This window comes from Ramlibacter sp. GS1-15 (genome assembly GCF_057785015.1).
This window is the reverse complement of sequence record NZ_JBYNTU010000001.1, coordinates 3,579,184-3,779,563: the sequence shown is the minus strand read 5'-3', so window position 1 is coordinate 3,779,563 and position 200,380 is coordinate 3,579,184. Positions and strand designations below refer to the sequence as shown.

Sequence of the window (200,380 nt, the reverse complement as noted above, 5' to 3'; positions counted from 1 at the left end):
GCCCGGCGCGGGTGCGGCGACGCCCGTTCCGGTGCCGGCGCCGCCCGGCTGGGGCGGGCCCGTCGCGGCGCCGCCCGCCCGCAATGCGCTGCCGCCCGCGCCGGTGCTCGCGCCGCCCGGGATCTCGGCCCTGCCGGGCCCGTACCGCTCACAGCCGCAACCCAGCCTGGCCGAGCGGGCGAATGCGCAACTGCGCCGCGACCGCAAGGACCCGCTGGCGCAGGGCGTGGACGAAGCGGCCCGCGACGACTGCCTGCACGCGCCCGAGAAGCCGGGCATGCTGGGCGGCTTGCTGAATGCGCCGATGGTGGCCGCGCGGGCGCTCACGGGCAATTGCCCGAAGTGAGCCGGGCGGCCTTCGCGATCAGCGGATCAGCTTGCCCCCGCGCGAGACCAGGGTGAGGTCGACGAAGTGCGACTTCGCCTGCGGGTCGTAGACGATTCCGCCCAAGTCGATCGGGCCGGTGGTGCGCAGCACCTCGGCGATCTTGTGCGCATCGGCCTGCGGACCTGCCTTCTGCGCGGCGATGGTCAGCAGCTTCGCCGCGGCGAAACCTTCCAGCGCCGCGTGCGACACCGGCACCTTGGCCTTGTACTGCGTGTTCAGGCGGTTGAACTCCTTGACGATCGCCACCCGGGTGTTGTCCCAGGGGAAGGGCATGACCTGGCTGATCACGACATTGCGACCCACGTCGGCGATGGCCGTGAGGAACTCTTCGGTCACCGCGTTGGACAGCACGAGGAACATCATGCGGTGGTTGGTCTCGCGGACCTTGCGGATGACGTCGGCGCAGGCCTTGGGCGTGCAGGCCATCAGCACGGCTTCGGGCGAGGTGTCGAGCAGGCCTTTCACCGCCTCGGTCGTGTCCAGCGTCTTGCGGTCGTAGGAATACACGTTGGTCGGCTTCATGTCGGAGGCAGCCAGCGTCGCGGCGAACGCCTTCGCCTGCTCGTCACCGAAGGGGTCGCGCTGATGCAGGATGGCGACCTTGCGGATGCCGATCGTGCGCGCCTGCTCCACCAGGCGGTTCATCTCGTCCTGGTACGTGGCACGCAGGAAGAACATGGAGTTCGCGCCCGCCTTGCGAACGGCGTCCGAGCCGTTGAAGGGCGCGACCAGCGGCACCTGGAGCTCGTTGAGCACCGGCGCCACCGCCTCCAGCGATGGCGTGCTGCGATAGCCGAACAGGGCCACCGCCTTGTCCTGCTCCACGAGCTGGCGCGTGAGTTCGACGGTCTTCTTCGGATCGCGCTGGTCGTCCAGCGCCTTCACCACGAAGGTATGTCCGCTGGCGCGGGCGCCGTGGTCGAACCAGAGCTTCGCGCCGGCCGCGTTGTCCGCGGCCACCGCGGCACCCGATAGTTCCGCGACCTGCCCGACGACGAGCGTGCGCGCCTGCGCCCCGCCCAGCAACACGCCCAGCAGCAGGGCCCCGGACCATTTGGCCAATCTGTTCATTCCACTCTCTCCTCTTTGAACCCGCGCCGCGGGCGGTATCCGATTGTGGAACGCCGCCGCCGGGAAACGGCCGGCGAAATTCGCTACGGGTTGGGCGTGCGCAACACACTCGGGTCGGCGTGCACGGCCGAGAGCGGATACCGCGCGCCGGCCAGGTAGTCCTCGACGCACTGGAGCACCAGCGGGCTGCGGTGGCGCCCGGCGCTGGCACGCACCTCGTCGGCGGTCATCCACAGCGTGCGCACGATGCCCTCGTCGAGCGGGCGCCCGTCGTGGTGCGCGCCGAGCTCGCCGCAGAACGCCAGGCGCAGGTAGGTCTGGTCCTCGCCCGTGGAGTTCTTGCGCGAACGCGCGAGGTACACGCCCAGGAATGCCGTCGGCGTGAAGTCGTAAGCGGCTTCCTCCAGCACCTCGCGCGCGCAACCCTGCGCCGGCGTCTCGCCGGGCTCGAGATGCCCCGCGGGCGTGTTCAGCTTCAGCCCGAGCCGGGTCTGCTCCTCGATCAGCAGGAAGCGGCCATCGCGCTCGATGATGGCGGCGACGGTGACGCGCGGACTCCAGCGGGAAGACATGCGCGATTATGGTCGTCCGGCGATGACGGTCGGGCACAATGCGCGGGTTCCAGCTCCTGGCTGCCTTCATGCGAAACACAGTCCGTGCCCTGGCGTTCCTTGCCCTGGTGGGCCTCGCTGCTGCGGTATTTGCCCAGGCTTCCGCGCCGGCGGCCTCCGCTCCCGTGCTGCCCGCGATCAAGGCGCCGGCCGCCATCGCGAACCCGTACGGCCTGCAGTCGATGTGGGAGCAGGGCGACTGGGTCGCGCGCATCACGATCGCCATCCTCGGCGTCATGTCGCTCGCGAGCTGGTACGTGCTGATCCGCAAACTGATCGACCAGACGCGCATGGGCGGGCAGGCGCGCGCCGCCAATGCGACCTTCTGGAAGGCCGACACGGTGCGCCAGGGCACGGAGGGCCTGCAGAAGGGCAGCCCCTATCGCTTCATCGCCGAATCGGCGCTCGAGGCGACGCGCAAGCATGACGGCCTCATCGGGCAGGTGGACCTGAACACCTGGGTCGCGCAGAGCATCGAGCGCGCGATCGCCACCGTGCACAGCCGCACGCAGGAGGGCCTGGCCGTGCTCGCCACGGTCGGTTCCACCGCACCTTTCGTCGGCCTGTTCGGCACGGTCTGGGGCATCTACAACGCGCTGGTGAGGATCGGTGCGTCGGGCCAGGCCTCGATCGACAAGGTCGCGGGCCCGGTGGGCGAGGCGCTGATCATGACGGCGCTCGGCCTCGCGGTGGCGGTGCCGGCGGTGCTCGGCTACAACTGGCTGGTGCGGCGCAACCGCGTCGGCATGGACACGGTGCGCGCGTTCGGCTCGGACCTGCACACGGTATTGCTGGCGGCCGCGTCGAAGAAGCCATAGGACCCGCGCGATGGCCATCCGCTTCCCGCACCAGATGCCGGAGCCCGAGGACGGCCTGCTGTCGTCCATCAACACCACGCCGCTGGTGGACGTGATGCTGGTGCTGCTCATCATCTTCCTGATCGCGATCCCGGTCGTGAACAGCTCGATCGCCGTCCACCTGCCGCGGGAGAGCACGCAGGCGAGCGAGGCGCAGCCGCAGAACATCATCGTCACGGTGGATGCGCAAGGGGCGGTCTACTGGTTCGACACGCCCGTCACGGGCACCGATCCGCTCGTGGCGCAGCTCACGCGTGCCGCGCGGCAGCAGCCGCCACCCGAGCTGCACATCCGCGCCGACGCGCGCGCCGACTACGACGCGATCGGCCGCGTCGTCTATGCCGCGCAGCAGGCCGGCATCGCCCGCATCGGCTTCCTCACGGAGCCGCCGCCATGAGCGCCGCCAAGGGGGCCCGATGATCCCGCTGGGCGGCGACGAGGACGACGCCGACGTGATGGTGGAGATCAACACCACGCCGCTGGTGGACGTGCTGCTGGTGCTGCTCGTGATGCTCATCATCACGATCCCGATCCAGCTGCATTCGGTCAACCTCGAGATGCCGAGCGCCAACGCGCCGCCGCCGCCGAGCGAGCCGCGGATCGTGCAGCTGGAGGTCACGCCGGCCGGCACCTTCACCTGGAACGGCGAGCCGCTGCCCGGCCGCAGCGAGCTGGAGGCGCGCCTGCGCGAAGCGGCCGCCCAGGCCGAGCAGCCCGAGATCCACCTGCGGCCGGACCGCGCCGCGAAGTACGAGGCGGTGGCGGCGGCCCTGGCCAGCGCCCAGCGTTTCGGCCTGCAGAAGATCGGCCTGGTCGGCTCGGAGCAATTCGCACACCCCTAGGCCTTTCGGCGCTACGCTTGCGCGCATGCAGGACGCAGCGGTCTTCATGCTGATGTTCGTCGTCTACCCCCTGTGGGTCGCGGCGGGTTTCGCCGACTGGGCCTGCCACGTCCGCACCGGCATCGCGGTGACGAGCGGCCTGAAGGAAAACCTGCTTCACTGGGTGATGTACGCCGAGATCGGCGTGGGCCTGGCGGCCGTCGCCCTGTTCGAAATCAACGCCGCCGTGCTCGGCATCGTCTTCGCGGTGTTCGTCGTGCACGAAGCCACCGTCTACTGGGACCTCGCCTACAGCACCTTGCGCCGCGACGTCGGCCCCTTCGAGCAGATGGTGCACAGCTTCCTCGAACTGCTGCCGCTCGCGTCCCTGCTGCTGCTGTGCGTGATCGCGTGGCCGCAGGCACTGGCGATCTTTCGTTTGGGCGCCGACGCGGCCGACTGGTCGTTGCGCATCAAGGGCGAGCCCTGGCCGATTGCCTACGTCGTGGGTGCGCTCGCCGCGAGCGTGCTCTTCAACGGATTGCCGCTGCTGCAGGAAACGGCGTCGTGCCTGCGCGGCGGCCGCAGGCAGGACAGGCCGCGCCCACGGGTTGAGCCGCGGCTGTAGGGGCCCCGGGCGGCGCCTACCCTTCGTACTCCTGCGAGCCCTGCACCCAGATGAAGGACTGCAGGTCGATCATGTCGCGCGCCTTGAAGCCGGCGCGGCGGTCGAGGTCGCGGCGGATGATCGCCGCGAAGGTCAGCAGCGAGTGGTAGACCGGCCAGGACGGCTGCGGCTTGTACTGGAAGTCGAAGCCGTACGCGTGCGCGGCGCGGCGCGTCACCATCGGCTTGAGGAACACATGACGGTCGGGCCGCGCAAGGAAACCGAAGATCGTGACGATCGGCCAGGTGAGCACCGGCGCCTCGCGGCGCGGCAGTTCCGAGACGGCCTGGACCCAGTCCTCGAATTTGCGGTGCGGCGTGCCGCGCGCCCACAGGAAAGCGTAGAGCTCGGTGGCGAACAGGCGCGCGCCCGCGGGCGTCTTCAGCGCGTCGCGCAGCGCCATCTTCTCGAACGAGAAGAGCAGGTTGGTGCGCGACTCGATGCGGATGGCGGCGTCGGCGATCTGGCGGAACTCGCCGCGCGCGAGCAGCTTGCGGAATTCCACGGGGCCGAGTTCGGCCTGCCATTCGAGGTGCGCGCGCTCCTTGAACGAGCGTTCGGCCACCTGGTAGGTCTCGTCGGCAAAGCCGTCGGGGTAGAACAGTTCGAACTTGCGGCGGCAGCGCGCCGCACCGAGGTAGTTGACGTTGCTGGCGCGAGCGCCGGACAGCGGGTAGGTGAGGGATGCGAGGCGGGCCATGCGGGCAGTTTTTGGCTCGGCACTGCCTCAGCTATGTGGGATGGTGCCCCGCGCCCGTGTAGGCGCAGTTCCTACGCTGGTATCAAACGTAATTTCGTGATCTCCGACGGCGCACCGAAGCGCTTCGGCGGCCCCCAGTATCCGGTCCCACGGCTGACGTAGACCCAAAGCTCATCCAGCCGGTGCAGCCCGGCCGTGAAAGGCTGCTGCAGCCGCACGAACCAGTTCCACGGCAGGAACTGCCCGCCGTGGGTGTGGCCCGAGAGCTGAAGGTCGAACCCCGCGCGCGCGGCCGCCGGCGCGCTGCGCGGCTGGTGCGCGAGCAGCACACGCGCGCTCGCATCGGCCGGCGCGCCGGCGATGGCCTGCTGCGGGTCGCTGCGGTGTTCGCGGTCGAAATGGCCGGCACCGTAATCGGGTACGCCGGCGAGGACGAGCTTCTCGCCGCCGAGCTCGATCACGACGTGCTCGTTGTGCAGCACCGTGAAGCCGAGGCGCTCGACTTCGCGCATCCACGGCACCGCGCCCGAGTAGTACTCGTGGTTGCCGGTGACGAAAAAGCGCCCATGGCGCGCGGCCAGTTGCGCGAGGGGCGCGACATGCTCGCGCAGCTCGGGCACGCTGCCGTCGACCAGGTCGCCCGTGATCGCGACGACGTCGGCGCCGAGCCCGTTCACCGCGGCGACGATGCCTTCGACGTACCGGCGGCGGATGCTCGGACCCACGTGCACGTCGCTCAGCTGCACGATCGAGAAGCCGTGCAGCGCGGCCGGCAGTCCCGCGATCGGGACATCGACCTGCACCACGCGCGCGATGCGACGCGCATTCCACAGCCCGACGGCACTGGCGAAAAGGGCGGCGAGCGGCACGACGTGCGCCGACACCTGCTCCAGGCGCGCGAACGCGAACAGCCCCGGCGCGGCGAGCGCGGCAAGCGTCGCGACGATGAGCACGAGGTCGCGCAGGAGCGTGCCGACCAGCAGCGACGAGAAGAGGCCGAGGAAGAACAGGCCCGTGATGGCGACGCGGTCGGCGCGCAGCGCTCCCACGAGGCGGCGGGCCAGCATGCCCAGGGGCACGAGCAGCGCCGACGCGCCGAGCAGCAGGGCGAGCGCGACCGCCCACGGCGCCGACAGCTCGGGCACGAGGCGCATGCCGATGTAGAAGTGAAGGACGGCGGAGACGCCGAAGAGGAAGGCGGCGGACATGGGGGCCCAGGTAGGACCCATGAAGGCTAGCCGACGTTCGCGGTGCCAGGCTTAGCTGGCGATGAGCCGGGCATGGCCTCGGTTCGCGCTTCGTGCAGCGCCTCCGGCTCGTCGGTTTCGTCGGGGGCGGGATGCTCGAGGTGCATGCGCAGCCTCTCGGTATCCAGCTCGCCGACCCAGCGCGCCACCACGATGGTGGCCACGCCATTGCCGATGAGGTTGGTCAGCGCGCGCGCCTCCGACATGAAGCGGTCGATCCCCAGGATCAGCGCCAGCCCGGCGACCGGCACGTTGCCCACGGCCGACAGCGTCGCGGCGAGCACGATGAAGCCGCTGCCGGTCACGCCGGCCGCACCCTTGGACGTGAGCAGCAGCACCGCGAGCAACGTCAGCTCCTGGGTCAGCGTCATCGGCGTGTTGGTCGCCTGCGCGATGAACACGGCCGCCATGGTGAGATAGATCGAGGTGCCGTCCAGGTTGAACGAATAGCCCGTCGGGATCACCAGGCCCACGGTGGACTTGCGCGCCCCGAGGTTCTCCATCTTCTCCATCATCCGCGGCAGCACGGATTCGGAGGAGGACGTGCCCAGCACGATCAGCAATTCCTCCTTGATGTACTTGATGAATTTCCACACCGAGAAGCCGTGGAAGCGCGCGATCAGCCCGAGCACGACGAAGATGAAGAGCAGGCAGGTCGCGTAGAACGCGCCCATCAGCTTGCCGAGCGAGGCGAGCGAGCCCAGGCCGTACTTGCCGATCGTGAACGCCATCGCGCCGAACGCGCCCAGTGGCGCCAGCTTCATGATGTAGCCGACGATCTTGAAGAGCACGTGCGAGGTCTTCTCGATCATGTCGAACACCAGCGTGCCGCGGCCGCCGAAGCCATGCAGCGCGAACCCGAAGAGCACGGCGACCAGCAGCACCTGCAGGATCTCGCCCTTGGCGAATGCGTCGACCACCGTGGTGGGAATGATGTTGAGCAGGAACTCGGTGGTCGAGGCCATCTTGCCCGGTCCCGTGTAGGCCGCGATGCCCTTGGTGTCCAGCGTCGCCGGGTCGACGTTCATGCCGGCGCCGGGCTTGATCACGTTCACGAGCACCAGGCCGATGATCAGCGCCACCGTGCTCACGACCTCGAAATAGAGCAGCGCGAGGCCGCCGGTCTTGCCGACCTTCTTCATGTCCTCCATGCCGGCGATGCCGACGACCACCGTGCAGAAGATGATCGGCGCGATCAGCATCTTGATCAGCTTGATGAAGCCGTCGCCCAGCGGCTTCATCTGTTCGCCCGCGTGCGGCGCGAAGTGCCCGAGCAGGACGCCGGCGAGCACGGCGACGATCACCTGGAAGTACAGCGAGCGGTACAGCGGCTTGCGCACGGAAGTGCGATCGGCTTGGGCGGACATGGCGCGCTCCTCGCGCTCCCCGGGGGGAAGCTTGAAGCCCGTCAATCTACGCTCTTGCGGGCCCGCCGTGTTGTCGGCGACGCGACCGGGGCGCGGCAGAGCGCGCGTTCACTTCATGTAAGCTCGCGGTCAGCTACAAACCCTAACGCAATCCTCGAGGAGCCTCGCCATGTTGACTGGCGTTCCCGCCGATATCCCGGCGGGTGAACCCCGCACGGCCGTCACCGATCCGACGGCGAAGAGACCATTGCTGATCGGCGTGCCGAAGGAAACGGCCGCCGGCGAGAAACGCGTCGCCACCGTTCCGGAGGTGGTCGAAAAGCTCGTCAAGCTCGGATTCGCCGTGGCCGTCCAGAGCGGCGCCGGTGATGCCGCGAACTTCGCGGACGACACCTACCGGGCCGCCGGTGCGCAGGTGGTGGCCACCGCGGCCGAACTGTGGTCCCGGGCCGACATCGTCTTCAAGGTCCGTCCGCCGAGCCCGGAGGAAGTCGGTCTGATGCGCCAGGGTGGCACGCTGGTGGGCTTCGTCTGGCCCGCGCAGAACCCGGAACTCATGCAGCAACTGGCGGCCAAGAAGACCACCGTGCTCGCGATCGATTCCCTGCCGCGCCAGCTGTCGCGCGCCCAGAAGATGGACGCGCTCACCTCGATGGCCGGCATCAGCGGCTACCGCGCGGTGATCGAGGCGGCGCATGCCTTCGGCCGCTTCTTCAACGGCCAGGTCACCGCCGCCGGCAAGATCCCGCCGGCCAAGGTCTTCATCGCCGGCGCCGGCGTGGCGGGCCTCGCCGCGATCGGTACGGCCGCCAACCTGGGCGCGATCGTGCGCGCCAACGACACCCGCGCCGAGGTCGCCGACCAGGTGGTCTCGCTCGGGGGCGAGTTCGTGAAGGTCGACTACGAGGAAGAAGGCTCCGGCGGCGGCGGCTACGCCAAGGTGATGAGCGAGGGCTTCCAGCAGGCCCAGCGCGAGATGTACGCGAAGCAGGCGCGCGAAGCGGACATCATCATCACCACCGCGCTGATCCCGGGCAAGCCGGCGCCGAAGCTGATCACCGCCGACATGGTGAAGTCCATGAGGCCGGGCAGCGTCATCGTCGACATGGCCGCCGAGCAGGGCGGCAACTGCGAGCTCACGGTCCCGGGCGAGGCCGTGGTGCGGCACGGCGTCACGATCGTCGGCTACACCGACCTGGCGAGCCGCCTCGCCAAGCAGTCCTCGACCCTGTATTCGAACAACCTGCTGCGCCTGACCGAGGAGCTGTGCAAGACCAAGGACGGCGTCATCGACGTCAACATGGACGACGATGCGATCCGCGGCCTCACGGTGATCAAGGACGGCACCGTCACCTGGCCGCCACCGCCGCCCAAATTGCCGGCCGCGGCGCCGCAAGCCAGGCCGGCTGCAGCCCCCGTGGCCGCGCCCAAGGGGCATGGCCACGGCGCGAGCGTGCCGATGTCCGGCAAGTCGCTGGCGATCGTGTTCGGTCTCGGCGCGCTCGCCTTCCTGCTCGTCGGCCTGTACGCGCCGGCCTCGTTCCTGTCGCATTTCACCGTCTTCGTGCTGGCCTGCTTCGTCGGCTACATGGTGATCTGGAACGTGACGCCTTCGCTGCACACGCCGCTCATGAGCGTGACCAACGCGATCTCGTCGATCATCGCGATCGGCGCGCTGATCCAGGTCGCGCCGCCGCTCACGGGCGGCGTGGCCGACCGGCCGACGCTGCTCATTCTCGGCATGGCCGTCCTCGCGCTCGCGCTCACGGCCATCAACATGTTCGGCGGCTTCGCGGTCACGCGTCGCATGCTGGCGATGTTCCGCAAGTAAAAGAGAGACGGACATGAACGCAAGCCTCGCCACCGTCTCCTACATCGGTTCCACCATCCTCTTCATCCTGAGCCTGGGCGGCCTCTCGAACCCCGAGACCGCGCGCCGCGGCAACGCCTTCGGCATGATCGGCATGGCCGTGGCCGTGCTGGCCACCGTGCTCGGCCCGCGCGTCACGCCGGCCGGTTACGCCTGGATCATCGCGGCGCTCGTCGTGGGCGGCAGCATCGGCCTGCTGGCCGCGAAGAAGGTGCAGATGACGCAGATGCCTGAACTCGTCGCGTTGATGCACAGCCTGGTGGGCCTCGCGGCCTGCCTGGTCGGCTTCGCCAGCTACGTCGACACGTCCACGGTCTTCCCGACCGAGACCGAAAAGACCATCCACGAGATGGAGATCTACATCGGCATCCTGATCGGCGCGGTGACCTTCTCCGGCTCGGTGATCGCCTTCGGCAAGCTGTCCGGCAAGATCGGCGGCAAGCCCGTGCTGCTGCCCGGCCGGCACTGGATGAACCTGCTCGGACTGCTCATCGTCATCTGGTTCGGCCGCGAGTTCCTCCACGCCGCCGGCATCCAGGCCGGCATGGTGCCGCTGCTCGTGATGACGGTGATCGCACTGCTGTTCGGGGTGCACATGGTGATGGCCATCGGCGGCGCCGACATGCCGGTGGTCGTCTCCATGCTCAACTCGTATTCGGGCTGGGCCGCGGCGGCCACGGGCTTCATGCTGTCCAACGACCTGCTGATCGTGGTGGGCGCGCTGGTCGGCTCGTCCGGCGCGATCCTGTCGTACATCATGTGCCGCGCGATGAACCGCAATTTCATCAGCGTCATCGCCGGCGGCTTCGGCTCCGGCGGCGGCGCGCCCGCCGCGGCGGGCGGGGCGCAGCCGGCCGGCGAGGTCACGCCGATCAGCGCCGTCGAAACCGCGGAGATGCTGCGCGAAGCCAAGAACGTGGTCATCGTGCCCGGCTATGGCATGGCGGTGGCGCAGGCCCAGCACACGGTCTTCGAGATCACCAAGCTGCTGCGCGAGATGGGTGTCAACGTGCGCTTCGGCATCCACCCGGTGGCCGGCCGCATGCCCGGCCACATGAACGTGCTGCTGGCCGAAGCCAAGGTCCCTTACGACATCGTGCTGGAGATGGACGAGATCAATGCGGACTTCCCGGCCACCGATGTCGCGATGGTGATCGGCGCCAACGACATCGTGAACCCCGCCGCGCAGGACGATCCCGCGAGCCCCATCGCCGGCATGCCGGTGCTGGAGGTGTGGAAGGCGCGCCACTCCATCGTCATGAAGCGAAGCATGGCCTCCGGCTACGCCGGCGTCGACAACCCGCTGTTCTACAAGGACAACAACCGCATGCTGTTCGGCGACGCCAAGAAGATGCTCGACGAGGTGCTCGCCGCGCTGAAGTCCTAGAGTCCCCTCTCCACGCGTCGCTAGGGAAAACAGGGGGAAACCCTAGTCGTCGCCCGCGCACAATCGACCCGCACGGAGACCGGAGAGAAAAGCAATGAGCGACATGAGCGACATCAGCGAACGCCCTTGGCTGGGGGCCTATTCCCCCGGCGTGCCGGCCGACATCGACCCTTCGCAGTACGTGTCGCTGGTGCAGCTGATGGAGGAGAGCTTCCAGAAGTACGCGCCGCGCCCGGCCTACAGCTTCATGGGCCGCGAGGTCACGTATGCGGAAACCGACGCGCTCTCCGGCGCCTTTGCCGCCTACCTGCAGGGGCTGGGCCTGGCCAAGGGCGATCGCGTCGCGATCATGATGCCCAACGTGCCGCAGTACCCGGTCGCCGTGGCGGCGATCCTGCGCGCGGGGTACGTGGTGGTGAACGTCAACCCGCTGTATACGCCGCGCGAGCTGGAGCACCAGCTGAAGGATTCCGGCGCGGTGGCGATCGTCATCATCGAGAACTTCGCCAGCACGCTCGAACAGTGCATCGCGAACACCCCCATCAAGCATGTGGTGCTGGCGGCGATGGGCGACATGCTGGGCACGATCAAGGGCGCGATCGTCAACTGGGTCGTGCGCAAGAAGAAGAAACTGGTGCCGGCGTTCCACCTGCCGGCGGCGGTGCGCTTCAACGACGCCGTCGCGCAAGGCCGCCGCTCGGCGCTGCGCAAACCCGAGATCAAGGGCGACGACGTCGCCGTGCTGCAGTACACCGGCGGCACGACGGGCGTGTCCAAGGGCGCCGTGCTCCTGCACCGGAACATCATCGCCAACGTGCTGCAGTCCGAAGCCTTCAACCTCCCGGTGATGGACAAGGTGCCGCCCGGCGAGCAGCCCACCGCGGTGTGCGCGCTGCCGCTGTACCACATCTTCGCGTTCACCGTGGGCATGATGCTGTCGATGCGCACGGGCGGCAAACTGATCCTGATCCCGAATCCGCGCGACCTGAAAGCGGTGCTCGAGGAGCTGTCGAAGCACAAGTTCCACAGCTTCCCCGCCGTCAACACCCTGTTCAACGGCCTGGCCCACCATCCCGATTTCGACAAGGTCGACTGGAGCCACCTCAAGGTCTCCATCGGCGGCGGCATGGCGGTGCAAGGCGCGGTGGCCAAGCTGTGGCTCGAAAAGACGGGCTGCCCGGTCTGCGAAGGCTACGGCCTCTCGGAGACCTCGCCCTCGGCCAGCTGCAACCCGACGACCAGCACCGAGTACACCGGCACCATCGGCGTGCCGCTGCCCTCGACGTGGATGAAATGCCTGGACGACAACGGCAACGAAGTGCCGCTCGGCCAGCCGGGCGAGATCGCGATCAAGGGCCCGCAGGTGATGGCCGGCTACTGGCAGCGGCCCGACGAGACGGCCAAGGTCATGACGAGCGACGGCTACTTCAAGACCGGCGACATCGGCGTGCAGGACGAGCGCGGCCACTTCAAGATCGTCGATCGCAAGAAGGACATGGTGCTGGTGTCGGGCTTCAACGTCTACCCGAACGAAGTCGAGGACGTCGTCGCCCAAATGCCCGGCGTGCTCGAATGCGCGGTGGTCGGCGTGCCCGACGAGAAGACCGGCGAAGCGGTGAAGCTCGTGATCGTCAGGAGGGACCCGAACCTCACCGAACAGCAGGTGCGCGACTTCTGCCACGCCAACCTCACCGGCTACAAGCGCCCGAGGGTGATCGAGTTCCGCACCGAGTTGCCCAAGACGCCCGTCGGCAAGATCCTTCGGCGCGAATTGCGCGACAAGAAATAGCCGCCGGACCCGGCACGGCAGTTGCGTAGACTCGCGCGTCCATGTTCCGCTTTCTCTTCACCCGCCTCTCGCTGATCATCCCGACCTTCATCGGGATGACGCTGCTCGCGTTCTTCCTGGTGCGCCTGGTGCCGGGCGACCCGATCGAGACCATGGCCGGCGAGCGCGGCATCGACGCGGTGCGCCACGCGGCACTCGTGAAGGAATACGGCTTCGACAAGCCCATCCTGGTGCAGTACGGCATCTACATCGCCCGCGTGCTGCACGGCGACCTCGGCAAGTCGATCATCACGCAGGCTCCGGTGATCCAGGAGTTCTCGGCGCTGTTCCCCGCCACGATCGAACTCGCCGTCTGCGCGATCGTCTTCGCGCTCGTCATCGGCATCCCGGCGGGCATCGTCGCCGCCGTGCGCCGCAACTCGGTGTTCGACCACGGTGTGATGGCGACCTCGCTCACCGGCTACTCGATGCCGATCTTCTGGTGGGGCCTGCTGCTGATCCTGCTGTTCTCGGTGCAACTGGGCTGGACGCCGGTCTCGGGGCGGCTGGACGTGCAGTACTACATCGAGCCGAAGACGGGATTCCTTCTGATCGACTCGCTGCTGTCGGACGACAAGGGCGCTTTCAGGTCCGCCTTGGGGCACCTGGTCCTGCCCGCGATCGTGCTCGGCACCAACCCGCTCGCGGTCATCGCGCGCATGACGCGCTCGGCGATGCTGGAAGTGCTGGGCGAGGACTACATCCGCACCGCGCGCGCCAAGGGCCTGTCGCGCCTTCGCGTGGTCGGCGTGCACGCGCTGCGCAACGCGCTGATTCCCGTCGTCACGGTGATCGGCCTGCAGGTCGGCGTGCTGTTCACCGGCGCGATCCTGACCGAGACGATCTTCTCCTGGCCGGGCGTGGGCAAGTGGCTGATCGAGGCGATCAACCGCCGCGACTATCCCGTGCTGCAAGGCGGCATGCTGCTGCTGGGCGTAGTCGTGATGCTGGTCAACCTGCTGGTCGATGTCGCCTATGGCGTCATCAATCCGCGCATCCGTTCTTCGCATTGAGATGAGCGCCATCCTGGAATCAGTACCCACTGCGCCGCCCGGCCCGCTGCGCGACTTCTGGCTGTCGTTCTCGGCCAACCGCGGCGCGGTGATCGGCATGGGCACCGTGCTGTTCCTGCTGCTGCTCGCGTTGTTCGCGCCGTGGATCGCGCCGCACTCGCCCGACCTCACCAACAGCGCCGCGTTCCTCAAGCCGCCCGCGTGGCAGCAGGGCGGCTCCCTGCAGTACCTGCTGGGCACCGATGCGATCGGCCGCGACATCCTGTCGCGCCTGATCTGGGGCTCGCGCCTGTCGCTGTCGATCGGCATCGCCGTGGTGGCCATCGCCGTGGTCGCGGGCATCGTGCTGGGCCTCATCGCCGGTTTCGCGCGCGGCGCCGTCGAGGTCGTGATCATGCGGCTGATGGACATCGTCCTCACGCTGCCCAGCCTGCTGCTGGCGATCGTGATCGTGGCGATCCTCGGGCCGGGCCTGATCAACGCGATGCTCGCGGTGGCGATCGTGATCCTGCCGCACTTCGTGCGCCTCACGCGGGGGTCGGTGATCGCGGAGACTTCGAAGGATTACGTCACTGCCGCGCGGGTGAGCGGCGCGGGCACGCTGCGGTTGATGTTCTCCGAGGTGCTGCCCAATTGCGCGGCGCCCCTGATCGTGCAGGCGTCGCTGGGCGTGTCCACTGCGATTCTCGACGCGGCGGCGCTCGGCTTCCTCGGCCTGGGCGCGCAGCCGCCCTCGCCCGAATGGGGCACGATGCTCGCCGACGCGCGCGAGTTCGTGCTGCGCGCCTGGTGGGTGGTGACTTTCCCCGGCTTGATGATCCTGATCGCCGTGCTCGCCTTCAACCTGATGGGCGATGGCCTGCGCGACGCGCTCGACCCGAAGCTGAAACGATGAGCACGCCCCTTCTCGAAATCGAAGACCTCCACGTCGAGTTCCCGACGCAAGGCAGCGTGATGCGCGCCGTCGAAGGCGTGAGCCTCACGGTGCAGGAAGGCGAGGTGCTGGGCATCGTCGGCGAATCGGGCTCGGGCAAGAGCGTCACGATGATGGCGCTGATGGGCCTGATCGGCTACCCGGGCAAGGTGCGCGCGAAGACGCTGCGCTTCGCCGGCCACGACCTGCTGGGCATCTCCGACCGCGAACGCCGTCGCCTGGTCGGCAAGGACATGGCGATGATCTTCCAGGAGCCGACCACCAGCCTGAACCCGTGCTTCACGATCGGCTGGCAGCTGGTGGAGGCGCTGCGCGAGCATTCGCCGCTGGACAGGAAGAGCGCGCACCAGCGCGCCATCGAGCTGCTGGAGCAGGTCGGCATCCCGGCGGCGGCCTCGCGCATGAACGACTATCCGCACCAGCTGTCGGGCGGCATGAACCAGCGCGTGATGATCGCGATGGCGATCTCGTGCAACCCGCGCCTGCTGATCGCCGACGAGCCGACCACGGCGCTGGACGTGACGATCCAGGCGCAGATCCTCGACCTGCTGCGCGACCTGCAGAAGGAAAGAGGCATGGCGCTCGTGCTGATCACGCACAACATGGGCGTGGTCAGCGAGATGGCGCAGCGCGTCGCCGTGATGTACGCGGGCCAGGTGATGGAGCAGCGCGGCGTGCACGAGCTCTTCGCCGATCCGCAGCACCCGTACACCGAGGCGCTGCTCGCGGCGCTGCCGGAGCGCGGACCGGCCGGCCACCGGCTCGCGACCATTCCCGGCGTGGTGCCGGGCGTGTTCGACCGGCCCGGCGGCTGCCTGTTCGCGCCGCGCTGCCAGTACGCGACGCAGCACTCGATGGCGGTGCGGCCCGAGCTGCGCGAATGGCAGGGCGGCAAGGTGCGCTGCCACTATCCGCTGGGCGATGCGAAACGCTCGGCAGAGATCGAACGCGACGGCCGCATCAAGCCCGTCGCGTGGGAGGCTGCAGCATGAGCGAGGTGGTGGTCGAAGCCAAGAACCTGCGCCAGGTCTACAAGATCAAGCGCGGCATGTTCCGCGAGCCGGCGCAATTGCAGGCTGTAGGCGGGATCTCGTTTGCGATCGAGGCAGGCCGGACGCTGGCCGTGGTGGGCGAATCGGGCTGCGGCAAGTCGACGCTGGCGCGCATGGTGGCACTGATCGAAAAGCCCACGGCGGGCGAGCTCACGCTGGCCGGCGCCGACGCGGTCAACGCGCCCGCGAGCGAGAAGCCGCGCCTGCGCCAGTCCGTGCAGCTCGTGTTCCAGAATCCGTACGGGTCGCTGAACCCGCGCAAGAAGATCAGCGCCGTGCTCGAGGACCCGCTCGCGATCAACACGCGGGTGTCGAAAGCCGAGCGAGCCGAGAAAGCGCGCGCGATGCTCGCGCAGGTGGGCCTGCGCCCCGAGCACGCCAACCGCTACCCGCACATGTTCTCGGGCGGGCAACGCCAGCGCATCGCGATCGCCCGCGCGCTGATGCTGAACCCGAAGCTGCTGGTCGCCGACGAGCCGGTGTCGGCGCTCGACGTGTCGATCCAGGCGCAGGTGCTCAACCTGCTGGCCGACCTGCAGGCGCAGTTCAGGCTGGCCTACCTCTTCATCTCGCACGACCTCGCGGTGGTGCGCCACATCGCGCACGAGGTGCTGGTGATGTACCTCGGCCACGTGATGGAGCAGGGGCGCAAGGAGTCAATCTTCGCGCGCCCGCTGCATCCGTACACGCAGGCGCTGCTCGCCTCCACGCCGGGCGTGGGTGCGCGCAACGTGCAGCGCGTCGTGCTCAAGGGCGAGCTGCCGTCCCCGATGAACCCGCCCAGCGGCTGCGTGTTTTCCAGCCGCTGTCCCTATGCGCAGGAGCGCTGCCGCATCGAGCGGCCGCTGCCGCGGCCCATGGAAGAGCGGATCGTCGCCTGCCATTTCGCCGGCGAAGTGGGCGTCGCAGCCTAGCTCGCGAGTGAGGGTTTGTGTCGGGTTTACCCCGAACCCGCGATACAGATAATGCGTCCCTCAATCCCCCAGAAGGAGAAGGCATGAAATCCATCCTAAAGCCCGCGGCGATCGCCGCGCTCGTGCTGGCCACCGCCGGCGCCGGCGCGAAGACGCTGGTGTACTGCTCCGAAGGCAGCCCCGAGAACTTCTATCCCGGTGTCAACACGACCGGCACCTCGTTCGACGCCAACGAGCCCATCTACAACCGCCTCGTCGAGTTCGAGCGCGGCGGCACGAAGGTCATCCCGGCGCTGGCCGAGAAGTGGGACATCTCGCCCGACGGCAAGGTCTACACCTTCCACCTGCGCAAGGGCGTCAAGTGGCACAACACGCGGGCCTCGTTCAAGCCCACGCGCGACTTCAACGCGGACGACATCGTGTTCTCGTATGACCGGATGTGGCACGACAGCAATCCGTACTTCAAGGTCACGAGCTCCAACCACTCGTACTGGAACGACCAGGGCTTCCCGCGCCTGGTCAAGTCGATCGAGAAGGTCGACGACTACACCGTGCGCATGACGCTCAACGCCGCCGAGGCGCCGTTCCTGTCGAACCTCGCGATGGCCTTCGCCGCGATCCAGTCGAAGGAATACGCCGACGCCATGCTCAAGGCCGGCACGCCCGAGAAGATCGACCAGGACCCGATCGGCACGGGGCCGTTCTACCTGGTGCAGTACCAGAAGGACGCGATCATCCGCTACAAGTCCTTCCCGCAGTACTGGGGCGGCAAGGCGAAGATCGACGACCTCGTGTACGCGATCACGCCGGACGCCTCGGTGCGCTGGGCCAAGCTGCAGAAGGGCGAGTGCCACGTCATGCCGTACCCGAACCCGGCGGACCTGGACGCGATGAAGAAGGACCCGAACGTGCAGGTGCTGGAGCAGCCGGGCCTGAACGTCGGCTACCTCGCATGGAACGTCACCAAGAAGCCGCTGGACGACGTGCGCGTGCGCAAGGCGCTCAACATGGCGATCAACAAGAAGGCGATCCTGGACGGCGTGTACCTGGGCACCGGCATCCCGGCGAAGAACCCGATCCCGCCGTCGATGTCCGCGTACAACGACGCGATCAAGGACGAGCCGTACGATCCGGAAGCCGCCAAGAAGCTGCTGGCGCAGGCGGGCCACCCGAACGGCTTCGACATCGACCTGTGGGCCATGCCGGTGCAGCGCCCGTACAACCCGAACGCCAAGCGCATCGCCGAGCTGATGCAGGCGGACCTGGCGAAGGTCGGCGTCAAGGCCGAGATCAAGAGCTTCGAATGGGGCGAGTACCGCAAGCGCATGCAGGCCGGCGAGCACATGGCCGGCATGCTGGGCTGGACCGGCGACAACGGCGACCCGGACAACTTCCTCGCCGTGCTGCTCGGCTGCGACGCGACGAAGAACAACGGATCGAACGTGGCGAAGTGGTGCTACCAGCCCTTCGAGGAGCTGATCCAGAAGGCCAAGTCCGAAACCAAGCCCGCCGAGCGCGACAGGCTCTACAAGCAGGCGCAGGTGGTCTTCAAGGAGCAGGCGCCCTGGTTCACGATCGCGCACGCGGTGCAGCTCAAGCCCGTGCGCAAGGAGGTGGTCGACTTCAAGCTGTCGCCCTTCGGCCGCCACATCTTCTACGGGGTCGACATCAAGCAGTGATCTTGCGTCCGCAGTAGCGCGTCAAGGGCTCCGATCCGGAGCCCTTGTCTTTTGGGTCGCCGGCATCGCTGCGCGCGTACAATCCGGCCGTGGGGATCCGGGCAGACTCCCCGCACTGTCCAAGAGGCGCCTGCCTCCAAGTCTGCTCCTGATCATGGGCGTCGTCCCAGTTAGGAGCGTGATTTGCACAACTCCATTCCCTTCCCGAAGCTTTCCTGCGCCGGCCGCGCGGGCGGAGGCGCCGCATGAATGCGCCTGCCTACACCTTGTGGCAACTGGTCAGGTACATGCTGGGCCTGGGCACCTGGGGCTTCGGCGGACCGGTGGCCCTGGTGGGCTACATGTACCGTGACCTCGTCGAGAAGCGCCAGTGGATCTCGGAGGCCGACTACAAGGAAGGCATGGCCATCGCGCAGCTCATGCCCGGCCCACTGGCGGCGCAGCTCGCGATCTACCTCGGCTACGTGCATTTCCGGGTGCGCGGCGCGACGCTCGTCGGCCTGGCCTTCGTGCTGCCGTCGTTCCTCATGGTCGTCGCGCTCGGGGCGCTCTACACCGTTTACGGCGGCCTCGGCTGGATGCAGGCCGTGTTCTACGGTGTGGGTGCGGCGGTCATCGGCATCATCGCGATGAGCGCGTACAAGCTCACGACCAGGAACATCGGCAGCGACAAGCTCCTGTGGGCGATCTTCCTCGCGAGCGCGATCGTCACCATCGTCACGCAGTCGGAGATCATCTGGATCTTCCTCGGCGCGGGCGTCCTCGTGTGGCTGGTGCGCACCCGGTCCAAGTTCGGCGCCGCCGGCACATTGCGCGCGACCGGTGCACCGCTGCTCGCGTCGTTCGCATTGGGCTCGGTCGACTGGCACCGGCTGGCGCAGATCGGCGCCTACTTCGCGTATGCGGGCAGTTTCGTCTTCGGCAGCGGCCTCGCGATCGTGCCGTTCCTCTACAGCGGCGTGGTGAAGGAATATGGCTGGCTCACCGACCGCCAGTTCCTCGATGCGGTCGCGGTCGCGATGATCACGCCCGGACCGGTCGTGATCACCACCGGCTTCATCGGCTTCCTGGTGTCCGGCTTCTGGGGCGCCTCGGTGGCGGCGCTCGCCACCTTCCTGCCGTGCTACCTGCTGACCGTGATCCCCGCACCGTATTTCAAGAAGCACGGCAAGCGGCCCGGCATCGTCGCTTTCGTCGACGGCGTCACGGCAGCGGCCATCGGCGCGATCGCGGGGGCCGTCGTGGTGATCGGGCAGCGCTCGATCACCGACTGGATCACGGCGACGCTCGCGATCGTCACGGCGCTCGTGCTCTGGAGATTCAAGAAGGTGCCCGAGCCGGTGATCGTGCTCGCCGCGGCATTGATCGGGCTGGTGGTCTATCCCCTCATCGGAGTCAAGCCATGAAACCCACCGTGATCGGGGTCGCAGCCGCCGCCATCGCAGGCGCGGCGTACGCCCAGCAGGCCCTTCGTTTCGACAGTGACCCGCCTGGTGCGCCGCCGAGCGGCTGGAGCTGCGGCGTGACCGGGCGCGGCACACCCCGCTGGACGGTCGAGAGCCATCCCGCGCATCCCGGTGGCCGCGTGCTCCTCCAGAGCGGCAGCGGCACGTTTCCCTGGTGCGTGCGCGCGGATACGTCGATCGCCGACGGATTCGTCGAGGCGCGCTTCGTGCCCGTTTCGGGCCGCGAGGACCAGGCCGGCGGGGTCGTGTGGCGCTTCAAGGACGGCGACAACTACTACGTGGCGCGGGCGAACGCACTCGAAAACAACGTCTCGCTGTACTACACCGAGCAGGGCTCGCGCAAGACGATCCAGTATGTCGATGCCCCCGTTGCGCGCGGCAAGCCGCACACCTTGCGCGTGACGTTCGCCGGCAGCCGGATCAGCGTCTGGCTGGACGGCAAGCGGTACATCGAAGCGAACGACGACCACATCCGCGGCGCCGGCGCCGTCGGCGTCTGGACCAAGGCCGACAGCGTCACGGCATTCCTCCAATTCAGCTACGGCGCGACCCGCCCGTAGCCCACGAGGAGAACAATCATGGAACTGAGACCCCAGCCCTTGCCCTTCGATCCCGCGCGCGTCGCGGGCCTCTCGGAAAAACTGCTGCGCAGCCACCACGCCAACAACTACAGCGGGGCCGTGAAACGCCTGAACGCGCTGCGCGCCGAACTCGCGCGCATGGACCCCGCGGGCTCACCCGGTTTCGCGTGGAATGGCCTGAAGCGGGAAGAGCTGATCGCCACGAACTCGATGCTGCTGCACGAGCTCTACTTCGCCAGCCTCGGCGGCGACGGCCGGACGATGGAGCCCGCCTGCGAGCTCGCGCTGGCGGCCAGCTTCGGCAGCGTCACGGCCTGGCGCGAGCAGTTCGTCGCTTGCGGCAAGGCCCTGGGCGGCGGCTCCGGGTGGATGCTGCTGGTGTTCCAGCCGCGCGAAGGCACGCTGGTCAACCAGTGGGCGGCCGACCACACGCATGCGATCGCGGGCGGGATACCGGTCCTGGCGCTGGACATGTACGAGCACGCCTACCACATGGACTTCGGCGCGGCCGCCGGCGAGTACGTGGAGGCGTTCATGCCCAATGTGGACTGGGCGGCCGTCTATGCGCGCTACCAGGCTGCCGTGCACGCCGCTTCGGCGCCTTTCGGCTGCCCTGCCGAAGACGCGGGATCCGCCATGGTGCTCGATGTGCGTCGCGCGGGTGTGTACGAGCGGGTCACGCACCGGATCGAAGGGGCACAGTGGCGCGACCCGGCGCGCGTCGCCGAATGGGCGGACGAACTGCCGCGCGAACGCGACATCGTCGTCTACTGCGTGTACGGCCAGGAAGTCGGGCGCGCGACCGCGCTGCGGCTGCGCGCGGCGGGGTTGAGGGCGCGTTACCTGGAAGGGGGGTTCGAGGCATGGCAGAAATCCGGGCGTCCGGTGCAGCCGAAGTAACGCCCACGCGCGCGTCCGATCGCGTGGCCGACGTGAGGCGCTTGCTGCTCGCCAAGGCGCTGCGTGGCTTTGGCGACGGGTTCGTGAGCCTGCTGTTGCCGCTGCATCTGCTGCACCTGGGCCTCACGCCGTTCCAGGTGGGCATCGTCGCCACCACGACCTTGCTGGGCTCGGGCCTGCTCACGCTGCTGGTGGGAGCGCACGCGGCACGCTACTCGTACCGTTCGCTGCTGCTGGCTGCATCGGCGCTGATGGCGGCCACCGGCGTGGCCCTGGTGTCGGTCAGCGCGTTCTGGCCGCTGCTCCTCGTCGCGCTGGTCGGGACCATCAATCCTTCCGGCGGCGATGTCAGCGTCTTCCTGCCGTTGGAGCACGCCGTGTTGACCCGCAGCGTCGGCGATCGCGCGCGCACCGCGGCCTTCGCGCGGTACAGCCTCGTCGGGACCTTGTCGGCGGCCTTCGGCGCGCTCGCGGCGGGTGTCCCGGCACTGGCCGCGGTCCGGCTCGGGATCGACCGCCCGGCCGCGGTCCAGGCCATGTTCGTCCTGTATGCCGCACTGGCGATCTTCGCGGCGCTGGTCTATCGCGGCTTGCCCGCCGGCGCGCATGGTGACGCTGTGCAGCAGCCCTCGGCGTTGGGGCCATCACGCCGGCACGTGCTCGTCCTGGCGAGCCTGTTCAGTCTCGATGCCCTCGGGGGCGGCTTCGTCGTGCAATCGCTGGTCGCGCTGTGGCTGTACCAGCGCTTCGGGCTGTCGGTCGAAACCGCCGCCACGATCTTCTTCTGGACGGGCATGCTCACGGCGATCTCTTACCTCGTCGCGGCGCGCATCGCCTCGCGCATCGGTCTGGTCAGGACCATGGTGTACACGCACCTGCCTTCCAGCCTGTGCCTGATCGCGATCCCGTTCTGCGGCGAGCTCTCGTGGGCGATCGCGCTGCTCTTCGTGCGCAGCGCGCTGTCGCAGATGGACGTGCCCACCCGCAGCTCCTACGTGATGGCGGTGGTCACCCCTGCCGAACGTCCGGCCGCGGCCAGCGTCACGTCGGTGCCGCGCAGCCTCGCGGCGGCGGCCAGCCCGGCAATCGCGGGCTGGCTGCTGGGCGTTTCCACCTTCGGCTGGCCCCTGGTCGTCGGTGGCGTGCTGAAGATCGTCTACGACCTGCTGCTGCTCGCGATGTTCAGTCGCGTGCGCCCGCCCGAGGAGCAGCGCTGACCCCTGCGGCCGGGCGCATACTCGCGGCATGAAACGCATCCTGCTTCCCGGCGGCGACAGCGTCGCCGCGCTGGGCCAGGGCACCTGGCACATCGGCGACGACGCGCGCAAGCGCAAGGACGAAGTCGCCGCGATCCGGCGCGGTATCGATCTCGGCCTCACGCTCATCGACACGGCCGAGATGTACGGCGACGGCCGTTCGGAAGAACTGGTGGGCGAGGCGATCGCCGGGCGCCGCGACGAAGTCTTCCTGGTCAGCAAGGTCTACCCGCACAACGCGTCGCGCCAGGCGATGCGCCGCTCCTGCGAGGCGAGCCTGCGGCGCTTGCGGGTGGACACGCTGGACCTGTACCTGTTGCACTGGCCCGGCCCCGTCCCGCTGGCCGAAACCGTGGAAGCCTTCGAGGCGCTGCAGCGCGCCGGCAAGATCCGCCACTGGGGCGTGAGCAACTTCGACACCGAAGGCATGCAGGCGCTGTGGCGCACCGCCGGCGGTCCGGCGGCGCAGGTGGACCAGGTGCTGTATCACCTGGACGAGCGCGGCATCGAATGGGACCTGAAACCCTGGCTGCGCGAGCGCGGCCTGGCCGTGATGGCCTACTCGCCGTTCGACGAGGGGCGGCTGCTGCGATCGGCCGCGCTGGCGAAATTCGCCAGGCAGCACGGCATGACGCCGGCGCAGGCCGCGCTCTCGTGGCTGCTGGCGCACGACGGCGTGATCGCGATCCCCAAGTCGGGCCACGTCGCGCGGGTGGAAGAGAACGCCGCCGCGCTCGCGCATTCGCTCTCGCCGGCGCAGCTCGAGGAACTCGACCGGCTGTTCCCGCCGCCGGACGGTCCTGCGCCGCTGGCGATGCTCTGAGCCTGTCCATGCGCACGGCGATCGTCTCCGCCATGCACGAGGAGCTCAGCGCCGTGCTCGCGTTGATGCCCGACGAGCACAAGGTGGTGGTCGCGGGGCGCGAGTTCTTCGACGGCCACCTGCACGGGCACGAAGTGGTCACCGTGCTCTCGCGCATCGGCAAGGTGGCGGCCGCGACCACGGCGGCGGTGCTGATCGAACGCTTCAGGGTCGATCGCATCGTTTTCACCGGCGTGGCAGGCGGCCTCGCGCCCGGCGTGAGCCGCGGCGACGTGGTGGTCGCCCAGGCCTTCATGCAGCACGATCTCGACGCCTCGCCGATCTTTCCCAAGTACGAGGTGCCGCTGTACGGCAGGGATCGCTTCGCGACCGATGCCGCGCTCACGGCGCAACTCGAGGCCGCCGTTCGGCGCGCGCTGCCCGGCCGGCACATGCATCGCGGCCTGATCATCAGCGGCGACCGCTTCGTCTCGACCACCGCCGAGAGCCGCGCCCTGATCGAGGCCCTGCCCGACGCGCTGGCCGTCGAGATGGAAGGTGCGGCGATCGCGCAGGTGTGCCACGACTTCGGCGTGCCTTTCGCGGCCGTGCGCACCATCTCCGACCGCGCCGACGACGAGGCGCACGGGGACTTCGTGAGCTTCATCCGCGAGGTGGCGAGCCGCCATTCGGCCGCGATCGTCGCAGCGCTTCTCAGTTAGTCGTCGAACTCGCGCGTCACCTGGATCGTCCAGCTCGACGGCCGCTCGCCCCGGATGCGCTGGGCGCGGCTCACGTCGAAGATCCACTCGCTGCTGGCGAACCAGCGCATGCCGGCGCGCACGAAGTGCGTCCGGTTTTCCAGGTAACGCTCGATCGCGAACAGCCAGCGCCGGTCCGGGGTGGTCCAGTCGGCGGCCACGCCGGAGCGCGCCTGGTCCGGCCCGCCCTTCTGGAAATCGCGACCGAGGTTCGCGTGCAGTTGCCAGCGGTCGAGCGGCTGCAGCGTCAGGAGCGCGGCCGCCGAGGTGCCGACGTAGCGCGGCCGCTGGTGCGTGTCCCACTGCGGCGTGATCGAAAAGCCCACGCGCACGCCTTCGGTCCACTCGCGGGCCCACTTCAGCTGGGCGTGCCACGCACCGCTGGCTTCGCCGGCCTCGCGTCCCGGTTCGGCGTCGATCGCGAGCTCGACGCCGCGAACACCGCACTGCCCGCCCACGTGCACCAGCCGGTCGTTGCGCGTGCCGTGCGTCACCCAGCTCTCGGCCTCGCAATCGCCGGCCCCGAGGATGGAGGCGTCATCGACGCTGTGGTGGCCACCGGCGGCGCCGCAGGCCAGCGGCGCGGCGAGCGCGGCGATGCCCAGCGCGCGCTTCATCGCAGCCAGCCGCGTCGGTAGCAATACCACATCGGCCCCACCGCACTCGCGAGCATCAGCAGCACGACGTAGGGGTAGGCCCAGGGGCCGAGCACCTGGAACTCGGGGAACTGAAGGTTCATGCCGTAGATGCTGGCCACCAGCGTCGGCGGCAGCAGCGCCACGCTCGCCACGGAAAAGATCTTGATGATCTTGTTCTGGCTGATGTTGATGAAGCCCACGGTGGCATCCATCAGGAAGTTGATCTTGTCGAAGAGGAAGGCCGTGTGGTTGTCCAGCGACTCGATGTCCCGCAGGATCTGCCGCGCCTCCTCGAACTGTTCCTGCGTGAGCATGCGGCTGCGCATCATGAAGCTCAGGGCGCGACGCGTGTCCATCACGTTGCGCCGGATGCGGCCGTTCAGGTCCTCCTGGCGCGCGATGTCGCCCAGCACCTCGCCGGCGAGCTCGTCGTTGACCTTGCCCGCGAGCACCTGCTTGCTCACCTTCTCGAGCTCGTCGTAGATGCCCTCGAGGGTGTCCGCCGAGTATTCGGCGTCGGCGTCGAACAGCTTGAGCAGCACGTCCTTCGCGTCCTCGATCAGGCCGGGGGCGCGGCGCGCGCGCAGGCGCAGCAGCCGGAACACCGGCACGTCCTCGTCGTGGATCGAGAACAGCACGCCCTTGCTGCGCAGGGCCTCGTTGGTGAGGTTCATGATGAACGCGACGCGCACGGCGCGCGGCTCGTCCTCGTCGGCGATCAGGAAGTCGCTGCGGATGTGGAGGTCGCCGTTGTCCTCCTCGTAGAAGCGGGCGGACTCCTCGATGTCCTCGTCCATCGCATCCTCGGGGATGGACAGGCCGAAGTACTGCTTGACCCAGCGTTTCTCGTCGAGCGTGGGCGCCTCGAGGTCGACCCAGATCGGCTGGAATTTCGAGAGCTCCTCGAGCGACTCGATCTCTTCCTGGAAGAGGCGCCCGTTGGCGAGCGTGAAGATATTGAGCATGGCTCTTCGTCCGTGGTTCGTTGTGCGGCGTTGCGGGCAGGGTTGCTTTCAACGCCGCGCGTCACGGGCGTCGAAAGCTACCGACTAGGGTAGGTTTCCAAGGAGCTGTCTCCGGCTGTGAGGATGGCCGCGATTATGCCGCCTGCTCGCTGAAGAACGCGAGCAATTCGGCCTTGTGCGCATACGCATCCTGCTCGCCGAGCGCGACCAGCGCCTGCACGAAGCCGGGCTCGAACAGCAGGTAACTGGCGAGCGCGCCGCCGCCACCCTTGAGCGCCCCCAGGCCGCCCAGGACATGCCGCACCGAGGCCGGCAGCTCCTGCGCGTAGGACTGCGCGAGCGCGTCGAGCGACTGGGTCGGCTGGATCGCGAGCACGTCCACCACGCGATAGGGCAGCACCCCCGCCACCTCGCGCGGCAACTGCAGCATGGTCTGGGTCACCCGTTGCGCCTGTTCGACGTCGGCCTGCAGGGTGTCGTGGAACACGCTCGCCATCGCATGGCCGGCGATGCCGCCGAGCGAGGGGCCGCGGTGGTTGCCGTTGGCGCCCGCCTGCACGAACCCCGAGCGCTGCGGCTGGCCGACGCCGACGACGAGGACGCGGTGCGCCCCCAGATGGATCGCGGGCGACAGCGGCGACACCTGGCGCATGGAGCCGTCGCCGAAGTACTCGGGACGGTCGTCCACCCACAGCGGCGTGGCGGGGAAGAGGAACGGGATCGCGCTCGACGCCATCAGGTGTTCGATGGTCAGCGGCTGGAATTCGGAGCGGCGGCCCGGGCGCTGCCACGGTTCGTGCTTCTCGTCGCGGGCCGTGTGGCAGAAGGTCCAGTGCACGCCGCTGGTGTAGCTCGAAGCGGTGACGGCGACCGCATCGATCGCATTCGACGCGAGCGCATCCTCGATCCCCTGCAGCGAGATCGCATGGTGCAGGCTGTCCACCAGCGGCATGTTGTCCAGCAGCGCCCCTTGCGCGCGCGTCTGGCGCCACAGCGCCCAGGCGGTGGCGATGCGCGACACGCGAACCCAGGCCGGCACCTCGAGCCGGTAGACGTCCTGCGAGCGCAGCCGCTGCCAGAACTGCGACAGGGACGCGAACGCGTCCAGGCCCTGCGTCGCCGCGGCCGCCAGGTAGGCCACGTTGAGCGCGCCGGCGGAGGTTCCGACCAGCACCTGGAACGGAAACGCGGCGGAGCCGCCCGCCTGCAGCCGCAGCATGACGGCGAGCGCCTGCAGCACGCCCACCTGGTAGGCGGTGCGCGCGCCGCCGCCCATCAGGACGAGCGCGTTCGTCGGCCGTTTCGGGCGCACCAGGCCCGCGTGAATGATGGTCCCCAGGCTCATGGCAGCCTTGCTCTCCTCGCCGCATGGTAGAGGAGAAGCGGGGCGGCGCGAACGCGCCGGTGCGCTCAGAGGTCGCGCCGCCCGCGCCGCTTGCGCCGCGGCGGCGCCGCCGTGGACGGCCGCACGTCGCATTTGAGCACCGATGCCATGAAGGCGAGGCTGGCCTTCCTGGCCTGCGCGCTCTCGGCGGCGTTGCAGTCGGCCGGCACCCAGCACGGGTACTCGCGCAGGAAGGCGTCGCCGGCGGTGAGCTGCACGCACATGTCGGTGGCCAGCCCGCAGATCACGAGTTCCTTCGTCTCCATCTCGGTGAGCAGCAGCTCCAGCGGCGAGGCGTAGAACGCGGAGTGGCGGGGCTTGAGGATCGTGATGTCGCGCGCCTGCGGGTAGAGCAGTCGCGCGATCTCCCCGGGCGCGCCTTCCATCCCGAGGCAGGTCGACACCAGGCTGTGGAAGTCCGATTGCCACACGCCGTAGTTGTCGTTGGCATAGATGGTGGTGACGCCTTCGCCCGCGAGCCGCGCTTTGAGCGCCGCGGTCCGGCGGGCCGCCGCGACCGCGTCGGCGGCGATCGACTCGCTGCCCGGGAAATTCAACGGGTTGATGAAGTCCACCAGCAGCAGCACGCGGGCGCTGCGCGGCAGGCGGGGCGCCGCCATGCCGTCGAAGGGAGGTCCGCTCCGGGCCATGACGGATTCTTGGCGGCGCCCCTCGGCGCAGGGGGCGCCGGCACCCGATGGCTGAGGCAGGACCAGTCCTACAGATTCGGGCCGAGCCGTCCGACAGACCCGCTCATCCTCGCCGCCTACATTGGACGCTGTCTCCCCGGCACGGCAGTCACGCCGGGACCCCAAGGAGTTTTTCAATGATCGAGCTGGCGAACGACCCCCACGCGAGCCGTTCCTTCGAACGCGCTGCGCCCAGCGGCGGCGAACCGAAGGCGCGGGCGACCGAGTTGCGGCGTCCGAGCAGCGGACATGCGTGGCCGTTCCTGAGCCGCTATGCGGCGCGCCCGGTGCGCGAGGACAACTCCCCCAAGCCCGCCGCCCAGGACAGTGGCAGCTGACCCCACCCGGAGAAAATGAGATGAGCACGGAACCCAAGACCCCCAACCGCTTCGCCGACACGCCGCGCGACAAGCCCATGAGCGAGCACACCGAGCACGCCAACCTCGAACGCCCGGGCGCGCAGGCGCACCCGAAGGCCGCACGCAGCTGGAGCGGCTATGTCGACCCGGTCACCGCATGGCGGCGCATGCAATTCGCATAGCGCGTCAAGCCCCGTCCATCAAGAAAGCCCCTCTGCGGGGCTTTTTTGTTGGCTTGCGCAATTGAAATTCCTTGCCCGCCAAGCACTGGCCAATGCCGCGCGGACAAAGCGTTTCACGCGCTTGCCGCCATTGACCGAAATCCATTGCAATCGCATGACAGGCGCGGCATAGTGGTTTTGCCGACCCCTCTCCACAGGCGGCGAAAACCCCCGTCCAGTCCGAAGCAACAGGAGGTTCATTTATGAACTTGACGATCAGCGGTCACCACCTCGAAGTCACCCCCGCTCTTCGCAATTACGTGACCACCAAGCTTGATCGAATCACAAGGCACTTTGACCAGGTCGTCGATGTTCGGGTCCTGCTCACCGTGGAGAAACTGAAGGAGAAGGAACGACGACAGCGCGCCGAATGCATGATCCACGTGAAAGGCAACGACATGTTCGCCGAAAGCTGGCACGAGGACCTCTATGCCGCCCTCGATGAGCTGGTCGACAAGCTCGACCGCCAGGTCGGCAGGCACAAGGACCGGGTGCAGGACCACCAGTGCAAGGTCAAGCGGATCATGTGAGCCGCCGACCGGGGCCTCTTCGGGGGCCTCGTGCTTTGTGGGCCGGCTTTCCCCAATGACGTTTCTGTTGCGGTGCATAATGGATGACCGCAACCATGAACCGCCTTGCGTCCATCCTGCCTGCCGCTCAGGTTCTAGTGAGCGTCGACGCGACCAGCAAGAAGCGCGCGTTCGAGGAGGCCGGCCTCCTGTTCGAGAACCTGCACGGCCTGTCGCGCGCCCTGATCACCGACAGCCTGTTCGCCCGTGAACGCCTGGGCTCGACCGGCCTCGGCCACGGCGTGGCGATCCCGCACGGCCGCATCAAGGGGCTGAAGGCGCCGATGGCGGCGCTGTTCCAGCTGGCCCAGCCGATCGGCTTCGACGCGCCGGACGAGCAGCCGGTGGCGCTCCTGATCTTCCTGCTGGTGCCCGAGGCGGCGACCCAGAAACACCTGGAAATCCTCTCCGAGATCGCGGAGCTGCTGTCCGACGCGCCGCTGCGCGAGAAGATGAAGAACAGCACCGACGCCGCCGAGCTGCACCGCCTGATTGCCACCTGGCAATCGTCGCAGCCGAACTGATGCCCGGCCCGCGCTCGTGAAACCCACCGTCGTCAGCGCCGACGTCCTGTTCGAAGACCACCGCGCCCAGCTCAAATGGGAATGGGTGGCGGGGCTGGGCGCGTCCGAGCGCCGCTTCGACGAGATCGCCGTGCGCGCCGCGCGCTCGGGCGCGGACCTGGTCGGCTACCTCAATTACATCCACCCCTACCGGGTGCAGATCCTGGGCGAGCGGGAGATCGCTTACCTCACCAACGCGACGGTGGAGGATTGCGCACGCCGCATCTCGCGCATCGTGACGCTCGAGCCGCCCGTGCTGGTGCTGACGGACAACCAGGTCGCGCCCGACGCGCTGCTGCAGATGTGCGAGCGGGCGCAGATCCCGATGTTCGCGACGCACGAGCCGTCGGCGTTCGTCATCGACGTGCTGCGGGCGTACCTGTCCAAGCACTTCGCCGAGCGCACGTCGATGCACGGTGTGTTCATGGACATCCTGGGCCTGGGCGTGCTGATCACGGGCGAATCGGGCCTGGGCAAGAGCGAGCTGGGGCTGGAGCTGATCTCGCGCGGCAACGGCCTGGTCGCCGACGACGCGGTGGACTTCTACCGCATCAACCAGACGACCATCGAGGGCCGTTGCCCCGAGCTGCTGCAGAACCTGCTGGAAGTGCGCGGCATCGGCCTGCTCGACATCCGCGCCATCTTCGGCGAGACGGCGGTGCGCCGGAAGATGCGCCTGAAGCTGATCGTGCACCTGGTGCGGCGCGAGACGCTCGAGCGCGAGTACGAGCGCCTGCCCTACGAGCCGCTCACGCAGGACGTGCTGGGCGTGCCGGTGCGCAAGGCCGTGATCCAGGTGGTCGCCGGCCGCAACATCGCCGTGCTCGTGGAAGCGGCCGTGCGCAACACCATCCTGCAGCTGCGCGGCGTCGATACCTACCAGGAGTTCGTCGAGCGGCACCGCCGCGCGATGGAGGGCGGGGCCTAGGCTTGTGCGCTACTTCGGCCGGTGCGGGCACGGGTTCTTCGTGCAGCGCGCGTACAGGCTCAGCGCGTGGTCGGCGATCTCGAAGCCCTTGACCTTGGCCACCGCGTTCTGCCGCTTCTCGATCTCGGCGTCGTAGAACTCCTCGACCCGCCCGCAATCGATGCACACCAGGTGGTCGTGGTGGGTGCCCTCGTTCAGCTCGTAGACGGCCTTGCCGCTCTCGAAGTGGCTGCGCGTGAGAATGCCGGCCTGCTCGAACTGGGTGAGCACGCGGTAGACGGTGGCCAGGCCGATGTCCGAATGGTCCTGCAGCAGGATGCGGAACACGTCTTCGGCCGTCATGTGCCGCTGGTCGCCCCGGTGGAAGACGTCCAGGATCTTCAGCCGCGGCGCGGTGGCCTTGAGGCCCGTGCTCTTGAGTTCGTCGATGTTGGCCATGGGTCCCGCGGCGGGTGCGAAAGCCCTGCCGCTACAATCATTTCGATCATATCGCCACTCGCGTCCAGCCCCATGCCCGTCCTGTCTTCCCCTGCCGCGCGCGCCGCACTCGTCGCCGCCGCCTGCGCGCTCGTCGCCGGCTGCGGCAGCTTCGACAGCGCCTCGCGCAGCATCGCCGGCATCGTCACGCCCTACAAGGTCGAGATCGTGCAGGGCAACTTCGTCTCGCGCGAGCAGGTGAATGCGCTCAAGACCGGCATGAGCCGCACGCAGGTGCGCGACATCCTGGGCACGCCGCTGATCGCCGACGCCTTCCACCAGGACCGCTGGGATTACGTGTTCACGATCCGCCGCCAGGGTGTGGCGCCGCAGGAGCACAAGCTGGCCGTGTACTTCAGCGGGGACCAGCTCCAGCGCTGGGAAGGCGACGAGATGCCGACGGAGTCGGAGTTCGTCGCGGCGCTGGACAACAAACGCAAGAACGCCAAGGTGCCCGAGCTCGAAGCCAGCGAGGACAAGCTGCGCCGCTTCGCCGAGGAGAACAAGCCGCCGGCGGCGCCCCCCGAGCCGCCGCCCGCATCCGCGTCGGCGAACTACCCGCCGCTCGAAGGCCAGTCGCGCTGAAAGGAATCGCATGGCTGGGGTGAACGCGATGCACAAGGTGGCCGTGGCCGGCGCGAGCGGGCGCATGGGCCACATGCTGATCGAGGCGATCCGCGCCTCCGGCGATTGCCAGCTGGCCGGCGCCACCGACGTGGCCGCCAGCCCGGCGATCGGCAACGACGCCGCCGCCTTCCTCGGCCACGCCAGCGGCGTGCCGGTGACCGCGGATGTGCGGGCGGCGCTGGCCGGCAGCGAGGTGCTGATCGACTTCACCCGTCCCGAGGGCACGCTGGAGCACCTGCGGGCCTGCCGCGAGCTGAAGGTGAACCTCGTGATCGGCACCACCGGCTTCAGCGAAGGGCAGAAGGAACAGATCCGCGACGCGGCCCGCGACATCGCGATCGTCATGTCGCCCAACATGAGCGTGGGCGTGAACGTGACGATGAAGCTGCTCGAGCTGGCGGCCAAGTCGCTGGCCAGCGGTTTCGATGTCGAGGTGATCGAGGCGCACCACCGCCACAAGGTGGATGCGCCCTCGGGCACCGCGCTCAAGATGGGCGAGGTGATCGCCCAGGCGACCGGGCGCGAGCTCAAGGACTGCGCCGTCTATGCGCGCGAGGGCGTGACGGGCGAGCGCAATGCCGGAACGATCGGCTTCTCCAGCATCCGTGGCGGCGACATCGTCGGCGACCACACGGTGCTCTTCGCGGGCAATGGCGAGCGCATCGAGATATCGCACAAGTCCAACAGCCGGCAGGGCTACGCCGACGGCAGCCTGCGCGCCGTGCGTTTCCTGGCCGGCAAGAAGAAGGGCCTGTTCGACATGTTCGACGTGCTCGGCCTGCGCGGATGAGCGCCGCGCGGCCGCTCCGGAAGCGCTCGCTCCCCCTCGGGGGGACGGCGCGCAGCGCCAAGGGGGCCACATGAACTTCTGGGATTTGCTCGGCAACGGCGACGCGATTACCCGACTCGTCGCGGTCGTGCTGCTGGCGATGTCGGTGGCGAGCTGGGTGGTGATCCTGTGGAAGGCCTGGCTGCTCAAGCGCGCGACCGGTGACGTCGGCCGCAGCACGGCGGCGTTCTGGCAATCGCCGTCGATCCCCGAGGCGCAGCAGAAGGTCGGCGCCTTCGACCGCGAATCGCTCGTGATGCCGCTGATCACGGCGACGCAAGGCCAGGCGCCGGGCTCGCTGGCGGCCGCTGGCGACCGCTCGCAGCAGCTCACGCGCGTGCTGCGCGATGCGCTCCATCGCGTCATCGACAAGCTGCAGTTCGGGCAGGTGCTGCTGGCCACCGTGGGATCGACCGCGCCTTTCGTCGGCCTGCTCGGCACGGTGTGGGGCATCTATCACGCGCTGACCGGCATCGCCGCCGCCGGGCAGATCACGATCGACAAGGTCGCGGGCCCGGTGGGCGAATCGCTCATCATGACCGCCGCCGGCCTGGCCGTGGCCATTCCCGCCGTGCTCGGCTACAACATCTTCGGCCGCTTCATCGGCCGCATCGAAGCCGACCTGGAAGGCTTCGCGCGTGACCTGCGCGAACTCCTGACGCACCCGGACACGGCCCGCTGACCATGGCATTCGGCCGCCTCGAACGCACCGTCGGTCCCCAACCGATGAGCGACATCAACATGACGCCGCTGGTGGACGTCATGCTGGTGCTGGTGGTCATCTTCATCATCACGGCGCCGCTGCTGGCCAGCTCGGTGCGGCTGGACCTGCCCCGGACCGAGGCGGCCAAGCCGTCCGACGCGCCGCTGTTCGTCACCGTGCTCCTCGACAAGAGCGGCCAGGCGTTCGTGGACGACAAGCCGGCGACCACCGAGCAGCTCGCCCAGCGGCTGGCGCAGGCCGCCAAGGCCAACCCCGACACCGAGATCCAGTTGCGCGCCGACGCCGGCGTGCCCTACGGGCGTGTCGTGGAGATCATGGGCGCCGCCCAGAAGGCCGGGCTGAATCGCATCGGCTTCGTCGCCGATCCCGGCACGCGCTGAAAGCCCATCGCCCGCCCCCTACAATTTGTAGGATGCAGGAAAAGTACATCCCCGGCGAAGTGGAGCGCACCGCGCAGGCGCATTGGACCGCGCGCGACGCCTACCGCGTCACCGAAGACGCGCGCAAGAAGAAGTTCTACGCGTGCTCGATGCTGCCCTATCCCAGCGGCAAGCTGCACATGGGGCACGTGCGCAACTACACCATCAACGACATGCTCACGCGCTACCTGCGCATGAACGGGTACAACGTGCTCATGCCGATGGGGTGGGACGCCTTCGGCCTGCCGGCGGAGAACGCGGCGATGAAGAACGGCGTGCCGCCCGCGAAGTGGACGTACGAGAACATCGCGTACATGAAGGGCCAGATGCAGGCCATGGGCCTGGCCATCGACTGGTCGCGCGAGATCGCCACCTGCGATCCCACCTACTACAAGTGGAACCAGTGGCTGTTCCTGAAGATGCTCGAGAAGGGCATCGCCTACCGCAAGACCCAGGTCGTGAACTGGGACCCGGTCGACCAGACCGTGCTCGCCAACGAGCAGGTGATCGACGGCAAGGGCTGGCGCACCGGCGCCGTGGTGGAAAAGCGCGAGATCCCCGGCTACTACCTGAAGATCACGGACTACGCCGAGGAGCTGCTCGACCACGTGCAGCACCGCCTGCCCGGCTGGCCCGAGCGCGTGAAGCTGATGCAGGAGAACTGGATCGGCAAGAGCGAAGGCGTGCGCTTTGCCTTCACGCACGACATCCGGGGCGAGGACGGCGAGTTGATCCAGGGCGGGCGCATGTACGTCTTCACGACGCGCGCCGACACCATCATGGGCGTGACCTTCGTCGCCGTCGCGCCCGAGCATCCGCTGGCGCTGCACGCCGCACGCACCAACCCGAAGGTCGCGCGGTTCATCGAGGACGCGAAGAAGGGCGGCACGACCGAGGCGGAACTCGCGCTCAAGGAAAAGGAAGGCGTGCCCACCAGCCTGCAGGTGGTGCACCCGCTCACCAACGAGCCGGTGGAGGTCTGGGTCGGCAACTACGTGCTCATGGGTTATGGCGACGGCGCCGTGATGGGCGTGCCGGGCCATGACGAGCGCGACTTCGCCTTCGCGCTGAAATACGACCTGCCGATCCTCGAAGTCGTGCACGTGGACGGCGAGACCTACGATTACAAGCACTGGCACGACTGGTACGCGGACAAGGAGCGCGGCGTCACGATCAACTCGGACATCTTCAGCGGCTTCGCCTACCAGGAAGCCGTCGATGCCGTCGCGCATGCGTTGCAGCAGAAGGGCCTGGGCGAGAAGAAGACCACCTGGCGCCTGCGCGACTGGGGCGTGAGCCGCCAGCGCTACTGGGGCACGCCGATCCCGATCATCCACTGCGACGAGCACGGCGCCGTGCCGGTGCCGGAGAAGGACCTGCCCGTGGTGCTGCCGCAGGACTGCGTGCCGGACGGCAGCGGCAACCCGCTGGCCAAACGCGAGGATTTCCTCAAGTGCACCTGCCCGGTGTGCGGCCGGCCGGCGCGCCGCGAGACCGACACGATGGACACCTTCGTCGACAGCGCGTGGTACTACATGCGCTACTGCGACCCGAAGAAGGCCGACGCGATGGTGGGCGAGGGCGCGCAGTACTGGATGCCGATGGACCAGTACATCGGCGGCATCGAGCACGCTATCCTGCACCTGCTGTACGCACGCTTCTGGACCAAGGTGATGCGCGACATGGGCCTGGTGAAGGTGGACGAGCCTTTCACCAAGTTGCTCACGCAGGGCATGGTGCTCAACGAGGCCTTCGTGCGCGTCGGCGAGAAGACCGGCAAGCGCTATTACTGGGCCAGCGAGCTGGACATCGAGCGCGACGAACACGCCAAGGTGATCTCGGCCAAGGCGAAGGACGACGGCCAGCCGGTCACCTACGAGGGCTGGACGACGATGTCCAAGTCCAAGAACAACGGCGTCGACCCGCAGGACCTGATCGAGAAGTACGGCGCCGACACGGCGCGCCTGTACACGATGTTCACCGCGCCGCCGGAAGCCACGCTCGAATGGAACGACGCCGCGCTGGAAGGCTCGTTCCGCTTCCTGCGCCGCGTGTGGGGCTTCGGGCACAAGATGGGGCCGGGCAGCGCCGCGCCGGCGGCAGCGGCTATGGGCGCGCAGAGCAAGGCGCTGCGGCGCGAGATCCACACGGTGCTGCGCCAGGTCGACTACGACTACCAGCGCATGCAGTACAACACGGTGGTGTCCGGCGCGATGAAGCTGCTCAACGCGCTGGAGGACTTCAAGGGCACGGCGGAAACCCACGCCGACGCGGCCGTGCGCGAGGGCTTCGGCATCCTGCTGCGCGTGCTGTACCCGGTGACGCCGCACATCGCGCAGGCGCTGTGGCACGAGCTCGGTTACGCCGAGCGCGTCGGCGAGCTGCTCGATGCGCCCTGGCCCCAGGTCGACGAGGACGCGCTGGTGCAGGAGGAGGTCGAGCTGGTGCTGCAGGTCAACGGCAAGCACCGCGGCTCCATCCGCGTGCCTGCGGGCGCGTCGCGCGAGGAGATCGAGAAGGCGGCGACCGCGCACGAGGCCTTCGCGCAGTTCGGCGGCGGCAAGCCGGCGAAGAAGGTGATCGTCGTGCCGGGCCGTCTCGTGAACGTGGTGGTCTGATGCAAAGGCGCACACTCCTGGCCTGCACTGCCGCACCCCTGGTGACGGCTTGCGGCTTTCAGCTGCGGCAGGCACCGGACTTCGCCTTCAGGACGATCTACGTCGGCACGAATTCGGCCCTCGGCAAGGAATTGAAGCGCAACATCGAGTCCAACCGGAACGTGTCGGTGGTCGAGACGCAGGCCGGGGCGCAGGTCGTGCTGGACGTGCTGAACGAGCAGCGCGAGAAGGTCGTGGTCGGCCTCAATGCGTCCGGCCAGGTGCGCGAGTTCGAGCTGCGCGTGCGCCTGAAGTTCAAGCTGCGAACACCCGATGGCCGGGAGCTGATCCCCGAGTCCGAGATCGTGCAGCAGCAGGACGTGAGCTACAACGAATCGGCGGCGCTCGCGAAAGAGGCCGAGGAGCAGCTGCTCTATCGCAGCATGCAAAGCGACATCGTGCAGCAGCTGATGCGGCGCCTCGCGGCGGTGAAATCGATCTGAGGTCGATGGAACTCGATCGCGCGGACCTCAAGCTGCTCGAACTGCTGCAGAAGGACGGCCGCACGACGGTGCAGGCCTTGTCCGAGGCCATCCACCTCTCGGCCCGCGCCACGCTCAACCGCGTGCGCAAGCTGGAGGCGAACGGCGTCATCGAGGGCTACCGCGCGATGGTCAACCGCGCCGCGCTCGGCGAGCAGGTCTGCGTCTTCGCCGAAATCGCGCTGAAGGACCAGCGGCAGGCCTCGATCCAGCGCTTCGAGAAGCGCATGGCCTCCACGCCCGAAGTGGTGGGCTGCTGGGTCGTGTCGGGGCGCTACGACTACCTGGTGCGCATCGCCTGCCCGCAGCTCGCGCATTACCACCGCCTGATCAACGCGTGGCTGGACGAAGGCCCGTTGGGCGTCGAGAAGATCGTCACGAACATCGAGCTCCAGACGATCAAGGAGTTCGAGGGATTTCCACTTCCGATTCGGAAGTGATCCTGCCTCATCACTGCCGCGGGCGGCAGTGCCCACCCCTCCGATTCACGCCGACGGCGTCCCGGGCGACGTAGACTTTTTTCACGTCTCCGGAGCCTGCCATGACCGCGAAATCCACCCTCCACACCGCCGATTTCATTCGGAAAGAACAGCGCTATGGCGCACGCAACTACGCGCCGGTGCCGGTCGTCGTCGACCGCGCGAAAGACTGTCTCGTCTGGGACGTCGAGGGCCGCGAATACATCGACATGATGAGTGCGTATTCCGCCGTCTCGCACGGACACCTGCACCCGCGCCTGGTCGCGGCGGCCACGCGCCAGCTCCAGAAGGTTGCCGTCACCTCGCGGGCCTACCACGGCACCACGCTGGGCCCGTTCCTCGAGAAGCTGTGCGCGGTCACCGGCTTCGAACGCGCGCTGCCGATGAACACCGGCGCCGAGGCGGTGGAGACCGCGATCAAGTGCGCGCGCCGCTGGGGCCATTACGTCAAGGGCATCATGGACGGCGAGCAGGAAATCCTGGTCGCGCGCGGCAACTTCCACGGCCGCACCAGCACCATCATCAGCTTCTCGAGCGAGCCCGACTACAAGGCCGGTTTCGGCCCGTTGGCCGAGGGCTTCGTGCACTTCGATTTCGGCGACATGAAGAGCGTGCGCGAGGCGACCACGCGCAACACCTGCGCCGTGCTGATCGAGCCGATCCAGGGCGAGGCCGGCGTGATCGTGCCGCCGCCGGGCTTCTTCGCGCAGCTGCGCGAGTGGTGCGACCGTCATGAGATCCTGCTGATCGACGACGAGGTGCAGGCGGGCCTGGGCCGCACCGGCCGCTGGTTCGCCTTCGAGCACGAGGGCATCCGCCCCGATGCGCTGATCCTGGGCAAGGCCCTCGGCGGCGGGCTGCTGCCGGTCAGCGCCTTCCTGGCCGACGCCAACGTGATGGACGTCTTCAATCCGGGCAGCCACGGCTCGACCTTCGGCGGCAACGCGCTGGCGGCGGCCGTCGCGCTCGAAGCGCTGAACGTGATCGAGGACGAGAACCTGGTCGCGCGCAGTGCGGCCCTGGGCGCGCACCTGCACGAGCGACTGCGGTCGGTGATGCGCGAATCGGGCGGGCTCATCCGCGACGTGCGCGGCCGCGGCCTGTGGGTGGGCGTGGACATCGACCCGAAGCACGCGACCGCGCGCGATCTGGTCGAGCGGCTCGCGCGGCGCGGCGTGCTGTCGAAGGAAACGCACGAGACCGTGATCCGCTTCGCCCCGCCGCTCACGATCGGCAAGGCGATGATCGACGACGCCGTCGACCGCTTCCGCGACGTCGTGCTTGAAAAATGCGCGCAGCTCGCTATAAATGGCTCGGCGCCCGGGCATCGGCCGGGCGTGGAGGTTGCCATCGAGGCGAGCGCGACCGGCGGCGCCCCGCCGCAGTTCCTCATGAGTCCACCCGATTTCTTCGAGGTGGCCTACTCGATCAATCCCTGGATGAACCCCCGCGAATGGCAGCTCGATGCCAAGCGCCTCGCCCGTGACGCGCAGGCCGGCTGGGACTTCCTGCGCGCCACCTACGAGCAGCTGGGCACCCAGGTGATCGTCAAGCCGGCCGCGCAGGGCTGGCCCGACCTGGTGTTCACCGCCAATTGCGCGGTGGTGCTGGACGGCAAGGCGATCCTGGCACGCTACCTGAACGAGGAGCGGGCCGGCGAGGAGGAGCACGGCCGGCGCATGTTCGAGCAGCTGCAGGCGCGCGGCCTCATCGACCAGGTGGTGCGCACCCCCGAAGGCGTGTACTTCGAGGGCGCGGGCGACGCCGTCTTCGACGCCCACCGCCGCATCATGTGGATGGGCCACGGCCAGCGTTCGTGCCGCGCCGCGCACCACACCATCGAGCAGGTGTTCGGCATCCCGACGATCTCGCTCGAGCTGGTGGACCCGCACTACTACCACCTGGACACGGCACTGTGCGTGCTCACGGGCGGCGAGGTGATGGTCCACCCGGGCGCCTTCACCGAGGAGGGCCGGGCGCAGATCCGCGCCGTCGTGGGCGCCGACAAGCTGATCGAGGTGCCCGCCGAAGACGCCGCCGCACTCGCGGTGAACGCCGTGTGCATCGATCGCGTGGTCGTGATGGGCCACTGCTCCGGGCAGCTGCGGCGCGAGCTGCAGGCGCGCGGCTACCACGTGCACCTCGTGCCGCTCGGCCCGTTCAACCGCTCGGGCGGCGCAGCCTTCTGCCTGACGCTGGCGCTGAACAACGTCTGCAAGGGCCGCGTACAGCGCGGCGAGAAGCTGGCCGCTTAAACTCGCGGCATGCAGCTGGCGGCCGCACAACTTCAGCAACATCTCGGCAAGGGGCTGCGGCCCCTTTACACCTTGCACGGCGACGAGCCGCTGCTGGTGCAGGAAGCGGCCGATGCCATCCGCGCCGCGGCGCGCGCGCAGGGCTACACCGAGCGCACCGTGCACACCGTCTCGGGCACGCGCTTCGACTGGAGCGAGGTGCTCGCCGCCGGTGGATCCATGAGCCTGTTCGCCGACCGGCAGATCGTCGAGATCCACATCCCCTCGGGCAAGCCCGGCAAGGAAGGCAGCCCCGCGCTGCAGCAGCTCGCCGAGAGTGCGCCCGGCAACGACAGCACGCTCACGCTGGTGCTGCTGCCCCGGCTCGATTTCCAGACGAAGAAGGGGGCCTGGTTCGGCGCGCTGGAACAGAACGGCGTCGCGATCCAGTTCGACCCGATCGAGCGCGGCGCCCTGCCGCAATGGATCGCCCAGCGCCTCGCGCAGCAAGGCCAGCGCGTGGCCGGCGGCGAGGAAGGCCAGCGCACGCTGCAGTTCTTCGCCGATCGCGTCGAGGGCAACCTGCTCGCCGCCCACCAGGAAATCCAGAAGCTCGGATTGCTCCATCCGCCAGGCGAACTCGGCTTCGACCAGGTCGAGAGCGCGGTGCTCAACGTCGCGCGCTACGACGTCTTCAAGCTGTCCGAAGCCGTGCTCGCCGGCCAGGCCGCGCGGGTGCAGCGCATGCTCGACGGGCTGAAAGCCGAGGGCGAGGCCGAGGTGCTGGTGCACTACACGCTCGCCGAGGACATCCGCGCCCTCAAGCGCGTGAAGGACGCGATGGCCGCGGGCCGGCCGCTGCCGGTCGCCCTGCGCGAACAGCGCGTGTGGGGCATCAAGGAGCGGCTGTTCGAGCGCGTGCTGCCGCGCCTGTCGTCCACCGCGCTGGACAACCTGCTGTACGCCGCGCACCTGGTCGACGGCATCGTGAAGGGCCTGAAGGCGCCGGGCTGGCCGAGCGACGGCTGGCAGGCGCTGCAGCGGCTGGCCTTCTCGCTGTGCCAGGAATGCGCCGTCCCGCAAGGGAATGCGGGAGCCGCGCGATAATCGGGGCGTGAACGCCCTCAACATCGCCGAATACATGCAGACGCTGGGCGCCCGCGCCCGCGAGGCGTCGGCGGCGATGGCGCGGGCGGACGCGGCCACGAAGAATCTCGCCCTGCGCACGCTCGCCGCGAAGCTGCGCGCGAGCGTCGATGCGCTCGCCACCGAGAACGCGCGCGACATCGAGCATGCGACGAAAGAAGGCCTGGCCGCACCGATGGTCGATCGCCTCAGGCTCACGCCCAAGGTCATCGAGACCGTCGCGCAGGGCTGCGAGCAGCTCGCGGCCATGCCCGACGTGATCGGCGAAATCATCGGCATGAAGCAGCAGCCCTCGGGCATCCGCGTGGGCCAGATGCGCGTGCCGATCGGCGTGTTCGGCATGATCTACGAGAGCCGCCCCAACGTGACGATCGAAGCGGCGAGCCTGTCGATCAAGAGCGGCAATGCCTGCATCCTGCGCGGCGGCTCGGAGGCGATCCATTCCAATCGCGCGCTCAGCGCACTGGTGCAGGAGTCGCTGGTCGAGGCGGGCCTGCCCGGCGACGCCGTGCAGCTCGTGCAGACCACCGACCGGGAGGCCGTCGGCCAGCTCATCGCGATGCCGCAGCACGTCGACGTGATCATCCCGCGTGGCGGCAAGGGCCTGATCGAGCGCATCAGCCGCGATGCCAAGGTGCCGGTGATCAAGCACCTGGACGGCAATTGCCATGTCTTCGTCGACGCGCCCTGCGACATCGACATGGCGGTGAAAGTCGCCGACAACGCCAAGACGCAGAAGTACAGCCCCTGCAATGCCATCGAAGGCCTGCTGGTGGCGCGCGAGGTCGCGGCCGCCTTCCTGCCGAAGATCGGCGCCGTGTTCGCGGCCAAAGGCGTGGAGATGCGCTGCGACCCGGAAGCACAGGCCATCCTCGACCAGGTCTCCGGTGCGAAGCTGAAGCCGGCCACCGAGCAGGACTGGTACGAGGAATACCTCGCGGCCGTCATCGCCGTGAAGGTGGTGGACGACCTCGATGCCGCCATCGCCCACATCAACCACTATTCGAGCCACCACACCGACGCGATCGTCACCACCGACCACCTCCACGCGCAGCGCTTCCTGCGCGAGGTCGATTCGGCCAGCGTCATGGTGAATGCGAGCCCGCGCTTCGCCGATGGCTTCGAGTACGGGCTGGGCGCGGAGATCGGCATCAGCACCGACAAGTTCCACGCGCGCGGGCCGGTGGGCATCGAGGGCCTGACGTCGCTCAAATGGATCGTGCTGGGCAACGGCGAAGTCCGCGCTTAATGATCAGCTAAGTCTTGCGACAGCCAAGGTCGGCCCCATATCCATAGAATCTTTGGATATCAAGGCCGCTGCCGCATGGTTCCCCATCTCATCACCGCCCTGACCGGCCCGATCAACGAGCTCGAGCAGCGCGTGCTCGAGTCCATGCCCGCCATCGAGCGCTGGTTCCGTCTCGAGTGGATGGAGCACACGCCGCCGTTCTACACCTCGGTGGACCTGCGCAACGCGGGCTTCAAGCTGGCGCCGGTGGACACCAACCTGTTCCCGGGCGGCTGGAACAACCTGACGCCGGAGATGCTGCCGCTGGCGGTGCAGGCGGCAATGGCGGCGATCGAGAAGATCTGCCCGGACGCGAAGAACCTGCTGGTCATCCCCGAGAACCACACCCGCAACACGTTCTACCTGGCCAACCTGCTGCAGCTCAAGCGCATCTTCCACATGGCCGGCCTGAACGTGCGCATCGGCTCGATCGATCCGGAGATCAAGGAGCCCAAGACCATCCAGCTGCCCATGGGCGACACCATCACGCTCGAGCCCGTGGTGCGCAGCCGCCGGCGCCTGGGCCTGAAGGACTTCGACCCCTGCACGATCCTGCTGAACAACGACCTGTCGTCGGGCACGCCGGGCATCCTCGAGGAGATCCACGAACAGTACCTGCTGCCTCCGCTGCATGCGGGCTGGTCGGTGCGCCGCAAGAGCAACCACTTCAAGAGCTACGAGGAGGTGGCCAAGCGCTTCGGCAAGATGATCGGTGCCGACCCCTGGTTGATCAACCCGATGTACAACGTGTGCGGCGAGATCGACTTCAGCGACGGCGCCGGCATGGACTGCCTCACGTCCAACGTCGACGCGCTGCTCACGAAGATCCGCAAGAAGTACAAGGAGTACGGGATCAACGAGAAGCCCTTCGTGGTGGTGAAGGCCGACAACGGCACCTACGGCATGGGCATCATGACGGTGCGCGACATCAAGGACCTGGAAGAGGTCAACCGCAAGACCAAGAACAAGATGTCCGTCATCAAGGACGGCCAGGAAGTGCACCAGGTCATCATCCAGGAAGGCGTACTGACCAACGAGCGCATCAACGACGCGGTGGCCGAGCCGGTGGTCTACATGATGGATCGCTACGTGGTCGGCGGCTTCTACCGCGTGCATGCGGACCGTGGCAGCGACGAGAACCTCAACGCACCGGGCTCGCACTTCGTGCCGCTGGCCTTCGCCGAGAGTACGCGCTTGCCCCAGCCCGGCGAGAGGCCGGGAGCGAGCGCGCCGAACCGCTTCTACATGTACGGCGTGATCGGGCGGCTCGCCATGCTGGCCGCCAGCTACGAGCTGGAAGCCACCGACCCCGAGGCCGAGACCTACGACTAAAGCGGGGCGGGGCGTTGCTGCATTGCAACAATCCGCCGGATCCCCGGCGCCGCCCCGGCGCACAATAGCGGCTCCCAAGGATCCGGAACCCCGACCGGCCAGGAGGCGAGGCAAGGCGGGGTCGCATTCGTTGCAGAACTCGAAAACTTCGCTCGCAGCCCTGACGCTCGGCGCCATCGGCGTCGTCTACGGCGACATCGGCACCAGCGTGCTCTACGCGGTCAAGAGCGTCTTCTCCACCGGGCTGGTGCCGTTCACCACGGCCAACGTCTACGGCATCCTGTCCATCTTCTTCTGGACGCTGACGGTCATCGTCTCGATCAAGTACGTCGTGCTCGTGCTGCGGGCCGACAACAACGGCGAGGGCGGGCTGATCGCGATGCTCGCGCTGGCCTCGCAGGCCGTGAAGGACAAGCCCCAGCTGCGCCGCGTGCTGCTCGGCGTGGGCATCTTCGGCACCTCGCTCTTCTACGGCGACGGCGTGATCACGCCGGCGATCTCCGTGCTGTCGGCGGTGGAGGGCCTGGAAGTCCTGTCACCGCACTTCAAGGAAGCGGTGATCCCGCTCACGCTGCTGATCCTGTTCGCGCTGTTCGTGCTGCAGAAGCGCGGCACCGGCGGCATCGGCCGCTACTTCGGGCCGGTCACGCTGATCTGGTTCGTGGCGATCGCCGTGCTCGGCGTGTCGCACATCGTGAAGCATCCCGAGATCCTGCAGGCGCTGAGCCCCCATCATGCGCTGCTGTTCATGGCCCACCAGCCGGTAGTCACCTTCGTCATCCTCGGCGCAGTGGTGCTGTGCGTGACGGGCGCCGAGGCGCTGTACGCGGACCTGGGCCACTTCGGCAAGCGGCCGATCCGTATCGCCTGGTTCTCCGTCGTGATGCCGGCGCTCACGCTGAACTACTTCGGACAGGGCGCTTTGCTGCTGGTGAACCCGGAGGCGGTGAAGAACCCGTTCTATCTCATGGCGCCGGACTGGGCGCTGCTGCCGCTGGTGGTGCTGGCGACGCTCGCGACGGTGGTCGCGTCGCAGGCCCTGATCACCGGCGCCTTTTCGGTGACCAAGCAGGTGATCCAGCTCGGCTACCTGCCGCGCCTGAACGTGCAGCACACCAGCGTGCGCGACACCGGGCAGATCTACATCGCGTTCGTCAACTGGGGACTGTTCGTGGCCATCGTGCTGGCCGTCGTGCTGTTCCGCTCGTCCGAGAACCTGGGCGCCGCCTACGGCATCGCGGTGACGATGGACATGCTGATCACGACGACGCTGACCTTCTTCGTGATCCGCTACGGCTGGCACTACCCGCTGGTGCTCTGCCTGGTGGTGACCGGCTGGTTCTTCATCGTCGATTTCACCTTCTTCGCGTCGAACCTGCTCAAGCTGGTGGAGGGCGGCTGGTTCCCGCTGCTGATCGGCGGCTGCATCTTCACGCTGATGATGACGTGGAAGCACGGGCGCGAGCTGCTCAACGAGAAGCTGCGCGCCGACGCCATCGACCTCAAGAGCTTTCTCGAAGCGGTGTTCGTCAACCCGCCGACGCGCGTCGAAGGCACGGCGGTGTTCCTCACGGCCGAACCGGGCGCGGTGCCCAATGCGCTGCTGCACAACCTCAAGCACAACAAGGTCCTGCACGAGCAGAACCTGTTCGTCAGCGTCCGCAGCCACGAGGTGCCCTGGATCGGCATCAACAAGCGGGTCGAGGTCGAGCCGCTCGGCCACAGCTGCTGGCAGGTGATCCTGCACTACGGCTTCAAGAACGATCCCGACGTGCCGCGCGCGCTCGAGCAGATCCGCGCGCACGGCTGCGAGATCGACCGCATGAAGACCAGCTACTTCCTGTCGCGCGACACCGTCATTCCCACCATCGGCGGCGGCATGGCGCCCTGGCGCGAAAAGCTGTTCGCGCAGATGCACCACAACGCCAGCGGCGCTGCCGACTTCCTGCACCTGCCGAACAACTCGGTGGTGGAGCTGGGGGCGAAGGTCGAGATCTGAACCTCAGGCCTGCGAGGGGGCGGCCGCGACGAGCGCCGTTTGCTCGGGCCCGCTGGTGATGCCGGTGAGGACCACGCCGAACATGGCGCCGGTCATCAGGGTCGCGGCAACGACCGACAGCACGAGCGCGAAACGGGAATGAGGCTTGAATCGGGATGGCATCGTGACCTCCGGTACCCAAGGGTGGGCCGACGAGTGCATCTTCGACTCCCGTCGGCCCTCAGGTCCTGAGCAAGCCTTAAACGTCCTGAACCGTTCTGTGCCCGCTTCCAGGGCTAGGTTCCCGGCTTGGCCGGAATCTTCAGCCCCCGCTGGACCGCCGGCCGCGCGACGAAGGCATCGAGCACGCGCCTGACGTTGGCGAACCGGTCGAACGCCACCAGCTCGCCCGCCCCGTAGAAGCCCACCAGGTTGCGCACCCAGGGGAAGGTCGCGATGTCGGCGATCGTGTACTCGTCGCCCATGATCCAGGCCTTGCCTTCGAGGTGCCGGTCCAGCACGCCGAGCAGGCGCTTCGACTCGTCCACATAACGGTCGCGCGGGCGCTTGTCCTCGATGTCCTTGCCGGCGAACTTCACGAAGAAGCCGACCTGGCCGAAGAAGGGGCCGATGCCGCCCATCTGGAACATCAGCCACTGGATCGTCTCGTAGCGGCGCGCCGCATCCTTCGGGATCAGCTGGCCGGTCTTGTCCGCCAGATAGATCAGGATCGCGCCCGATTCCCACAGCGACAGCGCTGCCCCGCCCGGGCCGTCGGGATCGATGATGGCCGGGATCTTGTTGTTCGGGTTCAGCGACAGGAACTCGGGCGAGACCTGGTCGTTCGTCTCGAAGCTCACGTAGTGCGGCTCGTACGGCAGGCCCGTTTCCTCCAGCATGATCGACGCCTTCACGCCGTTGGGCGTCGTCAGCGAATACAGCTGCAGGCGGCCGGGGTGCTGCGCCGGCCATTTCTTCGTGATGGAAAAGTCGGAGAGTTTCATGGTCGCCGCAGTATCCGGGCTTTGATCCGACCGCGGGCAGGGCGGGGCTTTTTGTGCAACAGTGACGGCCATGGACCTGCTCTTCGTCGCCGACCCGCTGGAAGTCTTCAAGACCTACAAGGACACGACCTTCTCGATGATGCGCGAGGCGCAGCGGCGCGGCCATCGCATCTCGGCCTGCGAGCCGCGCCACCTCGTGTGGGAATCGGGTTCCCAGGTCGCAGCCACGGTGCGCGACATCCGCCTCACCGGGGACGAGCACGACTGGTTCGAAGAGACGGCCAGCCGGCAGGTCGCGCTGAAGGAGTTCGACGCGGTGCTCATGCGCAAGGACCCGCCGTTCGACAGCGAATATTTCTACGCGACGCATCTGCTCGGCCAGGCCGAGCGCGAGGGCGCACGCGTGTTCAACAGCCCGGCGGCGCTGCGCGACCATCCCGAGAAGCTCGCGATCATGGAGTTCGCGCAGTTCACGTCGCCCACGCTCGTCACGCGCGACGCCGAGGAGGTCAAGCGCTTCCACGAACGCCACGGCGAGATCATCCTGAAGCCCCTGGACGGCATGGGCGGCATGGGCATCTTCCGCGTCGGCCGCAACGGCCTCAATCTCGGCTCGATCATCGAGACGCTGAACCACCACGGCGCCACCACGATCATGGTGCAGCGCTTCGTGCCCGAGATCGCCCGGGGGGACAAGCGCGTGCTGATCATCGGCGGCGAGGTGGTGCCCTTCTGCCTCGCGCGCATCCCGCAGGGCAGCGAGATCCGCGGCAACCTCGCGGCCGGCGGCAAGGGCGTCGCCCAGCCGATCTCGGCGCGCGACCGCGAGATCGCCGAAGCCATCGGCCCGGTGCTCGCCGCGCGCGGCCTGTTGCTGGTCGGCCTGGACGTGATCGGCGATTACCTCACCGAAATCAACGTCACCAGCCCGACCTGCTTCCAGGAGATCACGCAGCAGGCCGGCTTCGACGTGCCGAAGATGTTCCTCGACGCGCTCGAGCGCGCGTTGGCCCGTTAGGCCGGCATCGCCGGCTGCGCCTCGTCGAACCAGTTCGCGATCAGGTGGGCCACCGAGCGCAACGCGTCCGCCTGCGCCGGGTCCTCGCGGCGGCAACACAAGGTGCCGTGGAAGGTGCCGTCATCCGCGACCACCGGCACCGCGTCGAAGCGGAACGACGTGCCTGCGCACGCGTCGCTTCCCAGCAGGCGCAGGCCATACAGGCGTTGCAGCGCGTCCAGCTCGCTGCGTTCGGCTTGGCCGCGCACGACCGGCTCGCCGTCCGCCCACTCCGAGATGAACGCGGCCTCGATGCCGAACGCCTTGCGCACGCGGTCCAGCAAGGCTGACAACGGCGTGTACTCGGGGATGTCGGATGCGGTTGCCGTCGCAACGACGAACTCGCTCGCCACCACCTCGAAGTCGAGGACTCCGCACTCCCCGCGATCGAAAAAGTATTCCCTTGCCATCTTTCCAGCTCCGGTGAACTGCACCGGAGTAGAGCAGGCGATGCGCGTCGCTTTGTGAGGAATCGGCGCCAGCGCCGCGGGTAGTTTTTCGCAGGAATCAGTCGCGGGTCTCGCCATCCACGAACACGCGCAGCTCCCCGGGCTTCATCTGCCGCCAGTCCTCGTTCACGGTGAGCGGCGCCGTGACCACCACCGCGACCTTGTCGTGCGGCGTGGTGTTGCGCGCGAAATCCACGCTCAGGTCCTCGTCCTTCAGTTGCGCATGGGAGAACGGGTGCTTGCGCTCGACATGGAACAGGTTGGTCGCGCAATGCGCCCACAGCGCCTGGCCGTTGGACAGCAGGAAGTTGAACGGCCCGTGCTTCGCGATGGGCGCGGCGAGTTCGCGCAACGTCAGCGTGAGCTCGTCGACATGGGGCACGCCCGCATGCGACTTGGCGAGTTCCTGCATCAGCCAGCAGAAGGCGCGCTCGCTGTCCGTGGCGCCGACCGGCTTGAACGCGGCATGCAGGCGCGGATGGAAGTTCTCGAGATTGCCGTTGTGCGCGAACACCCAGTAGCGACCCCACAGCTCGCGCACGAACGGGTGGCAGTTCTCCAGCGCGATCGCGCCCTGCGTGGCCTTGCGGATGTGCGCGATGACGTTGCGGCTCTTGATCGGGTAGCGGCGGATCAGCTCGGCCACCGGCGATTCGCTCGCGGGCTGGTGGTCGACGAAGTGGCGCAGCCCCACGCCCTCGAAGAAGGCGATGCCCCAGCCATCGGCGTGGTGGTCGGTGCGGCCGCCGCGCTGGGCGAAGCCGGTGAAGCTGAACGTCACGTCCGTCGGCGTGTTGCAGTTCATCCCGAGGAGCTGGCACATGCGGTCAATCCGTGCGCGGGCCGGCGCAATGAGGGCAGATGCAGGCGAGCCGCTGGCGTTCGGGCGGCACGCGCGCGAGCAGCTCGGCGCTGAAATCGACCTGCGTGCACCAGCAGGGCGGCTGCTTCTCGCCGGTCACGCGCTCGATGTCCATCGCGCACTGGTTGGGCTGACCGCACAGCGGGCAGCAGTCGGGGCGAAGGTCGGGAGCGGCGCTCACGAGGCCAGTTTATCCGGCAGGCGGATCGCCTGGCCGAGGTGCTGGTAAGTGGCGGCGATGCGCCGCAGGTGGCGCGATTCCGGATGGGCGAGCAGCCACAGCTGGGATTCGCAGCCCTCCAGCGGCTTCGACAGCGCGACGAGCCCGCGTTCGCGGCCGAGCATGAAGAGCGGCACGATGCCGACGCCCAGCCCGCACTGGACCGCGTCGACCACCCCGACGATGCCGTCCACATGCAGCGACGGCGCGAGCTTCGGCCAATGCTTGCGCCGCCAGCGCACCGAGGGATGATCGGGCATCGCGTCGTCGGGCGCGATCCAGGGGAGCTCGTCGAATGCCTTGTGCCGTTGGCGGGCGGGCAGCGAGCGCGCGGCGCAGATCACGAACTGGATCGTCCCCAGGTGCCGGCCCACGAGGTGTTCGGGCGGTCTCGGCGTGGCGCGCAGCGCGAGGTCCGCATCGCGCCGCGTCAGGCTCATGAGCTCGTTGGTCGACGTCACCTCGAACTGCAGGCGCGGATGTTCGGCGGCCAGCGGCTTGAGAGCGGGCAGAACGAGACCGCGCAGCACGGAATCGGTGGTGGTGATGCGCACGCGCCCCATGAGCTCGCGCTGCGACCCCGCGGCCGCGGCTCGCGCGGCCTCCAGTTCGCTTTCGATGCGCTCGGCATGGCGCACGATCTCCAGCAGCGTATCGCTCGGCAGGTAGCCGCCGCGCGAGCGCTCGAAGAGGCGCTGCCCCAGCGCCTTCTCGACGCGCTGCACCGTGCGGAACACGGTCGATGCGTCCGCGCGCAGGCGCGCCGCCGCCTCGGCCAAGGTGCCTCCACGCGCCAGGGCGAGCAGCACCTCGAGGTCGGCGGCCGAAAGCTGGTATTGCGCCTTCGCAATCGATGTTTTCATTTCTGCTTATTTTCATTGCATACGAGCAATCCTACAGTCGGCGCCTCGTTGCCACAACCGCAAAGGATCCCGATGAAGCTCTACTACACGCCCGGCTACTGCTCGCTCGCCGTGCACATCGCGTTGCGCGAGGCCGGCGCCGACTTCGCCCTCCAGAAGGTCGACCCCACGGCGCCCGAATTCCGCAACATCAACCCGCGCGGCTACGTGCCGGTGCTGGAGCTGGAGGACGGCAGCCGCCACACCGAAGCGGCCGCGCTGCTGCAGCACGTGGGCGACCTGGCGCCGGCGACCGGACTGATGCCGCCCGCGGGCAGCGGCGAGCGCTTCCAGGTGCTGCAGTGGCTCACGTTCATCTCGAGCGAGCTGCACAAGGTGTTCAGCCCGTGGCTGTTCCACAAGGAAACGGCGGACTCGACGCGCAAGGCGGTGAAGGACAGGATCGCCACCCGGTTCGCCGAGCTCGACGGGCACTTCGCGCACAACGAGTGGATCGCGGGCCGCGGCTTCACCGTGGCCGATGCCTACGCGTTCGCGATCGTGAACTGGGTGCCCTGGGTCGGCATGAGCCTCGCGGCCTATCCGAACCTCGCGGCCTACATGGACCGCGTGCGCGCGCGCCCGCAGGTGCGCGCGGCGCTCGCGGCGGAGGGGCTGAAGTGACACCGCTCACGCTGGTCAGCTGGCGGCTGTGCCCCTATGTCCAGCGCGTGGCCATCGTGCTGGACGAGAAGGGCGTGCCGTTCGAGCGGCGCTGGGTCGATCTGGCCGACAAGCCGGCCTGGTTCCGCGCGATCTCGCCCCTGGGCAAGACGCCGGTGCTGGTCGTGAATGGCGAGCCGATCTTCGAATCGGCCGTCATCTGCGAGTACCTCGAGGACGTGTTCGCGCCGCACCTGCATCCCCAGGACGCGCTGGAGCGCGCCCGCCACCGCGCCTGGATCGAGTTCGGCTCCGGCTTGCTGAACGCGATCGGCGCGTTCTACGGTGCGGCCGACGCGCGGTCGCTCGAGACGCGGCGCGAGGAGCTGCGGGCGCGCTTCGCACAACTCGAGGCCGTGATCGACGCGCAGGGCCCGTATTTCGCCGGGCCGTGGTTCGGCCTGGTCGATGCGGCGTTCGCGCCCGTGTTCCGCTATTTCGAGGTGTTCGGGGCACTGGGCATCGCCGGCTTCTTCAACGGGCTGCCGAAGGTGCGCGCGTGGCGCGACGCGCTGGCGCAGCGGCCATCGGTGCGTGCGGCGGCCAGCGAGGATTACGCGCAACTGCTCACGCAGTTCCTGCGGACGCGCGGCTCGGAACTGTCGCGACGGATCGAAGCGACCGCTTGATCAGGCCGCAAGCGGCTCGCTTTGCGGGCGCACCAGCGTGTCGAGCGCATGCTGCACGACTTCGTGCGCCTGAAGCGGCCGAAGCAGCTGGTTCATCACCAGGCGCTGCAGGCTGCGATGCGTCATCGAATGCGGGCGGCCGCCGTGGCTCACGAACATGAACAGCGTGCGCTTGCCGCTCGCCCAAGTGAGCCGCGCGCGCCGCCAGCGCTGCTTGCTGAACAGGTCCACCCAGCTGCCTTCTTCCAGGCCCGCGATCAAGGCGTCGGCCTGCGCCGCCGTCAGCGACACACCGGCGGCCGTGGCCGCGGAGATCGCCTGGCCGGCCTCCGGTTCGAGGGCGGCGTAGTCGCTGGGCAGGGTGTCTTCGAAGCCGAACGCTCGCAATTCCTCGTCCTGCAGCCACAGAGCCTCGTGGGGCTGCGGCTTCTGCGCCGGCGCGGGCTGCAGGTCGGCGTCGAGCGGGGCGGCCGCCAGTTCGGCGTGCAGCGACGACTGCCGCAGCTTGGCACGCAGCTTCAGCACCGGCCGGTGCAGGCGTTCCAGGGCCTCGAAGAAATTGGCGGTTTCCGACGGCGCGTGGCCGAGCAGGTCCAGCCCGGCCCGCAGCGTCGGCAGCATGCGAGGAATGACCTCGAAGGCGCGGCCGGGGTCGCTCAGGATCGATTGGCGCTTGACGCTCCACAGCAGGTCGGCGATCACGCGGATGTAGCCGCCCGGGTCCATGTCGGCGCCGGGATTCGCCAGGCGCGCGTGCGCGATGACCAGCGACCACGGCCCGAAGAGGAAGTCCTGCACCACGGCCGGCGCGCCGTCGAGGTCGCTGCGCTGGCTCAGGTCCCAGGCGATGCGCTCGGCTTCGCCCTGGCGCTGCTCGGCGAGCTTCACCGCCTCGATGACCTGTTCGCGCTGGCGCCCTTCTTCGCGGTCCTGCGCCGTCCACCCGCGCTCCAATGCCCCGAGGGCCTGCTCGAAGGGCTTCGCGTCCGTGAGCGCCTCGACGCCGTTCAGGCCGTTGAAGCAGCGCGTGACGCCGTCGAAGAAATCGCGGAACTCGGTCGAGAACTCGTCGTTGTACTTGAAGCTGCGCTGCGCCACGCCTTCGAGCAGCTTGCGTGCGGGGTTGTCCGCCTCGCCGAAGAAGCGCGGCGAATGCATGGCGAGGCGGGCCAGCGAAGGCTCCAGGGCCACCATGGCCTCGCGCACCGGCGCGAGCAGGCGCGGGTCCTGCGCGACCTGGTCGACCAGCTGCCGCACGAGGTCGACGCCCATGACCTGGCCCACGTGCCGGGCCTGCTTGCGCAATCGCGTGCGCACCAGCGAACGCTGGCGCGGCGCACCCAGTTCGCCCCAGACGTCGCGGCTCAAGGGGCTGTCGGTGCCCACCACCCGGATCGGCCGTTCCACGACGGGCAGATGCTGGTGCGCACGCGCGGCCTGCGGGTCGGGCGGTGCTTCGTCCCAGAGCGCTTCCAGCGCGGCGAGTTCTTCGTCGATCTGCCGGTAATAGGTCGACGCCAGCGGCTGCTGCGCCTGCGGCGCGCCGCCGAACAGGAATTCGCGCAGCGCCGGCCCGCCGATCGCCTGCGTGGCCAGCTCCATCCAGCTCGAGACGGCGGAGCGCTGCGGCGGGCGCAGCGGCACGACGCCCGATTCGGGCGGCACCGGCGCGGACGGGCGGCCTTCGCGCACGGAGAGTGGCGCCGGGCCCGTGATGCGATAGCCGGCGGCCTGCACGCCGGCGCGCGCGAGCAGCTTCGAACAGGTTGCGTACAGGGCCGCGAGTTCGGTCGCCAGCGGCTCGGCCATGTGCCGCATCCAGAGCGCCGGCCGGCCAGGCTGGGGCGCCGGGTCATTCATCACGCCGCGCAGCGCCTGCGCGAAGATGGCGGGTCGCAGCGGGTTCTCTTCCGGCTGGATGCTTTCCAGGCCCAGCGCCGCGCTCATGTACTTGTCGAATTCGGCCAGTGCCTTCTCGACGCGGCCTTCGAGTTCCATGGCGAGGCGCGAGGCCTCGATGTTCTGCATCACCTCGCCGTCATCGACCAGCGTCAGCGACGACGGGTTGATGCGCAGCGCCGGGCGCGCCTCGCCGCCGGAGGCTGCCGACTTGCGCAGCGCCGCCGCGATCGACGCGCACCACGGGACGCGCTGCTGGCGGAGTTCGGCGACGGCCGACGCGAGCTCCTTGCGCTCTTCGGTGGATCGGCTGCGTCGCGCTTCTTCTTCCAGCTGCGCGCAGGCATGGTCGATGGCGCGCATCACCCATTGGGGCGAACGCGCAACAGCTTCTTCGAGGCACGGGCCGACGATCGCGGGCAGGCCAGGCATTCCTTCTCCTGGAGGTGCCGCCACAGGCAGCAAGGGGGCTAATTGCTCAGCAATTTACCCGCGCTTAGTCGGAATTGATTCACGCCGTCACACTAACTTACCAATGCGTGACGGCGTGGTGCGCTCAGGCCGCGCCGCCCTTGACCTTCAATCGCCACGCGTGCAGCAGCGGTTCGGTGTAGCCGGACGGCTGCCCGCGGCCCTTGAACACCAGGTCGCACGCGGCCTGGAAGGCGGCCGAGGTTTCGAAGCGGCCCGCCATCGGCTGGTACATCGGGTCGCCCGCATTCTGCCGGTCGACCACGGCGGCCATCCGGCGGAAGGTCTCCTCCACCTGTGGCTTCGTCACGACGCCATGCTGCAGCCAGTTGGCGATGTGCTGCGAGGAGATGCGCAGGGTCGCGCGGTCTTCCATCAGGCCGACGTTGTGGATGTCGGGCACCTTCGAGCAGCCCACGCCCTGGTCGATCCAGCGCACGACATAGCCCAGGATGCCCTGCGCGTTGTTGTCGATTTCCTGCTGGCGCTCCTCGGGCGTCCACTTCGCCTCGGCCACGACCGGCACGGTGAGCAGGCCCGCGAGCAGCTCCTCGCGCTGCGCATCGGCGTCGATCTTCTCGAGCTCCTTCTGCACCTCGGCGACGTTGACCTGGTGGTAATGCAGCGAGTGCAGCGTCGCCGCCGTCGGCGAAGGAACCCACGCGGTGTTGGCGCCGGCCCTCGGATGTGCGCCCTTCTGTTCGAGCATGGCCTTCATCAGGTCCGGCATGGCCCACATGCCCTTGCCGATCTGCGCACGCCCGCGCAGGCCGCAGGCGAGGCCCACCAGCACGTTGCTCTTCTCGTAGGCCTGGATCCAGGCGCTGCTCTTCATGTCGCCCTTGCGGTACATCGGTCCGGCGTACATGGCGGTGTGGATCTCGTCGCCGGTGCGGTCCAGGAACCCGGTGTTGATGAACGCCACGCGCGACGCGGCTTCCGCGATGCACGCCTTGAGGTTCAGGCTGGTGCGGCGCTCCTCGTCCATGATGCCCAGCTTCACGGTGTTGGCCGGCAGCCCGAGCAAATGCTCCACGCGGCTGAACAGCTCGCCGGCGAAGGCGACTTCGGCCGGACCGTGCATCTTCGGCTTGACGATGTAGACCGAGCCGGTGCGCGAGTTGCGGATGCCGTTCGCACCGCGTCCGAGCAAGTCGTGCAGCGCGATCGTCGTCGTGATCACCGCGTCCATGATCCCTTCGGGAATCTCCTTGCCGCCGCCCCACAGGATCGCGGGATTCGTCATCAGGTGGCCGACGTTGCGCACGAAAAGGAGCGAGCGCCCGTGCAGCACGACTTCGCCGCCCATCGGGCCGTGGTAGCGCCGGTCCGGATTCAGGCCGCGCGTGAAGGTCTTGCCGCCCTTGGTCACCTGCTCGGTCAGCGTGCCCTGCAGGATGCCCAGCCAGTTGGCGTAGGCGAGCACCTTGTCCTGCGCATCGACCACGGCCACCGAGTCCTCCAGATCGAGGATGGTGGAGAGCGCGGCTTCGACGACCACGTCGTACACGCCCGCCGCGTCGGTCCTGCCGATCGGCGTGCTGCGGTCGATGCGGATATCCACGTGCAGGCCGTTGTGCTGCAGCAGGATGGACGAAGGCGCGTTCGCGTCGCCCTGGTAGCCGACGAACTGGAAGGGCGAGCGCAGGCCGGTGGTCGAGCCGTTGGCCAGCGTCACCGACAGGTTGCCGCCCTCGGCGCGGTAGCTGGTGGCCAGCACGTGCGAGCCGTGCGCGAGCGGCGCCACCTGGTCGAGGAACTCGCGCGCGAAGGCGATCACCTTCTGGCCGCGCACCGGGTTGTAGCCGCCCGACTTCTCGGCGCCCTCGGTCTCGGCAATCACGTCGGTGCCGTACAGGGCGTCGTACAGCGAACCCCAGCGCGCGTTGGCGGCGTTGAGCGCGTAGCGCGCGTTCAGGATGGGCACCACCAGCTGGGGGCCGGCCTGCAGCGCGAGTTCGGCGTCGACGTTGCTCGTGGTCGCCTGCACGTCGGCCGGCGGCGGCACGAGGTAGCCGATCTGCTCGAGAAAGCCGCGGTAGGCCGCCATGTCGCGGATGGGGCCGGGGTTGGACTTGTGCCAGACGTCCAGCTCCTTCTGCAGCCGCTCGCGTTCGGCCAGCAGCGCGATGTTCTTCGGCGCGAGGTCCTTCACGATCGCGTCGAACCCTTTCCAGAACCGGCTGCTGTCGACACCGGAGCCGGGCAGCACCTTGTCCTCGATGAACCGGAACAGGTCGGTCGCCACTTCCAGGCCGTGCAGGCGGGTGCGGGCGGTGGTCATGTCATCACTCCTCGAAATGAAAGATCAGAAGAAGGCGAGCACGTCGCGCAGGGTCGATCCGATGCGCGTGGGTTGCGTGCCCAGCTCCTCGAAGGGCAGGCGGTAGCGGTTCACCCACAGCGTGCGGTAGCCCCACCAGGTGGCCGCGAGCGCGTCCCAGGCATTGCAGCTCGCGAAGACGATCTGGCGCGGCTCGAGACCGGTGGCCTTCGGCCCCAGGCCATACGCCTCGGGGTGCGTCTTGTACTTGCGCACGCTGTCCACGCTCAGCACGTGATCGAGCAGCCCCTCGAGCCCCGCGCTGCGCACCGCAATGCCGAGCATGTCGGGGTCGCCGTTCGACAGGATGCCGGTCACGACACCGCGTTGCTTCAATGCGGAGAGCACCTCGCGGTCTTCGGGAAACGCCGACAGGTGCCGGTACTGGTTCATCAGCTTCTCTTCCGCCGCGGGCGCGAGCTCGATCCCCAGCCGCTTGCAGGCGTAGCGCAGCCCGGCGCGGGTCAGCTCCCAGAACGGCCGGTAATGCGCGCCGTCATCGCTGGTGGTGACCAGTCGCGTGTATTCGATCTGCTTGTCGCGCCAGATCACGGCCAGCTGCTCGCCCTGCCCCGGAAAGAGCTGCTCGGCGAGCAGGCCGACGCTGTAGACGTCGAACAGCGTCCCATACGCGTCGAAGAGAACGGCTTTGGGCTGGTCCATCACGCAACTCTATTTGATACCTGAACGCCGATTCATGGGCGCGCGAGCGATTGATTTGTGCGTTCCATGCGCATAATCGCCGCCAATCCATGGACAAGCTGAAGCAGCTCGAATCCTTCGTTTCCGTCGCCACGCGCGGCAGCCTCACGGCCGCCGCCCGGGCCGAAGGCGTGGCGCCGGCCATCATTGGCCGGCGCATCGATGCGCTCGAGGAGCGGCTGGGCGTCAAGCTGCTGGTGCGCACCACGCGGCGCATCACGCTGACCCATGAAGGCAGCGCCTTCATGGAAGATTGCCAGCGCTTGCTCACGGACCTGGCCAACGCCGAAGCCAGTGTGAGCGCGGGCGGCGTCAAGGCGAGCGGTCATCTGCGCGTCACCGCGCCGGCCGGCTTCGGCCGCCGCCACGTCGCGCCGCTCGTGCCGAAATTCCGCGAACTGCATGCGGACGTGACGATCTCGCTCAACCTGAGCGATCGCGTGATCGACCTGGCCGGCGAAGGCTACGACTGCGCCGTGCGCGTGGGCGACCTGCCCGACTCGTCGCTGGTTTCGGTCCGGCTGGCCGACAACCGGCGCCTGTGCGTGGCCACCCCCGCTTACCTGAAGCGCCACGGCACACCTGGGCACCCGAACGAGCTGGCGAAGTTCGATTGCCTGACGCTCTCCTCGGACGCCTCGCAGACGCGGGGCTGGGCATTCCGCGTGCCGCTGCAGGACGGCGGCAGCGAGGTCATCCACCTCAAGCCCGCGGGCCCCCTCGATTGCTCCGATGGCCAGGTGCTGCACGACTGGTGCCTGGCCGGCTGCGGCATCGCCTGGCGCAGCACTTGGGAGGTGGAGAACGAGATCGCCGCCGGCCAGCTGGCCGAGGTGCTCGCCGAATTCGCCGCGCCCCCCAACGGCATCTACGCCGTCTTTCCGCAACGCAAGCACCTGCCGCTGCGCGTGCGCCTGTGGATCGATTTCCTCAAGCACCACTACAGCCAGCCAGCATTCTGGAAAAGAGCCATCCCATGACCCTCGAAGCCCTGCTTGCCTACGCGCATTTCCTTGCGATCCTCACCCTGGTCGTGTTCATCTCGAGCGAGGCGGCGCTGTGCCGTGCCGAATGGATGAACGCGAAGGTGGTCGAACGGCTCGTCGCCGTGGACCGCATCTACGGCATCGCGGCGGGCGCCGTGCTGCTCACCGGCCTTGCGCGCAGCTGGTGGGGCATCAAGGGCACCAGCTGGTACTGGCACCAGCCGCTGCTGCACCTGAAGCTGGCCCTGTTCATCGCCGTCGGCCTGATGTCGATCAGGCCGACGATCACCTTCATCCGCTGGCGGAAAACGCTGCGCGCCAACGGCGCGCTGCCGGCCGAAGCCGAAGTGAAGGCGGCGCGCAGGTGGGTGATGATCCAGGCGCACGTCATTGCGCTGATCCCGCTGGCCGCGGTGTTCCTGGCGCGCGGCGGCACCTGAAAAGGACAAGGCCCGCGAGTGCGGGCCTTGTTTTCTCCTTCGCCGAAGGCGTCAGGCCGACAGGCAGGAGCTCATGAACTTCTTGCGCTCGTCGCCCTTGAGCTTCTTGTCGCCGGCGTCCTTGTTGCAGGACTTCATCTTTTCCTGCTGGGCCTTCTTCTTGTCCGACAGGCAGGAGCTCATGAACTTCTTGCGCTCGTCGCCCTTCAGTGCCTTTTCCTTGGCTTCGGCGTTGCAGTCGGCCATCTTGGTCTGCTGCTTGGACATCGGCTTCTCCGCGGAAGCCGCGGCGGCCGGGGCGGACGCGGCGCCGGCGGGACCTGCGGCGAACGCCGGGCCGAAGGCGAGGGCCGAGCCCAGAATGACGAGGGACATCACTTTCTTCATGGCTTCTCCTGTGTGCGAGGTGTTACCGGCCCGATCGGCGGCACGCCCATAACGGACGGACGGCCGCTCGGGATGACTCGGCCTCTTAGAATCCCACGATGCTCCTAGCGAAACAGGAATTGCTCGGCGGCCTGGCTGCCGGGCTGGAGAAGCTCTTGCCGGGCGCGGGCGGCAAAGCTGCGTTCGAGTCGCCGAAGGTGGCGGCGCACGGCGACTTCGCGTGCACGGCGGCCATGCAGCTGGCCAAGCCGCTCAAACAGAACCCCCGCCAGGTGGCCGAGGCGTTGAAGTCGGCGCTGCTCGAGACACCCGCTTACCAGCGCTGGGTCGAGGCGATCGACATCGCCGGCCCGGGCTTCCTGAACATCAAGCTCAAGCCGCAGGCCAAGCAGCAGGTGGTGCGCGAGGTGCTGGCGGCCTCCGACGCGTTCGGCCGGCAGCCCGCCAACGGCCGGCACATGATGGTCGAGTTCGTGTCGGCCAACCCGACCGGCCCGCTGCACGTCGGCCATGGCCGCCAGGCGGCGCTGGGCGATGCGATCTGCAACCTGTACGAGACCCAGGGCTGGGACGTGCACCGCGAGTTCTATTACAACGACGCGGGCGTGCAGATCGCCACGCTGGCGACCTCGGTGCAGTTGCGCGCGAAGGGCCTGAAGCCGGGCGACGCGGGCTGGCCCGAGGCCGCCTACAACGGCGAGTACATCAAGGACATCGCTGCGGCCTTCCTCGCGAAGGAAACGGTGAAGGCGGACGACCGCGAGTTCACCGCCAGCGGCGACGTCGACGACCTCGACGGCATCCGCATGTTCGCGGTGGCCTACCTGCGTCATGAACAGGACCTGGATCTCAAGGCCTTCGAGGTCCGCTTCGACCACTACTTCCTCGAATCCAGCCTGTATACGAGCGGCAAGGTCGAGGAGACCGTGAAGCGTCTCGTCGCGGCCGGCAAGACCTACGAGCAGGACGGCGCCCTGTGGCTGCGCACCACGGAGTACGGGGACGACAAGGACCGCGTGATGCGCAAGTCCGACGGCACGTACACCTACTTCGTGCCGGACGTGGCGTACCACATCACCAAGTTCGAGCGCGGCTTCACGAAAGCCGTGAACATCCAGGGCACCGACCACCACGGCACGATCGCGCGGGTGCGCGCCGGCCTGCAGGCGGTGGGGCTCGGGATTCCCGAGGGCTACCCGGACTACGTGCTGCACACGATGGTGCGCGTGATGCGCGGCGGCGAGGAGGTGAAGATCTCCAAGCGCGCCGGCAGCTACGTCACGCTGCGCGACCTGATCGACTGGACCAGCAAGGACGCCGTGCGCTTCTTCCTGCTGTCGCGCAAACCCGACACCGAATACACCTTCGATGTGGACCTGGCGCTGGCGCAGAACAACGACAACCCGGTCTACTACGTGCAGTACGCGCACGCGCGCATCTGCTCGGTGCTGGCGATGTGGGGCGGCGACGCGGCCATCCTGGAGGACGCCGACCTGTCGGCGCTGACCAGCCCGCAGGCGCTGTCGCTGATGCTGCAGCTGGCGAAATACCCGGAGATGCTCGCCGCCGCGGCGCAAGATTTCGCGCCCCACGACGTCACCTTCTACCTGCGCGAGCTGGCGGCGGCCTACCACAGCTATTACGACAGCGAGCGGATCCTGGTGGACGACGAGATCCTGAAAAAAGCGCGGCTCGCCCTCGTGGCCGCCTGCGCGCAGGTGTTGCACAATGGCCTGGCTGTGCTGGGCGTGAGCGCCCCGCGCAAGATGTGAGACAACAGAAGTGAAGCAAGTACAACGCGGCAACGTCATCGTCGGCATCATCATCGGCGTCGTGCTGGGCCTGGCCGCCGCTCTCGCGGTCGCGGTCTACGTGACCAAGGTCCCGGTGCCTTTCCTGAACCGCGGCCAGAGCCGCACGCCCGAGCAGGACGCGGCCGAGTCCCGCCGCAACAAGGACTGGGATCCAAACGCGCCGCTGTACGGCAAGAACCCGGCGCGCCCGGTCGCGCCCGGTACGCCGGGCACCAACCCGGATGCGGTCGCGCCTGCGCCGCCGGTCGCGACCATCCCGGCCCCGGCGGTCGTCGCGCCCGACAAGGCGCCACCCGCCGTCACGGGCCGCAAATCGAACGACCCGCTGGGCGACTTCGCCGCCGCCAAGGCCGCGGCCAACACCGACCCCTTCCTTTACTTCGTGCAGGCCGGCGCCTTCCGCACGCCCGAGGACGCCGAGGCGCAGCGCGCCAAGCTGTCGCTGATGGGCGTCGATGCGAAGGTGAGCGAGCGCGAGCAGTCGGGCCGCCAGGTGTTCCGCGTGCGCGTAGGCCCGTTCGAGAAGAAGGAGGACGCCGACCGCCAGAAGGAAAAGCTGGAGTCGGGCGGCATCGAAACCGCGCTGGTGCGCGTGCAGCGTTGAGGAATCGCCATGAAACGACGTGAGTTCTCCCTTGCCGTCGCAGGCCTCGCCGCGGGCGGGCTGCCGCTGGTCGTGCGCGCCCAGAGCAAGGCGCCCGAAGACGGCCACGATTACCGCACGCTGGAGCGGCAGGTTCCGGTCGATGCGGCGGCCGGCAAGATCGAGGTCGTCGAATTCTTCTGGTACAGCTGCCCGCACTGCAACGCGTTCGAGCCGATGCTGCAGGGATGGAGCCGGCGGCTGCCGCCGGATGTCGTGCTGCGCCGGGTGCCGGCGGCGTTTCGCGACGACATGGTCCCGCAGCAGCGCCTGTTCTACGCACTCGACGCGCTGGGCAAGGTGGAAGACCTGCACGTCAAGGTGTTCGACGCGATCCACAAGGAGCACCTGGACCTCACCCGCCAGCAGCCGATCACGGCCTGGGTCGCCAAGCAGGGCATCGATCCGCAGAAGTTCACCGAGCTGTACACCTCGTTCGCGATCTCCGCGAAGGCGAGGCGCGCCGCCGACCTGCAGAACCTGTACGGGGTGGAAGGCGTGCCCGCCATGGGCGTCGCCGGCCGCTATTACACCGACGGCACGCTGGCGAGCAACAACCCGCGCATGCTCCAGGTCGTCGACTACCTCGTCGGCGAAGCCCGAGCCAAGCGCTGACCGGCGACATATTTCCGTGCGGCGCGAGAAAAGCCGCATGGCGCGGGCGCGATGGCCCGGTCTCGCTACAATGCGCAGCAAGATTCGTGCCGATATGAAACATACCCTTGCCCCCCTCGGGCTCGCGCTCGTCCTCGCCTTTGCGGCCGCACCGGCCGGCGCCGAAAAGGCGGACCGCAACAAGCCCATGAACGTGGAGGCCGACGCGCTGCGCTACGACGACCTGAAGCAGACCAGCGTGTTCACCGGCAAGGTGGTCGTCACCAAGGGCAGCATCCTCATCCGTGGCGCCCGCATCGACGTGCGTCAGGACCCGGAGGGCTACCAGTACGGCGTCGTCACCGCCGAACCGGGCAAGCTCGCGTTCTACCGGCAAAAGCGCGACGGGGTCGACGAGTTCATCGAAGGCGAGGGCGAGACCATCGAATACGACGGCAAGGCCGACCGCGTGAAGTTCATCAAGCGCGCCGAGATGCGCCGCATCCGCGGCGGTGCGCTGGCCGACGAGGTGGTCGGCAGCCTGATCGTCTACGACAACAGCACCGACGTGTACACCGTGGACGGCGGGCCGGCGAGCCCGGCCACAGGCGGTCGCGTGCGCGCGGTGCTCACGCCGAAGCCGGGCGCCTCGGCGCCCGTCGTCGCGCCCAACGGCCCCGCCGCCAACCTGCGCCCGAGCACCACGCTGAACGGGGGCAGGAAGTGATCGAGGAGACCGCGATCGCCGGGCGTCGCGCCGCACCCGCGGCCGGCATCAGCCGCCTGTCGGCGCGGCACCTGCAGAAAAGCTACGGCAGCCGCAAGGTGGTCAAGGATGTCTCGCTCGAAGTCGACAAGGGCGAAGTCGTGGGCCTTCTCGGGCCCAACGGCGCGGGCAAGACCACATCCTTCTACATGATCGTGGGGCTGGTGCGCGCCGACGCGGGCGAGATCTCGATCGACGATCGCCCGGTCGAGCACATGCCGATCCACCGCCGCTCGCGGCTGGGCCTCTCGTACCTGCCGCAGGAAGCCTCGATCTTCCGCAAGCTCAATGTCGAGGAGAACGTGCGCGCGGTGCTCGAACTGCAGCGCGACGAGAGCGGCCAGCCGCTCACGAACGCCGAGATCGACAAGCGCCTCACGGCGCTGCTGCAGGACCTGCGCGTGGACCATCTGCGCGATTCGCCGGCGCTGGCCCTGTCGGGCGGCGAGCGGCGGCGCGTGGAGATCGCGCGGGCGCTGGCGACCCAGCCGCGCTTCATCCTGCTGGACGAGCCGTTCGCCGGCATCGACCCGATCGCCGTGATCGAGATCCAGCGCATCATCGGCTTCCTCAAGTCGCGCGGCATCGGCGTGTTGATCACCGACCACAACGTGCGCGAGACGCTGGGCATCTGCGACCACGCCTACATCATCAGCGATGGCGCCGTGCTCGCGCAGGGCACGCCCTCCGAGATCGTGAACAACGCCGACGTGCGGCGCGTCTATCTCGGCGAGCACTTCCGAATGTGACCGGGTCCTCCGTATGAAGCAGGGCCTGTCGCTTCGCGTCTCGCAGCATCTGGCGTTGACGCCGCAGCTGCAGCAGTCGATCCGGCTGCTCCAGCTCTCCACGATGGAGCTCGCGCAGGAAGTCGAGCAGATGCTCGACGACAACCCCTTCCTCGAGCTGAACGCCGAGGAGGCGCGCGAGGACTTCGGGGCCGGCGCGGTGGACACGCCGGCCGAATCCGACGACACCGACACGAGCTCCTTTTCGTCCGGCTCGGACGACGCGGGCGAAGCGGAGGCGCCGACCATCGAGTCCGAAGCCGAGAGCTGGGACGGCGACGGCAGCACGGAAGTCGTGCCCGACGACGCCGAGTGGGGCGTGGACGCCGCGCCGCGCAAGAACAACGCCGAGCCCGACGAGGACGTGGACGCGACCGAGCTCGCGCGCGGGCAGGATTCGCTGCAGTCCCACCTGCACCGCCAGGCACTGTCGCTGCGCCTGTGCGAGGAGGACCGCTTCGCGCTGCGCTTCCTGATCGAGTCGCTCAACGACGACGGCTACCTCGACGAGCCGCTGGAGTCCCTCGCCGCGTCGCTCGCGCCGGATGACGAGGAGCAGCGCGAGGAACTCGTGCACCGCTTCACCGTGGCGCTGCGCCTGTTGCACCACCTCGAGCCGGCGGGCGTCGGCGCCCGCTCGCTCGCCGAATGCCTCACGCTGCAGCTCAAGGCCATGCAGGCCGCGGGTGACGCCCCGCCGGCGACCCTGGCCGCATTGCGGATCTGCGAGCAGCCGATGGACCTGCTCGCGCGCCGCGACATCAAGCGGCTCGTGCAGCTCACGGGCGAAGGCGACCCGCAGGTTCGTGCCGCCATCGGGCTGATCACGCGGCTGGAGCCCAAGCCCGGGCGCAGGTTCGTGGACGTCGAACGCAACGTCGTCATCCCCGACGTGCTGGTCACGCGCGCCGGGCGGGGCACCAACCTGAAGTTCCGCGTGCAGCTCAATCCCGACGTGATGCCGCGCCTGCGCGTGCACGACATCTACGCCGGCGCGCTCAAGTCGCACAAGGGCGAGGGCCACCAGGCGCTGCAGCAGCGATTGCAGGAGGCGCGCTGGTTCATCAAGAACATCCAGCAGCGCTTCGACACGATCCTGCGGGTGTCGAACGCGATCGTCGAACGCCAGAAGAACTTCTTCGTGCACGGCGAGCTGGCGATGCGCCCGCTGGTGCTGCGCGAGATCGCCGACGAGCTCGGCCTGCACGAATCGACCATCAGCCGGGTGACGACGGCCAAGTACATGGCCACGCCGTACGGCACGTTCGAGCTGAAGTACTTCTTTGGCTCCGCGCTGGGCACCGAAACCGGCGGCAATGCCTCGAGCACCGCGGTGCGCGCATTGATCAAGCAGTTCGTCGCCAGCGAGAACACGAAAAGGCCCCTGTCGGACAGCCAGATCTCCGAGATGCTCAAGGAGCAGGGTATCGAGTGCGCGCGCCGCACCGTGGCCAAATACCGCGAGGCGCTGCGGATCGCGCCCGCCAACCTGCGCAAGGCCCTGTGAGTTCGCTGAAACTGTTCCTGCCGTGCGCCGCGGGCGTCGAGGGTTTTCTCGCCGACGAGGTGCATCGCCTGACGCAGCTGGCGGGCGACGACCTGCTCACCGGCCGCGGCGGCGTCGTGCTGCGCGCGTCATGGCGCGACGCGATGCGCCTGAACCTGCACAGCCGGCTCGCACAGCGCGTGCTGGTGCAGCTGGCGCACGCGCCGTACCGCAACGAAGGTGACCTCTACGCCATGGCGAGCGCGGTCGCCTGGGAAGACTGGTTCACGGACCGGCAAAGCTTCAAGGTCGAGATCACTGCGCAGCACAGCCCGCTCAAGAGCCTCAACTTCGCGGCGCTGAAGGTCAAGGACGCCATCGCGGACCGCTTCCGCGACAAGGCCGGCGCCCGGCCGGACGTGGACACGCAGCGGCCGGACGTGCGCATCTACGCGCACCTCACCAGCGACCAGGCGACGCTGTACATCGACACCTCGGGCGAGCCGCTCTTCAAGCGTGGCTGGCGCGAGGACAAGGGCGAGGCGCCACTGAAGGAAACGCTCGCCGCCGCCATGATCGCCGCCAGCGGCTGGCAGGCCGAGGTGCCGCTGTACGACCCGTGCTGCGGCAGCGGCACGATCGCGATCGAGGCCGCGCAGCTCGCGTGCCGCATCGCGCCCGGCAGCCTGCGGCGCTTCGCCTTCGAGAAGCTCCTGCCTTTCGAGGCCGGGCCGTGGCAGCAGTTGCGCGAGGAGGCGAGGGCACAGCAGCGCGCGCCCGCGGCGTTGGTGTTCGGCAGCGACGTCGCGTTCCGCATGGTCGACTTCGCGCGACGCAACGCCGAGCGCGCGGGTGTCGCCGAAGCCGTGCAGCTGCGCGGCGGCGATGCCTTGCAGCGCATGCCGCCGGCCGATACACCGGGCGTGATGCTGGTCAACCCGCCCTACGGCGAGCGCATCGAGACGGCCGGCGTCGCGGGACGCACGCAAGGCGGGCGCGAGCGCGCGCAGGCAGGCGAGGGTGCCGATTTCTTCGCGCGGCTCGCCGCCCACTGGAAGGCCCATTACGCCGGGTGGACCGCCTGGGTGCTCACGCCCGACATGAAGCTGCCTTCACGCATGCGCCTGAAGGAATCGCGGCGCGTGCCGATGTGGAACGGCCCCATCGAATGCCGGCTGTTCCGCTTCGACATGGTCAAGGGCTCGGCGAGGAAGGACCCGTGAAGCTCGTGCTGGACACCAACATCGTGCTGGACCTTTTCGTCTTCCGGGACGACGCGGTCCGCGCGTTGCGCGACCGCCTGGCCGAAGGCAAGGCGCAGTGGCTGGCGACGCCGCCCATGCGCGAAGAGCTCGCGTGCGTTCTTGCCTATGAGCACATTGGCGCCCGCCTGGGCGCGGCGAAGATTTCGGCGCAGCATGTCCTCGCCTCCTTCGACGAACACGCCCAAGTCGTCGAGGCGCCGCTGCCCTCGACGATCACCTGTCGCGACGGCGACGACCAGAAGTTCATCGACCTCGCCGTCGCCCACGGGGCCGTGCTGCTGTCCAAGGACAAGCAGGTGCTGACCTTGCGCCGCAAGCTCGCGGCGGTGGACGTGACGGTGGCGAGCACGCTACACGCAGGCTAGCACCCGGCACGTCCGGGAATCGAGGCAGCGGCGCCGGCGGGATCAGGTGGCGAAACCGCCGAACCCGCTCACCGCGTATTCCCCGCGATGAATCGCCGCAGGTTCCCTTCGGCGCGTGCGCGTACCTGGTTGCGCAGCACCGGCGTCCACCCGAGCAACAGGCCGGGTGTACCCAGGGCCTGGCGCGACCAGCGCCAGAAGTCGAAGCGGTCGCGATGGCGCACGATGCGCCCGTCGGGGCCGAACTCGAACAGGGCATCGACGCTGTTGTCCACGAGGCGCCCGGTCGCGCTGAAGCGGTAATGCGCGTCCCAGTGCGCGCTGCCGGTCGTGCCTTGCGCCTTCACCCGGTCGAAGCGCAACTTCCAGACATCCGCGCCCTTGTCCCGTGTCGCGGCGCACAGCATCCGCCACATGCCCATCACCTGCGGCTTGCCGCGCAGCGAGAACACTTCGTCGTCGAACGCGACGTTCTCGGCGTAGCACTCGGCCATCGCATCGGGGTCGAGCCGCGCGAACGCGTTGTAGAAGTTGTCGATCGTGCGTTCGCGTTCGTTGGGGCTCATGGTGTTTCCTCGATGTGCTCGATCAGGCGCTGCAAGGCGTGATCGACGGTCTGGCTCCGCACCGCCGCGCGGTCGCCGTCGAAGCGCCGCGTCTCGCTCGACAGCTTGCCATCCACCATGAATGCGAACCACACGGTGCCCACGGGCTTGCCGGGCGAGCCGCCGGTCGGGCCGGCGATGCCCGTGACGGCCACGCCCGCCTGGGCATGCGAGTGGCGCACCGCACCGAAGGCCATCGCGCGCGCGACCACTTCGCTCACGGCCCCGTGCGCCTCGATCAGTGCGGCATCGACGCCCAGCAGCTCGGTCTTCGCCTCGTTGGAATAGGTGACGAAGCCGCGCTCGAACCACTCGCTCGAGCCGGACAGATCCGTGCAGGCCGCCGCGATGAGGCCGCCGGTGCAGCTCTCCGCGGACGCGAGCATCCACTGCCGCTCGCGAAGCAGGCCCGCGAGCCGCTCGACGGCGCTCACCAGAACCTCCAGGCCGCGATCACCAGCAGGGTACAGAAGGCGGCCACGAGATCATCGAACAGGATGCCGAAGCCGCCCCGCCAGCCGAAGCCGTGGAACAGGTCGTCGGCCCAGCCGACCGGGCCGGGCTTGATCGCGTCGAACGCGCGGAACAACGCGAACGCCACGAGCTGCCCGAGAAAGCCGGTCGGCATCACGAGCCACAGCACGAGCCAGAAAGCGACGACTTCGTCCCAGACGATGGACCCCGGATCGAGCACGCGCATGTGCGCGGCCGTGACCGTGCAGGCCCACCATCCGGCCAGCATCGACCCGGCGATGAACAGGCCCATGCCGAGAGGGCTGAACCAGCCCGCGATCAGGATGTAGGCGAGCCAGGCGAACAGCGTTCCCGCCGTGCCGGGCGCCACCGGCGACAGGCCCGAGCCGAAACCGAGCGCGATCCAGTGCGCCGGGTGTGCCAGCATGAAGCGCAGGTTGGGCCGGACGGCGGCGGGGGCGAGCGGCGGGTTCAGGGCGTCGGCCATGCGGCAATGGTAGTGCGCTCAGTGGCAACTGCCATGTCGCACGCGGAAGTCGCGCGGCAGCTCGGGCGTGCCGGCTTGCCAGAGGCCCAGCCGCTGCTTGCGTGCCCGGGCTTCCTCGCGCCGGTACGGCCCCGGGTCGCCGCGGAAGCGATACGACCAGGCATAGCCATGCGAGACCATCCACTTGCCCACGTCGCCGCGGCCCACGTGCAGGCGTGCGACGGTGCGGTGGTAATCGTCCTCGGCCTGCGTGGTGAGCGTCACGCGACGGTGCAGCACGTGCTGCGCCAGCGCTTCCTTCGATTCATGGCCGAAGGCCTGGCAGATCTCGGGCGCGTCGATGCCCTCGATGCGTACCGCCTGCGGCGCGCCGCCGTCCGACGGGCGGACCCACACGGTGTCGCCGTCGGTGACGTGGGTGACCACGCCTTCGAAGCGCGCCGCCGCGGCGGCGAAAGGCAGGCAGCACACGGCCGCAGCCAGCAGGGCGCGCATGCGTTCAGGCAAAGTGGTCGAACGAGGCGAAGGCGCGATCGACGGGCCGGCCATTCGCGTCGATCAGCCGCAGACCCGGCTCGTCGTCGATGCGGCCGATGCGCGTGATCCGCGTGCCCGCCGCGTCGGCGGCGCGTTGCACCATCTCGCGCCGGGTGGCCGGCGCGGTGAAGAGCAGCTCGTAATCGTCGCCGCCGGCAATGGCGAATTCGAGCCGCTGCGCCTCGCTCACATGCGCGCCACCGGCGAGCAGCGACATCGCCGCCTCGGCCCCGATCGTCGCACCGACACCCGAGTAGCGCAGCACGTGGCAAAGGTCGCCCGCCAGGCCATCGCTGACGTCGATGGCGGCGGTGGCGATGCCGCGCAGCGCCTGACCGAGCGCCACGCGCGGGGTCGGCAGTTCCATCCGCGCGCGCGCCGCTTCGAAAGCTTCGGCCGGCAGCGACAGCGTGCCGCGGAACACCTCGAGCGCCATGCGCGCATCACCGAGCGTGCCGCTCGCGTAGAGATCGTCGCGCGGGCGGGCGCCCGATCGCAGCAGCGCCTGGCCCTGCGGCACTTCGCCGAACACCGTGATGCACAGGTTCAGCGGCCCCCGCGTGGTGTCGCCGCCGACCAGCTCGCAATCGTGTTGCTCGGCCAGCGCGAACAGTCCGCGCCCGAAACCCGCGAGCCAGCTCTCGTCGACATGCGGCATGGACAAGGCGAGCGTGAACGCCAGCGGCTGCGCGCCGCAGGCGGCCAGGTCGCTCAGGTTGACCGCCAGCGCCTTGTGCCCCAGGCGCTGGGGATCGACCGTGGACAGGAAATGGCGGCCTTCGACCAGCATGTCGGAGGACACGGCGAGCTGCATGCCCGGGCGCGGCGCGAGCAGCGCGCAGTCGTCGCCCGGCCCCAGCGGGCTGCGCCTGGAGGGCCGGTTGAAGAAACGCTCGATGAGGTCGAATTCGCCCATGGGCGAATTGTCGCCTACGAGTTTCCGCGGAAGCGCAGCGAGGCCTGGCGCACCACTTCGGCCAGCAGGCGTTCGCGCGCATGCTTCTCGCGCAACCAGCGCGCGTTGTTGAGGCCGCGCACCGCGTCTTCGGTCAACAGCTCCAGCCCCCAGGAGGCGCCCATCAGGCGCGCGTACGGCCGCACTTGCGCCAGCGTGCTCACGATGTGGTCGCGCAAGGGCGTGTGCTCGCCGGTCGAAGGATCGACATAGATTGCGTCCATGCCGAAGCGGCAGGCCTGGAAGCGGTTGTAGGTGTAGACCATGTAGTCGTCGTCCTGCGGCATGAACGGCTGCTCGTCGAGGAACCAGGCCGCGAGCGATTGCACGAAGCCCGCCAGCGCCGCGGCGCGCGCCACGGTGAGCGGCGTGTCGAACACGCGGATCTCGATGGTGCCGTACTCGGGCTTGGGGCGGATGTCCCAGTAGAAGTCCTTCATGCTCTTCACGACGCCCGTGCGTGTCGTCTTGGCGAAGAACTTCTCGAACTCCTCCCAGTGCAGCGTGAACGGCGCGCGCCCCGACATCGGAAAGGCGAAGACGGAATTCAGGCGCGCGGAATCGAATTGCGTGTCCTGGCCCTGCACGAACGGCGACGAGGCGGACAGCGCCACGCAGTGCGGGATGTAGCGCGACATGCGATGCAGCATCAGCAGCGCCGCATCGGCGTCCGGGCAGCCGATGTGCACGTGCTGCCCGAACACCGTGAACTGCTTGGACAGGTAGCCATAGAGCTCGTGCAGCTCGCGAAAGCGCGGCTTGTCGTAGATGCGCTGCTCGTGCCACTGCTGGAAGGGGTGCGTGCCGCCGCCGACCACGGCGATGTTCAGGCGGTCGGCGCACTTCACCAGCGCGTCGCGGATCACGGCCAGCTCGTCCTGCACTTCCATCGCGGTCTGGCAGATACCGGTGGAGACCTCGATCATGCTGGACGTCATCTCGGGCACGACCGAGCCGGGCAGCTTGAACTTCGCCATCAGGCGCAGCATCTCCTCCGAATAGGGCGCGAGGTCGTAGTCGTGCGTGTTCACGAGCTGGAGCTCGAGCTCCACACCCAGCGACAGCGCCGCCGATTCGCGGAACGGCTCGAGGCGGGGCAGCTCGCCGTTCGTGCTGGCCGCCGGCAGGGCCTTACCCACGCACTTCCCTCACGCCCACGGGCCCTTCGGGCACGTCGGCCAGCGAGGTCTCGCGCGCGCGATGCAGCGCGAAGGTGGCGGAGATGGCGCCGAACACCTCCATGAGGAGGATCGTCGGCAGGGCGATGCTGGTGATTCCGGGCGCGAGCTCGGGCGAGGTGGACGTGAACTGCGACACCATCAGCAATGCGACCGAGGACATCGGCGCGAGCGTGCAACCCGTCCAGAACGCCTGGCGCCAGGTCGTGCCGCTGCCCCAGTTGGCGGCCGACACGCCGGTGATCTTGGCGGCGCCGCGCGCGAGCACGAGCGCGAGCACGACGCCGGCGACCTCCGGGTTCCACGGGGCTTTCGCGGCGACCACCGAGACCAGCACGAACATCAGCATCGTCAGCAGCGACGACGCCGTGCCGAGCTGGCGCGGCCAGGCCCACGGCCGCGGGTGCAGCTGCTTGAGCAGCAAACCCCCGAGCAGCCCCGCAAGGGGCGCCGAGCCGCCGAAATGCGAGGCCACCGTGCTGGCCGCGGCGATCGTCGCGATCAGCAGCATGGACGTGTTCTCGCTGGTCGGGCTCATGAAGCGCAGCGCGACGCGCAGGATGAGGGCCAGCACCGCGCCGACCACGAAGGACACGCCCAGCACCACCAGCACCGGGAACAGCGTGTCGCCCAGTTCCGCCGTCGTGTGGTGCATCACGCCGGCGCGCGCGTTCACCAGGGTGAGCGCATACAGCGCACCGAGCGTGGACAGCGCCAGCGCGCGTTCCGTCACCGGGCCGCTCGCGCGCGTGTCCATGACCACGCGCGAGAGCACGGCGGGACAAGCGGCCATGGCCACCAGGCCGATCGCCTCGGCCACGCCGTGCGGCAGGTCGAACAGGCGCAGCACGTAGTACACGGCCAGTCCGGCCAGCGAGGACTCGAGCAGGCTCTGCAGCAGCACCATCGGGTTGTGGCGGAACCAGCGCAGCGGCAGGCGCCCGCCCGCCTCGAACAGGACCACCGACACCCCGAGTTCGAGCAGGAACAGCGCGATGCCGCCCAAGGGCCAGACGCCGCCCGAGAAACCGGTCAGGCCCGCCAGCGCGCCGGTGATGGAATAGCCCACCACCTTGGGCACGGCCAGATGCCGCTGCAGCAGGTGACCGACGGCCGCGGCCACCGCGAGCAGCACCGACCACTGCACGGTGGGCAGGCCGGCCGAAGGCCTGAGCCAGTCGGCCCAGATCGCCATCACTTCGTTCATGTACAGGGTTCCCCAGCGCGCATGGTGCTCGCAAGCGCGGGGCTCCGCTGTAGGACGGGGACGCGAAGCTGATCCGTGCTAGTGCAGTACCCGCGCGCTGCCGTCCTCCAGCTGGAACGGCGGGATGGCCACGTCGAAGCGCTCACCGTCTTCGGCGACAAAGAAGTAGCTGCCGTGCATCTCGCCGCTGGGCGTGCGCAGCCGGCAGCCGCTGGAGTATTCGAACGACTCGCCGGGCTTGAGCAGCGGCTGGTGGCCGACGACGCCCAACCCTTTCACTTCCTCGGTCAGGCCCGCCGCATCGGTGATCAGCCAGTGGCGCGAGATCAGTTGCGCCGTCACCTCGCCCGTGTTGGTGATCGTGATGGTGTAGGCAAAGGTGTAGACACCCTGGTCCGGCGCCGATTGCTCGGGCAGGTATTCGGGCTGAACTTCGACGCGGAACTCGTACTTGGCCATGCCCGCATTTTGCGAGAATCCCGGCATGAGCAGAATCCATCGCATCGCGCCTTCGATCCTCTCCGCCGATTTCGCCCGGCTGGGCGAGGAGGTCCGCAACGTGATCGCGGCCGGCGCCGACTGGATCCACTTCGACGTGATGGACAACCATTACGTGCCCAACCTCACGTTCGGCCCCATGGTCTGCTCCGCGCTCAAGCCGCACGCGAAGAAGGCGGACGGCACGCCCGTGCCGATCGACGTGCACCTGATGGTCGAGCCGGTCGATGCGCTCGCGCAGGCGTTCGCGCAGGCCGGCGCCGACTACATCAGCTTCCATCCGGACGCCTCGACGCACGTGCACCGCAGCGTGCAGGCAATCCGCGCGGCCGGCTGCAAGCCGGGACTCGTGTTCAATCCGGCGGCGCCCATCGACGTGCTCGACTGGATGCTGGAGGAGATCGACCTGGTCCTCATCATGAGCGTGAACCCGGGCTTCGGCGGCCAGGGCTTCATCGACTCGCAGCTGCGCAAGGTCGAGCAGGTGCGACGGCGCATCGACGCGAGCGGGCGCGACCTGCGCCTCGAGGTCGATGGCGGGATCAAGGAGGCCAACATCGCGCGCGTGGCCGCAGCCGGTGCGGACACCTTCGTGGCCGGCAGCGCGATCTTCGGCCAGCCCGATTACGCGCGGGTGATCGCCGCGATGCGGGACCAGCTCAAGGCTTGATCCTGTTCTCGTGAAGGTCCCGCAGCACGGGGCCCGGGTCGGTCTCGGTCACGCCGCGCTCGACGTCGCGCCTTGCGGCCTCGGCCATGTCGCTCTGGGAAGGCTCGCCGGCTGCCTGGCTGTCGGCCGACTCGTCGCGTTCGTGCGGCTCGCGCGGCGAACGCTCCTGCTTGTCGCCCTGCTGCGGCGTGGTGTCCGACCGTCGCGGCGTCTTCTGTTCGGAATGGTTCATGGCGGCCATCGTGCGACCACCCGGCCCCTGGCGCGGTAGGACGGCTCGCGGGCGAACCGTAGGAGCGGGTCGGACACTTCTTACGCGAAGTTGCGGGGCGCGACGACAAACTCGCCCGTGCATGCACTACGGTGGGCGACTCATGAGCTTGCCTAAGCTGTGCTCGACGAGGCCCGCGAAGGCCCCAAGGAGTTGGCCATGGACCTGATTGCCGCATTGCCCGAATGGATGGTCTGGGGCGCCGCCGGCGCGATCGGCGCGTTCGCGCTGGCCACCTTGGCGCGCATCCTGCAAACCTGCCTCGACCTGGACGGCTGAGCCACCCCGGGCCGCGGTCCGGGCCGGAGAGCCCGTGCCAGTCGTACGTGTGCGGCTTCCTCCGTGACGTCGGGCTGCGCCCGCCGGTCGTCGTGCGCTTGCATGCTGTTCCGGCCCGATCTCGCGCTTCGGGCGCATCGGCCGTTTCCTACGCTGCGATCGCGCGGCTGCTGACGCGCGCGTATTTGCGCCTGCGCCCAAATGGCGTTGCAGCTCGAACAGAGGAGTCCGCACCATGGCATCCAGCAACGAAGGCGGCAAGCGCCGGGCGCCCACGCGCGGCTTCGCGTCGATGGACCCGCAGCGCCAGCGCGAGATCGCCAGCCGCGGCGGCAAGGCCGCCCACCAGAAGGGCACGGCCCACGAATTCAACAGCGAAGAGGCGCGGCGCGCCGGCAGCAAGGGTGGCCAGGCCGCACATCGCAAGGGCACGGCGCACGAATTCGATTCCGAGGAAGCACGCGAAGCCGGCCGCAAGGGCGGGCAGGCCACCCACGGAACCCCCGGCAAGCAGGGGCAGTGATTGCAGGCTGTGCGATTGCGGGACAATGACCCGCTTGGATCCGCAAGTTCTTCCGACCACCGCAGCGATCGTCGATCTCGACGGCACCCTCGTCGATACCTTGCCCGACTTCGACGTCGCGCTCAACGCGATGCTGCGCGAACTGGCGCTGCCGCCGATCGATCTGCGCGCCATCGAGACGATGATCGGACGCGGATCCGAGTACCTGGTCCGATCGGTGATCGCGCACGTGGGCGCCCCGGCATCGCTGTACGACAAGGCGTGGGCCGGGTACTGGCGACATTACCTGGCCATCAACGGCAAGCACGCGATCGTGTATCCCGGGGTGCGTGAAGGCCTGGAGGCGCTGCGCGAGTCGGGGGTCAAGCTCGCCTGCCTCACCAACAAGCCCACCGATTTCGCGCGGCCCCTCCTCGAACTCAAGGATCTCGCGCGGTACTTCGAGCGGGTGTTCGGCGGCGAGGCCTTCGCCCGCAAGAAGCCTGACCCGCTGCCGATCCTGCGCACCTGCGAGGCGCTCGAAGCCTCGCCAGTGCAGACGCTCATGATCGGCGATTCATCCAACGACGCGCGCGCGGCGCGCGCGGCCGGCTGTCCGGTGGTGCTGGTGACCTACGGCTACAACCACGGCGAGCCGGTGCGCGCCGTGGACGCCGACGGCTTCGTCGATTCGATCGCCGAGGTGCCGCCTTGGCTCAGGCGGCTTTCCCGAGCAGCGCGTCCTTGAGTTTCCAGTCGGCCGGCGAGGGGCCGAGCCAGATGCGCAGCAGCGCGTTGAAGAATTCCGGCTCCTTGAAGGCCTCGCCCTGTGGCTGGCCCTTCACGGTGATCACGGTGCCGGTGCCGGGCACCCATTCGATGGTGAAGGTGTCGCCGGCCTTGAGGTGCTTCACGTCGCTGAACAGCTGGCTCATGCGCATCAGGCCCGGGATCAGCTTGGAGAAGGCGGCCTTCTCCATGTTGTCCTCCACGCCGCGCGCGAACAGCTTGCCCAGCTCGCCCGAATCGATGTCGCGCAGCATCGTGATCGACATCTTCTTCGGCCCCGCCATGGCGAGCACTTCGTCGGCCGTTGCGGCCTTCTTCGGCAGGTACAGGCCGGCGGCGTAGACCTTGGCGACGAACTTGTATCGCACGCCGGCCCCGTTCAAATGCAGCTTGGCCCCACGGAAGTCGACCGGATCGTCGTACTTCACGCCGGCCACGGTGACGGGCTGCGACAGCACGGCGGGCGCGGCCACGGCCATCGCCGCGGCGAGCAGCCAGTGATGGATCGATCTCATGACTTGTCCCCTCCGAAAAGTACGCTCGTTCGATTCGGATGTTCCGTCCGCCGCCCGGCCAGCGGCAACAGGGTTTTCTCGCGTAACCGTTTGTTTAGAGAGCTGCGTCCATGGGCCGGCGGCTTTGCTACACTGCCGCCCATGTCCATCCACCGCACCAGCATCGCGGCTTATCGGGGCAGGGGAGCCTGGCCCTGGCGTAAGCCTGTATCTGTGCGTACCTGATCGCACGGGGCCGTCCCGTGCCCCCGCGCCCGGCACCGGGCATCCCGATCGAACCGCGGCAACTGTCGCAGAGCTTGTGGAGGCTCTCTCGTGATCACCGAACTCGAATTCAAAAGCCTGGCCTTGCAGGGCTACAACCGCATCCCGCTGATCGCCGAGGCGTTCGCGGACCTTGAAACCCCCTTGTCCCTGTACCTGAAGCTCGCGCACACGCGCGGCCAGGGCGCGTACAGCTTCCTGCTGGAGTCGGTCGTGGGCGGGGAGCGCTTCGGTCGCTACAGCTTCATCGGCCTGCCGGCGCGCACGCTGCTGCGGGCCATCGGCTTCGGCGCCGATGCCACGACGCAGGTCGTGACCGACGGCCAGGTGGTCGAGACGGCGCATGGCAATCCGCTCGATTTCGTCGCCCGCTACCAGCAGCGATTCAAGGTGGCGCTGCGTCCGGGCCTGCCGCGCTTTTGCGGCGGCCTGGCCGGCTACTTCGGCTACGACACGGTGCGCTACATCGAGAAGAAGCTCGAAAAGACCTGCCCGCCGGACACGCTGGGCTGCCCCGACATCCTGCTGCTGCAGTGCGAGGAACTCGCGGTCATCGACAACCTCTCGGGCAAGCTGTACCTGATCGTGTATGCCGACCCGGCGCAGCCGGAGGCCTATTCGAACGGCAAGAAGCGCCTGCGCGAACTGAAGGAGCAGCTCAAATACTCGGTCAGCGCGCCGCAGGTGAAGCAGACGCAGGGCCACCCGGTCGAGCGTGAATTCGCCAAGGCCGATTACCTCGAGGCGGTGGATCGCGCGAAGGAGCTGATCGCCGCCGGCGACTTCATGCAGGTGCAGGTGGGCCAGCGCATCAAGAAGCGCTACACCGAGTCACCGCTGTCGCTGTACCGCGCGCTGCGCTCGCTCAACCCGAGCCCCTACATGTACTACTACCACTTCGGCGACTTCCACGTGGTGGGAGCGTCCCCGGAGATCCTCGTGCGCCAGGAGCAGGTGCCCGAAGGCCAGAAGGTGACGATCCGCCCGCTCGCCGGCACGCGCCCGCGCGGCGCCTCGCCCGAGGTGGACAAGGCCGTCGAGAAGGAGCTCGTGACCGACCCGAAGGAGCGCGCCGAGCACGTGATGCTGATCGACCTGGCCCGCAACGACATCGGCCGCATTGCGAAGACCGGCACCGTGAAGGTGACCGAAGCCTTCGCGGTGGAGCGCTACAGCCATGTGATGCACATCGTGAGCAACGTCGAAGGCATCCTGAAGGACGGCATGACGAGCATCGACGTGCTGAAAGCCACGTTCCCGGCCGGCACGCTGACCGGGGCGCCGAAGGTCCACGCGATGGAGCTGATCGACAAGCTCGAGCCGAGCAAGCGCGGGCTGTACGGCGGCGCCTGCGGCTACCTCAGTTACGCCGGCGACATGGACCTCGCGATCGCGATCCGCACCGGCATCGTCAAGGACCAGACGCTCTACGTGCAGGCCGCCGCGGGCATCGTCGCCGATTCGGTGCCGGAGCTGGAATGGAAGGAGACCGAAGCCAAGGCCCGCGCGCTGCTGCGCGCGAGCGAGCTCGTGGAGGAGGGACTCGAATGAAGCTCCTGATGATCGACAACTACGACAGCTTCACCTACAACCTGGTGCAGTACTTCGGCGAACTGGGGGCCGAGGTGGAAGTCTTTCGGAACGACGAGATCGACGTCGCGGGCATCGCCGACCGCCGGCCTGACCTGCTCGTCATCTCGCCCGGCCCCTGCACGCCGGCCGAGGCGGGCGTGTCGGTCGACGCCATCCGTCATTTCGCGGGCAGGCTGCCGATCCTCGGCGTGTGCCTGGGCCACCAGTCGATCGGCGCGGCGTTCGGCGGAAAGATCATCCGGGCGCGCGAACTGATGCACGGCAAGACCAGCGTGATCACGACGACGCGCGAAGGCGTGTTCGCGGACCTGCCGCAGAAGTTCACCGTGAATCGCTACCACTCGCTGGCCATCGAGCGCGAGTCGTGCCCGGCGGTGCTGAAGACAACAGCCTGGACGGACGACGGCGAGATCATGGGCGTGCGCCACACCGAACTGCCGATCCAGGGGGTGCAGTTCCATCCGGAGTCGATCCTCACGGAGCACGGCCACGCGATGCTGCGCAACTTCCTGGAGCAGGCGGCATGAGCGCCGCATGGCCGCTCCGAAGGCGCGCCCTCCCCCTCGGGGGGACGGCGCGCAGCGCCAAGGGGGCTCTATGAACATCGTCGATCTGCGCAGCGACACCGTCACGCGGCCCACCGCGGGCATGCGCGAGGCGATGATGGCTGCGCCGCTCGGCGATGACGTGTTCGGCGACGACCCGAGCGTCAACGCCCTGCAGGAGAAGGTCGCCGACATGCTCGGCTTCGAGGCGGCGCTGTTCGTGCCCACCGGCACCCAGAGCAACCTGTGCGCGATCCTGTCGCACTGCCAGCGCGGCGACGAGTACATCGTCGGCCAGATGCAGCATTGCTACCGCTGGGAGGCCGGCGGCGGCGCGGTGTTCGGCAGCGTGCAGCCGCAGCCGATCGCGCACCAGTCCGACGGCACGCTGGCGCTGGCGGACATCGAGGCGGCGATCAAGCCGGATGATCCGCATTTCGCGCGCAGCCGGATGCTGGCGCTGGAGAACACGCTCGGTGGGCAGTTGATTCCGATGGCGTACATCGAGCAGGCGACGGCGCTTGCGCAATCGCGCGGCCTCACGCGTCATCTCGACGGCGCGCGCCTGTTCAACGCCGCAGTGGCGCAGGGCGCCCGGGACAAGACCGACGCACGCGCGGAAGCAAGGCGCATCGCGCAGTGCTTCGACTCGGTCTCGGTCTGCTTCAGCAAGGGCCTGGGTGCGCCGGTGGGTTCGGCGCTGTGCGGCTCCAAGGAGTTCATCGCGCGGGCGCGCCGGGTGCGCAAGATGGCCGGTGGTGCGATGCGACAGGCCGGCCTGCTCGCGGCAGCCGCGTCGTACGCGCTCGATCACCACGTCGATCGCCTCGCGCAAGACCACGCGCTCGCCCGGCGACTGGCCGAAGGCCTGACGGGCATCGACGGGCTTCAGGCGCAGACGCCGCACACCAACATCGTGTTCGTGGACCTCGTCCGCGAGGCGCGCTCGCAATCGGCCGAGCTGCTGAGGCATCTCGAGGCGCATGGCGTGCTCGCCACGGGCCTGTATCGCTTGCGCCTGGTCACGCACCTGGATGTCGACGCGGCCGGCATCGAGCGCGCGATCGCGGCGATCCGCGCGTTCTTCGGCCAGTAGCGGAGCGCACGATGCCGGAACTCCATCAGCTGCTGCTCTTCATCGGCGCGGGCATCCTCCTGAACCTCACGCCCGGGCCGGACGTGCTGTACATCGTCACGAACTCGCTGCGCTCGGGCGCCAAGGCCGGCGTGGTCGCGGGCCTGGGCATCACGGCCGGCTGCTTCGTCCACATCTTCGCGGCGGCGGTCGGCGTCAGCGCCCTGCTGGCGGCGTCGGCCACGGCCTTCACGGTGCTGAAGTGGCTCGGCGCGGGCTACCTGCTGTGGATCGGGACCAGGCTGCTGACCGCCCGTGCGCCTTCGGCGGCGGCGGACCTCGCCGCATTGGCGCGGTTGCAGCCGGCCGCGCCGTTGCGCGCGGTGTTCCTGGGCGGCTTCTGGACCAACGTGCTCAACCCGAAGGTCGCGATCTTCTTCCTCGCGTTCGTGCCGCAGTTCATCGCACCCGACGCCGCCAACAAGGCGCTCGCTTTCGTGCTGCTCGGCACCTTGTTCAACCTGAACGCCATCCCGGTCAATTCCGGCTGGGCGCTGGCGGCCGCCTGGATGGCGCGGCGCGAGTCCGTGCAGCGCGGCATGCAGTGGCTCGACCGCATCGCCGGCGCGATGTTCATCGCCTTCGGCCTCAAGCTGGCCCTCACCGACAATCCGAATCCGTAAGAGGAGACCGTCATGATCACACCGCAAGAAGCGCTGCAACGCACGATCGAGCACCGCGAGATCTTCCACGACGAGATGCTCACGATCATGCGCATGATCATGAGCGGCGAGCTCACGCCGCTGATGACGGCCGCCATCATCACCGGCCTGCGTGTGAAGAAGGAGACCATCGGCGAGATCACCGCCGCCGCGCAGGTGATGCGCGAGTTCTCGACCAAGGTGAACGTGGCCGACAAGACCCACCTGGTCGACATCGTCGGCACGGGCGGCGACGGCTCGCACACCTTCAACATCTCGACCTGCTCGATGTTCGTCGCCGCCGCGGCCGGCGCGAAGGTCAGCAAGCACGGCGGGCGCAGCGTCTCCAGCAAGAGCGGCAGCGCCGACGTGCTCGAGAACCTGGGCGTGAACATCAACCTCAAGCCCGAGCAGATCGCGCAATGCCTGCAGGAGGTCGGCATCGGCTTCATGTTCGCGCCCAACCACCACCCCGCGATGAAGAACGTGGCGCCGGTGCGCAAGGAGCTGGGCGTGCGCACGATCTTCAACATCCTGGGGCCGCTCACGAATCCGGCTTCGGCGCCGAACATCCTGATGGGCGTGTTCCACCCCGACCTGGTCGGCATCCAGGTGCGCGCGCTGCAGCGGCTCGGCGCGGAGCACGCGGTCGTCGTGTACGGCCGCGACGGCATGGACGAATGCAGCCTCGGCGCGGCGACGATGGTCGGCGAGCTGAAGAACGGCGAGATTGCCGAATACGAGATCCATCCCGAGGACTTCGGCCTGCCGATGGCGAGCAACCGCAGCCTGAAGGTCGAAACGCCCGAGCAGTCGAAGGCGATGGTGCAGGCGGTGCTCGCCAACGCACCCGGGCCGGCGCGCGACATCGTGATCTTCAACGCGGGCGTGGCGCTGTATGCGGCGGACGTCGCGGACTCGATTCCGGGCGGCATCGCGAAGGCGCGTGCCGCGCTCGATTCGGGGGCGGCAAAGGCCAAGCTGCAGCAGCTCGTCGACCTCACGAAGAAGCTTTCCAGCTGACATGGCCGACATCCTCGACAAGATCGTCGCCGTCAAGCGCGAAGAGATCGCCGCCGCGAAGAAGAAGGTCCCTCTCGAGGCGATTCGCGCCGATGCGCAAAGCCGAGTGCTCACGCGCGATTTCGAAGGCGCGCTTCGGCGCAAGATCGCGGCGGGCAGGAGCGCCGTGATCGCCGAGATCAAGAAGGCAAGCCCGAGCAAGGGCGTGCTGCGCCCCGGCGAGTTCATCCCGGCCGACATCGCGCAAAGCTATGCCGAAGCGGGTGCGGCCTGCCTGTCCGTGCTGACCGACCGCCAGTTCTTCCAGGGTCAGCCCGATTACCTCAAGCAGGCGCGCGCATCCTGCGACCTGCCGGTCCTGCGCAAGGACTTCGTGGTCGACGCGTACCAGGTCTACGAATCGCGGGTGATGGGCGCGGACTGCATCCTGCTGATCGTCGCCTGCCTTCAGGACGACCAGATGCAGGAGCTCGAGGCGATCGCGCGCAGCCTTGACATGGCGGTGCTGGTCGAGGTGCACGACCGCGCGGAACTCGAGCGCGCGCTGAAGCTCAGGACGCCGCTGGTGGGCGTCAACAACCGCAACCTGCGCACCTTCGACGTGTCGCTGGCCACCACGCTCGGCATGCTGAAGGACATTCCAGCCGACCGCCTCGTCGTCACCGAATCCGGCATCCTCGCGAAGCAGGACGTGGACACGATGCGCGCCGCCGGCGTGAACGCCTTCCTCGTCGGCGAGGCCTTCATGCGCGCCGACGATCCGGGCGAAGCGCTCGCGCGCCTGTTCTTCTCGTGATCGCACCGCACCTGGAGCGTTGGGCGCCCGAGGAATGGTCCCTCGCGCCCGGCTGGCAGGCTGTGGTCGATGCCTTCCTCGCCAGCGAAGCCGGACGCCAGCTCGGGGCCTTTGTCCGCGAGCGTCTGGCGGCCGGCGCGATCATCTACCCGCCGCGGCCTCTGCGCGCGCTCGAAGTCACGCCGCTGGCGAGCGTGCACGCCGTGATCCTCGGACAGGACCCCTACCACGGCGCGGGCCAGGCGGAAGGCCTCGCGTTTTCCGTGGCGCCCGGCCTGAAGTTGCCGCCCTCGCTGCGCAACATCTTCAAGGAGCTGTGCGCCGGCACGGGCGATCCCTTGCCCGCGAACGGCTCGCTCGTCGCTTGGGCCCGGCGCGGCGTGCTGCTGCTCAATGCGGTGCTCACCGTCGAGGACGGCCAGCCCGGCAGCCACGCGAAGCGGGGCTGGGAAGTGCTGACCGATGCGCTCATCGCCAAGGTCGCCGCGGAATGCTCGCCCTGCGTGTACCTGCTGTGGGGCGCGCATGCGCAAGCCAAGGCGAAGCTGATCGGGGACACGGCCCGGGCGCAGGGCCGCGAAGCGCTCGTGCTGCAGGCGAACCATCCCTCGCCGCTGTCGGCGAACCGTCCGCCCGTGCCTTTCCTCGGCTGTGGTCACTTCACCGCGGCGCGCGAGTGGCTGGCCGCGCGCGGTTGCTCAGGCGTGCTTTGAAGCGCGCTTGAGCAGGCGGGCCAGCCAGGGGCGAAAGCCCCGCTCCTGCTGCGCCGGCCCGGTGTGATGTGCGGAGATCGTGTCGCGCGTGTCGTCGAGGTAGTCGCGGCGGATGTCGATCGTGCCGTGGTGTCCGATGGCGTCGAAGCGCTGCCGCAGCCACTCCCGCGCCGCGACCTGGCCCGCCGCGAAGAGCTCGCGGATCATCGCGCTGTCGACCTGGCTGCGCGAGGAGGTCGGGAACGCGAGCGTCGCCGCGCCGCCGTCGATGCGGTGCAGGTGCACCGTCTTCAGGCCCGTGCCTTTGAGCGCGCCCCGTGCGATCAACTGGTTGATGAGGTCGATCGAGCGCATCTGCGTGAGCAGGCTCGCATTGAAGGTGAGTTCGCTCACGCGGTCGGCGATCTCGGAGGTGGTGCGCGGGATCTCCTCGCGCGTGAGCGGGTTGATCTGAACGAGCAGCACGTCGGGGCAGAGGCACGCCTCGATCAGCGGCGTGATGGCGGGGTTCACCGAATAGCCGCCGTCCCAGTAGTGCTCGCCGTCGATCTCCACCGCCTTGAAGAGCATCGGCAGGCAGGCCGACGCCATGACCGTGGAGGCCGTCAGGTCGCGGCCCGTGAAGATCACGGCCTTGCCGGTGCGCACGTGAGTGGCGGAGACGAACACCTTGAGCGGGCCGCGCGCGACGGCCTCGAAATCGATTTCGCGTTCGAGCAAGGCCAGCAGGGGGTTGAGGTTGAGCGGGTTGGACTGGTAGGGCGACACCATGCCGCCCCACAGCACAGTCGCGATCTGGGCCGGCAGTGCCGCCAGGCTGCCCCACGCGCTGACCTCGCCCCAGACGCGCGCGAGCGACGCCCGCGCCTCCTCGCGGGGATCGCGGCCATGCGCCAGCCCCGAGGCGTAGCCGCTGGCCAGCGCGACGGCATTCACGGCGCCGGCGCTGGTGCCGCTCAGCCCCTCCAGCTCGATGCGGGGATCGGCCAGGATCGCGTCGAGCACGCCCCAGGTGAACGCGCCGTGCGAGCCGCCGCCCTGGAGCGCGAGATTCAAGGTTTTCATCCCTGCGAAGCTAGCAACGTCCGTGCACGCCGGTGTGTCGGCCCGCCCAGCCAAAACATGCTATATTTCGAGGTTCGCCGGAGGGGTGCCCGAGTGGCTAAAGGGGGCAGACTGTAAATCTGTTGGCTTACGCCTACGTTGGTTCGAATCCAACCTCCTCCACCAGCCCCAGAAGAAGGCTGGTGACCGGCGAAAGGATGAGTTTGTTGCGCGGTGCCGAATGCGCGTTGGGCATCGAGGCGGGAGTAGTTCAATGGTAGAACCCCAGCCTTCCAAGCTGATGACGCGGGTTCGATTCCCGTCTCCCGCTCCACGAAGCGCCGCGCTGATGAGATTGGCAGGAATATCGCCCTTGTGGCTCAGTGGTAGAGCACTCCCTTGGTAAGGGAGAGGTCGCGGGTCCGATTCCCGCCAAGGGCACCAGGTTGAAAGGCGTCGAAACTGCGGTTTTGGGCGCCAGCTGAGTTGAACGTTACTTTTCGGAGAGTCGAAAAATGGCAAAAGGCAAATTCGAGCGGACCAAGCCGCACGTGAACGTGGGCACGATCGGCCACGTGGACCATGGCAAGACGACGCTGACGGCGGCCATCACCACGATCCTGGCGGCCAAGTTCGGCGGCGAAGCCAAGGCATACGACCAGATCGACGCGGCTCCCGAAGAAAAGGCGCGCGGCATCACCATCAACACCGCCCACGTGGAATACGAGACGGCCAACCGCCACTACGCCCACGTGGACTGCCCCGGCCACGCCGACTACGTCAAGAACATGATCACGGGCGCTGCCCAGATGGACGGCGCCATCCTGGTCGTGTCGGCCGCCGACGGCCCCATGCCCCAGACGCGCGAGCACATCCTGCTGGCGCGCCAGGTGGGCGTTCCCTACATCATCGTGTTCCTGAACAAGTGCGACATGGTCGATGACGCCGAGCTGCTGGAGCTGGTCGAGATGGAAGTGCGCGAGCTGCTCTCGAAGTACGAATTCCCCGGCGACGACACCCCCATCATCCACGGCTCGGCCAAGCTGGCCATCGAAGGCGACAAGGGCGAGCTGGGCGAGCAGGCCATCATGAAGCTGGCCGATGCGCTGGACAGCTACATCCCCACGCCCGAGCGCGCGGTGGACGGCGCGTTCCTGATGCCCGTGGAAGACGTCTTCTCCATCTCCGGGCGCGGCACGGTTGTGACGGGCCGCGTGGAGCGCGGCGTGATCAAGGTCGGCGAGGAAATCGAGATCGTGGGCATCAAACCGACGCTCAAGACCACCTGCACCGGCGTGGAAATGTTCCGCAAGCTGCTGGACCAGGGCCAGGCCGGCGACAACGTCGGTATCCTGCTGCGCGGCACCAAGCGCGAGGAAGTCGAGCGCGGCCAGGTGCTGGCCAAGCCCGGCTCGATCAAGCCGCACACGCACTTCACCGCCGAGGTGTACGTGCTGTCCAAGGACGAGGGCGGCCGTCACACGCCGTTCTTCAACAACTACCGCCCGCAGTTCTACTTCCGCACCACGGACGTGACCGGTGCCATCGAGCTGCCCAAGGACAAGGAGATGGTGATGCCCGGGGACAACGTGACGATCACCGTCAAGCTGATCGCCCCGATCGCCATGGAAGAGGGCCTGCGCTTTGCCATCCGCGAGGGCGGCAAGACCGTGGGCGCCGGCGTCGTCGCGAAGATCATGGAGTAAGGACAGGAGGGGTATAGCTCAATTGGCAGAGCGTCGGTCTCCAAAACCGAAGGTTGTAGGTTCGATTCCTACTGCCCCTGCCACCTGAGTGGCGCCTGTTCCAGCAAGCCCGACGCGTGTCGGGCTTCAGCGTTTTAAGAATTGAAGGAAAAAGCGGCTTCTATGGCCACTTCACAAGTTGAAACCGTGAGCACCGGCGCCGACAAGGCCAAGCTGGGCGGAGCGATCGCCCTGGTGGTCGCCGCCCTGGTGGCTTTCTACGTGCTGGGCAGGCAGGGCCAGGTCGCGCAATGGGGCGCGCTGGTGCTGGGCCTCGCGGCGGCGTTCGTCGTCTTCATGACCTCCGAGACCGGCAGGCAGTTCGCCGCCTTCGGCCGCGACTCGTGGAAGGAAGTCAAGAAGGTCGTGTGGCCCACGCGCAAGGAGTCCGTGCAGATGACGCTGTACGTGCTCGGCTTCTGCGTGATCATGGCCCTGTTCCTGTGGACCACCGACAAGACGCTCGAGTGGGTGCTGTACGACCTGATCCTGGGGTGGAAGAAGTAATGAGCGACACCGATACCCAAGCGCCCGCCCCGTCCGAAGCGCAGACGCCGGCCAAGCCGACGCACCCCGACATGCACTGGTACATCGTGCACGCCTATTCCGGCATGGAAAAGGCGGTGGAGCGCAACATCAAGGAGCGCATCGCGCGCTCGGGCATGCAGGACATGTTCGGCCAGATCATGGTGCCCACCGAGGAAGTGGTCGAGATCAAGAACGGCCAGAAGAAGACGTCCGAGCGGCGCCTCTATCCCGGCTACGTGCTGGTGCAGATGGTGATGAACGACGACACCTGGCACCTGGTGAAGCATACCAACAAGGTCACGGGATTCGTGGGGGGCGCGAAGAACCGCCCGGCGCCGATTTCCGAGGACGAAGTCGCGAAGATCCTGGGCCAGATGGAGCAGGGCACCGAGAAGCCGCGCCACAAGGTCGAATTCATCACCGGCGAGTACGTGCGCGTCAAGGACGGCCCGTTCACCGACTTCAACGGCACGGTCGAGGAAGTCAACTACGAGAAGAACAAGGTCCGCGTGTCGGTGACGATCTTCGGTCGCGCCACGCCCGTGGAACTGGAATTCAGCCAGGTCGAGAAGACCTGACGAACGCCTGGCGCGCACCGACTCCGCGCCCGGTCGAAGAAAGCGAGTCGTTAACCCCGGGGAGCCGTGGCCTGCGTGCCCGGCGTTCGTACCCGCAAGGAGTGAAAAACCATGGCGAAGAAAATCGTCGGTTTTGTCAAGCTGCAAGTGCCGGCTGGCAAGGCCAATCCGTCGCCGCCGATCGGGCCCGCGCTCGGTCAGCGTGGCCTGAACATCATGGAGTTCTGCAAGGCGTTCAACGCGCAGACCCAGGGCGTGGAACCCGGCCTGCCGCTGCCCGTCGTGATCACGGCGTACGCGGACAAGAGCTTCACGTTCATCATCAAGACGCCCCCGGCGACGGTCCTGATCAAGAAGGCCGTCAAGATCGACAAGGGCTCGTCCACGCCGCACAGCAACAAGGTCGGCAAGATCACCCGCGCGCAGCTCGAGGAGATCGCCAAGACCAAGCTGAAGGACATGAACGCCGCTGACGTGAACGCCGCCATCAGGACGCTGGCCGGCTCGGCCCGCTCGATGGGCATCACGGTGGAAGGACTCTGATCATGGCAAAGCTCACCAAGAAGCAGAAAGCCCTCGAGGGCAAGGTCGACAGCACGAAGCTGTACGCGCTCACCGAAGCCATCGGCATCGTGAAGGAAGCCGCTACGGCCAAGTTCGACGAGTCGATCGACGTCGCCGTGCAGCTGGGCATCGACCCGAAGAAGTCGGACCAGGTGGTGCGTGGTGCCGTGGTGATGCCCAACGGCACCGGCAAGACCAAGCGCGTGGCCGTGTTCGCCCAGGGCGCGAAGGCTGAAGAAGCCAAGGCCGCCGGCGCCGACATCGTCGGCATGGACGACCTCGCCGCCAAGGTGAAGGCCGGCGACATGCCGTTCGACGTGGTGATCGCCGCGCCGGACGCGATGCGCGTGGTCGGCCAGCTGGGCCAGATCCTCGGCCCGCGCGGCCTGATGCCGAACCCGAAGGTCGGCACGGTGACGCCCGATGTCGCGACGGCGGTGAAGAACGCCAAGGCCGGCCAGGTGCAGTTCCGTGCCGACAAGGCCGGCATCATCCACGCCTCCATCGGCCGCCGCTCGTTCGAAGCGGACAAGCTGCAGGGCAACCTGGCCGCGCTGATCGATGCGCTGAACAAGGCCAAGCCGGCGTCGAGCAAGGGCGTGTACCTGAGGAAGGTGGCGGTGTCGTCGACCATGGGTCTGGGTGTCCGCGTGGACACGCAATCCATCTCGGCGTAATCGCGAAAGGATTCCCCGCGAGCGGGCAGGTTCGCGGGGTGTGGTGGGCATCCGCCCATCCAAGACCGCTGGCGGGGAGCGATCCCCTTAATGGAAGCAGCCAGCGCAGATGGCGATCCCGCCGAAGATGGATTCGAGAGTTTCTTTCCGAGGTTGGTCGCTGCAACGAAGGCGGGCCGAAGAGCGATCGACGGCCCATTTGAAGGAGTAGACCTTGAGTCTGAATCGCAGTGAGAAGCAAGCCGTCATCGACGAGGTGACGGCGCTCGCCGCAAGAGCTCAAACGCTGGTGATGGCGGAATACCGCGGCATCACGGTCGCCGACATGACGAAACTGCGCAGCGCCGCTCGCAGCAACGGAGTGGAGCTGAGTGTTCTGAAGAACACGCTGGCCCGCCGTGCTGTGGCCGGCAGCCAGTTCGAAGTGGTGGGCGACAAGATGACCGGCCCGCTGATCTACGGCTTCTCCGTGGACGCTGTCGCTGCCGCCAAGGTGGTGGCCGATTTCGCGAAGACCAACGACAAGCTGGTCATTCGCGGCGGCGCGTTCGCGGGCAAGGCCCTGGACGTCAACGGCGTGAAGCAGCTGGCGAACATTCCCTCCAAGGAAGTTCTGCTGGCCCAGCTTTGCGGCTTGCTCAAGTCGCCCATCTCGCGCACAGCCGTCGTGCTGAGCGCGCTTGCGGCGAAGAAGACAGAAGGTGCAGCCGCGACCGCGGCTGCTTGACAGCAACTTTCGAAGGAAAACTGAAATGGCATTCGACAAAGACGCATTCCTCACGGCCCTGGACAGCATGTCGGTCATGGAACTCAACGACCTCGTCAAGGCGATCGAGGAAAAGTTCGGCGTGTCCGCCGCGGCCATGGCCGCGCCGGCCGCTGGTGGCGGTGGCGGCGCCGCCGCGCCGGCCGCCGAAGAGAAGACCGAGTTCACGGTCCAGCTGATGGAAGCCGGCGCCAACAAGGTGTCCGTCATCAAGGCCGTGCGCGAAATCACCGGCCTGGGCCTGAAGGAAGCCAAGGACCTGGTCGACGGTGCGCCGAAGCCGGTCAAGGAAGGCGTGGCCAAGGCCGACGCCGAGGCGGCCAAGAAGAAGCTGGAAGACGCCGGCGCCAAGGTCGAGCTCAAGTAATCGAGCTCAGCGACCGGGGCTGGAGGCTCGTGAAAGGGCCTCCAGCCTTTGGTGCTTTTACGAGTGCGGGCAGTGCGCACTCGCAAACACTGGTCCAATAGCGGGTTCCCCAGTGTTTACGAGTGTCTTCTGATTCCGACTGCAGGAGATGCCTTGGTTCGGGCCGCGTGCAATGCGCGGCCGTCCGCCATGGTTGGTAGTGGCCAACCCGCCAAGACGCCCCGCCCGGCTGACGCCTGCGCGGGGCAACAGTTGTGAGCGAGCTCAATAGCCCGAGTTATTGCCCGGAGATCTCATGGCCTATTCTTACACCGAACGCAAGCGCATCCGCAAGAGTTTCGGCAAGCGCGACAGCGTGCTCGAAATTCCCTACCTGCTGCAGATGCAGAAGGACGCGTACACCGCCTTCCTGCAAGCCGACATCCATTCGCAAAAGCGCACCAACGAGGGCCTGCAGGCCGCGTTCAACGCGGCGTTCCCGATCGTCTCCCACAACGGCTTCGTGGAGATGAAGTTCCTCGAATACAACCTGGCCAAGCCCGCGTTCGACGTGCGCGAGTGCCAGACCCGCGGCCTGACCTATGCGTCCGCCGTGCGCGCCAAGGTGCAGCTGATCATCTACGACCGCGAATCGTCGACGCCGCAGTCGAAGGTCGTGAAGGAAGTGAAGGAGCAGGAGGTCTACATGGGCGAAGTGCCGCTCATGACGGACAAGGGCTCGTTCATCATCAACGGCACCGAGCGCGTGATCGTGTCGCAGCTGCACCGCTCGCCGGGCGTGTTCTTCGAGCACGACAAGGGCAAGACCCACAGCTCGGGCAAGCTGCTGTTCTCCGCGCGCATCATCCCCTACCGCGGCTCGTGGCTCGATTTCGAGTTCGACCCGAAGGACGTGCTGTACTTCCGCGTCGACCGTCGCCGCAAGATGCCGGTGACGATCCTGCTGAAGGCCATCGGCCTGACGCCGGAATCGATCCTGGCGAACTTCTTCGTCAACGACAACTTCCGCCTGATGGACAGCGGCGCGCAGATGGAATTCGTGCCCGAGCGCCTGCGCGGCGAAGTGGCGCGTTTCGACATCACCGACAAGTCCGGCAAGGTCATCGTCACCAAGGACAAGCGCGTCACGGCGCGCCACACGCGTGACCTCGAGCAGTCCGGCACGACGCACATCAGCGTGCCCGAGGACTACCTCGTGGGCCGCGTCATCGCCCGCAACATCGTCGAGCCGGACACCGGCGAAATCCTGGCCAAGGCCAACGACGAGCTGACCGAATCGCTGCTCAAGAAGCTGCGCCAGGCCGGCATCCAGGACCTGCAGGTCATCTACACGAACGAGCTGGACCAGGGCGCCTACATCTCGCAGACGCTGCGCATCGACGAAACGGTGGACGAGTTCGCCGCGCGCGTGGCCATCTACCGCATGATGCGCCCCGGCGAGCCGCCGACGGAAGACGCGGTGCAGGCCCTGTTCCAGCGCCTGTTCTACAACCCCGACACCTACGACCTGTCGCGCGTCGGCCGCATGAAGTTCAACGCCAAGGTCGGCCGCGACACCGCGGACGGCCCGATGGTGCTGACGAACGAGGACATCCTCGCCGTCGTGAAGATCCTGGTGGACCTGCGCAACGGCCGCGGCGAAGTGGACGACATCGACCACCTCGGCAACCGCCGCGTGCGCTGCGTGGGCGAGCTGGCCGAGAACCAGTACCGCACCGGCCTCGCCCGCATCGAGAAGGCCGTGAAGGAGCGCCTCGGCCAGGCCGAGCAAGAGCCGCTGATGCCGCACGACCTGATCAACTCCAAGCCGATTTCCGCGGCGCTGAAGGAGTTCTTCGGTGCGTCGCAGCTGTCGCAGTTCATGGACCAGACCAACCCGCTGTCCGAGATCACGCACAAGCGCCGCGTCTCCGCACTGGGCCCGGGCGGCCTGACGCGCGAGCGCGCCGGCTTCGAGGTGCGCGACGTGCACGTCACGCACTACGGCCGCGTGTGCCCGATCGAGACGCCGGAAGGACCGAACATCGGCCTGATCAACTCGCTGGCCCTGTACGCGCGCCTGAACGAGTACGGCTTCATCGAGACGCCGTACCGCCGCGTGGTCGACGGCAAGGTGACCGACCAGATCGATTACCTGTCCGCCATCGAGGAAGGCAAGTACGTGATCGCCCAGGCCAACGCAGTGCTGGACGCCGAAGGCCGCCTGACCGGCGATCTCGTGTCCGCGCGTGAGCACGGCGAATCGATCCTGGTCAGCGCCGACCGCATCCAGTACATGGACGTGTCGCCGGCGCAGATCGTGTCGGTGGCGGCCTCGCTGGTGCCGTTCCTCGAGCACGACGACGCCAACCGCGCGCTGATGGGCGCCAACATGCAGCGCCAGGCCGTGCCGGTGCTGCGTCCGGAGAAGGCCTTCGTCGGCACGGGCATCGAGCGTGTCTCCGCGGTCGACTCGGGCACGGTGGTCACGGCCAACCGCGGCGGCGTGGTCGACTATGTCGACGCCACCCGCATCGTGGTGCGCGTGAACGACGACGAAGCCCAGGCGGGCGAAGTCGGCGTCGACATCTACAACCTGATCAAGTACCAGCGTTCCAACCAGAACACGAACATCCACCAGCGCCCGATCGTCAAGCGCGGCGACCGCATCGCCAAGGGCGACGTGGTGGCCGACGGCGCGTCCACGGACCTGGGCGAGCTCGCGCTCGGCCAGAACATGCTGGTCGCGTTCATGCCCTGGAACGGCTACAACTTCGAGGACTCGATCCTGATCTCCGAGCGCGTCGTCGCCGACGACCGCTACACCTCGATCCACATCGAGGAGCTCGTGGTGATGGCGCGCGACACGAAGCTGGGCGCCGAGGAAATCACGCGCGACATCCCGAACCTGTCGGAGCAGCAGCTCAATCGCCTGGACGAGAGCGGCATCATCTACGTGGGCGCGGAAGTCATGCCGGGCGACACGCTGGTGGGCAAAGTGACGCCGAAGGGCGAAACCACGCTGACGCCGGAAGAAAAGCTGCTGCGCGCGATCTTCGGCGAGAAGGCTTCGGACGTGAAGGACACGTCGCTGCGCGTCGACCAGGGCTCGCAAGGCACCGTGATCGACGTGCAGGTGTTCACGCGCGAAGGCATCCAGCGCGACAAGCGGGCGCAACAGATCATCGACGATGAACTGAAGCGCTTCCGCCTGGACCTGAACGACCAGCTGCGCATCGTCGAGGCCGACGCGTTCGACCGCATGGAGAAGATCCTGGTCGGCAAGATCGCCAACGGCGGCCCGAACAAGCTGCCCAAGGGCACGAAGATCGACAAGCAATACCTGCAGTCGGTCGAGAAGTTCAACTGGTTCGACATCCGCCCCGCCGACGACGATGTCGCGCAGCAGCTCGAGTCGATCAAGAACTCGCTGGAGCAGACGCGCCACAGCTTCGACCTCGCGTTCGAAGAGAAGCGCAAGAAGCTCACGCAGGGCGACGAGCTGCCGGCCGGCGTGCTGAAGATGGTCAAGGTGTACCTGGCCGTCAAGCGCCGCCTGCAGCCCGGCGACAAGATGGCCGGCCGCCACGGCAACAAGGGCGTGGTCTCCAAGATCGTTCCGGTCGAGGACATGCCCTACATGGCCGACGGCACGCCGTGCGACATCGTGCTGAACCCGCTGGGCGTGCCTTCGCGCATGAACGTGGGCCAGGTGCTGGAAGTGCACCTGGGCTGGGCCGCCAAGGGCATCGGCCAGCGCATCGGCAACATGCTGCAGCAGGAAGCCAAGCAGGCCGAACTGCGCAAGTTCATGGACGAGCTGTACAACAAGTCGGGCCGCAAGGAAGACCTGGCGACGCTCTCCGACGACCAGGTGCTGGAGATGGCCGGCGAACTCGCCAAGGGCGTGCCCTTCGCGACGCCGGTGTTCGACGGCGCCGCCGAGGCCGAGATCCGCAACATGCTGCAGCTCGCCTACCCCGAGGAAGTCGCCAAGGCCAAGGGCCTGACGGCCACCCGCACGCAGGCTTTCCTGTACGACGGCCGCACGGGCGACCAGTTCGAGCGTCCGGTGACCGTGGGCTACATGCACGTGCTGAAGCTGCACCACCTGGTGGACGACAAGATGCACGCGCGCTCGACCGGCCCGTACTCGCTGGTCACGCAGCAACCGCTGGGCGGCAAGGCCCAGTTCGGCGGCCAGCGTTTCGGCGAGATGGAAGTGTGGGCGCTGGAAGCGTACGGCGCTTCGTACACGCTGCAGGAAATGCTGACCGTGAAGTCCGACGACGTGCAAGGCCGCACCAAGGTCTACGAGAACATCGTCAAGGGCGAACACGCCATCGAGGCCGGCATGCCGGAATCCTTCAACGTGCTGGTGAAGGAAATCCGCTCGCTGGGCATCGACATGGAACTCGAGCGTTCTTAATTCAAAGGGTCAAGACACATGAAATCGCTACTCGACCTGTTCAAACAATTCACGCCGGACGAGCATTTCGATGCCATCCGCATCGGCATTGCCTCGCCGGAGAAGATCCGCTCGTGGTCCTTCGGTGAAGTCAAGAAGCCCGAGACGATCAACTACCGCACCTTCAAGCCCGAGCGGGACGGCCTCTTCTGCGCGAAGATCTTCGGCCCGATCAAGGACTACGAGTGCCTGTGCGGCAAGTACAAGCGCCTGAAGCACCGCGGCGTCATCTGCGAGAAGTGCGGCGTCGAAGTCACGCAGACCAAGGTGCGTCGCGAGCGCATGGGCCACATCGACCTGGCCGCGCCCTGCGCGCACATCTGGTTCCTGAAGTCGCTGCCGTCGCGCCTGGGCCTGGTGCTCGACATGACGCTGCGCGACATCGAACGCGTGCTGTACTTCGAAGCCTACGTCATCACCGACCCCGGCATGACCCCGCTGAAGAAATTCGGCATCATGTCCGAGGACGACTACGAGGCCAAGCGCAAGGAGTACGGTGACGAGTTCGTCGCCAAGATGGGCGCCGAAGGCATCAAGGACCTGCTGCAGGGCATCGACATCGACATCGAGATCGAGAAGCTGCGCGGCGACCTGACCGGCTCCGAAGTCAAGGTGAAGAAGAACGCCAAGCGCCTGAAGGTGCTCGAGGCGTTCAAGAAGTCCGGCATCAAGCCCGAGTGGATGGTGATGGACGTGCTGCCCGTGCTGCCGCCGGACCTGCGTCCGCTGGTGCCGCTGGACGGCGGCCGCTTCGCGACCTCGGACCTCAACGACCTGTACCGCCGCGTCATCAACCGCAACTCGCGCCTGCGCCGCCTGCTGGAGCTGAAGGCCCCGGAGATCATCGCGCGCAACGAGAAGCGGATGCTGCAGGAAGCGGTGGATTCGCTGCTGGACAACGGCCGCCGCGGCAAGGCGATGACGGGCGCGAACAAGCGCGCACTGAAGTCGCTGGCCGACATGATCAAGGGCAAGTCGGGCCGCTTCCGCCAGAACCTGCTGGGCAAGCGCGTCGACTACTCGGGCCGCTCGGTCATCACCGTGGGCCCGACGCTCAAGCTGCACCAGTGCGGCCTGCCCAAGCTGATGGCGCTGGAGCTGTTCAAGCCGTTCATCTTCTCGCGCCTGGAAGCGATGGGCATCGCCACGACCATCAAGGCCGCGAAGAAGGAGGTCGAAGCCGGCACGCCGGTGGTGTGGGACATCCTCGAAGAGGTGATCAAGGAGCACCCGGTCCTGCTGAACCGCGCCCCGACGCTGCACCGCCTGGGCATCCAGGCCTTCGAGCCGATCCTGATCGAAGGCAAGGCGATCCAGCTGCACCCGCTCGTCTGCGCGGCGTTCAACGCCGACTTCGACGGCGACCAAATGGCCGTGCACGTGCCGCTGTCGGTGGAAGCGCAGATGGAAGCGCGCGCGCTCATGCTCGCGTCCAACAACGTGCTGTTCCCCGCCAACGGCGAGCCGTCCATCGTGCCGTCGCAGGACGTGGTGCTGGGCCTGTACTACACGACGCGCGAGCGCATCAACGCCCGCGGCGAAGGCATGATCTTCGCCGACATCGGTGAAGTGCAGCGCGCGCTCGACGCCAACCAGGTCGAGCTCACGGCCAAGGTCGCGGTGCGCCTGACCGAGTGGAACAAGGACAAGGCCACCGGCGAATTCGTGCCGAGCACGTCGCTGGTCGACACGACCGTCGGCCGCGCGCTGCTGTCGGAGATCCTGCCCAAGGGCCTGCCGTTCTCCAACATCAACAAGGCGCTGAAGAAGAAGGAGATCAGCAAGCTGATCAACGCTTCGTTCCGCAAGTGCGGCCTGAAGGAGACCGTGGTCTTCGCCGACAAGCTGCTGCAGAACGGCTTCCGCCTCGCGACCAAGGCCGGCATCTCGATCGCCATCGACGACATGCTGGTGCCGCCGCAGAAGTCCGAGATCATCGGCCGCGCCGAGAAGGAAGTGAAGGAAATCGAGCAGCAGTATGTCTCGGGCCTCGTCACGGCCGGCGAGCGCTACAACAAGGTCGTGGACATCTGGGGCAAGGCCGGCGACGAAGTGTCGAAGGTCATGATGGCCCAGCTGGCCAAGGAAAAGACCCGGGACCGCAACGACAAGGAAGTCGAGCAGGAGTCGTTCAACTCCATCTACATGATGGCCGACTCGGGCGCCCGCGGTTCCGCCGCCCAGATCCGCCAGCTGGCGGGCATGCGCGGCCTGATGGCCAAGCCGGACGGCTCGATCATCGAGACGCCGATCACGGCCAACTTCCGCGAAGGCCTGAACGTGCTGCAGTACTTCATCTCCACCCACGGCGCCCGCAAGGGCCTGGCGGACACGGCGCTGAAGACCGCGAACTCGGGCTACCTCACGCGCCGCCTGGTCGACGTGACGCAGGACCTGGTCGTGACCGAAGAGGATTGCGGCACCGTCGAAGGCTCGGTGATGCGCGCGATCGTCGAGGGCGGCGAGGTGATCGAGTCGCTGCGCGACCGGATCCTGGGCCGCGTGGCCGCCGAGGACGTGCTGCATCCCGAGAGCCGCACGGTGGTCGTCAAGGCCGGCGACATGTTCGACGAGGACGCCGTCGAGGCGCTGGAAGCCGCGGGCGTGGACGAAGTGAAGGTGCGCACGGCCCTGACCTGCGCGACCCGCTTCGGCCTGTGCTCCAAGTGCTACGGCCGCGACCTCGGCCGCGGCGGCCTGGTGAACGTCGGCGAGGCCGTCGGCGTGATCGCCGCCCAGTCGATCGGCGAGCCCGGCACGCAGCTGACGATGCGCACGTTCCACATCGGTGGTGCGGCGTCGCGCGCGGCGATCGCGTCGAGCGTGGAGGCCAAATCGACGGGCATCGTGGGCTTCAACACCACGATGCGCTACGTGACCAACAGCAAGGGCGAACTCGTGGTGATCGCGCGTTCGGGCGAGATCGTCATCCACGACGAGCACGGCCGCGAGCGCGAGCGCCACAAGGTGCCGTACGGCGCGACGCTCACGGTGAAGGCCGACGAGCACGTCAAGGCCGGCCGCGTGCTGGCCACGTGGGACCCGCTGACGCGACCCATCATCACGGAATTCGCCGGCAAGGTGAAGTTCGAGCACGTCGAGGAAGGCCTCACGGTCGCCAAGCAGGTCGATGAAGTGACCGGCCTGTCGACGCTGGTCGTCATCAAGTTCGACCCGAAGCGCAGCGCCAAGGCGATGCGCCCGCAGGTCAAGCTGATCGACGCCGCCGGCAACGAGGTGAAGATCCCCGGCACCGACCACTCGGTGACGATCGGCTTCCCGGTCGGCTCGCTGATCCAGGTGCGCGACGGCCAGGACGTGAACCCCGGCGAGGTGCTGGCGCGCATCCCGATCGAAGGCCAGAAGACCCGCGACATCACGGGCGGTCTGCCGCGCGTGGCCGAGCTGTTCGAAGCGCGTTCGCCCAAGGACAAGGGCGTGCTCGCCGAGATCACCGGCACGGTGTCGTTCGGCAAGGAGACCAAGGGCAAGATCCGCCTGCAGATCACCGACCCGGAAGGCAAGGTCTGGGAGGACCTCGTGCCCAAGGAAAAGAACATCCTCGTGCACGAAGGCCAGGTGGTGAACAAGGGCGAAGTCGTGGTCGACGGCCCGGCGGACCCGCAGGACATCCTGCGCCTGCTGGGCGCCGAGGAACTCGCGCGCTACATCGTCGACGAGGTGCAGGACGTCTACCGCCTGCAGGGCGTGAAGATCAACGACAAGCACATCGAGGTGATCGTTCGCCAGATGCTGCGCCGTGTCGTGGTCGAGAACCCGGGCGAATCGTCCTACATCGCCGGCGAGCAGGTGGAGCGCTCCGAGATGCTCGACACCAATGACAGGCTGCGCGGCGAGGGCAAGATCCCGGCGACCTACAGCAACCTGCTGCTGGGCATCACGAAGGCCTCGCTGTCGACCGATTCGTTCATCTCCGCCGCGTCCTTCCAGGAAACGACGCGCGTGCTGACCGAAGCGGCGATCATGGGCAAGCGCGACGAGCTGCGCGGCCTGAAGGAGAACGTCATCGTCGGCCGCCTGATCCCCGCGGGCACCGGCATGGCCTACCACCAGGCACGCAAGGTGAAAGACCAGATGGACGAGGCCGAGCGCCGCGCCATCGCCGACGCCGAAGCCGCGGAACTGGCGAGCGCCACCGAAGCGGCGCCCGAGCAGAGCGAAGGCGCTCCTACCGAGTGACGCGAGTGACGCGAGGCGCGCACTTCGTTTGACCTAAACTGAACGCCCCGTCCTGTCCGCAGGCGGGGCGTTTTTCATTCCAGCCATGACGAGTTCCGTAGTTTTCTGGACCATCGCCGCCGTGCTGCTGTTCTGGAGCGTGGGCGCCTACAACCGCCTGATGCGCCTGCGCGCCGATGCGAACACCGCTTTCGCCAGCGTGGAAGGCGAACTCGCGCGCCAGGTCGAGCTCGTGCGCCAGCACCTGCCGCCGCCCGAGCCGACCCAGCCCGCGCCCCTCGACGGTGAACCGACCTCCTTCTGGTCCGCACTGCACGCCGCGGCGGCGCAACTGGCCGCGACACTGTCCGCGGCCCGCGGCAAGCCGCTGGCTGCGGCCAACATCGCCGCCCTGAGCGCCGCGCAGCAGGTGCTGGGCATGGCGTGGGAGCGGGCGGAGCGCGACGACGCGCACGATCTCGCGGGCCCGCGCCTGCCCGAAACGATGCTGCTGCGCCGCCGGCAGATGCTGCTGCAGGCGCACGCCGCGACCGAGGCGTTCAACCAGGCGGTCGCGCGCTACAACGAGGGGATCGCACAATTCCCGGCGCTGGTGCTGGCGTGGCTGTTCCGGTTCGAGCCCGCACGGCCGCTGTCGCCCGTGATCGTGCCGGCGCTGGCGTGACCCCCTCTCCCCCGCTGTGGCGATTGCTGCAGGCGGCGGCCCGCATCGTCGGCGACGTGCGTGCGGGCACGTCCACTTCGCAGGCCCTGCCGCGCATCGAACCCGCCTTGCGGCCGGGCGCGCAGGCGCTGGCCTTCCACGCGCTGCGGCATCTCGGCCGCGCGCAGGCGCTGCGCGCGCAGCTCGCGCGGCGCGCGCCGGCACCCCCCGTCGATGCGCTGCTGTGCACCGCGCTGGCCCTGTGCTGGCGCGAGGACGACGCGCCGTATCCGCCTTTCACGCTGGTGGGTCAGGCCGTCGAAGCGGCCAAGCAGGACCGAGCGGCGCGTGCGCAAGCGAACTTCGTGAACGCCTGCCTGCGCCGCTTCCTGCGCGAGCGCGAAGCGTTGATCGCGGCAACCGACGGCGACCCGCTCGCGCGCTGGAACCACCCGGCGTGGTGGATCGAGCAACTCAAGCGCGACCATCCGCAGCATTGGCCGGAGATCCTCGAAGCGGACAATGCACGTGCGCCCATGACCTTGCGCGTGAACGTGCGGCGCACGACCCGCGACGACTACCTGGCGCGGCTGGCTTCTGAGGGCATCGGGGCGCGCGCCTCGGGCGAGTGGGGCGTCATCCTCGACGTGCCGCGCGACGTGCACGCGCTGCCCGGCTTCGAGCAAGGCGTGGTGTCGGTCCAGGACGCGGCGGCGCAGCTCGCGGCGCCGCTCCTGCTGGCCGGTTCACCGGCCGGGGCGAAGCCGCCGCGCCTCCTCGACGCGTGCGCCGCGCCGGGCGGCAAGACGGCCCACCTGCTCGAGCTGGCCGATGCCGAGGTCGTCGCCCTGGACATCTCCCCGTCCCGCTGCGAGCGGATCACCGGGAACCTTTCGCGGCTGGGACTGCAAGCCCAAGTGATCGCCGCCGATGCGGCGCAACCCGCCCTGTGGTGGGACGGTGTGCCCTTCGACGCGATCCTGCTGGACGCGCCGTGCACGGCCTCGGGCATCGTGCGGCGCCACCCCGACGTGCGGTGGCTGCGCCGTGCGTCGGACATCGCGCAGCTCGCGCAAACCCAGGCCCGGCTGCTCGCGGCGTTATGGCCCACGTTGCGCCCTGGCGGGCGGCTCGTGTACTGCACGTGCTCGGTGTTCCGGGCCGAAGGCGAAGCGCAGGTGAAGGCGTTTCTTGCGCACAACAAAGAGGCGGTTTTGCGACCCGCGCCCGGGCATTTGCTGCCCCAATCCGGGGAAAACGGCCGTGCCGTCCGGGACAATCTGGAAGGTGATCACGACGGTTTCTTCTACGCAGTGCTCGAGAAGCGCCTTTGAGCCCTGGCTCTGGCGCGTGTGCGCCTGCGTGCTGCTCGCGTTCTGGGTGCTGGCCGCGCGCGCGGACACGGCCGAGATCACGCAGTTGCGGTTCGACCGCACCGAGGAAGGCCTCCTGCTCACGGCGAACGTCAACTTCGAGCTGCCGCCGGTGATCGACGATGCCTTGGCCAAGGGCATCCCGATGTTCTTCGCGGCCGAGGCCTCGCTGCTGCGCGACCGCTGGTACTGGTACGACAAGCACGTCACCAGCACCACCCGGCACATGCGCCTGTCTTACCAGCCGCTCACGCGCCGCTGGCGGCTCGTGATCTCGTCCGCGCCGGTCGGCAATTCGGCCCTGGCGCTCGGCCAGACCTTCGACACGCGCGACGAGGCGCTCGCGGCCATCCAGCGCATCTCGCACTGGAAGATCGCCGAGCCCGGCGACATCGATCCCGATGCGCGCTACAACGTGGACTTCCGCTTCCGGCTCGACGTGTCCCAGTTGCCGCGCCCGTTCCAGATCGGCGCGGTGGGCCATTCGGACTGGAGCCTCAGCGCGTCGCGCAACGTGCGGCTCGTGTTCGACAACCCGAGGTAACGTCCGTGGACATGCCCGCGCCGTCGCGCGCGCTGCTTCGCAACTCCAAGGCCGTGCGCTGGGCCGTGGGCATCGGCGCCACCATCATGGTGGCCATCGCGATCGTGCTGCTCTTCCTGCTCACGCTCGCCACCAACAACCGCGAACTGTACGAGCGCAACTACGGGCGCCTGTTCATCATCAATGTGGTGGTGGCCGGCGTGCTGCTGCTGGTCATCCTGTGGGTCGCGCTGCGGCTTGTCGCGCGCGTGCGGCGCGGCAAGTTCGGCAGCCGCCTGCTGGTCAAGCTGGCGGCGATCTTCGGGCTGGTGGGGTTCGTGCCGGGCCTTCTGATCTACGTCGTGTCCTACCAGTTCGTCTCGCGTTCGATCGAGAGCTGGTTCGACGTGAAGGTCGAAGGGGCGCTGGACGCCGGCCTGAACCTCGGCCGCGTGACGCTCGACGCGCTCGCCAACGACCTCGCGGCCAAGACCCGCAATGCCGCCTTGCAGCTGGCCGAAGTGCCCGACACGTCCGCCGCGGTCACGCTCGATCGGCTGCGCGAGCAGCTGCCGGCCAACGACGTCATCCTGTGGAGCGGCACGGGCCAGTTGATCGCGAGCGCCGGCCAGTCGCGCTTCCAGCTCAATCCCGAGCGGCCGACGCCGCAGCAGCTGCGCACCGTGCGCCAGCAGCGATCCATGGCCTTCGTCGAGGGCCTGGATGAACCCGCGCCAGGCGGCGGCGCCAACGCGCGCATCAAGGCCCTGGCGATCGCGGCGCAGCCCACCACGGGCACGCTGGGCGAGCCGCGCGTGCTGCAGGTGACGCAGGCACTGCCGCCGACGCTGGTGGCGAACGCGATCGCCGTGCAGGAGGCCTACCGCGAGTACCAGGAGCGTGCGCTGGCCCGCGAGGGCCTCAAGCGCATGTACATCGGCACGCTCACACTGAGCCTGTTCCTCGCCGTGATCGGCGCCGTGCTGCTGGCGATCATCCTGGGCAACCAGCTCGCGCGGCCGCTGCTGCTGCTGGCCGCCGGTGTGCGCGAAGTGGCGGCGGGCGACCTCAGTCCCAAGCCGGCGCTGCAGGGACGCGACGAGCTGGGCGGCCTCACGCGGTCCTTCGCCGAGATGACGCAGCAGCTCGCCGATGCGCGCGCCGCGGTGGAAAAGAGCATGGGCCAGGTGAGCGCCGCGCGCGCCAACCTGCAGACCATCCTGGACAACCTCACCGCCGGCGTCATCGTGCTCGACGAGGAAGGGCGCGTGCTCAGCTCGAACCCCGGCGCGACGCGCATCCTGCGCGTGCCGCTCGCCGCGTGGGAAGGCCAGCCGCTCGCGTCGCTGGAAGGCCTACAGGCCTTCGGGCAGTGGGTGCAGGAGCGCTTCGACGAGTACATGAACGATCGCAAGCTGCATGGGCTCGACCACTGGCAGCAGTCGTTCGAGCTCAACGCGGGGGCGGCCGGATCGCCCCAGCACATCGTGACGCTGGTGGCCCGCGGCGCCGAGATGCCCGCGCATTCGGGAGGAAGCAGTGCGCGCCTGCTGGTGTTCGACGACATCTCGGAGATCGTTTCGGCCCAGCGCGCGCAGGCCTGGGGCGAGGTGGCGCGGCGCCTCGCGCACGAGATCAAGAACCCGCTCACGCCGATCCAGCTCTCGGCCGAGCGGCTCGAGATGAAGCTGGAAGGCAAGGTCGGCGAGACCGAGCGCGCGATGGTCACGAAGTCCGTGCGCACGATCGTCGACCAGGTCGATGCCATGAAGCGCCTGGTAAACGAGTTCCGCGACTACGCGCGGCTGCCGGCGGCGGAACTGAAGCCGGTCGACCTCAATGCCCTGGTCGGCGACGTCGTCGCGCTCTATGCGCGCGAAGGCGGCCAGGCGGATGGCGCGGCCCACGTGCCGGTGCACGCGCAGCTCGATGCCCGCTGCCCGAACATCATGGGCGACGCGCAGCAGCTGCGCCAGGTGATCCACAACCTGCTGCAGAACGCGCAGGACGCGACCGAGGGCTCCGCGGTGCGCGAGGTGACGATCCGCACCGAATGGCATCCGCAATCGCGGCGCGTGCGCCTGGTGGTGCAGGACACGGGCGCGGGCTTTCCCGACCACATCCTCAAACGCGCTTTCGAGCCGTACGTCACGACCAAGGCGAAGGGCACCGGCCTCGGCCTGGCGGTCGTGAAAAAAATTGCGGATGAGCACTCGGCGCGCGTGGACCTGCGCAATCGCGTGGATGACGGTGCGGTGCGGGGTGCTCAAGTGTCGCTATCATTCGCAGTTGCGGCCTAGCAACACGGCTGCGTAGGGACGCTGGCAGACACATGGCAAATATCTTGGTGGTCGACGACGAACTGGGCATCCGCGACCTGCTCTCGGAAATCCTCAACGACGAAGGCCACAACGTCGAGCTGGCGGAAAACGCCGCACAAGCCCGCAGCGCCCGCATGCGCTCGCGCCCCGACCTCGTGCTCCTGGACATCTGGATGCCGGACACCGACGGCGTCACGCTGCTGAAGGAGTGGTCCACCACCGCCATGCTCACCATGCCGGTGATCATGATGAGCGGCCACGCCACGATCGAGACGGCCGTGGAAGCGACCAAGATCGGCGCGCACTCGTTCCTTGAAAAGCCGATCACGATGCAGAAGCTGCTCAAGGCGGTGGGAGCGGCGCTCACGCGCGGCAACGGCCCGGCGGCGCTGCGCAAGCCGGGCATCGCCGGCGTGGCGGCGCCGCCCGCGGTGGAACTCACGGTCGAAGCGGCCATGACCGGCGGGCAAAGCCTGCCGCCGGTGGTGGAGATGGGCCCGCAGGCGCGCCAGGTGTTCGAGCTGGACAAGCCGCTGCGCGACGCCCGCGACGAGTTCGAAAAGAGCTACTTCGAGTTCCACCTCGCGAAGGAGGGCGGCTCGATGACGCGCGTGGCCGAAAAGACCGGCCTGGAGCGCACCCACCTCTATCGCAAGCTCAAGCAGCTGGGCGTGGACCTCTCCAGGGGCAAGCGGGGCGGCTGATATAATCGCCGGCTCACGGCCCGGTAGCTCAGTTGGTAGAGCAGCGGATTGAAAATCCGCGTGTCGGTGGTTCGATTCCGCCCCAGGCCACCAGCATTCATGCGCCTCGGCAGCCCATCAGGCTTCCGGGGCGTTTCTACAAATCCCGATTGATTTCTACAATCCGGCAGTACGGAGGGTAGGCCAATGGACCCGTTCTTTGCGAGTGAATACGGACAGAAATTGTTGAGCAAGGCAATTGCTGTCCTGGAAACGCCTGGAAAAAGCTTGACGGTAAGCGAAAAGGTGGGGCAGCTGCTGCAAGCCCTCCGCATTGTCAAAGCAAATTCGGCTGACATCGACAAAGGAGCGCCGTTCAGCCTTGGGCGAATTGGCCGGCAGTTTCAGCTATTCGTAGACACCATCGAGGCCACGTCTCCCGAAGATCGCGCAGGAGCAGTAGATACTCTCTACTCGTGGCTATACCGAATCATTCTCGAATACGACCTGACTCTACCGAAAAACACCGACTTGTCCTTTGAGTTGAGTGGCTTTCTGGCATTCGCGCGGACCAACCGAAGCGAGTTCTCGAGCGATGCACAAGAAAACCTGCGCTATGCCGATCAGTGGATGCCTATCGGGGTCATGCGAGATCTTCTGGGCAACGACGCAGTAGCCAATCTCCGCAACATTAAGGAGTACTCAGGAACAGTTGACGCGCGGGTCAACGCTTGGGAATCCACGCTGCTCGCTCAATCGCAGCGTGCTACAGACCTCGAAAAGGCGCTCAGCCGTTATGAGCAAGGCTTCAACTTCGTTGGGTTGCACCAAGGCTTTGATGATCTGTCTAGAGCGAAGAAGGTCGAACTAAATTGGTTGCGCGCTAGTATGGGGATCACGGGCGTTCTCGCACTGCTTCCAGTCAGCGTCGAAATCGGCCTCGTATATTCTCATCTGGCGACACTCGACACCGTCAGATGGGGACTAATCGCGAGCGCCGTTCCGGTGGTCACCCTCACGCTGCTTTTGATCTACTTTTTCCGGCTCGCGGTGCGTAGCGCCGACGCCGCGAAATCGCAGCTCCTGCAGATCGAACTTCGGAAGACACTGTGCCGCTTCATTCAGAGTTATGTGGACTACGCGCGGCAGCTTAAAAAAGAAGGCACCGAACCGCTCGCCAAATTCGAGAGCATCGTTTTTTCCGGCATCGTATCTACGGAAGAGAAGATTCCGGCAACCTTCGACGGCATGGATCAGATCACCGGATTGCTCAAGGCAGCAAAGGGCTAGCGGAGTGGCTTCACCAAGTCTCCGCGCCGGTTGCGAACGTAATGCTCCGTCATGTCCCGATTCTTATGCGCGAGCAACTTCTGCGAGTGGGCGAGGTCGCCGGTATCGGTCGCGGCCTTTGCACGAAGGTCGCGGAACTGAAATTCCACGCCTGCGAGCTTCTTCGCCTTTTCGAAACGATTGCGTAGCACAGTAAGCGTGAGCGGCTGCGTGTACCCCAGACCGTTTTTCAACGACCGAACTTTCGGCGGTACAACTTGGGGTTGCTCAGCGACCTTCAGGTCAAGGCGGCAGAGCGGCGCGACAGGAATACATGCCCTCGGCCGGCGAGGGCCTCTACCTCCGCGTCCGCTACAGCGCTGCTGGCGAGTTTGCATGCTAATTCATCGTGCTGCGATGGATCGCGGTTGTAGATGAGCTAGCACAACGCCAAGTCGCAGCTCACGACGAGCTACTGCATGTCCGGTGCAGTCGCACACGCGTATACGCAAGTGGCGCACTCGAGACCGATTTCTTTGCTCTTCAAATGAGCCCTGAAGCACCAGCGCATGCCGCACAGGCGCTGCACCTCATCCAGGTGGCGGAGCCTGTCCGGATCGAAATCCATGAGAAGCAAGGAAGAACGCGAGCCACAGCGCACAGTGCGCCACGAGGGAGCGCCACATGCCGGCAAGTCGAACAGTACGCCGCCCCTGCGAAGCGAGCGACGTTCGGAGTTTCGTGTGTCGGATGATCAGCGAACCGGTCGCGGGGTGGACTCCGCCTGGTCTCGGATGAGCATGCTCGAGCGGCGAAAGCGCATGTGGACCCGCGTGCGACGCGACGAGGATGTCTGAGGTGGCCAAAGACCTTTCCGAGTTGCTCGAACTCGCCTTGCCGGCGCTGAAGGACTACGCTTTGATCCTCATGGACCCGCAGGGCATGATCGTCGGCTGGCTTGCGGGTTCGGAACAGGTGCTCGGCTATGAATCTGCCGAGATCATTGGCAAGCCCTTGTCGACCGTCTTCGTCGCGGAGGACGTGGACAGAGGCATTCCCGAATACGAACTTGAAGTCGCCCGGCACCGCGGAACCGCACAGGATGATCGCTGGCATCTGCGCAAGGACGGCACCCGCATCTGGGTGAGCGGCACGCTCACGGCGCTCACCGATGCGTCCGGTATCCGGGGGTTTGTGAAAGTCGTGCGCGACCGCACCGATGCTCGCATGGGCGCTGAAGCGCGCAGCAACCGGCTTGCGGCGGTTGAAGCCGCGTTCGAGTCCACCCGCCAGTTCCTCCGCACACTCGGCCACGAACTGCGCAACCCGCTGGGCGCAATCAAGAACATCGCCTACATCCTCGGTCGATCGGACAGCGACCAACTCAAGGGCTTCTCGGGAATCATCGGCAACCAGCTGGGAATACTGGAGCGGCTCGCCTCCGACTTGATGGAAGTCTCGCGCCTCGAGCAGCATCAGGTGCTGCTCAAATTCGAAGACGTGGACGCGGCCACTCTCGTCAGGGACGAGTCTGGCGCACGTCAATATGACGCTGCCGAAAAGGAGATTGCGCTCGAGACCATTCTTCCCGCCCACCCGGTGCTCATGCGCGCGGACCGCGACCGGCTGCGTCAGGCGATCGGGAACCTGCTGGCCAACGCCCTGAAGTACACGCCCCGAGGAGGCACCGTATGGGTGAAGGCCATGGAGGTGTCGGACGAGATCCTCATTCGGGTGCAAGACACGGGTATCGGCATCGCGCCCGACGTTCTCCCGCAGATCTTCGAGCTATTCACGCAGGAACCGCGCGCGCGCGAACTGGCTCCCGGCGGTCTTGGCATCGGACTGGCGATCGTGCGTGAGATCGCAGGCATGCACGGTGGGACGGTGGAAGCTCGAAGCGGCGGCGTTGGCAAGGGCGCGGAGTTCACGATCCGGCTCCCGCGCGAGCCCGCATTGGGGCCCGTGCACGATCCTGAATAGCGCGCAGGGTCCGCTACTTGATTTCGATGCTCCGGCTCTGCGAAGGCGGCCGCTTCGGAGCATCGAAGCTCACCTCCAGCACTCCGTCCTTGAAGTTCGCCTGGGCGGTCGCTGGATCGACGCCTTCGGGCAGAGGCACGGTGCGGTAGAAGCTGCCATAGCTGCGCTCGCTGTGCCAGTAGCCGCCCTTGTCCCGCTCGCCTTCCTCATGCTGTGACTGCCGCTCTCCGGAAATCACGAGCTGATCCTGCTCGACATTGAGCTTGATGTCTTCCTTTCGCATGCCAGGCAGATCCGCATGCACGTGCAACTTGCCATCACGCTCGAAGACTTCGAGTTGCGGCATCCACATCTGCTGGCCACCGCGCGCGCCTGCCGATAGGTTCCGGCCGCGTCCCCAGAGCTGTCCCCACAATCGATCCACATCTTCGTCGAGCTGCCGCATGAGGTCGAACGGATTGCGGACGGGCCAAAGCGATGGCAGACCAGAGCGCGAGCGTGTGGCGAGGCCGCCCTGCTGCGAACTGCCGGGAGAGTACTGATCCTGCTGACCCGAGGAAGATCGTCCGCCGCCCTGTTGCTGCGACGACGGTGTCGAGGCGCCGGGCTGCTGCTGATCGCGTGTCTTGTCCTTGGTGTCCATTGAGTGCTCCTTCCGAGGAACCACGAACATGTTCGGGCCGCCTCGATAGGGCGTATGTCCGAACGACACGGACAACCGCTGTCCACGGGACTCCTACGGAGCCCGAAATGGCACAGCTTCGGTGATGTCTCGAACGTGTATCCCAGCAGAGGACGAATTGGAAAAGTGAGTGGTGGCGCGGGTTGCGGCAGGTTTTGAGAATCCGCCCCAGGCCGCCAGACCCCAAACGCTTCCGCGCCTCATGGCCCGGAGGCGTTTTTCCATGCGGCGCGCCTTACGTCTTCGGTTTCGCGTACACGTCCGCGCTCATCACCTCGATCCCCACGAACGGTTCGTCGCCCTCGACCCAGGCGTCGTGTCCTGGCGGGATCGTGTACGACTCGCCGGCGCTGATGGTCTTCTCGGTGCCGTCCTTCATGTGGACCTTGATGCGTCCCGACACGACATGGCCCACGTGCGAGAGCTGGCAGTAGTCGGTCTTCACGACCGGCTTGATGCATTCCGACCACCGCCAGCCGGGCTGGAAGATGAACCTGCCGATCGTGTAGCCCTCGAGCTTGTTGACCTCGACCCGGGTCTTGTCGGGCGCGCGGACCTCGTCGGGCGAGTCGTGCGATTTCACTTCGAAGTTGGTGACGGCCACTGGAGTAGTCATGTTCGCCTCCGTATCAACAGGTCGCGACCGGCGACCGCGGCTGCCCTGCCAAGGACGAGCTCGGGCGCTGTGGACGCCGCGCCCGAGTCCCGGCTCGGGTCACTATAGGTAGCGGCCGCGGCTTGTACAAACCGGTGCGACAGGCGCTGCCTTAATCCCCGCTTCAGAATCGGCGCGCACAGTGGCTTCCTCTTGCAGCCGAGCCATCGTGTCCTACGCACCGGGGCGGCCCGTCCTGACTGGCGGGCGGCCTTGAAGCGCAGAGCATCGGGCTCATATTCCTGTCCAGAGGAAAGCCATGAACATTTCGTCCCGATTGCTGGCCGTGCTGGCGGCCTTCGCACTTGCCCTGTTCGCGGTCGGCGCGAACGCGCAGGACAGGCAAGGGTCGGCGGAGCCGACGCTCGCGCAGATCTACCAGGCCGCCAACGGCGGGCAGCTGGAGCGCGCCGACGCGATGATCGCGCAGGTGCTGAAGGAGCATCCGAACAGCGCGAAGGCGCATTACGTGAAGGCGGAACTCGCCGCGCGCGAGCGCAAGTTCGACGTGGCGCGCGACGAGCTCGCCACAGCCGAGAAGATCGCCCCCGGCCTGCCGTTCGCGAAAGCCGAATCGGTACAGGCCTTGCGCAACCAGCTTGCCAGCGCATCGAATGCCGGCACGAGCGTCACGACCACCACGGCGGCGCCGCGCCCGGCCGCGGCGCCGCAGCCTGCGCCTGCGCAGCGCAGCTTCCCCTGGGGCACGCTCGCCCTGGTCGCATTCATCGTGATCGTCGGCATCGCCTTCCTGCGTCGCCGTCAAGCGGCGCTGGCCGGCGGCGGCTACGGCGGCGCCTATGGCAACACGAGCGCCGCACCCTACGGGCAGACCGGCTACGGACCGGCCTATCCGCCGGGCGGCGGTGCCGGCGTTCCGCCCGGCTACGGCCCCCAGCAGCCGTCGATGGGCTCCTCGATCGGGCGCGGGCTCGCCACCGGTGTGGCCATCGGCGCGGGGGCACTCGCGGCCGAGGAAATTGGGCGCCGCATGTTCGGTCATGAAGCGAACGCCGCGACACCCGTGCCGCACGACCTGGGCAACGCACCGACGCTCGATCAGATCGACGAAGGCATGCGCCACAACCTCAACACCGACATGGGCGGCGACAACTTCGGCATCGCCGATGGCGGATGGGACGATGGTGGCGGCGCCGATCTCGGCGGCGGCGACTGGGACACCTGAGCCTCGTCGTAGGACGGCGGCGGACAGCGGATCGCGCGCTGCGCCAGCAGTCACGCGGCCCAGCCTTCCAATAATGGGATCGAAAGGACTGCCGCCATGCCAGACGACTCCACACCCCTGGGCGATGCGATGACGCACCGCTTCAACGACCAGAAGATTCCCCAACCCAAGCAGGGCGAGCGCGAACCCAAATCGGAGAAGCTCGACATCTCCAAACGCCCGCCGTTGCCGGACCATCGCCAGCCGGCCGCGTCGCAAGGGGGCCGCCCACCGAGCCGGGAGCGCGGAGTGCCTCGATGAGCCCCGACGTGCCCGCGCCGGAATCGGTGCCGCCGGTCGACAACCCCGACGAGAAGCCGAACCAGAAACGCGACGACCCGAAGCCGCAGGCGCCGCCCGCGGACGACGAGCCGGGACGCCGCTACATCCCGATCGACCTGCCGGGCCGCGAGCACGCCCCCGAACGCGTCTGAATCACCTCCTGCCAGGAGCTGACACGCATCCTTGCGTACAGTCGCGCCCATGGATACGGGCGCGCCTCTCTGGCTGTTTTTCCTCATGGTGCTGGGCATCGTCGCCCTGCCGGGCATGGACATGGCGTTCGTCGTCGGCAGTTCCTTGCGCGGCGGCTTCATCGCGGGGCTGCTCGCCCTGGCGGGCATCATGGCGGGCGCGGTGTTCCATTTCGCGGCCACGGGCCTGGGCCTCGGGCTGGTGCTGCAGTGGTGGCCCGGTCTCTTCAACCTGCTGCTGGTCGCAGGCGCCGCCTACCTGGTGTGGATCGGCGTGTCGATCTGGCGCAGCGATCTCGCGTCGGGTGCGCCGCAGCCGCGCACCGGGTCCAGCCCTTCGGCCACCTTCCGCCAGGGCCTGCTCACGAGCGTGCTGAATCCCAAGGCCTATGTCTTCGTGCTCGCGGTGTTCCCGCAGTTCATGCGCTCGGGCGCGCGGCCATTGTGGCTGCAGATGCTCTTCATGGGCCTGATCGTGTGGGGCGTGCAGGCCGGAATCTACGGGCCGCTCGCGCTGGCGGCCGGCCGCACGGGCACCGGCTTCCAGGCGCGACCGCGCCTGCGCCAGTTCATCGTGCGTGCGACCGCGTGCGTGCTGGTAGCCGGCGCGGTCGCCACCGCGATCGAGGGCTGGCGGCCGCTGTGATCAGTCGCGCGTGACGCGCAGCAGTTCTTCGCGCGAGGTGATGCCTTCGCGCACGAGCCGCTCGCCGTCCTCGCGCATCAGCGCCATGCCTTCGGCCAGTGCGGCCTCGCGGATGTCGGCCTCGGCGCCGCGGTTGTGGATCAACTCGCGGATGCGGTCGTTCACCACCATCAGCTCGAACACGCCGGTGCGGCCCTGGTAGCCGGTGAAGCCGCACTGGTCGCAGCCCTTGGCCGTCCAGGCGCCACTGCCCGGCACGCGGCAATGCGGGCACAGCTTGCGCACCAGCCGCTGCGCGAGCACGCCCAGCAGCGAGGAGCTCAGAAGGAAAGGCTCGACGCCCATGTCGATCATGCGCGTGACGGTGCTGGGGGCGTCGTTGGTGTGCACGGTGGCCAGCACCAGGTGGCCCGTGAGCGAGGCCTGGATCGCGATCTGCGCCGTCTCGTAGTCGCGGATCTCGCCGATCATGATCACGTCCGGGTCTTGCCGCAGGATTGCGCGCAAGGCCTTGGCGAAGTCGAGGTCGATACGCGCGTTGACCTGCGTCTGGCCGATGCCGGGCAGCTCGTACTCGATCGGGTCTTCCACCGTCATGATGTTGCTGGATCCGGCGTCCATGCGCGACAGCGCGGCATACAGCGTCGTCGTCTTGCCCGAACCGGTGGGGCCGGTGACGAGGATGATGCCGTGCGGCTGCGTGATCAGCGCTTCGAAGCGCGTGAGCGTGTCGCCGGTCATGCCGACCGACTCGAGATTGAGCTTGCTCTCGCTCTTGTCCAGCAGGCGCAGCACCGCGCGCTCGCCGTGCGCGCTGGGCAGCGTGGAGACGCGCACGTCGACCGCGCGCGTGCCGATGCGCAGCGAGATGCGGCCGTCCTGCGGCAGGCGCTTCTCGGCGATGTCGAGCTCGGCCATGATCTTCAGGCGCGAGATCAGCGCCGCGTGCAGCGCGCGATTGGGCTGCACCACCTCGCGCAGTGTGCCGTCCACGCGGAAGCGCACGCTCGAGTGGCGCTCGTACGGCTCGATGTGGATGTCGCTCGCGCCGTCGCGCGCGGCCTGTGTCAGCAGCGCGTTGAGCATGCGGATGATGGGCGCGTCGTCGCTGGTCTCCAGCAGGTCCTCGACCGCGGGCAGCTCCTGCATCATGCGCGAGAGGTCGGCATCGTTTTGCACCTCGCTCACGATGGTCGCGGCGCTCGATTCGCCCTGCGAATAGGCGCCGCTGATGCGCTGCGCAAGCTGCGTCGCGTCGAGCTGCTGCAGGGTGCGAACGCCGTACTTGCGCACCACCTCCGACAGCGCCGACGTCGAGGGCTGCGCTCCGTGCCACAGCACGAGCTGGGTGCCGTCGTCCTCCAGCAATAACTGGTTGCCGCGCGCGAACGCGTAGGGAAGCGGGTAGCGCATCGCCGGAATCTAGCGCCCTAGCGGGGCGGGAACGGCGGGGATGCCGGTACCAGGTGCCGGCGCGGGCGCGGACGCACCGGGCGTCGGCGCGGGAGCCGCGGGCAGCGGCGTGCCCGTGGCCGGCGGAACCAGCGGACCGCCGTTGATCGGCGTCAGGATACTCTTGGCCGGCTGCGCCTCGATCTGGTTGCCGCGCATCAGCTCGTAGCGGTCCAGCGACAGCAGCTCGGTCTGGTCCGCGTCGCGCAGCACCACGGGACGCAGGAACACCATCAGGTTCTGCTTCTGGCGGCTGCGGCCCCTGGACTTGAACAGTTCGCCGACCACGGGCACGTCGCCCAGCACGGGCACCTTCTGCTCGCTCTCGCTGTAGGTGTCCTTCAGCAGCCCGCCGAGCACGACGATCTGCCCATCCTGCACCAGGACGCTGGTTTCGATCGAGCTCTTGTCCGTCGTGATGCCCTGCGCCGAATTCACCGTCGAGGCGACGACACTGGACACTTCCTGGAAGATCTGCAACCGGATGGTCCCGTTCTCGCTGATTTGCGGACGCACGCGCAGCGTCAGGCCGACGTCCTTGCGTTCGATGGTCTGGAACGGGTTCACGGAGCCGTTGGTCGCGCCGGTGTTGGTGAACTGGCCGGTGACGAAGGGCACGTTCTGGCCGACAACGATTTTCGCTTCCTCGTTATCCAGCGTGAGCAGGTTGGGCGTGGACAGCACATTGCCGGCGTCGTTGGACTGCAGGAAGTTCACGATCGAGGTGAGGACGAAGTGGCCCGCGATCTTGCTCACGGTCCCGAAGTTGATGCCCGTCGCGGGCAGCACGCTGCCCACCGTGCCGTTCTGTGTCGCCAGATTGAGGAGGTTCTGTCCGCCCACCGAGAAGTTGGTGCCCAGCACGCCGACCGTGCCGTTGCTCGTGCTGTTGAGCGGCGTCTGCCACTGGATGCCGAACTGCGCGGCCTTGTCGTCGTTCACCTGCGCGATCAGGCCCTCGATGTAGACCTGCGCGCGGCGCGAATCGAGCCTTTCGATCACGGCGCGGATCTGGCGGTACTGCGGCTCGGGCGCGGTGATGATCAGCGCGTTGGTCGCCGGGTCGGCCTGGATCTGGCCGCCGGTCTGCACCTGCGCGACGGGCGTCGTCGGTGCGGTGGCTGCGCTGCTCGCGCCGCCGGCGGCAGTGGAGGTCGGGGCCGGCGTCGCGGCCGGTGCGGCGGCGGCGGCCGTGCCGCCCGCGGCCGGGGTGCCGCCGGTCGCCGGGCCCATGGCGGCCAGCGCGGCACGCAGCGTGACGGCCAGGCGCGTCGCCTCCGCGTTCTTCAGGTAGACGACCCAGATGTTGCCGGTCTCGGTGCCGCCGGGCTGGTCGAGCTTTTGCACGAGCGATCGCACCAGGCTCAGACGCGCGGGGTTGGCCGCGCGCACCAGCAGCGAGTTGCTGCGCGTCTCGGGCACGATCGTCGTGCGGAACGAGCCGTCGCCCGCGGCCGCGCCCGCGGCGGGCGGCGCGCCGGGCGCGCCGGTGCCGCTCGAATCGACCAGCCGTTGCACGACGGGCGCGATGTCCGAGGCGAGGCCGTGCTGCAGCGGGATCACGTCGACGTCGGTCGCGTTCGAGACGTCCAGCGCCGCGATGATGCGGGCGATGCGCTGCAGGTTGTCGGCATAGTCCGTGATCACGAGCGAGTTGTTCGTCGGGTTCACGTTGATGGTGTTGTTCGGGCTGATCAGCGGCCGCAGGATCGGCACCAGGTTGCCCGCGGGCTCGTAATTGAGGCGGAAGATCTGCGTGACGATCTGGCCGCCGCCCGAGGGCGCACCGGCGGACACGGCGCCGCCCTGCAGCTTCGCGTCGGCTTCGGGCACCAGCTTGAGGATGCCGCCCGAATCGACGACGGTGAAGCCGGACAGGCGCAGCGCCGCGAGGAACTGGTTGTAGGCCACCTGCGGCGGCACGGGCCGCTCGGTGCTCAAGGTGATCGTGCCCTTCACGCGCGGGTCGACCACGATGTTGCGGCCGGTGATGGCCGCCATCGTGCGCGCCACCGCCTCGATGTCGGCGTTGACGAAGTTCAAGGTCACCGGCTCGCGCGACGCGCGGGCCCGCTGCTGCGACTGCTGCGCGAAGCCCGGGCCGGCCGCGACGAGCGCGCAGGCGAGGGCGAGGACCGCGGGACGCGTGAGGCTGGAGCGCGATGGTCGTTTCATCTTCTTATCCGATCGAGATGATGGAGCGGGGGCCGCTGCGGCGCCCGATGATGTTGAGCAGGTTCGACAGCTGCTCCTCCCTGTCGGGCGCCGCCGTCGCGACGCCGCTGAAATGCAGCCGCGAGCCCACCCACTGCCCCGATCCGCTCAATTGCAGGCTGCCTTCGAGCGTCTCCAGCTGCAGGTTCGGTGTCGCGCCTCCGCTGACCGTGATGCGATAGCTGCCCATGGGTCTCAAGGTCGAAAGGCGCGACGACATGCGCTGCGCCTGCAATTCCGCCCGCCCCGCGAGGGCCAGCCGGCCTTCGATCCATTCTACTGAAAGCCCCTGCGTGGAAAGGACCAAATCGCCATCGAGTTGAAGCGTGTTCCAGGGCGTGCCCAGTCCCGCGAGCAAGGATGAGGGCCACCGGCTGCGCGCGTCCGCGATGTCGACGGCGGTGCTGCGCCAGCCGGGGCGCACGTGCAATTCGAGCGGCTGCGGCGTGCAGCATGCGGTAGTCACCCGCAAGAGGAAGCCGTTCCAGCGCGGGCGAACGTGCCAGTCGACCGGCGTGGGCAACGCGAGTTCGTCGGTGCTGCCTTGGCCGCCGGTCAGCCGCAGGTTCGCGGTGCCGTTCCACAGCGACCCGCGCGCATCCATGAGCAGCACGCGCCCGCCGGTCGAAGCCTCGATCCGCGCGGCCACCCAGCTCGCCGGAATGAAGAGGACCAACGCGAGCAGCAGGCCGACCAGCGTGCCGCCGACGGCCCAGGACCAGGGGCTGCGCGCGCGGGCGAGGGCGGCGGGCGTTGCCACCTCAGCTGCGAGGCAGGGCGAGCACCAGGCTGCCGTCCCAGGTGCCGCCGCTGTTGCGGACGAGGTGCGCCTCCGCCGGCAGCGTATGGGCCGCGGTGCGCGCCTGCGCCAGCCACTGCGCGAGCGTGTCGGCCGGCGTGCCGGCCAGCGTGACCGTCACGCGGTCGCCCGCGACGACCATCCGCGCGGAGGTGCCCAGGCGCTGGCGCACCGAGAGCTCGAGCTGGCGCATCGCTTCGTCGCGATTCTGCTTGGGCTGGGCGCGCATGGCCTGCGCCTGCTGCTGCAACGCGGCCATGCGCTGCAGCTGCGCGTCGAGCGTGCGGCGCTGCGCCTCCGCGGAGCGCAGCGTGGACAGCGCCGGCCCGATGAAGAGCAGCCACACGATCGCCAGCGCGACGATGGCGAGCCCCCCGGCCACCATCACCTTCTCACGCGGGACGAGCGCGGCCCAGCGCGCGCGCAGGGCTTCCAGCTGCGCGTTCATGGCTGCAGCTCCTGCGTGACGACCAGCGCGTCGCCGCTCGGGGTCGCGTTGTAGCCGCGCGCCTTCATCGCGGCCGCGACATTGCGGGCTTCGTCCGCGCCCAGCGCCAGGCCCTTCACGCGCATTTCGCCGTTGGCATAGTCGATGCCCGCCGCGGCCTTCTGCGACGGCAGAGCGATGGCGAGCGCGCCCAGCATCGCTTCGAGGTCGCGCCCCGACGTCGCGCCGGTCGCCTGGCGCAACGCCGCGACCTCCCGTTCCATCTGCACCGGCGCATCGACGACGACCTTCACGTTGGGGAAAGTCTGCGTCAGCGTGCGTTGCATCGCTTCGCGCTTCGTGTCCAGGGTCGAGCGCTCGCGCCATGCCCAGGCGTTCAGGCCGACGAGATTCAGCGCGACCAGCAGCACGGCGCCCCAGCGCGCCGGCCGCCATTCGGGGGCGGACAGCACGTCGGCCCACAAGGTCGCGAAGCGCTTGTACGCGCGTGCGCCGCCGGAGCTGGAGAGGTCGAACTGCGCCAGGTCCCAGTCGGACTGCGCGGCGCGTACCCAGCGCTCGGGCGACTGCTGCAGCACGGGCGGGTGCTGCAGCACCTGCTCGGCCAGCTGCGCCACCGCCGGCTCGGCGATGCACGCCGTGTCCTCGGGCAGCGAAGGCAGCAGCGCCAGCGCCGCGGTGGACAGCGGCAGCGCCGTCACGCCTTCGCGCGTCGCCGCGACGAGCAGGGCATCCTGCGCGGTGCCCAGCGCGTACAAGGCGGGCGCTTCCTGCGGGGCGAACTCCGGCACGATGCGCGTCACCGGCCGCCCGCTGCTTTCCAGCAACTGCAGCGCGCCATTGAGCCATTCGCGGTTGCAGGTGGCGACCCAGACTTGCGACTCGGCGCGGGCCTGCGGCTGCAGCGCGAAGTGCAGGGTCTCGGGCTCATCGAGCAGGCGGTCTTCGAGCAGGCCTTCGAGCACGGCGCGCAGGCGCGGCGAGCGCGGCGTGACACCCTTGGGCAGTTCGATGCGATGCCACGAGAGCATCGTCACCGGCACGATGGCCACGACCTCGCTGCCGGCCCGCACCGACGCAGGCAGCACCGACGCCTGCGCGGCGCCGTGGCGCGTGACGCTGGCGCCGTCGTTCGACAAGGCGTACGCGAACTCGGTCGCAGGGCTGACCGGATGCGGCGGGATGACGACGATCAGGGCGGCCATGGGTCGGTCATTGTAAGAGTCGGTTTCACCGCTGTGTGGCCGCCAGTTGCGACAGCTCCGTCGGGTCGGCGGCGCCGCGCTCGCGCCTGAGCACCGTGACGGTGGTGCCCTGCCGCCAGGTGATCGAGCGCTCTTCCACGACGAGCTTGTCCAGCCGCAGCCGGGCACGGACCTCGAAGTAGCTGCTGCGCACGTCCAGCTGGCTGGCCCAGTTCTGGCTGAGCGTCGCGCCGCCCAGATGGCTCTGGATGTCGGCCGGCAGCCGGAAATACGAAGCATTGCGCACCTGCACCAGACGCTGCGCATCCGACAGGTCCATACCTCCGGCGGCGGCGATCACTTCCGCGGCCGCCGTGTTGGCATTGACCGCCGTGTGCACCCGCGTCATGCCCGGCGGCACGGGAAGCAGCGTGACGTAAGGCTCCAGCACGGCGACGGTCTGCGCGCTCAGGCCCAGCCAGACCAGCTCCGACACGCGCTGCGGCCAAAGGGGAGCGGCGTCGGGGGTGGGGCTGACCTGCCCGGCCGAGACGGCGAACCGCAGGTTCTCGACCAGCCGGGCCAGCTCCGCCTCAGGCAGTCCCAGCAAGTCGAACAGGCGGGCGAACGCCTCCACGTCCGGATCGCTCACCGCGCCGTCGGCCTTGATGAGGTTGTTCACGTTCATCATCGATTGCAGGTCGACGATCTGGCCCGAGAGAAACGCGTCCATCACATCGGGACTGAGGTCCCCGGTCGCGTTGTTCCTGTCCGCGGCCAGGAAGCTGGAGAGCCGCGCCTCCTGCAAGGGGACGGCCCAGGGCTCGCCCAGATGGTCGGCGCGCCCGCTGCCGGCGCCCATCTGGTCCTCGCGCAACAGCAGCCGCGCCCAGTCGAGCGCGCCAGCGAGGATCCAGCCGGATTGCACCCGGGCGCGCTCGGCGGTCTCGACCTCGACGCTGCGCCATTGCTGCCACAGTGCCGCCGCGGCGAACGTCGCGACGAGTGCCACCGTCAGCATGGCGATGAGGATCGCCGCGCCGCGTTGCCGGAGCTGCCCGATGCGCGTCATGAGGTCTTCCCGCCGACCTGCGGCCGCACCCAGTCGCGCGTGATCACGCCGCTCACCGCGCGGCCCGGCGGCAGCGAAAGCACGATGCGCACGCCGTCGGGCAGCAGGATGCCGCTCGCCGCGGTGTTCTGCTGCCCACCGGCGGCGACGATGCTGGTAGTGGTGACATCGCTGGACTGCGGGTTGGTCCAGGCGTTCTCGCGGAAATAGAAGATCTGCCAGTTGTCCAGGGGCGTGATCGCCGCGGCCCGCGCGTCATTCCCCTGGTTCTGTGCCCACAGGTCGGCGCTCTGCCACGCCCGCTCGAGGTCGCCGCGCGTGGTGACGGGCGCCGATTGCCAGCGCTGCCAGGTGCTCGCGCCATTCGCCTCGCGGCGCGCCCAGCCGACGACCAGCACGCCATCGGTCGGCGACGCGGTGCTGCGGCGCGTGAGGCGCAGCACGCGGCCGTTCCATTCGAGCGCCTTCATGCCGGGCAGCTGTTCGAGCGCCTCGAGGTCGGCCGTCCATTGGGCCAGCCCGACCTGCAAGGTGAGCACCTCGTCGCTGCGTGCTTCGGTGGTGGATTGCGCGCGCACCATGCCGTCCAGCCCGCGCCACGAGAGCGCGGCGAGCATCGCCAGCACGAACAGTGCGACCAGCAGTTCGACCAGGGTGAAGCCGCGCGCCCGCCGCATGTCAGCCTCCGCACGGCCGCCCGAAGGAGGCTGAGGCCCCTCGGGGGGGCAGCGCACTACACGAAGTGAGAAGCGTGGGGGTCAACATCTCAGTACCGTCCCACGATGGTCGACAGGCGCAGGACTCCCGAGCTGCCCTCGACCACCTGCGCGTCGACACGGCGAAAGCTCGGGTTGGGGGTCGGGCGCACCGAGACGTTCACGATGAACTCGCGCCCGGCCTGCACGCAGGCCACCGTGGAGTCGCCGATGTCGGGCATCTGCCTGGCCAGTCGCGCCTTCACCAGCTCGTTCTCCGCGCACACATGCGCGAGCAGCACCGTGGACTGGCGCAAGGCGTTGTTCGTCAAGGCGCTGGTCGCCTGCAAGCCCGCGGCCAGTGCGATCGCGATGATCGCGAGCGCCACCAGCACCTCGACCAGCGTGAAGCCGCGGGCGCGTGCGCTCACCTCATGACCCTTCGGGAACGGCGACGCGGAAGGGGCGCAGCCCGTCGGTGGCGACGCGCAGCTGCCGGCCCGGCGCTTCCGGATTCGCGATCACCACCTGCTGCCCGCCGATGATCGGCTCGGGGCCGAGCACGAGCGTCGCATTGCCCTGGACCTGCGTCTGGGGCGACAGCCAGTGATCGGGCAAGGTGCCGGAGGGCACGCCTTCGAAGCGGAAGCCCCCCGGCGTGGCGACCCAGCGCACCGGCACGCCGCTGGCGCGCGACTGGGCCCGGGCCGATTCGAGCAGGGCGGCGAGGCGCTGCGCTTCGCGCTCGAGCTGTGTGGAACCCGAGTCGCGCAGCGCGAAGCTCACGCCGGCGGTGGCGATCGCGATGATCGCGACCACGACAAGCAGTTCGACCAGCGTGAAGCCGAGAGTGAGCCGGGCCGGGTTACTGCCAGCTGCCGATGTCCGCATTCTTGCCCTCGCCGCCGGGCTGGCCGTCGGCGCCGTACGACATCACGTCCACTTCGCCTTTGACGCCGGGATTGAGGTATTGGTAGGGCCGGCCCCAGGGATCGTTGGGCAGCTTGTCCAGGTAGGGCTTCCAGTTGGGCGGCACGGGCTCGGTGGTGGGCTTGGTGGTGAGCGCCTGCAGGCCCTGGTCCTGGGTGGGGTAGCGCTGGTTGTCCAGGCGATAGAGCTTGAGCGCCTGCATCAGGTTGTTGACGTCCGTGCGCGCGGCCGTGATGCGCGCATCGTCGGCGCGCTCGAGCACGTTGGGCACGATCAGCGCGGCCAGCACACCGATGATGACCAGCACCACCATCAGCTCGATCAGCGTGAAGCCGGCGCGCGCGATTCTCTTCGAAGCATTCATCGCTTCAATCATAATCGTCGGGATGGTGAGCAATCCGGGCAACCGCTGGGCCGTCGCCGCCGGCACATTCGTGCTGTGGGGGCTCGTGGCTGCCAGCGCCGTGTACTGGGGCATGAAGCTGAGCAGCACGCCCAGCAGCGGCCCGGCCGTACCGCCGGCACCGAGTGCGCCGCCCAGCGACCCGGCCGCGGTGGCGCGGCTGCTCGGTGCCGCCCCGTCGGCAGCGGGACCCGCCCCGGTCGCGAGCCTCGCCAGCCGCCTGGCGCTGCTCGGCGTCGTGGCGGAGCCGGACGGCGGAGGTGCCGCGCTGATCTCGGTCGACGGCAAGCCGCCCAAACCTTATCGCGTCGGCGCGCCGGTCGACGAAGGCCTGGTGCTGCAGTCGGTCCAGCCGAAAGGCGCGACGATCGGCGCGTCGATGCAGTCGCCGCCGGCCGTCACGCTGGACATGCCGCTGCGCAAGTAGCGTCGCTTCAGGAGCGCAGGAACAGCCGGTAAGCGGGGTTCCGGGTTTCTTCCACGTACTGGTAGCCGAGCGCGTCGAGGAAGGACTGGAAGGGTTTCGTGTCGGCCTGCGGCACCTGCAGGCCCACGAGCACCTTGCCATAGTCCGCGCCCTGGTTGCGGTAATGGAAGAGGGAGATGTTCCAGCTCGGGCGCATGCTGGAGAGGAACTTCATGAGGGCGCCCGGCCGCTCGGGGAACACGAAGCGCAGCAGGCGCTCGTCGTGGGCCAGCGGCGAATGCCCGCCCACCATGTAGCGCACGTGCTCCTTCGCCAGATCGTCGTGCGTGAGGTCCACCGTGTCGAAGCCGTGCCGCACGAAGTTGGCGGCGATCTTCGCGGACTCGCCCTTGTTGTGCGTCGTCAGGCCGACGAATACGTGCGCGGTCTTCTCGTCGCTGATGCGGTAGTTGAACTCGGTCACGTTGCGCGGGCCGCCCGGCAGCGCGCCGATCACTTCGAGGAAACGGCGGAAGCTGCCGCGTTCCTCGGGGATCGTCACGGCGAACAGCGCCTCGCGTTCCTCGCCGACCTCGGCACGCTCGGCGACGAAGCGCAGGCGGTCGAAGTTCATGTTGGCGCCGCACAGGATCGCGGCGTAGGTCTCGCCCTTGGTCTTGTTCTGCGCGACATATTGCTTGATCGCCGCCACGGCCAGTGCGCCGGCCGGCTCGACGATGCTGCGCGTGTCGATGAACACGTCCTTGATCGCCGCGCACACGGCGTCGGTGTCCACGGTCATGAATTCGTCGACGAGGTCGCGCGCGATGCGGAAGGTTTCCTCGCCCACCAGCTTGACCGCCGTGCCATCGGAAAAGAGCCCGACGTCGGGGAGCGCGACGCGCTTCTTCGCCTCGACCGATTGCGCCATCGCGTTCGAGTCGCTCATCTGCACGCCGATCACCTTGATCTCGGGGCGCACGGCCTTGATGTAGTTGGCGACGCCGGAGACCAGGCCGCCGCCGCCGATCGCGACGAACACGGCGTCCAGCGGGCCCTGGTGCTGGCGCAGGATCTCCATGGCGATCGTGCCCTGGCCGGCGATCACCTCCGGGTCGTCGAACGGGTGCACGAACGTCAGGCCCTGCTTGCGTTCCAGCTGGACGGCGTGCTCGTACGCGTCGGAATAGCTGTCGCCATGCAGCACCACCTCGCCGCCGAGCGCCTTCACCGCGTCGATCTTCACTTGCGGCGTTGTCACGGGCATCACGATCACCGCGCGCGCGCCGAGGCGATGTGCCGACATCGCGACGCCCTGCGCATGGTTGCCGGCGGACGCGCAGATCACGCCCCGCTTGAGCTGCTCCGGAGAGAGGTGCGCCATCTTGTTGTAGGCGCCGCGCAGCTTGAACGAGAAGACGGCCTGCTGGTCCTCGCGCTTGAGCAGCACCTTGTTGTGCAGGCGCCGGCTCAGGTTCTTGGCCGGCTCCAGGGCGGTCTCCACCGCCACGTCGTACACGCGCGCCGTGAGGATCTTTTTCAGGTAGTCGGCGGGCTGCAGGTGTTTCTTCATGGGAGCGGAAATGATAGACGGCGCGGCAGAGCAGCCCGGCGGATGAAAAAAGCCCCCGATCCTTGCGGGCCGGGGGCTAAATCCACCAAGGGAGGTGGAGGAGACAAAGGGTGCACAACGATTGCGGCGATCGCCAGTTCGTTATGCTGCGAAACCAGTATAGCGGCAGATTTGCTGCATTGCAGCAGGTCCGCGTCGCTACGTCAGCATCAATACAACATTGCAAGGAAACAGCATGGAATGCACGGTGAGCTGGACCGGCGCGACGGGCGCGCGCTCGAGCATGGGTTTCGTCGCCGAGACGGGCAGCGGCCATGTGCTCGTCATGGACGGCGCGCCCGATCCCGACAAGCCGGAAAACGGCGGCCAGAACCTCGCCCCGAGGCCGATGGAGACCGTGCTCGCGGGCACGGGCGGGTGCACGGCCTACGACGTCGTCCTGATCCTCAAGCGCGGACGCCACGACGTGCGCGGCTGCTCGGTGAAGCTGACGTCCGAGCGCGCAGCGCAGGACCCGAAGGTGTTCACGAAGATCCACATGCACTTCACCGTGCGGGGCAAGGACATCCCGGCCACCGCCGTCGAGCGCGCGATCGCCTTGAGCCACGACAAGTACTGCTCGGCGACGATCATGCTCGGCAAGACGGCCGAGATCACCACGAGCTTCGAGGTGGTCGCTGCGTGACGGCCTGAAGCCGCGCTAGATGTAGTGCGCGGTGGTCGTCATCACCTTGGCGGCCGCGCGCATCATGGCCTTGACCGGCGCGGGCAACTCGATCCCGCCGGCGGCGAGCGCACCGGCCGCATGCGCGGCCTCGTCTTCCTTCATCTGCGCCACGATCGCGCGCGACGCGTGGTCCTGCGCCGGCAGGCGTTCCAGGTGGCCTTGCAGGTGCGACTCCACCTGGCGCTCGGTCTCGATCACGAACCCGAGGCTCACGCGGTCGCCGAAGCGTCCCGCGACGAGGCCGATGCCGAAGGCGCCCGCATACCAGAGCGGATTGAGCAGGGACGTGCGGTCGCCCAGTTCGCGGATGCGTTCCTCGGTCCACGCGAGATGGTCGGTTTCCTCCTGCGAAGCCTTCTCGAAGTGGCGTCGCAACTCGGGGTTGCGCGTCGCGAGCGCCTGCGCCGTGTACAGGGCCTGCGCGCAGACCTCACCCACGTGGTTCACGCGCATCAGCGCCGCCGCTTGCCTGCGTTCGGCGGGTTCCAGCTTCGTTTCGTCGGCGGGCACGATGGGGCAGGGGCGCAGCGCGCGCGGCTTGGCGAACAAGGTGCGCAGCGCGCTGTCGGCGGCGGCAAGAAGGGCGTCCATGCCCCCGAGTTTACGAAGCACGCTCCTCGCGTGGCCGCCAGCCTTTTGCAAGCTTTTCTTTTCGCGATCCGAAACCCCGCACGGGTCTGTTGCGCCGCTTCCACTGAGCCATTGCGTGTGTTGTCCGCGTGCAACGAAACGAGGACGGGCCGGCCTAAATACTTTGCGAAAGAAAAGGCCGTCTGGTGCAATTACGACAACTTCCCAAAAGGAGGTTGGCCCGGGGATCCGGCGGGAGCCAACGATGCTGCCCATCGTTCGAGTTCCCCTTCTCACCGGAGCCCTATGTTTAACCTTGGAGAAACTTGCATGAAGAAATCACTCGTTGCCCTGGCCGCCCTGGCGGTCGTCGGTGCAGCCTCCGCCCAGTCGTCGGTGACCCTGTCGGGCATCATCAAGGGCGGCGTCGCGTCCACGAAGTACTCGAACGGCGCCACCGGCAATGGTTCGAACACCGGCGTGGCCGACGGCTCTTCGCGCTTCATCATCAGCGGCCGTGAAGACCTCGGCGGCGGCCTGGCCGGCATTTTCCAGATCGACACGCGTTTCCGCGTGGACGACAACGGCGGCGCCCCCACGACCAGCCCGCTCGCCACCGGCAACACCTTCGTCGGCCTGGCCGGCGGCTTCGGCTCGATCCGCATCGGCAAGCTCGACACCCACTATTGCACGGGCTCGGATGAGCACGGCTCCCGCGCCACGGCGCTGGGCGCTTCCAGCTGCGGCATCCTGGGCTACGTCCAGGGCCTGAGCCAGCCGATCGCCAACGCCAGCCGTTCGACCAACGTCATCCGTTACGACCTGCCCTCCACGATGATGGCCGGCCTGACGGGCGGCATCACCTACTCGACCGCCTTCGCCAACCAAGCCGCGCAAGTGACCGACGGCGCCATGGGCACCGCCGGTGACGGCAAGACCTGGAGCGCCAACGTCGGCTACGCCACCGGCCCCCTGAAGCTGGCTGCCAGCTACTGGAAGGCCCAGGCCGAAGACCGCACGATCACCGTGGCCCGCAACGACCAGAAGGCCTGGACGCTGGCTGGCGGCTGGAACTTCGGCGTCGGCACGATCGGCCTGACGTACGACGTGTCGGCCTACGACAAGGCTGCCGCCGGTTCGGGCGCGTTCGTCGAGAACAAGCGCCGCGCCTGGTCGGTGCCGGTCACGTTCGGCGTCGGCGCCGGCACGCTGCTGGCCACGTACACCAGGGCGTCGAACGTCAAGGGCGCTGGCGTTGGTGGCACCACCTTGGCCGATTCGGGCGCCACGCTGTGGTCCGTCGGCTACGACTACGCGTTCTCGAAGCGCACGTCGGTCGGCGTGTCGTACGCGATCCTGAACAACAAGGCCAACTCGAGCTACCAGCTGTACACGACGGACTCCCTCCAGGGTCTGCAAAAGGTCGTCGCTGGCCAGGACTCGAAGCAGCTGTACGTCGGCATCCGCCACGCGTTCTGATCACCAGAAATCAGAAGAAACTTGAAAGCCGCCTTCGGGCGGCTTTTTTTCGCCTGAAACCAGGCTGGGCGCTCGTGCGGCGCGTGGGTTACCCCTCAGTCGGGCCCCAAACTTGCTCTGATAGCATGCCAATTTGCTTTCCAGCCACAAGCCGGAATGTTTGCCTTCATCCTGCGTCGACTGTTCCAGGCCGCGATCGTCATGGTCGTGGTCGCCTTCATCGCCTTTCTGCTGTTCCAGTACGTGGGTGACCCGGTCGTGTTCCTGCTGGGACAGGACGCCACGCCGCAGCAGATCCGCCAGCTGCGCCAGGACCTCGGGCTCGACCAGCCGTTTTACGTGCAGTTCGTGCACTTCCTCGCCAACGCGGCGCAGGGCGAATTCGGCCTGAGCCTGCGCCAGGGGGCGAAGGTCTCGCGCCTCATCGGCGAGCGCTTTCCCGCCACCCTGGAGCTCTCGATCGTCGCCGCCGTCATCGCCATCGTGATCGGCATTCCGATGGGTGTGTACACCGCGCTGCGTCGCGGCACGTTCCTGTCACAGGTGTTCCTCACGATTTCGCTGCTGGGCGTGTCCCTTCCCACCTTCCTGATCGGCATCCTGCTGATCCTCGTGTTCGCGGTGCTGCTGGGCGTATCGCCCAGCTTCGGCCGCGGCGAGGTGGTCAAGCTCGGCTGGTGGTCCAGCGGCCTCTTCACGCGCGACGGCTGGTGGCACATCGTGCTGCCGGCGGTCACGCTGGCGATCTTCCAGCTCACGCTGATCATGCGGCTGGTGCGCGCCGAGATGCTGGAGGTGCTGCGCACCGACTACATCAAGTTCGCGCGAGCCCGCGGCCTGCCCGACCGCGCCATCCATTTCGGCCACGCGCTCAAGAACACGCTGGTGCCGGTGATGACGATCATCGGCCTGCAGCTCGGCACGCTGATCGCGTTCTCGATCATCACCGAGACCGTGTTCCAGTGGCCCGGCATGGGGCTGCTGTTCATCCAGGCCGTGACCTTCGCCGACATTCCGGTGATGGCCGCCTATCTGTGCCTGATCGCGCTGATCTTCGTGGTGATCAACCTGGTCGTGGACATGCTTTACTTCGCTGTCGATCCGCGCCTGCGTGTCGAAGGCGCGCGGGGGCACTGATGTTGGCCCCCCGCCTGAAGGCCAACGGCCGCGCCTTTGCGCACATCGCGCACTTCATCCCGGATCTCGTCGCGCTGCGGCGCGACCTGCACGCCCACCCCGAACTCGGTTTCGAGGAGGTCTACACCTCGGCGCGCGTGATCGAGGCGCTGAAGGTGTGCGGTGTCGATGAAGTGCACACCGGCATCGGCAAGACCGGCGTGGTCGCAGTGATCCACGGGCGCAGCATCAAGAGCGGCCGCATGATCGGCCTCAGGGCCGACATGGATGCGCTGACGATGACCGAGCAGAACGACTTCGCGTGGAGATCGGCCAGGCACGGGATGATGCACGGCTGCGGCCACGACGGCCACACGGCGATGCTGATCGGCGCGGCGCGCTACCTCGCCGAGACGCGCAACTTCGACGGCACGGCCGTGCTCGTGTTCCAGCCCGGCGAGGAGGGCTTCGCCGGCGCGAAGGCGATGGTGGAGGACGGCCTGTTCGACCGCTTTCCGGTCGAATCGATCTACGCCATGCACAACTGGCCGGCGATGAAGCCGGGCACCATCGGCATCAACATGGGCGCGATGATGGCGGCGGCCGACCGCGTGACCATCGAGGTGACCGGCAAGGGCGGCCATGGCGCGCACGCCTACCTCGCGATCGACCCGGTGCTGGTGTCGGCGCACATCATCACGGCGGCGCAGAGCATCGTCTCGCGCAACGTGCGGCCGATCGACAGCGCCGTGATCAGTATCTGCGCCGTGCAGGCCGGCGACGTGCATGCGATGAGCGTGATCCCCGGCAGCGTGACCATGGTCGGCACGATCCGCACCTTCAAGACGGAGGTGCAGGCCCTGGTGGAACAGCGCCTGCAGGAGATCGCGTCGGCGGTCGCGCTCGGCTTCGGCGCCACCGCCTCGGTGAAGTACGAGCGCTCCTATCCCGCCACGATCAACACGCCCGACGAGGCGGCCTTCGCGGCCGACGTCGCCGAGAGCCTGGTCGGCCCCGAGCATGTCGACCGCGACATGGAGCCGAGCATGGGCGCCGAGGACTTCTCGTTCATGCTGCAGACCCGGCCGGGCGCGTACCTGCGCCTCGGCCAGGGCGGCGACAACTGCTTCCTGCACAACCCCCGCTACGACTTCAACGACGACATCCTGCCGCTCGGCTCGGCCCTGCATGCCAGCCTGATCGAGCGCGGACTGCCCCTGGCCAACTAGAAGGAGAAAGAAGATGAAACTGCAACCCTCCCTGCTCGCCGTCGCGGCCGCACTCGCCACCGCCAGCTTCGGCGCCAGCGCCGTCACCATCCGCATCGGCAACCAGGGCGACGCCCTGTCGATGGACCCGCACTCGCTCAACGAGTCGCTGCAGATCTCGGTGACGGAGAACGTCTATGAGCCGCTGGTCACGCGCGACCGCAACTACAAGCTCGCGCCGGCGCTGGCCACGTCGTGGAAGCAGACCTCGCCGACCGTGTGGCATTTCGAGCTGCGCAAGGGCGTGCAGTTCCACGACGGCACGCCCTTCACCGCGGATGACGTGATCTTCAGCTACCAGCGCGCCAAGGGCGAGGGTTCCGACATGAAGACCTATGTCGGGCCGATCAAGGAGATCAAGAAGATCGGCGACCACTCGATCGATATCGTCACCAACACGCCGTTCCCGATCCTGCCGGAGCTCTTCACGCACTTCGACATCATGAGCAAGAAGTGGTGCGAGCAGAACCAGGCGACCAAGCCGGTGGACCGGCGCAAGGGCATCGAGAACGCGGCCTCGTTCCGCGCCAACGGCACCGGCCCGTTCCGCCTGCGCGAGCGCCAGCCCGGCGTGCGCACCACCTTCGTTCGCAACGGCAACTACTGGGGCAAGATCGACGGCAACGTCGACGAAGTCATCTTCAACGTGATCGGCAACGACGCGACGCGCGTGGCCGCGCTGGTCTCCGGCGAAGTCGACGTGATGGAGCCGGTGCCGGTGCAGAACATCGACCAGATCAAGAACGCGTCCAGCCTCAAGGTGCTGCAGGGCCCCGAGCTGCGCGTGATCTTCCTGGGCATGGACCAGAAGCGCGACGAGCTGCTGTTCTCGAACATCAAGGGCAAGAACCCGTTCAAGGACAAGCGAGTTCGCCAGGCTTTCTACCAGGCCATCGACATCGAGGGCATCAAGCGCACCGTGATGCGCGGCGCGTCGACGCCGATCGCCGAGATGTTCCCGCAGCAGGTGAACGGCTTCGCGCCCGACCTGAACAAGCGCCTGCCGTACGACCCGGAAGCCTCGAAGAAGCTGCTGGCGGAGGCGGGCTACCCGAGCGGCTTCGAGGTCACGATGAACTGCCCGAACGACCGTTACGTCAACGACGCGGCGATCTGCCAGGCGGTCACGGCGAACCTCGCGCGCGTCGGCGTGAAGGTGAACCTGCTGGCCGAGACCAAGGGCACGTACTTCCCGAAGATCCTGCGCCGCGATACGAGCTTCTACATGCTCGGCTGGACCTCCAGCACCGTGGATGCGCACAACGTGCTGTACGCGATCATGTCCACGCCGGGCGAGGGCGGCCGCGGCCAGTTCAACCTGGGCGCCTACAGCAACCCGAAGCTCGACGAGCTGACCGAGAAGATCGGTTCGGAGACCGACCAGAAGAAGCGCAACGAGATGATCCACGAGGCGATCAAGATCCACGAGGACGACATCGGCCACATCCCGCTGCACCAGCAGGCGCTGAACTGGGGCGCGAAGAAGAACATCGAGCTCGTCCAGTGGCCTGACAACGGCATGATGTGGAGATACATCACGGTCAACTCGGTCAAGTAATGCAGGCAGCGACCCCGGGGTTCCTCAGTCGCGCCTGGCACAGCGACGTCGGCTACAGCTTCCGCACCTCGCCCGTCGCGCTGGGTGCGGCGGCGGTGGCCTTCGTGTGCATCTTCGCGGCGGTGTTCGCCCAGTGGGTGGCGCCGCACCATCCGTTCGACCTTGCGACGCTGGAACTCGGCGATGCGTTCCTGCCGCCGCGCTGGATCGAAGGCGGCAGCGCCAAATACCTGCTGGGCACGGACGACCAGGGCCGCGACATCTTCTCGGCGCTGATGTTCGGCGCGCGCATCTCCCTGGCCGTCGGCGTGGCGTCCGTGATCGTGTCGATCGTGATCGGGGTCAGCCTCGGCCTGCTCGCCGGTTTCATCGGCGGCCGCACCGACGCGTTCATCATGCGCGTGTGCGACGTGGTGCTCTCGTTCCCCTCGATCCTGGTGGCGCTGCTGATCGCCGGCGTGGGCCGAGCGATGTTTCCCAACGCCAACGATGTGGTCGCCTTCGTCGTGCTCGTCATGGCCATCTCGCTCGCGGGCGGCGGCGGCTGGGTGCAATACGCGCGCACCGTGCGCGGCTCGACGCTGGTGGAGCGCAACCGCGAGTACGTGCAGGCCGCGCGCGTCACGGGGGTGTCATCGCTGCGCATCATGCGGCGCCACGTGCTGCCGAACATCCTCGGGCCGGTGATGGTGCTCGCGACGATCCAGATCGCCACGGCGATCATCACCGAGGCCACGCTGTCGTTCCTCGGCGTCGGGGTGCCGCCGAACTCGCCATCGCTCGGCACGCTCATCCAGACGGGGCAGAAGTTCCTCTTCTCGGGCAACTGGTGGATCACCGTCTTTCCCGGCGCGATGCTCGTGCTGATCGCGCTGTCGGTGAACCTGCTGGGCGACTGGCTGCGCGACGCCCTCAACCCGAGGCTGAGATGAGCCTGCTCCAGGTCCAGGACCTCGTCGTCGAATTTCCCTACCGCCGCGGCACCCTGCGTGCGCTCGACAACATCAGCTTCGAGATCGCTCCGGGCGAAATCCTCGGCGTGGTCGGCGAGTCGGGCGCAGGCAAGTCGCTCACGGGCGCCGCCATCATCGGCCTGCTCGAGCCGCCCGGGCGCATCGCCTCGGGCCAGGTCCTGCTCGAAGGCCAGCGCATCGACAACCTGCCCTACGAGCAGATACGCCGCATCCGCGGCCGCAAGATCGGCGCGATCTTCCAGGACCCGCTCACGTCGCTGAACCCGCTCTACACGGTGGGCCGGCAAATCATGGAAACGATCCAGGCGCACCTGCCGGTGGACAACGAGGAGGCGCGCCAGCGCGCGATCGGCCTGCTGGAGGACACCGGCATTCCCGCCGCCCGCGAACGCATCGACCACTTCCCGCACCAGTTCTCCGGCGGCATGCGCCAGCGCGTCGTCATCGCACTCGCGCTCGCGGCGCAGCCCAAGTTGGTCGTTGCCGACGAGCCGACCACCGCGCTCGACGTCTCGATCCAGGCACAGATCATTTCCCTGCTCAAGCGCGTGTGCAAGGAGCGCGGCGCGGCCGTCATGCTGATCACGCACGACATGGGCGTGATCGCCGAAACCTGCGACCGTGTCGCCGTGATGTACGCCGGCCGCATCGCGGAGATCGGCCCGGTGCACGAGGTGATCAACCAGCCCGCGCATCCCTACACGATGGGACTGATGGCGGCCATTCCCGACATCACGCAGGACCGCGAGCGGCTCTACCAGATCGACGGGGCGATGCCGCGCCTCAACGCGATCCCCGCCGGCTGCGCCTACAACCCGCGCTGCCCGCGGGTGTTCGACCGCTGCCGCATCGAGCGCCCCGAGCTGCTGGCGGCCGGTGCGACGCGCGCTGCGTGCTGGTTGCACGACGCCGCGTCCGGTGTCCCGGTCAAGGTGGCCGCATGAACGCGCCGCTGGTCCAGGCGCGCGACCTCGCGCGAACGTTCGACGTTTCGCCGCCGCTGCTCAACCGGCTGATCGAGCGCACGGGCCGGCGGCTGCTGCGCGCCGTCGACGGCGTGAGCTTCGAGATCGCCAAGGGCCAGACCCTCGCGCTGGTCGGCGAGTCGGGCTGCGGCAAGAGCACCGTGGCGAAATTGCTCGTGGGCCTGTACGAGCCCTCGCACGGCAGTGTGGCGTTCGACGGCGAGGACGCGCACGCGGCATACCGCGCCGGCAACCGCGCGATCCGCCGTCGCATCCAGATGATCTTCCAGGACCCGTACGCGAGCCTGAACCCGCGCTGGACCGTGGAGGACATCGTCGGCGAGCCGCTGAAGGAGCACGGCATCATCAGCGACCGGGAGCAGCTCGACGACAAAGTGGCGCGGCTGCTCGCATCGGTGGGACTGGGCGCCGCCGACATGGACAAGTACCCGCACCAGTTCTCCGGCGGGCAGCGCCAGCGCATCTCGATCGCGCGCGCGCTCGCGACCGAGCCCGAATTCCTGGTGTGCGACGAGCCCACCTCGGCGCTCGACGTCAGCGTGCAGGCGCAGGTGCTCAACATCATGAAGGACCTGCAGCGCGAGCGGGGCCTCACGTATCTCTTCATCTCGCACAACCTCGCCGTCGTGCGCCACGTGAGCGACCAGGTGGGTGTGATGTACCTCGGCCGCATCGTCGAGCTCGCCGGCAAGCACCAGCTGTTCGGCAACCCGCAGCACCCGTACACGAGGATGCTGCTCGAGGCGATCCCGAAGATGCACGCCACCGGCAAGTCGCGAACGCCGGTGCAAGGCGAAGTGCCGAACCCGCTCAACCCGCCTGGCGGCTGCACCTTCAATCCCCGTTGCCCGTTCGCCAACGAGCGCTGCCGCGTCGAGCGGCCGGCCCTGCTCGAACTGCGTGGCGTGCGCGTCGCCTGCCACGCCGTGGAAGAAGGGCGCATCTGATGCCGCTCGAACTCGCCTTCCGGCGCGGCGAACCGCGCGACGCCGACACCATCGCCGCTTTCAACGCGGCGATGGCGCGCGAGACCGAAGGCAAGGACCTCATTCCGGAAGTGATCGGAGCGGGCGTGCGGCGCCTGCTCGCCACGCCGTCGCTCGGCTTCTACCTCGTCGCGGAACGCCAGGGCGAGGTGATCGCCTGCCTGATGGTCACCAACGAATGGAGCGACTGGCGCAATGGCCTGTTCTGGTGGATCCAGAGCGTGTACGTGCAGCCGGAGTTCCGCCGGCAGGGCGTGTACCGGCGGCTGTACGAGCACGTACGCGCGCTGGCGCAATCCGACGCGTCGGTGTGCGGCTTCCGTCTTTACGTCGAGAAGGAGAACGAGGCCGCGCATGCGACCTACGCCTCCCTCGGCATGAAGGAGACGGATTACCTGATCTACGAAGAGCTTCGGCCGGGCATCCGCTTCCTGAAGTAGCTCAGCATTCCTCCGACCAGCAGTGGCCGTCGCGCGCAATCATCGCGCTGGCCGCACTCGGGCCCCACGTGCCCGCCGCATACGGCCGCGGTCCGCTCGGATCGTTCGCCCAATATTCCAGGATCGGCTCGACCCAGCGCCAGGCTTCTTCCTGCTCGTCGGCGCGCACGAAGAGGTTCAGGCGCCCGTCGATCACGTCCATCAACAGCCGTTCGTAGGCACCCACCCGCTCGGAGCCGAAACGCTTGTCGAAATCGAGGTCGAGGTGCACGGGCGAGAGCAGTTGCGTGCCGCGCCGGCCATCCTGCCCCTGCGCGAGCAGGTGCAGCTCGAGCCCGTCCTTCGGCTGCAGGTGGATCACCAGCTTGTTCACCGCGCCCACCGGCGCCTGGTAGATCGGATGCGGCGTCGGCAGGAAGTTGACGACGATGCGCGCATCGCGCGATCCCAGCCGCTTGCCGGTGCGGATGTAGAAGGGCACGCCGGCCCAGCGCCAGTTGCCGATGTCCGCGCGCAGGGCGACGAAAGTCTCCGTCGTGCTCTCTGCGGCGACGCCGGGCTCTTCGCGATAGCCGGCCACCTGCTCGCCGTGCACGCTGCCCGGCCCGTACTGCCCGCGCACCACCTGCTGCGCCAGCGCTTCCGGCGTCCACGCCTTCAGCGAGCGCAGCACCTTCAGCTTCTCGTCGCGGATCGCGTCGGCGTGCGCGTTGATCGGCGGCTCCATCGCCATCGCGCACAGCAGCTGCAACGCGTGGTTCTGGACCATGTCGCGCAGTGCACCCGTCTGGTCGTAGAAGGCGCCGCGCTTTTCCACGCCGAGGTCCTCGGCGATCGTGATCTGGATGTTGGCGATGTTCTCGCGCCGCCACAGCGGCTCGAAGAGGGCGTTGCCGAAGCGCAGCGCGAAGAGGTTCTGCACCGACGGCTTGCCCAGGTAATGGTCGATGCGAAAGATCTGCCGTTCCGGCAAGACGCGCCGCACCGTCTCGTTGATCTCGCGGTTGGAGGCGAGGTCGTGGCCCAGCGGCTTCTCCAGCACCAGCCGCGTGTTGGGCGTGTTCAGCCCCGCAGCGGCCAGCTGCTCGCAAGCGCTCATGAACAGCGACGGCGCCGTGGCGAGGTACATCACCACCGTGTCGGCGCGCCGCTCGTGCAGCGTGGCGGCCAGGCGCTGGAAGTCCTCGGGCCGGGACAGGTCCATGCGCAGGAAGTGCAGCAGGCGGGCGAAGCGGTCGAACTCCTCGGCATTGGGCCGCTTGGCGAGATCGACCTCGTCGAAGCGCGACCGGATGAGTTCGCGGTACTGGGTGTCCGAGAGGTTGTCGCGGGCCACGCCGATGATGCGGCCGTCGGCCGGCAGCGTGCCGTGGCGGAAGGCCTGGAACAGGGCGGGCATCAGCTTGCGCCAGGCGAGGTCGCCGGTGCCGCCGAAAACGATCAGGTCGAAGCTCATGGGCGTTCTAGTTGTTCGGGATGAAGGCTAACTTTAGCGACTCCGCGCGGCAGAGGTGGGGACGCAGATAATCCGCGCATGATCGATGCCATCTCCCGCCCCCATTGCGACCACACGCAAGCCTGGTTGTCGCTGCGCGAGCATTTCGACAAACAAGGCCGCTTGCTGGACGTGCGCGACGCCTTTCGCGCCGAGCCGAAGCGCTTCGAGACCTATTCCCAGCAGGCGCCGCGCGTTTTCGCGGACCTGTCGAAGAACCTGATCGATGCGCATACCCGTTCGCTCATGCTCGAGCTGGCGCGCGAATGCATGCTGGAGCGCCACCGCGACGCGATGTTCGCAGGCGAGCCGGTCAACAACACCGAGCGGCGCGCCGTGAAGCACTGGCTGCTGCGCATGCCCAAGGGCGCGAGCCGCGACCCCGATGCGCGCGCGGTGCACGAGACGCTCGATGCGATGCTCGATTACGCCGAGCGCGTGCGGGGCGACGCGCGCATCACGGACGTGGTCAACATCGGCATCGGCGGCTCCGATCTCGGCCCCCAGATGGCCGTGACCGCGCTGGCCGATTTCGCGATCCCCGGCAAGCGCTTCCATTTCGTGTCAAACGTCGACGGTCACGAGCTCGCCGCGGTGCTGGCGCAGGTCAAGCCCGAAAGCACGCTGTTCCTGATCGCGTCCAAGACCTTCACGACGATCGAGACGATGACCAATGCACGCTCGGCCAAGGCCTGGTTCGAGCAGCAGGGCGGCACCGATGTCGCGCGGCATTTCGGGGCCCTGACGACCAACGTGAAGGCGGCGGGCGAATTCGGGATAGCGACGACCTTCGGTTTCTGGGACTGGGTGGGCGGCCGCTACTCGATGTGGTCGGCGATCGGCCTGCCCATCGCGATCGCCATCGGCGCGGAGAACTTCCGCAAGCTGCTCGCCGGCGCCCATGAGATGGACGAGCATTTCCGCACGGCACCGCTCGATGCGAACCTGCCGGTGCGGCTGGGGCTGCTGGACGTCTTCTACCGCGGTTTCTTCGGCTTCGCGAGCCGCAGCGTCGCGCCGTACCACAGCGGCCTGAAGCGCCTGCCGGCCTACCTGCAGCAGCTCGAGATGGAAAGCAACGGCAAGCGCGTGGACGCCATGGGCCGGCCGCTGACCGTGTCGACATCGCCTGTCGTTTGGGGCGAGCCGGGCACGAACGGGCAGCACGCGTACTTCCAGATGCTGCACCAGGGCACGGACGTGGTGCCGGTCGAGTTCATCGCCGTGAAGCATGCGGCGCATTCGCTCGCAGGCCATCACGACCAGCTGCTGGCCAATGCGCTCGCGCAAGCGCAGGCGCTGATGCAGGGCAAGGCTGACGCCGGCGGCCACAGGGACTTTCCCGGCAACCGGCCCAGCACCTTCTTCATCCTCGAGAGGCTGGATCCGGCGAGCCTGGGCGCGCTGGTCGCGATGTACGAGCACCGCGTTTTCACCAGCGGCTCGATCTGGGGCATCAACAGCTTCGACCAGTGGGGCGTGGAGCTGGGCAAGGTGCTCGCCACGGACATCGCGCCGCGGCTGGCGAGCGGCGATGAGGCCGGCCTCGATCCTTCCACGGCCGGCCTCCTGCGCCGGGTCGCCGGCCGCTGACGGCCTGCGGCAAACTCTCTTGTGCTGACCGACAGGCGCGGCATACTCCGCGGCGGTTCGATCCGAACTGCACCACGACTGGAGGGAACAACAATGGAGGACACGGCAATCGGAACCGGCGCCAAGCGCGCGGTGGAAGCCGGACGCGGAACGGCCTGGTGGACGCAATCCTGGGCGCTTTTCATGAAGAACCCGGGCATGTGGCTGATTTTCGGCGTGATTTTCGTGATCGGGTTCTTCGTACTGGGCTGGATTCCCTTCATCGGGGGCCTGATCGCGACGGTTCTGGGCCAGGTGATCGCCGGCGGCTGGATGCTGTCGGCCCGCAAGCTTGACGGTGGCGGCTCGCTCGAGGTCGCGGACATGTTCGCGGGCTTCAAGGACAAGCTCAACCCCTTGTTGGTGCTGGGCGCCCTGGCTGCCGGGGCGACGCTCGTCATTGTGCTGGTGATGACCCTCATGGGGGGCGGCGCCGTGATGGGAATGATGGCCGGCGGGGCCGCCCGCAGCGCGGGGGGAATGATGGCGGGCGCCGCTTTCGGCATGCTGGCCGTGCTGGTGGGACTGGTGCTCGGCTTCGTGTTCGCGATGGCCCTGTGGTTCGCGCCCGCGCTGGTCGTCTTTCGCGATGTGGCGCCGGTGGATGCGCTGAAGGCCAGCTGGTCCGCGACTTGGGGAAACGTCGGCGCGTTCCTTGTCTACGGCCTGATCTGGATCGTCGCTGCGGTCGTGGCGTCCATCCCTTTCGGGCTCGGCTGGTTCGTGCTGATGCCGCTCACCATGCTGGCCATCTATTCTTCGTACAAGGACATCTTCGAGTCCTGATTCCCGGCCCGCACGGTCGACGCCAAAAAAAAAGCGCCCCGAGGGGCGCTTTTCTCATGGCGAGGCACGCCCGGACATTACATGTCCATGCCGCCCATTCCACCCATGCCGCCCATGCCACCGGGCATGGCGGGCGCTTCTTCCTTCGGCGCTTCGGCGACCATCGCCTCGGTGGTCAGCATCAGCGACGCGACGGACGCGGCGTTCTGCAGCGCGGTGCGGGTCACCTTGGTCGGATCGAGAATGCCCATCTCGATCATGTCGCCGTAGGTGTCGTTCGCGGCGTTGAAGCCGAAGTTGCCCTTGCCTTCCAGCACGCGGTTGACCACCACGCTGGCTTCGCCGCCGGCGTTGTAGACGATCTCACGCAGCGGCGACTCGATGGCCTTGAGCACGAGCTTGATGCCGGCTTCCTGGTCGGCGTTGTCGCCCTTGATGGCGCCGGCGGCCTGCTTGGCACGCAGCAGCGCGACGCCACCGCCGGCCACCACGCCTTCTTCCACCGCCGCACGCGTGGCGTGCAGGGCGTCTTCGACGCGGGCCTTCTTTTCCTTCATCTCGACTTCGGTCGCGGCACCGACTTTGATCACGGCCACGCCGCCGGCCAGCTTGGCCACGCGCTCTTGCAGCTTCTCGCGGTCGTAGTCGCTGGTGGCTTCCTCGATCTGCACGCGGATCTGCTTGACGCGCGCTTCGATGTCCGCGGCCTTGCCGGCGCCGTCGATGATGGTGGTGTTTTCCTTGCCCACTTCGATGCGCTTGGCCTGGCCCAGCTCGGCCAGCGTGATCTTCTCGAGCGTCATGCCGGTCTCTTCGGAGACGACCTGGCCGCCCGTGAGGATGGCGATGTCTTCCAGCATGGCCTTGCGACGGTCACCGAAGCCGGGCGCCTTGACCGCCACGACCTTCAGGATGCCGCGGATGGTGTTGACCACCAGCGTCGCGAGCGCTTCGCCTTCGACTTCTTCCGCGACGATCAGCAGCGGGCGCGAGGCCTTGGCCACCTGTTCGAGCGTCGGCAGCAGGTCGCGGATCGACGAGATCTTCTTGTCGTACAGCAGCACGAACGGGTTCTCGAGGATGGCGGACTGCTTCTCGGGGTTGTTGATGAAGTAGGGCGACAGGTAGCCGCGGTCGAACTGCATGCCTTCGACGACATCGAGTTCGTTGTCGAGCGACTTGCCGTCCTCGACGGTGATCACGCCTTCCTTGCCGACCTTGTCCATCGCGTCGGCGATGATCTTGCCGATCGACTCGTCGCTGTTGGCGGAGATCGAGCCGACCTGGGCGATTTCCTTGGACGTCGTGGTGGGCTTGGACTGCTTCTTCAGCTGCTCGACCAGGGCCGTCACGGCCTTGTCGATGCCGCGCTTGAGGTCCATCGGGTTCATGCCCGCGGCCACGTACTTCATGCCTTCGCGAACGATGGCCTGCGCGAGCACCGTGGCGGTCGTCGTGCCGTCACCGGCGTTGTCGCTGGTCTTGGAAGCGACTTCCTTGACCATCTGCGCGCCCATGTTCTGGAGCTTGTCCTTCAGCTCGATCTCCTTCGCGACCGACACACCGTCCTTGGTGACGGTGGGGGCGCCGAACGAGCGCTCGAGCACCACGTTGCGGCCCTTCGGACCCAGCGTGACCTTGACCGCGTTGGCCAGGATGTTCACGCCTTCGACCATGCGATGACGCGCGTCCGCGCCGAAGATAACGTCTTTAGCTGCCATTTGATTTTCTCCTTGGGATCAGCCTGATTACTTCTCGACGACCGCGAACAGGTCGTCTTCCTTCATGACCAGCAGTTCGTCGCCATCGACCTTGACGGTCTGGCCGCTGTACTTGCCGAACAGCACGCGGTCGCCGACCTTGATGTTCAGGGCGATGAAGTCACCGGTCTTCTCGCTGCGCTTGCCCGGGCCGACGGCCAGGACTTCACCCTGGTCGGGCTTCTCGGCGGCGTTGTCGGGAATGACGATGCCCGAGGCGGTCTTGGTCTCGTTTTCCAGGCGCTTGACGATCACGCGATCGTGCAGGGGGCGAAGCTTCATTGCATCTCCTTGAATGACTGACGGAAGGACATCAAAAAACGCCAACGATCCAAAGAAAGTTAGCGCTTATTAACTTGCGCTTGGGCTGAGTGGCCGGCCAGCTCTGCTGTTAGCACTCAAATCCAGCGAGTGCCAATGATAAGGCCTTTTGGGGGCGTTTCAAGAGACCGGCGCCCTCGCGAAACGCAAGCTCCTGCGGCGTCCCGGCCAGAAAGAAAAATGCCCGCCGGCGGCGGGCATTCGTGCGCGATGCGCAGGATCAGAAGCGATAGCCCAGACCGATGGTGAAGCCGTCGATCTTCGTGTCATCCTTCTTGAAGTAGCGCATGTAGTCGACGCCCACGTACATCTTCGGCGAGATGTTGAAGTTGGCGCCGACGCCATAGGACACGCTGCTGTCGCTGCCGCTGTCCGACGCCGAGAAGCCCGCCACCGAAGCGGCGGTCCGCACGCGGGTGTGGGCGTAGCCCAGTCGGCCGAACACTTCGAACGCGTCGCTGATCATTGCCTTCGGCTTGACGTAGATGCCGACGATGTGGCGAACGTCTTGCTGGACATCGACCGGCACGCCGGCGAACGTCGTCGAGGTGCTGTCCTTGCGCACGCCGAACCCCAGCATGCCTTCGACAGCGAAGTTCTCATGGAAGTTGTAGCCGACGATGCCGCGCAGCATGGCGGGCTTCACGCTGATGCCCGAGTCGGAAATCTTCAGCGTGCTGTAGCCCAGCTCGCCATAGGTGGTGCCGGTGACGGTGGAGCGGGTCTGGGCCTGGGCGGCGCCGGCCATCAGCATGGCAGAGGCGGCCGCGATCGCGATCAATTTCATTCTTCGTTCCCTATTGGATGTTGCGGACCCGGGTATCGGGTCCGCGGCCAGTCTAGCCAGCGTGCTCATCCGTCGGCAAGAAAAGGAATGGCTGGCGAGTCATTTGCGTGGCGACCGTGCGACGGTGCAGCCAGGGCGCTCCCACAATCTGCGGAGCTGTCGGCCAGGAATTGATGCCAATTCCAATGCTGCGCTGCCGGTCAGAAGCGGACCTGCATGAGAATGTCGGCGCCAGGAGCCCGCTCGCAATTTGGCCGAGACCGAGGCTGCACGCAGTGGAGCCGCTCATGAAAATCAACCAACGCGTCATCAACATCGACGAGCTGAAGCTCGAAACGTTTCAGCACGGCAAGAAGTTCGAGACGCGGGGCGCCCGAGTCGGCCCGCTGCTCGGTGCCAAGGACCTGGGCTATTCCTATGACGTGCTGCCGCCGGGCAAAGCGGGCTGTCCGTTCCACAGCCACCGCGCGGAGGAAGAGATGTTCTTCATCGTGCGCGGGCGCGGCAAGCTGCGCTACGGCAGCGAAACCCGGCCGATCCGCGCGGGTGACTTCATCTGCTGCCCGACCGGCGGGCCCGATACGGCCCACCAGATCGTGAACGACTCGGACGAGGAGCTCGCGTACATCTCCGTCAGCACCATGATGCCCGCGGAGGTCTGCGAGTATCCGGATTCCGGCAAGATCGGGGCCTACGGCGGCGGGGAGATCCGCCACATGACGCGTCCTGCCCAGGCGCTCGACTACTGGGACGGCGAGTGACTCACTTCGAGTCGACCGCTCGCTCGAGTTCGTCCTTCGTCATCGTCGAGCGGCCGCTGATGCCCTTGCGCTTCGCTTCTTCGTAAAGCTGGTCGCGCGTGCGGCCGCCCTGGCCGCGGTGCGAGCGCTGGCCACCGCGCCTGGGTGCCGGCATGTCCGCGAGCGACTGCGCGCTCGCATGTTTCGCTTCCCCGTGCTGCGCGCGCTCCTTGTTCACGACCCGCGCCGCGATTTCCTCGGCCGTCTTCTCGTCCTTGCCGTGCTTCTCGTAGCCTTCCTTGATGTGTTCGTACTGGCGCTCGCGCTTGTTGCTCCAGGCTTTCTGCGGCATGGCATGCCTCCTTTCGATCGGTGATGGCTGGCCTCTTGTGCGGCCCCGGCGGCGTCTTCTCCCATGCTAGGCACGAGCTCGCGGCGCGCACTAGGAGGCCACGGTGTTGCGCTGTCGGACAAGTCGTATCCGCGCAGCTCGGCCTGGGTCGCCGGCGGTTGCGCTTGATGAGCTTCGCGCCTCACTAGAATCGTTCGCACTGCTTCGCCTCGCACCGTGCACACCCCCGGCATCTTCAAGGCCTACGACATACGCGGCGTCGTGCCCGTGGCATTCGACGAGGAATTCGCGCGCCGGCTGGGACGCGCGTTCGCCGGGATGGCACGCGCCGAGCATCAGCTTGTGGTGGCCGTCGGCCGCGACGGCCGACTCAGTTCGCAGGCACTGGCCGATGCCCTGATCCGCGGGCTCGTGGCCGGCGGCGTCGACGTGATCGAGCTCGGCGCCACGACGACACCGATGCTGTACTTCGCCGCCTGCACGCTCGCGCGCAGCGGTATCCAGGTCACGGCCAGCCACAACCCGCGCGACCACAACGGCTTCAAGCTCGTGCTCGCCGGGCGCACGGTCCATGGCGACGAGATCCAGCTGCTGCGCCAGCGCATCGAAGCCGATAGCCCCGTCGCGCCGCCGCGCCCCGGCCGTGTGGTGCGAGCCGACGTGCTCGACGCCTATGCCCATCGCATTGCCGGCGACGTCAAGCTCGCGCGGCCGATGAAGGTCGTGATCGATTGCGGCAATGGCGTCGGCGGCGCGTCGGCGCCCCAGGTGCTGCGCGCGATCGGCTGCGACGTCACGGAACTCTTCTGCGCCGTGGATGGCCGCTTTCCCAACCATCATCCCGATCCCGGCAATCCCGCGAACCTGCAGGACCTGATTGCGAAGGTGCAGGAGGCGGGTGCCGAGCTGGGCCTGGCCCTCGACGGCGACGGCGACCGGCTCGGCGTGGTGACGCGCACCGGCAATGTCGTCTATCCCGACCGGCAGTTGATGCTGCTGGCCCGCGACACGCTCGCGCGTGTGCGCGGCGCCCCCATCGTCTTCGACGTGAAGTCGACGCAGCGCCTGCCCGAGGTGATCGCCGCCGCCGGCGGTCAGCCGGTCATGGGGCCGAGCGGCTATGTGCTGGTGAAGCAGCGCATGAACGAGCTTCAGGCGCCGATCGCCGGCGAGATGAGCGGCCACATCTTCTTTCGCGAACGCTGGTACGGCTTCGACGACGGCACCTACGGCGCATGCCGGCTGCTCGAAATCCTGTCGCGCCACCCCGACGCGAGCGCCGTGCTCGATGCGCTGCCCGGAAGCTGTTCGACCCCGGAACTGCATGTGGCATGCGCGGAAGGCGAGGCGCATGAGGTGGCGCGCGCCCTGCCGGCGATCGCCGACTTCCCCGGCGCGCAGGTCTGCACCGTGGACGGCCTGCGGGTCGACTGGCCCGACGGCTTCGGCCTGGTGCGCGCCTCCAACACGAACCCGGTGCTGACGGTGCGCTTCGAGGGCCACACCGAAGCGGCCATGCGGCGCATCGAGCGCGACATGATGGCGCTGCTTCGCCGCGTCAAACCCGATGCGAAGGCGGCGCTGCCCTCACACTGACGCCTCGTGCAGCGCGAGCGGCGCGCCGGTGCGCGCGCAGAGCTCGCGCCGATGGCGAACCCAGTGCTCCGTCATCCACTCGTCGGCGGGGCGATCGTAGTAGTCCCACGCGATGTGCCGGGCGTTCAGGCCGACGAAGTGGGCGCCGCACCGGCCGAGATACGGGCTGTGCGGAAAGAACGGCGAGCAGATCGACACTTCGTCGACGCTGACCACGTGCAAGCTTCCGGCCCGCCACAGGGCCGCGGCCTGCAATCCCTGCTCGTCCAGCTCGGAGGCGAAGACCATGGGCGCGCCCAGCTGCTGTTCCCGCGCGCCGATCGTGCGCAGCAGCGCCCTCTCGAGATCGAACCCCGGGGGCAGGCCGCGGATGCCGGAGTTGAGCGCCGGCTCGCGCGGGGCCATCGCCGCGAACTGCCCGCAAGCCGCGCGCACGTCCTGCGCCAGCAGGCATTCGCCGCGCTGCGCGGCGCAGGCGAGCCACTGTTCGATGGAAGGCGGCAACGCCCACAGGATCGCGTCGTTGTCCAGCGCGACCTCGAAGCGCTGCGGAAAGAGGCGCGCCGGCGCGAACTTCCAGCCGGTGCCCTCGGCCATGTTGCGCGCGAGGATCGTGCGCAGGAAAGCGGGAACATCTCCCGCCGTCACCTGATGCCACCCGACGGCGTGCGGCACGGGGCCGGTGCGCTCGCGCGCCTCACGCACCGGAACCGTGTTGACGCACACGGCGTAGCCGGCACCCGGGCCGAAGACATGCCACGCGCCCCAGATCGACAGGCGCAACGCCTCGAAGCCGCGGTCGCTGACGTCGCCGATGGTCCAGCGCACGCCGATGGGAAACTGCAAGGACATGACACTTCCTAGGGATTGATGTCCAGCGCGAACATCGGTTCGTCGTTCGCGCCCCAGCGGTACTTGTAGTCTTCGGCGCCGCGCAGGAAGTCGAACGCGCTCGCGCCTTCGGCGGTTGCCGCATCGATCGCGTGGCCGATCAGGAGCGTGCCGGGGCTGTAGATGGAAAAGGCGGGATCGAAGCCGCCGATGTACCAATACCAGCGCCGCCGCGGCACGCCCGGTGCATCGGCGAGGGCAAGCGCCATGCCGACGATCTCGCCCTCGAAACGAAGCGCGAGCAGGCGCAGCAGCCCCAGCGCCAGAAGTTGCGGCGCGGCCTCGCGGTGCGCGGCGAGGACACCCGGCTCGCCGAACACGCCCGGCAAGCCGCGCCGCGCCCATCGCTTCGCATGCAGCGCGGCAAGCGCACCCAGCAGCGCATGCGTGTTGCTCGCGTCCGCCATCTCGATGCGAGGGGCGACGTCGCGTGCCGCGCGACGGCGGCAATAGGCGAGGCTCTTCGCCATCGGCTCGGGCACCCGCGCCGGCAAGGGCAGCACCGGATTCGCCTCGCATGCCCTCACGCCCATGCGCCACGACGCGGGCCAGCGGCAGCGCAGCAGCACCGCGTGCTGCGCAAGCTGCGGCCACTCGAGCACGTCCCATTCGCCGCGCAGGGCCTCGACGTGCTCCACGATGGCCTGCGCGACTTCGTCTTCGCGCCCGGGGTCGGCCAGCGCATCGATGCGATCGGTCGTCCCGATCCCCAGCGGGAACAGGTGGCGCACGCCACGGCCGTCGCGGAAGATGTACAAGGGCGCAAGGCCCACGAGCTCGCCGTCGTCCGCATCGCGCACGGCCAGGCTCGCCAGCTCGCCGCAGCCCACATGCGTCCACCAGGGCCGCAGCCAGGCCGGCGACTGGAACGGGGTCGCGCGCGCGCGGCGCCACAAGCGTTCCCAATCCGGGCGCAGGCTGTCGAGCGCGTCCGTCGAGGTCAGGACCTCAAGCGAAGTCGACCGTGTGCGCCGCGAGCTGGTGATAGACATCGAAGTACTGTGCCAACATGCGCTTCACGTCGAACCTTTCGCGTGCGACCGCGTGGCAGCGGGAGCGCGCGATGTGCTCGCAGCGCGCGATGGCCGCGGCCATGGCTCCGGGCGAGTCCACGAGAAAACCCGTCACCCCCTCTTGGACGATCTCGGTCAGCGCGCCACTCGCATAAGCGATGACCGGCGTGCCGCAGGCCAGCGCCTCCATCGCAACCAGCGAACTTGTCTCCGGGGCCAGGCTCGGCACGAGCAGGCAGTGCGCGCGGGCCAGCAGGCGGTGCTTCATGCGCGGCCCGACCGGGCCGACGAAACGGCGGGCGTGGTCCAGCCGTGGCCGGATCTGCGCATCGAAATAGTCGCGGTGCGCCTCGTACGGAAACACCTCGCCGGCGAGCAGCACGGGCACACCCGCGATCCGGCCCGCGTCGAGCGCGGCATGCCAGTTCTTCTCGGGGCAGATGCGCCCCAATGCCAGCGCGAACCCTTGACGGCGCACCCGCGGCACACGATCGCGAACGGGTACGCCGTTGGGGATCGGTGCCAGCAGCCGCGCACCCGGCGGGCACTGCGCATGCTGGCTGCGCGAGACGCAATGCAGGTGCACGTCCTCGCGTGCAGGGTCGAACGCGCGTGGTGGATACCACGACGGCGGCAGGTGCAGCGTGACGACGATCGGCACGTCACCGGGCGGCGGCAAGTACTCGAAAAAATCCAGGCCGTGCATGTGCACCACGTCCGGCCGGAAGGCGCCGATCGCGCGGATCACGCACTCGCGGCATTCGGCCCAGGTGCGGCGCCGCTGGCTGTCGGTGAGCGGCCCGGTCGGAACCTGTACGCCGGTGAGGCGCCCCTGCACCGTCGAATCCGCGCTCGCGACGACGAGCGAGCGATGCCCGGCACGCACCAACGCCGCATCGATCCGCCCGAGCACCTGTTCGGCGCCCCCCACCGCATCGGGCGCGACGCGCGCGAAGGGGAACGCGACGCTCAGGACCGTCAGGCTCATGACTCGATCCCCAGCTCGCGCATCGCATCGGCGGCCAGCTCGCGAAAGCGCGGGCCATCTAGGCCCCAGTCGCGCGTTTCGTACCACAGTTGCCCATCGTGCGGCGATCGACGGAAGTCGTGGCGTGGTGCGGGCCGGAATCGTTCGACATCGAGCGGCAGCCAGCGCAAGGTGTCGTGTTGCGAGGCATAGCAGTCGAGCAGCGACTGCTTGAACGCACGCTGCTGCCCGGACAACAAGGTCGTGGTCGTTTGCGGGTCGACAGCGGCGTCCGGAAGGAACTCGCACGCCACCAGTCCCTGCGGCCCCTTGTGGTACGAAGTCATCTCGACGATCACGGGTCTGCGCCGGGCAAGGTGAGCAGCGGCATGCACGACGAACGCGGTCGCGTCGTGATCGGGGTGACCGCCCTCATAAGGATGCGTGAGCACCGTTTCGACGCGGCACTCGTCCAGCCAGGTCGCCAGCTTGCGGGCGAGCGGGGCCAGGCGCAAGGCCGCCTGCTGATCGGGGCAATCGAGTTCGATGATGCGCGAGGGATCCAGCCCGCATAGCGCGAACGCTGCGGCGCGTTCGCGCCGCCTCGCGTCGCGGTACTCCTCGACGGTCCGGCCTTGCCGTGCGGCGTCGCGCCCGTCGCGCGGCGCGCCGTCCGTCACATAGACGAAGCGTGCGTGCGCCAGGCGCGGCAGCAGCGTCGATGCACCGACGCTCTCGTCGTCGGGATGCGCGGCGACCAGCATCGCGCGCGGCCCGGCCAGCAGGTCAGTGAGGTGCACGGCGCGCTCACGCTTTCAGCGGGTAGGCCGCGCGTTGCGTGTCGCCGCCCGCAGGCAGTTCGCCGCGCCGGCACAGGAACACTTCCTCTTCAGGGTGGGCGATCACCTGGAAGCCGGCGCTCCGAAGCATCGCGGCGCTGCCGGCGGCATTCGGGATCCACCAGTTGGTCTCGTCGTGCGAATACTTGTTCTCGACGAAGTGCAGGCGCGGGTACGAGGGCCGTTCGAAGATCTCGGTTTCCCAGAAGTCGTAGTCCTCGGCCAGCGGCTCGACCTCGCTGCTGCCGCGCTGCAGCGACTGGTACAGCAGCATGTCTTTCGCGACGTGCTCGTGGATCAGGTCCAGCGCGAGCAGCGGGTGCCGCAAGTGATAGATCAGGCCCATGAAGAGGACCAGGTCGAACTTCTCGCCGAGCGAAGCGACGTCGTACACCGACAGGCGCCGGAACTCGATGTCCTCGTGACCCAGCACCTCGGCGGCGAAGCGCGCCTGGTTCAGGTAATAGTCGTCGAAATCGATCGCGACCACGCGGCTCGCGCCACGCCGCTTCATCTCGAACGAATGAAAGCCCGCGTTGCAGCCCATGTCCAGTACGGACATGCCGCTCATGTCGCCGGGCAGCAAGTGCGCGAACTTCTTCCACTTGAGCGAGGGGTAGTCGCCCAGGAAATGGGCCGGCGCCGTCGGCACGCCGGCCAGGTCGATGTTCTGGAACCAGTCGCCCAGCTCGTGCACGCGCCGCGCGATCTCCTCGTGCGTGAACAGCTTCTTCGCGATGCGCGCCGGCGCGTCGCCCGGACGCTTGACGATCGCCGCGCCCGTGTTGCCGCACACCGTCGGCGGTCGCGCAGCTTCCGCCGCGGGCGCGCGCTTGCGCGCTCCCAACAGGCCGAGCGCCTCGCGATAGCCGTTGACCGTGCCGACATCGACGTACGATTCGCCGCGGCGCACGCCGATCGCGCGACCCCCCTTCTGCAGGTAGGCGTTGACCAGCGTGCCGACATATTCGTCGCGGCGGCCGCGCTGCTGCCACAGCGCTTCGAGCTCGTGCAGCACGCGGCCGGGCAGCTTGAACGCGCCCCAGATCCAGTTCGATTTGGCGTCCGGGTGCTTGACCTGGATCTCCAGCACGTTGCCTTGATCGTCGGTGACCACGGCGTCGAAGGCCTCGGGCCGATCGACCGGGAACAGCAGGAACGACAGCGTGTCGTCGGGTAACGCCGCGAAGCCGTCGTCGGGAAACCAGATGGTGTCCGGCAGGCCCACCAGGACGCTCTCGTCGGGCCGCACCAGCGAGTTCGCGCGGAAGATGGCGTCGCACAGGCCGCCGGCCTTCGGCTGCACGACATAGCACAGGTCGGCCGACTGCATCGTGGTGCCGTAGTACTGCACGATGTCGGCCTTGCCCGGCGCGACCACGAAGCAGATGCGCGTGGCGCCCGCCTTCAGCATACGCTCGACAAGGAACTCGCTGACGGCACGCGGCCGCTCGATGTCGCCGGCGAGCGTGCTGCCGACGGGCAGCAACTCCTTGGAAAAGCCAAGCGGCTGGATCCGCGTGCCCAGGCCCGCGGCCGGAACGATGCCCCACATGGTGTTCAGCTCCCTGCAATCCTGTTCATGCGATCCCCGCCGCCGGTGCGCGCGCGTCTTCGAGCAGTTCCTCGAGCTCGCGCGCCCGATGGGCCGACGTGTGCTGCGCGAGCACGCGCTCGCGCGCGGCGCGCGCGATGCGATCCACCTCGGCGTCGCCCAGCTGCAGCGCATCGACCACGTCCTGTGTCGTGCGCGCCACGACGATCTCGTCCGACGGCCGGAAGAATTCCTCGAGCCCCGCCCACGCGTCGCTGATGGCCGGCGTGCCGCATGCCGCCGCTTCGAACAGGCGCCCCGACGGGCAGTAACCGTTCACCGCCATCGCGCGTCGCGTCACATTGAGCGTCCAGCGCGACGACGAGAAGAAGCCCGGATGCTCCGAAGGCGGCATGTGGCGCACGAACCGGATGTTGCGCGTCCACGGGAAATCCTGCGGGTACTGCGCGCCGCCGATGAGGAACTCCAGGTCGGGCAGGCGCCGGGCCGGCTCGACGAAGAGCGTCTCCAGGGCCGCCTGCCGATCGGCCGCATACGTGCCCAGGTAGGAGAGGGCGCAGACGTAATTGGTGACCGGCGCGACGCGGCGGTGCACCTGCGGATCGACATGGCCGTACAGCGTGCGCACCTCGCGTGCGCACAGCCGCTCCCGCAATTCATCCAGTGCCGCGCCCCCTGTGAAGCTGAGCACCAGGTCGAAATCGCGCAAGCCTCGCGGGCCGAGGTACGCGACCGGCTGGCCCGCACGCACATTCTCGAGCGTGACCGGCGTGTCCAGGTCGTAGAACACCTTGACCGCATCCCGTGCCTCGCCCGCGATCAGTTCGGTCGCCGCGACACCGTCCGGGCAATACGACGTGACCATCACGGCGTCGGCTTCGCGGATGTGCTGCGCGGCGCGTTCGCGCACGTCGCCCCACTCGCGATAAAGCAGCAGCTCGCCACCGGGCATCTGCATGAGGTCGCGGTTGGCGGCGTAATAGGGAACGTCGCGTTCGAAGAAGACGAATTCGTGGCCGCGCCCGGCCCAGGCCCGGGCCAGTCCCCGCCACAGGGTCGCATGCCCGTTACCCCAGGACGAAGAGACCGTGAGCCCGAACACCACCAGCTTCATCGTCGCGGAATCCTAGCCAGAAAGCGCACGCCGTGGGGTCGTCGAGGCTGGTCCGTGATGCAACGGCGGTCACAACGTGCCGAGCATCTCTGCGGTGATCAGCACGACGCCGTTCTCGGTGCGATGGAAACGCCGGGCATCGAGCGCAGGGTCTTCGCCGACGGCGAGCCCTTCGGGAATGCGGCAGCCGCGATCGATGACCACCTTGCTCAGCTTGCACCCGCGGCCGATCACACACCCCGGCATGATCACCGCCTGCCGGATGGTGCAGCACGAGTGCACGCGCACGTTGGAGAACAACACCGATTCGGTGATGTCCGATCCCGACACGATGCAGCCGCCCGACACCAGCAGGTTGGCCGTCTCGCCGTGGCGTCCCTTGTCGTCGGGCACGAACTTCGCGGGCGGCAGCTGCTCCTGGTAGGTCCAGATCGGCCATTCGCGGTCGTACAGATTGAGCGTCGGCAAGTCGGAGGCGAGGTCCAGGTTCGCGGACCAGAACGCATCGATGGTCCCCACGTCGCGCCAGTAGGGCTCGTGCGGCGCGTTGTACGGCACGCTCGACATCGCCAGCGGATGCGCGAGCGCGGCGCCTTCGCGCACGACCCGCGGGATCACGTTCTTGCCGAAGTCGTGTTCGGATGCCGGATCGGCCAGGTCTTCCTCGAGCAGGTGGTACAGGTAGTCCGCATCGAAAGCGTAGATGCCCATGCTGCCGAGCGCTCGGTCGGGCTTGCCCGGCATGCCCGGCGGATCCTTGGGCTTCTCGAGAAAGGCGGTGATCTTGCGGTCCTCGTCGATCGCCATCACGCCGAGTGCGGTCGCTTCCATGCGCGGCACTTCGACGCAGCCGACCGTGCAGCGGGTGCCGCGCTCGACATGGTCGAGCAGCATCAGCGAGTAATCCATCTTGTAGATGTGGTCGCCCGCGAGCACCAGGATGTACTCGGGGTTGTAGGACCGCAGGATGTCGATGTTCTGGTAGATCGCGTCGGCCGTGCCGCGATACCAGTACGCCTCGTTCACGCGCTGCTGCGCCGGCAGCAGGTCGATGAACTCGCCCACTTCGCCGCGCAGGAAGGCCCAGCCGCGCTGCAGGTGGCGCAACAGCGAATGCGACTTGTACTGCGTGAGCACGCCGATGCGGCGAATGCCCGAGTTGATGCAGTTCGACAGGACGAAGTCGATGATGCGGAACTTGCCGCCGAAGTAGACGGCCGGCTTCGCGCGCCGGTCCGTGAGGTCGTGCAGGCGCGAACCACGCCCGCCCGCGAGCACCATGGCCACCGTGCGCCGGGGCAATTGCTGCGCCAGGAACGTCCGGTCGGTCGCGCGCCGGCGTTCCTGGCCGTTCCAGGGTTGTTGTTGCTGCATGCCGCGTCTCCCTCGCGCGACTGTGGCGCCGCCGCACGCGCACGCATGTAGGACGGGCGCGGCTTTGGGTGGCCGAGCTGAAGGAGAAGTTGAAGTTGGATGCGGAGCTGGTCGAGACAGCGTGCATTTGAGTCTTTCGTGGACCCGCATGGCTCCATTGGGCTATCCCGGAACCATCCCGCAACCATCCCGGAACCATCCCAGAAGGGACCCGAGCCGCGCTTGCCGATGCTCTACTTTCCGCAGGACACGTGGACTTCGATGAAAACGCCGCTTCAGCATTTTTCGCTCGCGCTCGCGCTCGCGCTCGCGCTCGCGGGCGCTGGCTCGCTGCTGATGACCGCGTGCGGAGGAGGCGACAGTTCGAACTCGACCACGGCGACGGCAACTGCCACGTTCTCGGTCACGGTCGTTGATGGTGCCATCTGGAAGGCCAGCGTCTGCCTGGACAAGAACAAGAACGGCGTGTGCGACAGCAGCGAGCCCTCCGGCAAGACCGACAGCTCGGGCAAGGTCACGCTGCCAGTGGATCCTGCGGACGCCGGCAAGTACCCGATCCTCGCGATCGTCGGCACGGACGCGGTCGATGTCGATAACGGTCCGGTCACGGTGCCGTTCACGTTGAAGGCGCCGGCGGACCAGCCGGCCGTGGTCAGCCCGCTGACCACCCTGGTGCAGTCGCTCGTCGAAAGCAGTGGCGCGACCAGTGCGGCGGCGGAAACTTCTCTAAAGGCCCTGCTGGGTGTGAACGTCTCGCTCTTTGCCGACTTCACCAAGAGCAGCACCGGCGACAGCCAGAACGCCGGCACGATCGCGCGCATGGTGGTCATCACGAGTCAGCAGCTGTCTGCTGCGCTTGCCGCCGCCGTGGGCACCAGGGCATTCGACGGCACGACGATCACGCAGGCCGACCTCGACCGCGCGGTCCAGCACAAGCTGCTGGAAATCCTGCCCACGCTCGTCAGTCATCTGTCGGACCCCGGCGTGACCGGGGCCACCAGCGCCGGCGCGAGGACGGCGGCCCTGACCGCGCTGGCCAAGGCCGTGATCGCCGATCCGTCGACCGGACTGACGGCGACCTCCCTCGCCATGCTGGTGGCCGTCGACAACCAGGTCCTTGCCGGCGGCACGTCCACTGACGCGCCGGTGGCCAGCGCGCAGCTGAGGGCCCTGAAGTTCACGGACGTGCAGGACTGGCTGGTGCGCGTGTTCGTCAGCACGGCCGCGCAAAACACGCCCGACGCTTCCAGCAACACGCGGTTCGTCGATCTCCGCAGTCAGAGCGTTGACGGCGTCTTTGCCAACTGGAACACGGGCGCGACGCCGGCCCGCCAGTCCGACCGGCACTGGAACGGCGCGGCCTGGGTGACCTGCGGGTTCAACGGCGAATCCCTCAGCTCGGTGCGTGACGCGCTGGGCAACATCACCTACGACTACTGCGACAAGCTCGAGACCGGCCGCACCAACCGCGCCGGCTTCGACATCGGCGGGCGCACGATGATCGACGTGTACAACCAGATCACCGGCGCGGGCCTGACGAACCTGGAGATCGCGTCCGCCGCCTGGCTGCTGGGCAACGCGACGTTCCCGACGGGTGCCCAGCTCTTCTATCACATCAATACGCCGCTGACGGAGGCACCGGCCTACTATCCCGGCTACGGCAATATCGTGAGGAACTTCAGCTCTGCGATCGCGGCTGGCAAGACCAGCCCCACCGACACGACATCTGCCTGTGCTTCCATTCTGTCGAGCACTTTGGCGACGACGCTGGAAAGCGTCATCGCGGCGAACCCAGGCACGCCGTGCGTCTTCGCTCCCGCCACGATCACGATCACGACCTCGACCGGCACGGCGACGGTGTCCAGCGGGACGCGCAATGAATGGTGGGGTCAGAGCACGATCGCGATCGGCACCATCGGCGCGGCGCCGGTCGGCGGCATCCAGAGCGGCTACTACACGACCAACACGCTGGTGCGCGCCGCCTTCGGCAGCAACAACACGGTCAAGTACTACGCCTGCCAGGAGCGCTCGAGCGACGGCTGGGCCCGCAACTGCGACCCCATCGGCATCGGCACCTACGCGATCCAGAGCCTGGGGGATGGTCGCCTCCTGACGTTGGACGCATCCCCGCTCCTGACCGGAAGCCTGAACTACCGGCGCGTGTTCGTGGAGCGCAATGGCGCGGTGTATTTCGGCTACCAGAACAAGCCGTATGTCGTGAACACGGCGCGCCTGAATCTGGTGGCGACCGATGCGCTCTTGACGCAACTGGGCCTGCCCATCGTCGATCCCGACGTGCCGGTGGCGCTGAGCCCGGCCTCCTACCAAGGCGACTGGCTGATGTCGGACACGGCCAACCTGTCGAGCGGCACGACGGTCAGGATCACGTCGACCGCCGGGGCGGGCTGCTTCTATACCGCCACGGGCTCGTTCACCACCTGCGGGGTTAGCCTCAACCCCTCCACGGGCGAGTTCGCCGTGAACCTGCGAGACGGCACTGTTACGGGCAAGCTCGACTTTCTGAACGGCACCGTGATCGGCACGTCCACCCCAACCACCGGGCCCGCAGTGACTATCACGGGCGCCCGCGAGTGAGGGCTCCACACGAGGACATCGGCTTGAAACAGACTTGGCGCGGCTGGCGGGGATCGAACCCACGACCCTTGGCTTCGGAGGCCAATACTCTATCCACTGAGCTACAGCCGCGTCGTGGAGACCCTGCATTATCCGCGATGTGCGGCCTGCCCGGCCGGGCCACGGCCGATAATCCGGCCATGCCTTCCCTCGTGCCCCTCGTTCAGACTTACCGCGGCGACGCGCTGGAGAACGTCCACTTCGGCGCGCTGGCCGTGTGCGACACCCGGGGCCGCGTGCTCGCGTCGGCCGGCGATCCGCATTGGCAGGCGTTCACGCGGTCGACGCTGAAAGCCTTGCAGGCGCTGTCGTTCATGCAGTCGGGCGGTGCGCGCGCGCTCGGCATCACGCCGCAGAACATCGCGCTCATGTGCGCCAGCCACAGCGGCGAGCCCATGCACGTGGAACAGGTGCAGTCCATCCTCGACAAGGCGGGCGTCGGTTACAAGCGCCTGCAGTGCGGCTGCCATGTGCCGTACTACGTGGAGCAGGGCGTGGGCCCGGCGCCGGCGCACATCGACGAGCGCATGCACAACTGCAGCGGCAAGCACGCCGGGATGCTCGCGCACTGCGTGGCGAGCGGCTGGTCGCTCGACGACTACCTGGAGCCTGCGCACCCGTTGCAGCAGTCGATCCGCTCGCACGTGGCGCGCGCGAGCGGGCTCGAGGAATCGCAGCTGAAGATGGGCATCGACGGCTGCTCGGCGCCGAACTACGCCATGCCCCTCTCGGCGCTGGCGCGCGCGTATGCGCGCCTGGCCAGCGGCGAGCGCGATGGCGAATTCGGCGGCAGCTTCGCCCGGATGGCCGATGCGATGAAGACCTATCCCGAGCTCGTGTCGGGCACCGGCCGCAGCGACCTCGCGTTCATGCGCGCGGGCCGTGGCGACTGGGTGACCAAGGTCGGGGCCGAAGGCGTGCAGGCGTTCGCCAGCGTGAGCCGCGGCGAGGCCTTCGCCATCAAGATCGCCGACGGCAACAGGAACGCGCTGTTCGCCGCGACGATGGAAGTGCTGGATCAACTCGGCTGGCTCGATGACCGGCAGCGCGAAGAGCTGCGGCCCTGGAGCAGTGAAGACATCCTGAGCGTTCGCGGCGCGAAGGTCGGCGAGCGCAAGGCGGTGTTCAGGCTGTAGACAACCCGCTCAGGCATCCGGCTTGCCCCGGTAGGCCTCCTCGATCTGGCGCACCAGCGAGTCGGGCCGAGTCGCTTCCTCGAGCGCGCGGATTTGCGGGTCGTCCTCGACGTGCGCACCGACCTTCTTGGCGATCAGCTCCAGCACCTGCAGCATCTTGGTGTTCTCCTGCTCGGCGAGCAGGTTGATCTGCAGGTCCAGCTGGTTGCGCCGCTCCGTGATGCGCATCTCGTAGTTCTGGCTGATGAGGATGAAGGTCGACAGGAAGATGGCTTCCAGCGAGACCACGAGCGTGAGGAACGTGAACGGGTAGGGGTCGAAGTGCGGGAACCAGGGCTGCGCGTTGTAGCCGATCCAAAGCGCGAACACGGCCACGTGGATCCAGACGAAAGACATGCTGCCGCAAAAACGCGCGATGCCGCCGGCGACGCGGTCGGCCGTCGTGCGGCGCCTCACCTGGGCTTCCTCCAGCCGCTGCATCGCCTCGACGTTCTCGCGCGTGACATCGGCGCCCGTCGTGCCTTTGCGGTAGTTGGCCTGCGGCTCGCGCGGGGTGGCGGGATTGTTGCGGCGCTTCGTCATCGCGTCGTCCTCAACGCCCGGTGCGGTCCAGGTAGCGCTTGCGCCAGAAGATCGCCAGCAGCGTCAGCAGCGTCAGCAGCATGATCCCCAGCATCACCCACATCGCCTTGTCGGAATGGATCAACGGGAGGAACTCGAAATTCATCCCGAAAAAGCCGGTGATGAAGTTCAGCGGCAGGAACACGGCCGTCAGGGCGGTGAGCACGCGCATGATCTCGTTCGTGCGATGGCTCAGGGCCGAGAAGTGGATCTGGATCGCGGTCTCGGCGCCTTGCTCCATGCGCCGCACGTGGAGCAGCACGCGCTGGATGTGTTCGATCACGTCGCGCGCGCGCGCCAGCAGGCTGTCGCGCTCGGCCTGCGGCATGCTCGCCACAGGCTGCTCCTGCATCGTGTCCAGCCACTCCTGCATCGCATCGCGCTGGCCCTCCGACAGGTCTTCCAGCGTGTGCAGGGCGGTGCGGGCCGTGAAGTAGGCGCGCCAGTCGGCCCCGCGGGAGGCCGGCGCCAGCAGCTGCCGCTGCCATTCGTCCAGCTCGGCGTTGAGCTGCTTGCGCAGCTCGAGGTAACTGTCGACCATGACGTTCACCATGCGCAGCATCAGGTCGTGCGGGCTCGTCGGCAGGCGGCTGCGCGCCGCGGCACTCAAGCTTTCGGCCTGCACGGCGTCGCCCAGGAAGCGCCGGATGAACGTGTCTGCCGTGTAGCAGCTGGCCGGGTGCACGGAGATCAGCACGCGGTCGAACACGACGAATCCCACGGCGCGTGACCGGATGTCGGCGAAGGTCTTGAGCTCGCCTTGTTTCGGTTGCGCGGCGTAGCCGCTTTCCGCGCGCACTTCGGCATCGGTGGCCAGGCGCCGGAACACGACCAGGTCGTAGACCGACGTGTAGTCGTAGCCGGAGGGGTGCAGCGCGTTGTCCAGGTCGGCCATGTGCACGTCGAGGATGGGCGAGCCGCCCAGGCGCTGCGCCGCCTTCTGCACTGCTTCGGACTGCGCACCGAGCTCCTCGCGCTCGAGATAGATCCACACGAAACCCGAGGCGGGCGCGTGCACGGGCAGGTGGTCCAGGAACCGAAGCGTGCCGCCCGTGAACTCGACGATGTGCATTGGCCGGATGTTAACGGCGCAATTGCCGCGCGGCGTCCATCGCGAAATAGGTCAGGATGCCGTCGGCGCCCGCGCGCTTGAAGGCGAGCAGGCTCTCCAGCATCGCCGCATCGCGATCGAGCCAGCCGTTCTGGGCCGCGGCCTGCAGCATCGCGTATTCGCCGCTCACCTGGTAGACGAAGGTGGGCATGCGGAATTCGTCCTTCACGCGCCGCACGATGTCCAGGTAGGGCATGCCGGGCTTGACCATCACCATGTCGGCGCCTTCGGCGATGTCCATCGCCACTTCGCGCAGCGCCTCGTCGCTGTTGGCCGGGTCCATCTGGTAGACCTTCTTGTTGCCCTTGCCCAGGTTCGAGGCCGAACCCACGGCGTCGCGGAACGGGCCGTAGAACGCGCTCGCGTACTTGGCGCTGTAGGCCATGATGCGCGTGTGGATGTGGCCGCGGTCTTCGAGCGCGCGGCGGATCGCGCCCACGCGGCCGTCCATCATGTCGGACGGCGCGACGATGTCCACCCCGGCGTCGGACTGGGTCAGCGCCTGTTGCACCAGCACGCCCACGGTCTCGTCGTTGACGATGTAACCGCTTTCATCGAGCAGCCCGTCCTGGCCATGGCTGGTGAACGGGTCCAGTGCCACGTCGGTCATGATCCCCAGTTGGGGAAAGCGCGACTTCAGCTCGCGCACGACGCGCGGTACCAGGCCGTTCCCGTTCAGGGCTTCCTTGCCGTCCGGCGTCTTGAGCTCGGGGGCGATCACCGGGAACAGCGCCATCACCGGGATGCCCAGTGCAACACATTGTTCGGCGACCGGCAGCAGCAGGTCGATCGAGAGGCGCTCGACTCCCGGCATGGACGCCACCGGCTGGCGCTGCCCTTTGCCGTCGAGCACGAACACGGGGTAGATCAGGTCGTGCGCAGTGAGGATGTTCTCGCGCACCAGGTCGCGCGTGAACTCGTCGCGACGCAATCTCCGGGGGCGGCCATGGGGATACGGGGCATGCAGGATCATGCATAAATTGTGCTCCAAGCGACAATTCGGGGCCTTGCGGTCGCGCAATCGCAGGGCGGCCGGTTGCGGTCGGCGGACGTGCGGCTTGAAAGGGGGCGGCCCGTTTGTTAAATTACGGCTGGGCGGTTCGCCGTCCCCCGCTTTTCCTCCCTGAGCGGGCGCCTTAATGTGTGACAGCAAAAAGGCTTCGACGCCCCGGCATTGCCGGGGCTTTTTTTTTGCCGCAAGCGGCGGCTCTACACTCGGCTCATGCTTTGGGTCAAAGCGTTTCACATCGTCTTCATCGCGAGCTGGTTCGCCGGCTTGTTCTACCTGCCGCGCATCTTCGTGAACCTGGCGATGGTCCCGGCGGCTTCGACGGCGGAGCGCGAGCGCCTGCTGCTGATGGCGCGCAAGCTGCTGCGGTTCACGACGATCCTCGCCGTGCCCGCCATCGCGCTGGGCCTGTGGCTGTGGCTCGGCTGGGGCATCGGCCGGGGCAGCGGCTGGATGCACGCGAAGCTCGCGGCCGTGGTGCTCGTGATCGCGTACCACGCGGCCTGCGCGCGCATCCTGCGGCAACTCGGCGCCGGCACGAGCACGCACGGCCATGTCTGGTTCCGCTGGTTCAACGAGGTGCCGATCGTGCTGATGGTCGCGATCGTGCTGCTCGTCGTCCTCAAGCCCTTCTAGTCGCGCATGCGCAAGACCTCCGCGTGGCCCCTGTCGCAGGCTTACGTTGCGCTCATCGTGTACGCGAGCCTCTACCCCTTCACGGGCTGGCGTGACCAGGGCATCGGGTTCTGGGCCTGGCTGGCGAGCCCCTGGCCCAAGTACTGGACGGCGTTCGACTTCGTCGCCAACTTCCTCGGCTACATGCCGCTCGGCTTCCTGCTGGCGCTCGGGTTCCTGCGGCGGGGCGATCCGCACTTCGCGCGCGGCAACGTCCTGGCGGCCGTCGCCGTGGCCGCCGGCTCGTCGGCCGTCTTGTCCTTCGCCATGGAGTCGCTCCAGAGCTACCTGCCGTCGCGTGTCGCGTCCAACCTCGACTGGGGGCTGAATACATTCGGGGCGCTCGTGGGCGCGCTGGTGGCTGCGGGCCTGGAGCGCATGGGCGCGATCAATCGCTGGAGCCGCGTCCGCGTGGGCTGGTTCGTCGACGATGCGCGCGGGGCGCTCGTGCTGCTCGCGCTGTGGCCGTTCGCGCTGCTGTTTCCCGCGGCCGTGCCCTTCGGCCTGGGCCAGGTGTTCGAGCGGCTGGAGGCCGCGCTCGCCGACTGGCTGACCGACACGCCCTTCCTCGACTGGCTGCCGGTGCGCGAGGTCGAACTGCAGCCGCTGGTGCCCGGTGTCGAGGCGATCTGCGTGATGCTCGGCGCCATCATTCCCTGCCTGCTCGGTTATTCGATCATGCGCACGATCGGCCAGCGCGCGATCTTCGCAGCGGGCGTGATGGTCGTCGGCGTCGCCGTGACGGCGTTGTCCGCCGCACTGAGTTGGGGCCCCTCGCACGCCTGGGCCTGGCTGAGCCTGCCCGTGCAGGTCGGCCTCGCCGCCGGCGTGATCCTCGCGATGGTGTTCATGCCGGTGCCGCGCCGCGGCTGCGCGGCGCTGGTGCTGCTGGCGCTGATGCTGCACCTGAGCCTGCTCAATCAGGCGCCCGCCAGCGCGTATTTCGCGCATACGCTGCAGGCCTGGGAGCAGGGGCGCTTCATCCGCTTCCACGGCGTCGCGCAATGGCTTGGCTGGCTGTGGCCTTACGCGACCCTGGTCTATGTGGTCGTGCGCATCTCGCGCGGGGACCGGCCCCCTAAAATCGCCGGATGAACGGCAAGCCGTCCTCGTCGTATTACGAGCACCACATCTTCTTCTGCCTCAACGAGCGCGGTCCCGGTGAGAACTCCTGCGCGCCGCACGGTGCGCGCGAGGCCTACGAGCATTGCAAGGCCAAGGTGAAGCAGGCGGGCCTGTCCAACCCGGGCCAGGTTCGCGTCAACCAGGCCGGGTGCATGAACCGCTGCGCCGGCGGCCCGGTCTGCGTCGTCTATCCCGAAGCCGTCTGGTACACCTACGTCGACGAGCAGGACATCGACGAGATCGTCGAATCGCACCTGAAGAACGGACGCATCGTCGAGCGGCTGCTCACCCCGCCGCACCTGGGCAAATGAGCGCCGCCGGACCGCTCCAAGGCGTGGGGGCTCGCACTTGAACGTCCACACGCGCCGCTTCCGGATCGAAGGCCCGGCAGGAGCCATCGAGATGTTGCGCGACGAGCCGGGCGAAGGCGTTTCCGTGCGCGGGACGGCCGTGATCGCGCATCCGCATCCGCTCTTCGCCGGCACCATGGAGAACAAGGTCGTGCAGACGCTCGCCCGCGCCTTCGTGCAATGCGGCTGGCGCTCGCTGCGCTTCAATTTCCGCGGCGTCGGCGCCTCCCAGGGCACGCACGACGAGGGTCGCGGCGAAACCGAGGACATGCTCCACATCATCGCGCACGAAGCCGCGGACGGCCCCCTTGCCCTGGCGGGCTTCTCCTTCGGCTCCTTCGTCGCGGCCAGCGCCGCCGTCACGCTCTGGCCGCAGCGGCAGGCCGAGAAGATCGTGCTCGTGGGCACCGCGGCGTCGCGTTTCGCCGTGCCGGCAATACCCGCCGAGGCGCACGAGCGTACGCTGGTCGTGCACGGCGAGCATGACGACACCGTGGAACTTTCCGCAGTGATGGACTGGGCGCGGCCGCAGCAACTCCCCGTTACTGTTGTGCCGGGGGGCGCTCATTTCTTTCACGGACAATTGCCGCTCCTGAAGAGCCTCGTGGCTCGTCATCTGCGTTCCTGAGACACCCATGAAGAGAATCCTGCAGGCGCTCGCTGCGCCGCTCCTGGCCCTTGTCTGTTTCGCCGCCGCCGCGCAGACGCCCCAGCCTCCCGAGATCGCCGCGCGCAGCTACATGCTGGTGGACGTGACCGCCAACCAGGTCCTCGCGGGCCGCGACACCGACTCGCCCGTCGAGCCGGCATCGCTGACCAAGCTAATGACGCAGTACCTCGTCTTCGACGCGTTGCGCGCGAAGAAGATCACGCTGGAGCAGCGCCTGCCCGTGAGCGTGCGCGCGTGGAAGATCGGCGGCTCGACCATGTTCATCGACCCGAAGATGACGGTGCCGGTAGATGACCTGATCAAGGGCATGATCGTGCAGTCGGGCAATGACGCCACCATCGCCCTGGCCGAGGGGGTGGGCGGCACCGTGGAGCATTTCGTCGAGCTGATGAACCAGCAGGCGAAGACGCTGGGCATGAAAAACACGGCGTACAAGAATCCCGAAGGATTGACCACGCCGGGCCACACGACCACGGCGCGCGACCTGTCCATCCTCGCGACGCGCATCCTGCAGGACTTCCCCGAGTACCTGCACTACTACTCGATCAAGAAGTACCGCTACGAAGGCACGCCCACGGCGAACGACACGAACCGCAACATGCTGCTGTTCCGCGATCCGACCGTGGACGGTCTGAAGACCGGCCATACCGAGGCGGCGGGCTATTGCCTGATCGCCACGGCCAAGCGCGATTTCCCCAACCTGCAGGGCCGGCGGCTGCTCGCGATCGTGCTCGGCGCCTCCAGCGAAACCGCCCGCGCGAACGAAGCCCAGAAGCTGCTGAACTGGGGCTTCACCGCCTTCGAGGACGTGAAGCTGTTCGACGCCAACCAGGCCGTGGTCACCCCCGAGGTCTGGAAAGGCACGCAGAAGACGGCGAAGCTCGGCCGCACCCAGCCGATCGTGCTGACGGTGCCCGCCGGTACGGCCGCCCGGATCAAGACCCAGGTGGCGCGCCCCGACCCGCTGATCGCACCGCTGACCAAGGGGCAGCAGGTGGGCGTTCTCAAGGTTTCGGCGGGCGACCAGGCACTGACGGAAGTGCCGCTGGTGGCGCTCGAGGCGGTCGAACAGGCGGGCATCCTGAGCCGCGCCTGGGACGCCGTCCGCCTCTGGGTGAAATAACAGCCTAGGCGCCGCCCGCCCTTCCCAGCTATACTAGAGGGCTTTCCCGCATTTGGGGCGGGAAAACGGAAGGCCTTCGCGCGAGCGAGCGCGAAGGCGCCATTCCCATTTCACGCTTGTCCAGGGACATTTTTTAATGCCAACCATCAACCAACTCGTGCGTCAGGGCCGGGAGGTCGAAAAGACCAAATCCAAGTCGCCCGCGATGCAGAACAGCCCCCAGCGTCGGGGCGTGTGCACCCGTGTGTACACCACGACGCCGAAGAAGCCGAACTCGGCCCTGCGCAAGGTCGCCAAGGTGCGCCTGACGAATGGCTTCGAGGTCATCTCGTACATCGGCGGCGAAGGCCACAACCTGCAGGAGCACTCGGTGGTGCTCGTGCGCGGCGGCCGGGTCAAGGACCTGCCGGGTGTGCGCTACCACATCGTCCGCGGCTCGCTGGACCTGCAGGGCGTGAAGGATCGCAAGCAGTCCCGCTCGAAGTACGGCGCCAAGCGCCCGAAGAAGGCTTAAGGAAATTGTCGTTTGTCGGTGCTTCAATCGCTCGGCAGGCGAATTGAAGCGAAGTGACCCGCTGTCGGGTCGAGTAAGCGGGAAGCCGGATGGCTCCCTGGGCTCCAAGAGGGCCGGCTGAAGCAAATTGAAAGGTGAACAGAAATGCCACGTCGTCGCGAAGTCCCCAAGCGTGAAATCCTGCCGGATCCCAAGTACGGCAATGTCGAGCTCGCCAAGTTCATGAACGTCATCATGCAAGGCGGCAAGAAGGCGATCGCCGAGCGCATCGTCTACGGCGCGCTCGAGCAGATCGAGAAGAAGAACCCCGGCCGCGACCCGGTCGAGGCCTTCACCATGGCCATCAACAACGTCAAGCCGATGGTCGAGGTGAAGTCCCGCCGCGTCGGTGGCGCGAACTACCAGGTGCCGGTGGAAGTGCGGCCGGTGCGCCGCCTGGCGCTGTCCATGCGCTGGCTGAAGGAGGCCGCGAAGAAGCGCGGCGAGAAGTCGATGGCCCTGCGCCTGGCCAACGAACTGATGGAGGCCACGGAAGGCCGTGGCGGTGCGATGAAGAAGCGCGACGAAGTGCACCGCATGGCCGAGGCGAACAAGGCCTTCAGCCACTTCCGCTTCTAAGAACCGTCCCCATATCCGAAAGGTGCGGGCCCGCCGAGAGCGGGCCTGTGCCGTTTGAACTGAAAGATCATCATGGCCCGTAAAACGCCCATCGAGCGCTACCGCAACATCGGTATCTCGGCGCACATCGACGCCGGCAAGACCACGACCACGGAGCGCATCCTTTTCTACACCGGTGTGAACCACAAGATCGGTGAAGTGCACGACGGCGCCGCCACCATGGACTGGATGGAGCAGGAGCAGGAGCGCGGCATCACGATCACCTCGGCTGCCACCACCTGCTTCTGGAAGGGCATGGACCTGTCCTTCCCCGAGCACCGCATCAACATCATCGACACCCCCGGCCACGTGGACTTCACCATCGAGGTGGAGCGTTCCATGCGCGTGCTGGACGGTGCCTGCATGGTGTACTGCGCCGTGGGCGGCGTGCAGCCGCAGTCCGAGACCGTGTGGCGCCAGGCGAACAAGTACAAGGTGCCGCGCCTCGCGTTCGTCAACAAGATGGACCGCACGGGCGCCAACTTCTACAAGGTCTATGACCAGATGAAGGCGCGCCTGAACGCCAACCCGGTGCCGATCGTGATCCCGATCGGCGCCGAGGAAAACTTCACCGGCGTGGTCGACCTCCTGAAGATGAAGGCGATCATCTGGGACGAGGCCTCGCAGGGCATGAAGTTCGCCTACGAGGACATCCCGGCCGAGCTGGCGCAGGCCGCCAAGGAATGGCGCGAGAAGATGGTCGAGGCCGCCGCCGAAGCCAACGAGGACCTGATGAACAAGTACCTCGAGGAAGGCGAACTGAGCGAAGCCGAGATCACCCAGGGCCTGCGCCTGCGCACGATCGCCGGCGAGATCCAGCCGATGCTGTGCGGCACGGCCTTCAAGAACAAGGGTGTGCAGCGCATGCTGGACGCCGTGATCGAGCTCATGCCTTCGCCGGTGGACATTCCCCCGGTGGCCGGCACGGACGAGGACGAGAAGCCGGTCAGCCGCAAGGCCGACGACAACGAGAAGTTCTCGGCGCTCGCGTTCAAGCTGATGACCGACCCGTTCGTCGGCCAGCTCACCTTCGTGCGCGTGTACTCGGGCGTGCTGTCCAAGGGTGACAGCGTGTACAACCCGATCCGCGGCAAGAAGGAGCGCATCGGCCGTATCGTGCAGATGCACGCGAACAACCGCCTCGAGATCGAAGAGATCCGCGCCGGCGACATCGCCGCCTGCGTGGGCCTGAAGGACGTGACGACCGGCGAGACCCTGTGCGATCCCGATTCGATCGTCATGCTCGAGCGCATGGTGTTCCCCGAGCCCGTGATCGCGCAGGCCGTGGAGCCCAAGACCAAGGCCGACCAGGAAAAGATGGGTATCGCGCTGCAGCGTCTGGCCGCGGAAGACCCGTCGTTCCGCGTCAAGACCGACGAGGAATCGGGCCAGACCATCATCGCCGGCATGGGCGAGCTGCACCTGGAAATCATCGTCGACCGCATGAAGCGCGAGTTCGGCGTGGAAGCCAACGTCGGCAAGCCGCAGGTCGCGTACCGCGAAACCATCCGCAAGAAGTCGACGGACGTCGAAGGCAAGTTCGTCCGCCAGTCGGGCGGCAAGGGCCAGTACGGCCACGTGGTGTTCACGGTCGAGCCGAACGAAACGGGCAAGGGTTTCGAGTTCGTCGACGCGATCAAGGGCGGCGTGGTGCCGCGCGAGTACATCCCGGCCGTGCAGAAGGGCGTGGAAGAAGCGCTCAACAGCGGCGTGCTGGCCGGCTACCCGGTGGTCGACGTGAAGGTCACGCTGACCTTCGGTTCGTACCACGAAGTGGACTCGTCCGAACAGGCGTTCAAGATGGCCGCCATCTTCGGCTTCAAGGAAGGCGCGAAGAAGTCGTCGCCCGTCATCCTCGAGCCGATGATGGCCGTGGAAGTCGAGACGCCCGAGGACTACGCCGGCAACGTGATGGGCGACCTGTCGTCCCGTCGCGGCATGGTGCAAGGCATGGACGACATGCCCGGCGGCGGCAAGGTCATCAAGGCCGAAGTGCCGCTGTCGGAGATGTTCGGCTACTCGACCACGCTGCGTTCGATGTCGCAGGGCCGCGCCACGTACACGATGGAGTTCAAGCACTACGCCGAAGCTCCGAAGAACGTGGCCGAGGCGATCGTCGCCGCGCGCACGAAGTAAACAGGAATGGTCTGCGACCTGGTGCCCCTCGCTGCCCGTGGTGAGGGAACCAGCAGCCAGGTGCAGACCTAAAACCAGGACACGGGCATTGCTCTTTTTATCGGAGATTTGAAATGGCAAAAGGCAAATTCGAGCGGACCAAGCCGCACGTGAACGTGGGCACGATCGGCCACGTGGACCATGGCAAGACGACGCTGACGGCGGCCATCACCACGATCCTGGCCAGCAAGTTCGGCGGCGAAGCCAAGGCATACGACCAGATCGACGCGGCTCCCGAAGAAAAGGCGCGCGGCATCACCATCAACACCGCCCACGTGGAATACGAGACGGCCAATCGCCACTACGCCCACGTGGACTGCCCCGGCCACGCCGACTACGTCAAGAACATGATCACGGGCGCCGCCCAGATGGACGGCGCCATCCTGGTCGTGTCGGCCGCCGACGGCCCCATGCCCCAGACGCGCGAGCACATCCTGCTGGCGCGCCAGGTGGGCGTGCCCTACATCATCGTGTTCCTGAACAAGTGCGACATGGTCGATGACGCCGAGCTGCTGGAGCTCGTCGAGATGGAAGTGCGCGAGCTGCTCTCGAAGTACGAATTCCCCGGCGACGACACCCCCATCATCCACGGCTCGGCCAAGCTGGCCATCGAAGGCGACAAGGGCGAGCTGGGCGAGCAGGCCATCATGAAGCTGGCCGATGCGCTGGACAGCTACATCCCCACGCCCGAGCGCGCGGTGGACGGCGCGTTCCTGATGCCCGTGGAAGACGTCTTCTCCATCTCCGGTCGCGGCACGGTTGTGACGGGCCGCGTGGAGCGCGGCGTGATCAAGGTCGGCGAGGAAATCGAGATCGTGGGCATCAAGCCGACGCTCAAGACCACCTGCACCGGCGTGGAAATGTTCCGCAAGCTGCTGGACCAGGGCCAGGCCGGCGACAACGTCGGTATCCTGCTGCGCGGCACCAAGCGCGAGGAAGTCGAGCGCGGCCAGGTGCTGGCCAAGCCCGGCTCGATCAAGCCGCACACGCACTTCACCGCCGAGGTGTACGTGCTGTCCAAGGACGAGGGCGGGCGTCACACGCCGTTCTTCAACAACTACCGCCCGCAGTTCTACTTCCGCACCACGGACGTGACCGGTGCCATCGAGCTGCCCAAGGACAAGGAGATGGTGATGCCCGGGGACAACGTGACGATCACCGTCAAGCTGATCGCCCCGATCGCCATGGAAGAGGGCCTGCGCTTTGCCATCCGCGAGGGCGGCAAGACCGTGGGCGCCGGCGTCGTCGCGAAGATCATGGAGTAACCCATGGCCACGCAACAGAAAATCCGCATCCGCCTCAAGGCGTTCGACTACAAGCTGATCGACCAGTCGGCCGCCGAGATCGTCGACACGGCCAAGCGCACCGGCGCCATCGTCAAGGGCCCGGTGCCCCTGCCGACGCGCATGAAGCGCTTCGACATCCTGCGCTCGCCGCACGTGAACAAGAGCTCGCGCGACCAGTTCGAGATCCGCACGCACCAGCGCCTGATGGACATCGTCGATCCCACCGACAAGACGGTGGACGCGCTGATGAAGCTGGACCTGCCGGCCGGCGTGGACGTCGAGATCAAGCTGCAGTAAGCGCTGCACGCCCCAGGAAAAAGCCGCCCTCGGGCGGCTTTTTTCATGGGCTTCGGAATCTCAGTCCTGGTTCAACCAGTTCTCGTACGCCTTGAAGCTGTACGGGCGGCCCAGGAAGTCCTTCACCAGTTCCGCGGCGGGCTTGGAGCCGCCGGCCTCGAGCACGGCGCGGCGGTACTTCATGGCCACCTCGGGTTTCATGATGTCGCCCTGCGCGCTGAAGGCGCTGAACATGTCCTTGGCGATCACCAGCGACCACATGTACGTGTAGTACACGGCCGAGTACCCGTCGAGATGACCGAAGGCCGTGTGGAAGTACGTGTCGGGCACGTACTTGAACGGCGTGTACTTCTCCTGCAACTGCGCCGACAGGCGCGTCGTGTCGAGCCCCTTCGGGTCGCGGTTGTGGAAGTCGAGGCTGGTCGCCGCGTAGTACATCTGCTGGCGCACGAACAGGCCCTTGCCGAACTCGTCGGCCGTGCGCAACTTCTTCGCGAGCTCGAGCGGGATAGGCTGCTTGGTCTGGTAGTGGATCGCGAAGGACTGCAGCGTCTTCGGGTCGCGCGCCCACTCCTCCAGCATCTGCGAAGGCGCCTCGACGAAATCGCGCTCGGTCGCCACGCCGCTGATGCCGGCCCAGTGCTGGTGGCCGCCCAGCACGCCGTGCAGCAGGTGGCCGAACTCGTGGAAGAACGTGACGATGTCGCCGTATTCGAGCAGGCCGGGATCGTTCGCGCCGGGCTGGTGGAAGTTGCAGATCAGCGCGCCTTCGGGCAACGCCGCGCCTTCCTTGCCGCGCAGGAGGGTGAAGTTCGCGTAGTGCTTGTACTTGTTCTCGCGCGGGAACATGTCCAGGTACACCCGTCCCATCAGGCGCGTGCCCTCGTACACGTCGTACGTCTCGACATCCGGATGCCAGACCTTCGCATCCTTCACGCGCTCGAAGCGGATGCCGAACAGCCGGGCCGTCGTGTCCAGCACGGCGTTCTTCACGTTGTCGTACTGGAAGTACGGGCGCACTTCGCGCGAATCGACGCCGTACTGCTCGGTCTTGATGCGGTCGGTGAAGTAGCCGGTATCCCAGGGCTTCACGTCGGCCGCGGCCGGGTCGTCCTTCTTCTTGCGCGCGAGCAGGTCGGCATAGTCGCGTCTGGCGCGGGCGTCGGCGGCCACGGTGATCTTCTCGATGAAGTCGTCGGCGGCCTTGCCGTTGCCGATCATCTTGTCGGCCGTGATGTAGTCGGCCCAGTTCGCGAACCCGAGCAGCCGCGCCTTCTCGTGGCGCCGGGCCAGCATCTCGTCCAGGACGGCGATGTTCTTGGGCGCCGCGCGCTGGCGATACAGTTTCCAGAACTTCTCGCGCGCCGCGCCGTTCTTCGCGTACGACATGAAGGGCACGTAGTCCGGGTTGTCGGTCTTGAGGACCACCTTGCCGTTGGCATTGACCGGGTGCCCCTTCACGTAATCCGGCGGCAAACCGTCGAGCTCCGCAGGTGCAAGCTCCAGGGTCAGGACGCTTTCGCGGATGTTCTTGTTGAACTGCTGGCTGAGCTTGACGAGCTCCGCGTCGAGTTGCTTCAGTCGCGTGCGCGCAGCCTCGTCCCGGTCGACGCCCGCCAGCCGGAAGTGCAGCAGCGTGCGCTCGAGGTAGTGGCGACCCGCCGGGTCCAGCCCCTGGGCATCGATCTTCGCGAGCGCATCGTAGATGCCGCGGTCGAGCGCAAAATCCGTGTACAGCGCCGAGGTCTCCTGGTCGCATTTCTCGGCCGCTTCGCGCAAGGCGGCGTCGGGGTGCACCTCATGGGCGAGACCCGCGCGCGCGTCGGCCGCGCCCAGGATCCACTGGGCGGTGTCGTAGGCTTCCAGTGTTGCGGCCGGGCTGGCCTTGAGCAGTTTCAGTTGCTCCATCCCGGCCCGGGCCTTGGCCATGTCGGCGCGGCAGGCCTCCAGGAACTCCCTGGGCGGGACGGTGAGCCCGGCGGACGCGCCGACGGGTTGGGGGGCGGCAAACGCAGCGGCACTGATGGCGCACGCCGCGGCCAGGGGCAGCAGGGACAACTTCACGGACGGTCTCCTCCGGTGTCTTGTGGACGGGAGCGGCGATTGTTGCAGAAGGCCGGGCCGGTCTTTTGCACGCTTTCCCGAGCAAGGCTATAATCGCGGACTTCGCCCGAAATGGGTGAGGATTCGCTTTTTCATCAACCTTCTTTCGCCGCCTGCCTTGGGGTGGGCGTCAAACGCAGAAGCCAATTGAAGCGGCTGCGGCGGAAGCAACGGAGCAATAACATGAGTCTGAGCACCTCGATGGGGTTGCTGGGCCGCAAGGTGGGCATGATGCGCCTTTTCACCGATGACGGGGACGCCGTTCCTGTCACGGTGGTGGACGTGTCGGGCAACCGCGTCACCCAGGTCAAGACCCAGGAGAACGACGGCTACGTGGCCCTGCAGGTCACGTATGGCAAGCGCAAGGCCTCGCGCGTCGCCAAGCCGCTGGCCGGCCACCTCGCCAAGGCGGGCGCCGAGGCCGGCGAGATCACCCGGGAATTCCGCGTCACGCAGGATGCCGCCGCGAAGTACGCGCCCGGCGCCACCGTGCCCGCGGCCGACGTCTTCGCCGCCGGCCAGAAGGTGGACGTGCAGGGCACGACCATCGGCAAGGGCTACGCCGGCACGATCAAGCGCCATCACATGGCGTCCCAGCGCGCCTCGCACGGCAACAGCCGCTCGCACAACGTGCCCGGCTCGATCGGCATGGCGCAGGACCCCGGTCGCGTGTTCCCGGGCAAGCGCATGACCGGCCACCTCGGCGACGACCAGCGCACCACCCAGAACCTGGACATCTTCCGCGTCGACGGCGAGCGCAACCTGCTGCTGATCAAGGGGGCGATCCCCGGCTCGAAGGGCGGTTTCGTCACGGTACGTCCGGCCGTGAAGGCCAAGGCCAAGCCCGCCGCCGCCGCGAAGGGAGCCAAGTAATGCAACTCGAACTCCTGAACGAGCAGGGCCAGGCCGCGTCGAAGATCGACGCGCCGGAGACCGTGTTCGGCCGCGAATACAACGAAGACCTGGTGCACCAGGTGGTGGTCGCCTTCCAGGCGAACGCGCGTCAAGGCACGCGCGCGCAGAAGGACCGCCAAGAGGTCAAGCACTCGACCAAGAAGCCGTTCAAGCAGAAGGGCACGGGCCGCGCCCGCGCCGGTATGACCTCGTCGCCGCTGTGGCGCGGGGGCGGACGGATCTTCCCGAACAGCCCGGACGAGAACTTCACCCAGAAGATCAACAAGAAGATGTACCGCGCCGGCATGGCGTCCATCTTCTCCCAGCTCGCCCGTGAGGGCCGCCTGGCGGTGGTCGATTCGATCAAGGTCGATTCGCCCAAGACCAAGCAGCTGGCCGCCCGGTTCAAGGCCATGAACCTGGATTCCGTGCTGGTGATCGCCGACCAGGTCGACGAGAACCTGTACCTCGCCTCGCGCAACCTGGCGAACGTGCTCGTGGTCGAGCCGCGTTACGCCGACCCGCTGTCGCTGGTGCACTACAAGAAGGTGCTGGTCACCAAGGCCGCCATCGACCAGCTCAAGGAGATGTTCGCATGAGCCGAATCAATCCGACCCCCGCGCAGCGCCAGTTCGAAGAAGGCCGGCTGATGCAGGTCCTGGTCGCGCCCATCGTGTCCGAGAAGGCCACGAGCGTCGCCGACAAGACCAATGCCGTCACCTTCAAGGTGCTGCAGGATGCCACCAAGCCCGAGATCAAGGCGGCCGTCGAACTGATGTTCAAGGTCGAAGTCACGGGCGTGTCCGTCGTCAACATCAAGGGCAAGACCAAGCGCTTCGGCCGCTCGGTGGGCCGCCGCGACAACGTTCGCAAGGCCTACGTGACGCTGAAGGAAGGTCAGGAGCTGAACCTGTCCGGGGAGGCTGCGTAAATCATGGCCGTCATCAAGATGAAACCGACTTCGCCGGGCCAGCGTGGCATGGTGAAGATCTCGCGCGACCACCTCTACAAGGGTGACCCGTTCGCGCCGCTGCTGGAGCCCCAGCACCAGAAGTCCGGCCGCAACAACAACGGCCACATCACCACGCGCCACAAGGGCGGCGGCCACCGCCACCATTACCGCGTGGTCGACTTCCGGCGCGACAAGGACGGCATCGCCGCCAAGGTCGAGCGCATCGAGTACGACCCGAACCGCACGGCGCACATCGCGCTGCTGCTGTACGCGGACGGCGAGCGCCGCTACATCATCGCCCCGCGGGGCGTGGATGTGGGCGCGACGCTGATGTCCGGCTCGGAAGCGCCGATCCGTGCGGGCAACACGCTGCCGGTTCGCAACATCCCGGTGGGCTCGACGATCCACTGCATCGAACTCCAGCCGGGCGGCGGCGCGCAGATCGCGCGTTCCGCGGGCGCCTCCGCGACGCTGCTGGCGCGCGAAGGCACCTACGCGCAGGTCCGCATGCGTTCGGGCGAAGTGCGCCGCATCCACATCGAATGCCGCGCCACGATCGGTGAAGTCGCCAACGAGGAACACAGCCTGCGCCAGCTCGGCAAGGCCGGTGTGAAGCGCCACATGGGCATCCGCCCGACGGTGCGCGGCGTGGTGATGAACCCGGTCGACCACCCGCACGGTGGCGGCGAGGGCAAGACCGGCGAAGGCCGCCATCCGGTGGACCCGTGGGGCAACCTCACCAAGGGCTATCGCACCCGCAACAACAAGCGCACGCAGACGTTCATCGTCTCGCGCCGCAAGAAGTGAAGAAGGGACATTAAGAGATGACTCGCTCCCTCAAGAAAGGTCCCTTCGTCGACCACCACCTGGTGGCCAAGGTCGACAAGGCCGTGTCCGCCAAGGACAAGAAGCCGATCAAGACCTGGTCGCGCCGCTCCATGATCCTGCCCGACTTCATCGGGCTGACGATCGCCGTGCACAACGGCAAGCAGCACGTGCCGGTCTACATCACCGACCAGATGGTCGGCCACAAGCTGGGCGAATTCGCGCTCACGCGGACCTTCAAGGGTCACCCGGCCGACAAGAAGGTCGCGAAGAAGTAAGGACACATGATCATGGAAACACGTGCAGTCCTCCGCGGTGTGCGCCTCTCGGTCGACAAGGGTCGGCTGGTGGCGGACCTGATCCGCGGCAAGAAGGTGGACCAGGCCCTGAACATCCTGGAATTCACGCCGAAGAAAGCCGCCCTGATCGTCAAGAAGGTGCTGGAGTCCGCGATCGCGAACGCCGAGCACAACGACGGCGCGGACATCGACGAGCTGAAGGTCAAGACCATCTACGTCGAGCAGGGCGCCACGCTCAAGCGCTTCACGGCGCGCGCCAAGGGCCGCGGCAACCGCATCAGCAAGCCCACGTGCCATGTGTACGTGACCGTCGGCAACTAAGGGCACCAGGAAAGACATGGGACAGAAAATCCATCCGACCGGCTTCCGCCTCGCGGTCAGCCGCAACTGGGCCAGCCGCTGGTACGCCAACAACCGCGACTTCGCCGGCATGCTGGCCGAAGACATCAAGGTGCGCGAGTACCTCAAGGCCAAGCTGAAGAACGCCGCCGTCTCGCGCGTGCTGATCGAGCGCCCCGCCAAGAACGCCCGCATCACGATCTTCTCGGCGCGTCCGGGCGTCGTGATCGGCAAGAAGGGCGAGGACATCGAGAACCTGAAGAAGGAACTCGCGCGCCGCCTGGGCGTGCCGGTCGCCGTCAACATCGAGGAAGTGCGCAAGCCCGAAGTCGATGCCCAGCTGATCGCCGACTCGATCACCCAGCAGCTCGAGAAGCGCATCATGTTCCGTCGCGCGATGAAGCGCGCGATGCAGAACGCGATGCGCCTGGGCGCGCAGGGCATCAAGATCATGTCCGCCGGCCGCTTGAACGGCATCGAGATCGCGCGCACCGAGTGGTACCGCGAAGGTCGCGTGCCGCTGCACACGCTGCGCGCCGACATCGACTACGGCTTCTCCGAAGCCAAGACCACCTATGGCGTCATCGGCGTCAAGGTGTGGGTCTACAAGGGCGACACGCTCGGCATGCGCGACGCGCCGAACCTCGACGCGACCCCGCGTCCCGAAGGCGAAGAGCGCCGCGGCCCGCGCGGCCCGCGCCGTGACGGCGACCGCCGTGGCGGCCCCGGCGGCGATCGCCGTGGCGGCCCGCGCCGCACGCCTGCGGGCGCCGGCGCCGGCACGACCAGCGCCGCACCCACCGACGGCAGCGACAAGCCCGCCGAAGCCACCCCAGGTGCCGACGCACCGAAAACTACCGTTAAGCGCGTCCGCAAGGCCGCGCCCGCCGCAACGCCGGCGGACGGTAAAGGAGAGTAAACATGCTGCAACCCGCTCGCCGCAAATACCGCAAAGAGCAGAAGGGCCGCAACACCGGCCTCGCCACCCGGGGCAACTCGGTGGCCTTCGGTGACTTCGGCCTGAAGTGCACGGACCGTGGCCGCCTGACGGCCCGCCAGATCGAGGCCGCGCGTCGCGCGATCTCCCGCCACGTCAAGCGCGGCGGCCGTATCTGGATCCGTGTGTTCCCCGACAAGCCGATCTCCCAGAAACCCGCCGAAGTGCGGATGGGCAACGGCAAGGGCAACCCCGAGTATTACGTGGCCGAGATCCAGCCGGGCAAGGTCGTGTTCGAGATCGTCGGCGTGCCCGAGGAACTCGCGCGCGAGGCGTTCCGCCTGGCCGCCGCGAAGCTGCCGCTTCGCACCACGTTCGTCGCCCGCCAGATCGGCGCATAAGGAGCATTGAAATGAAAGCTGCTGAACTGCGCCAGAAGGACGTGACCGAGCTGCAAGCCGAAGTGAAGGAACTGCAGAAGGCCCATTTCGGCCAACGCATGCAAAAGGCCACGCAACAGCTCGCCAACACGAGCTCGCTGCGCCACACGCGCCGCGACATCGCCCGCGCGAAGACCATCCTCGCCCAGAAGCTGGTCGAGAAGGCTGCGAAGTAAGGAAGGACAAGAACAATGGCTGAAAAGACTTCCCTCAAGCGCACCCTCGTCGGCAAGGTCGTGAGCGACAAGCGTTCCAAGACCGTGACGGTGCTCGTCGAGCGCCGCGTGAAGCACGAGCTGTACGGCAAGATCGTTGCCAAGTCGAGCAAGTACCACGCGCACGACGAGAAGGGCGAATTCCACGTCGGTGACATCATCGAGATCCAGGAAAGCCGCCCGATCTCCAAGACCAAGAACTGGGTTGCGACCCGCCTGGTCGAGAAGGCGGCCGAGGTCTGATCCTCGCGTCCTGCGTCAACCCGCAAAACGGCCCACAATGTGGGCCGTTTCTTTTTTCACGAACAGGAGAATGCCCATGATCAAGGTCGGCGATGCGCTGCCCGCGGTGACGCTGCAGGAATACTCGGAAGTGGAGGGCAATGGCTGCTCGATCGGCCCGAACCCGGTGAACGTGGCCGAGGCCGCCAAGGGCAAGACGATCGCGCTGTTCGCGTTGCCCGGGGCGTTCACGCCGACCTGCTCGGCCAAGCACGTGCCGGGCTTCGTCGAGAAGTTCAACGAGTTCAAGCAGGCGGGCGTCGACGAGGTCTGGTGCCTGAGCGTCAACGACGCGTTCGTGATGGGCGCCTGGGCGCGCGACCAGAAGACGGCGGGCAAGGTGCGCATGCTGGCCGACGGCAGCGCCGATTTCGCCAAGGCGACGGGCCTCACGCTCGACCTCACGAGCAAGGGCATGGGCGTGCGCAGCGCCCGTTACTCGATGCTGGTGAAGGACGGCAAGGTCGCCTCGCTCAACGTCGAGGCGCCCGGCAAGTTCGAGGTCAGCGACGCAGGGACGTTGCTCGCGCAAGCGCGCGCGGCGTGACGGCCATCTCCACGTCGCACTTGAGGTAGTGCGCCCCGGGGATCGGGTTGTGGTAGTACGGCGGGATCTCGTGGAAGCCGAGGTCCTCGTACAGCCCCCGGGCGGCCTCCATGTCGTCCAGCGTGTCCAGCAGCACGCAGCTGTAGCCGGCCTCGCGGGCGGCATCGAGCGCTGCTTCCGCCAGTTCACGCCCGAGCCCGCTGCCGCGATACCGGTCGCGCACGTACAGGCGCTTCATTTCCGCCGCATTCGGGTAGTCGGTCGCATCGAGCGGGCGCAGCGCCACGCATCCGGCCGGCTTGCCGTTCACGTTGGCGATGAACAGCGCGCCGCGCGGCGCGGCGTACTCGCCCGGCAAGGTGGCGAGTTCATGGTCAAAGTCCTGGAAGCACAGGTCCACGCCCAGCGCGTTCGCGTACTCGCGCATGAGTCCGCGCAGCGTTTCGATCTCGTGGGGATGGAGGGGGGTGGTCAGCTCGGCGAGCGGAATACGAAGCGGATCCAAGCGGCTGGATGCGAAGTGGAACGGCCCGCCAGTTTAGCGCGGCGGGCAGGTACTCGCGCTTGCCATTTTGTGACAGGCCCGCACATCAACAACGCAGCCCATTCGGGCCCACAAGACAAGTGAGCACGTGCTCAACAGCTTGCGCCAATCGCCCGGCGCACGCCGGATCAGCCCTCGGCGAGGAGCTTTTCGATGAGCTGGTGCAGCTCGGCGAAGTTCGGCTCGCCCACATAGCGCTTGACGATCTCGCCGCGCTTGTTCACCAGGAAAGTGGTGGGCGTGAGCTGCACGTCGCCCCAGGCCTTCGCCACGGTACCGGTGTTGTCGATCGCGACCTGGAACGGCAGTTTGCGCGTCTCGGTGTAGTTCACGACATAGCTCGGCGGGTCGTAGCTCATCGCCACCGCCAGCATGTCGTATCCCTTGCCGTGGTACTTGTCGTAGGTCGCGATCATCTTGGGCATCTCGCCCACGCAGGTCACGCAGCTCGTGGCCCAGAAGTTCACGAGGGTCACGCGGCCTTTCAGGTCGGCGGTCGTCTTCTTCGAGCCGTCCAGCAGCACGAAGGTGGACGGCGGCGCCGCTTCGCTCGCGCCGGCGACATAGAACGCCGCGCCGGCCGCGATCAGGGCCGCGGCGGCGACTCCGATGACGACGGGGGTCTTGGCCATGGCGCAATTTTACGGCCGCGCGGCCCCGGCCTGCATGCGCAAGGTCAAATACAGGCCATCAGCACTCGGGCCAGTTCCGCGGGGGCGCTCACCATCGGGTCGTGCCCCGTGGCGATCTCGGTGATGCGCCACGGCGCGCCCCAGAAGCCCGGATCGCGCACGCGCCGGCGGCTCGCATCGATCGTGGCGAGCGGCGGCGCGTTGCAGTCCACGAAAGTTCGGGGCACGCTCGCCACGCGCCGCGGATCGAATTGCAGCGGCGCGGTGTAGGTATGGCCGGGATGCGGCACCTGGCGCCGGCCCACCCACGCGTGCTGCGCGCCGGCCAGGCCGTATACCGCGGGGTCGGGCGGCGGGAAGCTGTAGTCGTGCGAAGCTTCGGCCGCGGCGATGCGCGCTTCGCGTGTGACGGCCGCATGCGTGCTGCTCCAGCTTTCGCCCGGCAGCGGCAGCACGGCGTCGACATACACCAGGTGTGCGAGCCGCTGCGGCATGCGGTCGGCGATCGCGGTGCCGATCATGCCGGCGAAGGAATGCACGGCCAGCACGGGCTGCTGCATTTCTTCCGCCTCGATCGCGTTGACGACGTCGGCGATGTGGGTTTCCAGCGTGATCGCCGGCGACATCAGGTGCGCGCGCTCGCCCACCCCCGTGAGCGTGACGGCGTGCACCCGGTGACCGGCGCAGGTCAGCGTCCGCACCACGTCGCGCCAGCACCAGGCGCCATGCCACGCACCATGCACGAGGACGAATTCGGCCATCAGATCGCTCCTTGCTGCCTCAGCGCCTCGATGCGCACGGCGTCGTATCCGAGCAGCTCGCCGAGCACTTCGACCGTGTGCTGACCGAGCAGCGGCGGCGGCCGGTCCGCGCGCACGGGGGTGCCGCTCATCTTGATCGGGCTGGCCACCAGCCGCACGTCGTCGCGCAGCGGATGCGGCCATGTGTTCACCATCCGTCGGTCGTTCACCTGCGGGTCCGCGAAGACTTCGGCCAGGTTGTTGATCGCGCCGCACGGCACCCGTGCCGTTTCCAGCGCGGCGAGCCAATCGGCCTTCGTGCGCGTGAGCATCGTCTCCTCGAGGAGGGGCACGAGCACGCGGCGATTGCGCACACGCCCCTGGTTCCTGGCGAAACGCTCATCGGCGGCGAGCTCGGGCCGGCCCGCGACCTCGCAGAACTTCGCGAACTGCGAGTCGTTGCCGACGGCGAGGATGATGAAGTCGCGGCCCGCCGCACCCGGCGCGGTCTCGAACACCTGGTAGGGCACGATGTTCTGGTGCGCGTTGCCCGCGCGGCCCGGCACCTGGCCGCTCACGAGATAGTTCGCCCCGAGGTTCGCGAGCATCGCGACCTGCGTGTCGAGCAGCGCCATGTCGATCCACTGGCCTTCGCCGGTGCGCTCCGCATGGCGCAGCGCGGCGAGGATCGCGGTGGCCGCGTACATGCCGGTGAAGAGGTCCGCCACGGCGACGCCGACCTTCTGCGGACCGCCGCCCAGGTCGTCGCGCTCGCCCGTGATGCTCATCAGCCCGCCCATGCCCTGCACGATGTAGTCGTAGCCGGCGCGGTCGCGGTAGGGGCCGGTCTGCCCGAACCCCGTGATGCTGCAGTACACGAGCCGTGGGTTCACCTGGCGCAGGCTTTCGTACGACAGGCCGTAGCGCGCGAGGTCGCCGACCTTGAAGTTCTCCACCAGCACGTCGCAATGCGCGGCCAGCTCGCGCACGAGCTGCTGGCCGGCCGGCTGCGCGATGTCGCAGGTGATCGAGCGCTTGTTGCGGTTCGCACCGAGGTAGTACGCGGCCTCGTGCGTGTCCTGCCCCTGCGCATCCTGCAGGAAAGGCGGCCCCCAGCTGCGGGTGTCGTCGCCGCTGCCCGGCCGCTCGATCTTGATGACGTCGGCGCCCAGGTCGGCCAAGGTCTGGGTGCACCAGGGTCCCGCGAGCACGCGCGAGAGGTCCAGCACACGGATGCCGTCGAGTGAATTCATGACGGGAGATTGTGGGCCAAACCGATAATTGCGGGGATGTATCGACCGATCGCCGCGGCCCTGCTCCTGTTCGCCGCCGCCTGCACACCGACCTTCAACTGGCGCGAGATCCCCGTCGAATCCACCGGCCTGCGGGCGATGCTGCCCTGCAAGCCCGACGCCGTCGAGCGCCGCATCGAATTCACGCCGGGGCGCGAGATCGTCGTGCACGCGTTCGGCTGCGAGACGGGCGGTGCGACCTTCGCGGTGCTGTACGCCGACGTCGGGCAGGCCGGCGAGCTCGCCGCCGCGCTGGCCCAATGGAAGAAGGCGAGCCTCGCGGCTTCGAAATCCCGTGTCGAGCGAGAGCAGCCTTACCAGCCCCAGGGTGCGCTGGGCCTGGCCGAATCCGCGATGGTGCGCGCCGCGGGCCAGCGCGGGGACGGCAGTGCCGTGCAGAGCCAGGCCGCGTACTTCGCGCGCGGCACGCGCGTGTTCCAGGCGGTGGTCTACGCGCCGCGCCTGAAGACCGAGATGACCGAGCCCTTCTTCGCGGGGCTGCGCTTCGAATGACGGTGCTCACGCGACAGCGCGCCGTCCTCGTCTTCCTCGCGTTCGCCTTCGCCTATTTCTTTTCGGCGGTGCTGCGCGCCATCACGGCGACGCTCTCGCCGACGCTCACCCGCGAATTCGCGCTGAACGCGCAGCAGCTCGGCCTGCTGGCGGGCGGCTTCTTCCTGGGCTTCGCGCTGCCGCAGTTGCCGCTCGGACGCTGGCTCGACCATTACGGGCCGCAGCGTGTGATGCTCGGCTTCATGGTGGCCGCGATCGCCGGGTGCGTCGCGTTCTCGCTGGCGGGCGGCTTCGCCGGCCTGCTCGCGGCGCGCGTGCTGTGCGGCGTCGGCGTGAGCGCCTGCCTGATGGCGCCGCTCACCGGCTTTCGCCACTGGCTCGAGCCGCCGGCGCAATTGCGCGCCAACTCGTGGATGCTGATGACCGGCTCCCTGGGCATGGTCGCGTCGACCTTGCCGGTGCAATGGCTGATGCCGCGCATCGGCTGGCGGCCGGTGTTCTGGATCGTCGCCGCCGGGATCGCGATCGCCAGCGTCGCCATTGCCTTCCTGCTCCCACGGTGGGGCAGCGGCGTGCACGAGCCGTCCGCGAAGCCTCCCAGCTACGCGCAGGTCTGGCGCCATCCCTATTTCCGCCGCATGGTGCCGGTGGGCTTTTTCAACTACGGCGGCATGATCGCGATCCAGTCGCTGTGGGCCGGGCCGTGGATGGTCCGCGTCACGGGGTTCGACGCCGCGCAGGCGGCCGGCGGCCTGTTCCTGATCAACCTCAGCATGCTCGCCACCTTCTGGAGCTGGGGGCTCATGAACCCGTGGCTGCAGCGCCGCGGCATCACCACCGACAAGCTGATCGCGCGCGGCGTGCCGCTGAACCTGCTGGTGCTCGCGGCCATCGTCTGGGCCGGGCCGGCGGCGGGTCCGGTGTCCTGGGCGCTGTTCTGCGTCTCGGCGACCTTCATCTCGCTGGCCCAGCCGGCGGTGGGCATGGCGTTTCCCCCGCGGTTGGCGGGACGTGCGCTGTCGGCGTACAACCTGGTGATCTTCGCCGGAGTCTTCGTCGTGCAGTGGGGCATCGGCCTGCTGGTGGACGCGTTCGGGGCCGCCGGCTGGGACGCGGTGTCGTCTTTTCGCGCCGCGATGGCCGTGTTCCTCGTGACCTGCCTGTTCGGCTATGGCTGGTTTCTGTGGGCGGCGACGGATAATCAAAGCCAGTGAACGCCATCCTGATCATCGCCCACGCCCCGCTCGCCCACGCGCTGCGGCAGTGCGCGCTGCACGTCTTTCCCGACTGCGGCGCGCACCTGGCGGCGATCGACGTGCAGCCCAACCTCCCGCCGGAGGAGACGCTGTCCACGGCGAAGATCGCGCTGGACCAGCTGTTTCGCGCCAACGGCACGAAAGGCGTGCTCGTGCTCACCGATATCTTCGGCGCGACGCCGAGCAACGTGGCGCAGAAACTCGTCGATGGCGTGAAGTCGCGCCTGATCACCGGCGTGAACCTGCCGATGCTGCTGCGCGCCGTCAGCTACCGCAACGAACCGCTCGATGCCCTCGTCTCGCGCGCCGTCATCGGCGGCACCCAGGGCGTGATGCAGGTCGCCATCACCGCACCCCAGAACCAGCCCCGCCGCAACCATGAGCAGGACGACCGCGACCATCAGCAATAAGCTCGGGCTGCATGCCCGCGCCTCGGCCAAGCTCACCAAGCTGGCCGGCAGCTACCCCTGCGAGGTGTGGATCAGCCGCGGCGACCGGCGCATCAACGGCAAGAGCATCATGGGCGTGATGATGCTGGCCGCGGGCCTGGACAGCGAGGTGACGATCGAGACGGTGGGCGAGAAGGAGCAGGAAGCCCTGGATGCCATCGTCGCGCTCATCAACGACAAGTTCGGCGAAGGCGAGTAGCGACATGGCCCCCACATTCGCCCACTGCGTGTGGCTCTCTGCCCCCCGAGGGGGCCGCGTTTCGCCTTCCGGCGGCCGGGCGGCGAAACCATGACCTTTTCCGTCCACGGCCTCGCAGTCGCCCGCGGCATCGCGATCGGGCGCGCGGTGCTGATGGCGTCCAGCCGCGTCGACGTGGCGCATTACTTCGTCGAGCCGGGCCAGGTCGCCGCCGAGATCGAGCGCGTGCGCCAGGGCCGCAACGCGGTGGTCGACGAGATCCACCGCCTGCAGCACACGATCGCGCAGATGGGGCCCAAGGAAGCGCCGCACGAACTCGCGGCGCTGCTGGACGTGCACCTGATGCTGCTGCAGGACGAGGAGCTGATCTCGGGCGTGAAGCACTGGATCACCGATCGCCTCTACAACGCCGAATGGGCGCTGACGACGCAGCTGGAAGTGCTGTCGCGCCAGTTCGACGAGATGGAGGACGAGTACCTGCGCCAGCGCAAGGCCGACCTCGAGCAGGTGGCCGAGCGCATCCTGCGCTACATGAAGGGCGTGCCTTCGCCCGTGGCGCCGCCGCCCTCGAAGCGCAAGACGCCGCAGGACCTGCTGCTGGACGACAGCGTCGACGTGCCGCTGGTGCTGATCGCGCACGACCTGTCGCCCGCGGACATGCTGCAGTTCAAGCAGAGCGTGTTCGCCGGCTTCGCCACCGACGTGGGCGGGCGCAACTCGCACACGGCGATCGTGGCGCGCAGCATGGACATCCCGGCGGTGGTGGGCGCGCGCAGCGCCTCGCAGCTGGTGCGGCAGGACGACTGGGTGATCGTCGATGGCGACGCCGGCGTGATGATCGTCGATCCGTCGCCCATCATCCTCGCCGAGTACGGCTTCAAGCAACGGCAGGGCGAACTGGAGCGCGGCCGCCTCTCGCGCCTGCGCCACACGCCCGCGCTCACGATGGACGGGCAGAAGGTCGAGCTGCTCGCCAACATCGAAATGCCCGACGATGCGCCGCATGCGCTGAAGGCCGGCGCCGTCGGCGTGGGCCTCTTCCGCAGCGAGTTTCTCTTCATGGGCCGCCGCGGCGACCTGCCCGACGAAGACGAACAGTACGAGGCCTACGTGCGTGCGGTGCGCGGCATGGAAGGCCTGCCGGTGACGATCCGCACCGTCGACGTCGGCGCCGACAAGCCGCTGGACGAGGCGATGCGGGACGCGGCGCACCTCAATCCCGCGCTTGGGCTGCGCGCCATCCGCTGGAGCCTCGCCGACCCGGCGATGTTCCTCACGCAACTGCGCGCGATCCTGCGCGCGGCGGCGCAAGGCCAGGTGAACCTGCTGATCCCGATGCTCGCGCATGCCAGCGAGATCCGCCAGACCCTGTCGCTGCTGGATTTCGCGCGGGCGGAGCTGGACAACCGCGGCGTCGTCTACGGGCCGGTCAAGATCGGCGCGATGATCGAGATCCCCGCGGCGGCGCTGACGCTGAAGATCTTCCTCAAGTACTTCGATTTCCTCTCGATCGGCACCAACGACCTGATCCAGTACACGCTGGCGATCGACCGCTCCGATGAATCGGTCGCCCACCTGTACGACCCGCTGCATCCCGCGGTGCTGAGACTGGTCGCCGAGACCATCGCCGAATGCAACCGCCAGCACAAGGGCGTGAGCGTCTGCGGCGAGATGGCGGGCGACACGAGCATGACGCGCCTGCTGCTCGGCCTGGGCCTGCGCAGCTTCTCGATGCACCCGGCGCAAATCCTCGCGGTGAAGCAGGAGGTGCTGCGGGCCGACGCGTCGCGCCTCGAGGGTTGGGCGCGTCAGGTGCTGGAAGCCGAGGACCCGGCGACCTTGCTCGCGGGCTGAGGCGCGCGGGTGCCGAGCACGGCCGCACCGATGATCAGCGCTGCCGCCAGCACGATGCTCCACGAGGGCGGGCGGCCCGTCGCGATCATGAGCAGCAGCGTCGAGGCCAGCGGCGTGATGTAGCTCAGGATGCCGATCTGGCGCGGGTCGCCGAGCTTGAGCGCCTTGTCCCAGAGGAAGAACGCCGCACCCAGGGGCCCGAGCCCGGCGATGACGATGAACAGCCAGTCGCGCGCGGCGAGCCGGGCGGGCGGCTCCAGCCACGCGTGGCACAGCAGCGCGAGCATCCCCGAGACCAAACCGAACAGGCCGACTGCCGCCGTCGGGAATGCGGCCACGCGGCGCGTCATCAGCGAATACGTCGACCAGATGAACGCCGCGCCGAGCGCCGGGACATACCCCCAGGACCAGCCGCCGCCCGAGGTGCCGCCGCCCAGGATCGCGACGGCGGCGCCCGCGAAGCCGGCGAGCCCGGCGAGCACGTGCGCCAGGCGCAAATGCAGGCCCGGCAGGATGACCGGCGCCAGCAGCACGATGAGCAGCGGCCACAGGTAATTGACGAGGTTGGCCTCGACCGCGGGCGCGCTGCGCAGCGCGACGAACAAGAGGAAGTGATAGGCGAAGAGGCCATAGATGCCGAGCGCCAGCGTCCGCGGCGGAACGCGCCACTGCCGCACGAGCGGCCACGCCGGCACGCTGCCGGTCACGAGCGCAAGGCCGGTGAGCAGGAACGGCGGCACGTGGGACAGTGACACGCCCAGGGTCGCGAGCGTGGCCCAGAGGGCGATCGCGCCGAGCGCGTAGAGGTTCGCGGGCATGCGCCGAGCTTACGCCAGCGACACCGAACTCCTTCCTTGCAACCCGGGTCTTAACGAGATACGCGCGACACGCCGCAGCCCATCCGCGGAGCCACACCATGAGCATCGAATCCGTGAATCCCGCCACTGGCGAGAAGATCAAGTCCTATCCGGCCATGCGCGCTGACGATGTCAACGAGATCATCGGTCGTGTGCACGACGCGTTCCTGACCTGGCGCGCCACCTCCATGGTCGAGCGCGCGCAAAGGCTGCGCACGGTGGCGGCCGCGCTGCGCGAGCGTGCGCGCGAGTGGGGCGAACTGATGGCGCGCGAGATGGGCAAGCCCGTTCGCGACGGAATCTCGGAGGCGCAGAAGTGCGCGCTGTGCTGCCAGTATTTCGCCGAGCACGCGGAGCAGTTCCTCGCGCCGCAGACGATCGGATCGGACGCGCGCAAAAGTTTCGTCACCTTCAATCCGCTGGGCGTGGTGCTCGCCGTGATGCCCTGGAACTTTCCCTTCTGGCAGGTGTTCCGCTTTGCCGCGCCGGCGCTGATGGCCGGCAACGCGGTCGTTCTCAAGCACGCGTCCAACGTGCCCGGCTGTGCGCTGGCGATCGAGCAGATCCTGCGGCAGTCGGGCGAGCCGCACGACCTGCTGCGCACGCTGCTGATTGGCAGTGAGCAGGTCGAGGCGGTGATCGCGCACCCGCTGGTGCGCGCGGTCACGCTCACGGGCAGCACGCCGGCGGGGCGGACCGTCGCGAGTCATGCCGGCCAGCACCTGAAGAAGACCGTGCTCGAACTGGGCGGCAGCGATGCTTACCTCGTGCTCGAAGACGCCGACATCGAGCAGGCCGCGGCCGTGAGCGCGAAGGCGCGCCTGGTCAACGGCGGGCAGAGCTGCATCGCGGGCAAGCGCTTCATCGTCGTCGACGCGGTGCGCGGTGAGTTCGAGCGCCGCTTCGTCGAGAAGATGAAAGCCGTGCGCCAGGGCGATCCGCTCGACATGGAAACGCAAATCGGCCCGCTGGCGCGCCAGGACCTGCGCGAAGGCCTGCACCAGCAGGTGCAGGACAGCATCCGGCGCGGCGCGCGTTGCCTGCTCGGCGGCGAGCTGCCCTCGGGCCCCGGCGCGTTCTATCCGCCCACCGTGCTCACCGACGTCGGCAAGGGAATGCCGGCGTACGAGGAGGAGCTGTTCGGGCCCGTGGCCGCGATCATCCCCGTGCGCGACGAGGCGCAGGCGATCGCCACGGCGAACGACTCCAGCTACGGGCTCGGCGCCTCGGTGCTCTCGCGTGACCTCGCGAGGGCCGAACGCATCGCCGCCGATTCCATCGAGGCGGGCTGCGTGTTCGTCAACGACGCGGTGCGCTCCGATCCGCGGCTGCCGTTCGGCGGCGTCAAGGACAGCGGTTACGGGCGCGAGCTGTCGGCCTACGGCATCAAGGAATTCGTCAACATCAAGACCGTGTTCGTGGCCTGAGGCGGATCACCATGGACATACGCGACAGCTTCGCCGAGGCGGTGGGCCACACGCCGCTGATCCGCCTGCGCCGTGCGTCCGAGCTCACCGGCTGCACGATCCTCGGCAAGGCCGAGTTCATGAACCCGGGCGGCTCGGTCAAGGACCGCGCGGCGCTGTACATGGTGCTCGATGCCGAGCAGCGAGGCGACCTGCGTCCCGGCGGCCTGATCGTCGAAGGCACGGCAGGCAACACCGGCATCGGTCTGGCGCTGGTGGGCAACGCGCGCGGTTACCGCACGCTGGTCGTGATCCCGCAGACCCAGAGCCAGGAGAAGAAGGACGCGCTGCGCCTGGCCGGTGCGCAGCTGAAGGAAGTGCCCGCCGCGCCGTACAGCGACCCGAACAACTACGTGCACGTCGCCGAGCGGCTCGCCGCGGAACTGGCGCGCACCGAACCGAACGGCGTGCTCTACGCGAACCAGTGGGACAACCTCTCCAACCGCGAAGGGCATGTGCGCTCCACCGGTCCTGAGATCTGGGCGCAGACCGACGGACAGGTCGATGGCTTCACCTGCGCGATCGGCACCGGCGGCACGCTCGCCGGCGTGGGGCTGTACCTGAAGTCCAAGAAGCCCGAGGTGGTCATCGCCGCCGCCGACCCCATGGGTGCGGGCATGTACCGCTGGGTCAAGCAGGGCGAGTTGCGCAGCGAGGGCAGCTCGATCACCGAAGGCATCGGCCAGAACCGCATCACCGGCAACCTGGAAGGCGCGCCGATCGACGAGGCCTACCAAATTCCCGATGACGAAGCGCTGCCCGTGCTGTTCTCGCTGCTGCGCGATGAGGGCCTCTGCCTGGGCGGCTCCAGCGGCATCAACGTCGCCGGTGCGATTCGCCTGGCGCGCGACCTCGGGCCGGGCCACACGATCGTGACGATCCTCGCGGATTCCGGAACGCGCTACCAGTCCAAGCTGTTCAATCCCGCGTTCCTGCGCGAGAAAGGCCTGCCGGTCCCCGACTGGCTCGCGTGATTCAGGCCACGCCGGCGGCGTGCGCCTGCTGGTCGGCGTGGTAGCTCGAACGCACCATGGCGCCGACAGCGGCGTGCGAGAAGCCCATCTCGATGGCCTTCGCCTCGAACATCTTGAAGGTGTCCGGGTGCACGTAGCGACGCACCGGCAGGTGCGACGTCGAGGGCGCGAGGTACTGCCCGATCGTGAGCATGTCGATGCCGTGCGCGCGCATGTCGCGCATCACGTCGAGGATCTCTTCGTCGGTCTCGCCCAGTCCCACCATCAGGCCGCTCTTGGTCGGGATGTGCGGGAACAGCTGCTTGAACTTCTTCAGCAGGTTCAGGCTGAACTGGTAATCGGACCCCGGACGCGCTTCCTTGTACAGGCGCGGGATCGTCTCGAGGTTGTGGTTCATCACGTCGGGCGGCGCGGCCTTCAGGATTTCGAGGGCCCGGTCGTCGCGGCCGCGGAAGTCCGGCACCAGCACCTCGATGGTCGTGCCGGGCGAGAGCTCTCGTGTCTTGCGGATGCACTCCACGAAATGGCCGGCGCCGCCGTCGCGCAGGTCGTCGCGGTCGACGCTGGTGATCACCACGTATTTGAGCTTCAGCGCCGCGATGGTCTTCGCGAGGTTCTCGGGCTCGTTCGCATCGAGCGGGTCGGGCCGGCCGTGGCCCACGTCGCAGAACGGGCAGCGGCGCGTGCACTTGTCGCCCATGATCATGAAGGTGGCCGTGCCCTTACCGAAGCATTCGCCGATGTTGGGGCAGGAGGCTTCCTCGCACACCGTGTGCAACTTGTGTTCGCGCAGGATCTCCTTGATCTCGTAGAAACGCGTGTTGGCCGAGCCGGCGCGCACGCGGATCCAGTCGGGCTTCTTCAGGACTTCGCCCGGCTCCACCTTCACCGGGATGCGCGAGAGCTTCGCCGCCGCCTTCTGTTTGGCCAGGGGGTTGTAGGCCTCGAGGGGCTGCGCTTCGCGCACGACGTCGTTGCTGCTCATGACAGGCTTTCAGGGCGCGAGGTGCGTGGCCAGCTTGTCGGCCAGCACGCGCGCGGCTTCTTCCCAGGTGGTGGAGATGCCGATTGTAGAAAGGTCCACCGTTTGCAGGTTTGCGTAGCCGCAAGGGTCGATGCGCGAGAAGGGTTCCAGGTCCATCGCCACGTTGAGCGCCACGCCGTGGTAGGCGCAGCCGCGGCTCACCTTGATGCCCAGCGCGGCGATCTTGCCGAGGCCCTCGAAGGACGAGGAAGCCAGCCGCGAATGCCCGAACGGGTCATCCAGCTTCACGTAGATGCCCGGGGCACCGGTCACGCGATGCCCCGTCACACCGAAATGGCGCAGCGTGCGGATCACCGACTCCTCGATCCGGTACACGTATTCCTTGACGAAATAACCGGCGCGATGCAGGTCCATGAGCGGGTAGGCGACCACCTGGCCGGGCCCGTGGTAGGTCACCTGGCCGCCGCGGTTGGTGGCCACGACCGGGATCCCGCCTGCCTCGTGCACGTGCTGCGCCTTGCCGGCGAGCCCTTGCGTGAACACCGGCGGGTGTTCGCACAACCACAACTCGTCCTCGGTGGACGGCCCGCGCGCGGCCGTGAAGGCCTGCATGGCCTCGTACGTGGGCCGGTAGTCGACCCGTCCACGCGGGACGATGCGCATGGGCCCTAGAGGACGACCTTCACCATCGGGTGCGTCGACAGCGTGCGGTACAGCTCGTCGAGCTGCTCGCGGCTGGTCGCGGTGATGGTGATGGTGATGCCGAGATAGTTGCCGGCGCTGCTGTCGCGCAGCTCCACGGTGGCGGCGTCGAAGGTCGGGTCGAACTGCTTCGCAATCTGCGTGACGGCGTGCACGAACCCCTCCACCTTCTGGCCCATCACCTTGACGGGGAACTGCGACGGGTATTCGATGAGCGATTTGCGGGAATCGGGCAGGGGCTGGGTCATGAAGAACTTTCCTTCGCACGCTGGTAGCCGGCGTACAGCTTCCCATAGATGGGACCCGGCCGCCCGTTTGCAACCGGCCGCCCGTCCAGCTGCGTCACGGCGATCACCTCCTTGGTCGCCGAACTGAGCAGGATCTCGTCGGCGGCGACGACTTCGTCGCGCGTGACGCGGCGCAGCTCGAAGGGGATGCCTTCGGCCCGGCACAACTGCTCCAGCAATCCGTAACGGATGCCTTCGAGCACCAGGTTGTCCCTGGGCGCGCCGAGCACCACGCCGTCCTTCACCACCCAGACGTTCGACGCCGCGGCTTCGCTCAGGAAGCCGTCGCGGAACATGATCGTCTCGTTGGCGTCGACGTCGGCGCTGAGCTGGCGCGCGAGGACGGCGCCGGCCAGGCTGATGCTCTTGATGTGCGCCTTCTTCCAGCGGAAGTCGTCGGCCGTGACGCAGGCCACCCCACGTGCCCGCTCCTCGGCCGTGTAGATGTACATGCGGTTGCTCATGGCGAAGACGGTGGGCTGCAGGCCGGGAATCATCGTGTGGTCGCGCAGGGCGACGCCGCGCGTGAGTTGCAGGTAGACGAGCTGGTTCGTCTCGCCGGCCGGCCGGCCCTGTTGCCTGGCGTAGGCACCGACCAGCTGCATCACGATGTCGCGCCACTGGAGGCGGTTCATGGGGTTGGGAATGCGCAGCTCGCCCAGGCTGCGGTCCAGCCGCGCCATATGCTCGTCGAAGCGGAACGGCTTGCCCGCGTAGGCCGGCACCACTTCGTACACGCCGTCGCCGAAGACGAAGCCGCGGTCCATCACGCTGACCCTGGCATTGGGCAAGGTCGTGAATTCGCCATTGAGGTAGCAGGGCAGGTCGGGCAATGCAGTCGCGCTCATGGGGCGATTGTCCTCTGGGGAGGAAACCAGCGCGTCTCGCCGATCTTCATCACGAAAAAGTCCTCGTCGGCGACGCCCAGGGCCCGGCGCGCGAGCGCGAGGTCCCGGGGCGGCTGGTCGAGCGGCTCGTCGGTCAACTCGAAGGTGCCCCAGTGGACGCCGAGGCTGCGGCGCGCGCCGAGGTCGCGGTGCGCCTGCACGGCTTCCGCCGGATTCATGTGCTGCGCCGCCATGAACCAGCGCGGCTCGTAGGCGCCGATCGCCAGCAGGGCAAGGTCGAACAGCACGCCATCCTTCGCGCGCTCGGCGAGCTTCCCGCGCGTATCGGCGAAATCGCGGCTGTAGCCCGCATCGCCGGAGAAGTACCAGCGCAGGTCGGGCGCGAACACGGCCCAGCCGCCCCACAGCGTCTGGTTGCGGTCGCTCGTGGTTCGCGACGACCAGTGCTGCACGGGCACGAGGTGGAATTCGACCCCGCCCACGGAATGCGAATCCCACCAGTCGAGCTCGATGGCGTTGCGAATGCCCTGCTGCTCCAGCCAGGGCTTGATCCCGAGCGGCACGAGGAACAGCGTGCGGCCGTGCGAGCGCTCGTTCAACTGCACGACGCTGGCCCGGTCGAGGTGGTCATAGTGGTTGTGGGAAATCACCACGACGTCGATTGGCGGCAACTCGTCGAGCGCCATGCCCGGCGGCTGCGCGCGCTTCGGGCCGGCAAACGGCAGGGGCGAGGCGCGCTGCGAGAAGACCGGATCGGTGAGGATGTTCAGGCCGCCGCTTTGCACGAGCGTCGTCGCATGCCCCATCCACGTCACTGAGGCTTGCGCCGCCGGCCCGCTGTTCGCCCTCAGCCGGGCAATGTCGGCCGTGGTCGTCGGCGTGGGTGCCTGCGGAGTGGGCGGCAAGCCGTTGCGCCACGCGTCCATCTTCCAGCGCAGCAGGTCCGAGAGCGGCTTCGCGACGGCTCCGGCGGAGTTGTTGCGAAAGCCGTCCGGTGTGTGATGGGGCCTGGTGGGGTCGTAATAGGGATTGGCCTGCGCGCCGGAGGCCGCAAGCAGCCAGCCGGCCGCCAGGCCGCACAGTGGCTTCAGTGCCACGCCAGCACGGCTGCGATGGCCACGAAGCCGAGCACGAGGTTCAACTTGGCCAGCAAGGTGATCTGCCCCGCCGCTTTCGCGCCGCCCGGCCAGTCCTGGCGCGCGACGGCGAGCTTCAGGCGTCGCCAGGGCGAAAAGGCGATATGGCCGAAGACCAGCATCATCAGCACGCCGATGCCCGCCATCGCCTGCCAGCCCCGCGGAGGCGAACCGGCGCCGGCCATCATCCAGCTCCCGGTCACGAGCAGCACGACGATGCTCACTCCGACAAGAACGAGAAAGCGCGCGAGCACGGCCGTGACGAGCTTCAGCCGCACGGGCGGCTCGAGCGCGCCCAGCGCCGGCCGCAGCGCGACCACCATGAAGAGCATCCCGCCCATCCAGGCGATTGCCGCGGCGACGTGGAGAAAAAGCATGAGCACCTGCATCGCGTGAATTGTCGCGTCCTACGCAGAAGTACTGGTTGTTGCTGAGATGGCCCGTCGCGGCGCCCGACTACTGGGATCGAGTGCGGGTTCCTACTTATAATGAGAGGCTTTGTGAAAATTCAGGGCCCCAGGCGGCGCACGCAAGAACATGAAAACAGTCGCGCCGCTTCCTGACGATCCCGAAGTCGCGGAGGACGTCCCGGTCAAGCCGCTGAGCGCACAAGAGGTGCGACGGCTGCGCGAACAACACCCCCCGGTTTCCCCCTGGTGGGTGGTGGCGGGGCAGGTAGGCGTGGGGCTCCTTGCGGCTTTGGCGGCGTGGGGTTTCACAGGGAAGCAAAACGTTGGGTGGTCCACCGGTTACGGTGCGCTGGCCGTGGTGATCCCCGCGGCCATTTTTGCGCGAGGACTCACGTCGCGTTTTTCGTCGCTGAACGCGGGTACCGCGGCAGTGGGCTTCCTGGTGTGGGAGATGGTCAAGGTGGCTTCGACGATCGCGCTGGTTGGCGCGGCGCCGAAGCTGGTGCGGGACCTGAGCTGGCCGGCGATGCTGGTGGGCCTGGTCTTGGCACTGAAGGTGTATTGGGTGGCGCTGGCTTTCAACCCTCGGGCAAGAAAGCCGGCTGCCGCGAATGAAGAAACTTGAGCTGGCGAGAGACAACGATCCATGGCTGCCGAACACGCTGCTGAAGCCGCTGCCGAACACGGACAGACCGCAGGCGAATACATCCTGCACCACCTGACGTTCTGGCAGAACCACCCGCCCCGCAACGTCGCCGATTTCAGCGTCTTCAATTTCGATTCGCTGTTCTTCGGCATCCTGCTGGGCGCGCTGGTCTGCTTCTTCATGTGGCGGGCCGCGAAGAAGGCCACGCCCGGCGTGCCGGGCCGCTTCCAGGCCGCGGTCGAATTCCTGGTCGAGTACGTCGACTCGCAGGCTCGCGGCATCATCCACAACGCCGAGAGCCGCAAGTTCGTCTCGCCGCTGGCGCTCACCGTGTTCCTGTGGATCGTCGCGATGAACACGATGGACCTGCTGCCGGTGGACCTGCTGCCGGCCGTCTGGCAGTCGCTCAATGGCGCCGCCGGCCACGATCCGCACCACGCCTTCCTGCGTGTCGTGCCCACGGCCGACCTGTCGATGACCATGGGCCTGTCGGTTTCCGTGCTGCTGATCTGCCTGTACTACAACATCAAGATCAAGGGCGCGGGCGGCTGGGTGCACGAGCTCTTCACGGCCCCGTTCGGCAACCACTGGGCGCTGTATCCCTTCAACTTCGCGATGCAGATCATCGAGTTCGTCGCGAAGACCGTCTCGCACGGCATGCGGCTGTTCGGCAACATGTACGCCGGCGAACTGATCTTCCTGCTGATCGCCATGATGGGCGGCGCCTGGGGCGCGCTCGGCATCGGCGGCTCCATCGGCCTGGCCCTCGGACACATCGTCGCGGGCTTCGCGTGGGCCGTGTTCCACATCCTGATCATCGTGCTGCAGGCCTTCGTGTTCATGATGCTGGCCCTGGTCTACATCGGCCAGGCCCACGACGCGCACTGAGCGCACCCGTTTTCTTTCCCTTGCTTCAACCACCAAAGTCCCTCTAGGAGAACACAAATGGAAGTCATCAGCTTCGTCGCCCTGGCCGCCGGCCTGATCATCGGTCTCGGTGCCATCGGCGCCTGCATCGGCATCGGCATCATGGGCAGCAAGTACCTCGAGTCGGCCGCCCGCCAGCCCGAGCTGATGAACGAGCTGCAGACCAAGATGTTCCTGCTGGCCGGCCTGATCGACGCGGCCTTCATCATCGGCACGGGTATCGCGCTGTGGTTCGCCACCGCCAACCCGTTCCTGGGCCAGCTCGCGAACCTGCCGAAGTAATCGCCGCGTCCCATCAACCCCCGCCCGTAGCCGCCTGGAGCGCGCGGGTGCAAGGATGAACCAGTGAGCATTACCGCAACCCTCATCGTTCAGATCATCGTGTTCCTGCTGCTGGTGGCGTTCACGATGAAGTTCGTGTGGCCGCCGATCGCGGCCGCACTGGACGAGCGCGCGAAGAAGATCGCCGAAGGCCTCGCCGCCGCCGACAAGGCGAAGGCGGAACTGGCCGACGCGGACAAGCGCGTCGAGCAGGAGCTGGCGAAGTCGCGGGCCGACACGGCGCAGATGCTGGCCGAAGCCGAGCGTCGCGCGCAGGCCATCGTCGAAGAGGCGAAGGGCCGCGCCACGGAAGAAGGCAACAAGATCATCGCCGCCGCGAAGGCCGAAGCCGACCAGCAGACCGTCAAGGCGCGCGAGGCGCTGCGCGAGCAGGTCGCCGCGCTGGCCGTCAAGGGCGCCGAGCAGATCCTGCGCCGCGAGGTGAACGCCTCCGTGCACGCCGACCTCCTCAACCGCCTGAAGACCGAGCTGTAAAGGCAGTCGCACCATGGCCGAACTCGCCACGATCGCCCGTCCCTACGCCGAGGCGCTGTACAAGTCCTCGCAGGCCGACATCGGCAGCACGTCGCAATGGCTCGACGCGCTCGCGAACGTCGCGGGCAACGCGCAGCTGCTGCAATTCGCCGACAACCCGAAGGTCACGCCGCAGCAGGTGTTCGACGTCGTCTCCGACGTCGCGCGCGTGCAGCTGCCGCCCGCCGGCCAGAACTTCCTGCGCACCGTCATCGACAACGGCCGTCTCGCGGCGCTGCCCGAGATCGCGCACCAGTTCCGCGAACTGCGCAACGCCCAAAGCGGCGCGTCGGATGCGGTCGTGTACAGCGCGTTCCCGGTTTCCGAGGCGCAGCTGGCCGAGGTGAAGGCCTCGCTCGAAAAGCGTTTCGGGCGCAAGCTCAATGCCACGGTGCAGGAGGATGCGTCCCTCATCGGCGGCATCCGCGTGGTGGTCGGCGACGAGGTGCTGGACACCTCGGTGAAGGCCCGCCTCGAACAGATGAAAGTCGCGCTGACGGCGTAAGCCGTTTCGCCCCAAGTTAACCAAAGGAAAGAGTCATGCAACTCAATCCCGCTGAAATTAGCGAACTGATCAAGAGCCGGATCGAGGGCCTGGCGGCCAGCGCCGACATCCGCAACCAGGGCACCGTGATCTCGGTGACCGACGGCATCGTCCGCATCCACGGCCTGTCGGAGGCGATGGCCGGCGAAATGCTGGAATTCCCCGCCACGCCCGATGGCACGCCGACCTTCGGCCTCGCGCTGAACCTCGAGCGCGACTCCGTCGGCGCGGTGATCCTGGGCGAGTACGAGCACATCTCCGAGGGCGACACCGTCAAGTGCACGGGCCGCATTCTGGAGGTGCCCGTCGGCCCCGAGCTCGTGGGCCGCGTGGTGAACGCGCTCGGCCAGCCGATCGACGGCAAGGGCCCGATCAACGCCAAGATGACGGACGTGATCGAGAAGGTCGCGCCCGGCGTGATCGCGCGCCAGTCGGTGTCGCAGCCGGTGCAGACCGGCCTGAAGTCGATCGACGCGATGGTGCCGATCGGCCGCGGCCAGCGCGAGCTGATCATCGGCGACCGCCAGACCGGCAAGTCCGCCGTGGCTGTCGACGCGATCATCAACCAGAAGGGTCAGAACATGACCTGCGTGTACGTCGCGATCGGCCAGAAGGCGTCCACGATCAAGAACATCGTGCGCGCGCTGGAAGCCAATGGCGCGATGGAGTACACGATCGTCGTGGCCGCGTCCGCTTCGGAATCGGCGGCCATGCAGTACGTGTCGGCCTATTCGGGCTGCACCATGGGCGAGTACTTCCGCGACCGCGGCCAGGACGCCCTGATCATCTATGACGACCTGTCCAAGCAGGCCGTCGCCTACCGCCAGGTCTCGCTGCTGCTGCGCCGCCCGCCGGGCCGCGAAGCCTACCCCGGCGACGTGTTCTATCTCCACAGCCGTCTGCTCGAGCGCGCCGCGCGCGTGAACGCCGACTACGTCGAGAAGTTCACCAAGGGCGAAGTCAAGGGCAAGACCGGCTCGCTCACCGCGCTGCCGATCATCGAGACGCAGGCCGGCGACGTGTCCGCGTTCGTGCCGACCAACGTGATCTCGATCACCGACGGCCAGATCTTCCTGGAAACCAGCCTGTTCAACGCCGGCATCCGTCCCGCCATCAACGCGGGTATCTCGGTGTCGCGCGTCGGCGGTGCCGCCCAGACCAAGCTGATCCAGAAGCTGTCCGGCGGTATCCGTACCGACCTCGCGCAGTACCGTGAACTCGCCGCTTTCGCGCAGTTCGCCTCCGACCTCGACGCGGCCACGCGCAAGCAGCTCGATCGCGGCGCGCGCGTGACGGAACTGCTCAAGCAGCCGCAGTACAGCCCGCTGCCCATCAGCCTGATGGCCGCGTCGCTCTACGCGGTGAACAAGGGCTTCTTCGACGACATCGACGTGAAGAAGGTCCTTCCCTTCGAGCACGGCCTGCACCAGTACCTGAAGGACAAGCACGGCGACCTGCTCGCCACGCTGCAGCAGGGCAAGGCGCTGGACGACACGACCGAGCCGCCGCTGAACGCCGCGATCACGGCGTTCAAGAAGACCTTCGCCTGACCACGACCAGCACAAGGAGCCGATCGTGGCCGTAGGCAAGGAAATCCGGACGAAGATCAAGTCGGTGGAGAACACCAAGAAGATCACCAAGGCCATGGAAATGGTCGCGGCGTCCAAGATGCGCAAGGCGCAGGACCGGATGCGCCATGCGCGTCCGTACAGCGAAAAGGTCCGCAACATCGCGTCCAACCTCGGCCAGGCGAACCCCGAGTACACCCACCCGTTCATGAAGGCCAACGAGTCGAAGAACGTGGGCTTCATCGTGGTCACCGCCGACAAGGGCCTGTGCGGCGGCCTGAACACCAACGTGCTGCGCGCCGTCACGGGCAAGCTGCGCGAGCTGCAGGCGCAAGGCATGCAGCCGCAGATGGTGGCCATCGGCGCCAAGGGCCTGGGCTTCCTGAACCGCATCGGCGCGCCGGTGGTGTCGCAGGTGACGCAGCTGGGCGACACGCCCCACCTCGACCGCCTGATCGGCCCGGTGAAGGTGCTGCTCGACCAGTACGCCGAGGGCAAGCTCTCGGCCGTGTACCTGTGCTACACCAACTTCATCAACACGATGAAGCAGGAGCCGATGGTCGAGAAGCTGCTGCCCCTGTCCGCGGAGAAGATGCGCGACGACACGAAGGCGAGCGGCGAGCACGGCTGGGACTACATCTACGAGCCCGACGCGCAGACCGTCATCGACGAGCTGCTGGTGCGCTACGTCGAGGCCCTGGTGTACCAGGCGGTGGCCGAGAACATGGCGTCCGAGCAGTCCGCGCGCATGGTGGCCATGAAGGCCGCCACCGACAACGCGGGCAACCTCATCGGCGAACTCAAGCTGGTCTACAACAAGACGCGCCAGGCGGCGATCACGAAGGAACTTTCGGAGATCGTGTCTGGGGCGGCAGCCGTTTAAAAAATATCTGGAGCGAACAATGGCTCAAGCACAAGGAAAAATCGTTCAATGTATTGGCGCCGTGGTGGACGTCGAGTTCGCGCGCGACCAGATGCCCCGCGTCTACGACGCGCTCAAGATGGAAGGCTCCGCGCTGACGCTGGAAGTGCAGCAGCAGCTCGGTGACGGCATCGTGCGCACGATTGCGCTCGGCTCCTCCGAAGGCCTGCGCCGCGGCATGACGGTGTACAACACCGGCGCCGCGATCACGGTGCCCGTCGGCAAGGCGACGCTGGGCCGCATCATGGACGTGCTGGGCAACCCGATCGACGAGCGCGGCCCCGTGGACCAGACGCTGACCGCGTCGATCCACCGCAAGGCGCCCGCGTACGACGAGCTCGCGCCGTCGCAGGAACTGCTCGAGACCGGCATCAAGGTGATCGACCTGATCTGCCCCTTCGCCAAGGGCGGCAAGGTGGGCCTGTTCGGCGGCGCCGGCGTCGGCAAGACCGTGAACATGATGGAACTCATCAACAACATCGCCAAGGCGCACTCGGGCCTGTCGGTGTTCGCGGGCGTGGGCGAGCGCACCCGCGAGGGCAACGACTTCTATCACGAGATGGCCGAATCCGGCGTCGTGAACCTGGACAACCTGGGCGAGTCGAAAGTGGCGATGGTGTACGGCCAGATGAACGAGCCGCCGGGCAACCGCCTGCGCGTGGCGCTCACGGGCCTGACGATCGCCGAATCGTTCCGCGACGAGGGCCGCGACGTGCTGTTCTTCGTGGACAACATCTACCGCTACACGCTGGCCGGCACGGAAGTGTCCGCGCTGCTGGGCCGCATGCCGTCCGCCGTGGGCTACCAGCCGACACTGGCCGAGGAAATGGGCCGCCTGCAGGAACGCATCACGTCGACCAAGGTCGGCTCGATCACCTCGATCCAGGCCGTGTACGTGCCGGCGGACGACCTCACGGACCCGTCGCCCGCGACGACCTTCGCCCACCTGGATGCCACGGTGGTGCTGTCGCGTGACATCGCCGCGCTCGGTATCTATCCCGCGGTGGACCCGCTCGACTCCACGTCGCGCCAGGTCGACCCGAACGTGGTCGGCGAGGACCACTACACGACGACGCGTTCGGTGCAGCAGACGCTGCAGCGCTACCGCGAGCTGCGCGACATCATCGCGATTCTCGGCATGGACGAGCTGTCGCCCGAGGACAAGCTGGCCGTGGCCCGCGCGCGCAAGATCCAGCGCTTCCTGTCGCAGCCGTTCCACGTGGCCGAAGTGTTCACGGGCACGCCCGGCAAGTACGTGCCCCTGGCCGAGACGATCCGCGGCTTCAAGATGATCGTGGCCGGCGAGTGCGACCACCTGCCCGAGCAGGCCTTCTACATGGTCGGCACGATCGACGAAGCCTTCGAGAAGGCCAAGAAGCTCGCCGCCTAAGGCCCCGTCATGGTCGACACCACGCACACCATCCACGTCGACGTCGTCAGCGCCGAGGAGCAGATCTTCTCGGGCGAGGCGCGCTTCGTGGCGCTGCCCGGCGAGGCCGGCGAGCTCGGCATCTACCCGCGCCACACGCCGCTCATCACGCGCGTGAAGCCCGGATCGGTGCGCATCGAGCGGCCCGACGGCAACGAGGAGTTCATCTTCGTGGCCGGCGGCATCCTCGAGGTGCAGCCCAATCGCGTGACGGTGCTCTCCGACACCGCCATCCGCGGCAAGGACCTGGACGAGCAGAAGGCCGAAGAGGCCCGGCGCGCCGCGGAAGAGGCATTGAAGAACGCCAAGAGCGAAGTGGACATCGCCCGGATCCAGTCGGAGCTGGCGATCATGGCTGCCGAAATCGCGGCCGCCCGCCGCTTCATCCGCAAGAAATAAGAACGCGCTAAAAACCAGCGCCCTAAGCCCCGCCTTGGCGGGGCTTTTTTATTGACGCCCCAATGGGCGAGGGAGCGCAGCGACGCCCGCCCCCCCAGGCGGGGCTTTTTCTTTTCATCTCTCGCGCCAGTACTGGTAGGTCCATGCGCGCTGAAACCCGCAGCGCGCATAGAGCCTTTGCGCCGCCGTGTTGTCCTGCTCGACCTGCAGCATGATCCGTGCAAATCCTGCACGGGCCGCATGCTGCGCCAGCGCGCTCACGACCTGGCCGGCAAGACCGCGGCCGCGATGCGACTGCGCCGTGCGCATGCCGTGGATGCTCGCCCAGCCATGCCCGATCGCGAGCACTCCCGCCGCCACGACGAGGTCTCCCTCGCGAATGCTCGCGAACAGCGAACCGCGGGCCCGCCGCAAGGTCGCGACGCGGCTGGCACCGTCGACCGGATCGAAGCCCTCGCCGAGGAACACCGCGGCCCAGGCAGCGTCGGGCTGCGCGTCGATGCGGACGGTGGTGGAGGCGCCGGCCGCCCGCGCAACACGGGTCGTGTCCGCCACCTGGACCTCCGTGGGCTGGCGCGCAAGCATGCCCGATCGCTCGAGTTGGGTTTCGACGGGCGCGAACATCTTCGACACCGGGACGCGGAACATCGGTGAGAACCCGCGCGCCGCGTAGGCCGCGCGGATCGGGCCGATCGCCCCGGGGTCGGCGCGGTCGTGCGCCAGCGGTGCGGCGCTGCGGGCGCGGCTGACGGTGCCGTTGTCGATCCCAACGATCCAGCCGCCCACCTGCAGGACCTCGGGCGGAGCGACCGCCGCGACGATCGCGTGTTCCAGCGACGCCACATCGACATTCACTATTTGGTCTTCATGTTCCATGAAACAAACTGTACGCGGTTGGCATGCAAACCAGAGTCACTTATCCTCATCCCTCGACGTCGTCGCCGTTACAGAAAGAGACAAGCCATGCGCACCGGACTCCTGTCGCTGCTGCTGTTCGCAGCCTTGCCCGCCCTCGCCGGCGAAATCGTGGTCGGCCAGTCAGCGCCCCTGAGCGGCGCCAACGGCGAACTCGGCAACGATATCCGCAATGGCGCGCTCGCCTATTTCAAGAAGGTCAACGATGCGGGCGGCCTGCCGCAGGGCAAGATCCGGCTCGTCTCGCTGGACGACCAGAACCAGACCAAGCTGTCGGGCGAGAACACGCACAAGCTCGTCAACGAAGAAGGCGTGGTGGCGCTGTTCGGCTATGCGTCCTCGACGCTGAGCATCCCCGCCATGCCCACGGTCACGGAGAAGAAGGTGCCGTTCTTCGCCCCGTTCACGGGCGCCGACACGATCCGCAAGCAGAACGAATACGTGTACACCGTGCGTTCGACGTACGCCGACGAGATCGGCAAGATCGTCAATTTCTGGGGCAGCCTGGGCAACACGCGCGTGACGGTCCTGCATTACGACGACACGGTGGGCAAGGAGAACTTCGAAACCGTGGCGCAGGCGCTGAAGAAATTCGGGGCGGCGCCCACCTCGGTGGCGATCAAGCGCAACGTCGCGATCACGCCGGCGGAAGTCAAGCAGGTGGCCGATTCCAGCCCGAACGTGCTGCTGATCACCACCTTGTACGCGCCGGCCGCGCAATTGATCAAGCAGCTCAAGGCCTCGGGCAAGGCCTACATGATCACCAGCCTGTCGTTCGCGGGCGCCAGCCAGCTGGCCAAGGCCCTCGGCCCCGACGCGAGCGGCGTGTCCGTCGCCATCGACGTCCCCGCGCCGCGCGCGCAAGCGATCCCCGTCGTGCGCGAGTGCACCGAAGCCTGGGGTGCATCGGGCCAGAAGGAGCCGATGTCCGTCACGGCGCTGGAGTCCTGCATCGCGGCCAAGGTGCTGGTGGAGGGCATGCGCCGCTCCGGCAAGGAAGTGACGCGTGCTTCGCTGCACCGCGCCCTCGACGGCCTGGGCCGCTTCGACACCGGCGGCTACGTCGTCAACTTCAAGCCGAACTTCCATCACGGCGGCAGCCACGTCGGCATCGCCCTGCTGATGCCCAACGGCGAAGTGCGCGAATAACCGGGCCGGGCGGCCCGCGATCAGCGCAGGGCCGGCTCGTCGGGCAACTCGTTGGCATTGCTTTCGCCTGGCCGAAGCGGGAAGTGCAGCGCGAGCAATCGCGTCACTTCATCGATCGCCTGATTCAAGCCGTCCTCGTACCGGCCGCCCTGGAAAGCGCCGCGCATCGTATCGACGATGCGTTGCCATTCGCTCTCCGGCACGCGCGCCGTGAGCCCCCGGTCGGCGACGATCTCGATCGCATGCTCGGCCAGCAGCAGGTAGACCAGCACGCCGTTGTTCTGCGCGGTGTCCCACACGCGCAGCTTACCGAACAGCGCGATCGCGCGTTCGCGCGGGCTGGCGTCGCGCATCACGTAACTGGTGGGCAGGGCCGTTTCGATGCAGACGCGAATCTCGCCGCTGTGGCGCTTCTCGCTCGCCGCCACACGCTGCGTGATCCGCTCGACCATGTCGGGCGGGATCGTGCGCATCGCATCGTCGCGCCAGCGATGGCGCAGCAAGCGGGCAAGCCGTCTGTGCCAGGCCATCACCAGTTCCCCGAGGCGCCGCCGCCCCCGAAATCGCCCCCGCCCCCCGAACTCCAGCCGCCGCCTCCGCCCCCGCCGAAGCCGCCTCCGCCGCCGAATCCGCCGCCCCCGATCCACGGACCGCCGCCGATCCACGGTCCTCTTCGTGGCCCGAAGCCCGACACCAGCGTGAAGAAAAGCGCCAGGAGTCCGGCGATGCCGGCCACGACCAGGCTCGAGGTCACCAGCCACGCGATTGCGCCGGCTCCGCCGCCCGTGACGATGGAGCCGAGCGGCCGCCCGAGCATGGCGCGCAGGATGCCGCCGGCGACCGGCACGCCGATGAAAAGGAAGATCGCGAGGTCGCCCCAGTCGAAGCCGCCGGCGCGCTGCGCCTGGCGTTCGCGCGATGGCGGCGGCGCAGGCAGCGGCTCGCCGTTGATGCGGGCGATCAACTGGTCGACGCCGGCGTGCAGCCCGCCGGCGAAGTCGCCCTGGCGGAACCTGGGGATCATCACGTCGTCGATGATCTGCTTGGCCGCGAGGTCGGGCACCGCGCCTTCCAGCGTCTTGGCGACCTCGATGCGGACCTTGCGGTCGTCCTTGGCGACCACGATCAGCACGCCGTCGCCCACGCCCTTGCGGCCGATCTTCCAGGCGTTGGCCACCCGGTTGGCGTAACTCGCATCGTCCTCCGGCCGCGTCGTCGCGACCATCAGGATCGCGATCTGGGTGCCCTTGGCTTGCTCGAAGGCCGTGAGCTTGTCCTCCAGGCCCTTCGCCTGGATGGCGTCGAGCGTGCCGGTCTGGTCGGTGACGTGCGCCGCGAGCGGCGGTACCGGCAGGACGTCCTGGGCGAAGGCGCAGACGGAAGAAGCCAGAACGCAAAGGGCGCAAAAGACACGCAAAAGACGCAAAGAAGAAATCATGAATTTCCCTTTTGCGACCTTTGCGCGCCTTGGCGTGTCCTGCGTTCGGCTGTCCGGCTGTCTACTTCTTCGTGCCGAAATCCACCTGCGGCGGCTTGCTCACCTGCGCCTCGTTCTCCACCGTGAAGCTCGCCTTGGGCTTGTAGCCGAAGACCATCGCGGTGAGATTGGTGGGGAAGCTGCGGGCGAGCACGTTGTACTGCTGCACCGTCTGGATATAGCGGTTGCGCGCGACCGTGATCCGGTTCTCCGTGCCCTCGAGCTGCACGCGCAGGTCGCGGAAGGACTGGTTCGACTGCAGCGTCGGATACGCTTCCGAGACCGCGATCAGGCGGCCGAGCGCGCCGGAGAGCTGGGCCTGCGCCTGCTGGAACTGCTGCATCTTCTGCGGGTCGCTCAGCATGTCGGGCGACACCTGGATCGACGTCGCCTTCGCGCGCGCTTCCACCACTTTCGTCAGCGTGTCCTGCTCGAAGCCGGCCTCGCCCTTGACCGTCGCCACCAGATTGGGCACGAGGTCGGCGCGGCGCTGGTACTGGTTCAGCACCTCGCTCCAGGCGGCCTTGGTCTGCTCGTCGAGACTCTGGAATTGGTTGTAGCCGCAGCCCGACAGCGACAAGGCGGCGACGAGGATCAGGAACCAGCGCTTCATCACGTCCATCCCTTTCATCAGGTGCGCGAACGGTAGCATAGATGGGTGTCCTCATTGCCGATTCAAGCCCGCCTGGTGATCGCAGGCGCCACCGGCGCGCTGGGCAACGAGGTGCTGCGGCGACTGGTGGGGCTGCAAGCGTTCGGGCAGGCGCAGGTGCTGGCGCGCGAGCCGATCACGGCGGGGCTGCGCAGCGTGCAGGCGTTCGTGGTCGCGGGCGACGATCCGCGGCACTGGCCGCCGCTGTCCGCCGACACCGCCGTGGTGATGTTCGATCCACCGCGCCTTTTCTACCAGCGCGAGCGCGCGCTGTGGGCGCCGCGACCCGAGGACCTGCCGCCGCTGGCGAGGTGGCTGCGAGCCGGCGGCGTGCGCACGCTGGCCATCGTGATGCCGCACACGCAGATGCGGTTGCCGGAGGCGCTGAAGCGCGGGCTCGCGGGCATCGACGAGCACGCCGTCGCGGCGCTCGGCTTCGAGCGCCTGTTGATCGTGCGCACGCCGCAGAAGCCGCCGTCGCCGCCAGGCGGCCACCTGCTCGTGGGCCTGGCCAACTGGATGCTCAGTGCGCTGAAGTACATGGTGCCCACCCACGAGCAGCCGGTACGCGCGGTGAAGGTGGCCGAGTTCGTCGCGCACGCGCTGCAGCTCGCACCGCCGGGTATCCACGTCGCCGCGCCCGAGACGGTGTGGCAGGCGGCGCAGGGCGACGTGCGCGCGGCCGTCGCCAGGTGGCTCGTCGCGTGAATGGCAAAATCGCGGGCGACCCCTTCCTTCCCATGCCGCCCAAGAAAAGCAAGCTCCAGGCCGCGAACCTCGACGGCGACGCCGACGAAATCGAAGCCGCTTTCTACGACGCGCTGCAGAGCGGCGACATCGACAAGCTGATGGCGTGCTGGGCCGACGAGGACGAGGTCGTGTGCATCCACCCGGGCGGCCCGCGCGTGGTCGGCGCCGTGGCCATCCGTGCGACTTTCGAGGCCATGTTCGCCAACGGCAGCATCCGCGCCTGGCCGCAGCAGGCGCGCAAGACCCAGGCGCTGGCCAGCTGCGTGCACAACGTGCTCGAGCGCGTCGAGGTGCTCGGCCCCGAGGGCCCGGCGCAGGCGTGGGTGATCGCCACCAACGTGTACCACAAGACCGCGCAGGGCTGGCGCATGGTGGCGCACCACGCGAGCCCCGGCACGCCGAGCGAGATCCAGGAAGTCTCCGGCTCGCCGCAAATCCTGCACTGAAGTGCGCGACTACAGAGCGCCGCGGTGGCTGCCCGGCGGCAACCTGCAGACGATCTGGCCGGCCCTGTACTCGCGCCGTGTGTTCGGCGCGCACCCGCAGTACCGGCGCGAGCGCTGGGACACGCCGGACGAGGATTTCGTCGACGTGGACTGGCTGGTGGGTGGGGGCGGGGACACGCTCCTCGTGCTGTTCCATGGCCTCGAAGGCTCTTCCCGCAGCCACTACGCCGAAGCCTTCGCCGACTTCTGCGCCGAACGCGGCCTGTCGTTCGTCATCCCGCACTTCCGGGGCTGCGGCGGCGAGCTGAACATCGGCCCCCGCGCCTACCACTCGGGCGACCACGAGGAGATCGGCTGGATGCTGGCGCGCCTGCGGGCATCGCACCGGGGGCCCATCGTCGCCGTCGGCGTGTCGCTCGGAGGCAATGCGCTGCTGCGATGGGCGGGCGAGGCGGGTGCGTCGGCTTCGCAATTCGTCGACGCCGTCGCGGCCGTGTGTTCGCCCGTCGACCTCAAGGCCGGCTCGGTCGCGATCGGGCGCGGCTTCAACCGGCTCGTGTACACGACGATGTTCCTGCGCACCATGAAGCCGAAGGCCATGGAAAAGCTGAAGCAGCACCCCGGCCTGTTCGACGCCGCCAGGCTCGCCGCGGCGCGCGACCTCCACGAATTCGACGACGTCTTCACCGCGCCGCTGCATGGCTTCGCCGATGCCGACGATTACTACGCGCGCGCTTCGGCCAAGCCCCACCTGCATCGCATCCGCATCCCGGCGCTCGTGCTGAACGCGCGCAACGACCCGTTCGTGCCGGCCGCGAGCCTGCCGCGCAAGGATGAAGTCGGGCCCTGCGTCACGCTGTGGCAGCCGAAACACGGCGGCCATGTCGGCTTTCCCGACGGCCACCTGCCCGGCCATGTGCGGCGCATGCCCCAGGAGGTCGGCGGCTGGCTGCTGGCGCACTCGTCCTACGCACGCGCTGGCTCGTGCGCGCCAGCATGAGGGCATGGATGGTGAGCAGGAACAGACCGTCAAGCTCGACGACGCAGTGACCTACGCGCTCGACGAAGCGCGCATGGTGCTGCCCGGCATCCAGGCGCTGTTCGGCTTCCAGCTGGTCGCGGCCTTCACGGAGCGTTTCACCGAAGTGTTCGACGCCTGGGGCCAGTGGCTGCATCTGGCGGCGCTGGTGCTCGTGGCGCTGTCGTGCGCGCTCGCCATGACGCCCGCGGCCTTCCACCGGCAGAACGACCACGGCAAGGTGTCGCGGCGCCTGCTCGACATCAGTTCGGCGTTCATCGGCGCCGCGATGATCCCGCTCTTCGCGGCGATCTCGATCGACGTCGGGCTGGTCACCTACGTGGTGAGCGAGAGCGTGCCGACCAGCGTGGTGCTGGGTGGGGTTTGCGCGCTGGTGTTCGCGGCGCTGTGGATCGTGTTTCCGCGCTGGCGGCGGCAGCATTAGCGCCGGATAACACCTGAATTCCGGTGCTGCCGCTCGACGCGATGCGAGCCACCGCGGGGTTCAAACAAACACAGAAGACACTGGATTGCGGGTCAAGCCCGCAATGACACCCTAAGGCGAAGCCGCCGCCGACGCCGCACCGACGCTCGCCGCGGCCGGCGTGGTGCCGGTGGTCGGCGGCCAGGCGAATTCGGCGGCGGGGCGCGGCTTGCCGATCGGCGTGGTGGCCTGGCCCTTGCGCACGGCGGCGATGTCCTCGTCGCTCGGGTACAGGCCCTGCAGGTAGTAGTCGAAGGCGCGGCGCGCGATCGGCGCGGCGTTCTGCGCGCCGAAGCCGACGTTCTCCACGATCATCCCGATGGCGATCTTCGGGTCGTCGGCCGGCGCATACGCGATATAGAGCGCGTGGTCGCGATGGCGCTCGTCCATCTC

General features: G+C 67.7%; 213 protein-coding genes, 6 tRNA genes and 1 pseudogene (1 of these 220 cut by a window edge). 142 read left to right on the top strand and 78 right to left on the bottom strand.

The features are described 5' to 3' along the window. Window positions 1-346: pseudogene (locus tag AC3EF3_RS19005) on the top strand (hypothetical protein); the annotation flags it as partial. 18 nt (window positions 347-364) lie between these two features. On the opposite strand, the gene AC3EF3_RS19000 reads toward AC3EF3_RS19005, so the two are convergent. Continuing rightward, on the bottom strand, window positions 365-1,459 hold the full coding sequence (locus AC3EF3_RS19000; RefSeq protein ID WP_488533702.1) for an ABC transporter substrate-binding protein: 1,095 nt from the start codon (window positions 1,457-1,459) through the stop codon (window positions 365-367). Between the two features lie 83 nt (window positions 1,460-1,542). Further along, window positions 1,543-2,031: an NUDIX hydrolase gene (locus tag AC3EF3_RS18995; RefSeq protein ID WP_488533701.1), complete on the bottom strand. Its 489-nt coding sequence runs from the start codon at window positions 2,029-2,031 to the stop codon at window positions 1,543-1,545. A 68-nt stretch (window positions 2,032-2,099) separates the two neighbouring features. Here AC3EF3_RS18995 and AC3EF3_RS18990 point away from each other — a divergent pair, with 68 nt between their 5' ends. From AC3EF3_RS18990 to AC3EF3_RS18975, 4 genes are read left to right on the top strand one after another with little or no spacing between them, the layout of a single operon-like run. Further along, the gene (locus AC3EF3_RS18990; RefSeq protein WP_488533700.1) at window positions 2,100-2,888 is read left to right on the top strand and encodes a MotA/TolQ/ExbB proton channel family protein; all 789 of its coding nucleotides are present in this window, start codon (window positions 2,100-2,102) and stop codon (window positions 2,886-2,888) included. A gap of 10 nt (window positions 2,889-2,898) precedes the next feature. Continuing rightward, window positions 2,899-3,324 carry an ExbD/TolR family protein gene (locus AC3EF3_RS18985; protein WP_488533699.1) on the top strand — a complete coding sequence of 142 codons (426 nt, stop codon included), beginning with the start codon at window positions 2,899-2,901 and terminating at the stop codon, window positions 3,322-3,324. A 19-nt stretch (window positions 3,325-3,343) separates the two neighbouring features. Further along, complete coding sequence (locus AC3EF3_RS18980) at window positions 3,344-3,769, top strand: ExbD/TolR family protein (RefSeq protein ID WP_488533698.1); 426 nt, start codon at window positions 3,344-3,346, stop codon at window positions 3,767-3,769. A gap of 25 nt (window positions 3,770-3,794) precedes the next feature. Further along, window positions 3,795-4,376 carry a diguanylate cyclase gene (locus AC3EF3_RS18975; protein ID WP_488533697.1) on the top strand — a complete coding sequence of 194 codons (582 nt, stop codon included), beginning with the start codon at window positions 3,795-3,797 and terminating at the stop codon, window positions 4,374-4,376. Between the two features lie 16 nt (window positions 4,377-4,392). On the opposite strand, the gene AC3EF3_RS18970 is transcribed toward AC3EF3_RS18975, so the two are convergent. The 3 genes from AC3EF3_RS18970 to AC3EF3_RS18960 form a co-directional block, all read right to left on the bottom strand. Next, window positions 4,393-5,115, bottom strand: a complete 723-nt coding sequence (locus tag AC3EF3_RS18970) for a hypothetical protein (RefSeq protein ID WP_488533696.1) — start codon at window positions 5,113-5,115, stop codon at window positions 4,393-4,395. Window positions 5,116-5,186: 71 nt separating this feature from the next. Then, window positions 5,187-6,323, bottom strand: a complete 1,137-nt coding sequence (locus tag AC3EF3_RS18965; protein WP_488533695.1) for a metallophosphoesterase — start codon at window positions 6,321-6,323, stop codon at window positions 5,187-5,189. Window positions 6,324-6,349: 26 nt separating this feature from the next. Further along, the gene (locus AC3EF3_RS18960) at window positions 6,350-7,729 is read right to left on the bottom strand and encodes a dicarboxylate/amino acid:cation symporter (RefSeq protein ID WP_488533694.1); all 1,380 of its coding nucleotides are present in this window, start codon (window positions 7,727-7,729) and stop codon (window positions 6,350-6,352) included. Between the two features lie 169 nt (window positions 7,730-7,898). Here AC3EF3_RS18960 and AC3EF3_RS18955 point away from each other — a divergent pair, with 169 nt between their 5' ends. From AC3EF3_RS18955 to AC3EF3_RS18890, 14 genes are all read left to right on the top strand, one after another. Further along, on the top strand, window positions 7,899-9,560 hold the full coding sequence (locus AC3EF3_RS18955) for a Re/Si-specific NAD(P)(+) transhydrogenase subunit alpha (RefSeq protein ID WP_488533693.1): 1,662 nt from the start codon (window positions 7,899-7,901) through the stop codon (window positions 9,558-9,560). Between the two features lie 13 nt (window positions 9,561-9,573). After that, the gene (pntB, locus tag AC3EF3_RS18950; protein WP_488533692.1) at window positions 9,574-10,986 is read left to right on the top strand and encodes a Re/Si-specific NAD(P)(+) transhydrogenase subunit beta; all 1,413 of its coding nucleotides are present in this window, start codon (window positions 9,574-9,576) and stop codon (window positions 10,984-10,986) included. Window positions 10,987-11,098: 112 nt separating this feature from the next. Next, window positions 11,099-12,775 (top strand): long-chain-fatty-acid--CoA ligase, encoded by a 1,677-nt coding sequence (locus AC3EF3_RS18945; RefSeq protein WP_488533829.1) that lies wholly within the window; start codon window positions 11,099-11,101, stop codon window positions 12,773-12,775. 41 nt (window positions 12,776-12,816) lie between these two features. Then, window positions 12,817-13,827, top strand: a complete 1,011-nt coding sequence (locus tag AC3EF3_RS18940; RefSeq protein WP_488533691.1) for an ABC transporter permease subunit — start codon at window positions 12,817-12,819, stop codon at window positions 13,825-13,827. 1 nt (window position 13,828) lies between these two features. Next, a complete protein-coding gene (locus AC3EF3_RS18935; RefSeq protein ID WP_488533690.1) occupies window positions 13,829-14,722 on the top strand; it encodes an ABC transporter permease subunit in 894 nt (297 codons plus the stop codon). Next, complete coding sequence (locus AC3EF3_RS18930) at window positions 14,719-15,753, top strand: ABC transporter ATP-binding protein (protein WP_488533689.1); 1,035 nt, start codon at window positions 14,719-14,721, stop codon at window positions 15,751-15,753. The genes AC3EF3_RS18935 and AC3EF3_RS18930 overlap by 4 nt, the downstream gene beginning before the upstream one ends. Then, window positions 15,750-16,727, top strand: a complete 978-nt coding sequence (locus tag AC3EF3_RS18925; RefSeq protein WP_488533688.1) for a dipeptide ABC transporter ATP-binding protein — start codon at window positions 15,750-15,752, stop codon at window positions 16,725-16,727. Before AC3EF3_RS18930 ends, AC3EF3_RS18925 begins: the two co-directional genes overlap by 4 nt. An 83-nt stretch (window positions 16,728-16,810) precedes the next feature. Continuing rightward, window positions 16,811-18,406, top strand: a complete 1,596-nt coding sequence (locus AC3EF3_RS18920; RefSeq protein ID WP_488533687.1) for an ABC transporter substrate-binding protein — start codon at window positions 16,811-16,813, stop codon at window positions 18,404-18,406. A gap of 245 nt (window positions 18,407-18,651) precedes the next feature. Further along, on the top strand, window positions 18,652-19,812 hold the full coding sequence (locus tag AC3EF3_RS18915) for a chromate transporter (RefSeq protein WP_488533686.1): 1,161 nt from the start codon (window positions 18,652-18,654) through the stop codon (window positions 19,810-19,812). Further along, on the top strand, window positions 19,809-20,432 hold the full coding sequence (locus AC3EF3_RS18910) for a hypothetical protein (RefSeq protein WP_488533685.1): 624 nt from the start codon (window positions 19,809-19,811) through the stop codon (window positions 20,430-20,432). Before AC3EF3_RS18915 ends, AC3EF3_RS18910 begins: the two co-directional genes overlap by 4 nt. 18 nt (window positions 20,433-20,450) lie before the next feature. Further along, the gene (locus AC3EF3_RS18905) at window positions 20,451-21,353 is read left to right on the top strand and encodes a Fe-Mn family superoxide dismutase (RefSeq protein WP_488533684.1); all 903 of its coding nucleotides are present in this window, start codon (window positions 20,451-20,453) and stop codon (window positions 21,351-21,353) included. Beyond that, window positions 21,317-22,570, top strand: coding sequence for an MFS transporter (locus AC3EF3_RS18900; RefSeq protein ID WP_488533683.1), 1,254 nt, complete (start codon window positions 21,317-21,319; stop codon window positions 22,568-22,570). The genes AC3EF3_RS18905 and AC3EF3_RS18900 overlap by 37 nt, the downstream gene beginning before the upstream one ends. Before the next feature lie 28 nt (window positions 22,571-22,598). After that, window positions 22,599-23,432: an aldo/keto reductase gene (locus tag AC3EF3_RS18895; protein WP_488533682.1), complete on the top strand. Its 834-nt coding sequence runs from the start codon at window positions 22,599-22,601 to the stop codon at window positions 23,430-23,432. A gap of 8 nt (window positions 23,433-23,440) precedes the next feature. Then, the gene (locus AC3EF3_RS18890) at window positions 23,441-24,133 is read left to right on the top strand and encodes a 5'-methylthioadenosine/adenosylhomocysteine nucleosidase (protein ID WP_488533681.1); all 693 of its coding nucleotides are present in this window, start codon (window positions 23,441-23,443) and stop codon (window positions 24,131-24,133) included. Here AC3EF3_RS18890 and AC3EF3_RS18885 read toward each other — a convergent pair. The 4 genes from AC3EF3_RS18885 to AC3EF3_RS18870 all read right to left on the bottom strand — a co-directional run bounded on the left by AC3EF3_RS18885 (window position 24,130) and on the right by AC3EF3_RS18870 (window position 27,809). Beyond that, a complete protein-coding gene (locus AC3EF3_RS18885; protein ID WP_488533680.1) occupies window positions 24,130-24,789 on the bottom strand; it encodes a hypothetical protein in 660 nt (219 codons plus the stop codon). The genes AC3EF3_RS18890 and AC3EF3_RS18885 overlap by 4 nt on opposite strands. Further along, window positions 24,786-25,775: a magnesium and cobalt transport protein CorA gene (locus tag AC3EF3_RS18880; RefSeq protein WP_488533679.1), complete on the bottom strand. Its 990-nt coding sequence runs from the start codon at window positions 25,773-25,775 to the stop codon at window positions 24,786-24,788. Before AC3EF3_RS18880 ends, AC3EF3_RS18885 begins: the two co-directional genes overlap by 4 nt. 133 nt (window positions 25,776-25,908) lie before the next feature. Then, complete coding sequence (locus tag AC3EF3_RS18875) at window positions 25,909-27,120, bottom strand: patatin-like phospholipase family protein (protein ID WP_488533678.1); 1,212 nt, start codon at window positions 27,118-27,120, stop codon at window positions 25,909-25,911. 65 nt (window positions 27,121-27,185) lie between these two features. Continuing rightward, window positions 27,186-27,809 carry a cysteine hydrolase family protein gene (locus tag AC3EF3_RS18870; protein ID WP_488533677.1) on the bottom strand — a complete coding sequence of 208 codons (624 nt, stop codon included), beginning with the start codon at window positions 27,807-27,809 and terminating at the stop codon, window positions 27,186-27,188. Window positions 27,810-27,985: 176 nt separating this feature from the next. Here AC3EF3_RS18870 and AC3EF3_RS18865 point away from each other — a divergent pair, with 176 nt between their 5' ends. From AC3EF3_RS18865 to hprK, 5 genes are all read left to right on the top strand, one after another. Continuing rightward, window positions 27,986-28,186, top strand: a complete 201-nt coding sequence (locus tag AC3EF3_RS18865; protein ID WP_488533676.1) for a hypothetical protein — start codon at window positions 27,986-27,988, stop codon at window positions 28,184-28,186. Window positions 28,187-28,206: 20 nt separating this feature from the next. Then, entirely contained in the window at window positions 28,207-28,389 is a 183-nt protein-coding gene (locus AC3EF3_RS18860) for a hypothetical protein (RefSeq protein ID WP_488533675.1), read from the top strand. 242 nt (window positions 28,390-28,631) lie between these two features. Beyond that, the gene (gene hpf, locus AC3EF3_RS18855) at window positions 28,632-28,958 is read left to right on the top strand and encodes a ribosome hibernation-promoting factor, HPF/YfiA family (RefSeq protein ID WP_488533674.1); all 327 of its coding nucleotides are present in this window, start codon (window positions 28,632-28,634) and stop codon (window positions 28,956-28,958) included. A gap of 95 nt (window positions 28,959-29,053) precedes the next feature. Then, window positions 29,054-29,521 (top strand): PTS sugar transporter subunit IIA, encoded by a 468-nt coding sequence (locus AC3EF3_RS18850; protein WP_488533673.1) that lies wholly within the window; start codon window positions 29,054-29,056, stop codon window positions 29,519-29,521. A gap of 16 nt (window positions 29,522-29,537) precedes the next feature. Continuing rightward, window positions 29,538-30,488 (top strand): HPr(Ser) kinase/phosphatase, encoded by a 951-nt coding sequence (gene hprK, locus AC3EF3_RS18845; protein WP_488533672.1) that lies wholly within the window; start codon window positions 29,538-29,540, stop codon window positions 30,486-30,488. Window positions 30,489-30,497: 9 nt separating this feature from the next. Here hprK and fur read toward each other — a convergent pair whose 3' ends face one another. Beyond that, entirely contained in the window at window positions 30,498-30,926 is a 429-nt protein-coding gene (fur, locus tag AC3EF3_RS18840) for a ferric iron uptake transcriptional regulator (RefSeq protein WP_488533671.1), read from the bottom strand. A 72-nt stretch (window positions 30,927-30,998) separates the two neighbouring features. Between fur and AC3EF3_RS18835 the strand changes: the two genes are divergently transcribed. From AC3EF3_RS18835 to AC3EF3_RS18780, 12 genes are all read left to right on the top strand, one after another. Continuing rightward, on the top strand, window positions 30,999-31,550 hold the full coding sequence (locus AC3EF3_RS18835; protein ID WP_488533670.1) for an outer membrane protein assembly factor BamE: 552 nt from the start codon (window positions 30,999-31,001) through the stop codon (window positions 31,548-31,550). Window positions 31,551-31,560: 10 nt separating this feature from the next. Beyond that, window positions 31,561-32,382 carry a 4-hydroxy-tetrahydrodipicolinate reductase gene (gene dapB / locus AC3EF3_RS18830; protein WP_488533669.1) on the top strand — a complete coding sequence of 274 codons (822 nt, stop codon included), beginning with the start codon at window positions 31,561-31,563 and terminating at the stop codon, window positions 32,380-32,382. Between the two features lie 70 nt (window positions 32,383-32,452). After that, a complete protein-coding gene (locus AC3EF3_RS18825) occupies window positions 32,453-33,103 on the top strand; it encodes a MotA/TolQ/ExbB proton channel family protein (RefSeq protein WP_488533668.1) in 651 nt (216 codons plus the stop codon). Window positions 33,104-33,105: 2 nt separating this feature from the next. Continuing rightward, window positions 33,106-33,525 (top strand): ExbD/TolR family protein, encoded by a 420-nt coding sequence (locus tag AC3EF3_RS18820; protein ID WP_488533667.1) that lies wholly within the window; start codon window positions 33,106-33,108, stop codon window positions 33,523-33,525. A 32-nt stretch (window positions 33,526-33,557) separates the two neighbouring features. Next, window positions 33,558-36,182 carry a leucine--tRNA ligase gene (gene leuS, locus AC3EF3_RS18815; RefSeq protein ID WP_488533666.1) on the top strand — a complete coding sequence of 875 codons (2,625 nt, stop codon included), beginning with the start codon at window positions 33,558-33,560 and terminating at the stop codon, window positions 36,180-36,182. Then, window positions 36,182-36,664, top strand: coding sequence for an LPS-assembly lipoprotein LptE (locus AC3EF3_RS18810; RefSeq protein ID WP_488533665.1), 483 nt, complete (start codon window positions 36,182-36,184; stop codon window positions 36,662-36,664). The genes leuS and AC3EF3_RS18810 overlap by 1 nt, the downstream gene beginning before the upstream one ends. A gap of 5 nt (window positions 36,665-36,669) precedes the next feature. Continuing rightward, window positions 36,670-37,143, top strand: coding sequence for an Lrp/AsnC family transcriptional regulator (locus AC3EF3_RS18805; protein ID WP_488533664.1), 474 nt, complete (start codon window positions 36,670-36,672; stop codon window positions 37,141-37,143). A 101-nt stretch (window positions 37,144-37,244) separates the two neighbouring features. After that, the gene (gene rocD, locus AC3EF3_RS18800) at window positions 37,245-39,437 is read left to right on the top strand and encodes an ornithine--oxo-acid transaminase (protein ID WP_488533663.1); all 2,193 of its coding nucleotides are present in this window, start codon (window positions 37,245-37,247) and stop codon (window positions 39,435-39,437) included. Window positions 39,438-39,446: 9 nt separating this feature from the next. Further along, window positions 39,447-40,523, top strand: a complete 1,077-nt coding sequence (gene holA, locus AC3EF3_RS18795; protein ID WP_488533662.1) for a DNA polymerase III subunit delta — start codon at window positions 39,447-39,449, stop codon at window positions 40,521-40,523. Between the two features lie 7 nt (window positions 40,524-40,530). After that, the gene (locus AC3EF3_RS18790) at window positions 40,531-41,811 is read left to right on the top strand and encodes a glutamate-5-semialdehyde dehydrogenase (RefSeq protein ID WP_488533661.1); all 1,281 of its coding nucleotides are present in this window, start codon (window positions 40,531-40,533) and stop codon (window positions 41,809-41,811) included. Window positions 41,812-41,886: 75 nt separating this feature from the next. Beyond that, window positions 41,887-43,182, top strand: a complete 1,296-nt coding sequence (gene gshA / locus AC3EF3_RS18785) for a glutamate--cysteine ligase (protein ID WP_488533660.1) — start codon at window positions 41,887-41,889, stop codon at window positions 43,180-43,182. 130 nt (window positions 43,183-43,312) lie between these two features. Continuing rightward, on the top strand, window positions 43,313-45,181 hold the full coding sequence (locus tag AC3EF3_RS18780) for a potassium transporter Kup (RefSeq protein WP_488533659.1): 1,869 nt from the start codon (window positions 43,313-43,315) through the stop codon (window positions 45,179-45,181). 3 nt (window positions 45,182-45,184) lie between these two features. Here the strand turns inward: AC3EF3_RS18780 and AC3EF3_RS18775 are convergent, their stop codons facing one another. Further along, entirely contained in the window at window positions 45,185-45,343 is a 159-nt protein-coding gene (locus AC3EF3_RS18775; protein ID WP_488533658.1) for a hypothetical protein, read from the bottom strand. A gap of 113 nt (window positions 45,344-45,456) precedes the next feature. Beyond that, window positions 45,457-46,164, bottom strand: a complete 708-nt coding sequence (locus AC3EF3_RS18770; RefSeq protein ID WP_488533657.1) for a glutathione S-transferase N-terminal domain-containing protein — start codon at window positions 46,162-46,164, stop codon at window positions 45,457-45,459. Between the two features lie 70 nt (window positions 46,165-46,234). Between AC3EF3_RS18770 and gshB the strand changes: the two genes are divergently transcribed. Then, entirely contained in the window at window positions 46,235-47,182 is a 948-nt protein-coding gene (gene gshB, locus AC3EF3_RS18765) for a glutathione synthase (RefSeq protein WP_488533656.1), read from the top strand. Here the strand turns inward: gshB and AC3EF3_RS18760 are convergent. The 4 genes from AC3EF3_RS18760 to AC3EF3_RS18745 form a co-directional block, all read right to left on the bottom strand. Further along, window positions 47,179-47,631 carry a hypothetical protein gene (locus AC3EF3_RS18760; protein ID WP_488533655.1) on the bottom strand — a complete coding sequence of 151 codons (453 nt, stop codon included), beginning with the start codon at window positions 47,629-47,631 and terminating at the stop codon, window positions 47,179-47,181. The genes gshB and AC3EF3_RS18760 overlap by 4 nt on opposite strands. A 97-nt stretch (window positions 47,632-47,728) precedes the next feature. After that, window positions 47,729-48,493 (bottom strand): class II glutamine amidotransferase, encoded by a 765-nt coding sequence (locus AC3EF3_RS18755; RefSeq protein ID WP_488533654.1) that lies wholly within the window; start codon window positions 48,491-48,493, stop codon window positions 47,729-47,731. A gap of 4 nt (window positions 48,494-48,497) precedes the next feature. Continuing rightward, entirely contained in the window at window positions 48,498-48,713 is a 216-nt protein-coding gene (locus tag AC3EF3_RS18750; RefSeq protein ID WP_488533653.1) for a cysteine-rich CWC family protein, read from the bottom strand. Continuing rightward, window positions 48,710-49,615 carry a LysR family transcriptional regulator gene (locus AC3EF3_RS18745; RefSeq protein ID WP_488533652.1) on the bottom strand — a complete coding sequence of 302 codons (906 nt, stop codon included), beginning with the start codon at window positions 49,613-49,615 and terminating at the stop codon, window positions 48,710-48,712. Before AC3EF3_RS18745 ends, AC3EF3_RS18750 begins: the two co-directional genes overlap by 4 nt. 72 nt (window positions 49,616-49,687) lie before the next feature. On the opposite strand from AC3EF3_RS18745, the gene AC3EF3_RS18740 reads away from it, so the two are divergent. Continuing rightward, window positions 49,688-50,278 (top strand): glutathione binding-like protein, encoded by a 591-nt coding sequence (locus AC3EF3_RS18740; RefSeq protein ID WP_488533651.1) that lies wholly within the window; start codon window positions 49,688-49,690, stop codon window positions 50,276-50,278. Next, window positions 50,275-50,946, top strand: a complete 672-nt coding sequence (locus AC3EF3_RS18735) for a glutathione S-transferase family protein (RefSeq protein WP_488533650.1) — start codon at window positions 50,275-50,277, stop codon at window positions 50,944-50,946. Before AC3EF3_RS18740 ends, AC3EF3_RS18735 begins: the two co-directional genes overlap by 4 nt. On the opposite strand, the gene AC3EF3_RS18730 is transcribed toward AC3EF3_RS18735, so the two are convergent. From AC3EF3_RS18730 to AC3EF3_RS18720, 3 genes are all read right to left on the bottom strand, one after another. Next, the gene (locus AC3EF3_RS18730; protein WP_488533649.1) at window positions 50,947-53,277 is read right to left on the bottom strand and encodes a DUF1631 family protein; all 2,331 of its coding nucleotides are present in this window, start codon (window positions 53,275-53,277) and stop codon (window positions 50,947-50,949) included. It lies immediately after the preceding gene. 124 nt (window positions 53,278-53,401) lie between these two features. After that, window positions 53,402-55,600, bottom strand: a complete 2,199-nt coding sequence (locus tag AC3EF3_RS18725) for a malate synthase G (RefSeq protein WP_488533648.1) — start codon at window positions 55,598-55,600, stop codon at window positions 53,402-53,404. A 24-nt stretch (window positions 55,601-55,624) separates the two neighbouring features. Further along, window positions 55,625-56,302, bottom strand: coding sequence for a haloacid dehalogenase type II (locus AC3EF3_RS18720; protein WP_488533647.1), 678 nt, complete (start codon window positions 56,300-56,302; stop codon window positions 55,625-55,627). 89 nt (window positions 56,303-56,391) lie between these two features. Here AC3EF3_RS18720 and AC3EF3_RS18715 point away from each other — a divergent pair, with 89 nt between their 5' ends. Both AC3EF3_RS18715 and AC3EF3_RS18710 read left to right on the top strand, forming a co-directional pair. Next, a complete protein-coding gene (locus tag AC3EF3_RS18715; protein WP_488533646.1) occupies window positions 56,392-57,321 on the top strand; it encodes a LysR family transcriptional regulator in 930 nt (309 codons plus the stop codon). Beyond that, window positions 57,318-57,767 (top strand): DUF2214 family protein, encoded by a 450-nt coding sequence (locus AC3EF3_RS18710; RefSeq protein WP_488533645.1) that lies wholly within the window; start codon window positions 57,318-57,320, stop codon window positions 57,765-57,767. The genes AC3EF3_RS18715 and AC3EF3_RS18710 overlap by 4 nt, the downstream gene beginning before the upstream one ends. Window positions 57,768-57,818: 51 nt before the next feature. Here the strand turns inward: AC3EF3_RS18710 and AC3EF3_RS18705 are convergent, their stop codons facing one another. Next, window positions 57,819-58,154, bottom strand: a complete 336-nt coding sequence (locus AC3EF3_RS18705; RefSeq protein ID WP_488533644.1) for a PsiF family protein — start codon at window positions 58,152-58,154, stop codon at window positions 57,819-57,821. Between the two features lie 98 nt (window positions 58,155-58,252). Here AC3EF3_RS18705 and argS point away from each other — a divergent pair, with 98 nt between their 5' ends. From argS to AC3EF3_RS18665, 8 genes are all read left to right on the top strand, one after another. Beyond that, complete coding sequence (argS, locus tag AC3EF3_RS18700; protein ID WP_488533643.1) at window positions 58,253-59,926, top strand: arginine--tRNA ligase; 1,674 nt, start codon at window positions 58,253-58,255, stop codon at window positions 59,924-59,926. 10 nt (window positions 59,927-59,936) lie between these two features. Beyond that, window positions 59,937-60,572 (top strand): SPOR domain-containing protein, encoded by a 636-nt coding sequence (locus AC3EF3_RS18695; protein ID WP_488533642.1) that lies wholly within the window; start codon window positions 59,937-59,939, stop codon window positions 60,570-60,572. A gap of 9 nt (window positions 60,573-60,581) precedes the next feature. Next, on the top strand, window positions 60,582-61,226 hold the full coding sequence (locus AC3EF3_RS18690; protein WP_488533641.1) for a thiol:disulfide interchange protein DsbA/DsbL: 645 nt from the start codon (window positions 60,582-60,584) through the stop codon (window positions 61,224-61,226). A gap of 94 nt (window positions 61,227-61,320) precedes the next feature. Continuing rightward, the gene (gene lptA, locus AC3EF3_RS18685) at window positions 61,321-61,932 is read left to right on the top strand and encodes a lipopolysaccharide transport periplasmic protein LptA (protein WP_488533640.1); all 612 of its coding nucleotides are present in this window, start codon (window positions 61,321-61,323) and stop codon (window positions 61,930-61,932) included. Beyond that, on the top strand, window positions 61,932-62,720 hold the full coding sequence (gene lptB, locus AC3EF3_RS18680) for an LPS export ABC transporter ATP-binding protein (protein WP_488533828.1): 789 nt from the start codon (window positions 61,932-61,934) through the stop codon (window positions 62,718-62,720). The genes lptA and lptB overlap by 1 nt, the downstream gene beginning before the upstream one ends. A 13-nt stretch (window positions 62,721-62,733) precedes the next feature. Beyond that, a complete protein-coding gene (locus AC3EF3_RS18675; protein ID WP_488533639.1) occupies window positions 62,734-64,266 on the top strand; it encodes an RNA polymerase factor sigma-54 in 1,533 nt (510 codons plus the stop codon). Next, entirely contained in the window at window positions 64,263-65,468 is a 1,206-nt protein-coding gene (locus AC3EF3_RS18670; RefSeq protein ID WP_488533638.1) for a THUMP domain-containing class I SAM-dependent RNA methyltransferase, read from the top strand. The genes AC3EF3_RS18675 and AC3EF3_RS18670 overlap by 4 nt, the downstream gene beginning before the upstream one ends. After that, window positions 65,465-65,875, top strand: coding sequence for a putative toxin-antitoxin system toxin component, PIN family (locus tag AC3EF3_RS18665; protein WP_488533637.1), 411 nt, complete (start codon window positions 65,465-65,467; stop codon window positions 65,873-65,875). Before AC3EF3_RS18670 ends, AC3EF3_RS18665 begins: the two co-directional genes overlap by 4 nt. A gap of 68 nt (window positions 65,876-65,943) precedes the next feature. On the opposite strand, the gene AC3EF3_RS18660 is transcribed toward AC3EF3_RS18665, so the two are convergent. From AC3EF3_RS18660 to apaG, 8 genes are all read right to left on the bottom strand, one after another. Beyond that, on the bottom strand, window positions 65,944-66,441 hold the full coding sequence (locus tag AC3EF3_RS18660; RefSeq protein WP_488533636.1) for a nuclear transport factor 2 family protein: 498 nt from the start codon (window positions 66,439-66,441) through the stop codon (window positions 65,944-65,946). Next, on the bottom strand, window positions 66,438-66,926 hold the full coding sequence (locus AC3EF3_RS18655) for a CinA family protein (RefSeq protein WP_488533827.1): 489 nt from the start codon (window positions 66,924-66,926) through the stop codon (window positions 66,438-66,440). The genes AC3EF3_RS18660 and AC3EF3_RS18655 overlap by 4 nt, the downstream gene beginning before the upstream one ends. Continuing rightward, on the bottom strand, window positions 66,911-67,441 hold the full coding sequence (locus tag AC3EF3_RS18650; protein WP_488533635.1) for a phosphatidylglycerophosphatase A family protein: 531 nt from the start codon (window positions 67,439-67,441) through the stop codon (window positions 66,911-66,913). Before AC3EF3_RS18650 ends, AC3EF3_RS18655 begins: the two co-directional genes overlap by 16 nt. An 18-nt stretch (window positions 67,442-67,459) precedes the next feature. Further along, window positions 67,460-67,936: a thermonuclease family protein gene (locus tag AC3EF3_RS18645; protein WP_488533634.1), complete on the bottom strand. Its 477-nt coding sequence runs from the start codon at window positions 67,934-67,936 to the stop codon at window positions 67,460-67,462. Window positions 67,937-67,940: 4 nt separating this feature from the next. Continuing rightward, window positions 67,941-68,894, bottom strand: coding sequence for a thiamine-phosphate kinase (thiL, locus tag AC3EF3_RS18640; RefSeq protein ID WP_488533633.1), 954 nt, complete (start codon window positions 68,892-68,894; stop codon window positions 67,941-67,943). Between the two features lie 14 nt (window positions 68,895-68,908). Further along, window positions 68,909-70,072, bottom strand: coding sequence for a YbdK family carboxylate-amine ligase (locus AC3EF3_RS18635; protein WP_488533632.1), 1,164 nt, complete (start codon window positions 70,070-70,072; stop codon window positions 68,909-68,911). Continuing rightward, window positions 70,065-71,318, bottom strand: a complete 1,254-nt coding sequence (locus AC3EF3_RS18630; RefSeq protein ID WP_488533631.1) for a cation:proton antiporter — start codon at window positions 71,316-71,318, stop codon at window positions 70,065-70,067. The genes AC3EF3_RS18635 and AC3EF3_RS18630 overlap by 8 nt, the downstream gene beginning before the upstream one ends. Before the next feature lie 78 nt (window positions 71,319-71,396). Beyond that, complete coding sequence (apaG, locus tag AC3EF3_RS18625; protein WP_488533630.1) at window positions 71,397-71,777, bottom strand: Co2+/Mg2+ efflux protein ApaG; 381 nt, start codon at window positions 71,775-71,777, stop codon at window positions 71,397-71,399. 25 nt (window positions 71,778-71,802) lie between these two features. Here apaG and rpe point away from each other — a divergent pair, with 25 nt between their 5' ends. Then, window positions 71,803-72,486 (top strand): ribulose-phosphate 3-epimerase, encoded by a 684-nt coding sequence (gene rpe, locus AC3EF3_RS18620; RefSeq protein ID WP_488533629.1) that lies wholly within the window; start codon window positions 71,803-71,805, stop codon window positions 72,484-72,486. On the opposite strand, the gene AC3EF3_RS18615 is transcribed toward rpe, so the two are convergent. Continuing rightward, window positions 72,476-72,718: a hypothetical protein gene (locus AC3EF3_RS18615; RefSeq protein ID WP_488533628.1), complete on the bottom strand. Its 243-nt coding sequence runs from the start codon at window positions 72,716-72,718 to the stop codon at window positions 72,476-72,478. The two genes, rpe and AC3EF3_RS18615, sit on opposite strands and share 11 nt — an antisense overlap. A 553-nt stretch (window positions 72,719-73,271) precedes the next feature. On the opposite strand from AC3EF3_RS18615, the gene AC3EF3_RS18610 reads away from it, so the two are divergent. Both AC3EF3_RS18610 and gph read left to right on the top strand, forming a co-directional pair. Then, entirely contained in the window at window positions 73,272-73,559 is a 288-nt protein-coding gene (locus AC3EF3_RS18610) for a KGG domain-containing protein (protein ID WP_488533627.1), read from the top strand. Between the two features lie 25 nt (window positions 73,560-73,584). Then, window positions 73,585-74,286 (top strand): phosphoglycolate phosphatase, encoded by a 702-nt coding sequence (gene gph / locus AC3EF3_RS18605; protein WP_488533626.1) that lies wholly within the window; start codon window positions 73,585-73,587, stop codon window positions 74,284-74,286. Here gph and AC3EF3_RS18600 read toward each other — a convergent pair. Beyond that, window positions 74,255-74,842, bottom strand: coding sequence for a chalcone isomerase family protein (locus AC3EF3_RS18600; protein WP_488533625.1), 588 nt, complete (start codon window positions 74,840-74,842; stop codon window positions 74,255-74,257). The two genes, gph and AC3EF3_RS18600, sit on opposite strands and share 32 nt — an antisense overlap. Before the next feature lie 315 nt (window positions 74,843-75,157). On the opposite strand from AC3EF3_RS18600, the gene trpE reads away from it, so the two are divergent. The 7 genes from trpE (at window position 75,158) to AC3EF3_RS18565 (ending at window position 81,552) form a co-directional block, all read left to right on the top strand. After that, window positions 75,158-76,657, top strand: a complete 1,500-nt coding sequence (gene trpE / locus AC3EF3_RS18595) for an anthranilate synthase component I (RefSeq protein WP_488533624.1) — start codon at window positions 75,158-75,160, stop codon at window positions 76,655-76,657. Continuing rightward, on the top strand, window positions 76,654-77,226 hold the full coding sequence (locus tag AC3EF3_RS18590; protein ID WP_488533623.1) for an anthranilate synthase component II: 573 nt from the start codon (window positions 76,654-76,656) through the stop codon (window positions 77,224-77,226). The genes trpE and AC3EF3_RS18590 overlap by 4 nt, the downstream gene beginning before the upstream one ends. A gap of 70 nt (window positions 77,227-77,296) precedes the next feature. Beyond that, window positions 77,297-78,340 carry a low-specificity L-threonine aldolase gene (ltaE, locus tag AC3EF3_RS18585; RefSeq protein ID WP_488533622.1) on the top strand — a complete coding sequence of 348 codons (1,044 nt, stop codon included), beginning with the start codon at window positions 77,297-77,299 and terminating at the stop codon, window positions 78,338-78,340. An 11-nt stretch (window positions 78,341-78,351) separates the two neighbouring features. Further along, window positions 78,352-79,002 carry a LysE family translocator gene (locus AC3EF3_RS18580; protein ID WP_488533621.1) on the top strand — a complete coding sequence of 217 codons (651 nt, stop codon included), beginning with the start codon at window positions 78,352-78,354 and terminating at the stop codon, window positions 79,000-79,002. 12 nt (window positions 79,003-79,014) lie between these two features. Then, window positions 79,015-80,043, top strand: a complete 1,029-nt coding sequence (trpD, locus tag AC3EF3_RS18575) for an anthranilate phosphoribosyltransferase (RefSeq protein WP_488533620.1) — start codon at window positions 79,015-79,017, stop codon at window positions 80,041-80,043. A 1-nt stretch (window position 80,044) separates the two neighbouring features. Continuing rightward, window positions 80,045-80,839 carry an indole-3-glycerol phosphate synthase TrpC gene (gene trpC, locus AC3EF3_RS18570; protein WP_488533619.1) on the top strand — a complete coding sequence of 265 codons (795 nt, stop codon included), beginning with the start codon at window positions 80,045-80,047 and terminating at the stop codon, window positions 80,837-80,839. Then, window positions 80,836-81,552 carry a uracil-DNA glycosylase gene (locus tag AC3EF3_RS18565; RefSeq protein ID WP_488533618.1) on the top strand — a complete coding sequence of 239 codons (717 nt, stop codon included), beginning with the start codon at window positions 80,836-80,838 and terminating at the stop codon, window positions 81,550-81,552. Before trpC ends, AC3EF3_RS18565 begins: the two co-directional genes overlap by 4 nt. Here the strand turns inward: AC3EF3_RS18565 and AC3EF3_RS18560 are convergent. Then, entirely contained in the window at window positions 81,538-82,617 is a 1,080-nt protein-coding gene (locus AC3EF3_RS18560) for a patatin-like phospholipase family protein (protein WP_488533617.1), read from the bottom strand. The genes AC3EF3_RS18565 and AC3EF3_RS18560 overlap by 15 nt on opposite strands. A 79-nt stretch (window positions 82,618-82,696) precedes the next feature. Here AC3EF3_RS18560 and AC3EF3_RS18555 point away from each other — a divergent pair. The 21 genes from AC3EF3_RS18555 (at window position 82,697) to AC3EF3_RS18455 (ending at window position 105,263) form a co-directional block, all read left to right on the top strand. Further along, window positions 82,697-82,782, top strand: a tRNA-Tyr gene (locus AC3EF3_RS18555). 74 nt (window positions 82,783-82,856) lie between these two features. Further along, window positions 82,857-82,930 (top strand) — tRNA-Gly (locus AC3EF3_RS18550). A gap of 35 nt (window positions 82,931-82,965) precedes the next feature. Continuing rightward, window positions 82,966-83,040 (top strand) — tRNA-Thr (locus tag AC3EF3_RS18545). A gap of 71 nt (window positions 83,041-83,111) precedes the next feature. After that, entirely contained in the window at window positions 83,112-84,302 is a 1,191-nt protein-coding gene (gene tuf / locus AC3EF3_RS18540) for an elongation factor Tu (protein WP_488533616.1), read from the top strand. A 7-nt stretch (window positions 84,303-84,309) separates the two neighbouring features. Continuing rightward, a tRNA-Trp gene (locus AC3EF3_RS18535) sits at window positions 84,310-84,385 on the top strand. A gap of 79 nt (window positions 84,386-84,464) precedes the next feature. After that, complete coding sequence (gene secE / locus AC3EF3_RS18530) at window positions 84,465-84,848, top strand: preprotein translocase subunit SecE (protein ID WP_488533615.1); 384 nt, start codon at window positions 84,465-84,467, stop codon at window positions 84,846-84,848. Continuing rightward, on the top strand, window positions 84,848-85,447 hold the full coding sequence (nusG, locus tag AC3EF3_RS18525; RefSeq protein WP_488533614.1) for a transcription termination/antitermination protein NusG: 600 nt from the start codon (window positions 84,848-84,850) through the stop codon (window positions 85,445-85,447). Before secE ends, nusG begins: the two co-directional genes overlap by 1 nt. A gap of 111 nt (window positions 85,448-85,558) precedes the next feature. After that, window positions 85,559-85,990: a 50S ribosomal protein L11 gene (gene rplK, locus AC3EF3_RS18520; protein ID WP_488533613.1), complete on the top strand. Its 432-nt coding sequence runs from the start codon at window positions 85,559-85,561 to the stop codon at window positions 85,988-85,990. 2 nt (window positions 85,991-85,992) lie between these two features. Beyond that, a complete protein-coding gene (rplA, locus tag AC3EF3_RS18515; protein ID WP_488533612.1) occupies window positions 85,993-86,688 on the top strand; it encodes a 50S ribosomal protein L1 in 696 nt (231 codons plus the stop codon). 214 nt (window positions 86,689-86,902) lie between these two features. Next, window positions 86,903-87,415, top strand: coding sequence for a 50S ribosomal protein L10 (gene rplJ, locus AC3EF3_RS18510; protein WP_488533611.1), 513 nt, complete (start codon window positions 86,903-86,905; stop codon window positions 87,413-87,415). Window positions 87,416-87,440: 25 nt separating this feature from the next. Continuing rightward, entirely contained in the window at window positions 87,441-87,821 is a 381-nt protein-coding gene (gene rplL, locus AC3EF3_RS18505) for a 50S ribosomal protein L7/L12 (protein WP_488533610.1), read from the top strand. Window positions 87,822-88,116: 295 nt separating this feature from the next. Continuing rightward, on the top strand, window positions 88,117-92,229 hold the full coding sequence (rpoB, locus tag AC3EF3_RS18500; RefSeq protein WP_488533609.1) for a DNA-directed RNA polymerase subunit beta: 4,113 nt from the start codon (window positions 88,117-88,119) through the stop codon (window positions 92,227-92,229). An 18-nt stretch (window positions 92,230-92,247) separates the two neighbouring features. After that, window positions 92,248-96,468 (top strand): DNA-directed RNA polymerase subunit beta', encoded by a 4,221-nt coding sequence (rpoC, locus tag AC3EF3_RS18495; RefSeq protein WP_488533608.1) that lies wholly within the window; start codon window positions 92,248-92,250, stop codon window positions 96,466-96,468. An 85-nt stretch (window positions 96,469-96,553) separates the two neighbouring features. Then, entirely contained in the window at window positions 96,554-97,132 is a 579-nt protein-coding gene (locus AC3EF3_RS18490) for a LemA family protein (RefSeq protein WP_488533607.1), read from the top strand. Next, window positions 97,129-98,445, top strand: a complete 1,317-nt coding sequence (rsmB, locus tag AC3EF3_RS18485) for a 16S rRNA (cytosine(967)-C(5))-methyltransferase RsmB (RefSeq protein ID WP_488533606.1) — start codon at window positions 97,129-97,131, stop codon at window positions 98,443-98,445. Before AC3EF3_RS18490 ends, rsmB begins: the two co-directional genes overlap by 4 nt. Next, a complete protein-coding gene (locus tag AC3EF3_RS18480) occupies window positions 98,402-99,028 on the top strand; it encodes a DUF4390 domain-containing protein (protein WP_488533826.1) in 627 nt (208 codons plus the stop codon). Before rsmB ends, AC3EF3_RS18480 begins: the two co-directional genes overlap by 44 nt. A gap of 11 nt (window positions 99,029-99,039) precedes the next feature. Then, window positions 99,040-101,307: a sensor histidine kinase gene (locus tag AC3EF3_RS18475; protein ID WP_488533825.1), complete on the top strand. Its 2,268-nt coding sequence runs from the start codon at window positions 99,040-99,042 to the stop codon at window positions 101,305-101,307. Window positions 101,308-101,339: 32 nt separating this feature from the next. Continuing rightward, window positions 101,340-102,032 carry a response regulator gene (locus AC3EF3_RS18470; RefSeq protein ID WP_488533605.1) on the top strand — a complete coding sequence of 231 codons (693 nt, stop codon included), beginning with the start codon at window positions 101,340-101,342 and terminating at the stop codon, window positions 102,030-102,032. Window positions 102,033-102,049: 17 nt separating this feature from the next. Next, a tRNA-Phe gene (locus AC3EF3_RS18465) sits at window positions 102,050-102,125 on the top strand. A gap of 93 nt (window positions 102,126-102,218) precedes the next feature. Continuing rightward, complete coding sequence (locus tag AC3EF3_RS18460) at window positions 102,219-103,301, top strand: hypothetical protein (RefSeq protein WP_488533604.1); 1,083 nt, start codon at window positions 102,219-102,221, stop codon at window positions 103,299-103,301. Window positions 103,302-104,138: 837 nt separating this feature from the next. Next, complete coding sequence (locus AC3EF3_RS18455; protein WP_488533603.1) at window positions 104,139-105,263, top strand: ATP-binding protein; 1,125 nt, start codon at window positions 104,139-104,141, stop codon at window positions 105,261-105,263. Between the two features lie 13 nt (window positions 105,264-105,276). Here AC3EF3_RS18455 and AC3EF3_RS18450 read toward each other — a convergent pair whose 3' ends face one another. Both AC3EF3_RS18450 and AC3EF3_RS18445 read right to left on the bottom strand, forming a co-directional pair. Then, window positions 105,277-105,906 (bottom strand): Hsp20/alpha crystallin family protein, encoded by a 630-nt coding sequence (locus AC3EF3_RS18450; RefSeq protein WP_488533602.1) that lies wholly within the window; start codon window positions 105,904-105,906, stop codon window positions 105,277-105,279. Between the two features lie 274 nt (window positions 105,907-106,180). After that, window positions 106,181-106,561: a cupin domain-containing protein gene (locus tag AC3EF3_RS18445; RefSeq protein ID WP_488533601.1), complete on the bottom strand. Its 381-nt coding sequence runs from the start codon at window positions 106,559-106,561 to the stop codon at window positions 106,181-106,183. 298 nt (window positions 106,562-106,859) lie between these two features. On the opposite strand from AC3EF3_RS18445, the gene AC3EF3_RS18440 reads away from it, so the two are divergent. From AC3EF3_RS18440 to AC3EF3_RS18425, 4 genes are all read left to right on the top strand, one after another. Further along, window positions 106,860-107,786: a tetratricopeptide repeat protein gene (locus tag AC3EF3_RS18440; RefSeq protein WP_488533600.1), complete on the top strand. Its 927-nt coding sequence runs from the start codon at window positions 106,860-106,862 to the stop codon at window positions 107,784-107,786. 96 nt (window positions 107,787-107,882) lie between these two features. Then, window positions 107,883-108,086, top strand: coding sequence for a hypothetical protein (locus AC3EF3_RS18435; protein WP_488533599.1), 204 nt, complete (start codon window positions 107,883-107,885; stop codon window positions 108,084-108,086). Beyond that, a complete protein-coding gene (locus AC3EF3_RS18430) occupies window positions 108,083-108,259 on the top strand; it encodes a hypothetical protein (RefSeq protein ID WP_488533598.1) in 177 nt (58 codons plus the stop codon). Before AC3EF3_RS18435 ends, AC3EF3_RS18430 begins: the two co-directional genes overlap by 4 nt. 49 nt (window positions 108,260-108,308) lie before the next feature. Beyond that, window positions 108,309-108,944, top strand: coding sequence for a LysE family translocator (locus AC3EF3_RS18425; protein WP_488533597.1), 636 nt, complete (start codon window positions 108,309-108,311; stop codon window positions 108,942-108,944). On the opposite strand, the gene gspE is transcribed toward AC3EF3_RS18425, so the two are convergent. The 10 genes from gspE to gspG all read right to left on the bottom strand — a co-directional run bounded on the left by gspE (window position 108,945) and on the right by gspG (window position 118,102). After that, window positions 108,945-110,357 carry a type II secretion system ATPase GspE gene (gspE, locus tag AC3EF3_RS18420; RefSeq protein WP_488533596.1) on the bottom strand — a complete coding sequence of 471 codons (1,413 nt, stop codon included), beginning with the start codon at window positions 110,355-110,357 and terminating at the stop codon, window positions 108,945-108,947. A 9-nt stretch (window positions 110,358-110,366) separates the two neighbouring features. Then, on the bottom strand, window positions 110,367-112,571 hold the full coding sequence (gspD, locus tag AC3EF3_RS18415) for a type II secretion system secretin GspD (protein ID WP_488533595.1): 2,205 nt from the start codon (window positions 112,569-112,571) through the stop codon (window positions 110,367-110,369). 4 nt (window positions 112,572-112,575) lie between these two features. Next, window positions 112,576-113,370, bottom strand: coding sequence for a type II secretion system protein N (gene gspN, locus AC3EF3_RS18410; protein ID WP_488533594.1), 795 nt, complete (start codon window positions 113,368-113,370; stop codon window positions 112,576-112,578). A 1-nt stretch (window position 113,371) separates the two neighbouring features. Beyond that, a complete protein-coding gene (locus AC3EF3_RS18405) occupies window positions 113,372-113,857 on the bottom strand; it encodes a type II secretion system protein M (protein WP_488533593.1) in 486 nt (161 codons plus the stop codon). Then, on the bottom strand, window positions 113,854-115,062 hold the full coding sequence (gene gspL, locus AC3EF3_RS18400; protein WP_488533592.1) for a type II secretion system protein GspL: 1,209 nt from the start codon (window positions 115,060-115,062) through the stop codon (window positions 113,854-113,856). The genes AC3EF3_RS18405 and gspL overlap by 4 nt, the downstream gene beginning before the upstream one ends. Window positions 115,063-115,087: 25 nt before the next feature. Next, a complete protein-coding gene (gene gspK / locus AC3EF3_RS18395; protein WP_488533591.1) occupies window positions 115,088-116,113 on the bottom strand; it encodes a type II secretion system minor pseudopilin GspK in 1,026 nt (341 codons plus the stop codon). Further along, complete coding sequence (locus AC3EF3_RS18390; protein ID WP_488533590.1) at window positions 116,110-116,790, bottom strand: PulJ/GspJ family protein; 681 nt, start codon at window positions 116,788-116,790, stop codon at window positions 116,110-116,112. The genes gspK and AC3EF3_RS18390 overlap by 4 nt, the downstream gene beginning before the upstream one ends. Window positions 116,791-116,879: 89 nt before the next feature. Then, a complete protein-coding gene (gene gspI / locus AC3EF3_RS18385; protein ID WP_488533589.1) occupies window positions 116,880-117,239 on the bottom strand; it encodes a type II secretion system minor pseudopilin GspI in 360 nt (119 codons plus the stop codon). A 1-nt stretch (window position 117,240) separates the two neighbouring features. Further along, a complete protein-coding gene (locus AC3EF3_RS18380) occupies window positions 117,241-117,699 on the bottom strand; it encodes a GspH/FimT family pseudopilin (protein ID WP_488533588.1) in 459 nt (152 codons plus the stop codon). Continuing rightward, complete coding sequence (gene gspG / locus AC3EF3_RS18375; RefSeq protein ID WP_488533587.1) at window positions 117,674-118,102, bottom strand: type II secretion system major pseudopilin GspG; 429 nt, start codon at window positions 118,100-118,102, stop codon at window positions 117,674-117,676. The genes AC3EF3_RS18380 and gspG overlap by 26 nt, the downstream gene beginning before the upstream one ends. Window positions 118,103-118,124: 22 nt before the next feature. On the opposite strand from gspG, the gene AC3EF3_RS18370 reads away from it, so the two are divergent. Then, window positions 118,125-118,568, top strand: coding sequence for a type II secretion system protein N (locus AC3EF3_RS18370; protein WP_488533586.1), 444 nt, complete (start codon window positions 118,125-118,127; stop codon window positions 118,566-118,568). Window positions 118,569-118,575: 7 nt separating this feature from the next. On the opposite strand, the gene ilvA is transcribed toward AC3EF3_RS18370, so the two are convergent. Beyond that, window positions 118,576-120,120, bottom strand: a complete 1,545-nt coding sequence (gene ilvA, locus AC3EF3_RS18365; RefSeq protein ID WP_488533585.1) for a threonine ammonia-lyase, biosynthetic — start codon at window positions 120,118-120,120, stop codon at window positions 118,576-118,578. A gap of 235 nt (window positions 120,121-120,355) precedes the next feature. Here ilvA and AC3EF3_RS18360 point away from each other — a divergent pair, with 235 nt between their 5' ends. Continuing rightward, on the top strand, window positions 120,356-120,805 hold the full coding sequence (locus AC3EF3_RS18360) for an OsmC family protein (protein WP_488533584.1): 450 nt from the start codon (window positions 120,356-120,358) through the stop codon (window positions 120,803-120,805). 15 nt (window positions 120,806-120,820) lie between these two features. Here AC3EF3_RS18360 and coq7 read toward each other — a convergent pair whose 3' ends face one another. Continuing rightward, on the bottom strand, window positions 120,821-121,438 hold the full coding sequence (gene coq7, locus AC3EF3_RS18355) for a 2-polyprenyl-3-methyl-6-methoxy-1,4-benzoquinone monooxygenase (protein WP_488533583.1): 618 nt from the start codon (window positions 121,436-121,438) through the stop codon (window positions 120,821-120,823). A gap of 309 nt (window positions 121,439-121,747) precedes the next feature. Here coq7 and AC3EF3_RS18350 point away from each other — a divergent pair, with 309 nt between their 5' ends. The 8 genes from AC3EF3_RS18350 (at window position 121,748) to AC3EF3_RS18315 (ending at window position 130,224) form a co-directional block, all read left to right on the top strand. Then, window positions 121,748-122,896 carry a porin gene (locus AC3EF3_RS18350; protein ID WP_488533582.1) on the top strand — a complete coding sequence of 383 codons (1,149 nt, stop codon included), beginning with the start codon at window positions 121,748-121,750 and terminating at the stop codon, window positions 122,894-122,896. A 156-nt stretch (window positions 122,897-123,052) separates the two neighbouring features. After that, window positions 123,053-124,033, top strand: a complete 981-nt coding sequence (locus AC3EF3_RS18345; RefSeq protein ID WP_488533581.1) for an ABC transporter permease — start codon at window positions 123,053-123,055, stop codon at window positions 124,031-124,033. Next, on the top strand, window positions 124,033-125,241 hold the full coding sequence (locus AC3EF3_RS18340; RefSeq protein WP_488533580.1) for a M20 aminoacylase family protein: 1,209 nt from the start codon (window positions 124,033-124,035) through the stop codon (window positions 125,239-125,241). The genes AC3EF3_RS18345 and AC3EF3_RS18340 overlap by 1 nt, the downstream gene beginning before the upstream one ends. A gap of 13 nt (window positions 125,242-125,254) precedes the next feature. Continuing rightward, window positions 125,255-126,838 carry an ABC transporter substrate-binding protein gene (locus tag AC3EF3_RS18335; RefSeq protein WP_488533579.1) on the top strand — a complete coding sequence of 528 codons (1,584 nt, stop codon included), beginning with the start codon at window positions 125,255-125,257 and terminating at the stop codon, window positions 126,836-126,838. Beyond that, window positions 126,838-127,770, top strand: a complete 933-nt coding sequence (locus AC3EF3_RS18330) for an ABC transporter permease (protein ID WP_488533578.1) — start codon at window positions 126,838-126,840, stop codon at window positions 127,768-127,770. The genes AC3EF3_RS18335 and AC3EF3_RS18330 overlap by 1 nt, the downstream gene beginning before the upstream one ends. Then, on the top strand, window positions 127,767-128,756 hold the full coding sequence (locus tag AC3EF3_RS18325; RefSeq protein WP_488533577.1) for an ABC transporter ATP-binding protein: 990 nt from the start codon (window positions 127,767-127,769) through the stop codon (window positions 128,754-128,756). Before AC3EF3_RS18330 ends, AC3EF3_RS18325 begins: the two co-directional genes overlap by 4 nt. Further along, window positions 128,753-129,745, top strand: coding sequence for an ABC transporter ATP-binding protein (locus tag AC3EF3_RS18320; protein WP_488533576.1), 993 nt, complete (start codon window positions 128,753-128,755; stop codon window positions 129,743-129,745). Before AC3EF3_RS18325 ends, AC3EF3_RS18320 begins: the two co-directional genes overlap by 4 nt. Then, window positions 129,745-130,224, top strand: a complete 480-nt coding sequence (locus tag AC3EF3_RS18315) for a GNAT family N-acetyltransferase (RefSeq protein ID WP_488533575.1) — start codon at window positions 129,745-129,747, stop codon at window positions 130,222-130,224. The genes AC3EF3_RS18320 and AC3EF3_RS18315 overlap by 1 nt, the downstream gene beginning before the upstream one ends. A gap of 1 nt (window position 130,225) precedes the next feature. On the opposite strand, the gene zwf is transcribed toward AC3EF3_RS18315, so the two are convergent. Next, on the bottom strand, window positions 130,226-131,680 hold the full coding sequence (gene zwf / locus AC3EF3_RS18310) for a glucose-6-phosphate dehydrogenase (RefSeq protein WP_488533574.1): 1,455 nt from the start codon (window positions 131,678-131,680) through the stop codon (window positions 130,226-130,228). Window positions 131,681-131,758: 78 nt separating this feature from the next. Between zwf and pgi the strand changes: the two genes are divergently transcribed. Beyond that, window positions 131,759-133,312: a glucose-6-phosphate isomerase gene (gene pgi, locus AC3EF3_RS18305; protein ID WP_488533573.1), complete on the top strand. Its 1,554-nt coding sequence runs from the start codon at window positions 131,759-131,761 to the stop codon at window positions 133,310-133,312. A gap of 21 nt (window positions 133,313-133,333) precedes the next feature. Continuing rightward, window positions 133,334-134,137, top strand: coding sequence for a BPSS1780 family membrane protein (locus tag AC3EF3_RS18300; protein ID WP_488533572.1), 804 nt, complete (start codon window positions 133,334-133,336; stop codon window positions 134,135-134,137). A 77-nt stretch (window positions 134,138-134,214) separates the two neighbouring features. Here the strand turns inward: AC3EF3_RS18300 and groL are convergent, their stop codons facing one another. The 3 genes from groL to AC3EF3_RS18285 form a co-directional block, all read right to left on the bottom strand. Then, complete coding sequence (gene groL / locus AC3EF3_RS18295; protein ID WP_488533571.1) at window positions 134,215-135,858, bottom strand: chaperonin GroEL; 1,644 nt, start codon at window positions 135,856-135,858, stop codon at window positions 134,215-134,217. A gap of 27 nt (window positions 135,859-135,885) precedes the next feature. Then, window positions 135,886-136,179, bottom strand: coding sequence for a co-chaperone GroES (locus tag AC3EF3_RS18290; protein WP_488533570.1), 294 nt, complete (start codon window positions 136,177-136,179; stop codon window positions 135,886-135,888). Between the two features lie 259 nt (window positions 136,180-136,438). Then, window positions 136,439-137,005, bottom strand: coding sequence for a porin family protein (locus AC3EF3_RS18285; protein WP_488533569.1), 567 nt, complete (start codon window positions 137,003-137,005; stop codon window positions 136,439-136,441). A 287-nt stretch (window positions 137,006-137,292) separates the two neighbouring features. Between AC3EF3_RS18285 and AC3EF3_RS18280 the strand changes: the two genes are divergently transcribed. Then, complete coding sequence (locus tag AC3EF3_RS18280) at window positions 137,293-137,766, top strand: cupin domain-containing protein (protein WP_488533568.1); 474 nt, start codon at window positions 137,293-137,295, stop codon at window positions 137,764-137,766. 1 nt (window position 137,767) lies between these two features. Here AC3EF3_RS18280 and AC3EF3_RS18275 read toward each other — a convergent pair whose 3' ends face one another. After that, the gene (locus AC3EF3_RS18275) at window positions 137,768-138,097 is read right to left on the bottom strand and encodes a plasmid stabilization protein (protein WP_488533567.1); all 330 of its coding nucleotides are present in this window, start codon (window positions 138,095-138,097) and stop codon (window positions 137,768-137,770) included. A 216-nt stretch (window positions 138,098-138,313) separates the two neighbouring features. Here AC3EF3_RS18275 and AC3EF3_RS18270 point away from each other — a divergent pair, with 216 nt between their 5' ends. Beyond that, window positions 138,314-139,693, top strand: a complete 1,380-nt coding sequence (locus AC3EF3_RS18270; RefSeq protein WP_488533566.1) for a phosphomannomutase/phosphoglucomutase — start codon at window positions 138,314-138,316, stop codon at window positions 139,691-139,693. Here AC3EF3_RS18270 and AC3EF3_RS18265 read toward each other — a convergent pair. The 7 genes from AC3EF3_RS18265 to glgC all read right to left on the bottom strand — a co-directional run bounded on the left by AC3EF3_RS18265 (window position 139,685) and on the right by glgC (window position 147,446). After that, the gene (locus tag AC3EF3_RS18265; RefSeq protein WP_488533565.1) at window positions 139,685-140,545 is read right to left on the bottom strand and encodes a hypothetical protein; all 861 of its coding nucleotides are present in this window, start codon (window positions 140,543-140,545) and stop codon (window positions 139,685-139,687) included. The two genes, AC3EF3_RS18270 and AC3EF3_RS18265, sit on opposite strands and share 9 nt — an antisense overlap. Before the next feature lie 8 nt (window positions 140,546-140,553). Beyond that, window positions 140,554-141,480, bottom strand: coding sequence for a GNAT family N-acetyltransferase (locus tag AC3EF3_RS18260; protein ID WP_488533564.1), 927 nt, complete (start codon window positions 141,478-141,480; stop codon window positions 140,554-140,556). A gap of 52 nt (window positions 141,481-141,532) precedes the next feature. Then, window positions 141,533-142,585 carry a glycosyltransferase gene (locus AC3EF3_RS18255; protein WP_488533563.1) on the bottom strand — a complete coding sequence of 351 codons (1,053 nt, stop codon included), beginning with the start codon at window positions 142,583-142,585 and terminating at the stop codon, window positions 141,533-141,535. Then, complete coding sequence (locus AC3EF3_RS18250) at window positions 142,582-143,364, bottom strand: PIG-L deacetylase family protein (protein ID WP_488533562.1); 783 nt, start codon at window positions 143,362-143,364, stop codon at window positions 142,582-142,584. The genes AC3EF3_RS18255 and AC3EF3_RS18250 overlap by 4 nt, the downstream gene beginning before the upstream one ends. A 7-nt stretch (window positions 143,365-143,371) precedes the next feature. Further along, entirely contained in the window at window positions 143,372-144,958 is a 1,587-nt protein-coding gene (locus tag AC3EF3_RS18245; RefSeq protein WP_488533561.1) for a TIGR04290 family methyltransferase, read from the bottom strand. Between the two features lie 25 nt (window positions 144,959-144,983). Then, window positions 144,984-146,072, bottom strand: a complete 1,089-nt coding sequence (locus AC3EF3_RS18240; RefSeq protein WP_488533560.1) for a CgeB family protein — start codon at window positions 146,070-146,072, stop codon at window positions 144,984-144,986. 69 nt (window positions 146,073-146,141) lie between these two features. After that, complete coding sequence (gene glgC, locus AC3EF3_RS18235) at window positions 146,142-147,446, bottom strand: glucose-1-phosphate adenylyltransferase (protein WP_488533559.1); 1,305 nt, start codon at window positions 147,444-147,446, stop codon at window positions 146,142-146,144. 261 nt (window positions 147,447-147,707) lie between these two features. Here glgC and AC3EF3_RS18230 point away from each other — a divergent pair, with 261 nt between their 5' ends. Beyond that, window positions 147,708-150,041 (top strand): hypothetical protein, encoded by a 2,334-nt coding sequence (locus tag AC3EF3_RS18230; protein WP_488533558.1) that lies wholly within the window; start codon window positions 147,708-147,710, stop codon window positions 150,039-150,041. Window positions 150,042-150,076: 35 nt separating this feature from the next. Here AC3EF3_RS18230 and AC3EF3_RS18225 read toward each other — a convergent pair. Next, window positions 150,077-150,152 (bottom strand) — tRNA-Arg (locus tag AC3EF3_RS18225). A 68-nt stretch (window positions 150,153-150,220) separates the two neighbouring features. Between AC3EF3_RS18225 and AC3EF3_RS18220 the strand changes: the two genes are divergently transcribed. Continuing rightward, window positions 150,221-151,216: an asparaginase gene (locus AC3EF3_RS18220; RefSeq protein ID WP_488533557.1), complete on the top strand. Its 996-nt coding sequence runs from the start codon at window positions 150,221-150,223 to the stop codon at window positions 151,214-151,216. Window positions 151,217-151,225: 9 nt separating this feature from the next. Here AC3EF3_RS18220 and AC3EF3_RS18215 read toward each other — a convergent pair whose 3' ends face one another. The 3 genes from AC3EF3_RS18215 to hemB are packed head-to-tail and all read right to left on the bottom strand — an operon-like array spanning window position 151,226 to window position 153,921. Further along, a complete protein-coding gene (locus AC3EF3_RS18215) occupies window positions 151,226-151,798 on the bottom strand; it encodes a DUF1003 domain-containing protein (RefSeq protein ID WP_488533556.1) in 573 nt (190 codons plus the stop codon). Between the two features lie 10 nt (window positions 151,799-151,808). Then, a complete protein-coding gene (locus AC3EF3_RS18210; protein WP_488533555.1) occupies window positions 151,809-152,909 on the bottom strand; it encodes a magnesium transporter CorA family protein in 1,101 nt (366 codons plus the stop codon). Between the two features lie 10 nt (window positions 152,910-152,919). Next, complete coding sequence (hemB, locus tag AC3EF3_RS18205; RefSeq protein ID WP_488533554.1) at window positions 152,920-153,921, bottom strand: porphobilinogen synthase; 1,002 nt, start codon at window positions 153,919-153,921, stop codon at window positions 152,920-152,922. A gap of 249 nt (window positions 153,922-154,170) precedes the next feature. Between hemB and AC3EF3_RS18200 the strand changes: the two genes are divergently transcribed. From AC3EF3_RS18200 to rpsJ, 10 genes are all read left to right on the top strand, one after another. Continuing rightward, window positions 154,171-154,593, top strand: a complete 423-nt coding sequence (locus tag AC3EF3_RS18200; RefSeq protein WP_488533553.1) for a CopD family protein — start codon at window positions 154,171-154,173, stop codon at window positions 154,591-154,593. A 6-nt stretch (window positions 154,594-154,599) separates the two neighbouring features. Continuing rightward, window positions 154,600-155,727 carry a VanZ family protein gene (locus AC3EF3_RS18195; protein WP_488533552.1) on the top strand — a complete coding sequence of 376 codons (1,128 nt, stop codon included), beginning with the start codon at window positions 154,600-154,602 and terminating at the stop codon, window positions 155,725-155,727. Continuing rightward, complete coding sequence (locus tag AC3EF3_RS18190) at window positions 155,724-156,068, top strand: (2Fe-2S) ferredoxin domain-containing protein (RefSeq protein ID WP_488533551.1); 345 nt, start codon at window positions 155,724-155,726, stop codon at window positions 156,066-156,068. Before AC3EF3_RS18195 ends, AC3EF3_RS18190 begins: the two co-directional genes overlap by 4 nt. 37 nt (window positions 156,069-156,105) lie before the next feature. Further along, window positions 156,106-156,735, top strand: coding sequence for an alpha/beta hydrolase (locus tag AC3EF3_RS18185; protein WP_488533550.1), 630 nt, complete (start codon window positions 156,106-156,108; stop codon window positions 156,733-156,735). A 7-nt stretch (window positions 156,736-156,742) separates the two neighbouring features. Continuing rightward, window positions 156,743-157,900, top strand: coding sequence for a D-alanyl-D-alanine carboxypeptidase family protein (locus tag AC3EF3_RS18180; RefSeq protein ID WP_488533549.1), 1,158 nt, complete (start codon window positions 156,743-156,745; stop codon window positions 157,898-157,900). 136 nt (window positions 157,901-158,036) lie between these two features. After that, entirely contained in the window at window positions 158,037-158,414 is a 378-nt protein-coding gene (rpsL, locus tag AC3EF3_RS18175) for a 30S ribosomal protein S12 (RefSeq protein WP_017759704.1), read from the top strand. Between the two features lie 144 nt (window positions 158,415-158,558). Beyond that, window positions 158,559-159,032, top strand: a complete 474-nt coding sequence (rpsG, locus tag AC3EF3_RS18170) for a 30S ribosomal protein S7 (protein ID WP_027101804.1) — start codon at window positions 158,559-158,561, stop codon at window positions 159,030-159,032. 72 nt (window positions 159,033-159,104) lie between these two features. Beyond that, entirely contained in the window at window positions 159,105-161,207 is a 2,103-nt protein-coding gene (gene fusA, locus AC3EF3_RS18165) for an elongation factor G (RefSeq protein WP_488533548.1), read from the top strand. A gap of 113 nt (window positions 161,208-161,320) precedes the next feature. After that, entirely contained in the window at window positions 161,321-162,511 is a 1,191-nt protein-coding gene (tuf, locus tag AC3EF3_RS18160; protein ID WP_488533547.1) for an elongation factor Tu, read from the top strand. A gap of 3 nt (window positions 162,512-162,514) precedes the next feature. Next, window positions 162,515-162,829, top strand: coding sequence for a 30S ribosomal protein S10 (gene rpsJ / locus AC3EF3_RS18155; protein WP_027102403.1), 315 nt, complete (start codon window positions 162,515-162,517; stop codon window positions 162,827-162,829). A gap of 60 nt (window positions 162,830-162,889) precedes the next feature. Here the strand turns inward: rpsJ and AC3EF3_RS18150 are convergent, their stop codons facing one another. Beyond that, on the bottom strand, window positions 162,890-164,893 hold the full coding sequence (locus AC3EF3_RS18150) for a M3 family metallopeptidase (protein WP_488533546.1): 2,004 nt from the start codon (window positions 164,891-164,893) through the stop codon (window positions 162,890-162,892). A 222-nt stretch (window positions 164,894-165,115) separates the two neighbouring features. On the opposite strand from AC3EF3_RS18150, the gene rplC reads away from it, so the two are divergent. From rplC to AC3EF3_RS18095, 11 genes are all read left to right on the top strand, one after another. Next, window positions 165,116-165,805: a 50S ribosomal protein L3 gene (gene rplC / locus AC3EF3_RS18145; RefSeq protein ID WP_488533545.1), complete on the top strand. Its 690-nt coding sequence runs from the start codon at window positions 165,116-165,118 to the stop codon at window positions 165,803-165,805. Further along, window positions 165,805-166,425, top strand: coding sequence for a 50S ribosomal protein L4 (gene rplD / locus AC3EF3_RS18140; RefSeq protein WP_488533544.1), 621 nt, complete (start codon window positions 165,805-165,807; stop codon window positions 166,423-166,425). The genes rplC and rplD overlap by 1 nt, the downstream gene beginning before the upstream one ends. Continuing rightward, on the top strand, window positions 166,422-166,757 hold the full coding sequence (gene rplW, locus AC3EF3_RS18135) for a 50S ribosomal protein L23 (protein ID WP_488533543.1): 336 nt from the start codon (window positions 166,422-166,424) through the stop codon (window positions 166,755-166,757). Before rplD ends, rplW begins: the two co-directional genes overlap by 4 nt. 3 nt (window positions 166,758-166,760) lie before the next feature. Continuing rightward, window positions 166,761-167,585, top strand: coding sequence for a 50S ribosomal protein L2 (gene rplB / locus AC3EF3_RS18130; RefSeq protein WP_488533542.1), 825 nt, complete (start codon window positions 166,761-166,763; stop codon window positions 167,583-167,585). Window positions 167,586-167,602: 17 nt separating this feature from the next. Continuing rightward, a complete protein-coding gene (rpsS, locus tag AC3EF3_RS18125; protein ID WP_488533541.1) occupies window positions 167,603-167,881 on the top strand; it encodes a 30S ribosomal protein S19 in 279 nt (92 codons plus the stop codon). A gap of 9 nt (window positions 167,882-167,890) precedes the next feature. Then, the gene (gene rplV / locus AC3EF3_RS18120; RefSeq protein WP_488533824.1) at window positions 167,891-168,223 is read left to right on the top strand and encodes a 50S ribosomal protein L22; all 333 of its coding nucleotides are present in this window, start codon (window positions 167,891-167,893) and stop codon (window positions 168,221-168,223) included. Window positions 168,224-168,239: 16 nt separating this feature from the next. Beyond that, window positions 168,240-169,160: a 30S ribosomal protein S3 gene (rpsC, locus tag AC3EF3_RS18115; protein WP_488533540.1), complete on the top strand. Its 921-nt coding sequence runs from the start codon at window positions 168,240-168,242 to the stop codon at window positions 169,158-169,160. 2 nt (window positions 169,161-169,162) lie between these two features. Beyond that, a complete protein-coding gene (rplP, locus tag AC3EF3_RS18110) occupies window positions 169,163-169,579 on the top strand; it encodes a 50S ribosomal protein L16 (protein WP_488533539.1) in 417 nt (138 codons plus the stop codon). An 11-nt stretch (window positions 169,580-169,590) separates the two neighbouring features. After that, a complete protein-coding gene (gene rpmC, locus AC3EF3_RS18105; protein WP_488533538.1) occupies window positions 169,591-169,794 on the top strand; it encodes a 50S ribosomal protein L29 in 204 nt (67 codons plus the stop codon). Between the two features lie 15 nt (window positions 169,795-169,809). Continuing rightward, window positions 169,810-170,076: a 30S ribosomal protein S17 gene (gene rpsQ / locus AC3EF3_RS18100; protein WP_488533537.1), complete on the top strand. Its 267-nt coding sequence runs from the start codon at window positions 169,810-169,812 to the stop codon at window positions 170,074-170,076. A gap of 76 nt (window positions 170,077-170,152) precedes the next feature. After that, complete coding sequence (locus AC3EF3_RS18095; protein WP_488533536.1) at window positions 170,153-170,662, top strand: redoxin family protein; 510 nt, start codon at window positions 170,153-170,155, stop codon at window positions 170,660-170,662. Here the strand turns inward: AC3EF3_RS18095 and AC3EF3_RS18090 are convergent. The 4 genes from AC3EF3_RS18090 to AC3EF3_RS18075 all read right to left on the bottom strand — a co-directional run bounded on the left by AC3EF3_RS18090 (window position 170,619) and on the right by AC3EF3_RS18075 (window position 173,831). Beyond that, window positions 170,619-171,089, bottom strand: coding sequence for a GNAT family N-acetyltransferase (locus tag AC3EF3_RS18090; protein WP_488533823.1), 471 nt, complete (start codon window positions 171,087-171,089; stop codon window positions 170,619-170,621). The genes AC3EF3_RS18095 and AC3EF3_RS18090 overlap by 44 nt on opposite strands. Before the next feature lie 245 nt (window positions 171,090-171,334). Then, a complete protein-coding gene (locus AC3EF3_RS18085) occupies window positions 171,335-171,838 on the bottom strand; it encodes a TlpA family protein disulfide reductase (protein WP_488533535.1) in 504 nt (167 codons plus the stop codon). 44 nt (window positions 171,839-171,882) lie between these two features. Next, window positions 171,883-172,599, bottom strand: coding sequence for an alpha/beta fold hydrolase (locus tag AC3EF3_RS18080; RefSeq protein ID WP_488533534.1), 717 nt, complete (start codon window positions 172,597-172,599; stop codon window positions 171,883-171,885). Further along, on the bottom strand, window positions 172,599-173,831 hold the full coding sequence (locus AC3EF3_RS18075; protein ID WP_488533533.1) for a CaiB/BaiF CoA transferase family protein: 1,233 nt from the start codon (window positions 173,829-173,831) through the stop codon (window positions 172,599-172,601). The genes AC3EF3_RS18080 and AC3EF3_RS18075 overlap by 1 nt, the downstream gene beginning before the upstream one ends. A gap of 36 nt (window positions 173,832-173,867) precedes the next feature. Between AC3EF3_RS18075 and AC3EF3_RS18070 the strand changes: the two genes are divergently transcribed. The 5 genes from AC3EF3_RS18070 (at window position 173,868) to ptsP (ending at window position 178,141) form a co-directional block, all read left to right on the top strand. Then, window positions 173,868-174,383, top strand: a complete 516-nt coding sequence (locus AC3EF3_RS18070; RefSeq protein WP_488533532.1) for a hypothetical protein — start codon at window positions 173,868-173,870, stop codon at window positions 174,381-174,383. Next, the gene (locus AC3EF3_RS18065) at window positions 174,380-175,597 is read left to right on the top strand and encodes an MFS transporter (RefSeq protein ID WP_488533531.1); all 1,218 of its coding nucleotides are present in this window, start codon (window positions 174,380-174,382) and stop codon (window positions 175,595-175,597) included. Before AC3EF3_RS18070 ends, AC3EF3_RS18065 begins: the two co-directional genes overlap by 4 nt. Then, window positions 175,594-176,049 carry a PTS sugar transporter subunit IIA gene (locus tag AC3EF3_RS18060; protein WP_488533530.1) on the top strand — a complete coding sequence of 152 codons (456 nt, stop codon included), beginning with the start codon at window positions 175,594-175,596 and terminating at the stop codon, window positions 176,047-176,049. Before AC3EF3_RS18065 ends, AC3EF3_RS18060 begins: the two co-directional genes overlap by 4 nt. After that, window positions 176,018-176,287 carry an HPr family phosphocarrier protein gene (locus tag AC3EF3_RS18055; RefSeq protein ID WP_488533529.1) on the top strand — a complete coding sequence of 90 codons (270 nt, stop codon included), beginning with the start codon at window positions 176,018-176,020 and terminating at the stop codon, window positions 176,285-176,287. Before AC3EF3_RS18060 ends, AC3EF3_RS18055 begins: the two co-directional genes overlap by 32 nt. A gap of 90 nt (window positions 176,288-176,377) precedes the next feature. Continuing rightward, window positions 176,378-178,141 carry a phosphoenolpyruvate--protein phosphotransferase gene (ptsP, locus tag AC3EF3_RS18050; RefSeq protein WP_488533528.1) on the top strand — a complete coding sequence of 588 codons (1,764 nt, stop codon included), beginning with the start codon at window positions 176,378-176,380 and terminating at the stop codon, window positions 178,139-178,141. Here the strand turns inward: ptsP and AC3EF3_RS18045 are convergent. Beyond that, on the bottom strand, window positions 178,096-178,959 hold the full coding sequence (locus AC3EF3_RS18045; protein WP_488533527.1) for a DMT family transporter: 864 nt from the start codon (window positions 178,957-178,959) through the stop codon (window positions 178,096-178,098). The genes ptsP and AC3EF3_RS18045 overlap by 46 nt on opposite strands. A 98-nt stretch (window positions 178,960-179,057) precedes the next feature. On the opposite strand from AC3EF3_RS18045, the gene AC3EF3_RS18040 reads away from it, so the two are divergent. Both AC3EF3_RS18040 and AC3EF3_RS18035 read left to right on the top strand, forming a co-directional pair. Next, window positions 179,058-180,425 (top strand): NAD-dependent succinate-semialdehyde dehydrogenase, encoded by a 1,368-nt coding sequence (locus AC3EF3_RS18040; RefSeq protein ID WP_488533526.1) that lies wholly within the window; start codon window positions 179,058-179,060, stop codon window positions 180,423-180,425. Window positions 180,426-180,436: 11 nt separating this feature from the next. Continuing rightward, window positions 180,437-181,438 (top strand): cysteine synthase A, encoded by a 1,002-nt coding sequence (locus AC3EF3_RS18035; protein WP_488533525.1) that lies wholly within the window; start codon window positions 180,437-180,439, stop codon window positions 181,436-181,438. 1 nt (window position 181,439) lies between these two features. Here the strand turns inward: AC3EF3_RS18035 and lipA are convergent, their stop codons facing one another. From lipA to AC3EF3_RS18005, 6 genes are read right to left on the bottom strand one after another with little or no spacing between them, the layout of a single operon-like run. Beyond that, window positions 181,440-182,423: a lipoyl synthase gene (gene lipA, locus AC3EF3_RS18030; protein WP_488533524.1), complete on the bottom strand. Its 984-nt coding sequence runs from the start codon at window positions 182,421-182,423 to the stop codon at window positions 181,440-181,442. Between the two features lie 9 nt (window positions 182,424-182,432). Continuing rightward, window positions 182,433-183,086, bottom strand: coding sequence for a lipoyl(octanoyl) transferase LipB (gene lipB / locus AC3EF3_RS18025; RefSeq protein WP_488533523.1), 654 nt, complete (start codon window positions 183,084-183,086; stop codon window positions 182,433-182,435). 5 nt (window positions 183,087-183,091) lie between these two features. Further along, window positions 183,092-183,373, bottom strand: a complete 282-nt coding sequence (locus AC3EF3_RS18020) for a YbeD family protein (RefSeq protein ID WP_488533522.1) — start codon at window positions 183,371-183,373, stop codon at window positions 183,092-183,094. Beyond that, entirely contained in the window at window positions 183,370-184,260 is an 891-nt protein-coding gene (locus AC3EF3_RS18015) for an aminotransferase class IV (protein WP_488533521.1), read from the bottom strand. The genes AC3EF3_RS18020 and AC3EF3_RS18015 overlap by 4 nt, the downstream gene beginning before the upstream one ends. Further along, entirely contained in the window at window positions 184,257-185,357 is a 1,101-nt protein-coding gene (locus tag AC3EF3_RS18010; protein ID WP_488533520.1) for an MBL fold metallo-hydrolase, read from the bottom strand. Before AC3EF3_RS18010 ends, AC3EF3_RS18015 begins: the two co-directional genes overlap by 4 nt. Then, complete coding sequence (locus tag AC3EF3_RS18005) at window positions 185,348-185,785, bottom strand: hypothetical protein (protein WP_488533519.1); 438 nt, start codon at window positions 185,783-185,785, stop codon at window positions 185,348-185,350. The genes AC3EF3_RS18010 and AC3EF3_RS18005 overlap by 10 nt, the downstream gene beginning before the upstream one ends. 148 nt (window positions 185,786-185,933) lie before the next feature. Here AC3EF3_RS18005 and AC3EF3_RS18000 point away from each other — a divergent pair, with 148 nt between their 5' ends. The 9 genes from AC3EF3_RS18000 (at window position 185,934) to AC3EF3_RS17960 (ending at window position 193,096) form a co-directional block, all read left to right on the top strand. Continuing rightward, a complete protein-coding gene (locus tag AC3EF3_RS18000) occupies window positions 185,934-186,431 on the top strand; it encodes an ATP synthase subunit I (protein WP_488533518.1) in 498 nt (165 codons plus the stop codon). A 21-nt stretch (window positions 186,432-186,452) separates the two neighbouring features. Continuing rightward, window positions 186,453-187,340: a F0F1 ATP synthase subunit A gene (gene atpB / locus AC3EF3_RS17995; protein ID WP_488533517.1), complete on the top strand. Its 888-nt coding sequence runs from the start codon at window positions 186,453-186,455 to the stop codon at window positions 187,338-187,340. A gap of 57 nt (window positions 187,341-187,397) precedes the next feature. Then, window positions 187,398-187,661, top strand: coding sequence for a F0F1 ATP synthase subunit C (atpE, locus tag AC3EF3_RS17990; protein ID WP_227753795.1), 264 nt, complete (start codon window positions 187,398-187,400; stop codon window positions 187,659-187,661). A 63-nt stretch (window positions 187,662-187,724) separates the two neighbouring features. Beyond that, window positions 187,725-188,195 carry a F0F1 ATP synthase subunit B gene (locus AC3EF3_RS17985; protein ID WP_488533516.1) on the top strand — a complete coding sequence of 157 codons (471 nt, stop codon included), beginning with the start codon at window positions 187,725-187,727 and terminating at the stop codon, window positions 188,193-188,195. 13 nt (window positions 188,196-188,208) lie between these two features. Further along, on the top strand, window positions 188,209-188,739 hold the full coding sequence (locus tag AC3EF3_RS17980; RefSeq protein WP_488533515.1) for a F0F1 ATP synthase subunit delta: 531 nt from the start codon (window positions 188,209-188,211) through the stop codon (window positions 188,737-188,739). A gap of 35 nt (window positions 188,740-188,774) precedes the next feature. Beyond that, on the top strand, window positions 188,775-190,328 hold the full coding sequence (gene atpA, locus AC3EF3_RS17975) for a F0F1 ATP synthase subunit alpha (RefSeq protein WP_488533514.1): 1,554 nt from the start codon (window positions 188,775-188,777) through the stop codon (window positions 190,326-190,328). A gap of 25 nt (window positions 190,329-190,353) precedes the next feature. Next, complete coding sequence (atpG, locus tag AC3EF3_RS17970; protein ID WP_488533513.1) at window positions 190,354-191,229, top strand: F0F1 ATP synthase subunit gamma; 876 nt, start codon at window positions 190,354-190,356, stop codon at window positions 191,227-191,229. A 19-nt stretch (window positions 191,230-191,248) separates the two neighbouring features. Continuing rightward, window positions 191,249-192,658 carry a F0F1 ATP synthase subunit beta gene (gene atpD, locus AC3EF3_RS17965; protein ID WP_488533512.1) on the top strand — a complete coding sequence of 470 codons (1,410 nt, stop codon included), beginning with the start codon at window positions 191,249-191,251 and terminating at the stop codon, window positions 192,656-192,658. Between the two features lie 9 nt (window positions 192,659-192,667). After that, window positions 192,668-193,096 carry a F0F1 ATP synthase subunit epsilon gene (locus AC3EF3_RS17960; RefSeq protein ID WP_488533511.1) on the top strand — a complete coding sequence of 143 codons (429 nt, stop codon included), beginning with the start codon at window positions 192,668-192,670 and terminating at the stop codon, window positions 193,094-193,096. A gap of 114 nt (window positions 193,097-193,210) precedes the next feature. Here the strand turns inward: AC3EF3_RS17960 and AC3EF3_RS17955 are convergent, their stop codons facing one another. Further along, on the bottom strand, window positions 193,211-193,972 hold the full coding sequence (locus AC3EF3_RS17955) for a GNAT family N-acetyltransferase (RefSeq protein WP_488533510.1): 762 nt from the start codon (window positions 193,970-193,972) through the stop codon (window positions 193,211-193,213). Window positions 193,973-194,059: 87 nt separating this feature from the next. Here AC3EF3_RS17955 and AC3EF3_RS17950 point away from each other — a divergent pair, with 87 nt between their 5' ends. After that, complete coding sequence (locus AC3EF3_RS17950) at window positions 194,060-195,160, top strand: ABC transporter substrate-binding protein (protein ID WP_488533509.1); 1,101 nt, start codon at window positions 194,060-194,062, stop codon at window positions 195,158-195,160. Between the two features lie 20 nt (window positions 195,161-195,180). Here the strand turns inward: AC3EF3_RS17950 and AC3EF3_RS17945 are convergent, their stop codons facing one another. From AC3EF3_RS17945 to AC3EF3_RS17935, 3 genes are all read right to left on the bottom strand, one after another. Beyond that, window positions 195,181-195,690 (bottom strand): TPM domain-containing protein, encoded by a 510-nt coding sequence (locus AC3EF3_RS17945; protein ID WP_488533508.1) that lies wholly within the window; start codon window positions 195,688-195,690, stop codon window positions 195,181-195,183. Then, window positions 195,690-196,598 (bottom strand): TPM domain-containing protein, encoded by a 909-nt coding sequence (locus AC3EF3_RS17940; RefSeq protein ID WP_488533507.1) that lies wholly within the window; start codon window positions 196,596-196,598, stop codon window positions 195,690-195,692. Before AC3EF3_RS17940 ends, AC3EF3_RS17945 begins: the two co-directional genes overlap by 1 nt. A gap of 61 nt (window positions 196,599-196,659) precedes the next feature. Further along, window positions 196,660-197,259 carry a LemA family protein gene (locus AC3EF3_RS17935; protein WP_488533822.1) on the bottom strand — a complete coding sequence of 200 codons (600 nt, stop codon included), beginning with the start codon at window positions 197,257-197,259 and terminating at the stop codon, window positions 196,660-196,662. Between the two features lie 36 nt (window positions 197,260-197,295). Between AC3EF3_RS17935 and AC3EF3_RS17930 the strand changes: the two genes are divergently transcribed. From AC3EF3_RS17930 to AC3EF3_RS17915, 4 genes are read left to right on the top strand one after another with little or no spacing between them, the layout of a single operon-like run. Then, entirely contained in the window at window positions 197,296-197,997 is a 702-nt protein-coding gene (locus AC3EF3_RS17930) for a Rossmann-fold NAD(P)-binding domain-containing protein (RefSeq protein WP_488533506.1), read from the top strand. Window positions 197,998-198,029: 32 nt separating this feature from the next. Next, complete coding sequence (locus AC3EF3_RS17925; protein WP_488533505.1) at window positions 198,030-198,485, top strand: YybH family protein; 456 nt, start codon at window positions 198,030-198,032, stop codon at window positions 198,483-198,485. A 1-nt stretch (window position 198,486) separates the two neighbouring features. Next, window positions 198,487-199,485 carry a YheT family hydrolase gene (locus AC3EF3_RS17920; RefSeq protein WP_488533504.1) on the top strand — a complete coding sequence of 333 codons (999 nt, stop codon included), beginning with the start codon at window positions 198,487-198,489 and terminating at the stop codon, window positions 199,483-199,485. A 4-nt stretch (window positions 199,486-199,489) separates the two neighbouring features. Further along, window positions 199,490-199,948: a DUF6328 family protein gene (locus AC3EF3_RS17915; RefSeq protein ID WP_488533503.1), complete on the top strand. Its 459-nt coding sequence runs from the start codon at window positions 199,490-199,492 to the stop codon at window positions 199,946-199,948. Window positions 199,949-200,059: 111 nt separating this feature from the next. On the opposite strand, the gene mrdA is transcribed toward AC3EF3_RS17915, so the two are convergent. Beyond that, window positions 200,060-200,380 carry the end of a penicillin-binding protein 2 gene (gene mrdA / locus AC3EF3_RS17910; RefSeq protein ID WP_488533502.1) on the bottom strand. The gene runs 1,695 nt beyond the window's last position, so 321 of the gene's 2,016 nt are visible here — the last part of the coding sequence; the start codon falls outside the window, past its right edge; its stop codon occupies window positions 200,060-200,062.

What these genes read in the sequence shown, in the direction of transcription:
- AC3EF3_RS18805 (WP_488533664.1), top strand. Translation starts at nt 36,670, where the DNA reads ATGGAACTCGATCGCGCGGACCTCAAGCTGCTCGAACTGCTGCAGAAG.
- groL (WP_488533571.1), bottom strand. Translation starts at nt 135,858, where the DNA reads ATGGCAGCTAAAGACGTTATCTTCGGCGCGGACGCGCGTCATCGCATG.
- AC3EF3_RS18810 (WP_488533665.1), top strand. Translation starts at nt 36,182, where the DNA reads ATGCAAAGGCGCACACTCCTGGCCTGCACTGCCGCACCCCTGGTGACG.
- AC3EF3_RS18715 (WP_488533646.1), top strand. Translation starts at nt 56,392, where the DNA reads ATGGACAAGCTGAAGCAGCTCGAATCCTTCGTTTCCGTCGCCACGCGC.
- AC3EF3_RS18470 (WP_488533605.1), top strand. Translation starts at nt 101,340, where the DNA reads ATGGCAAATATCTTGGTGGTCGACGACGAACTGGGCATCCGCGACCTG.
- AC3EF3_RS18610 (WP_488533627.1), top strand. Translation starts at nt 73,272, where the DNA reads ATGGCATCCAGCAACGAAGGCGGCAAGCGCCGGGCGCCCACGCGCGGC.
- pgi (WP_488533573.1), top strand. Translation starts at nt 131,759, where the DNA reads ATGATCGATGCCATCTCCCGCCCCCATTGCGACCACACGCAAGCCTGG.
- AC3EF3_RS18995 (WP_488533701.1), bottom strand. Translation starts at nt 2,031, where the DNA reads ATGTCTTCCCGCTGGAGTCCGCGCGTCACCGTCGCCGCCATCATCGAG.
- AC3EF3_RS18885 (WP_488533680.1), bottom strand. Translation starts at nt 24,789, where the DNA reads ATGAAGCGCGCGCTGGGCATCGCCGCGCTCGCCGCGCCGCTGGCCTGC.
- AC3EF3_RS18035 (WP_488533525.1), top strand. Translation starts at nt 180,437, where the DNA reads ATGGACATACGCGACAGCTTCGCCGAGGCGGTGGGCCACACGCCGCTG.
- rplW (WP_488533543.1), top strand. Translation starts at nt 166,422, where the DNA reads ATGAGCCGAATCAATCCGACCCCCGCGCAGCGCCAGTTCGAAGAAGGC.
- AC3EF3_RS18280 (WP_488533568.1), top strand. Translation starts at nt 137,293, where the DNA reads ATGAAAATCAACCAACGCGTCATCAACATCGACGAGCTGAAGCTCGAA.
- AC3EF3_RS18045 (WP_488533527.1), bottom strand. Translation starts at nt 178,959, where the DNA reads ATGCCCGCGAACCTCTACGCGCTCGGCGCGATCGCCCTCTGGGCCACG.
- fusA (WP_488533548.1), top strand. Translation starts at nt 159,105, where the DNA reads ATGGCCCGTAAAACGCCCATCGAGCGCTACCGCAACATCGGTATCTCG.
- AC3EF3_RS18015 (WP_488533521.1), bottom strand. Translation starts at nt 184,260, where the DNA reads ATGAGCGCGACTGCATTGCCCGACCTGCCCTGCTACCTCAATGGCGAA.
- AC3EF3_RS18440 (WP_488533600.1), top strand. Translation starts at nt 106,860, where the DNA reads ATGAACATTTCGTCCCGATTGCTGGCCGTGCTGGCGGCCTTCGCACTT.
- lipB (WP_488533523.1), bottom strand. Translation starts at nt 183,086, where the DNA reads ATGCGCATCGTCCCGCGTGGACGGGTCGACTACCGGCCCACGTACGAG.
- AC3EF3_RS18745 (WP_488533652.1), bottom strand. Translation starts at nt 49,615, where the DNA reads ATGAAAACATCGATTGCGAAGGCGCAATACCAGCTTTCGGCCGCCGAC.
- AC3EF3_RS18900 (WP_488533683.1), top strand. Translation starts at nt 21,317, where the DNA reads ATGGCAGAAATCCGGGCGTCCGGTGCAGCCGAAGTAACGCCCACGCGC.
- AC3EF3_RS18255 (WP_488533563.1), bottom strand. Translation starts at nt 142,585, where the DNA reads ATGAGCCTGACGGTCCTGAGCGTCGCGTTCCCCTTCGCGCGCGTCGCG.
- AC3EF3_RS17955 (WP_488533510.1), bottom strand. Translation starts at nt 193,972, where the DNA reads ATGGAACATGAAGACCAAATAGTGAATGTCGATGTGGCGTCGCTGGAA.
- AC3EF3_RS18930 (WP_488533689.1), top strand. Translation starts at nt 14,719, where the DNA reads ATGAGCACGCCCCTTCTCGAAATCGAAGACCTCCACGTCGAGTTCCCG.
- pntB (WP_488533692.1), top strand. Translation starts at nt 9,574, where the DNA reads ATGAACGCAAGCCTCGCCACCGTCTCCTACATCGGTTCCACCATCCTC.
- AC3EF3_RS18705 (WP_488533644.1), bottom strand. Translation starts at nt 58,154, where the DNA reads ATGAAGAAAGTGATGTCCCTCGTCATTCTGGGCTCGGCCCTCGCCTTC.
- trpD (WP_488533620.1), top strand. Translation starts at nt 79,015, where the DNA reads ATGATCACACCGCAAGAAGCGCTGCAACGCACGATCGAGCACCGCGAG.
- leuS (WP_488533666.1), top strand. Translation starts at nt 33,558, where the DNA reads ATGCAGGAAAAGTACATCCCCGGCGAAGTGGAGCGCACCGCGCAGGCG.
- rplK (WP_488533613.1), top strand. Translation starts at nt 85,559, where the DNA reads ATGGCGAAGAAAATCGTCGGTTTTGTCAAGCTGCAAGTGCCGGCTGGC.
- apaG (WP_488533630.1), bottom strand. Translation starts at nt 71,777, where the DNA reads ATGGCCAAGTACGAGTTCCGCGTCGAAGTTCAGCCCGAATACCTGCCC.
- AC3EF3_RS18645 (WP_488533634.1), bottom strand. Translation starts at nt 67,936, where the DNA reads ATGCGCGCCCTGCTGGCTGCGGCCGTGTGCTGCCTGCCTTTCGCCGCC.
- AC3EF3_RS18220 (WP_488533557.1), top strand. Translation starts at nt 150,221, where the DNA reads ATGCCTTCCCTCGTGCCCCTCGTTCAGACTTACCGCGGCGACGCGCTG.
- AC3EF3_RS18285 (WP_488533569.1), bottom strand. Translation starts at nt 137,005, where the DNA reads ATGAAATTGATCGCGATCGCGGCCGCCTCTGCCATGCTGATGGCCGGC.
- AC3EF3_RS17960 (WP_488533511.1), top strand. Translation starts at nt 192,668, where the DNA reads ATGGTCGACACCACGCACACCATCCACGTCGACGTCGTCAGCGCCGAG.
- AC3EF3_RS18240 (WP_488533560.1), bottom strand. Translation starts at nt 146,072, where the DNA reads ATGAAGCTGGTGGTGTTCGGGCTCACGGTCTCTTCGTCCTGGGGTAAC.
- AC3EF3_RS18360 (WP_488533584.1), top strand. Translation starts at nt 120,356, where the DNA reads ATGGAATGCACGGTGAGCTGGACCGGCGCGACGGGCGCGCGCTCGAGC.
- rpsG (WP_027101804.1), top strand. Translation starts at nt 158,559, where the DNA reads ATGCCACGTCGTCGCGAAGTCCCCAAGCGTGAAATCCTGCCGGATCCC.
- AC3EF3_RS18560 (WP_488533617.1), bottom strand. Translation starts at nt 82,617, where the DNA reads ATGAAAACCTTGAATCTCGCGCTCCAGGGCGGCGGCTCGCACGGCGCG.
- AC3EF3_RS18090 (WP_488533823.1), bottom strand. Translation starts at nt 171,089, where the DNA reads ATGCGCGAGTACGCGAACGCGCTGGGCGTGGACCTGTGCTTCCAGGAC.
- AC3EF3_RS18660 (WP_488533636.1), bottom strand. Translation starts at nt 66,441, where the DNA reads ATGAGCCCCAACGAACGCGAACGCACGATCGACAACTTCTACAACGCG.
- AC3EF3_RS18065 (WP_488533531.1), top strand. Translation starts at nt 174,380, where the DNA reads ATGACGGTGCTCACGCGACAGCGCGCCGTCCTCGTCTTCCTCGCGTTC.
- AC3EF3_RS18865 (WP_488533676.1), top strand. Translation starts at nt 27,986, where the DNA reads ATGATCGAGCTGGCGAACGACCCCCACGCGAGCCGTTCCTTCGAACGC.
- AC3EF3_RS18820 (WP_488533667.1), top strand. Translation starts at nt 33,106, where the DNA reads ATGGCATTCGGCCGCCTCGAACGCACCGTCGGTCCCCAACCGATGAGC.
- gspE (WP_488533596.1), bottom strand. Translation starts at nt 110,357, where the DNA reads ATGCGCTACCCGCTTCCCTACGCGTTCGCGCGCGGCAACCAGTTATTG.
- fur (WP_488533671.1), bottom strand. Translation starts at nt 30,926, where the DNA reads ATGGCCAACATCGACGAACTCAAGAGCACGGGCCTCAAGGCCACCGCG.
- AC3EF3_RS18580 (WP_488533621.1), top strand. Translation starts at nt 78,352, where the DNA reads ATGCCGGAACTCCATCAGCTGCTGCTCTTCATCGGCGCGGGCATCCTC.
- rplA (WP_488533612.1), top strand. Translation starts at nt 85,993, where the DNA reads ATGGCAAAGCTCACCAAGAAGCAGAAAGCCCTCGAGGGCAAGGTCGAC.
- atpD (WP_488533512.1), top strand. Translation starts at nt 191,249, where the DNA reads ATGGCTCAAGCACAAGGAAAAATCGTTCAATGTATTGGCGCCGTGGTG.
- AC3EF3_RS18325 (WP_488533577.1), top strand. Translation starts at nt 127,767, where the DNA reads ATGAGCCTGCTCCAGGTCCAGGACCTCGTCGTCGAATTTCCCTACCGC.
- AC3EF3_RS18675 (WP_488533639.1), top strand. Translation starts at nt 62,734, where the DNA reads ATGAAGCAGGGCCTGTCGCTTCGCGTCTCGCAGCATCTGGCGTTGACG.
- trpC (WP_488533619.1), top strand. Translation starts at nt 80,045, where the DNA reads ATGGCCGACATCCTCGACAAGATCGTCGCCGTCAAGCGCGAAGAGATC.
- AC3EF3_RS18825 (WP_488533668.1), top strand. Translation starts at nt 32,453, where the DNA reads ATGAACTTCTGGGATTTGCTCGGCAACGGCGACGCGATTACCCGACTC.
- AC3EF3_RS17925 (WP_488533505.1), top strand. Translation starts at nt 198,030, where the DNA reads ATGCCGCCCAAGAAAAGCAAGCTCCAGGCCGCGAACCTCGACGGCGAC.
- AC3EF3_RS17940 (WP_488533507.1), bottom strand. Translation starts at nt 196,598, where the DNA reads ATGATTTCTTCTTTGCGTCTTTTGCGTGTCTTTTGCGCCCTTTGCGTT.
- AC3EF3_RS18425 (WP_488533597.1), top strand. Translation starts at nt 108,309, where the DNA reads ATGGATACGGGCGCGCCTCTCTGGCTGTTTTTCCTCATGGTGCTGGGC.
- rpmC (WP_488533538.1), top strand. Translation starts at nt 169,591, where the DNA reads ATGAAAGCTGCTGAACTGCGCCAGAAGGACGTGACCGAGCTGCAAGCC.
- AC3EF3_RS18075 (WP_488533533.1), bottom strand. Translation starts at nt 173,831, where the DNA reads ATGAATTCACTCGACGGCATCCGTGTGCTGGACCTCTCGCGCGTGCTC.
- AC3EF3_RS18195 (WP_488533552.1), top strand. Translation starts at nt 154,600, where the DNA reads ATGCGCAAGACCTCCGCGTGGCCCCTGTCGCAGGCTTACGTTGCGCTC.
- AC3EF3_RS18070 (WP_488533532.1), top strand. Translation starts at nt 173,868, where the DNA reads ATGTATCGACCGATCGCCGCGGCCCTGCTCCTGTTCGCCGCCGCCTGC.
- tuf (WP_488533616.1), top strand. Translation starts at nt 83,112, where the DNA reads ATGGCAAAAGGCAAATTCGAGCGGACCAAGCCGCACGTGAACGTGGGC.
- AC3EF3_RS18920 (WP_488533687.1), top strand. Translation starts at nt 16,811, where the DNA reads ATGAAATCCATCCTAAAGCCCGCGGCGATCGCCGCGCTCGTGCTGGCC.
- AC3EF3_RS18985 (WP_488533699.1), top strand. Translation starts at nt 2,899, where the DNA reads ATGGCCATCCGCTTCCCGCACCAGATGCCGGAGCCCGAGGACGGCCTG.
- AC3EF3_RS18895 (WP_488533682.1), top strand. Translation starts at nt 22,599, where the DNA reads ATGAAACGCATCCTGCTTCCCGGCGGCGACAGCGTCGCCGCGCTGGGC.
- AC3EF3_RS18275 (WP_488533567.1), bottom strand. Translation starts at nt 138,097, where the DNA reads ATGCCGCAGAAAGCCTGGAGCAACAAGCGCGAGCGCCAGTACGAACAC.
- AC3EF3_RS18210 (WP_488533555.1), bottom strand. Translation starts at nt 152,909, where the DNA reads ATGCACATCGTCGAGTTCACGGGCGGCACGCTTCGGTTCCTGGACCAC.
- AC3EF3_RS18080 (WP_488533534.1), bottom strand. Translation starts at nt 172,599, where the DNA reads ATGGCCGAATTCGTCCTCGTGCATGGTGCGTGGCATGGCGCCTGGTGC.
- AC3EF3_RS17915 (WP_488533503.1), top strand. Translation starts at nt 199,490, where the DNA reads ATGGATGGTGAGCAGGAACAGACCGTCAAGCTCGACGACGCAGTGACC.
- rpoB (WP_488533609.1), top strand. Translation starts at nt 88,117, where the DNA reads ATGGCCTATTCTTACACCGAACGCAAGCGCATCCGCAAGAGTTTCGGC.
- AC3EF3_RS18350 (WP_488533582.1), top strand. Translation starts at nt 121,748, where the DNA reads ATGAAGAAATCACTCGTTGCCCTGGCCGCCCTGGCGGTCGTCGGTGCA.
- rpsL (WP_017759704.1), top strand. Translation starts at nt 158,037, where the DNA reads ATGCCAACCATCAACCAACTCGTGCGTCAGGGCCGGGAGGTCGAAAAG.
- rpsJ (WP_027102403.1), top strand. Translation starts at nt 162,515, where the DNA reads ATGGCCACGCAACAGAAAATCCGCATCCGCCTCAAGGCGTTCGACTAC.
- rpsQ (WP_488533537.1), top strand. Translation starts at nt 169,810, where the DNA reads ATGGCTGAAAAGACTTCCCTCAAGCGCACCCTCGTCGGCAAGGTCGTG.
- AC3EF3_RS18320 (WP_488533576.1), top strand. Translation starts at nt 128,753, where the DNA reads ATGAACGCGCCGCTGGTCCAGGCGCGCGACCTCGCGCGAACGTTCGAC.
- gspL (WP_488533592.1), bottom strand. Translation starts at nt 115,062, where the DNA reads ATGGCCGCCCTGATCGTCGTCATCCCGCCGCATCCGGTCAGCCCTGCG.
- rpoC (WP_488533608.1), top strand. Translation starts at nt 92,248, where the DNA reads ATGAAATCGCTACTCGACCTGTTCAAACAATTCACGCCGGACGAGCAT.
- AC3EF3_RS18230 (WP_488533558.1), top strand. Translation starts at nt 147,708, where the DNA reads ATGAAAACGCCGCTTCAGCATTTTTCGCTCGCGCTCGCGCTCGCGCTC.
- lipA (WP_488533524.1), bottom strand. Translation starts at nt 182,423, where the DNA reads ATGAGCAGCAACGACGTCGTGCGCGAAGCGCAGCCCCTCGAGGCCTAC.
- AC3EF3_RS18720 (WP_488533647.1), bottom strand. Translation starts at nt 56,302, where the DNA reads ATGGACCAGCCCAAAGCCGTTCTCTTCGACGCGTATGGGACGCTGTTC.
- AC3EF3_RS18335 (WP_488533579.1), top strand. Translation starts at nt 125,255, where the DNA reads ATGAAACTGCAACCCTCCCTGCTCGCCGTCGCGGCCGCACTCGCCACC.
- AC3EF3_RS18905 (WP_488533684.1), top strand. Translation starts at nt 20,451, where the DNA reads ATGGAACTGAGACCCCAGCCCTTGCCCTTCGATCCCGCGCGCGTCGCG.
- AC3EF3_RS18190 (WP_488533551.1), top strand. Translation starts at nt 155,724, where the DNA reads ATGAACGGCAAGCCGTCCTCGTCGTATTACGAGCACCACATCTTCTTC.
- AC3EF3_RS18490 (WP_488533607.1), top strand. Translation starts at nt 96,554, where the DNA reads ATGACGAGTTCCGTAGTTTTCTGGACCATCGCCGCCGTGCTGCTGTTC.
- AC3EF3_RS18245 (WP_488533561.1), bottom strand. Translation starts at nt 144,958, where the DNA reads ATGTGGGGCATCGTTCCGGCCGCGGGCCTGGGCACGCGGATCCAGCCG.
- AC3EF3_RS18600 (WP_488533625.1), bottom strand. Translation starts at nt 74,842, where the DNA reads ATGAGATCGATCCATCACTGGCTGCTCGCCGCGGCGATGGCCGTGGCC.
- AC3EF3_RS17945 (WP_488533508.1), bottom strand. Translation starts at nt 195,690, where the DNA reads ATGGCCTGGCACAGACGGCTTGCCCGCTTGCTGCGCCATCGCTGGCGC.
- AC3EF3_RS18380 (WP_488533588.1), bottom strand. Translation starts at nt 117,699, where the DNA reads ATGCGGACATCGGCAGCTGGCAGTAACCCGGCCCGGCTCACTCTCGGC.
- AC3EF3_RS18880 (WP_488533679.1), bottom strand. Translation starts at nt 25,775, where the DNA reads ATGCTCAATATCTTCACGCTCGCCAACGGGCGCCTCTTCCAGGAAGAG.
- AC3EF3_RS18000 (WP_488533518.1), top strand. Translation starts at nt 185,934, where the DNA reads ATGAAAACAGTCGCGCCGCTTCCTGACGATCCCGAAGTCGCGGAGGAC.
- AC3EF3_RS18390 (WP_488533590.1), bottom strand. Translation starts at nt 116,790, where the DNA reads ATGCGGCGGGCGCGCGGCTTCACCCTGGTCGAACTGCTGGTCGCACTG.
- glgC (WP_488533559.1), bottom strand. Translation starts at nt 147,446, where the DNA reads ATGCAGCAACAACAACCCTGGAACGGCCAGGAACGCCGGCGCGCGACC.
- hpf (WP_488533674.1), top strand. Translation starts at nt 28,632, where the DNA reads ATGAACTTGACGATCAGCGGTCACCACCTCGAAGTCACCCCCGCTCTT.
- nusG (WP_488533614.1), top strand. Translation starts at nt 84,848, where the DNA reads ATGAGCGACACCGATACCCAAGCGCCCGCCCCGTCCGAAGCGCAGACG.
- rplB (WP_488533542.1), top strand. Translation starts at nt 166,761, where the DNA reads ATGGCCGTCATCAAGATGAAACCGACTTCGCCGGGCCAGCGTGGCATG.
- ltaE (WP_488533622.1), top strand. Translation starts at nt 77,297, where the DNA reads ATGAACATCGTCGATCTGCGCAGCGACACCGTCACGCGGCCCACCGCG.
- AC3EF3_RS18460 (WP_488533604.1), top strand. Translation starts at nt 102,219, where the DNA reads ATGGACCCGTTCTTTGCGAGTGAATACGGACAGAAATTGTTGAGCAAG.
- AC3EF3_RS18740 (WP_488533651.1), top strand. Translation starts at nt 49,688, where the DNA reads ATGAAGCTCTACTACACGCCCGGCTACTGCTCGCTCGCCGTGCACATC.
- rocD (WP_488533663.1), top strand. Translation starts at nt 37,245, where the DNA reads ATGACCGCGAAATCCACCCTCCACACCGCCGATTTCATTCGGAAAGAA.
- AC3EF3_RS18770 (WP_488533657.1), bottom strand. Translation starts at nt 46,164, where the DNA reads ATGAAACTCTCCGACTTTTCCATCACGAAGAAATGGCCGGCGCAGCAC.
- coq7 (WP_488533583.1), bottom strand. Translation starts at nt 121,438, where the DNA reads ATGGACGCCCTTCTTGCCGCCGCCGACAGCGCGCTGCGCACCTTGTTC.
- argS (WP_488533643.1), top strand. Translation starts at nt 58,253, where the DNA reads ATGCTCCTAGCGAAACAGGAATTGCTCGGCGGCCTGGCTGCCGGGCTG.
- gspG (WP_488533587.1), bottom strand. Translation starts at nt 118,102, where the DNA reads ATGAATGCTTCGAAGAGAATCGCGCGCGCCGGCTTCACGCTGATCGAG.
- AC3EF3_RS18860 (WP_488533675.1), top strand. Translation starts at nt 28,207, where the DNA reads ATGAGCACGGAACCCAAGACCCCCAACCGCTTCGCCGACACGCCGCGC.
- ilvA (WP_488533585.1), bottom strand. Translation starts at nt 120,120, where the DNA reads ATGAAGAAACACCTGCAGCCCGCCGACTACCTGAAAAAGATCCTCACG.
- rpe (WP_488533629.1), top strand. Translation starts at nt 71,803, where the DNA reads ATGAGCAGAATCCATCGCATCGCGCCTTCGATCCTCTCCGCCGATTTC.
- AC3EF3_RS18975 (WP_488533697.1), top strand. Translation starts at nt 3,795, where the DNA reads ATGCAGGACGCAGCGGTCTTCATGCTGATGTTCGTCGTCTACCCCCTG.
- AC3EF3_RS18835 (WP_488533670.1), top strand. Translation starts at nt 30,999, where the DNA reads ATGCCCGTCCTGTCTTCCCCTGCCGCGCGCGCCGCACTCGTCGCCGCC.
- AC3EF3_RS18085 (WP_488533535.1), bottom strand. Translation starts at nt 171,838, where the DNA reads ATGGCCAAGACCCCCGTCGTCATCGGAGTCGCCGCCGCGGCCCTGATC.
- atpB (WP_488533517.1), top strand. Translation starts at nt 186,453, where the DNA reads ATGGCTGCCGAACACGCTGCTGAAGCCGCTGCCGAACACGGACAGACC.
- zwf (WP_488533574.1), bottom strand. Translation starts at nt 131,680, where the DNA reads ATGAGCTTCGACCTGATCGTTTTCGGCGGCACCGGCGACCTCGCCTGG.
- AC3EF3_RS18615 (WP_488533628.1), bottom strand. Translation starts at nt 72,718, where the DNA reads ATGAACCATTCCGAACAGAAGACGCCGCGACGGTCGGACACCACGCCG.
- AC3EF3_RS18020 (WP_488533522.1), bottom strand. Translation starts at nt 183,373, where the DNA reads ATGACCCAGCCCCTGCCCGATTCCCGCAAATCGCTCATCGAATACCCG.
- AC3EF3_RS18445 (WP_488533601.1), bottom strand. Translation starts at nt 106,561, where the DNA reads ATGACTACTCCAGTGGCCGTCACCAACTTCGAAGTGAAATCGCACGAC.
- AC3EF3_RS18040 (WP_488533526.1), top strand. Translation starts at nt 179,058, where the DNA reads ATGAGCATCGAATCCGTGAATCCCGCCACTGGCGAGAAGATCAAGTCC.
- rpsC (WP_488533540.1), top strand. Translation starts at nt 168,240, where the DNA reads ATGGGACAGAAAATCCATCCGACCGGCTTCCGCCTCGCGGTCAGCCGC.
- AC3EF3_RS18725 (WP_488533648.1), bottom strand. Translation starts at nt 55,600, where the DNA reads ATGACCACCGCCCGCACCCGCCTGCACGGCCTGGAAGTGGCGACCGAC.
- AC3EF3_RS18405 (WP_488533593.1), bottom strand. Translation starts at nt 113,857, where the DNA reads ATGAACGCGCAGCTGGAAGCCCTGCGCGCGCGCTGGGCCGCGCTCGTC.
- rplC (WP_488533545.1), top strand. Translation starts at nt 165,116, where the DNA reads ATGAGTCTGAGCACCTCGATGGGGTTGCTGGGCCGCAAGGTGGGCATG.
- lptA (WP_488533640.1), top strand. Translation starts at nt 61,321, where the DNA reads ATGAAACATACCCTTGCCCCCCTCGGGCTCGCGCTCGTCCTCGCCTTT.
- ptsP (WP_488533528.1), top strand. Translation starts at nt 176,378, where the DNA reads ATGACCTTTTCCGTCCACGGCCTCGCAGTCGCCCGCGGCATCGCGATC.
- AC3EF3_RS18690 (WP_488533641.1), top strand. Translation starts at nt 60,582, where the DNA reads ATGAAACGACGTGAGTTCTCCCTTGCCGTCGCAGGCCTCGCCGCGGGC.
- AC3EF3_RS18200 (WP_488533553.1), top strand. Translation starts at nt 154,171, where the DNA reads ATGCTTTGGGTCAAAGCGTTTCACATCGTCTTCATCGCGAGCTGGTTC.
- AC3EF3_RS18730 (WP_488533649.1), bottom strand. Translation starts at nt 53,277, where the DNA reads ATGCCTGGCCTGCCCGCGATCGTCGGCCCGTGCCTCGAAGAAGCTGTT.
- dapB (WP_488533669.1), top strand. Translation starts at nt 31,561, where the DNA reads ATGGCTGGGGTGAACGCGATGCACAAGGTGGCCGTGGCCGGCGCGAGC.
- AC3EF3_RS18215 (WP_488533556.1), bottom strand. Translation starts at nt 151,798, where the DNA reads ATGACGAAGCGCCGCAACAATCCCGCCACCCCGCGCGAGCCGCAGGCC.
- holA (WP_488533662.1), top strand. Translation starts at nt 39,447, where the DNA reads ATGCAGCTGGCGGCCGCACAACTTCAGCAACATCTCGGCAAGGGGCTG.
- AC3EF3_RS18095 (WP_488533536.1), top strand. Translation starts at nt 170,153, where the DNA reads ATGATCAAGGTCGGCGATGCGCTGCCCGCGGTGACGCTGCAGGAATAC.
- AC3EF3_RS18755 (WP_488533654.1), bottom strand. Translation starts at nt 48,493, where the DNA reads ATGTGCCAGCTCCTCGGGATGAACTGCAACACGCCGACGGACGTGACG.
- AC3EF3_RS18890 (WP_488533681.1), top strand. Translation starts at nt 23,441, where the DNA reads ATGCGCACGGCGATCGTCTCCGCCATGCACGAGGAGCTCAGCGCCGTG.
- AC3EF3_RS18475 (WP_488533825.1), top strand. Translation starts at nt 99,040, where the DNA reads ATGCCCGCGCCGTCGCGCGCGCTGCTTCGCAACTCCAAGGCCGTGCGC.
- hemB (WP_488533554.1), bottom strand. Translation starts at nt 153,921, where the DNA reads ATGATCCTGCATGCCCCGTATCCCCATGGCCGCCCCCGGAGATTGCGT.
- AC3EF3_RS18775 (WP_488533658.1), bottom strand. Translation starts at nt 45,343, where the DNA reads ATGCCATCCCGATTCAAGCCTCATTCCCGTTTCGCGCTCGTGCTGTCG.
- AC3EF3_RS18650 (WP_488533635.1), bottom strand. Translation starts at nt 67,441, where the DNA reads ATGGCCGACGCCCTGAACCCGCCGCTCGCCCCCGCCGCCGTCCGGCCC.
- AC3EF3_RS18970 (WP_488533696.1), bottom strand. Translation starts at nt 5,115, where the DNA reads ATGGCCCGCCTCGCATCCCTCACCTACCCGCTGTCCGGCGCTCGCGCC.
- AC3EF3_RS19000 (WP_488533702.1), bottom strand. Translation starts at nt 1,459, where the DNA reads ATGAACAGATTGGCCAAATGGTCCGGGGCCCTGCTGCTGGGCGTGTTG.
- AC3EF3_RS17980 (WP_488533515.1), top strand. Translation starts at nt 188,209, where the DNA reads ATGGCCGAACTCGCCACGATCGCCCGTCCCTACGCCGAGGCGCTGTAC.
- gspK (WP_488533591.1), bottom strand. Translation starts at nt 116,113, where the DNA reads ATGACGCGCATCGGGCAGCTCCGGCAACGCGGCGCGGCGATCCTCATC.
- AC3EF3_RS18315 (WP_488533575.1), top strand. Translation starts at nt 129,745, where the DNA reads ATGCCGCTCGAACTCGCCTTCCGGCGCGGCGAACCGCGCGACGCCGAC.
- AC3EF3_RS18965 (WP_488533695.1), bottom strand. Translation starts at nt 6,323, where the DNA reads ATGTCCGCCGCCTTCCTCTTCGGCGTCTCCGCCGTCCTTCACTTCTAC.
- AC3EF3_RS17950 (WP_488533509.1), top strand. Translation starts at nt 194,060, where the DNA reads ATGCGCACCGGACTCCTGTCGCTGCTGCTGTTCGCAGCCTTGCCCGCC.
- rplP (WP_488533539.1), top strand. Translation starts at nt 169,163, where the DNA reads ATGCTGCAACCCGCTCGCCGCAAATACCGCAAAGAGCAGAAGGGCCGC.
- AC3EF3_RS18940 (WP_488533691.1), top strand. Translation starts at nt 12,817, where the DNA reads ATGTTCCGCTTTCTCTTCACCCGCCTCTCGCTGATCATCCCGACCTTC.
- AC3EF3_RS18265 (WP_488533565.1), bottom strand. Translation starts at nt 140,545, where the DNA reads ATGTCCTTGCAGTTTCCCATCGGCGTGCGCTGGACCATCGGCGACGTC.
- AC3EF3_RS18345 (WP_488533581.1), top strand. Translation starts at nt 123,053, where the DNA reads ATGTTTGCCTTCATCCTGCGTCGACTGTTCCAGGCCGCGATCGTCATG.
- gspD (WP_488533595.1), bottom strand. Translation starts at nt 112,571, where the DNA reads ATGAAACGACCATCGCGCTCCAGCCTCACGCGTCCCGCGGTCCTCGCC.
- AC3EF3_RS18980 (WP_488533698.1), top strand. Translation starts at nt 3,344, where the DNA reads ATGATCCCGCTGGGCGGCGACGAGGACGACGCCGACGTGATGGTGGAG.
- AC3EF3_RS18850 (WP_488533673.1), top strand. Translation starts at nt 29,054, where the DNA reads ATGAACCGCCTTGCGTCCATCCTGCCTGCCGCTCAGGTTCTAGTGAGC.
- AC3EF3_RS18290 (WP_488533570.1), bottom strand. Translation starts at nt 136,179, where the DNA reads ATGAAGCTTCGCCCCCTGCACGATCGCGTGATCGTCAAGCGCCTGGAA.
- AC3EF3_RS18590 (WP_488533623.1), top strand. Translation starts at nt 76,654, where the DNA reads ATGAAGCTCCTGATGATCGACAACTACGACAGCTTCACCTACAACCTG.
- AC3EF3_RS18760 (WP_488533655.1), bottom strand. Translation starts at nt 47,631, where the DNA reads ATGGCAAGGGAATACTTTTTCGATCGCGGGGAGTGCGGAGTCCTCGAC.
- tuf (WP_488533547.1), top strand. Translation starts at nt 161,321, where the DNA reads ATGGCAAAAGGCAAATTCGAGCGGACCAAGCCGCACGTGAACGTGGGC.
- AC3EF3_RS18910 (WP_488533685.1), top strand. Translation starts at nt 19,809, where the DNA reads ATGAAACCCACCGTGATCGGGGTCGCAGCCGCCGCCATCGCAGGCGCG.
- AC3EF3_RS18960 (WP_488533694.1), bottom strand. Translation starts at nt 7,729, where the DNA reads ATGTCCGCCCAAGCCGATCGCACTTCCGTGCGCAAGCCGCTGTACCGC.
- rplD (WP_488533544.1), top strand. Translation starts at nt 165,805, where the DNA reads ATGCAACTCGAACTCCTGAACGAGCAGGGCCAGGCCGCGTCGAAGATC.
- thiL (WP_488533633.1), bottom strand. Translation starts at nt 68,894, where the DNA reads ATGGGCGAATTCGACCTCATCGAGCGTTTCTTCAACCGGCCCTCCAGG.
- AC3EF3_RS18180 (WP_488533549.1), top strand. Translation starts at nt 156,743, where the DNA reads ATGAAGAGAATCCTGCAGGCGCTCGCTGCGCCGCTCCTGGCCCTTGTC.
- gshB (WP_488533656.1), top strand. Translation starts at nt 46,235, where the DNA reads ATGGACCTGCTCTTCGTCGCCGACCCGCTGGAAGTCTTCAAGACCTAC.
- AC3EF3_RS18875 (WP_488533678.1), bottom strand. Translation starts at nt 27,120, where the DNA reads ATGAGCCTGGGGACCATCATTCACGCGGGCCTGGTGCGCCCGAAACGG.
- gshA (WP_488533660.1), top strand. Translation starts at nt 41,887, where the DNA reads ATGGTTCCCCATCTCATCACCGCCCTGACCGGCCCGATCAACGAGCTC.
- AC3EF3_RS18925 (WP_488533688.1), top strand. Translation starts at nt 15,750, where the DNA reads ATGAGCGAGGTGGTGGTCGAAGCCAAGAACCTGCGCCAGGTCTACAAG.
- AC3EF3_RS18870 (WP_488533677.1), bottom strand. Translation starts at nt 27,809, where the DNA reads ATGGCCCGGAGCGGACCTCCCTTCGACGGCATGGCGGCGCCCCGCCTG.
- AC3EF3_RS18955 (WP_488533693.1), top strand. Translation starts at nt 7,899, where the DNA reads ATGTTGACTGGCGTTCCCGCCGATATCCCGGCGGGTGAACCCCGCACG.
- AC3EF3_RS18990 (WP_488533700.1), top strand. Translation starts at nt 2,100, where the DNA reads ATGCGAAACACAGTCCGTGCCCTGGCGTTCCTTGCCCTGGTGGGCCTC.
- rpsS (WP_488533541.1), top strand. Translation starts at nt 167,603, where the DNA reads ATGACTCGCTCCCTCAAGAAAGGTCCCTTCGTCGACCACCACCTGGTG.
- AC3EF3_RS18710 (WP_488533645.1), top strand. Translation starts at nt 57,318, where the DNA reads ATGACCCTCGAAGCCCTGCTTGCCTACGCGCATTTCCTTGCGATCCTC.
- AC3EF3_RS18005 (WP_488533519.1), bottom strand. Translation starts at nt 185,785, where the DNA reads ATGCAGGTGCTCATGCTTTTTCTCCACGTCGCCGCGGCAATCGCCTGG.
- AC3EF3_RS18370 (WP_488533586.1), top strand. Translation starts at nt 118,125, where the DNA reads ATGGTGAGCAATCCGGGCAACCGCTGGGCCGTCGCCGCCGGCACATTC.
- AC3EF3_RS18435 (WP_488533599.1), top strand. Translation starts at nt 107,883, where the DNA reads ATGCCAGACGACTCCACACCCCTGGGCGATGCGATGACGCACCGCTTC.
- secE (WP_488533615.1), top strand. Translation starts at nt 84,465, where the DNA reads ATGGCCACTTCACAAGTTGAAACCGTGAGCACCGGCGCCGACAAGGCC.
- AC3EF3_RS18340 (WP_488533580.1), top strand. Translation starts at nt 124,033, where the DNA reads ATGTTGGCCCCCCGCCTGAAGGCCAACGGCCGCGCCTTTGCGCACATC.
- rplL (WP_488533610.1), top strand. Translation starts at nt 87,441, where the DNA reads ATGGCATTCGACAAAGACGCATTCCTCACGGCCCTGGACAGCATGTCG.
- AC3EF3_RS18630 (WP_488533631.1), bottom strand. Translation starts at nt 71,318, where the DNA reads ATGAACGAAGTGATGGCGATCTGGGCCGACTGGCTCAGGCCTTCGGCC.
- AC3EF3_RS18430 (WP_488533598.1), top strand. Translation starts at nt 108,083, where the DNA reads ATGAGCCCCGACGTGCCCGCGCCGGAATCGGTGCCGCCGGTCGACAAC.
- gph (WP_488533626.1), top strand. Translation starts at nt 73,585, where the DNA reads ATGACCCGCTTGGATCCGCAAGTTCTTCCGACCACCGCAGCGATCGTC.
- AC3EF3_RS18935 (WP_488533690.1), top strand. Translation starts at nt 13,829, where the DNA reads ATGAGCGCCATCCTGGAATCAGTACCCACTGCGCCGCCCGGCCCGCTG.
- atpE (WP_227753795.1), top strand. Translation starts at nt 187,398, where the DNA reads ATGGAAGTCATCAGCTTCGTCGCCCTGGCCGCCGGCCTGATCATCGGT.
- AC3EF3_RS18330 (WP_488533578.1), top strand. Translation starts at nt 126,838, where the DNA reads ATGCAGGCAGCGACCCCGGGGTTCCTCAGTCGCGCCTGGCACAGCGAC.
- AC3EF3_RS18055 (WP_488533529.1), top strand. Translation starts at nt 176,018, where the DNA reads ATGAGCAGGACGACCGCGACCATCAGCAATAAGCTCGGGCTGCATGCC.
- AC3EF3_RS17935 (WP_488533822.1), bottom strand. Translation starts at nt 197,259, where the DNA reads ATGGACGTGATGAAGCGCTGGTTCCTGATCCTCGTCGCCGCCTTGTCG.
- AC3EF3_RS18915 (WP_488533686.1), top strand. Translation starts at nt 18,652, where the DNA reads ATGAATGCGCCTGCCTACACCTTGTGGCAACTGGTCAGGTACATGCTG.
- atpA (WP_488533514.1), top strand. Translation starts at nt 188,775, where the DNA reads ATGCAACTCAATCCCGCTGAAATTAGCGAACTGATCAAGAGCCGGATC.
- AC3EF3_RS18450 (WP_488533602.1), bottom strand. Translation starts at nt 105,906, where the DNA reads ATGGACACCAAGGACAAGACACGCGATCAGCAGCAGCCCGGCGCCTCG.